207 protein-coding genes, 2 pseudogenes and 2 riboswitches (1 of these 211 only partly in view) are annotated in these 221,249 nt (G+C 72.4%); of the genes and pseudogenes, 109 read left to right on the top strand and 100 right to left on the bottom strand.

Going from position 1 to position 221,249, the window contains the following annotated elements; translation table 11 throughout:
• Positions 1-91: 91 nt before the first annotated feature.
• Positions 92-1,267, bottom strand: coding sequence for an acyltransferase (locus ABZ459_RS12980; RefSeq protein WP_357969646.1), 1,176 nt, complete (start codon positions 1,265-1,267; stop codon positions 92-94).
• A gap of 46 nt (positions 1,268-1,313) precedes the next feature.
• On the bottom strand, positions 1,314-2,135 hold the full coding sequence (locus ABZ459_RS12975; RefSeq protein ID WP_357969643.1) for a class I SAM-dependent methyltransferase: 822 nt from the start codon (positions 2,133-2,135) through the stop codon (positions 1,314-1,316).
• 47 nt (positions 2,136-2,182) lie between these two features.
• Here ABZ459_RS12975 and ABZ459_RS12970 point away from each other — a divergent pair, with 47 nt between their 5' ends.
• Positions 2,183-2,752, top strand: a complete 570-nt coding sequence (locus ABZ459_RS12970; protein ID WP_357969641.1) for a helix-turn-helix transcriptional regulator — start codon at positions 2,183-2,185, stop codon at positions 2,750-2,752.
• Between the two features lie 13 nt (positions 2,753-2,765).
• Here ABZ459_RS12970 and ABZ459_RS12965 read toward each other — a convergent pair whose 3' ends face one another.
• On the bottom strand, positions 2,766-3,038 hold the full coding sequence (locus tag ABZ459_RS12965; RefSeq protein WP_357969639.1) for a cellulose binding domain-containing protein: 273 nt from the start codon (positions 3,036-3,038) through the stop codon (positions 2,766-2,768).
• Here ABZ459_RS12965 and ABZ459_RS12960 point away from each other — a divergent pair.
• Genes ABZ459_RS12960 through ABZ459_RS12950 form a run of 3 tightly spaced genes read left to right on the top strand, consistent with a single transcriptional unit; the run spans position 2,976 to position 3,941 of the window.
• Entirely contained in the window at positions 2,976-3,155 is a 180-nt protein-coding gene (locus ABZ459_RS12960) for a hypothetical protein (RefSeq protein ID WP_357969670.1), read from the top strand. The genes ABZ459_RS12965 and ABZ459_RS12960 overlap by 63 nt on opposite strands.
• A gap of 47 nt (positions 3,156-3,202) precedes the next feature.
• Positions 3,203-3,634 (top strand): hypothetical protein, encoded by a 432-nt coding sequence (locus ABZ459_RS12955; protein ID WP_357969637.1) that lies wholly within the window; start codon positions 3,203-3,205, stop codon positions 3,632-3,634.
• Complete coding sequence (locus ABZ459_RS12950; protein ID WP_357969634.1) at positions 3,624-3,941, top strand: transcriptional regulator; 318 nt, start codon at positions 3,624-3,626, stop codon at positions 3,939-3,941. Before ABZ459_RS12955 ends, ABZ459_RS12950 begins: the two co-directional genes overlap by 11 nt.
• A 70-nt stretch (positions 3,942-4,011) precedes the next feature.
• Here ABZ459_RS12950 and ABZ459_RS12945 read toward each other — a convergent pair whose 3' ends face one another.
• A complete protein-coding gene (locus ABZ459_RS12945; protein ID WP_357969631.1) occupies positions 4,012-4,353 on the bottom strand; it encodes a hypothetical protein in 342 nt (113 codons plus the stop codon).
• A 188-nt stretch (positions 4,354-4,541) separates the two neighbouring features.
• On the opposite strand from ABZ459_RS12945, the gene ABZ459_RS12940 reads away from it, so the two are divergent.
• The 3 genes from ABZ459_RS12940 to ABZ459_RS12930 all read left to right on the top strand — a co-directional run bounded on the left by ABZ459_RS12940 (position 4,542) and on the right by ABZ459_RS12930 (position 6,616).
• Positions 4,542-4,970: an ATP-binding protein gene (locus ABZ459_RS12940; RefSeq protein ID WP_357969628.1), complete on the top strand. Its 429-nt coding sequence runs from the start codon at positions 4,542-4,544 to the stop codon at positions 4,968-4,970.
• 99 nt (positions 4,971-5,069) lie between these two features.
• Entirely contained in the window at positions 5,070-5,405 is a 336-nt protein-coding gene (locus ABZ459_RS12935; RefSeq protein WP_357969625.1) for a YciI family protein, read from the top strand.
• Positions 5,402-6,616, top strand: a complete 1,215-nt coding sequence (locus ABZ459_RS12930; RefSeq protein WP_357969622.1) for a sigma-70 family RNA polymerase sigma factor — start codon at positions 5,402-5,404, stop codon at positions 6,614-6,616. Before ABZ459_RS12935 ends, ABZ459_RS12930 begins: the two co-directional genes overlap by 4 nt.
• Before the next feature lie 40 nt (positions 6,617-6,656).
• On the opposite strand, the gene ABZ459_RS12925 is transcribed toward ABZ459_RS12930, so the two are convergent.
• On the bottom strand, positions 6,657-7,388 hold the full coding sequence (locus ABZ459_RS12925) for an ankyrin repeat domain-containing protein (protein ID WP_357969620.1): 732 nt from the start codon (positions 7,386-7,388) through the stop codon (positions 6,657-6,659).
• A 575-nt stretch (positions 7,389-7,963) separates the two neighbouring features.
• On the opposite strand from ABZ459_RS12925, the gene ABZ459_RS12920 reads away from it, so the two are divergent.
• On the top strand, positions 7,964-8,305 hold the full coding sequence (locus ABZ459_RS12920; RefSeq protein WP_357969617.1) for an Lsr2 family protein: 342 nt from the start codon (positions 7,964-7,966) through the stop codon (positions 8,303-8,305).
• A gap of 209 nt (positions 8,306-8,514) precedes the next feature.
• Here the strand turns inward: ABZ459_RS12920 and ABZ459_RS12915 are convergent, their stop codons facing one another.
• Positions 8,515-11,808: a S8 family serine peptidase gene (locus tag ABZ459_RS12915; RefSeq protein ID WP_357969614.1), complete on the bottom strand. Its 3,294-nt coding sequence runs from the start codon at positions 11,806-11,808 to the stop codon at positions 8,515-8,517.
• Positions 11,809-12,231: 423 nt separating this feature from the next.
• On the opposite strand from ABZ459_RS12915, the gene ABZ459_RS12910 reads away from it, so the two are divergent.
• On the top strand, positions 12,232-14,355 hold the full coding sequence (locus ABZ459_RS12910) for a SpoIIE family protein phosphatase (protein ID WP_357969611.1): 2,124 nt from the start codon (positions 12,232-12,234) through the stop codon (positions 14,353-14,355).
• Between the two features lie 7 nt (positions 14,356-14,362).
• On the opposite strand, the gene ABZ459_RS12905 is transcribed toward ABZ459_RS12910, so the two are convergent.
• Positions 14,363-14,512: a hypothetical protein gene (locus ABZ459_RS12905; RefSeq protein WP_357969608.1), complete on the bottom strand. Its 150-nt coding sequence runs from the start codon at positions 14,510-14,512 to the stop codon at positions 14,363-14,365.
• Between the two features lie 76 nt (positions 14,513-14,588).
• Here ABZ459_RS12905 and ABZ459_RS12900 point away from each other — a divergent pair, with 76 nt between their 5' ends.
• The 4 genes from ABZ459_RS12900 (at position 14,589) to ABZ459_RS12885 (ending at position 17,044) form a co-directional block, all read left to right on the top strand.
• Positions 14,589-15,458 (top strand): LysR family transcriptional regulator, encoded by an 870-nt coding sequence (locus ABZ459_RS12900; protein WP_357969605.1) that lies wholly within the window; start codon positions 14,589-14,591, stop codon positions 15,456-15,458.
• Positions 15,459-15,465: 7 nt separating this feature from the next.
• The gene (locus ABZ459_RS12895) at positions 15,466-15,591 is read left to right on the top strand and encodes a hypothetical protein (protein ID WP_357969603.1); all 126 of its coding nucleotides are present in this window, start codon (positions 15,466-15,468) and stop codon (positions 15,589-15,591) included.
• A 62-nt stretch (positions 15,592-15,653) separates the two neighbouring features.
• The gene (locus ABZ459_RS12890; RefSeq protein ID WP_357969600.1) at positions 15,654-16,403 is read left to right on the top strand and encodes a methyltransferase domain-containing protein; all 750 of its coding nucleotides are present in this window, start codon (positions 15,654-15,656) and stop codon (positions 16,401-16,403) included.
• Positions 16,404-16,543: 140 nt separating this feature from the next.
• Positions 16,544-17,044, top strand: a complete 501-nt coding sequence (locus ABZ459_RS12885; protein WP_357969597.1) for an anthrone oxygenase family protein — start codon at positions 16,544-16,546, stop codon at positions 17,042-17,044.
• Here ABZ459_RS12885 and ABZ459_RS12880 read toward each other — a convergent pair.
• Positions 17,022-17,573: an AAA family ATPase gene (locus ABZ459_RS12880; protein WP_357969595.1), complete on the bottom strand. Its 552-nt coding sequence runs from the start codon at positions 17,571-17,573 to the stop codon at positions 17,022-17,024. The genes ABZ459_RS12885 and ABZ459_RS12880 overlap by 23 nt on opposite strands.
• A 172-nt stretch (positions 17,574-17,745) precedes the next feature.
• Here ABZ459_RS12880 and ABZ459_RS12875 point away from each other — a divergent pair, with 172 nt between their 5' ends.
• The 7 genes from ABZ459_RS12875 to ABZ459_RS12845 all read left to right on the top strand — a co-directional run bounded on the left by ABZ459_RS12875 (position 17,746) and on the right by ABZ459_RS12845 (position 24,954).
• Entirely contained in the window at positions 17,746-18,543 is a 798-nt protein-coding gene (locus tag ABZ459_RS12875) for a hypothetical protein (protein ID WP_357969592.1), read from the top strand.
• The gene (locus tag ABZ459_RS12870) at positions 18,543-20,270 is read left to right on the top strand and encodes a peptidoglycan-binding protein (protein WP_357969589.1); all 1,728 of its coding nucleotides are present in this window, start codon (positions 18,543-18,545) and stop codon (positions 20,268-20,270) included. Before ABZ459_RS12875 ends, ABZ459_RS12870 begins: the two co-directional genes overlap by 1 nt.
• Positions 20,263-20,937 carry an ABC transporter ATP-binding protein gene (locus tag ABZ459_RS12865; RefSeq protein WP_357969586.1) on the top strand — a complete coding sequence of 225 codons (675 nt, stop codon included), beginning with the start codon at positions 20,263-20,265 and terminating at the stop codon, positions 20,935-20,937. The genes ABZ459_RS12870 and ABZ459_RS12865 overlap by 8 nt, the downstream gene beginning before the upstream one ends.
• A 2-nt stretch (positions 20,938-20,939) precedes the next feature.
• The gene (locus ABZ459_RS12860) at positions 20,940-22,115 is read left to right on the top strand and encodes an ABC transporter permease (RefSeq protein WP_357969584.1); all 1,176 of its coding nucleotides are present in this window, start codon (positions 20,940-20,942) and stop codon (positions 22,113-22,115) included.
• A 15-nt stretch (positions 22,116-22,130) separates the two neighbouring features.
• Positions 22,131-22,817 carry a two-component system response regulator CseB gene (gene cseB / locus ABZ459_RS12855; RefSeq protein ID WP_357969582.1) on the top strand — a complete coding sequence of 229 codons (687 nt, stop codon included), beginning with the start codon at positions 22,131-22,133 and terminating at the stop codon, positions 22,815-22,817.
• Entirely contained in the window at positions 22,814-24,010 is a 1,197-nt protein-coding gene (locus ABZ459_RS12850; protein ID WP_357969579.1) for a HAMP domain-containing sensor histidine kinase, read from the top strand. Before cseB ends, ABZ459_RS12850 begins: the two co-directional genes overlap by 4 nt.
• An 80-nt stretch (positions 24,011-24,090) precedes the next feature.
• Positions 24,091-24,954: a serine hydrolase gene (locus ABZ459_RS12845; RefSeq protein ID WP_357969576.1), complete on the top strand. Its 864-nt coding sequence runs from the start codon at positions 24,091-24,093 to the stop codon at positions 24,952-24,954.
• A 16-nt stretch (positions 24,955-24,970) separates the two neighbouring features.
• Here the strand turns inward: ABZ459_RS12845 and ABZ459_RS12840 are convergent, their stop codons facing one another.
• From ABZ459_RS12840 to ABZ459_RS12830, 3 genes are all read right to left on the bottom strand, one after another.
• Positions 24,971-25,246 carry a hypothetical protein gene (locus ABZ459_RS12840; protein ID WP_357969573.1) on the bottom strand — a complete coding sequence of 92 codons (276 nt, stop codon included), beginning with the start codon at positions 25,244-25,246 and terminating at the stop codon, positions 24,971-24,973.
• Positions 25,247-25,348: 102 nt separating this feature from the next.
• Complete coding sequence (locus tag ABZ459_RS12835) at positions 25,349-26,761, bottom strand: MFS transporter (protein WP_357969570.1); 1,413 nt, start codon at positions 26,759-26,761, stop codon at positions 25,349-25,351.
• A 32-nt stretch (positions 26,762-26,793) separates the two neighbouring features.
• Positions 26,794-27,183, bottom strand: a complete 390-nt coding sequence (locus tag ABZ459_RS12830; RefSeq protein ID WP_357969569.1) for a RidA family protein — start codon at positions 27,181-27,183, stop codon at positions 26,794-26,796.
• A gap of 67 nt (positions 27,184-27,250) precedes the next feature.
• Between ABZ459_RS12830 and ABZ459_RS12825 the strand changes: the two genes are divergently transcribed.
• Complete coding sequence (locus tag ABZ459_RS12825; protein WP_357969567.1) at positions 27,251-27,853, top strand: ABATE domain-containing protein; 603 nt, start codon at positions 27,251-27,253, stop codon at positions 27,851-27,853.
• A gap of 36 nt (positions 27,854-27,889) precedes the next feature.
• On the opposite strand, the gene ABZ459_RS12820 is transcribed toward ABZ459_RS12825, so the two are convergent.
• Positions 27,890-28,498: a helix-turn-helix domain-containing protein gene (locus ABZ459_RS12820; protein WP_357969566.1), complete on the bottom strand. Its 609-nt coding sequence runs from the start codon at positions 28,496-28,498 to the stop codon at positions 27,890-27,892.
• A gap of 74 nt (positions 28,499-28,572) precedes the next feature.
• Between ABZ459_RS12820 and ABZ459_RS12815 the strand changes: the two genes are divergently transcribed.
• The gene (locus ABZ459_RS12815; protein ID WP_357969563.1) at positions 28,573-29,760 is read left to right on the top strand and encodes a cytochrome P450; all 1,188 of its coding nucleotides are present in this window, start codon (positions 28,573-28,575) and stop codon (positions 29,758-29,760) included.
• Between the two features lie 73 nt (positions 29,761-29,833).
• Entirely contained in the window at positions 29,834-30,271 is a 438-nt protein-coding gene (locus ABZ459_RS12810) for a VOC family protein (protein WP_357969561.1), read from the top strand.
• Between the two features lie 17 nt (positions 30,272-30,288).
• Here ABZ459_RS12810 and ABZ459_RS12805 read toward each other — a convergent pair whose 3' ends face one another.
• The 5 genes from ABZ459_RS12805 to ABZ459_RS12785 form a co-directional block, all read right to left on the bottom strand.
• Positions 30,289-31,512: a beta-ketoacyl-[acyl-carrier-protein] synthase family protein gene (locus ABZ459_RS12805; protein WP_357969558.1), complete on the bottom strand. Its 1,224-nt coding sequence runs from the start codon at positions 31,510-31,512 to the stop codon at positions 30,289-30,291.
• Complete coding sequence (locus tag ABZ459_RS12800; protein WP_352351457.1) at positions 31,512-31,763, bottom strand: acyl carrier protein; 252 nt, start codon at positions 31,761-31,763, stop codon at positions 31,512-31,514. The genes ABZ459_RS12805 and ABZ459_RS12800 overlap by 1 nt, the downstream gene beginning before the upstream one ends.
• Before the next feature lie 90 nt (positions 31,764-31,853).
• A complete protein-coding gene (locus ABZ459_RS12795) occupies positions 31,854-32,711 on the bottom strand; it encodes a lysophospholipid acyltransferase family protein (protein WP_357969555.1) in 858 nt (285 codons plus the stop codon).
• On the bottom strand, positions 32,708-34,933 hold the full coding sequence (locus ABZ459_RS12790; protein WP_357969552.1) for an MMPL family transporter: 2,226 nt from the start codon (positions 34,931-34,933) through the stop codon (positions 32,708-32,710). The genes ABZ459_RS12795 and ABZ459_RS12790 overlap by 4 nt, the downstream gene beginning before the upstream one ends.
• Before the next feature lie 172 nt (positions 34,934-35,105).
• Positions 35,106-36,020 carry a lysophospholipid acyltransferase family protein gene (locus ABZ459_RS12785; RefSeq protein WP_357969549.1) on the bottom strand — a complete coding sequence of 305 codons (915 nt, stop codon included), beginning with the start codon at positions 36,018-36,020 and terminating at the stop codon, positions 35,106-35,108.
• A 399-nt stretch (positions 36,021-36,419) separates the two neighbouring features.
• Here ABZ459_RS12785 and ABZ459_RS12780 point away from each other — a divergent pair, with 399 nt between their 5' ends.
• The gene (locus ABZ459_RS12780) at positions 36,420-37,304 is read left to right on the top strand and encodes a phosphotransferase (RefSeq protein WP_357969547.1); all 885 of its coding nucleotides are present in this window, start codon (positions 36,420-36,422) and stop codon (positions 37,302-37,304) included.
• Between the two features lie 15 nt (positions 37,305-37,319).
• Here the strand turns inward: ABZ459_RS12780 and ABZ459_RS12775 are convergent, their stop codons facing one another.
• Complete coding sequence (locus tag ABZ459_RS12775) at positions 37,320-38,603, bottom strand: ArsB/NhaD family transporter (protein WP_357969544.1); 1,284 nt, start codon at positions 38,601-38,603, stop codon at positions 37,320-37,322.
• Between the two features lie 5 nt (positions 38,604-38,608).
• The gene (locus tag ABZ459_RS12770; RefSeq protein ID WP_352351467.1) at positions 38,609-39,067 is read right to left on the bottom strand and encodes a CBS domain-containing protein; all 459 of its coding nucleotides are present in this window, start codon (positions 39,065-39,067) and stop codon (positions 38,609-38,611) included.
• 446 nt (positions 39,068-39,513) lie between these two features.
• On the opposite strand from ABZ459_RS12770, the gene ABZ459_RS12765 reads away from it, so the two are divergent.
• From ABZ459_RS12765 to ABZ459_RS12755, 3 genes are all read left to right on the top strand, one after another.
• The gene (locus ABZ459_RS12765; protein WP_357969541.1) at positions 39,514-40,518 is read left to right on the top strand and encodes a histidine kinase; all 1,005 of its coding nucleotides are present in this window, start codon (positions 39,514-39,516) and stop codon (positions 40,516-40,518) included.
• On the top strand, positions 40,515-41,159 hold the full coding sequence (locus ABZ459_RS12760; protein WP_357969538.1) for a response regulator transcription factor: 645 nt from the start codon (positions 40,515-40,517) through the stop codon (positions 41,157-41,159). The genes ABZ459_RS12765 and ABZ459_RS12760 overlap by 4 nt, the downstream gene beginning before the upstream one ends.
• Positions 41,160-41,376: 217 nt before the next feature.
• Positions 41,377-42,288 (top strand): hypothetical protein, encoded by a 912-nt coding sequence (locus ABZ459_RS12755; protein ID WP_357969536.1) that lies wholly within the window; start codon positions 41,377-41,379, stop codon positions 42,286-42,288.
• 30 nt (positions 42,289-42,318) lie between these two features.
• Here the strand turns inward: ABZ459_RS12755 and ABZ459_RS12750 are convergent, their stop codons facing one another.
• The 7 genes from ABZ459_RS12750 to ABZ459_RS12720 form a co-directional block, all read right to left on the bottom strand.
• The gene (locus tag ABZ459_RS12750; protein ID WP_357969533.1) at positions 42,319-43,854 is read right to left on the bottom strand and encodes a family 20 glycosylhydrolase; all 1,536 of its coding nucleotides are present in this window, start codon (positions 43,852-43,854) and stop codon (positions 42,319-42,321) included.
• Positions 43,851-45,023: a GDSL-type esterase/lipase family protein gene (locus ABZ459_RS12745; RefSeq protein ID WP_357969531.1), complete on the bottom strand. Its 1,173-nt coding sequence runs from the start codon at positions 45,021-45,023 to the stop codon at positions 43,851-43,853. Before ABZ459_RS12745 ends, ABZ459_RS12750 begins: the two co-directional genes overlap by 4 nt.
• Positions 45,020-46,225 carry a family 1 glycosylhydrolase gene (locus ABZ459_RS12740; RefSeq protein WP_357969528.1) on the bottom strand — a complete coding sequence of 402 codons (1,206 nt, stop codon included), beginning with the start codon at positions 46,223-46,225 and terminating at the stop codon, positions 45,020-45,022. The genes ABZ459_RS12745 and ABZ459_RS12740 overlap by 4 nt, the downstream gene beginning before the upstream one ends.
• 32 nt (positions 46,226-46,257) lie before the next feature.
• Complete coding sequence (locus ABZ459_RS12735; RefSeq protein ID WP_357969526.1) at positions 46,258-47,088, bottom strand: carbohydrate ABC transporter permease; 831 nt, start codon at positions 47,086-47,088, stop codon at positions 46,258-46,260.
• Positions 47,085-48,047: a sugar ABC transporter permease gene (locus ABZ459_RS12730; protein WP_357969524.1), complete on the bottom strand. Its 963-nt coding sequence runs from the start codon at positions 48,045-48,047 to the stop codon at positions 47,085-47,087. Before ABZ459_RS12730 ends, ABZ459_RS12735 begins: the two co-directional genes overlap by 4 nt.
• Positions 48,048-48,050: 3 nt before the next feature.
• Entirely contained in the window at positions 48,051-49,313 is a 1,263-nt protein-coding gene (locus tag ABZ459_RS12725; protein WP_357969522.1) for an extracellular solute-binding protein, read from the bottom strand.
• A gap of 108 nt (positions 49,314-49,421) precedes the next feature.
• Entirely contained in the window at positions 49,422-50,489 is a 1,068-nt protein-coding gene (locus ABZ459_RS12720) for a LacI family DNA-binding transcriptional regulator (protein ID WP_357969521.1), read from the bottom strand.
• 292 nt (positions 50,490-50,781) lie between these two features.
• Between ABZ459_RS12720 and ABZ459_RS12715 the strand changes: the two genes are divergently transcribed.
• Positions 50,782-51,675: an SGNH/GDSL hydrolase family protein gene (locus ABZ459_RS12715; protein ID WP_357969518.1), complete on the top strand. Its 894-nt coding sequence runs from the start codon at positions 50,782-50,784 to the stop codon at positions 51,673-51,675.
• A 27-nt stretch (positions 51,676-51,702) separates the two neighbouring features.
• Here the strand turns inward: ABZ459_RS12715 and cydB are convergent, their stop codons facing one another.
• Positions 51,703-52,671: a cytochrome d ubiquinol oxidase subunit II gene (gene cydB, locus ABZ459_RS12710; protein WP_357969515.1), complete on the bottom strand. Its 969-nt coding sequence runs from the start codon at positions 52,669-52,671 to the stop codon at positions 51,703-51,705.
• 7 nt (positions 52,672-52,678) lie between these two features.
• On the bottom strand, positions 52,679-54,052 hold the full coding sequence (locus tag ABZ459_RS12705) for a cytochrome ubiquinol oxidase subunit I (protein ID WP_352326394.1): 1,374 nt from the start codon (positions 54,050-54,052) through the stop codon (positions 52,679-52,681).
• A gap of 110 nt (positions 54,053-54,162) precedes the next feature.
• On the opposite strand from ABZ459_RS12705, the gene ABZ459_RS12700 reads away from it, so the two are divergent.
• The gene (locus ABZ459_RS12700) at positions 54,163-54,855 is read left to right on the top strand and encodes a pyridoxamine 5'-phosphate oxidase family protein (protein WP_357969512.1); all 693 of its coding nucleotides are present in this window, start codon (positions 54,163-54,165) and stop codon (positions 54,853-54,855) included.
• Positions 54,856-54,871: 16 nt separating this feature from the next.
• On the opposite strand, the gene ABZ459_RS12695 is transcribed toward ABZ459_RS12700, so the two are convergent.
• Genes ABZ459_RS12695 through ABZ459_RS12670 form a run of 6 tightly spaced genes read right to left on the bottom strand, consistent with a single transcriptional unit; the run spans position 54,872 to position 62,482 of the window.
• Positions 54,872-55,663, bottom strand: a complete 792-nt coding sequence (locus ABZ459_RS12695) for a universal stress protein (protein ID WP_357969510.1) — start codon at positions 55,661-55,663, stop codon at positions 54,872-54,874.
• A 28-nt stretch (positions 55,664-55,691) separates the two neighbouring features.
• On the bottom strand, positions 55,692-55,916 hold the full coding sequence (locus tag ABZ459_RS12690) for a hypothetical protein (protein ID WP_357969507.1): 225 nt from the start codon (positions 55,914-55,916) through the stop codon (positions 55,692-55,694).
• A 32-nt stretch (positions 55,917-55,948) separates the two neighbouring features.
• Positions 55,949-56,635 carry a respiratory nitrate reductase subunit gamma gene (narI, locus tag ABZ459_RS12685; protein WP_357969505.1) on the bottom strand — a complete coding sequence of 229 codons (687 nt, stop codon included), beginning with the start codon at positions 56,633-56,635 and terminating at the stop codon, positions 55,949-55,951.
• The gene (gene narJ, locus ABZ459_RS12680) at positions 56,632-57,294 is read right to left on the bottom strand and encodes a nitrate reductase molybdenum cofactor assembly chaperone (RefSeq protein WP_357969502.1); all 663 of its coding nucleotides are present in this window, start codon (positions 57,292-57,294) and stop codon (positions 56,632-56,634) included. The genes narI and narJ overlap by 4 nt, the downstream gene beginning before the upstream one ends.
• The gene (narH, locus tag ABZ459_RS12675; RefSeq protein ID WP_357969499.1) at positions 57,291-58,841 is read right to left on the bottom strand and encodes a nitrate reductase subunit beta; all 1,551 of its coding nucleotides are present in this window, start codon (positions 58,839-58,841) and stop codon (positions 57,291-57,293) included. Before narH ends, narJ begins: the two co-directional genes overlap by 4 nt.
• On the bottom strand, positions 58,841-62,482 hold the full coding sequence (locus tag ABZ459_RS12670; protein ID WP_357969668.1) for a nitrate reductase subunit alpha: 3,642 nt from the start codon (positions 62,480-62,482) through the stop codon (positions 58,841-58,843). Before ABZ459_RS12670 ends, narH begins: the two co-directional genes overlap by 1 nt.
• A gap of 188 nt (positions 62,483-62,670) precedes the next feature.
• On the opposite strand from ABZ459_RS12670, the gene ABZ459_RS12665 reads away from it, so the two are divergent.
• Together ABZ459_RS12665 and ABZ459_RS12660 are read left to right on the top strand one after the other, a co-directional pair.
• Positions 62,671-63,312 (top strand): response regulator transcription factor, encoded by a 642-nt coding sequence (locus tag ABZ459_RS12665; RefSeq protein ID WP_357969496.1) that lies wholly within the window; start codon positions 62,671-62,673, stop codon positions 63,310-63,312.
• A 65-nt stretch (positions 63,313-63,377) separates the two neighbouring features.
• On the top strand, positions 63,378-63,785 hold the full coding sequence (locus ABZ459_RS12660; protein WP_357969495.1) for a pyridoxamine 5'-phosphate oxidase family protein: 408 nt from the start codon (positions 63,378-63,380) through the stop codon (positions 63,783-63,785).
• Positions 63,786-63,854: 69 nt separating this feature from the next.
• On the opposite strand, the gene ABZ459_RS12655 is transcribed toward ABZ459_RS12660, so the two are convergent.
• From ABZ459_RS12655 to ABZ459_RS12635, 5 genes are all read right to left on the bottom strand, one after another.
• A complete protein-coding gene (locus ABZ459_RS12655; RefSeq protein ID WP_357969492.1) occupies positions 63,855-65,078 on the bottom strand; it encodes an MFS transporter in 1,224 nt (407 codons plus the stop codon).
• A gap of 165 nt (positions 65,079-65,243) precedes the next feature.
• Positions 65,244-66,941 (bottom strand): GAF domain-containing protein, encoded by a 1,698-nt coding sequence (locus ABZ459_RS12650; RefSeq protein ID WP_357969489.1) that lies wholly within the window; start codon positions 66,939-66,941, stop codon positions 65,244-65,246.
• A gap of 64 nt (positions 66,942-67,005) precedes the next feature.
• Positions 67,006-67,662 carry a CBS domain-containing protein gene (locus ABZ459_RS12645; protein ID WP_357969487.1) on the bottom strand — a complete coding sequence of 219 codons (657 nt, stop codon included), beginning with the start codon at positions 67,660-67,662 and terminating at the stop codon, positions 67,006-67,008.
• Between the two features lie 109 nt (positions 67,663-67,771).
• Entirely contained in the window at positions 67,772-68,176 is a 405-nt protein-coding gene (locus ABZ459_RS12640; RefSeq protein WP_357969486.1) for a nuclear transport factor 2 family protein, read from the bottom strand.
• Between the two features lie 92 nt (positions 68,177-68,268).
• Positions 68,269-68,790: a carboxymuconolactone decarboxylase family protein gene (locus ABZ459_RS12635; protein WP_357969484.1), complete on the bottom strand. Its 522-nt coding sequence runs from the start codon at positions 68,788-68,790 to the stop codon at positions 68,269-68,271.
• Between the two features lie 88 nt (positions 68,791-68,878).
• Here ABZ459_RS12635 and ABZ459_RS12630 point away from each other — a divergent pair, with 88 nt between their 5' ends.
• From ABZ459_RS12630 to ABZ459_RS12615, 4 genes are all read left to right on the top strand, one after another.
• Entirely contained in the window at positions 68,879-69,496 is a 618-nt protein-coding gene (locus ABZ459_RS12630) for a DUF4142 domain-containing protein (RefSeq protein ID WP_357969481.1), read from the top strand.
• A gap of 73 nt (positions 69,497-69,569) precedes the next feature.
• Positions 69,570-70,025 carry a hypothetical protein gene (locus ABZ459_RS12625; protein WP_357969478.1) on the top strand — a complete coding sequence of 152 codons (456 nt, stop codon included), beginning with the start codon at positions 69,570-69,572 and terminating at the stop codon, positions 70,023-70,025.
• A 116-nt stretch (positions 70,026-70,141) separates the two neighbouring features.
• Complete coding sequence (locus tag ABZ459_RS12620; RefSeq protein WP_357969475.1) at positions 70,142-70,777, top strand: MFS transporter; 636 nt, start codon at positions 70,142-70,144, stop codon at positions 70,775-70,777.
• A 150-nt stretch (positions 70,778-70,927) separates the two neighbouring features.
• On the top strand, positions 70,928-71,587 hold the full coding sequence (locus ABZ459_RS12615) for a copper resistance protein CopC (RefSeq protein WP_357969472.1): 660 nt from the start codon (positions 70,928-70,930) through the stop codon (positions 71,585-71,587).
• Positions 71,588-71,603: 16 nt separating this feature from the next.
• Here the strand turns inward: ABZ459_RS12615 and ABZ459_RS12610 are convergent, their stop codons facing one another.
• The 3 genes from ABZ459_RS12610 to ABZ459_RS12600 all read right to left on the bottom strand — a co-directional run bounded on the left by ABZ459_RS12610 (position 71,604) and on the right by ABZ459_RS12600 (position 74,488).
• Positions 71,604-72,851, bottom strand: a complete 1,248-nt coding sequence (locus ABZ459_RS12610) for an MFS transporter (RefSeq protein ID WP_357969470.1) — start codon at positions 72,849-72,851, stop codon at positions 71,604-71,606.
• Positions 72,848-73,939: a PLP-dependent cysteine synthase family protein gene (locus ABZ459_RS12605; RefSeq protein WP_357969467.1), complete on the bottom strand. Its 1,092-nt coding sequence runs from the start codon at positions 73,937-73,939 to the stop codon at positions 72,848-72,850. The genes ABZ459_RS12610 and ABZ459_RS12605 overlap by 4 nt, the downstream gene beginning before the upstream one ends.
• Before the next feature lie 90 nt (positions 73,940-74,029).
• Positions 74,030-74,488 carry a hypothetical protein gene (locus ABZ459_RS12600; RefSeq protein ID WP_357969464.1) on the bottom strand — a complete coding sequence of 153 codons (459 nt, stop codon included), beginning with the start codon at positions 74,486-74,488 and terminating at the stop codon, positions 74,030-74,032.
• 250 nt (positions 74,489-74,738) lie between these two features.
• Here ABZ459_RS12600 and ABZ459_RS12595 point away from each other — a divergent pair, with 250 nt between their 5' ends.
• The 5 genes from ABZ459_RS12595 (at position 74,739) to atpE (ending at position 79,557) form a co-directional block, all read left to right on the top strand.
• Positions 74,739-76,013, top strand: coding sequence for an aminotransferase class V-fold PLP-dependent enzyme (locus ABZ459_RS12595; protein ID WP_357969462.1), 1,275 nt, complete (start codon positions 74,739-74,741; stop codon positions 76,011-76,013).
• Between the two features lie 43 nt (positions 76,014-76,056).
• The gene (locus ABZ459_RS12590) at positions 76,057-76,470 is read left to right on the top strand and encodes a metalloregulator ArsR/SmtB family transcription factor (RefSeq protein WP_357969460.1); all 414 of its coding nucleotides are present in this window, start codon (positions 76,057-76,059) and stop codon (positions 76,468-76,470) included.
• Positions 76,470-77,387 (top strand): cation diffusion facilitator family transporter, encoded by a 918-nt coding sequence (locus ABZ459_RS12585; protein WP_357969457.1) that lies wholly within the window; start codon positions 76,470-76,472, stop codon positions 77,385-77,387. The genes ABZ459_RS12590 and ABZ459_RS12585 overlap by 1 nt, the downstream gene beginning before the upstream one ends.
• Positions 77,388-77,545: 158 nt before the next feature.
• Positions 77,546-79,117 carry a M28 family metallopeptidase gene (locus ABZ459_RS12580; RefSeq protein ID WP_357969454.1) on the top strand — a complete coding sequence of 524 codons (1,572 nt, stop codon included), beginning with the start codon at positions 77,546-77,548 and terminating at the stop codon, positions 79,115-79,117.
• A gap of 206 nt (positions 79,118-79,323) precedes the next feature.
• Complete coding sequence (gene atpE, locus ABZ459_RS12575) at positions 79,324-79,557, top strand: ATP synthase F0 subunit C (protein ID WP_352329951.1); 234 nt, start codon at positions 79,324-79,326, stop codon at positions 79,555-79,557.
• A gap of 963 nt (positions 79,558-80,520) precedes the next feature.
• Here atpE and ABZ459_RS12570 read toward each other — a convergent pair.
• The gene (locus tag ABZ459_RS12570; protein ID WP_357969450.1) at positions 80,521-81,015 is read right to left on the bottom strand and encodes a hypothetical protein; all 495 of its coding nucleotides are present in this window, start codon (positions 81,013-81,015) and stop codon (positions 80,521-80,523) included.
• Between the two features lie 94 nt (positions 81,016-81,109).
• Positions 81,110-81,613 (bottom strand): hypothetical protein, encoded by a 504-nt coding sequence (locus tag ABZ459_RS12565; protein ID WP_357969448.1) that lies wholly within the window; start codon positions 81,611-81,613, stop codon positions 81,110-81,112.
• 523 nt (positions 81,614-82,136) lie between these two features.
• On the opposite strand from ABZ459_RS12565, the gene ABZ459_RS12560 reads away from it, so the two are divergent.
• Positions 82,137-82,433, top strand: coding sequence for a hypothetical protein (locus ABZ459_RS12560; RefSeq protein ID WP_357969445.1), 297 nt, complete (start codon positions 82,137-82,139; stop codon positions 82,431-82,433).
• Between the two features lie 98 nt (positions 82,434-82,531).
• Positions 82,532-82,747: a hypothetical protein gene (locus tag ABZ459_RS12555; protein ID WP_357969443.1), complete on the top strand. Its 216-nt coding sequence runs from the start codon at positions 82,532-82,534 to the stop codon at positions 82,745-82,747.
• Here ABZ459_RS12555 and ABZ459_RS12550 read toward each other — a convergent pair.
• Positions 82,741-83,271, bottom strand: a complete 531-nt coding sequence (locus ABZ459_RS12550) for a hypothetical protein (protein ID WP_357969441.1) — start codon at positions 83,269-83,271, stop codon at positions 82,741-82,743. The two genes, ABZ459_RS12555 and ABZ459_RS12550, sit on opposite strands and share 7 nt — an antisense overlap.
• A gap of 108 nt (positions 83,272-83,379) precedes the next feature.
• Here ABZ459_RS12550 and ABZ459_RS12545 point away from each other — a divergent pair, with 108 nt between their 5' ends.
• From ABZ459_RS12545 to ABZ459_RS12530, 4 genes are all read left to right on the top strand, one after another.
• Positions 83,380-83,895: a hypothetical protein gene (locus tag ABZ459_RS12545; protein WP_357969438.1), complete on the top strand. Its 516-nt coding sequence runs from the start codon at positions 83,380-83,382 to the stop codon at positions 83,893-83,895.
• A gap of 385 nt (positions 83,896-84,280) precedes the next feature.
• Complete coding sequence (locus tag ABZ459_RS12540) at positions 84,281-84,871, top strand: DinB family protein (RefSeq protein WP_357969436.1); 591 nt, start codon at positions 84,281-84,283, stop codon at positions 84,869-84,871.
• A gap of 599 nt (positions 84,872-85,470) precedes the next feature.
• Positions 85,471-86,985 carry a hypothetical protein gene (locus ABZ459_RS12535; protein WP_357969435.1) on the top strand — a complete coding sequence of 505 codons (1,515 nt, stop codon included), beginning with the start codon at positions 85,471-85,473 and terminating at the stop codon, positions 86,983-86,985.
• Between the two features lie 209 nt (positions 86,986-87,194).
• Complete coding sequence (locus tag ABZ459_RS12530; protein WP_357969433.1) at positions 87,195-87,710, top strand: hypothetical protein; 516 nt, start codon at positions 87,195-87,197, stop codon at positions 87,708-87,710.
• A 28-nt stretch (positions 87,711-87,738) separates the two neighbouring features.
• Here ABZ459_RS12530 and ABZ459_RS12525 read toward each other — a convergent pair.
• Positions 87,739-88,059: pseudogene (locus ABZ459_RS12525) on the bottom strand (IS5/IS1182 family transposase); the annotation flags it as partial.
• 280 nt (positions 88,060-88,339) lie between these two features.
• Here ABZ459_RS12525 and ABZ459_RS12520 point away from each other — a divergent pair.
• A complete protein-coding gene (locus ABZ459_RS12520) occupies positions 88,340-88,633 on the top strand; it encodes a hypothetical protein (RefSeq protein ID WP_357969431.1) in 294 nt (97 codons plus the stop codon).
• On the opposite strand, the gene ABZ459_RS12515 is transcribed toward ABZ459_RS12520, so the two are convergent.
• Positions 88,630-88,884, bottom strand: a complete 255-nt coding sequence (locus tag ABZ459_RS12515; RefSeq protein ID WP_357969429.1) for a hypothetical protein — start codon at positions 88,882-88,884, stop codon at positions 88,630-88,632. The genes ABZ459_RS12520 and ABZ459_RS12515 overlap by 4 nt on opposite strands.
• Before the next feature lie 142 nt (positions 88,885-89,026).
• Between ABZ459_RS12515 and ABZ459_RS12510 the strand changes: the two genes are divergently transcribed.
• The 10 genes from ABZ459_RS12510 to ABZ459_RS12465 are packed head-to-tail and all read left to right on the top strand — an operon-like array spanning position 89,027 to position 99,557.
• Positions 89,027-90,283, top strand: coding sequence for an ATP-grasp domain-containing protein (locus ABZ459_RS12510; RefSeq protein ID WP_357969426.1), 1,257 nt, complete (start codon positions 89,027-89,029; stop codon positions 90,281-90,283).
• Positions 90,280-91,065: a DUF364 domain-containing protein gene (locus ABZ459_RS12505; RefSeq protein ID WP_357969424.1), complete on the top strand. Its 786-nt coding sequence runs from the start codon at positions 90,280-90,282 to the stop codon at positions 91,063-91,065. Before ABZ459_RS12510 ends, ABZ459_RS12505 begins: the two co-directional genes overlap by 4 nt.
• The gene (locus ABZ459_RS12500; protein WP_357969422.1) at positions 91,062-92,105 is read left to right on the top strand and encodes a PLP-dependent cysteine synthase family protein; all 1,044 of its coding nucleotides are present in this window, start codon (positions 91,062-91,064) and stop codon (positions 92,103-92,105) included. The genes ABZ459_RS12505 and ABZ459_RS12500 overlap by 4 nt, the downstream gene beginning before the upstream one ends.
• Positions 92,102-93,085, top strand: coding sequence for a dipeptide epimerase (locus tag ABZ459_RS12495; protein ID WP_357969421.1), 984 nt, complete (start codon positions 92,102-92,104; stop codon positions 93,083-93,085). Before ABZ459_RS12500 ends, ABZ459_RS12495 begins: the two co-directional genes overlap by 4 nt.
• Positions 93,082-94,224: an MFS transporter gene (locus tag ABZ459_RS12490; RefSeq protein ID WP_357969419.1), complete on the top strand. Its 1,143-nt coding sequence runs from the start codon at positions 93,082-93,084 to the stop codon at positions 94,222-94,224. Before ABZ459_RS12495 ends, ABZ459_RS12490 begins: the two co-directional genes overlap by 4 nt.
• A complete protein-coding gene (locus ABZ459_RS12485) occupies positions 94,221-94,982 on the top strand; it encodes a class I SAM-dependent methyltransferase (RefSeq protein ID WP_357969417.1) in 762 nt (253 codons plus the stop codon). Before ABZ459_RS12490 ends, ABZ459_RS12485 begins: the two co-directional genes overlap by 4 nt.
• Positions 94,972-96,486: an ABC transporter substrate-binding protein gene (locus tag ABZ459_RS12480; RefSeq protein ID WP_357969414.1), complete on the top strand. Its 1,515-nt coding sequence runs from the start codon at positions 94,972-94,974 to the stop codon at positions 96,484-96,486. The genes ABZ459_RS12485 and ABZ459_RS12480 overlap by 11 nt, the downstream gene beginning before the upstream one ends.
• A complete protein-coding gene (locus ABZ459_RS12475) occupies positions 96,483-97,394 on the top strand; it encodes an ABC transporter permease (RefSeq protein ID WP_357969412.1) in 912 nt (303 codons plus the stop codon). The genes ABZ459_RS12480 and ABZ459_RS12475 overlap by 4 nt, the downstream gene beginning before the upstream one ends.
• The gene (locus tag ABZ459_RS12470) at positions 97,391-98,146 is read left to right on the top strand and encodes an ABC transporter permease subunit (protein ID WP_357969410.1); all 756 of its coding nucleotides are present in this window, start codon (positions 97,391-97,393) and stop codon (positions 98,144-98,146) included. Before ABZ459_RS12475 ends, ABZ459_RS12470 begins: the two co-directional genes overlap by 4 nt.
• Entirely contained in the window at positions 98,133-99,557 is a 1,425-nt protein-coding gene (locus tag ABZ459_RS12465) for an ATP-binding cassette domain-containing protein (protein WP_357969407.1), read from the top strand. The genes ABZ459_RS12470 and ABZ459_RS12465 overlap by 14 nt, the downstream gene beginning before the upstream one ends.
• Positions 99,558-100,049: 492 nt before the next feature.
• Here the strand turns inward: ABZ459_RS12465 and ABZ459_RS12460 are convergent, their stop codons facing one another.
• Both ABZ459_RS12460 and ABZ459_RS12455 read right to left on the bottom strand, forming a co-directional pair.
• Positions 100,050-100,469, bottom strand: coding sequence for an ACT domain-containing protein (locus ABZ459_RS12460; protein WP_357969404.1), 420 nt, complete (start codon positions 100,467-100,469; stop codon positions 100,050-100,052).
• Between the two features lie 1,048 nt (positions 100,470-101,517).
• On the bottom strand, positions 101,518-102,186 hold the full coding sequence (locus tag ABZ459_RS12455) for a CHAP domain-containing protein (RefSeq protein ID WP_357969401.1): 669 nt from the start codon (positions 102,184-102,186) through the stop codon (positions 101,518-101,520).
• 13 nt (positions 102,187-102,199) lie between these two features.
• A riboswitch (cyclic di-AMP (ydaO/yuaA leader) is annotated at positions 102,200-102,353 on the bottom strand.
• A gap of 715 nt (positions 102,354-103,068) precedes the next feature.
• Between ABZ459_RS12455 and ABZ459_RS12450 the strand changes: the two genes are divergently transcribed.
• Positions 103,069-103,506 carry a hypothetical protein gene (locus ABZ459_RS12450; protein WP_357969398.1) on the top strand — a complete coding sequence of 146 codons (438 nt, stop codon included), beginning with the start codon at positions 103,069-103,071 and terminating at the stop codon, positions 103,504-103,506.
• Between the two features lie 75 nt (positions 103,507-103,581).
• Here the strand turns inward: ABZ459_RS12450 and ABZ459_RS12445 are convergent, their stop codons facing one another.
• The gene (locus ABZ459_RS12445; protein ID WP_357969396.1) at positions 103,582-104,184 is read right to left on the bottom strand and encodes a TetR/AcrR family transcriptional regulator; all 603 of its coding nucleotides are present in this window, start codon (positions 104,182-104,184) and stop codon (positions 103,582-103,584) included.
• Between the two features lie 90 nt (positions 104,185-104,274).
• Here ABZ459_RS12445 and ABZ459_RS12440 point away from each other — a divergent pair, with 90 nt between their 5' ends.
• Both ABZ459_RS12440 and ABZ459_RS12435 read left to right on the top strand, forming a co-directional pair.
• The gene (locus ABZ459_RS12440; protein ID WP_357969393.1) at positions 104,275-105,687 is read left to right on the top strand and encodes an MFS transporter; all 1,413 of its coding nucleotides are present in this window, start codon (positions 104,275-104,277) and stop codon (positions 105,685-105,687) included.
• 100 nt (positions 105,688-105,787) lie between these two features.
• Positions 105,788-106,180 (top strand): GNAT family N-acetyltransferase, encoded by a 393-nt coding sequence (locus tag ABZ459_RS12435; protein WP_357969390.1) that lies wholly within the window; start codon positions 105,788-105,790, stop codon positions 106,178-106,180.
• A gap of 75 nt (positions 106,181-106,255) precedes the next feature.
• Here ABZ459_RS12435 and ABZ459_RS12430 read toward each other — a convergent pair whose 3' ends face one another.
• Positions 106,256-107,464 carry an acyl-CoA dehydrogenase family protein gene (locus ABZ459_RS12430; protein WP_357969388.1) on the bottom strand — a complete coding sequence of 403 codons (1,209 nt, stop codon included), beginning with the start codon at positions 107,462-107,464 and terminating at the stop codon, positions 106,256-106,258.
• Positions 107,465-107,604: 140 nt separating this feature from the next.
• Between ABZ459_RS12430 and ABZ459_RS12425 the strand changes: the two genes are divergently transcribed.
• The gene (locus ABZ459_RS12425) at positions 107,605-108,774 is read left to right on the top strand and encodes an MCE family protein (RefSeq protein ID WP_357969385.1); all 1,170 of its coding nucleotides are present in this window, start codon (positions 107,605-107,607) and stop codon (positions 108,772-108,774) included.
• Between the two features lie 184 nt (positions 108,775-108,958).
• On the opposite strand, the gene ABZ459_RS12420 is transcribed toward ABZ459_RS12425, so the two are convergent.
• Positions 108,959-110,161, bottom strand: coding sequence for an MFS transporter (locus ABZ459_RS12420; protein WP_357969383.1), 1,203 nt, complete (start codon positions 110,159-110,161; stop codon positions 108,959-108,961).
• 87 nt (positions 110,162-110,248) lie between these two features.
• Between ABZ459_RS12420 and ABZ459_RS12415 the strand changes: the two genes are divergently transcribed.
• Positions 110,249-110,821, top strand: a complete 573-nt coding sequence (locus tag ABZ459_RS12415) for a TetR family transcriptional regulator (RefSeq protein ID WP_357969380.1) — start codon at positions 110,249-110,251, stop codon at positions 110,819-110,821.
• A 128-nt stretch (positions 110,822-110,949) separates the two neighbouring features.
• Here the strand turns inward: ABZ459_RS12415 and ABZ459_RS12410 are convergent, their stop codons facing one another.
• Positions 110,950-111,900, bottom strand: a complete 951-nt coding sequence (locus ABZ459_RS12410; RefSeq protein ID WP_357969377.1) for a glucosyl-3-phosphoglycerate synthase — start codon at positions 111,898-111,900, stop codon at positions 110,950-110,952.
• Between the two features lie 34 nt (positions 111,901-111,934).
• Entirely contained in the window at positions 111,935-113,407 is a 1,473-nt protein-coding gene (locus ABZ459_RS12405) for a helix-turn-helix domain-containing protein (protein WP_352351541.1), read from the bottom strand.
• Between the two features lie 267 nt (positions 113,408-113,674).
• On the opposite strand from ABZ459_RS12405, the gene aceA reads away from it, so the two are divergent.
• Entirely contained in the window at positions 113,675-114,961 is a 1,287-nt protein-coding gene (gene aceA, locus ABZ459_RS12400) for an isocitrate lyase (RefSeq protein WP_357969373.1), read from the top strand.
• 131 nt (positions 114,962-115,092) lie between these two features.
• On the opposite strand, the gene ABZ459_RS12395 is transcribed toward aceA, so the two are convergent.
• The 4 genes from ABZ459_RS12395 to ABZ459_RS12380 form a co-directional block, all read right to left on the bottom strand.
• Entirely contained in the window at positions 115,093-115,446 is a 354-nt protein-coding gene (locus tag ABZ459_RS12395; protein ID WP_357969371.1) for a hypothetical protein, read from the bottom strand.
• Between the two features lie 73 nt (positions 115,447-115,519).
• Entirely contained in the window at positions 115,520-117,052 is a 1,533-nt protein-coding gene (locus tag ABZ459_RS12390; protein WP_357969368.1) for a protein kinase, read from the bottom strand.
• A 221-nt stretch (positions 117,053-117,273) separates the two neighbouring features.
• Positions 117,274-118,110 carry a siderophore-interacting protein gene (locus ABZ459_RS12385; protein WP_357969365.1) on the bottom strand — a complete coding sequence of 279 codons (837 nt, stop codon included), beginning with the start codon at positions 118,108-118,110 and terminating at the stop codon, positions 117,274-117,276.
• Positions 118,111-118,258: 148 nt separating this feature from the next.
• The gene (locus ABZ459_RS12380; RefSeq protein ID WP_357969362.1) at positions 118,259-119,236 is read right to left on the bottom strand and encodes an alpha/beta hydrolase; all 978 of its coding nucleotides are present in this window, start codon (positions 119,234-119,236) and stop codon (positions 118,259-118,261) included.
• Positions 119,237-119,600: 364 nt separating this feature from the next.
• On the opposite strand from ABZ459_RS12380, the gene ABZ459_RS12375 reads away from it, so the two are divergent.
• From ABZ459_RS12375 to ABZ459_RS12365, 3 genes are read left to right on the top strand one after another with little or no spacing between them, the layout of a single operon-like run.
• Positions 119,601-120,296, top strand: a complete 696-nt coding sequence (locus ABZ459_RS12375) for an ABC-2 family transporter protein (protein ID WP_357969359.1) — start codon at positions 119,601-119,603, stop codon at positions 120,294-120,296.
• Positions 120,289-121,077 (top strand): ABC-2 family transporter protein, encoded by a 789-nt coding sequence (locus tag ABZ459_RS12370; RefSeq protein WP_357969356.1) that lies wholly within the window; start codon positions 120,289-120,291, stop codon positions 121,075-121,077. Before ABZ459_RS12375 ends, ABZ459_RS12370 begins: the two co-directional genes overlap by 8 nt.
• A 2-nt stretch (positions 121,078-121,079) precedes the next feature.
• On the top strand, positions 121,080-121,823 hold the full coding sequence (locus ABZ459_RS12365; RefSeq protein WP_357969353.1) for an ATP-binding cassette domain-containing protein: 744 nt from the start codon (positions 121,080-121,082) through the stop codon (positions 121,821-121,823).
• On the opposite strand, the gene ABZ459_RS12360 is transcribed toward ABZ459_RS12365, so the two are convergent.
• Entirely contained in the window at positions 121,817-122,308 is a 492-nt protein-coding gene (locus ABZ459_RS12360; RefSeq protein ID WP_357969665.1) for a hypothetical protein, read from the bottom strand. The two genes, ABZ459_RS12365 and ABZ459_RS12360, sit on opposite strands and share 7 nt — an antisense overlap.
• Positions 122,309-122,440: 132 nt before the next feature.
• Here ABZ459_RS12360 and ABZ459_RS12355 point away from each other — a divergent pair, with 132 nt between their 5' ends.
• Together ABZ459_RS12355 and ABZ459_RS12350 are read left to right on the top strand one after the other, a co-directional pair.
• Positions 122,441-122,977 (top strand): MFS transporter, encoded by a 537-nt coding sequence (locus tag ABZ459_RS12355; RefSeq protein ID WP_357969350.1) that lies wholly within the window; start codon positions 122,441-122,443, stop codon positions 122,975-122,977.
• 49 nt (positions 122,978-123,026) lie between these two features.
• Entirely contained in the window at positions 123,027-123,758 is a 732-nt protein-coding gene (locus tag ABZ459_RS12350) for a YcnI family protein (RefSeq protein WP_357969348.1), read from the top strand.
• A gap of 58 nt (positions 123,759-123,816) precedes the next feature.
• Here ABZ459_RS12350 and ABZ459_RS12345 read toward each other — a convergent pair whose 3' ends face one another.
• The 3 genes from ABZ459_RS12345 to ABZ459_RS12335 all read right to left on the bottom strand — a co-directional run bounded on the left by ABZ459_RS12345 (position 123,817) and on the right by ABZ459_RS12335 (position 126,999).
• On the bottom strand, positions 123,817-124,779 hold the full coding sequence (locus ABZ459_RS12345; protein ID WP_357969347.1) for an ABC transporter permease: 963 nt from the start codon (positions 124,777-124,779) through the stop codon (positions 123,817-123,819).
• Positions 124,780-124,858: 79 nt separating this feature from the next.
• A complete protein-coding gene (locus ABZ459_RS12340; RefSeq protein ID WP_357969344.1) occupies positions 124,859-125,836 on the bottom strand; it encodes an ABC transporter ATP-binding protein in 978 nt (325 codons plus the stop codon).
• The gene (locus ABZ459_RS12335) at positions 125,833-126,999 is read right to left on the bottom strand and encodes a DUF2092 domain-containing protein (RefSeq protein ID WP_357969341.1); all 1,167 of its coding nucleotides are present in this window, start codon (positions 126,997-126,999) and stop codon (positions 125,833-125,835) included. The genes ABZ459_RS12340 and ABZ459_RS12335 overlap by 4 nt, the downstream gene beginning before the upstream one ends.
• 127 nt (positions 127,000-127,126) lie before the next feature.
• Between ABZ459_RS12335 and ABZ459_RS12330 the strand changes: the two genes are divergently transcribed.
• Together ABZ459_RS12330 and ABZ459_RS12325 are read left to right on the top strand one after the other, a co-directional pair.
• Entirely contained in the window at positions 127,127-127,801 is a 675-nt protein-coding gene (locus ABZ459_RS12330; protein WP_352328085.1) for a response regulator transcription factor, read from the top strand.
• Positions 127,794-129,140 carry an ATP-binding protein gene (locus ABZ459_RS12325; RefSeq protein WP_357969339.1) on the top strand — a complete coding sequence of 449 codons (1,347 nt, stop codon included), beginning with the start codon at positions 127,794-127,796 and terminating at the stop codon, positions 129,138-129,140. The genes ABZ459_RS12330 and ABZ459_RS12325 overlap by 8 nt, the downstream gene beginning before the upstream one ends.
• A gap of 153 nt (positions 129,141-129,293) precedes the next feature.
• Here ABZ459_RS12325 and ABZ459_RS12320 read toward each other — a convergent pair whose 3' ends face one another.
• Positions 129,294-130,163, bottom strand: a complete 870-nt coding sequence (locus ABZ459_RS12320) for a LysR family transcriptional regulator (protein ID WP_352328087.1) — start codon at positions 130,161-130,163, stop codon at positions 129,294-129,296.
• 501 nt (positions 130,164-130,664) lie between these two features.
• Complete coding sequence (locus ABZ459_RS12315) at positions 130,665-130,811, bottom strand: hypothetical protein (RefSeq protein ID WP_357969336.1); 147 nt, start codon at positions 130,809-130,811, stop codon at positions 130,665-130,667.
• Here ABZ459_RS12315 and ABZ459_RS12310 point away from each other — a divergent pair.
• Positions 130,810-131,868, top strand: coding sequence for a neutral zinc metallopeptidase (locus ABZ459_RS12310; protein ID WP_357969333.1), 1,059 nt, complete (start codon positions 130,810-130,812; stop codon positions 131,866-131,868). The genes ABZ459_RS12315 and ABZ459_RS12310 overlap by 2 nt on opposite strands.
• Before the next feature lie 134 nt (positions 131,869-132,002).
• Complete coding sequence (locus ABZ459_RS12305; RefSeq protein WP_357969330.1) at positions 132,003-133,568, top strand: LCP family protein; 1,566 nt, start codon at positions 132,003-132,005, stop codon at positions 133,566-133,568.
• 71 nt (positions 133,569-133,639) lie between these two features.
• Here the strand turns inward: ABZ459_RS12305 and ABZ459_RS12300 are convergent, their stop codons facing one another.
• The gene (locus tag ABZ459_RS12300) at positions 133,640-134,986 is read right to left on the bottom strand and encodes a hypothetical protein (protein WP_357969327.1); all 1,347 of its coding nucleotides are present in this window, start codon (positions 134,984-134,986) and stop codon (positions 133,640-133,642) included.
• A 203-nt stretch (positions 134,987-135,189) separates the two neighbouring features.
• Positions 135,190-137,226, bottom strand: coding sequence for a spermidine synthase (locus ABZ459_RS12295; protein WP_357969324.1), 2,037 nt, complete (start codon positions 137,224-137,226; stop codon positions 135,190-135,192).
• A gap of 185 nt (positions 137,227-137,411) precedes the next feature.
• Here ABZ459_RS12295 and ABZ459_RS12290 point away from each other — a divergent pair, with 185 nt between their 5' ends.
• A complete protein-coding gene (locus tag ABZ459_RS12290; protein ID WP_357969322.1) occupies positions 137,412-138,770 on the top strand; it encodes a S8 family serine peptidase in 1,359 nt (452 codons plus the stop codon).
• 46 nt (positions 138,771-138,816) lie between these two features.
• On the opposite strand, the gene ABZ459_RS12285 is transcribed toward ABZ459_RS12290, so the two are convergent.
• Together ABZ459_RS12285 and ABZ459_RS12280 are read right to left on the bottom strand one after the other, a co-directional pair.
• Positions 138,817-139,542 carry an ABC transporter permease gene (locus tag ABZ459_RS12285; RefSeq protein ID WP_357969319.1) on the bottom strand — a complete coding sequence of 242 codons (726 nt, stop codon included), beginning with the start codon at positions 139,540-139,542 and terminating at the stop codon, positions 138,817-138,819.
• The gene (locus tag ABZ459_RS12280; protein ID WP_357969316.1) at positions 139,542-140,279 is read right to left on the bottom strand and encodes an ATP-binding cassette domain-containing protein; all 738 of its coding nucleotides are present in this window, start codon (positions 140,277-140,279) and stop codon (positions 139,542-139,544) included. The genes ABZ459_RS12285 and ABZ459_RS12280 overlap by 1 nt, the downstream gene beginning before the upstream one ends.
• A gap of 66 nt (positions 140,280-140,345) precedes the next feature.
• Between ABZ459_RS12280 and ABZ459_RS12275 the strand changes: the two genes are divergently transcribed.
• Positions 140,346-141,050: a TetR family transcriptional regulator gene (locus ABZ459_RS12275; RefSeq protein WP_357969313.1), complete on the top strand. Its 705-nt coding sequence runs from the start codon at positions 140,346-140,348 to the stop codon at positions 141,048-141,050.
• Here the strand turns inward: ABZ459_RS12275 and ABZ459_RS12270 are convergent.
• Positions 140,979-141,287, bottom strand: coding sequence for a DUF4190 domain-containing protein (locus tag ABZ459_RS12270; RefSeq protein WP_357969310.1), 309 nt, complete (start codon positions 141,285-141,287; stop codon positions 140,979-140,981). The genes ABZ459_RS12275 and ABZ459_RS12270 overlap by 72 nt on opposite strands.
• A gap of 118 nt (positions 141,288-141,405) precedes the next feature.
• Between ABZ459_RS12270 and ABZ459_RS12265 the strand changes: the two genes are divergently transcribed.
• Positions 141,406-142,197: an ion transporter gene (locus ABZ459_RS12265; protein ID WP_357969307.1), complete on the top strand. Its 792-nt coding sequence runs from the start codon at positions 141,406-141,408 to the stop codon at positions 142,195-142,197.
• Positions 142,198-142,271: 74 nt separating this feature from the next.
• Here the strand turns inward: ABZ459_RS12265 and ABZ459_RS12260 are convergent.
• A pseudogene (locus tag ABZ459_RS12260) lies at positions 142,272-143,102 on the bottom strand (low temperature requirement protein A); the annotation flags it as partial.
• Positions 143,103-143,104: 2 nt separating this feature from the next.
• Positions 143,105-143,719 (bottom strand): 30S ribosomal protein S4, encoded by a 615-nt coding sequence (rpsD, locus tag ABZ459_RS12255; protein WP_357969663.1) that lies wholly within the window; start codon positions 143,717-143,719, stop codon positions 143,105-143,107.
• 67 nt (positions 143,720-143,786) lie between these two features.
• On the opposite strand from rpsD, the gene ABZ459_RS12250 reads away from it, so the two are divergent.
• The 4 genes from ABZ459_RS12250 (at position 143,787) to ABZ459_RS12235 (ending at position 146,878) form a co-directional block, all read left to right on the top strand.
• Entirely contained in the window at positions 143,787-144,488 is a 702-nt protein-coding gene (locus ABZ459_RS12250; protein WP_357969304.1) for a DUF2470 domain-containing protein, read from the top strand.
• A gap of 79 nt (positions 144,489-144,567) precedes the next feature.
• Positions 144,568-145,164: a hypothetical protein gene (locus tag ABZ459_RS12245; RefSeq protein ID WP_357969301.1), complete on the top strand. Its 597-nt coding sequence runs from the start codon at positions 144,568-144,570 to the stop codon at positions 145,162-145,164.
• A gap of 110 nt (positions 145,165-145,274) precedes the next feature.
• Positions 145,275-145,571 (top strand): hypothetical protein, encoded by a 297-nt coding sequence (locus tag ABZ459_RS12240; RefSeq protein WP_357969298.1) that lies wholly within the window; start codon positions 145,275-145,277, stop codon positions 145,569-145,571.
• Positions 145,568-146,878, top strand: a complete 1,311-nt coding sequence (locus tag ABZ459_RS12235) for a hypothetical protein (RefSeq protein ID WP_357969295.1) — start codon at positions 145,568-145,570, stop codon at positions 146,876-146,878. The genes ABZ459_RS12240 and ABZ459_RS12235 overlap by 4 nt, the downstream gene beginning before the upstream one ends.
• Positions 146,879-146,896: 18 nt before the next feature.
• Here ABZ459_RS12235 and ABZ459_RS12230 read toward each other — a convergent pair whose 3' ends face one another.
• Positions 146,897-147,529, bottom strand: coding sequence for a TetR/AcrR family transcriptional regulator C-terminal domain-containing protein (locus ABZ459_RS12230; protein ID WP_357969292.1), 633 nt, complete (start codon positions 147,527-147,529; stop codon positions 146,897-146,899).
• Positions 147,530-147,581: 52 nt separating this feature from the next.
• On the opposite strand from ABZ459_RS12230, the gene ABZ459_RS12225 reads away from it, so the two are divergent.
• Positions 147,582-149,156 carry an ATP-binding cassette domain-containing protein gene (locus tag ABZ459_RS12225; RefSeq protein WP_357969289.1) on the top strand — a complete coding sequence of 525 codons (1,575 nt, stop codon included), beginning with the start codon at positions 147,582-147,584 and terminating at the stop codon, positions 149,154-149,156.
• On the opposite strand, the gene ABZ459_RS12220 is transcribed toward ABZ459_RS12225, so the two are convergent.
• Positions 149,153-150,364 (bottom strand): ROK family transcriptional regulator, encoded by a 1,212-nt coding sequence (locus ABZ459_RS12220; protein ID WP_357969286.1) that lies wholly within the window; start codon positions 150,362-150,364, stop codon positions 149,153-149,155. The genes ABZ459_RS12225 and ABZ459_RS12220 overlap by 4 nt on opposite strands.
• Positions 150,365-150,504: 140 nt before the next feature.
• On the opposite strand from ABZ459_RS12220, the gene zwf reads away from it, so the two are divergent.
• The 7 genes from zwf to ABZ459_RS12185 all read left to right on the top strand — a co-directional run bounded on the left by zwf (position 150,505) and on the right by ABZ459_RS12185 (position 161,135).
• Positions 150,505-151,983, top strand: coding sequence for a glucose-6-phosphate dehydrogenase (gene zwf / locus ABZ459_RS12215; protein ID WP_357969284.1), 1,479 nt, complete (start codon positions 150,505-150,507; stop codon positions 151,981-151,983).
• A complete protein-coding gene (gene edd / locus ABZ459_RS12210) occupies positions 151,980-153,923 on the top strand; it encodes a phosphogluconate dehydratase (RefSeq protein ID WP_357969282.1) in 1,944 nt (647 codons plus the stop codon). Before zwf ends, edd begins: the two co-directional genes overlap by 4 nt.
• A 103-nt stretch (positions 153,924-154,026) precedes the next feature.
• Positions 154,027-154,992: a glucokinase gene (gene glk / locus ABZ459_RS12205; protein WP_357969279.1), complete on the top strand. Its 966-nt coding sequence runs from the start codon at positions 154,027-154,029 to the stop codon at positions 154,990-154,992.
• Between the two features lie 58 nt (positions 154,993-155,050).
• Positions 155,051-155,665, top strand: a complete 615-nt coding sequence (gene eda / locus ABZ459_RS12200; protein ID WP_352351613.1) for a bifunctional 4-hydroxy-2-oxoglutarate aldolase/2-dehydro-3-deoxy-phosphogluconate aldolase — start codon at positions 155,051-155,053, stop codon at positions 155,663-155,665.
• 770 nt (positions 155,666-156,435) lie between these two features.
• Positions 156,436-157,218, top strand: coding sequence for an IclR family transcriptional regulator (locus tag ABZ459_RS12195; protein WP_357969276.1), 783 nt, complete (start codon positions 156,436-156,438; stop codon positions 157,216-157,218).
• Positions 157,219-157,565: 347 nt separating this feature from the next.
• A complete protein-coding gene (locus tag ABZ459_RS12190) occupies positions 157,566-158,702 on the top strand; it encodes a cytochrome P450 (RefSeq protein ID WP_357969274.1) in 1,137 nt (378 codons plus the stop codon).
• 120 nt (positions 158,703-158,822) lie between these two features.
• Positions 158,823-161,135: a protein kinase gene (locus ABZ459_RS12185; protein WP_357969271.1), complete on the top strand. Its 2,313-nt coding sequence runs from the start codon at positions 158,823-158,825 to the stop codon at positions 161,133-161,135.
• Positions 161,136-161,551: 416 nt separating this feature from the next.
• Here ABZ459_RS12185 and ABZ459_RS12180 read toward each other — a convergent pair whose 3' ends face one another.
• The 6 genes from ABZ459_RS12180 to ABZ459_RS12155 form a co-directional block, all read right to left on the bottom strand.
• Positions 161,552-162,457 carry a D-isomer specific 2-hydroxyacid dehydrogenase family protein gene (locus ABZ459_RS12180; RefSeq protein WP_357969268.1) on the bottom strand — a complete coding sequence of 302 codons (906 nt, stop codon included), beginning with the start codon at positions 162,455-162,457 and terminating at the stop codon, positions 161,552-161,554.
• Positions 162,454-163,191, bottom strand: coding sequence for an FCD domain-containing protein (locus tag ABZ459_RS12175; protein WP_357969265.1), 738 nt, complete (start codon positions 163,189-163,191; stop codon positions 162,454-162,456). The genes ABZ459_RS12180 and ABZ459_RS12175 overlap by 4 nt, the downstream gene beginning before the upstream one ends.
• On the bottom strand, positions 163,188-163,808 hold the full coding sequence (locus ABZ459_RS12170) for a bifunctional 4-hydroxy-2-oxoglutarate aldolase/2-dehydro-3-deoxy-phosphogluconate aldolase (protein ID WP_357969262.1): 621 nt from the start codon (positions 163,806-163,808) through the stop codon (positions 163,188-163,190). The genes ABZ459_RS12175 and ABZ459_RS12170 overlap by 4 nt, the downstream gene beginning before the upstream one ends.
• 792 nt (positions 163,809-164,600) lie before the next feature.
• Complete coding sequence (locus ABZ459_RS12165) at positions 164,601-165,515, bottom strand: sugar kinase (RefSeq protein ID WP_357969259.1); 915 nt, start codon at positions 165,513-165,515, stop codon at positions 164,601-164,603.
• Positions 165,516-165,588: 73 nt separating this feature from the next.
• Complete coding sequence (locus tag ABZ459_RS12160) at positions 165,589-166,911, bottom strand: MFS transporter (protein WP_357969258.1); 1,323 nt, start codon at positions 166,909-166,911, stop codon at positions 165,589-165,591.
• 264 nt (positions 166,912-167,175) lie between these two features.
• A complete protein-coding gene (locus ABZ459_RS12155; RefSeq protein ID WP_357969255.1) occupies positions 167,176-167,781 on the bottom strand; it encodes a TetR/AcrR family transcriptional regulator in 606 nt (201 codons plus the stop codon).
• Positions 167,782-168,011: 230 nt separating this feature from the next.
• Here ABZ459_RS12155 and ABZ459_RS12150 point away from each other — a divergent pair, with 230 nt between their 5' ends.
• Positions 168,012-169,370: a sorbosone dehydrogenase family protein gene (locus ABZ459_RS12150; RefSeq protein WP_357969252.1), complete on the top strand. Its 1,359-nt coding sequence runs from the start codon at positions 168,012-168,014 to the stop codon at positions 169,368-169,370.
• Between the two features lie 42 nt (positions 169,371-169,412).
• Here the strand turns inward: ABZ459_RS12150 and ABZ459_RS12145 are convergent, their stop codons facing one another.
• The gene (locus ABZ459_RS12145; RefSeq protein WP_357969251.1) at positions 169,413-173,555 is read right to left on the bottom strand and encodes a tetratricopeptide repeat protein; all 4,143 of its coding nucleotides are present in this window, start codon (positions 173,553-173,555) and stop codon (positions 169,413-169,415) included.
• Between the two features lie 604 nt (positions 173,556-174,159).
• On the opposite strand from ABZ459_RS12145, the gene ABZ459_RS12140 reads away from it, so the two are divergent.
• The 5 genes from ABZ459_RS12140 (at position 174,160) to ABZ459_RS12120 (ending at position 178,664) form a co-directional block, all read left to right on the top strand.
• Positions 174,160-174,654 carry a MauE/DoxX family redox-associated membrane protein gene (locus ABZ459_RS12140; RefSeq protein ID WP_357969249.1) on the top strand — a complete coding sequence of 165 codons (495 nt, stop codon included), beginning with the start codon at positions 174,160-174,162 and terminating at the stop codon, positions 174,652-174,654.
• A complete protein-coding gene (locus ABZ459_RS12135) occupies positions 174,651-175,181 on the top strand; it encodes a hypothetical protein (protein ID WP_357969246.1) in 531 nt (176 codons plus the stop codon). The genes ABZ459_RS12140 and ABZ459_RS12135 overlap by 4 nt, the downstream gene beginning before the upstream one ends.
• A gap of 476 nt (positions 175,182-175,657) precedes the next feature.
• The gene (locus ABZ459_RS12130) at positions 175,658-177,730 is read left to right on the top strand and encodes an ATP-binding cassette domain-containing protein (protein ID WP_357969245.1); all 2,073 of its coding nucleotides are present in this window, start codon (positions 175,658-175,660) and stop codon (positions 177,728-177,730) included.
• Positions 177,727-178,458 (top strand): S26 family signal peptidase, encoded by a 732-nt coding sequence (locus tag ABZ459_RS12125; protein ID WP_357969242.1) that lies wholly within the window; start codon positions 177,727-177,729, stop codon positions 178,456-178,458. Before ABZ459_RS12130 ends, ABZ459_RS12125 begins: the two co-directional genes overlap by 4 nt.
• A 26-nt stretch (positions 178,459-178,484) precedes the next feature.
• Positions 178,485-178,664 carry a hypothetical protein gene (locus ABZ459_RS12120; protein WP_357969241.1) on the top strand — a complete coding sequence of 60 codons (180 nt, stop codon included), beginning with the start codon at positions 178,485-178,487 and terminating at the stop codon, positions 178,662-178,664.
• Positions 178,665-178,733: 69 nt separating this feature from the next.
• On the opposite strand, the gene ABZ459_RS12115 is transcribed toward ABZ459_RS12120, so the two are convergent.
• The 4 genes from ABZ459_RS12115 to ABZ459_RS12100 form a co-directional block, all read right to left on the bottom strand.
• Positions 178,734-179,252, bottom strand: coding sequence for a signal peptidase II (locus tag ABZ459_RS12115; protein ID WP_357969238.1), 519 nt, complete (start codon positions 179,250-179,252; stop codon positions 178,734-178,736).
• 122 nt (positions 179,253-179,374) lie between these two features.
• Positions 179,375-180,253, bottom strand: a complete 879-nt coding sequence (locus ABZ459_RS12110; protein ID WP_357969236.1) for a PfkB family carbohydrate kinase — start codon at positions 180,251-180,253, stop codon at positions 179,375-179,377.
• 34 nt (positions 180,254-180,287) lie between these two features.
• Positions 180,288-181,313, bottom strand: coding sequence for a LacI family DNA-binding transcriptional regulator (locus ABZ459_RS12105; RefSeq protein WP_352328468.1), 1,026 nt, complete (start codon positions 181,311-181,313; stop codon positions 180,288-180,290).
• Positions 181,310-182,779 (bottom strand): glycoside hydrolase family 13 protein, encoded by a 1,470-nt coding sequence (locus ABZ459_RS12100; protein ID WP_357969234.1) that lies wholly within the window; start codon positions 182,777-182,779, stop codon positions 181,310-181,312. The genes ABZ459_RS12105 and ABZ459_RS12100 overlap by 4 nt, the downstream gene beginning before the upstream one ends.
• Positions 182,780-183,009: 230 nt before the next feature.
• Here ABZ459_RS12100 and ABZ459_RS12095 point away from each other — a divergent pair, with 230 nt between their 5' ends.
• Positions 183,010-184,293 (top strand): ATP-binding cassette domain-containing protein, encoded by a 1,284-nt coding sequence (locus ABZ459_RS12095; RefSeq protein WP_357969231.1) that lies wholly within the window; start codon positions 183,010-183,012, stop codon positions 184,291-184,293.
• Positions 184,294-184,529: 236 nt separating this feature from the next.
• Positions 184,530-185,153, top strand: a complete 624-nt coding sequence (locus ABZ459_RS12090; RefSeq protein WP_357969229.1) for an NAD(P)H-dependent oxidoreductase — start codon at positions 184,530-184,532, stop codon at positions 185,151-185,153.
• On the opposite strand, the gene ABZ459_RS12085 is transcribed toward ABZ459_RS12090, so the two are convergent.
• The 3 genes from ABZ459_RS12085 to ABZ459_RS12075 all read right to left on the bottom strand — a co-directional run bounded on the left by ABZ459_RS12085 (position 185,150) and on the right by ABZ459_RS12075 (position 188,891).
• The gene (locus tag ABZ459_RS12085; RefSeq protein WP_357969226.1) at positions 185,150-186,331 is read right to left on the bottom strand and encodes a hypothetical protein; all 1,182 of its coding nucleotides are present in this window, start codon (positions 186,329-186,331) and stop codon (positions 185,150-185,152) included. The genes ABZ459_RS12090 and ABZ459_RS12085 overlap by 4 nt on opposite strands.
• A gap of 187 nt (positions 186,332-186,518) precedes the next feature.
• Positions 186,519-187,787 carry an acyltransferase gene (locus ABZ459_RS12080; RefSeq protein ID WP_357969224.1) on the bottom strand — a complete coding sequence of 423 codons (1,269 nt, stop codon included), beginning with the start codon at positions 187,785-187,787 and terminating at the stop codon, positions 186,519-186,521.
• A gap of 24 nt (positions 187,788-187,811) precedes the next feature.
• Positions 187,812-188,891 (bottom strand): cation diffusion facilitator family transporter, encoded by a 1,080-nt coding sequence (locus ABZ459_RS12075; RefSeq protein ID WP_357969221.1) that lies wholly within the window; start codon positions 188,889-188,891, stop codon positions 187,812-187,814.
• Between the two features lie 51 nt (positions 188,892-188,942).
• Between ABZ459_RS12075 and ABZ459_RS12070 the strand changes: the two genes are divergently transcribed.
• Positions 188,943-189,299, top strand: coding sequence for a metalloregulator ArsR/SmtB family transcription factor (locus tag ABZ459_RS12070; RefSeq protein WP_357969218.1), 357 nt, complete (start codon positions 188,943-188,945; stop codon positions 189,297-189,299).
• On the opposite strand, the gene ABZ459_RS12065 is transcribed toward ABZ459_RS12070, so the two are convergent.
• From ABZ459_RS12065 to ABZ459_RS12055, 3 genes are all read right to left on the bottom strand, one after another.
• Entirely contained in the window at positions 189,300-190,463 is a 1,164-nt protein-coding gene (locus ABZ459_RS12065; protein ID WP_357969215.1) for an acyl-CoA dehydrogenase family protein, read from the bottom strand.
• A 42-nt stretch (positions 190,464-190,505) separates the two neighbouring features.
• Positions 190,506-191,141, bottom strand: a complete 636-nt coding sequence (locus ABZ459_RS12060) for an ACT domain-containing protein (RefSeq protein WP_357969212.1) — start codon at positions 191,139-191,141, stop codon at positions 190,506-190,508.
• A gap of 208 nt (positions 191,142-191,349) precedes the next feature.
• Positions 191,350-194,466 carry a cytochrome P450 gene (locus ABZ459_RS12055; RefSeq protein WP_357969210.1) on the bottom strand — a complete coding sequence of 1,039 codons (3,117 nt, stop codon included), beginning with the start codon at positions 194,464-194,466 and terminating at the stop codon, positions 191,350-191,352.
• A 54-nt stretch (positions 194,467-194,520) separates the two neighbouring features.
• Between ABZ459_RS12055 and ABZ459_RS12050 the strand changes: the two genes are divergently transcribed.
• Positions 194,521-195,078, top strand: a complete 558-nt coding sequence (locus ABZ459_RS12050) for a WHG domain-containing protein (RefSeq protein ID WP_357969207.1) — start codon at positions 194,521-194,523, stop codon at positions 195,076-195,078.
• Between the two features lie 70 nt (positions 195,079-195,148).
• Positions 195,149-196,309: a thiolase family protein gene (locus ABZ459_RS12045; protein WP_357969205.1), complete on the top strand. Its 1,161-nt coding sequence runs from the start codon at positions 195,149-195,151 to the stop codon at positions 196,307-196,309.
• A gap of 3 nt (positions 196,310-196,312) precedes the next feature.
• Here ABZ459_RS12045 and ABZ459_RS12040 read toward each other — a convergent pair whose 3' ends face one another.
• From ABZ459_RS12040 to ABZ459_RS12015, 6 genes are read right to left on the bottom strand one after another with little or no spacing between them, the layout of a single operon-like run.
• Positions 196,313-196,609: a hypothetical protein gene (locus ABZ459_RS12040; protein WP_357969202.1), complete on the bottom strand. Its 297-nt coding sequence runs from the start codon at positions 196,607-196,609 to the stop codon at positions 196,313-196,315.
• Between the two features lie 18 nt (positions 196,610-196,627).
• Positions 196,628-197,878 carry a right-handed parallel beta-helix repeat-containing protein gene (locus ABZ459_RS12035; protein WP_357969200.1) on the bottom strand — a complete coding sequence of 417 codons (1,251 nt, stop codon included), beginning with the start codon at positions 197,876-197,878 and terminating at the stop codon, positions 196,628-196,630.
• 58 nt (positions 197,879-197,936) lie between these two features.
• On the bottom strand, positions 197,937-199,721 hold the full coding sequence (locus ABZ459_RS12030) for a glycoside hydrolase family 13 protein (RefSeq protein ID WP_357969197.1): 1,785 nt from the start codon (positions 199,719-199,721) through the stop codon (positions 197,937-197,939).
• 5 nt (positions 199,722-199,726) lie between these two features.
• On the bottom strand, positions 199,727-200,566 hold the full coding sequence (locus tag ABZ459_RS12025; RefSeq protein ID WP_357969195.1) for a sugar ABC transporter permease: 840 nt from the start codon (positions 200,564-200,566) through the stop codon (positions 199,727-199,729).
• A complete protein-coding gene (locus tag ABZ459_RS12020; RefSeq protein WP_357969193.1) occupies positions 200,563-202,131 on the bottom strand; it encodes an ABC transporter permease subunit in 1,569 nt (522 codons plus the stop codon). Before ABZ459_RS12020 ends, ABZ459_RS12025 begins: the two co-directional genes overlap by 4 nt.
• A gap of 1 nt (position 202,132) precedes the next feature.
• Complete coding sequence (locus tag ABZ459_RS12015; protein ID WP_357969191.1) at positions 202,133-203,410, bottom strand: maltose ABC transporter substrate-binding protein; 1,278 nt, start codon at positions 203,408-203,410, stop codon at positions 202,133-202,135.
• Positions 203,411-203,708: 298 nt separating this feature from the next.
• Between ABZ459_RS12015 and ABZ459_RS12010 the strand changes: the two genes are divergently transcribed.
• From ABZ459_RS12010 to ABZ459_RS12000, 3 genes are all read left to right on the top strand, one after another.
• Positions 203,709-205,202 carry a glycoside hydrolase family 13 protein gene (locus ABZ459_RS12010; protein ID WP_357969188.1) on the top strand — a complete coding sequence of 498 codons (1,494 nt, stop codon included), beginning with the start codon at positions 203,709-203,711 and terminating at the stop codon, positions 205,200-205,202.
• 63 nt (positions 205,203-205,265) lie between these two features.
• Positions 205,266-206,624 carry an ATP-binding protein gene (locus tag ABZ459_RS12005; protein WP_357969185.1) on the top strand — a complete coding sequence of 453 codons (1,359 nt, stop codon included), beginning with the start codon at positions 205,266-205,268 and terminating at the stop codon, positions 206,622-206,624.
• 47 nt (positions 206,625-206,671) lie between these two features.
• Positions 206,672-207,490 (top strand): SAM-dependent methyltransferase, encoded by an 819-nt coding sequence (locus tag ABZ459_RS12000; RefSeq protein ID WP_357969183.1) that lies wholly within the window; start codon positions 206,672-206,674, stop codon positions 207,488-207,490.
• On the opposite strand, the gene ABZ459_RS11995 is transcribed toward ABZ459_RS12000, so the two are convergent.
• Positions 207,487-208,815, bottom strand: a complete 1,329-nt coding sequence (locus ABZ459_RS11995; protein ID WP_357969180.1) for a cation:dicarboxylase symporter family transporter — start codon at positions 208,813-208,815, stop codon at positions 207,487-207,489. The genes ABZ459_RS12000 and ABZ459_RS11995 overlap by 4 nt on opposite strands.
• A gap of 104 nt (positions 208,816-208,919) precedes the next feature.
• On the opposite strand from ABZ459_RS11995, the gene ABZ459_RS11990 reads away from it, so the two are divergent.
• The 5 genes from ABZ459_RS11990 (at position 208,920) to ABZ459_RS11970 (ending at position 215,446) form a co-directional block, all read left to right on the top strand.
• Positions 208,920-210,413, top strand: a complete 1,494-nt coding sequence (locus ABZ459_RS11990) for an ATP-binding protein (protein WP_357969178.1) — start codon at positions 208,920-208,922, stop codon at positions 210,411-210,413.
• A complete protein-coding gene (locus ABZ459_RS11985) occupies positions 210,410-211,111 on the top strand; it encodes a response regulator (protein ID WP_357969175.1) in 702 nt (233 codons plus the stop codon). Before ABZ459_RS11990 ends, ABZ459_RS11985 begins: the two co-directional genes overlap by 4 nt.
• Before the next feature lie 73 nt (positions 211,112-211,184).
• Positions 211,185-213,221, top strand: a complete 2,037-nt coding sequence (locus tag ABZ459_RS11980) for an N-acetylneuraminate synthase family protein (protein WP_357969173.1) — start codon at positions 211,185-211,187, stop codon at positions 213,219-213,221.
• 3 nt (positions 213,222-213,224) lie between these two features.
• Positions 213,225-214,211 (top strand): glycosyltransferase family 2 protein, encoded by a 987-nt coding sequence (locus tag ABZ459_RS11975; RefSeq protein WP_357969171.1) that lies wholly within the window; start codon positions 213,225-213,227, stop codon positions 214,209-214,211.
• On the top strand, positions 214,211-215,446 hold the full coding sequence (locus tag ABZ459_RS11970) for a polysialyltransferase family glycosyltransferase (RefSeq protein ID WP_357969169.1): 1,236 nt from the start codon (positions 214,211-214,213) through the stop codon (positions 215,444-215,446). The genes ABZ459_RS11975 and ABZ459_RS11970 overlap by 1 nt, the downstream gene beginning before the upstream one ends.
• Here ABZ459_RS11970 and ABZ459_RS11965 read toward each other — a convergent pair.
• Both ABZ459_RS11965 and ABZ459_RS11960 read right to left on the bottom strand, forming a co-directional pair.
• The gene (locus ABZ459_RS11965; RefSeq protein ID WP_357969167.1) at positions 215,430-216,608 is read right to left on the bottom strand and encodes a DUF6716 putative glycosyltransferase; all 1,179 of its coding nucleotides are present in this window, start codon (positions 216,606-216,608) and stop codon (positions 215,430-215,432) included. The genes ABZ459_RS11970 and ABZ459_RS11965 overlap by 17 nt on opposite strands.
• On the bottom strand, positions 216,605-217,546 hold the full coding sequence (locus tag ABZ459_RS11960; protein WP_357969165.1) for a hypothetical protein: 942 nt from the start codon (positions 217,544-217,546) through the stop codon (positions 216,605-216,607). Before ABZ459_RS11960 ends, ABZ459_RS11965 begins: the two co-directional genes overlap by 4 nt.
• 100 nt (positions 217,547-217,646) lie before the next feature.
• On the opposite strand from ABZ459_RS11960, the gene ABZ459_RS11955 reads away from it, so the two are divergent.
• From ABZ459_RS11955 to ABZ459_RS11945, 3 genes are all read left to right on the top strand, one after another.
• Complete coding sequence (locus tag ABZ459_RS11955; RefSeq protein ID WP_357969162.1) at positions 217,647-218,468, top strand: aldo/keto reductase; 822 nt, start codon at positions 217,647-217,649, stop codon at positions 218,466-218,468.
• A gap of 19 nt (positions 218,469-218,487) precedes the next feature.
• Entirely contained in the window at positions 218,488-219,441 is a 954-nt protein-coding gene (locus ABZ459_RS11950) for a Gfo/Idh/MocA family oxidoreductase (RefSeq protein ID WP_357969159.1), read from the top strand.
• A 117-nt stretch (positions 219,442-219,558) separates the two neighbouring features.
• A riboswitch (cyclic di-AMP (ydaO/yuaA leader) is annotated at positions 219,559-219,696 on the top strand.
• A 12-nt stretch (positions 219,697-219,708) separates the two neighbouring features.
• A complete protein-coding gene (locus ABZ459_RS11945) occupies positions 219,709-220,404 on the top strand; it encodes a CHAP domain-containing protein (protein ID WP_357969157.1) in 696 nt (231 codons plus the stop codon).
• Between the two features lie 53 nt (positions 220,405-220,457).
• Here ABZ459_RS11945 and ABZ459_RS11940 read toward each other — a convergent pair whose 3' ends face one another.
• Positions 220,458-221,249: the 3' portion of a methyltransferase gene (locus ABZ459_RS11940; RefSeq protein ID WP_357969155.1), read on the bottom strand. It continues 27 nt past the right edge of the window; the window shows 792 of its 819 coding nt (coding positions 28-819); the start codon falls outside the window, past its right edge — the gene reads right to left on this strand; the stop codon is at positions 220,458-220,460.

Genomic DNA, 221,249 nt, shown 5'->3' with positions numbered 1-221,249 from the left:
GGCTGTTCGGGACGATGCCCCATCATGCTGCCCAGCCTGACCCTCGACCTACAAGATCGGAAGCCCGACCAGCAACATCTTCAGAAGTCTTCTAGGAGGCGGTCAGGCGGCGGCCGAGCCGCTGCATCGGGCGTTCGAGGAAACGGTAGGTCAGCCGGCTGCCCGGCAGCACGAGGGCGAGGAAGAGCACGCTGACGCCGATCTGCAGGGGCAGCGGCGACCAGCGCATCTCCCCCGCCACCTCCATCACCACGAGGAGCACCGGCAGGTGCACCAGGTAGAGGGAGTAGCTCATCAGCCCGAGCCAGGTGAGCACGGCGGGCACCCGGCGGGCCCGCCAGGCCAGACCGGCCGCGAACGTGAGCCCGGCCAGCGCGACGGTCGTCCCCCACACGTCCGGCTGCACCCACCACCACCCGGCGCTGAGCGCCCGGACGGGGGCGACCGTCACCAGCGAGGCGGCCAGGGCCACCGGCCACAGGGAGCCCTGGCCGCTCTCCCACCGGCGGATCGCCGTGCCGGTGAACATGACCGCGAGGATCGCCGCCCCGAACCACGGGACGCGGCTGCTCAGCAGCAGCAGGGCCAGGGCCATGACGCCGAGCGCGCACGCCGCCACGTTGCGCAGCCGCCCGGAGACGACGCAGGCCAGCCCGGCGGCGAACACCGCGAACGATACCCACGCCAGCCAGCCGCCGGTCAGCGGCGCCGCGCTCAGCGCGAGGCCCGCCACGACCGCGGTCACCCCGAACGCGACGGCGACCAGGCCGCGCCGGTCCCGGACGCCGGTCACGAACAGGGCGGTGACCATCAGGTAGAAGACCATCTCGTAGGAGAGCGTCCACATCGTGTTCATCACCCCGGCGACGCCGACGACGTCCAGCAGCATCGTGGCGTGCGCCGCGGCCGAGGAGACGTCCCTGGGCACCTCCGCGCGTACCGGGATCCACCAGGACAGGGCCAAGACCACGGCGATGACGGCGAGGTAGAGCGGGTAGAGCCGGAAGGCACGGCCGATCCAGAAGGCGCGCACGTCGCCGTGCCGTTCCAGTGACGACGGGATGATGTAGCCGCTGACCAGGAAGAACACCAGGACGCCGTACACGCCCAGATTGAAGAAGGTCGGGCGCAGCCAGGGCATGGCCCAGGTGGTCAGGTGCTCGCCCACGACGGCGAGCGCGCCGATGCCGCGCAGGGCGTCCAGCCAGGCGAGCCTGGACGCCTCCGGACGAACGACCTGGGGGGTGCCAATGGGTGCAGTCGTCACGCACCCCAACGTATCGGTCCCGCGGGCAGCATCCGGGCTCCGCGGGTCAGGGGCGGCGGGCCGCCCAGGCGGTCCTGGTGCCGCGCACGACGAGCTCGCGATGGCGGAGCGACTCCGGCGAGTCGCCGGAGAGCAGCCGGTCGAGGGCGGCGAGGTCGTCGGCGGCCAGCCGCCCGGCGAGCCGCGACCGGTAGCCGCTCAGCACGGCCCGCGCGTAGCGGACGGCGCCCGGCGGCGCCGGGTGCACCTCGATCGGGAAGTCGCGCCGCGCGGCCACCTCGAACCCGGCCGCCGCCAGGAACGGCCCCCAGTCCGGGTACGGGTCCGGGCCGCTGCCCGCCAGCGCCGCCCGGCAGCGCGCCTCCAGCGCCGCCCCGGTCGCGTCGGGGAGGAAGCGCGGCATGCCGTCCATCTCGACGACCGCCAGCAGCCCGCCGGGGCGCAGCGCGGCGTGCACCTCGCGGAGCACACGCGCCGGGTCCTCGACGTGGTGCAGCGACGCCGCCGCCCACACCAGGTCGGGCGTGCCGAGCGGCGGCAGGGCCGCGTCCAGGTCGGCCTGGAGCACCCGCACCCGCTCCCCCAGCCCCTGGCCGAGCGCCGCCGCGCGCAGCCGGTCGAGCATGACCGGCGACCGGTCGACCGCGACGATCTCGGCGGCGGCGAACCGCCGGGCCAGGGCCAGCGTGCCGGTTCCGGTGCCGGCGCCCAGGTCGGCGACCGTCCGCGGGGGCCGGGCGGCCTGCTCGCCGACCCAGGCGGTCAGCTCGTCCAGGAACGGCCCGAGCACTTCGGCGTCCAGGTCGAGCAGGTCGGCCACGGCTGAGACGTCGCCATGGTGATGTCCGTGGTGGGGATGTGCTTCCATGCCCTCACCGTAAGGGGCTCCTGCGCGTGCGGCATACACTCTTGCCTATGACGCAAGAAGTCGACCTGGACGCCGTGGTCCGCCGGCGCATCCGCGGCCTGCGGCTGGCCCGGGGCTGGTCGCTCGACGCCCTGGCCGCGCGGTGCCGGCTGAGCCCGTCCAACCTGAGCCGCATCGAGACCGGCCACCGCCGGATCGCCCTCGACCAGCTCGTCCCCATCGCGCGGGCCCTCGGCACGACGCTCGACCAGCTCGTCGAGTCCACCGAGGACGACGACGTGGTGATCCGGCCGCTCCCCTGCGACCACCCGGGGATGACCGTGTGGTTGTTGTCCCGGGAACGTTCGCTGCACGGCGTCACGGTGGCCAAGCTGCGCATCACCCCCGACCGGCCGCTCGAACCGCAGGCGCATCCCGGGCGCGAATGGTTCACCGTCCTGTCCGGGACGGCCCGCCTGCTGCTCGGCGAGCGGACCGTCCTGGTGCCGGCGGGCGACGCGGCCGAGTTCTCGACCATGACCCCGCACGCCGTCGGCGCCCACGACGGGCCCGTGGAGCTGCTCACCATCTTCGACCACGACGGCGAGCGCTCCCACCTGCACGCGGGCCAGGCGTAGGCGCGGCGGCCGTTCAGGCGCAGGCGTACCCGGACGGGAGCGCGGTGTCGCCGGCCGGGCGGGCCGCCTGGAAGCCCGGACTCGTGGTGGCGGCTCCGGGGGCGAGGGTGCCGTTGTGCGCGGCGTTCCTGAAGGTCACGGTGCGCCCGCTGACGGTGACGGCGCCGTTCCACGAGCCGGTGATCGTGTGGCCGGGCGGCAGCGTGAAGGTGACCGTCCAGCCGTGATCGTCGAGGTGCCGGTGTCGGTGACGGTCAGCGGCTGGATGACGTGCCCGGTGCCCCACTGGGTCTGGACGGTGGGCACGGCCGCGCAGGCTCCGGAGGGCGTTCGGCATCTGGAGCTGGAGATCGCACCTACCGGCGTCCGACAGTTTCAAGAGCCGGCCGCGTCACTTTTGTGAGGCAAAAGTAGATGCTACGGTGAAAGTACTTCTACCGAGGAGGTCCGATGCGCGATCACGTCGATGCCCACGCCGCCCGGCAGGCGTTGCTGGCGGTCGAGGCGGCGCGGGCCGCGGCCCGTTCGCGGCCGGCCGCTCCCGGCTGGTTCGCCCCGGCGCGCGGGTTGCTGTTCGCGGCCGGTTTCGGGCTGCTGACCGGGCCCTGGGCGCAGCAGGTCCCGGTGATGGCGGCGGGAATCGTGGCCCTGGTGGCCTTCCTGGCCGTGCACGCGGCGGTGATCAGCCGCGGCGGGGTCGTCACCCTGCCGGGCGGCCCACTCCCTCGCCGGCTGGCGAACCAGCTCGCCCCCGCCGCCGCCTACGGCCTGGGCTGGCTCGCCGCCGTCCCGTTCGGGCAGGGCGCGGGCGCGGCGTGCGCCGCCGTGCTGGGCGGGGCCGCGCTGTGGGCGGTCACGGCACGGGACGGACATGACCACTGACCCCCGGCTGGACGAGGTCATCCAGCACCCCACCAGGCTGACCGTCATGGCGTTCCTGTCGGGCGCGCTTGAGGCGGAGTTCGCCGCGGTCCGCGACTACGCCGAGATCTCCGACGCCAGCGTCAGCCGGATCGTCTCCGCCCTCCAGGAGGCCGGCTACGTGCACGTGCGCAAGGGTTACGTCGGCAAGCGCCCCCGCACGTGGCTCTCCCTGACCCAGGAGGGCCGCCGCGCGCTGGCCGGGCATCTCGACGCGCTCCGGGCGATCGCCGAGACGGCCCGCCGGAGCGCCGCCGGCCCTGCCTGACCCGGGCGTCCCCGGACCCTACGGGGCCCGGCTGTTCCGGGCGCCCGCAGGTCTTCACGGGGGCGCCGGGTCAGCCGCCGCCGGTCCCGGCCGGGCCCATGCGGCCGGTGGGCCACGGGGTCTCCGGATGGGCCTGGCGCCAGGTCAGCAACTGGCGGTCCAGCCGCTCCCGATCGGTGAGGCGCGGCCTGGCGGGGCGCACGCCCGTACGTTCGAGCAGGCCGGTCGCGGCCTCCGCCAGCCGCAGCCGGGCCGGCGCGAACCGGCGCCGCAGCAGGTCGGCGGTCACCGCCGCGGTCAGCACCGAGGCAGGCCACAACGCGGCCCTGCCCAGCCCGCCGCTTCCCGTGATCTGCCCGCTCCCCTTGCGATGGTCGATGCCCGTGCTCTGGTCGCCGTCGCCATGCCGCATTCGTCAGCCTCCGGGTTCGTCTCGGGACCGTGGGAGTGCCGGAAGTTTCTGCACTTATGGCGCTACCCGGTCCTGCGCCCCTCATGCCGCCGACTGGCGAACGGCGGCGGTACACGTTTGAGTGGCCGCCGATGGGAAAGCTGGAGACAGGCCCGCCACCCCATCCGACCCCGCCACGCGAGACGATCATGACCCTTCAGTTCGAGCTGCAGTGCCCCATCAGCACTGACCTTGCCCTCATCAGGGACCTGATCCGCGTCCACGGCCGCCACTGCGGGCTGCCCGGCGACCGGCTGGAGGACCTGGTGGTGGCGGTCAACGAGGCGGTCACCAACGTGCTCGACCACGGCGGCCGCACGGGCATGGTGACCTCCCGCGGCAGCGCCGACGGCGTGGTCGTCGAGATCCTCGACGTCGCCGGCCGGCTCACCCACGAGCACCTGGCTTCGGCCCGCCTCGACCCGACCGCCTCCCATGGGTACGGCCTGTGGGTCATCCAGCAGCTCTGCGACGAGGTCCTGCTGGAGCAGACCGGGCTCGGCTCGCTGCTGACCCTCGACCTGCGGACCCGCCGCCCGGCCGGCCGCCTGGACGCGCGCCACGTCGTGCCGGCCTGACTCTCCTTCTCTCTCCGCGAAAATCTTCGGGGACGCCGTCCGGTTCCGTCGGTCCCGTTCGTCACCATGGTGAGACGCCGTCCGACCGAGGAGCACGAGATGAAGTACATGATGTTCGTCTGCACCGACACCGAGCCCGACACCGACCAGGAGAACCTGCCCGACGTCGAGGCGTGGGTGGCCGAGAACGACGCCCGCGGGCGGCGGGTGCGCGGCGCGGTGCTGGCGCCGGACTCGGCCGCGACCACCGTGCGCGTGCGCCGCGGCGAGCTGGTCCTGTCCGACGGGCCGTTCGCCGAGACCAAGGAGGTGATCGTGGGCTTCGACCTGCTCGAATGCGCCGACCTCGACGAGGCCGTCGAAGTCGCCCGCACCCATCCGATGGCCAGGCACGGACGGCTGGAGCTGCGGCCGTTCGCCGATTTCGAGCAGTGAGAGCACACCTGGAGGAGGCGGCGGCGGAGGCGTACCCGCGGATCGTCGCCGCCCTCATCCGGGTCACCGGCGACTGGACCCTCGCCGAGGACTGCGCCCAGGAGGCGCTGGCGCTGGCCGTGCGGCGGTGGCCGGAGGAGGGCGTGCCGTCCAACCCGGGCGGCTGGCTCATGACGGTGGCGCGCAACCGCGCGATCGACGCGCTGCGCCGCGTCTCGATCGAGCGCCGCAAGCTGGCCGAGCTGGCGGCGCTCGCCCTGACCGTCCAGGACGGGCCCGGCGACGGGCGGGAGGAGGAGGTCGTGGACGACCGGCTGCGGCTCGTCTTCACGTGCTGCCATCCGGCGCTGGCGCTGGAGTCGCGGGTGGCGCTGACGCTGCGGACGATCTGCGGGGTGCCCACCGCCGACCTCGCCCGCGCCTTCCTGGTCACCGAGTCGGCGATGACCCGGCGGCTGACCAGGGCCAAGCGGAAGATCACCGAGGCGGGCATCCCGTACCGGGTGCCGCGGGGGGCGGCGCTGGCCGAGCGGCTGCCCGGGGTGCTGGCTGTCCTCTACCTGCTGTTCACGCAAGGGTACGACGCCGGCGGCGAGCCCGCGTTCGCCGAGGAGGCGATCCGGCTGGCGCGGCTGCTGCGGCGGCTCATGCCGGAGCAGGAGGAGGTGACGGCGCTGCTGGCGCTGTTCCTCCTGCAGCACTCCCGCCGGGACGCCCGCCGCGACGCCGCCGGCGACCTGGTTCCCCTCGACCGGCAGGACCGCTCCCGCTGGGACCGGGCCGCGATCGGCGAGGGGCTCGCCCTGCTGGCATCCGTCGAGGGCGGCGGCCCGTACGGGCTCCAGGCCCGTATCGCCGCCTGCCACGCCACGGCGTCCTCGCTGCCCGGCACCGACTGGTCGCGGATCGCCCGCTGCTACGACGAGCTGGCCCTGCTCCACCCCACGCCCGTGGTGGAGCTCAACCGGGCCGTCGCGCACGGGTACGCCCACGGGCCGCGGGCCGGGCTCGCGCTGCTGGAGCGCTCCCGCGCCGAGCTCGACGGCCATCCGCTGGCCATCGCCGCCGAGGCCGACCTCACCGCCCGCGACGGCGACCCGGGCCGCGCGGCGGCGCTGTTCCGGCGGGCCGCCGCCGTCGCCCACAGCGACCAGGAACGCCGCGCCCTCCTCACCCGCGCCACCGAGACCGCGCGCGACGCGGGCGCCTGAACCGGGGCCGGCCGGCGGGGCGCCTGGGCCTGAGCGGGGGTCAGCCGGCGGGGTGCCGGGGTCCCGGGCGGGCGCCGTGTGCCGTGAGCCAGGCCGCCAGGTCGTCGGCGCCGGCGCGGCGGGCGGCGTCCAGCGGGGTGAGCTCGTCGTAGCCCACCCAGCCGAGGTCGCCGCCGCGCTCCAGGAGGAACGCCGCGGCCTGCGACCGCCCGCCGTGGCAGGCCGCCCACAACCCCTGCGTCACCTCCGCCCGCGACGGCGTCCCGGCCTCGAACGCCGCCGCGACCCGGTCCATGAGCCCGAGGGCGGCGGCCTCCCACAACCGCGTGGACGCGCCGCGTTCGACGAGGCGGCGGGCGGCGTCCCACTGGGCGAACGCGCACGCGTCCGACAGCGCCGTGCCGCCGCCGATCACCGCGCCGGTGGCCTCGACATCGGCTCCGGCGTCCAGCAGGGCGTCGAGCACGGGGACGTCGTCGCAGCTCGCGGCCCACATCAGCGGCGTCTCGGCGTGCGGGCCGGCGAAGCGGGCGTCCACCTCGGCCCCGGCCGCCACCAGCTCCCGTACGACGGCGGGACCGCGCGGCACGTGGCCCGGCCAGTCGGTGAGGACGTGCAGGAGGGTCCGGGACGCCCCGCCCGCCTCGCCCAGCCGGACGCGGGCCAGCTCGGGATGCCCGGCCAGCAGACGCCGCACGCCGTCGAGGTCACCGAGCCGCACGGCCTCCGCCGCCGACACCGCCAGCGGGTCCGCCGCATCCAGGTAGCGCATGGGCCCATTGTCACGCGCCCCGGCCCGTCCCGTCGCCGATAAATCGGCCGGAAATAAACGGACACAAGGCGGCCGGGGCCCGTCCCATTCGCAGTTGCACTTCTGCGGCTTGCCCGGAGTTGACGCCATAGGGCCCCGGCCGGCGCACAGCTCGCGGAGCGCCGGAAAACCGTGCGCCGAAGCCGGGAAGCGACGGCGACACGCACGCCGGAGCGGCGCGGACACATTGAAGCACACCTTTGAATTCATCTTCGATAAGATGCGCGCCGCCGCGGCTGCCGCCTTCCCGCGCCTGCCCCGTCCGCGTGCGCGCGCGGGGCGACCCGGTGTCCACCGCGGCCACCCGCCCGCCCTGCGACCAGGAACATGACGTGGGCATTCGCAGGTGAGATACGCAAGGCCGCCGCCGTGACACCCCGGGCACGCGCGGTTCCGGCCGCGTTTGAAATGCCTTTGACAGGCGGTGTGCCCGGCGAGTTCTCCTCGTTCACCGGCGCCGGGCCGAGGTAAGTTGCCCGCACGCTACTGAAGGGCGCTACAGTACGCAACAACCGTATCGAGCATGGAGTGCCACCATGGCTAAGCAGATTCAAGAGATTCTCATCGACGATGTAGACGGTGGGGAGGCTCATGAGACCGTCGTCTTTGCACTCGATGGCAGCAGCTACGAGATTGACCTTCATGAGGAGAAGGCGGACGCGCTGCGGAAAGCACTGGCGCCCTTCATCGTGAAGGCCCGTCCTGTTCGCGTGGATCGCGGTGCGCGCGGGCGCCGGGCGGCCGTCACCGGCAGCCGCGCGTTGAGCCGGGAGAAGTCTTCGGAGATCCGGCAGTGGGCCAAGGCCAACGGCCTGCCCGTCAGCGAGCGCGGCCGGATCGCCGCCTCGGTGGTCGAGAAGTACGAGTCCGCCCACTAGGAGAACGTCAGGAGCGCGCGGGCCGGCGGAGCAGTCCGGCGAGCCTGAGCGCCGCCACGACGGCCACCGCGAGGTGCGCCGAGACCAGGGCGATCCGGAAGACCCGCCGCCCGGCCGTGAGCTCGGCGGCGCAACCTGCGCGACCTGCGCGACCTGTACGAACGGCGCGGTGGCCGCGGACGGGTGTGCCGCCCGCGGCCACCGGCGGGTCACTGGACGGTGATCTTGTCCACTTCGACGGTGATCCCCTTGACCTGCGGGGTCGAGGTGACGGTCGTGATCTTACCGACCCCCGCGCTCACCCCCTTGACCTTCATCGAGTACGTCAGGCTGCCGCCGGGCGCCCCCGGCGTGCTGGTGACGACCAGATCCTGGGTGGGCGGCCCGGAGATCTGGGCGCCGCCGGTGCCCTCGGCGTTCTCGGCGCCGACCGTCAGGCCGTAACCGGCGGGCGGCGAGCCGGGCAGGTTCCCCGGGTCGTAGGCGTAGCTGACGTCCTCCGTGCCGTTGAGGCCGATCCACTGCTGGAAGACCTTCAGGTCAGTGGTGCCGTAGAGGTTCAGCCGCCACTCCACCACCAGCCAGTCGTTGACCCCGTCGGTCAGGATCGTGGCCAGGACGCCCGGCGCTGCGGTGCCGTCCAGGTCGGTCCAGTACGGGGCGAGCACGCCGTTGGGCCGCGCCGGATTGGGCAGCGTCTGCGGCGTCGGCGAGACGTCGTCGCCGGTGGCCCCGCCCGCGACGCTGTAGCCGTCGGAGGTGACGCCGAGCCGGGTGTAGCTGCGTCCGGCGAACTGGAAGGCGGGCACGGTGAAGTTGAGCGCCTGCTCGTCGCCGATCGGGGTGGGCGTGACGCCGAAGGCGTCCAGCGGGATGTAGCCGGCCGGTCCGGCGCCGGGCGCGATCGCCGGCCGGGCGGGCTGGGTGGCGGCCAGCGTCGCCTTGGTGGTGGCGACCTGGGTGCCGACCTTGGTCGCGCCCGTGACGCTGTTGAGGCGCAGGCGGGCGTCCAGGGTGCTGAGCGCGGTCACCTCGGCGTCCTCGTACGTGGTGTTGCGTACGGTGACCGTGCAGGTGGACTCGCCGGTGTTCCTGGCGATGGTGTCCGGGGCGCAGGTCTGCTCGACCGGCACCGCGCCCTGCTTGCGGTAGAACGCCACCGGCAGGTGCAGCGCGCGCGAGCCGCCGACCTGCTTGAGGTTGACCTGGCCGAAGTACTGGCCGTCGGGCAGTTCCGGCGCGGTGACGACGATGCTCAGCTTGGCGCTCTTGCCGGGCGCGACGGTGAACAGCGGCGGCAGCACGGCGACGGTGGCTCCGCTCACGGTGGTGCCGGAGGCGGTGAAGGTGAGCGATGAGCCGGTGGTGTTGGTGACGGTGCGCTTGGCGGTGATCACGCCGGGCATGGTGGGCGCGTTCACCGAGGGCAGGTTGAGGTCGATCCGGTTGAGCGGGTCGGTGGCCGAGGCGACGAAGCCGGCGGCGTCCTGGTCCAGGGTCAGTCCGGGGTCACCGGCCTTGGTCAGGTCGATGCGCCCGCCGCCCATGTCGAACGGGTCGGCCTGGGTGGTCCTGTCCTGCTTGGTGACCGCCGTCTTGGCCGTGGTCTCCAGGGCCGACTTGACCTGGCCGGGCGTCCAGGTGGGGTGCAGGGCGAACACCAGCGCCGCCGAGCCGGTCACGTGCGGCGCGGACATCGAGGTGCCGGAGATGACCTGGTAGAGGTTGCCGGGCGGGCCTTCCAGCGGCGACTCGGGGGTCGGCGTCATGCCCGCCATGATGTGCTGGCCGGGCGCGGTGACGTCCGGCTTGAGGAAGTCGCCGCCGGGGCCGCGCGAGGAGAAGTGCGCCATCGCGTCGCCCTGCCAGGTGGACTTGGCGCCCTGTGTGAAGGAGGCGGTGGCGCCGGGGTGGGCGGCGAGGAAGGCCAGCAGGGTGTCGGCCTCGGGCTTGTCCACCTGCACGGACGGCAGCCAGTGGGCGTCGGTGAAGACGTCGAACGGGAAGGTGTTGTAGAGGATCATCCCGGCCGCGCCGCCCTGTCTGACGTTAAAGCTCTTCAGCACGCGGTTGGGGGTGCGCTCACAGGCGACGATCTTCCCGGTGAACATCCCGGCGGGGGCCGGGACGTCGCACGCCGGGCGCGAGTACGGCGGCGCCGAGGCCAGGACGACGGGCAGCGGCGAGGCCAGGCCCGCGGTGATGGACGCGCCCTTGATCGTCGCCGTGGCGCCGCCGCCGGACAGCGTGACCGTGGACTGGAACGTCCTGGACTGCGAGGACGCGGCCACGGTGGTCACCCAGGGGCCGCGGTGGTCGGTGGTGCCGGCGCCGGGCCCGGAGTTGCCGGCCGAGGCCGAGACCAGCACGCCGGCCGCGTAGGCGTCGAGGAAGGCCAGCTCGACCGGGTCGCTGTAGGGGTCGCTGCCGCCGGAGACCGAGAAGTTGATCACACGCACGCCGTCCAGGACGGCCCGTGCCACGGCCTGCGCCGAGTCGGAGGGGAAGCAGCCCTGCGCGCCGCACACCTTGTAGACCGACACCTCGGCGGCCGGGGCGATGCCGTGGATCGGGCCGCGGCTGATGCCCAGCGGGTTCGCGTCGGCGACCGGGCCGCCCGCGGAGGTGCTGGCGGTGTGGGTGCCGTGCCCGTTGGAGTCGCGGGCGCTGTCGCCGTAGACCTCGCCGCCGTAGACGGCGTTGTAGGTCTCCATGAACGGCTGCCCGCCGATGAGCTTGTTGTTGCAGGTGAACGGGTCACTGGCGGGGGTCAGCGGGTTGTCGCCGAAGTTGCACACGCGCGGCGTGCCGTCCTTGGTGGGCCCGGGGGCGGGCAGGCCGGGGGCGGCGGCGAAGGACGGGTGCTCGGGCCAGGCGCCGGTGTCGAGCACGCCGACGATCACGCCCTTGCCCGCGGAGGAGCTGCCGCCGAGCTTGCCGTAGATGGTGTCGGCGCCGATGAACTCGGGGCTGGAGTCGGTCAGCAGCTGCTGGGGCTTGTCCTCCTGGACGGCGACCGCGCCGGGCAGCCGCAGCACGTCGGCCACCTTGTTGCCGGGGACGCGCAGGGCGATGCCGCCATAGACGGTCCTGACACGCTGGCCGACGACGGCTCCGGGGACCTTCTTGGCCAGCTCGCCCAGGAAGGCGTTCTCGACGTCCTGGATGTGGGTGCCGTACTTCCTGGCCTCGGCGCTCCTGGTGTCGAGGGCCTTGCCGGTGACGGCGGGGCTGGTGGCCGGCAGCCCGGCCAGCCCGCCCTGGTAGGCGGCCAGTGAGTCGTAGTCCAGCTTGACCATGACGTTGACCGGCGCGGGCGAGGTGGCCTTCAGCAGCGCCGCGTCGCTCTTGGCGAGCTTGCCGGTGGGGGACTTGGCGCCTTCGACCACCTCGGCGCCGGTGAGCGGCACCGACCGCCATTTGTCGGGCGGGGCCGGCGTGGCCCGCGCCGCGGCCGGGCTCATGGTCAGCACGACACCGAGCCCGACGGCTAACGATGTCAACCGGCGTAAACGGGATGAGAACGAACGGGACAACACAAAGACCTCCTGGCCGAGGAGCTGCACGAACCCGCCGGACCGGCCGAGGACGTCATGTCACCCCCACGCGCGCATGCCGGAGAGATCGATGACCCTCCCCGGTGGGTGACGAGCTGGACCGCCTCCCCTCCCCGTCGGCGGGGTGGGTTGGCGTCCGAACCGGAGTGTAGACAGCGATCAACTGGCCGAGAACCCCGCCGGTTTGTCACGTTCCGGCCAATTGGCCCCACCAGACGGACCGCCACCGGAAAGCTCATATTCGTCCCACCTCTTCACCAGAATCCGGCAACGGTGAGCTTCACCCCCAATACGGATATCTACAGTTGTCCTATGGGCGATCAACGGGACGCGGCGCCGACGTCAGCGCAGGACGGAACGAGGTAGTCCGTGGGCGGCCACGCCGACGAGGGGACCCGGCCGTACACCTCGGCGCTGGACGAGCAGCTCGCCCAAGCCGCCCGGGACACCGGCGCGCACATCGGCGCGGTGTACCTCCTGACGGGCTCCCCGCAGGTCCTGATGATGGAGGCGGAGATCGGGCTGCCCGCGCAGCTCGTCAAGCCGTGGACCATCGTCAGGCTGGACGGCGGGGCGCCCGTGGCCGCCGCCGTCCGCCAGGGGCAGCTGGTCTGGGTGCCGACCGCGCACGAGCTGGCCCGCCGCTTCCCGGGCACGGCCCTGGCCTTCCCGTACGCCTTCGCCTCGGCCTCCGCGCCCCTGCACAGCGACTCCCGCATGTGGGGCTCGTGGATCCTGCTCTGGCCGGACGGGCGGCCGTCCGAGCTGAGCGGGCCGGAGCAGGACGTCATCGCCGCCACGAGCGAGCGCCTGGCGGCCGTCCTGGAGCAGGCCGCCGACAGCGGATGTCCGCTGCGTCCCGGCGGCGAGCCGCGGGTGCTGACCCCGGTGCCGCCGCCGATGCCCGACCCGTACGAGGCCGTGGCCGCGGCCGGCTTCCTGGACCGGCTGCGGGACGGCTCCGTCGCGCTCGACCTGGACGGCGTGGTCACCTTCGCCAGCCCGGCCGCCGCCGGCCTGCTCGGCACCACCGTCTCGGAGTTGCTGGGCACGCCGCTGTGGGAGACGGCGACGTGGCTGAAGGACCCGGCGTTCCAGGACCGCTGTCGGGCGGCGGTGGTCGGCCAGCAGGTCGCCTCCTGCTCGGCCCGCCGGCCGGACGGCCACGAGCTGGAGTTCGTCCTGCACCCGGACCCGACGGGCCTGAGCCTGCGCATCACCCCCTCGGCGGCCGACCTGTCCGCGCAGCGGCCCGCGCGCGCCTTCACGCCGGACAACTCCGGGCTGCCGCGGGCCGACGTCTTCTACAACTTCCTGCACATGGCCTCGGCGATGACCCGGGCGCTGAACGTCCGGGAGGTCGTCGATCTCATCGCCGACCACGTCATGCCGGTGTTCAAGGCCCAGGCCATGGCGATCATGAGGGCCGAGAGCGGCCGGATGCGGATCGTCGGCTCCCACGGCTACGTCGCCGAGGTGCTGGAGCGGTTCGACGGCCAGACGCTGGCCGCGCCCAGCCCCGCCGAGCAGGTCGTCCGCACGGGCGAGCCCGCCTTCTTCGCCGACCGGGACGAGCTGCGCCGGGCCTTCCCCGAGACCGCCCAGGACGACGGGATGGCCGCCTGGGCCTTCCTGCCGCTGACCGTCTCCGACGACACCTTCGGCGTCTGCCAGCTGGCCTTCGACCATCCGCGGCCGTTCACCGCCGAGCAGTGCGCGACGCTGACCACGCTGGCCGGGCTGATGGGCCAGGCCCTGGACCGGGCGCTGCTCTACGACACCAAGGACCGGCTGGCCCACAGCCTGCAGACCTCGCTGCTGCCCGGCAGCCTGCCCGACATGCCGGGCCTGGAGGTGGCCGCCCGGTACGTGCCCGCGACCCGCGGCGTCGGCATCGGCGGCGACTTCTACGACCTGATCCGGCTCAACGAGACCACCGCCGCCGCCGTCATCGGGGACGTCCAGGGGCACAACATGACGGCCGCGGCGCTCATGGGCCAGGTGCGCACCGCCATCCACGCCCACGCCGCCGTCGGGGCCAGCCCGGGCGACGTGCTCCAGCACACCAACCGGCTGCTCATGGACCTGGACACCGACCTGTTCACGAGCTGCCTGCTCATCTACTTCGACCTGCGCCTGCGCACGCTGCGGGCGGCCAACGCCGGTCATCCCCTGCCGCTGCTGCGCCCGCCCAACATGCCGGCCGAGATCATCGACATCCCGGCGGGCCTGCTGCTCGGCATCGACGCCGACGCCGAGTACGCCACGGTGGAGGTGCCGTTCCCGCCGGGCGCCGTCCTGGCCCTCTACACCGACGGGCTGGTCGAGGCGCCGGGCGTGGACCTGGACGAGGCCATCGGAACGCTGGCGGCGTACCTGACCAGCGCCCCGCGCGAGCAGCTCCAGCAAATCGCCGGGACGCTGCTCGACCACGCCCCGCACACCGACGACATCGCGCTGCTGCTCCTGCGGCACCGCGAGAACTCGGGCTGAGACCCGCTCAGTGCGAGACGAACGTGTGGTGGTCGGCCAGCGCCAGCGCCCGGACGAAGTCGAGGACCTTCAGCAGCCCCCGCCCGGCGAGCCGGACCGGGGCGGGACGGCGGGAGCAGTAGGCGGCCGACCACAGGGCGGGGACGTGTTGTTCCATGCGGACCAGCATGTCCTGGCGTGTACTGATCGATCCAACACATCGTCTCGCTGGCAGTCATCGCTATCGTAGATGGATGGAACTGCGTCAGCTCCGCCACTTCGTCGCCGTCACCACCCACGGCAGCTTCACCGCCGCCGCCCGGGCCGAGCTGATCGTGCAGTCGGCGCTCAGCACGTCCATCCGCAAGCTCGAACGCGAGCTCGGCGCCGACCTGTTCGAGCGCACCGGGCGGCGGCCGGTCCTCACCCCGGCCGGGCACGCCTTCCTCCCGGCCGCGCGGGCGCTGCTGGCCGACGCCGCGGCGGCCACCGACGCCGTGTCCGCGGTGTCCGGGCTGGCCACCGGCCGGGTGGCGATCGGCACCATCCAGACGCTCACCAGCGTCGACCTGCCGGCCGAGCTGGCCGCCTTCCACCGCCTGCGGCCCGGCATCCAGATCTCGGTCCGCGACGCCCCGGTGGCGGGGCTGCTCGACGCGCTGCTGGCCCGCGAGCTCGACCTGGCCTACCTGGCGCTCGACGGCGCCGAGCTGCCGGCGGGGCTGGCCGTGTTCGACTCCTGGGAGGAGGAGCTGGTGCTGATGACCTCGTCCGAGCACCGGCTGGCCGGGGCGGAGCGGGCCCTGCTGTCGGAGCTGACGGAGGAGCCGTTCGTCGACTTCAAGGCCGGCACCGGGCTGGAGACCGCGGTGCGCCGGCTGGCCGCCGGGTGCGGGCTGCACCGGCAGATCACCTGCGAGGTCACCCAGATCCGGCTGCTGGTCGACCTGGTGCGCGCCGGGATCGAGGTGGCGATCGTCCCCCGGCGGGTGGCCGAGCGGGAGGGGCTGCCGACCGTCCGCATCCGCCAGCCCGATCCGGCCAGGACGGTCGTGCTGGCCGGCCGCGCGCCGGTCCCCGCCAACCCGGCCGCCGGCGCCCTGCTCGCGCACCTCACCCGGTGACCCCGGATTGGACCGCGACGGCAGCGCCGCGGCCTCGCGGGCCCTGGCCCGGGAGGCGGCCGACGTGCTCGGCGTGATCCTGGAGCCGGGCGCGGCGGCGGCGCGGGCCGGCGCGGCCGTCATCGCCGCCTGATCCGGACCCGGCGGCACATAACCGGTTGAACGGGCGGGGGCTTCGTGGTGGGATGGCCCGCTGTGTCAGCGATCCAGGACCTCGTGCGCCCCGACGTCTATCCGCGTTCCTCCAAATACGACCCGGAATGGGTGCTCGGGCTGGACATGGGCCCCCATCCGCTGTGGCTGCTGGAGGACCTGGCCCGCGACCTCGACCTGCGGCCCGGCATGCGGGTGCTCGACCTGGGCTCGGGCCTGGGCGCGACCTCGGTCTTCCTGGCCCGCGAGTTCGGGGTGGAGGTGGTGGCCGCCGACCTGTGGGTCGCGCCCGAGAAGGCCGCGGCCGTCTTCGCCGAGGCGGGCGTCGCGGACCGGGTCCGGGCCGTACGGGCCGAGGCGCACGCGCTGCCGTTCGAGCAGGAGTCCTTCGACGCGATCGTCAGCGTGGACGCCTTCGAGTACTTCGGCACGGCCGACTCCTACCTGCCCTACCTGGTCCGCTTCCTGCGGCCCGGCGGGCAGCTCGGCGTCGCCACGCCCGGCATGACCCGCGAGGTCCGCGACCTCGGGCACATCCCTGCCCACGTCAAGGCGCTGGTCGGCTGGGAGGCCATCGCCTGGCACACCGCCGACTGGTGGCGCTTCCAGTGGGAGATCACCGAGCTGGTCACGGTGACGTCCGCGCGCCTGCAGGACGGCGGATGGCACGACTGGCTGCTGTGGGCCCGCGCCCGGCAGGAGACGGCGACGATCGCCATGCTCGAGGCCGACCAGGGGGAGTACCTGTCCTTCGCGCTGGTCACCGCCCGCCGGAACCCGCCCGCGTCCTGACCTGCCGGCGCCGGGCGGCCCCGTGGAGCCCGGCGTATGGGCGGGAGAGTCTCGGCCATGGCCGCGCTCCCCCGCTGTCGCGTTGACTTGTCCTCGCGCGTCCGGGACGTCCGGCGCGAAACCAGGAGGGAAACACACTGATGTCGGTTCTGCGCACCGTCGTGCTCATCGTGGCGACCATGGCGACCGGGCTCGCGGCGGGCGTCTTCGGGCTCTACTCGCACACCATCATGCGTGGACTCGGCGCGACCGACGACCGCACGTTCGTCGGGGCGTTCCAGGCCATCGACCGGGCGATCCTCAATCCCTGGTTCATGCTCAGCTTCATCGGCGCGCTGGCCTTCACGGGCCTGGCGGCCGCGCTGCACCTCGGCCAGAACGTGCGCGCGGTGCTGCCCTGGATCATCGTCGCGCTGGTGCTCTACCTGGTCGCCTTCGTGCTCACGGTGGCCGTGAACGTGCCGCTCAACGACGCCATCAAGGCGGCCGGCGACCCGGACCGGATCGCCGACCTGGCCGCGGTGCGCCGCGCGTTCGACGAGGCCAAGTGGGCCGGCTACAACCTCGTCCGCACGATCACCACCACCGGCGCGTTCGCCTCGCTGTGCTGGGCGCTGGTCAAGAGCGGCCGGGTGGGCTGACGGCCCGCTCGATCAGCGCGACACGGTCGGCCAGCGGCGCGGCGGGCACCTCGACGAGTTCGAACCCGAGGTCGCGGTAGGTCCGCTCGTGCAGGCGCTCGAACTCGAGCGAGTCCTCGTAGCTGATCCGCCTGGCGGAGGTGGCGCGGACGAATCCCTGGTTGCGGACGAAGAACACCTTCCCGTCGTACGTCCCCCCGCCCACCACCCGCTCGACCTCGCGGGCGAGCAGGCGCGAGGTGGGAAACCCGAGGAAGCGGCTCAGCGCCAGCGTGCAGACCGGCGAACGGTCGAAGAAGACGGTGGCCTCGCCGCCCGCGGGCGATGCCTCCTGGCGCCGCCGCTGGAGAGCGACCACCTCGTCGACGAAGGCGGGCTCGCGCCAGGGCTCCGCGCGGCCGAGCGCCTCGCCGAGGGCGATGACGTCCGTCGCCGCCTCCTCGACGACGGTGTGCCCGTGGATCTCCAGCAGCCGCAGGACGGCCGTCTTCCCGGCGCCGGGGGTGCCGGTGAGAACGTGATTCGGCACGGCTCTTCTCCCTTTCTCGTGGGGGTTGATGACTGGCTACGGGCGCTGATACACGGCTGATACACGGCCGAGCGCCCGGTGATACCCGGCCAAGGCCGGGCGGACGGAAAAGGGCTCAAGAGTGGCCAGGCGTCGCGGAGGGCGGCGCGTCCCCACGGTGAAGGAGCCCTTGATGCGTGTGCTGGTGTGCGGTCTGCTCGGTCTGGCGGTGCTGACCGGCTGCGGAGGGGCTCCGGCGGGACAGGCCGCCCCGGCGTCCGGCGGGGGCGACGCCGGGGCGGGCAAGCTCCGGGAGCGGGAGACCGTCATCGCCACCTGCATGAAGCAGAAGGGCTTCGCCTACACGCCTTCGGTCAGCCGGCCGGGGACGCCCGACGCCGACCCGGCCGACTACGCGGCGATGAAGGCCGAGCGGAGCAGGAACGGCTTCGGCGTCTTCTCCGCGATCGTCTACCCCAAGCCTACCGAGACCCGGGCCCCGGATCCCAACCAGGCCACGCTCGCCGGGCTCTCCGGCGCCCGGCGGGACGCCTGGCTCAAGACCATGAACGAGTGCCGGGTCAGCGCCCTGCGCCAGGTCAACGGCCTGAAGGTCACCTCGCTCACCGACTACCAGGACCAGATGAGCACCGAGATCGAGAACATCGACAAGGCGCTCGACGGCGATCCGAAGCTGGTGGAGCTGGCCGGGCCGTTCGCGGAGTGCCTGAAGTCCGAGGGCGAGCGGGTGACCTCCGCCCGGCCGCTGGCGCTGGGCGCGCGGGGGCAGACGCTGTGGGGCGAGCAGGCCGACCGGCTCGGCAAGGCGGGCAAGGTCACGGCCGCCGCGGCCCGGCCGTACCTGGCCAAGGAGATCAGGTCGGCGCTGGTCGACCTGGAGTGCGGCAAGGACTTCTACGCGGCCTCCGTCCCCCTGCAACGGCGGCTCACCAACGAGGCCCGGGTGAAGTACGGGTTCCAAGAGCAGTGATGCGCACCCCTCGCGGCAAGTTGCTGCTCGTGCTGGCCGTGGTCCTGGCGGTCGCCGGGACCGGCTGGGGGGTGGGCACCCGGCTGCGCTCCCCGGCCGACGAGGCGGCGGCGCGCAGGCCGCCCGTGCCGTCGCTGGTCACCGTCGAGGTGGAGCGGCGCAGGCTGGTCGCCACCGTCGTCGTCAGCGGCACGCTGGAGTACGGCTCCCCCCGTCCGGTGTCGCTGGCCGGGGTGGTGGGCGGCGGCGAGACCGTCCAGCGGGCCACCCGTGCTCCCCGGCGGGGGAAGCTCGTGGAGGGCGCGGTGCTGATGGAGGTGAACGGGCGCCCGGTGTTCGTCTTCGCGGGCAGGGTGCCGATGCACCGCGGCATCGTCCCCGGCGCCGAGGGGGACGACGTCCGGCAGGTGCAGAAGGCGCTGCGCCGGCTCGGGCACCGTGTGCCGGTGACCGGCGTGTTCGACGGCGCGACCGTCGCCGCGGTGTCGCGCTTCTACGCCCGGCGCGGCTACGAGGCCCAGCAGCCCACCCTGGAGCTGCGGCAGCGGCGCGACGAGCTGGCGCGGTCCGTACGGACCGCGCGGGAAGTGCTGGCGACCGAGAGCAGGGCCCTCGACCAGGGCATGGACGTGCTCCCGCTGAAGCTCAGGGTGACCGGCGCACGCCGCGACCTGAAGGCGGCCGAACAGGCGCTGAAGAGCGCGCGGGCCCAGGACCGCACCACCGAGGACGCGGCCGCGGCCGAGGCCGCCGAGAGCGCCGTGCGGGCGGCCGGGGAGCGGCTGCTGGCGGCCGAGCAGGAGCTCGCCCAGGCCAGGGCGACGCCGACCGTCGCGCCGACCGTCACGCCGACCGTCATGCCGTCCACGGCACCCGGCGCCGCCCCCACGGCGACGCCGCGCGCCGACACCCGCCTGCTCGAACTCCGGGTCGCCAACGCCCGCGCCGACCTGGCCGCCGCCCGGTCGGCGCTGGACCGCGCGCGGGAGGAGGCCGGGGCCGCGCGGGCGAAACGGCTGGCCGAGCGGGAGAAGGCCGTACGGGTGGCGCGGGAGGCCGTGGCCGTCGCCGAGCAGGCGCTCAGGCAGGCCAGGCAGCTCTCCCCCGCCAGGCTGAAGGTGGCCAACGCGCGCAGCGACCTGGCCGCGGCGCGGGCGTTGCTGGCCGAGTTCTCCCGCACCTACGGCACCACCGTGCCGCCCGGCGAGATCGTCTTCCTGCCCCGGCTGCCCGTCCGGCTGCACAAGCCGGCCGTCAAGGCGGGCGAGCCGGTGGACAAGGCGGTCGCCACGGTCACCGGCTCCGGCTTCGTGGTGTCCGGCTCGGTGGACGCGGCCGAGGCCGAACGGGTCAAGGCGGGGCTGGCGGCGAGCATCGAGACCGACTCCGGCACGACCGTCCCCGGCACGGTGACCGCCGTCGCGGGGCGCGACGCGAAGGGCGCCGTCCCGGTGACGGTCACGCCCGCCGCCGTGAAGGGGCTGCGCGAGCTCGCCGGCGCGCCCGTCACGGTCCGCGTGACCATCGGCGCCACCGGAGGGGAGGCGCTCGTGGTCCCGGTCGCGGCGGTCGTCACGGCGGCGGACGGCAGGGCCAGGGTGCGGGTGGAGACCGCGCCCGGCCGGACCGAGGAGGTGCAGGTGCGCACCGGCCTGTCCGCCGACGGCGCCGTGGAGGTGACCGGCGACCTCGAACCGGGCGAGCGGGTGGTGGTCAACAGTGGCTGAGCCGGTCATCCACCTCCGCGAGCTGACCAAGGAGTTCCCCGGCGACCCGCCCGTCCGCGCGCTGTCGTCGGTCGACCTGCGGGTCGAGCGGGCGGACTACGTGGCGGTCGTCGGCCCGTCGGGGTCGGGGAAGTCCACCCTGCTCAACACCCTGGGCCTGCTCGACCGGCCGACCCGCGGCAGCTACCGGCTCGACGGCATCGAGACCACCACGCTGCGGGAAGGGGCGCGCACCGCCGTCCGCGGCGGCCGGATCGGCTTCGTCTTCCAGTCCTTCCACCTGCTGCCGCACCGGAGCGTCCTGGAGAACGTCATGCTGGCCGAGGTCTACGGCACGGTCCCGCGCGCGGGACGGCGGGACCGCGCCATGCGGGCCCTCGACCGGGTGCGCCTGTCGCACCGGGTGGACTTCCTGCCCGGCAGGCTGTCCGGCGGCGAGCGGCAGCGCGCCGCCATCGCCCGCGCCCTGCTGGGCGAGCCGTCGCTGCTGCTGTGCGACGAGCCCACCGGCAACCTCGACAGCAGGAACACCGGCGCAGTGCTCGACCTGTTCGACGAGCTGCGCGCCCAAGGGATGACCGTCGTCGTCATCACCCACGAGACCGAGGTGAGCGACCGGGCCGGACGCCGGGTCCGCATCACCGACGGCGTCCTCACGGAGGAGTAGACGTGCACCCGCGCGACCTGCTGACCGAGGCCGTGGCGGGCCTGCTGGCCCGCCCGGTGCGCTCGGCCCTGACCACGCTGGGCACCGTGCTCGGCATCACCACGCTCGTGGTGACCCTGGGCGTCGCCGCGACGGCCGGCAACCAGATCGTCGGCCGCTTCGACGAGCTGACCGCCACCTCCGTCACGGTCGAGGTCCCGGCCCACCCGTTCCCGCTGGTCGGATGGGCCGACGTGAGCCGGGTGACCCGGCTGCGCGGGGTGGTCTCGGCCGCCGCGCTCGCCGAGTCCGACCGCAGCGCCAACCTCGTCGTCCGCTCCAACGACGTCGTGGACCCGGCCCGCGTCACCGACCAGACGCTGACCGTGGTCTCCAGCAGCCCCGGCCTGCCCGCGGCGGTCAAGGGCAGGATGATCCAGGGCCGCTACTTCGACGCCGGGCACGTCGCCCGGGGCGACCGGGTCGTCGTGCTGGGCCAGCAGGCGGCCCGGCTGCTCGGCATCACCGGGCTGGAGCGGGCTCCGGCCGTCTTCATCGGCACCCGGGCGTACACCGTGATCGGGGTGCTCGGGGATCTCCGGCGGGAGAAGAGCCTGGCGAGCGCGGTCATCCTGCCGCCGACGGCCGGCCGGCCCTACGGCCTGGGCACCGTGACCCGCGTCCTGGTCGACACCGCGCTCGGGGCCGCCGAGCTGATCGCCCGGCAGGCGCCGTCCGCGCTCAGCCCCGGCAACGAGGCCCTGCTCCAGGTCATCTCGCCGCCCAGCCCCACCAGGGCCCGCGACGCGGTGGAGGGCGACGTCAACGCCCTGTTCCTGATCCTCGGGCTGGTCTCCCTGGTCGTCGGCGCGGTCGGCATCGCCAACGTCACGCTGGTGACCGTCATGGAACGCGTCGCCGAGATCGGGCTGCGCCGGGCGCTGGGCGCGGCGCGCCGCCACATCGCGGCGCAGTTCCTGCTGGAGTCCACGCTGACGGGGTTGATCGGCGGCGTGCTGGGCGCGTCCGCGGGGATCTTGGTGATCGTCGGGGTCTGCGCCGTCAAGCAGTGGACGCCCGTCCTCGACGTCTCGCTGGCCGTCCTGGCGCCGGCGGCCGGGGCCGTCGTCGGGCTGCTGGCGGGCCTGTATCCGGCCCTGCGCGCCGCCCGGATGGAACCAGTCAATGCACTTCGCTAGGTATGGTGCGATTTCATGACATCCCTGCTGCTCGTCGAGGACGACACCGTGATCCGCACGTCGCTGGGCATGGCCCTGGAACGGTACGGCTATCGGGTGACCACGGCCGCCGACGGGCTCGACGGGCTGGAGGCCGCCCGTACGGGCGAGCACGACCTGCTGCTGCTGGACGTGATGCTGCCCGGCCTCGACGGCATCAGCGTGTGCCGCAGCATCAGGGAGACCAGCCAGGTGCCGATCCTGATGATGTCGGCCCGCGGCGACGGGCTGGACATCGTGGCGGGGCTGGAGGGCGGCGCCGACGACTACGTGGTCAAGCCGGTGGACCTGCCGGTGCTGGTGGCCAGGATCCGGTCGCTGCTGCGCCGGGCCACCTTCGCCCGTACGCCGGCCGCCGGGCCAGAGGCGGGGCCGGCCGTGCTGGAGTTCGGGGACCTGAGCGTGGACACCGGCGCGCTGGAGGTGCGGCGGGCCGGCCGGCGCGTCGAGCTGTCGCCGACCGAGCTGCGGCTGCTGCTGGAGTTCGCCGCCCATCCCGGCATCGTCCTGGAACGGGCGACGCTGCTGCGCAACGTGTGGGACTACGGATGGGACGGCGACAGCCGCGTGGTCGACCTGTGCGTGCAGCGGCTGCGCAGGAAGATCGGCGCCGAGCGCGTCGAGACCGTGCGCGGGTTCGGCTACAAGCTGGCCGTCACGTGAACCCGGCCTCCTTGCGCTGGAAGATCGCCGCTCTCGTCACGCTCGCCGCGACCGTCGTCGCCGCCGTGGTGGGGCTGCTGGTGCACCGGGCGACCTGGCAGCGGGCGCTCGACATCGGCCAGGCGCGGGCCGAGGCGGCCCTGGAGGAGTCGCTGGCCTCCGGGACCGCCGAGGACGTGGTGCCCGTGGACGAGCTCCCCGCCGCCCTGGCCGACCGGCTGCGGCCCGGCGGGCGGGTGGTCTGGTACGGGCTCGACCACCGGGACGAGCCGTGGATGTGGGCGGTCCAGCCGTACGGCGGCGGCGACGAGGCGGTGAGCGTGCAGATCGCGATGGGCTCCGAGCTGCTCGGCCTGCAGGCGCTCGACCGGAACATGGCCAAGGCCGGGCTGCTCGCCCTGGCCGGCGTGGTGCCGCTGTCGGTGCTGGCGGCCGAGCTGCCCAACCGGCGGCTGCGGCGGGTCGCGCGCACCGCCCGCAGCATCGCCGGAGGCGACCTGGCGGCTCGGACGAACGCCCGCGGCCGGGACGAGATCGCCCGCATCTCCGCCGCCGTGGACTCGATGGCGGCGAGCCTGCAGCACCGGCTGCTGGCCGAGCAGCGGTTCACCGCCGACGTCGCGCACGACCTGCGCACCCCGCTCATGGGCCTGGTCGCCGTGGTCGAGCTGCTGGACGAGGGCGAGGTCACCGACCTGGTGCGCGACCGGGTGCGGGTGCTGCGGACGCTGGTGGAGGACCTGCTGGAGGTGTCCCGGCTGGACGCCGGGGCCGAGGTCGCCGAGCGGGTGCGCGTGCCGCTGGCCGGGCTGGCCGCGGAGTCGGCGTCCCGGGTGGGGGTCGAGGCGCGGGTGCTGGCCGACGGGGACCCGGTGGCCGAGACCGATCCGCGGCGTCTGGACCGGATCCTGGCCAACCTCGTGCTCAACGCCCACCGGCACGGCGCGGCGCCGGTGGAGATCGCGGTCGGCGACCACGTGATCGAGGTGCGCGACCGGGGGCCGGGGTTCCCGCCGGAGCTGCTGGCCGACGGGCCGCGCCGGTTCCGCACGGGCGCCGCCGAGCGGGGCCGCGGGCACGGCCTGGGGCTGACGATCGCGCTGGGCCAGGCCCGGGTCATCGGCGCCGAGCTGACCCTGGCCAACGCCCCGGACGGCGGCGCGGTCGCCGTCCTCCGCCTCCCGGCGGGTTGATGCCGGGCTGATACACGGCTGAGCGCGGGTGGATGCACGGCCACGGCCGTACGGACATGCCGGTCGCACAACCTGGCGGTATGCGACGTTCCTTGATGTTTCTGCTGCTGGCGGGCGTTCTGTCGGGCTGTGCCGGCGCGCCCTCGGTCACCGGGGACGCGTCCCTGCCGTGGCCGCCGGAGGGGCAGGCGGCGGTCGAGGTGGCGGACGTGGGCAGCCTGGGCGTCAGCGGCGACCTGCGGCCGGTGCCGATCGCCAGCGTGACGAAGGTGATGACCGCCTACGTGATCCTGCGCCGCCACCCGCTCCGGCCCGGCGACGACGGCCCGCCGATCACCGTGGACCGCACGGCGGCCGAGGAGTCCTTGTCGCGGCTGGAGTCCACCGTGCCGCTCGTACAGGGCCGGACGGTCCGGCTGCGGCGGCTGCTGGAGCTGATGATGGTGCCCTCGGGCAACAACGTGGCCCGGCTCCTGGCCCGCTGGGACGCCGGCTCCCAGGAGCGTTTCGTGGCCCGGATGAACGCCGCCGCACGACGCCTCGGCATGACGCACAGCACGTACACGGGGGCCAGCGGCAACGAGGACAGCACCGTCAGCACCGCCGCCGACCAGCTCAGGCTGGCCAGGGCGGCGATGGGCGACCCGGTGCTGCGGGCGGTGGTGGCGCAGACCGACACCTCCGTCCCAGGGGACTCCAGGCGGCTGCACAACACCAACACGCTGCTGAACAGGCACGGCGTCATCGGCATCAAGACCGGCTCGGGCACGGCCGCGGGCGGCAACCTGATGTGGGCCTCCCGCGTACGGGGGCATCTGGTGCTCGGCGTCATCCTCGGCCAGGCCGCGCACACCGACCCGGCCGCCGCCAAGGCGGCGGCGCTGGAGGCGGGCGGCCGGATGAGCGCGGCGGTCGAGCGGTGGCTGCTCGACCGGTCGCGATGACGTGACCAGGCGGGGATCAGCAGTTCAGCCCGCTGACGATGCCCAGCTGGGGTGTCGGGTTGACGACCGCGCAGCCGTAGGTGCCCGACGGGATGGTGATCGCCCCGGCTCCCGAACCCTCCCCGGTGCAGCCGGAGCCCAGGATGTGGTAGCCGACGACGCTGCCCAGGTAGGTGCGGGAGCCGCCGGTGCAGACCCACGAGCCCATCGCGTACGCGGACGAAGCGGGCAGGGACGCCCCGGCAAGGGCGAAGACCGAGATGACGGCGAGCCGTCTCACCAGCGTGATCATGAGGTTCCCTTTCCTCCGACGGGACGGGGGCACCTCTTCCCTGCCCCGCGACCCGTCACGCGCCACCCGGGGACGATGTCCACTTTCGGACGCGATCCCCCGTCAGCGACGTTCGTTCGAGGCCCTGGGCAGAGCGAGCACGGCGACCGCCCCGGCGGTCACGACGCCGGCGCAGGCCCAGAACGCCAGGGCGTACCCGGAGGTCGGCGCGCCGGTGCGGGCCGCGGCCAGGGTGGTCAGCGCGGCCAGCCCGAGTGAGCCGCCGACCTGGCGGGAGGAGTTGAGGATGCCGGAGACCAGCCCCGCCTCGCCGGGGCCGACGCCGGCCGTGGCGGTCATCGCGATCGGGGCGGAGGTGAGCCCCATTCCGCCGGTGATGAGCACGCCCGGCAGCACGATCCCGGTGAGCAGGCCGCTCTCCGGGGTGATGGTGGCCTGCCAGGCGAAACCCGCCGCCGAGACCAGCGCGCCCGTGGCCAGCAGCGGACGCAGCCCGACCCGGCCGGCCAGCCACGGCGTGGCCTTGGAGGCGACGACGATGGCCAGGGTGTGCGGCAGGAACGCCAGGCCCGCCTGGAGCGCGCTGTAGCGCAGCACCTGCTGCATGTAGAGCGACAGGAAGTACCAGAGCGCGAAGCCCGCGGCCCCCAGCAGGAACTGCACGAGGAGCGCGCCGGACACCGAGCGGGCCAGGAAGATCCGCAGCGGCATCAGCGGCGCCCGCGCGAATCGGGCCTGCACCAGGACGAACGCGGCCAGCGCCAGCACGCCCACGCCCATCGGGACCAGCGCGCGCGCCGAACCCCAGCCGTACGCGGGGGTCTGCAGCATGCCCAGCTCCAGCGCCGACAGCCCCACCGTCACCGTGATCGCGCCGGTCAGGTCGAGCCCGCGGGCGCCGGTGTCGCGGCTCTCGGCGAGCAGGCGCAGCGCGGCGATCACGGCGACCGCCCCGATCGGCGCGTTGATCAGCAGGATCCACCGCCAGGACAGGTAGTCGGTGAGCAGCCCGCCGGCGAGCGATCCGGCCGCCCCGCCGGCCGCCCCGACCGCGCCCCAGGTGGCGATGGCCCTGGCCCGCGCCGGCCCGGCGGGGATCGTGGTGGTGAGGATCGTCAGCGTGGCGGGGGCGACCACGGCCGCGCCGAGCCCCTGGCACGCCCGCGCGGCGATCAGCAGCTCCGGCGTGGTGGCGAGCCCGCCGGCCAGGCCGGCGATCGCGAACACGGCCAGGCCCGCGACGAAGGTGCGCCTGCGGCCGTAGAGATCGGCCGCCCGGCCGCCCAGCAGCAGGAACCCGGCGAAGGTGAGGAGGTAGCCGTTGACCACCCATTGCAGCCCCTCGGCGCCCAGGCGGAGGTCGGATTCCATGGCGGGCAGCGCGACGTTCACGATCGACACGTCGAGGACCATCATGAACTGCGCCAGGCAGACCAGGGCGACGATCGGCCAGAGGGGGGCGGGCGGCCGGGCGGTGCTCCGCCCGGCCGGTGGTGCGTCCGCGGTGTTCGTCATGATCCGAGATCTCGTCGACGGTCCCCGCGGGGTCACACGACCGCGACGGCGTCGACCTCGACGAGGCATCCCGGGTTCAGGCCGGCCACGACGTGCACCGTGATCGCGGGCGGCGGGTCGGTCCGGTTCCACACCTCCTGGAAGGCGGCCACTCCCTCGTCGAACGTGTGGCCGTCCAGCACGGCGATGCGCCAGTGCACGATGTTCGCCAGGCTCGCCCCCTCGCTCTCCAGGATCGTCCTCAGGTTGCGGAACACCTGCCTGGCCTGGTCCCCCACCGTGGGGCCGACGACCTTGCCGTCGGGGCCGACGCCGTTCTGGCCGCCGATGTAGATGGTCCTGGCCGGCTGCTCGACCACGACGGCCTGGCTGAAGGCCGGGCTGCGGTGAAGTCCCTCGGGGTTGATGTGCCATACGCCCATGTTCTCTCTCCTCGCGTTCTGAAACCGGTTAAAGGGGTTTCGTTGCGACACCAGTTATAGTGGTGTCATGCGAGTGAACGCAACCGGACGAGTGCTGCACGACCCCAAGGGCGGATCGTTCCGGTTCGACGCCGGCGCCCTCTGCCTCGACTTCGCCCACACCGGCGGCGAGGGTCAGTACGCGATCTTCGAGACCCTCCACGAGCCCGCCGACCTGGCCGAATGGCTCGCCCAGCCACCACTGACGGCGGTCATGACGGTCCCCGTGACCGCCGGCGAGCTGACCGCCGCCAAGGCCCTGCGCCAGGCGATCTGGGACGCGGCCCACGCCCAGGCGGCGCGCCGCCTCCTGCCCGCCGGAGCGATCACGACCATCAACCGGGCCGCGACCGCCGCACCCCTGGTCCCCGAACTCGCCGCCGACGGCGTCACCGCCGGATGGGCGCCACCGGTGCGGGCCACCCAGGTGCTGTCGAACCTGGCGCGGGAGATGATCGAACTGCTGTCCGGGCCGCTCGCCGAACGTATCCGCGAGTGCGCGAGCGACAACTGCCCGCTGGTCTTCGTCGACACCTCCCGTCCCGGCGCCCGCCGCTGGTGCGCGATGGAACGCTGCGGCAACCGCTCCAAACTCCGCGCCCTGCGCGCCCGCCAGTCCCTGGAGCCGTGACGAGCGGCATGTGCACGCCGGGCGGTCCCGCGCGGACTAGGGCCGGTCGAGGATCGCCAGGCCGTTGACCGCGACCTCGATCCCGCGCCGCCCGGCGGCCAGGACGTCGCCCTCGGAGCCGCCCTGCTCCTGGGCGACCATCCCGGCCACGGCCAGCGCGCCCATGAAGCTCCCGACCGCCGCCCCCGCCGACACCGGGTCGAGCCCCGGGTAGACCTCGCACAGCGCCCTGGCCAGCCGGGGCTGCGTCTCCATCATGAGCGTCAGGCCGCGGGCGCGCAGCGCGGGCTCGGCGGCCATCAGGCGCGCCCGCAGCGGCGACAGCGCGAAGCCGAGCTCGTCGTCCTCGGCCAGGCTGCGCACCATGGCCTCGAACATCCGGCTCAGCAGCTCACCCAGCGGCTCCCCCGGCCGCCGCCCGGCGATCGCCTCCAGCATCACCCGCTCGCGATCGCCGGCCTGCAGGAAGAGCACGTCCTCCTTGCTCGCGAAGTACGCGAAGAAGGTGCGGGGCGCGATGTCGGCCGCCGCGGCGATGTCGGCGACGGTGGTCCGCTCGTACCCCCGCTCGGCGAACAGCCGGACGGCGGCCTCCAGCAGCGCACGGCGGGTGCGGGCCTTCTTGCGTTCGCGATGACCTTCCACGGCGCCACCCTACTGCATGCCCTGCTTTTATGCACAGGTTGCAAATTCGCAGCCTCTGCGGTTTTCTGGGTGGCATGGACATCCTTCAGAGCCTGCCGCTCGACCGCGAGGACCCGTTCGAGCCGCCCGCCGAGCTCGCCCGGCTGCACGGGCCGCTGCACCGCATGATCTACGCCGACGGCCGTCCCGGCTGGCTGGTCACCGGCCACGCCGAGGCCCGCGCGGTGCTCGACGACCCGCGCTTCAGCAACACCTCCCAGGGCGCCGCGCCGCCGATCAAGGAGCTGGCGCCGCCCGAGGGCCTGGCCGACCTGGTGGTCCCGCCGGGCTTCTTCATCGCCATGGACGACCCCGAGCACGCCCGCTACCGGCGGCTGCTCACGGGTCGCTTCAGCATGCGCAGGATGCGGCTCCTGGAGCCCAGGATCCAGGAGATCGTCGACGGCCGGCTCGACGAGATGGCCCGTGCCGGAGCGTCCGCCGACCTGGTCGGCGCGTTCGCGCTGCCGATCCCGTCGCTGGTGATCTGCGAGCTGCTCGGCGTGCCGTACGACGAGCGCGGGCGCTTCCAGGACACCACCGCGCGCGCGGTGAACCTGGACAACTCCGCCGAAGAGCGCGGCGCGGCGGGCGCCGAGCTGATGGGCTACCTGTCCGAGCTGGTCGCCCGCAAGCGGGCCGAGCCCACCCAGGACCTGCTCGGCGAGCTGGTCTCCGGCGGCGAGCTGAACTACGAGGAGCTGACCGGGGTGGCCACCCTGCTGCTGACCGCCGGCCACGAGACGACCGCGAACATGCTGGCCCTGGGCGCGTTCCTGCTGCTGAGCCGCCCGGAGCAGGCGGAGCTGGTGCGCAATGACCCGGGCGTCGCGGCGACCGCCGTCGAGGAGCTGATGCGCTACCTCAGCATCGTGCACATCGGCCCGATCCGGGTCGCGCGGGCCGACGTGCCGCTCGCCGGGCGGACGATCAGGGCCGGGGAGACCGTGACGCTCTCCCTGCCGGCCGTCAACCGCGACCCGGCCCGCTTCCCCGACCCCCACCGCTTCGACGTCACCCGCGAGGCCGGGCCGCAGCTCGGCTTCGGCCACGGCATCCACCAGTGCCTGGGCCAGCAGCTCGCCCGCCTGGAGATGCGGCTGGCCTTCCCGGCGCTGCTGCGCCGCTTCCCCGGGCTGCGGCTGGCCGTGCCCGCCGAGGAGGTGCCGCTGCGCCCGCGCGCCACGATCTACGGCCTGGCGTCCCTGCCGGTCACCTGGTGAGGCCGCCGCGTTTGACGTGCCGTCCCGCCGTGCAGAGAGCATGACGGACGAAGGACGATCACGGGAGGCGCGCATGGCCGCTACGGACGGCGGGATCAGGCTGTGTCAGGTGGTGCTCGACTGCACCGACGCCAGGGCGCTGGCGGAGTTCTACCGGTCCCTGCTGGACCTGGTCTACCGGCCCGGCGACGAGCCGCCGCGGGCGGGCGCCGACGACGAGCGCGGCCGCGACTGGCTCGTGCTGAGAACCAGGGACGGCGCGCCGCAGCTCGCCTTCCAGCAGGTCGAGACGCTCCCCGAGGCGACCTGGCCGGAGCCCGGGGTGCCCCAGCAGCTCCACCTCGACCTGACCGTGTCCTCGCTCGAGAGCCTGCTGGAGCAGCACGAACGCGTTCTCCGCCTGGGCGGCCGGCTGCTGCTGGACCGGATCGACGACGACGAGGAACCCCTGCGGGTCTACGCCGACCCGGCCGGGCACCCGTTCTGCGTGTTCGTCTCCCAGCGGGGCTGACCGTCCGGCGGCGGCGGTCAGCGCGCCGGCGAGAAGACCAGCGTGGCGTTGTGGCCGCCGAAGCCGAACGAGTTCGACATCACCGGCCCCCTCGCGATCGGGCGCGGCACGGGCGCCGCGTCGATGTCGCAGCGCGGGTCGAGCCGGTCCAGGTTGGCGGTCGGCGGGGCGGTGCACTCGGCCATCGCCAGCACGCACGCCACGGCCTCGATCGCCCCGGACGCGCCGAGTGCGTGCCCGGTCACCCCCTTGGTCGAGCTCACCGGCACGGCGGCGGGCCCGAAGACGCGGCCGATCGCCTGCGCCTCGGCCAGGTCGTTCAGCTCCGTCCCGGTGCCGTGGGCGTTGACGTGCACGATGTCCTCGGGCGCCAGGCCCGCGTCGGCGAGCGCGGCGTCCATGCACCGCCGGGCGCCCTCGCCGCCGGGCGCCGGGGCCGTCAGGTCGTGGGCGTCGCTGGTGCGGCCGTAGCCGGACACCTCGGCGTGGACGCGCGCCCCGCGGCGCACGGCGTCGTCGAGGCGTTCCAGGACGAGGAACGCGGCCCCCTCGGCCAGCACGAACCCGTCGCGGTCGGCCTCGAAGGGGCGGCAGGCGGCCTCGGGGTCGTCGTTGCGGGCCGACAGGGCGCGGCACCGGCTGAAGCCGTGCAGCATGCCGGGGGTGACGTTGGCGTCACCGGCCCCGGCCACGACCAGGTCGGCCGAGCCGTCGCGGATCAGCCGGACGCCCTCGCCGATGGCGTGCGCGCCGGAGGCGCAGGCGGTGACCACGGACATGCTCGGCCCGCGGATCTCGTACCGCATGCCGATGGCGGCGGCGCCGGCGTTGGGCATGATCTTCGGGATGAAGATCGGCGACAGCCGCAGCGCGGCGGGACCGGCCGTGTCGAGCAGCGCCGACTCGTACGTCTCGGTGCCGCAGAACGAGCTGCCCGCCACCACGGCCCGCCGCTCGGGCGGCACCCGCGGATGACCGGCGTCGGCCAGCGCGTCGCCCGCCGCGCACACCGCCAGCAGCGACGCCCGGTCCAGCCGCCGGGCCTGCCGGTCGGTCAGGTACGCCGAGACGTCCAGTTCCGGCACCTGGCAGGCGAAGCGCACCGCGAGCGCGGAGGTGTCGAAGGACGTGATGGCCCGTGCCGTCGAGCGCCCGGCGAGCAGCGCGTTCCACAGCTCCTTGGGACCGGAGCCGGCGGGCGTGCGCAGGCCGAGCCCGGTCACCGCGACCCGGGGTCGCATCAGCCGCCCACCGCCGTCAGGTGGCGGCGGATGACGGCGGCCATGTCGGCGACGGTCCGCACCCGCTGGAGCCGGTCGTCGGCGAAGGTGCCCCATTCGTCCTCGACCACGGCGTGCAGCTCGGCGAAGTCCAGGCTGTCGGCGTCCAGTTCCTCGCGCAGGTCGGTGTGCGGGCCGATCTGGGCCGGGCTGACGCCCAGCACCCGCGCGCAGTGGCCGCGGAGCACGTCTGTTATCTGGTCGTCGGTCATGGTGCCGTCCGTTCTCTCGGCGGATGGGGGGCGTGTCCGAGTGTGCTCCAGGAGTGCGGGCGGGTCCGGGTATGACACATCAAATGTCCATCAAGCCGGGCCCAGAGCATCCCTGACCCGCGACTCGGTCAGCGCGGCCAGCGCCGCCCGGTCCGCGCGCGGCCGTCCGGTGAGCTCGGGGCGTATCGGGGGCAGGAACGTCACCTCGGCCACCAGGTTCCGGGTCGCGACCACGCGCAGCAGCGAGACCGGCAGGGAGTCCGCGCCGATCCAGGCGGCGCGGGTGGAGGGCGCGCCGGCTTCGCGGTAGCGCAGCGCCACCGGCCGGACGGTCGCGCCCGCCTCGACGGCGGCCTGGAACAGAGCCGGGTGGAAGGCTCCCATGGCCGACCCGCACCAGGTGGTGCCCTCGGGGTAGGCCAGCACCGCGTCCCCGTCGCGCAGCGCGCCGGCGACCGACGTGATCGCCTCGGGCAGCCCGGCCGGCCGGTCCTTGTCGATGAACAGCGTGCGGTGGGCCGCGGCCAGCGACCGGACCAGCGGCCATCGCCCGATGTCGCGCTTGGCGAGCTGGCGGGCCGGGGTGAGGGCCGCCATGATCAGCGGGTCGGCCCACGAGATGTGGTTGCTCACCAGCAGGATGCCGTGGCCGTCCAGGGCGGGGACGCCGCCGGGGATCCGTACCTTGATGCCGAGCGCGCGCACGATCCGTCCCATGGCCCTGCGGGTCAGGCGTGCGCGCAGGGCCCCGGCGCGGCGGGCGGGCATCGCCGACAGCGTCAGGGCCGCCCCCAGGGCCAGCGCGCAGCCCAGGAGGCGGGCGGCCCGGCGGACCGGCCCGGCGACGGCGACCGGCGGCCGGAGACAGGTGTCCGGCGTGCACGGCGACAGGCCCGGCCCGGACGGCGGCCGCTCGTGGCGGTGGTCCTGATCGCGGGTGGTCGTCATGGTGTGCTCGCCGGCGGTGCCGCGGGCTCGGTCCCGTCCGGCCCGCCCGCGGCCGCGCCGACGGGGACGCGCGGCGGGTCGCCGGGAGAGCCGCCGCCGCTGCCCCGCCCGCCGCGCAGGAGCCGGGGCGCCCACCAGTTGACGGGCCCGGCCAGGCGCATCACGGCGGGCACGAGGAGCGTGCGGATCAGCGTGCAGTCGACCAGGACGGCCACCGCGATGCCCACCCCGATCATCTTGAGCACGGCCAGACCGGAGGTCGCCACGGCGGCCATGACGACGGCGAAGATGACGGCGGCCGAGGTGAACAGCCGCCCGGTGTGCTGCAGCCCGGTGGCGACCGCGGTGGCGGTGTCGCCGCGGCTGCGGTACTCCTCGGTGATCCGGGACAGCAGGAAGATCTCGTAGTCCATGGAGAGGCCGAAGGCGACGCAGAAGATCAGCGTGGGCATGAGGGCGTCGATGCTGCCGGTGGCGGTGAAGTCGCCGACCAGCCAACGCAGGTGGCCGTCCTGGAAGACGTGGACCAGGGCGCCGAAGGTGGCGGTGAGGCTGAGCACGTTCATCAGCAGGGCCTTGACGGCCAGCACGACGCTGCGGGTCAGCAGCGTCACCATGGCCAGGGTGGCCAGCGCGATCAGCGCCAGGGCCGTGGGCAGCGTGCCGGCGATGCTCTGCCTGATGTCGTCGAGCTCGGCGCCGGGCCCGGCGAACAGCGCCTGGCCCGGGGCCGGGATCGCGCGCAGGCGCCGGACGAGCTCGCTGTTGGCCACCGAGTACGGCTCGTGCGCGGTGGTGACGAGCAGCCAGGTGCCCGCCTCGCCGGTGAACCGGCTGCCCGGCCCGGGGACGGCGGCGGCCCCGGCGTAGGAGCCGCCGGCCGTGTCCACCCGGAGCACGCCGTCGGTGGCGGCCAGGCGCCTGGCGTAGCCGCCCAGCAGGTCGGCGGAGCTCTGCCCGCTGATCCGCAGGTCCGGCAGCACGATCATGGTGCCGCCGACGACCCGCTGCCCGCCGAACTCCGCGCGCAGCGCCTGTGCCGCCCGGGCGGCGGGCGCGTCGGGGGGCAGGATGCGGTCGTCCAGGGTGCCGAAGCGGGCGCCCAGGAACGGCGCGCCCATGGCCAGCAGCAGCGCGGTGGTGGGCACGGCCACCGCCAGCGGGCGGCGCATGACGGCGACCGCCAGGCGGTACCAGGGCCCGGCCTCCACCAGCGGCGCGGACCGGCGCGCGGCGTTCCACGGGCCGGGCACGGGAAGCCGGTTGACCCGGTCGCCGAGCAGGGTGAGCAGGGCCGGGAGCACCACGAGGCTGGCCGCGGCCGCCGTGAGGCTGATCGTCATCCCGCCCACGGCCAGCGAGCGCAGGATGGTGAACGGGAACAGCAGCAGCGCAGACATGGACAGCGCCACGGTGGCCGCCGAGCAGGCCATGGCCCGGCCGGTGGTGCGCATCGTGACGGCGACGGCCTGGGCGGCGTCCTGGCCCAGGGCGAGCTGCTCGCGGAAGCGGGTCACGATGAACAGGCTGAAGTCGACGGCGAGGGCGAAGCCGAGCGCGCTGGAGATGCTCAGCGCGAACACCGAGATCTCCATGACCTCGGTGAGCAGGCGCAGCACGGCCATGGTGGCGATCACCGCCAGCGCGCCGATCAGCACCGGCAGCAGGGCGGCGACCAGGCTGCCGAACACCACGCACAGGATGGCCAGGGTCAGCGGCGCGGCGATCAGCTCGGCGGTGCGCAGGTCGGCCTCGCTGCGGTCCTGCGCCTCGACGCGTACCTGGGCCTCGCCCGTGGCGGTCAGCGACAGGGGGCCGTAGCGGTCGTGCAGGGAGTCCATGATCCGGCGGGCGGCGGCGTTGCGGGCGGCGTTGTCGCCGCGCAGGTGGGCCAGGACGACCGCCGCGCGCCCGTCGCCGCTGCGCAGCCTGGGCTCGTGGCCGCGCCAGTACGAGGTGACCCGCCACACGCCCGGGTCGGCCGAGACGCGTTCGGTGAGCCGTGTCCCGGCGGCGTCGATCGCGGGGTCGTCGACCGGGCGTGCCGCGCGGGCGATCACGACCAGGTCGGCGTTGCCCGTGTGGAAGGCGTCCTGAAGGATGTCGTCCGCCCGCAGGGACTGCGATCCGAGCGGCACGATGTCGCCCAGCACGAGCCGGTCGTGCACGTCCAGGCCGGCCATGAGCGAGACGGCGAACGTGACGGCCGCGCCCCAGAGCACGACCCGTCGCGGCCACCTCCGTCCACGGCCGGACGGCGGCGAGTTGCCCCACATCGGTGAATCCTTACGTCGAGTAACGGTCGGTCGAGGCCACCGCGCACGCGCTCCTCCGCGGCGCGGGCCTGTGTGGTCAGTCCTGTGTGGTCAGTCCTGTGTGGTCAGTCCTGTGTGGTCAGTCGAGGCCGGCGCGTACGCGCTCCTCGGCGGCGCGGGCCAGGGCGGCCCGTCCGCGCGGGCCGCGGCCGGGCGCGGGCGGCGGCAGGAGCGGGGTGAGCCGCACCTCGGCCCGCAGCCGCCGCGTCCCGGCCACCCGCACGACGGACCCGGTCACCGAGTCCTCGCCCACCCAGCTCCCCCGGCTCGACGGGCTCGACCCCTCGTAGTAGCGCAGGACGGCCGGGCACACCGCCGCCCCGGCGTCGATGGCCGCCTGGAAGACCGCGGGCCGGAACGTGCCGACCTCGCGCCCGCAGGACGTGGTGCCCTCGGGGAAGACGGCGACCGTCTCCCCGGCCAGCAGGGCGGCGCGGATCAGGCCCACCGCGGCGGGCAGCGTGGACAGGCGTTCCCGGTCGATGAACAGCGCCCCGCAGGCCGCGCCGAGCGTCCCGATGAGCGGCCACCGGCGCACCTCCCGCTTGGCCAGCAGGCGGCAGGGCAGCGCGGCCAGCATGACCAGCGGGTCGAGCAGCGAGACGTGGTTGGCCACCACGAGCACCCCGGCCGCCTCCTCACCCGCGAGGCCCGCCGGACCGGCGACCTCGACCCGGACGCCGAGCGCGCGCAGCAGCAGCCGGGCCGCCGTCTGCACGGTCCTGGCCCGCCAGAGCCTCGGCGCGGCTCCCATGACGAGGAAGGCGGGCAGCGCGGCCAGCAGCACCAGCAGGGCGCCGCACAGCCGGGCGGCGCGGCGCGCCCGGCCGGCGGCGACGGCCTCCTCCGGCAGGCACGCGCGCACCGAGCAGGGCGCCCGCGCCAGCCACGGGTTGATCTCCACGCGCCGGCCGGAGCCGGCGACGTGCCGCCACGTCGCACGCGCCCGCCCCGACCCGGCGGGCGCCCCTGCGGGCAGCACGACGGACGACACAGCTGGCGGCACCACGGGCGGCGTGACAGACGGCGCTGCGGGTGGAGTCGGATGGGACACGCGGGACTCCCAGACGGTGATCGGCGAGCTTGCCCGAGCGGCGCTAACGGCAGCGCGAGACGGCGGCGGACGGCAGGTCGCGCCGGGACGGGCGGGTATCGGGCGGATGTGAGCTTTGTGCGATTTCTTGCGACTGCACGATCATGAGCGTCCCGAATTCGGAGCGGGCTCGGCACCGGCGGCCCTGACGGCGGGGTGACAAGCGGATGATGATCCTGTTAGTGCAGGTTAAGCGCCATCCGGCGGAGAGCGCCGAATTTGCGCCACGTGTCGCCCGACCTTGGCAGAACACTCCACAAGCCGTCCCAGCTCATGACCTGAGCCCCATAACCTGACAAGGTGATCTACGCAAAGACGCCACTCACCCCCGAGATCCGTGCCGCCGCCTCCCGGGCCTGGGGCGCCGAAGGAGAGGGTGAGCGGCTGTACGGCGGGGAGGAGTCGGCCGCCTACCGCCTCGGCGACCACGTCGTCCGGGTGGGCCCGGCCGCGCGCGGAGTGGCCGAGTCGGAGTGGTGCCACGCCGTCGCCCGGCACGCCGCCGCCACGCTCCCCGAGGCCGTCGCCCCGCTGGCCACCACGGGCGGCGCGACGGTCGTCGTCGTGGACGGGCGGCCGATCTCCTGCTGGCCCTACGTCGAGGGCTCCTGGCCCGACTCCGACGTCCCGGCGCAGCGGGAGGCGGGCGCGCGGCTGCTGGCCAGGCTCCACCGCGCGCTGGCCGGTCTGCGTCCCGGCCCGCGTCCCGTGCCCGCCTTCCAGGAGTCCGGCCTGTACGGCGACCCGCCCCCGGACGCCGCCGACCTGCACGACCCGGTCCTCGACCGCTGGCTGGCGGCCTTCCACGCCGGGCATCCCGTACGCCACCCGCTGCACGGCGACTACTACACCGGCAACACCCTGGCCAGGGACGGCCGCATCGTCGCCGTCCTGGACTGGGACGAGACCTTCGTCGGCGCCCCCGAGCTGGAACTGGCCGCCGCCGCGCTGGAGTGGGGCGACGACCTGGCCGGGCCCAGCAAGGAGTTCGTGGCCGCCTACCTCGAGGAGGGCGGCACGGCGGCCCCCCTCGACGACGAGTCGCTCGCCCAGCTCGTACGGCACAAGCTGCGCAGGGAGCACGCCTACTTCCGCAAGGCCGCCGCGGCGGGCGTGCCGCACGACGAGGAGGACCTCGACTACCACCGGGCCCGGGTCGAGCTGTTCCACCGGCTGCGCCCCTGACCCGGGCGGTCCGGGTCAGAAGTAGCGCAGCCAGACGTACACCCAGGCCAGGGCCGTGCTGCCCAGGGTGACGACGATGCCGTACCGGGTGAACTGCCAGAAGGAGATCGGGTTCCCGGTGCGGGCGGCGATCCCGAGGGCCACGACGTTGGCGCTGGCGGCGACCGCGGTGCCGTTGCCGCCGAAGTCGGCGCCGAAGGCGAAGGCCCACCACAGCGCCTGCCCGGTGGACGCGTCCGGTGCGGTGGCGGCCAGTTCCTCCACCACCGGCGCCATCGTCGCCACGTACGGGATGTTGTCGAAGAACGCCCCCAGCACGCTGGAGCCGAACAGCAGCGAGGTGGCCGCGGCGAAGTAGTTGTCGCCGAACAGGTCGATGGTGGCGCGGCCGATGGTCTCCATCATGCCGGTGTGCACCAGGCCCGCGACCATGACGAACAGCCCGGCGAAGAACACCAGCGTGGGCCATTCGACCTCGCGCAGCACGTCCCCGAGCTCGACCCGGCAGACCAGCAGCATGACCCCCGCGCCGACCAGGGCGATGATCGAGGGCGCCAGGTGCAGGACGGAGTGCAGCGCGAACGCCGTCACCACGCCGGCCAGCACCGTCATCGACCGCGCCAGCAGCGCGGGGTCGGTGATGGCCCGCCGCTCCTGCAACGCCATCACCTTGGCGACGTGCTCGGCGTTGTAGTGGAACGACCGGCGGAACAGGGGGTAGGTGAGCAGCACGAACACCCCGAAGATCACCACGACCGCGGGCGCCATGTGGACGAGGAAGTCGTTGAACGTCAGCCCCGCCCGGCTGCCGATGATGATGTTCGGCGGGTCGCCGATCAGCGTCGCCGCCCCGCCGATGTTGGAGGCCAGCACCTCGGCGATCAGGTACGGCTGCGCCGGGATGCGCAGCCGCCCGCACACCATCACCGTCACCGGCGCGACCAGCATGATCGTCGTGACGTTGTCCAGGAACGGCGAGGCCACGGCGGTGATGGCCATCAGCATCGCCATCAGCCGGTACGGCCGCCCCCGCGAGCGTTTGGCCGCCCAGATCGCCAGGTAGTCGAACAGCCCGGTCTGCTTGATCACCCCCACGATGATCATCATGCCGAGCAGCAGGAAGATGACGTTCCAGTCGATGCCCGCGTGCCCTGAGGAGAACACCTCCTCCCCCGGTGTCAGCCCCAGCACGGTCATCAGGCCGGCCGCCACCAGGACGACCTTGACCTTGTCGGCCTTCTCGGTGGCGATGAAGAAGAACGCCACCACGAAGATGGATAGGGCCAGGATCGCGCTCATGCGGATCAGTCCGGAAGGCTCGTGATGGCCAGGCTGGTCAGCAGGCGTTCCAGGGTGATCGCCCCCGTGAGGGTGGCGTCCGGGCCGAGGACGGCGACCAGCGGGCTGCGCGTGCGGGCCATCAGCGCCGCCACCTCCAGCAGGGTCGCGTCCGGCGGCACGGTGACGGGCCGCGCGGGCGGCCTGGGCAGGCAGTCGCCGACCGTCAGGTGGGCCAGCTCCTGCCAGAACAGCTCGGCGTCGCTCTCGTCGAGGGTGCGGGCCAGGGCCTGGTCCTCCTGGTACGTGCCGGGGATGGCCAGCCGCAGCACCTGCGTGCCCGGCAGCACGGTCGCCGGCCTGCCCCGCTCGTCCACCACGATGAGTCCGGGAAGCCGGTTGACCACCATCAGGCGGACGGCCCGTCCTACGGAGTCGCGGGCCGTCACGGTCGGCAGGGCGACGGCGATGTCCTGTGCTCGCATGGCACCGTCCACGGTGGTCGGAGTGGTCGGGAGACGACGGTTCGCGCCGGTTCGGGGCACGGTCGTATGGCGGATCTTGATGGGGAGCCTCCAGCGGGGGCATGGGCGAAGGTCACAAAGGCGGCGGGGGCGGCTCAGGCGCCCGGCCCCGGCCACGGGACGGCGGCCGGCCCCCGGCGCGGCCCGCGCGTCGAATGGCCCCGGGGGACGGACCGCGACCCGCGGGCGGGCAGGAGGAGAAGCGGTCCTGCCGCCGCGGCTCGGAGAAGGTCCGTGCCACGCATCGCCCACCTCCTTACGGTCCGTCCCTGTTTTCCGGGGAGACCATGCCATCACCGCGCGAGGGGCCGCGCCCATCGGGTCCGGCCCCCATATCGGGTGGGGGCGGGACCGTATCCGGGCCGGGTCAGTGGACAGGGCGGGCGGCGAACGCCCAGGCTGGAGGCATGAAAGACGCCGTCGCCACCGCGCCGGAGCCGCCTGGCCGCACCCCGGCCCAGGCGTTGTTCCGCCGCCTGTTCGTCATCAACGCGCTGGTCTTCGCCGCGGGCACGTTCGTGCTGGCGCTGTCCCCCGCGACGGTCTCCTCACCGGTGCTGCTGACCGAGGTCCCGGTGCTGCTCATCGGCCTGGCGCTGATCCTGGCGGCGAACGCGTTCCTGGTGCGGGCCAGCCTGGCGCCGCTGACCTCCCTGACCGCCCTCATGCGGCGGGTGGACCTGCTGCACACCCACGACCGGCTGCCCGCCGGCAACCGGGACCTGCGCGGCGTCACCGACACCTTCAACCAGATGCTCGACCGCCTGGAGGAGGAGCGTAGCGTGGCCAGCGCGCAGGCCCTGGCCGCCCAGGAGGCCGAACGCGGCCGCATCGCCCGCGAGCTGCACGACGAGATCGGCCAGAGCCTCACCGTCGCGCTCCTGGCGCTCAAGCGGGTGCGCGACCGGGCGCCCGCGGAGCTGGCCGGCGAGCTCGGCCACGCCCAGGAGGCGATCAGGACGAGCCTGGACGAGGTGCGCCAGGTCGCCCACCGGCTGCGCCCCGGCGTCCTGGAGGACCTGGGGCTGACCAGCGCCCTCACCGCGCTGGCCACCGACCTGTCGCAGACCGGCACGGTCGAGGTCACGCGTAGACTGGCTCCTGGGCTGCCGCCGCTCACCTCCGAGGTCGAGCTGGTGCTCTACCGCATCGCCCAGGAGAGCCTGACCAACGTCGCCCGCCACGCCCAGGCCACCAGTGCGACGCTCACGCTGACACCCGACGACGGAGACCTGGTCCTGCGCGTCACCGACGACGGCCGGGGCGGCATCGGCGAGCCGGGCGCCGGCATCCGCGGCATGCACGAGCGCGCCCTGCTCATCGGGGCCCGCCTGAGCGTGCACTCGCCGCCCGGCGGCGGCACCGAGATCGTCCTCACCGTCCCCGGCGCGGCCAAGGAGAACGCCCGATGACCCGCATCCTGCTCGCCGACGACCACGCGCTCGTCCGCCAGGGCGTCCGCCTGATCCTCGACGCCGAGCCCGACCTGACCGTGGTCGCCGAGGCCGCCGACGGGGCCGAGGCGGTCGAGGCCGTCCGCACCCACGACATCGACCTGGTCGTCCTGGACATCGCCATGCCGCGCATGACCGGCCTGCAGGCCGCGCGGGAGATCTCCCGCCGCCGGCCCGGCATCCGCCTGCTGATGTTGTCGATGTACGACAACGAGCAGTACTTCTTCGCCGCGCTGAAGGCCGGGGCCTGCGGCTACGTGCTGAAGTCGGTGGCCGACCGCGACCTCATCGAGGCGTGCCGGGCGGCGATGCGCGGCGAGCCGTTCCTCTACCCCGGGGCGGTCACCGCGCTGATCCGCGACTACCTCCACCGCCACCGGCACGGCGAGCCGCTGCCCGACAGCCTGCTGACCGCCCGCGAGGAGGAGATCGTCAAGCTCATCGCCGAGGGCCACTCCACCAAGGCCATCGCCGACACCCTGGTCATCAGCCCCAAGACCGTCGACCGCCACCGCAGCAACATCCTGGCCAAGCTCGGCCTCAACGACCGGCTCGACCTGACCCGCTACGCCATCCGCGCCGGCCTGATCGAACCCTGACCTCGGCGGACGGCCGCGTCCCGGGGCCTGGCGGCCCCGGCGGCCCGGCCGGATGGAGCCCGCGGGCGCAGTTCCATGAGACGATCGAGATCATGATGGGTCCGTTGGGCGCGAGCAGCGACGTCCTCCACGCCTCCCTTTCGTCCTGTTGTGCCCCGGCACGAGCCGCCGCCGACCCAGCCGCCGATCCCGTCGCCGTGCCGGTCGTGTGCTGAGCATGGCCGAGGGCACCGTCGCGTCCTGGGGCGCGCGCACCGGTCAGGAGGCCCGCGGCCTCGTCTCCCGCATCGAGGGGCTGCGTCCGCGGCGCGGCCCCGGCGACGGGGGCGAGGTCCCCGCGGCCGACGTCGACGTCGTCGAGGGGCTGGGTCCGGCGGCGGCCGGCGTGGCGGCGGCCTGGCTGCTGGAGCGGCCGTCCCCGGCCCTGCGGCGGACGCGGCTGCGGGTGCTGGCCTCCTACCTGCGGTGGCTGCGCGGGCAGGATCCCGGCGGCGACGTGCTGGGGGCCGGGTCGCAGGTCGACGCCTACTGCCTGGCCGCCCTCACGGCCGGCCTGGCGCCGTCCGGCCGGCCGCTGGCCCGCGCGACGGTGATCCGCAGGCGGGCCGTGCTGGCCTCGTTCTACGCCTTCGCCGGTCGGCACGGGCCGGCTCTCCCGGCGCCGGCCGCTCACCCGCCCACCCCGGCCGAGCGGCGGCTGCTGCGCGGCGGGGTCGCCCTGCTGGCCGAGGAAGGGCGCTTAGCCGAGGCCGTGGCGGTCGGGCTGCTGGAGTCCACCGGCGCGTCCGTCGACGCGCTGGCCCGGCTGACCCCGTGCGACGTGCATCTGGTGGGCGCCGGCGACCCCGTGCTGATCACCCTGCACGACGGGCGGGGCGACATCGTCGCCTTCCCGCTCGCCCCCTACCTGCGCCGCCCGCTGCGCCGCCTGTGCGGCGACCGGCCCGCCGACCATCCGCTGCTGACCGGCGAGGCGGGCCGGCGGGTCGACCTGGCCTGGACGCGGGCCGCGCTCACCGACGCCGCGCTCGCCGCCGGCCTGCCCCGGTCGCGGGCCGAGGGCCTGCACCCGCACCTGCTGCGCGCCCTGACGGTGACCGAGCTCGGCGGGTCGCCCGTGCGAGCCTGACCGCGACGGGCTCCCGGTCCGCGGCAGGAGTCACCGCTCCGCCGCGGGCCGGTACGCCGCTCCCCATCCCGTCGCCTCCCACGTCGCGGCGTGCGGTCGCAGGCGTGCCCGGTGGTCCTCCCAGGTCGCCGGCTCACGCGTCCAGGACCGTTCGGCCGCGGCCGGGAGACGGGGGAGCAGCAGGAACGCCAGATCGTCGAAGGACGTGATCGTCTCCGACCAGATCGCGGCCTCCACTCCCGCGACGCGCACGTCGAGCCCCGACACCAACGACCGCGGGGTCCAGTCGAACATCTGCCGGAGGGTCTTGGCCGGATAGTCACGGAACCCGAGCCGGGCCCGTCGTGCCTCCCCTTCGGCGTCCGCGGCGGGCTCGGCGTACGGGCGGTCGAGGTACAGCACGTCGCTGGAGGACAGCAGCACCGGCAGCCCGGCCGCCGCCGCGGCGGGCCCGTCGGACGGCGCGAGGGCGAACAACGCCACCATCTGGTCGACGAACGTGTGCGCGGACTCCGGCAGCTCCGCCTTCTTGGCGTCGGCGTCGATGCTCGTCTCCGCGCCGATCCACAGCTGCACGAGGTCGCCGTCGCCCAGCGCCCCGGCGCGTACCGTCTCCTGCCAGGCCACGACCCGGCTGCCGGCCTCGTGCGCCGCGCGGACGGCCGCGCCGACCGCGCGCGTGTACGCAGCGAAGGGCATCCCGAACGGCTCATCACCCCCGACGTGGACGAACCGGGCACCGGACGCCTGCGCGAACTCGGTGACGGTCTCCGCGATGAAGGACTCGGCCCCGGGCATGGCCGGATCCACGTAGCCCAGGCGGGCCGCGGTCCCGTCGCCGGCGAGCCCCGGGTAGGCGCGGATCGCGGCGTGGGCGTGGCCGGGGAGGTCGATCTCGGGCACGATCGTCACTCCGCGCGCTCCGGCGTACGCCGTCAGCTCCGCCAGCTCGCGCCGCGTGATCAGCTCGCCGGGCGAGGTCGCGTCCAGCGCGGGACGGGCCGCGGACTGCAGCCGCCAGCCGCCGGAGTCCGTGAGATGCAGGTGCAGCACGTTCAGCTTGTATCGCGTCAGCAGGTCGATGACGCGGCGGATCTCGTCCGGGCGGAACGGATGCCGGACGACGTCGAGCATCAGGCCCCGCCACGCCAGGGCGGGCCCGTCGGCGATGCGCCCCACCGGCAGCCGGCCCGCCGCGCACTCCGCCAGCTGCACCAGCGTCGCGGCGCCCCGCAGGACCGCGTGCGGGCTCGGCCCGGTGACCGTGATCTCCCCTGGGGCGATCGTCACGGTGTGCCGCTCGTCCGGGGGGAGCTGTTCCGGCGCGATGCCGTCGGCGGGCGGCACGTCGGCGGGAGCCTCGCCGATCAGCAGGACGACGCGCGACGGGAGCGGGTCGCCCGCCGAGGGGACGGCGGCGAGGCGGGCGAACTCGCCTTCGAGCCACGCGCGGACGTCGCGCAGACGATCGTCCGCCCGGATCTCGACGCGACCGGGGTGCAGGACGGTCGTCGTCGCGTGGTCGAGCGCGACCGTGTGCGGCCACGGCACCAGCGCGGCCCTCATCGCCGGCCTCCGAGCAGCCCCGCCAGGGCCGGCAGGCCGGCCACCGTGTCCTGGAAGCGCCGCGCGATGAGGCCCAGCCCCTCCTCCGTGGGGTGGAGCCCGTCGCCCAGCAGGCGCGCGTCCTGCTCGCCCAGCAAGGTACGGCCGTCCACCAGGTGCAGGTGGGGGTCGTCGGCGACGCGCCCGGCGTGGACGCGCTCGATGATCCGGCGGGTGGCGGCCAGCGTGAGGGCGCCGTCGTCGGCCTCCAGGGCCCGTTCCGCCCCGGCGGCCGTGCCGCCGCGATCGACGGTCGGCCCGGGCGTGTGCTCGTGCGCCGGGCAGGCGATCGCGGTGATGAGGACCACCGGCGTGTCCGGATGGCCCTCGCGGATCAGGTCGAGGAAGCCGTGCACCGCGGGCAGCATCGTCCTGGCCCGCATCGAGTCCGCGTTCACGAGGTTGATCCCCATCTTGAGGGTGATCAGGTCCGCGGGGGTGTCCCTGATCATGCGGGCGACGAACGGGTCGAGCTGCGCGTTCCCGCCGAACGACAGGTTGCGCAGGCGCCAGCCGGTGCCCAGGGCGACCCGCGCCGGCCAGGTGCGGTCGGGGGTGGCGGCCTGCAGCCCATGGCTGATGGAGCTGCCGTGATGCGTCCAGCGCGGGAAGCCGCCGGCGGACGGCGGCGAGATCGGGGCGTCGGCCTCCAGGCCGATGACCTCGACCGCGCAGTCGTGCGGCAGCATGATCTCGACCTGCTTCTCCCCGCCGCCGGGGACGAGGGCCACCGTCACGGCGGACGGATCGCGGTGTTCCCGGCCGGCGACGTGCCGGCCGGCGCCGATGACGACGACGTCCCCTTCGGGGATCGCGACGTGTTCCGCCACCGCGCCGTCGACGACGACGGCGAGGCTGTGCGGCCTGGCGGCCTCGGTGCCGGCCGGCCGCAGCGAGCGGGTGTGCAGGCGGAGCCGCAGCAGGGTCGCGCTCGTGGCGAAGCGGAGCGAGACGCCGGTGGGCGCCTGTTCCATGAGGTCGAACCAGGGGTCGTCATGTTGGGCGCGCGCCCACGGCGGCAGCCGGCGCGGGCGCAGGCCGCCATGGGCTCCCGGGTCGAGGGCGGCCGCGCCGTCGACGAAGCGGGCCAGGTCCGCGGCGTCCAGGAGCACGTCCAGGCTCTCCGTCACGACGCGGCCTCTTCCCCCAGAACGGCCGCCGGGCTCTGGGCGAGCCGCCCGAACCAGCGGGCGCTGGGTTTGACCGTGCGCCGGAACGTGGTCCGGTCGACCGCGACGAGGCCGAACGTGGGCGTCCACGATCCCCACTCGTAGTTGTCCAGCAGCGACCAGTGCAGGTATCCGCGCACGTCGACGCCGTCGGCCATGGCGCGGGCCAGGCCCGTCACGGCCTCCGTCGTGTACGCGACGCGTTCGTCGTCGTCGCCGGTCGCGATGCCGTTCTCGGTCACGAGCAGCGGTGTCGATCCGCCGAGCCGGGCGGCGGTGTGCCGGACCGCGTCCTCAAGGGCGAGGGGGTAGTACTCCCAGCCCATCATCGTGCGTCTGTCGGCCGGGCCGGGCGCGATGACGCCGTCCTCGCCCGCGCGCAGGCGGCTGTAGGCCTGCACGCCGATGAAGTCGTCGCCCTTCGCCAGGTCGATGTACTGGTCGTCGAGCAGGTACGACAGCTCGGCGGTGCGGTCGGGGCCGGCGCCGTGGTCCTGCACGTTCTGGTTGGCCACCGTCCATCCCGATCGCAGTCCGGGCACGGAGGCGAGCAGGTCGCGGGCCGCCTCGTGGGCGCGGGCCAGCGCGGCGGTCACGCCGGGATCCGGCGGGACGAAGGAGGGCACGGGTTCGCCGGCGCCGTGCCTGCGGCGCGCGGCCATCAGGGCGACCATGTTGGGCTCGTTGATCGTGCAGACCCAGCGCACGCCGTCGAGGATCGGCAGCACCGCGCGGACGTAGTCGGCGAAATGCGCGACCGCCTCCCCGGAGGTCCATCCGCCACCGGCGCCCAGCCACGCGGGGCTGGTGAAGTGGTGGAGCGTGACGACGGGGGTCAGCCCGCGCCGCCCGCACCCTTCGATGATCCGGCGGTAGTGGTCCAGCATGGCCGGTGACGGGTGACCCGGGGCGGGGACCACGCGGGCCCATTCGACGCTGAACCGGTAGGCGTTGAGACCGAGGTCGCGCGCGATGTCCAGGTCTTCGGGCCACCGGTGGAAGCTGTCGCAGGCGTCCCCCGAGCGCTCGGGCAGGCCCCAGCTCCCGTCGTGCTCGGCCTGCCAGAAGTCGCTGCCGACGTTGTTCCCCTCCACCTGGTGGGCCGCCGTCGACGCGCCCCACAGGAAACCGTCGGGGAAGGCCAGCGGCTGCGAAGTCGCCATGTTCGATCCTGTCTTGGGTGTCGGAGGTGTGGTCATTTGAGGCCCATGGTGGCGATGCCCTGCACGAAGTAGCGCTGCAGGGACACGAAGAGCGCGAGGATCGGCGTGATGATCAGCACGGCGCCGGCGAGCAGCGTGCCGTAGTCGGTCGCGTACTGGCCGGTGGAATAGAGCGAGAGCGCCACCGGCAGCGTGTACATCGACTCGGTCTGGCTCGCCACGAGCGGCCACAGGAAGTTGTTCCACGAGCCCAGGAAGGTGAGGATGCCGAGGGTGGCCAGCGCGGGGCCGCACAGCGGCAGCACGACCCGGGTGAAGATCCTCGTCTCGGAGGCGCCGTCGATGCGCGCGGCCTCCAGCAGCGAGTCGGGGATGTCCAGCATGAACTGGCGCATCAGGAAGACGCCCACGGGCTGCGTGAGGAACGGCAGCACCAGGGCCCCGTACGTGTCGAGGATGCCCATCTTCGCGACGATCACGAAGAGCGGGACGAAGGTCACCACGCCGGGCACCATGATGGTCACCAGCACGACGCCGAGCAGGACGCGCTTCCCGGCGAAGTCCATCTTGGCCAGCGCGTAGCCGACCATCGAGCAGAACAGCAGGTTGCCGAGCACGGTGAGCACGGCGACGACGAGGCTGTTGCCGAAGAAGGTGCCGAAGTGCAGCTCGGTGAGCCAGCGGGCGAAGTTCCCGCCGGTGGGCGCGTGCGGCCACCACGTCGGAGGGTCGGCGAAGATCTCGTCCTGCGTCTTGAACGCGCCCAGCACCATCCAGGCGAACGGCGCGAGCCACAGCACCACGCCGGCGGTCAGCACCACGTAGGTGAGCGAGCGCGCCGTCAGGCGTCCCGGCCGGCTCATGTGGCCCTCCTGAGCAGGCGGAACTGCAGGACGCCGACCGCCGCGATGACGACGAACATGATGTAGCTCGCCGCGGACGCCTTGGCGAAGTCGCCGAACCCGAAGGCGTTGAACGTGTAGTAGGTCATGGAGAGCGTGGAGCCGAGCGGCCCGCCCTGCGTCATCACGAAAGCCTCCTCGAAGAACTGCAGGTAGCCGACCGAGATGAGCACGCAGCCCAGCAGGATCGTGGGGCGCAGCAGCGGCAGCGTGATGCTGCGCAGGCGGCGCCACGGCCCGGCGCCGTCCATCGCCGCAGCCTCCGCGACGTCGGCCGGGACGGCCTGCAGCCCGGCCAGGAAGATCACCATGAGGGTCCCGGTGTTGCGCCAGACGGCCATCAGGATCAACGACGGCAGCGCCCAGGTGGTGCTGTTCAGCCAGTCCGGCCCGTCGACGCCGACCAGGGCGAGGACCATGTTGAGCAGCCCGTCGCGGGCCAGGATGTGGCGCCAGATGACCGAGACCGCGACGACGCTCGTGACCACCGGCGCGTAGAAGGCGACGCGGTAGATCGGCCTGAGCCGGCGGATCCCGGAGTTGAGCGCCAGCGCCAGCCCCAGCCCGAGCGCCACCGTGGCGGGGATGCCGATGAGGACGAACAGCGCCGTCACCCCGGCGGCGTTCTGGAACTCCGGATCGGTGAGGACGTCCGCGTACTGCTGGAGACCCACGAAGTTCACGTTGAAGGGCGACTGGATGTCCCGCGCGGTCAGGTCCGTGAAGGAGAAGCCGATCGAACCGGCGATCGGCAGGACCATGAACACCGCGAAGACGACGACGAACGGCGCGGCGAACAGCCAGGCGACCGCCGTCTGGCGGCGCCGGCGTTCGGAGTTGGCCCCCGCCGCCCGGCGGGCGCGCACGTCACGGGGGGCGCGCGCCCGTCCGGGGGCGGTCGGCGACATGGGGTTCGACACCGCTCAGGACACCCCGATGCCGTCGGCCTGCTGCTGGAGCCTGCGCAGCGTGTCCGCCACCGGCCGGCCGCCCTTGATGATCTGTTCGATCGCGGAGTCGCCCGCCGCGCCGACCTTGTCGAAGCCGACCAGCTGCGGCGGCGCCTTGGCCGTCTTGAGCTGCTCGGCGAACGCCGCCAGCGTCGGGTCGGCGACCAGCGCCGGATCCTGCCACGCGCTCCGGGTCGCCGGCAGGTCGCCGCTGACCTTGTACCAGGCCGCCTGGGTCTGGGGCTCGCTGAGCCACTGGACGAGCTTCCAGGCGGAATCAGGGTTCTTGGCGGCCTTGAAGACCACGAGGTTCGCGCCTCCGACGAACGAGGTCGAGCTCTTCCCCGCCGGAAGCGGCGCGGTCGCGTACTTGCCGGCGAACGCGTCCCCGCCGGCCTGGGAGATGGCGCCGCGCAGGAAGGGGCCGGCGACGAGCATCGGCGTCGTGCCCGTCAGGAAGTCCTTCACCGCGGCGGCGGGCGCCGTGTCGGCGTTCGGATCGGCGATGCGCTGCTTGAAGTACGACGCCAGGTACTCGTACGCCGAGGCGAACTCCGGGGTGTCGAGCGTCCACGCGGACTTGTCGGCGTTCATGAGCTCCGCGCCGTTGGACCACGGCATCCAGAGCGAGGACAGGAACGATCCGGTCGTGCCCGCGGGCAGCCGGATGCCCCACTTCGCACCGGCCTTGCGCTGCAGGTCGGCCGCCATCCGCCGCAGCTCGTCCCACGTGGCCGGGGGCTTGTCCCAGCCGGCCTTGCGGGCGAGGTCCGTCCGGTAGTAGAGCGCGCGGACGTCGACGTACCACGGCACCTCCAGGAGCCGGCCGCCGATCGTGCCGGTCGAGACGGCTCCCGGGTACATGCCCGCGGTGTCGATGGCGGCGGGCACGGGTGCGAAGGCGTCCTTGAACACCGGCAGGCCGGGCATCATGGCCAGGTCTGGAACGTTCCCGGCGGCGATGGCGGTCTGGAACTTCTGGTAGGCCGAGTCCCAGGGGATGGCGGTCACGTTCACCTTGACCCCGGGGTTGGCGGCCTCGAACTTCTTCACGAACTCGGGCAGGAGGTCGCCCTCGTTGCCCATCGCCCACATCGTGATCGCGCCGGCGGCCTTGGCCGCGACGCTGGAGGACGGTTGGGCCCGCCCGGCGCCCTCGTCGGCCCGGCCGCACGCGGTGAGCGCCGTCGCGGCTGCGATCGCGGCCAGGGCCGCCACTGTTGATCTGTGTCGCACGGCCAGTTCCTTCCTGTCGGCCTGTGTTGCCTCCCCCGAACGGCTGAGAATTTATGCGCTTAACTCGCCATAAATCCAGCCCCATTGCGCAATCGAGATAAAACTTCCTCAGGGGCAGCCGCAGCTGCGGCCGAGCATCATGCGGGTCGGCAGCACGTACGACCTGGGGTGGGACACCCCCGCCGCGGTGTCGGTCAGGATGCGCACCGCGAGCCGTCCCATCGAGGCGAACGGCTGGCGGACCGTGGTCAGCGTCGGGGTCGAGAGCCGGCCGGCGACGATCCCGTCGAAACCGGTGATCGCGACGTCCTCCGGCACCCGGATGCCGTGCCGGGCCAGGAGGTCCAGCACGGTGAGCGCGAGCTGGTCGGTGGCGCAGACCAGGGCGTCCGGCACGTCGCCGGACGCGATGGCGGCGCGCAACGAGCGCAGGCTGTCCTGGGCCAGCGCGGTGGTGTCGAACGGCTCCTGCGGGACCGGCAGGCCGTGCGCGGCCAGCGCGGCCTGGAACCCGGCGAAACGGGCGGCGATGTCGGGCGCGGCCGGCTCGCCGAGGAACGCGGGAGACCGGCGGCCGTGCCGCTCGACCAGGTGATCGACGAGCTCGCGCACGGCGCTCTCGTTGGCCACGGTGATGTGGTGCAGCGGGTCGTGCATGGGCGGGCTGCTGAAGATCACCACGGGGACGCCGCGCCCCACGTGCTCCAGCAGATCGCGCGCCGCGCCGCCCGGGAAGATCGCCAGGCCGTCGACGCTGCCGGCCAGGTCGAAGCTGCCCAGCGAGTCGCGGCTGGCCCCCGACCCGAGCATCACCGGGCGGCCCAGCCGCTGCGCCTCCAGCTCGAACCCGCGCTGGATCTCGTCGACGTAGAGCGGGAACCGCCGCACGTCGCCGAGGCCGTCGAGCTCCCGGGCCACCATGGCGTCGAGATCCTGGACGCCGAGGTCGGCGGGCAGGAACATGTCGAAGGCGTACAGGCCGAGCGCCTGGGAGCGGCCCTTCGCGAGCCCGCGCGCGCTGCCGCTCGGCACGTAGCCGAGGGCCCGCGCGGCCTGCAGGACCAGCTCGCGCGTCGCCGGGCGAACCTTCTCCGGCTGCCGGAAGGTGTGCGAGACCGTCGCGATGGAGACGCCTGCCCGCTCAGCGACGTCGTAGACGGTCGCCCTCTGCGCCACCGGACCATCACCCGCCCTTCCCGGCGTCGCCTGCGAACGGATCGTATCCGCTCGGGTCACCACCCTACGCGCCGCGCCCGGCCGATGATCACCACGCTCGTACGCCGTTCCGGAGGCGACCGCGACCGGGATCTTGACGGGACGCCCGCGCCCCGGCAAAACTAACCACCTGGTAGGAAATGGCCGTGCGCCGCGGGTTCGCCCTGCGTGCGCGGCGTTCGCCTCCGCCGACGCGCCGGCCCGCCGCCGGGCGCCGGCCCCTGCCCTCACCCCCCGTCCAGAGAAGGTGGCCATGCTCGGGTCCAGCCGGCAGTTCAGGAAGAAGTCCCTCGCGCTCTCCGCGGCGGCCGTCACGACAGTCGTCACGGCGGTCCTCGCGACGCCGACCGCGCACGCCTCCGCCCGCGGCACCGCCGTCGGCCACTATGTGGCCCTCGGCGACTCCTACACCGCGGGCCCCGGAATCCCCACCCAGACGGACGCGAACTGCGGCCGTTCCGACCGCAACTACCCGACTCTGACCGCCGCCGCGCGGACCGTCGCCACCTTCACGGACGTCAGCTGCGCCGGCGCGACCACGGCGCACATGACCGGCTCACAGGGCGCCGCCCCGCCCCAGCTGGACGCGCTCCGCCCGGAGACGGACCTGGTCACCCTGGGGATCGGCGGCAACGACATCAACGTCAGCGGCATCATCGGCCGCTGCGTCATCCTCGGCAAGCTCAACCCCGGCGGCTCGCCGTGCAAGGCCAGCTACACCCTGGCCGGCATCGACCAGCTCGCCGGGCGCATCGCCGCCACGGGCGACAAGATCGACGCCGCGCTCCAGGAGATCAGGCGGCGCTCCCCCGGCGCGGACGTCCTCGTCGTCGGCTACCCGGTCATCATGCCGGACGACGGGAGCAACTGCTATTCGACCGTCCCCATCGCCAAGGGCGACGCCCCCTGGCTGCGGGACGTGGAGAAGCGCCTCAACACCATGCTCGCCGCCCGCGCCGCGGCGGGCGGCGCCCGATTCGTCGACACCTACACCGGCTCGGTGGGCCACGACCTGTGCAAGCCCCTCGACGTGCGGTGGATGGAGCCGATGGAGGGCGTGGACTCGGCGGGACTCCACCCCAACGCCGCGGGCCACCAGGCCATGTCCACCGCCGTGCTGACCGCCGTGGACGCCGCCCGGCGGTGACGGCGCCGCCGCCGATCCGGCTGTCCGTCAGGTTCGGACGGCGCCGGTGAGGCGGCGGCGGAACACCCAGTACGTCCATGCCTGGTAGGCCAGGACCAGGGGCGTGAAGACGGCCGCGACCCAGGTCATCACCGTCAGCGTGTACGGGCTGGAGGCCGCGTTGGTGACGGTCAGGCTGTTGGCCGGGTCCAGGGCGGGCATGACGTTCGGCCACAGGCCGCTGAAGATCGCGGCCACCAGGGCGACCACGGCGACCGCGCTGGCGGTGAAGGCCCACCCGTCACGGCCGCGCACGGTCGCGGCCACCGCGCCGGCCAGGCCGAGCGCGACCAGCGCCACGGCGGCCCACCGCGGGGCCCCGCCGCCGTCCGAGAGCAGCAGGAACGCCATCACGACCAGGAACGCCGCCGGGGAGATGCTCTTGGCCATCCGGCCGGCGGCCAGGCGCAGGTCGCCGGTGGTGCGCAGAGCCAGGAAGACCGCGCCGTGCAGGGTGAACAGCAGCAGCGTGGCCAGCCCGCCGAGCAGCGCGAACGGGTTGAGCAGGGTCAGCAGCGTGCCGGTGTACTCGTGCTCGGCGTTCAGCGGCACACCGCGCACGATGTTGGCGAACGCCACCCCCCACAGGAAGGCCGGCACGAGCGAGCCCCAGAACAGCGCCCGGTCCCAGCCCCGCGTGCTGTCGCTCTTGCTGCGGTACTCCAGGGCCACGCCGCGGGCGATGAGCGCCAGCAGGATGAGGAACAGCGGCAGGTAGAAGCCGCTGAACAGGGTGGCGTACCACTCGGGGAAGGCGGCGAAGGTCGCGCCGCCGGCCACCAGCAGCCACACCTCGTTGCCGTCCCACACCGGGCCGATCGTCCTCAGGACGGCTCGCCGGTCGGCCTCCTCGCGGCTCAGGACGGGCATCAGGATGCCGACGCCGAAGTCGAAGCCCTCCAGCAGGAAGTAGCCGGTCCACAGCACGGCGATCAGTACGAACCAGACGTTTTCCATGATTTCCTCAGTAGCTCAGCGCGGGGACGGCGGTCTCGGGCTCGTCCTGCTCGTTCGGCCCGATCCGGATGAACTTGACCAGCAGCCGGATCTCGATGATCGCGAGCACGGCGTAGGCCAGGGTGAAGCCGACCAGCGTGATGGCCACCGAGGGGACGTCCGCCGTCGGCGAGACGGCGTAGGCGGTGCGCATCAGCCCGAAGACGGTCCACGGCTGGCGGCCCATCTCGGTGAAGATCCAGCCCATGCTGTTGGCCAGGAACGGCAGGCCGATCCCGGCGATGGCCAGCCGGTAGGCCCAGCGGCCCGCGGGCAGCCGGCCGCGTCTGGTCAGCCAGAGCCCGGCCAGGGCGAGCAGCGCCGACAGCATGCCGAACCCGATCATCAGCCGGAAGGACCAGTAGGCCAGGCCGACGATCGGCCGGTAGTCGCCGGGGCCGTACAGGGCCTGGTAGCGGGCCTGGATGTCGTTGATGCCCTCGACCTCGCCGTCCAGGGTGTTGGTGGACAGCAGGCTCAGGCCGTACGGGATCTGCAGGTTGACGTGGTTGCGGCCGTTCTCGACGTCGCCGATGGCGAACAGGGAGAAGCCGGCGGAGGTCTCGTCCTCCCACAGGGCCTCGGCGGCGGCCATCTTCATCGGCTGCTGCTCGGTCATGATCTGGGCCTGCCAGTGGCCGGAGAACGACACCCCGACCGCCGAGACCAGGCTGACGGCCAGCGCCAGCCGGGCCGAGGTGCGGAAGAGGGAGACGTCCCGCTTGCGCAGCAGGAACCAGGCGCTGACGCCCAGCACGAACGCGGCCGCGGTCAGGAACGCACCGAACAGGACGTGCGGGAAGGTGACCAGCGTGGTCGAGTTGGTCAGGACGGCCCAGATGTCGGTCAGCTCGGCGCGGCCGTTGTTGATCCGGTAGCCGACGGGGTGCTGCATCCAGGAGTTGGCCGCCAGGATGAAGTAGGCCGAGATGTTGGTGCCGATGGCGGCCAGCCAGATCGTGGCCAGGTGCAGCCGGGGCGACAGCCGGTCCCAGCCGAAGATCCACAGGCCGAGGAAGGTGGACTCCAGGAAGAAGGCCATCAGCCCTTCCATGGCCAGGGGCGCGCCGAACACGTCGCCGACGAAGCGGGAGTAGTCACTCCAGTTCATCCCGAACTGGAACTCCTGCACGATGCCCGTGACCACGCCCATGGCGAAGTTGATCAGGAACAGCCGGCCCCAGAACCGGGTCAGCCGCAGGTACTCCGGCTTCTTCGTCCGGTGCCACGCCGTCTGCAGGCCGGCCACGATGATCGACAGGCCGATCGTGAGCGGCACGAAGAGGAAGTGGTAGACGGTCGTGATGCCGAACTGCCACCGGGAAAGATCCAGGACATCCATGCAGGCCAGGCTCCTCCTCCCGGCCGCCGCGCCGTAGGGCCGTGCGTCCCCGGGGGGAGGGACGTTGGTCCCACGAAGGGGCGAAAGACCCTGTCCGGGGTACGGGCCGCGTGGGTAGCTTCGTCACGCGCGACGTCCACGAGCAGGAGGAGACAGTGACAGGGACCGGCGACTTCGGCCACCGCATCCAGTACCACCGGCAGCGGCTGGGGCTCACCGTCGAGCAGGTGGCGGAACGGGCGGACATGTCCGCCGGCTACCTCCGGTACATGGAGGAGCACGTGGACATCCCGGACAGGGGGACCCTGAACCGCCTGGCCGACGCGCTCGGCACCACCGGCCAGGATCTGCTGGGCGGCGGGCGCGACCGTCCGCCGGGCGTCGGGCCCGCGATGGCCGAGCCCGTCCTGGAGGTCCTCGAACGCGAGGAGTGCCTGCGCCTGATCGCGTCCGGCGGCATCGGCCGGATCGCGTTCAACGGCTCGCACGGGCCGACGGTGCTGCCCGTCAACTTCCGCGTGCACGACGGCGCCATCGTCTTCCGCACCGCCGCGGGCGGCCCGCTCGACCAGGACCTGCGGACCGGACTGGAGGGCGTCGAGGTCATGGTGGGCTTCGAGGTGGACCGGATCGACGAGGCCCGGCGGCAGGGGTGGAGCGTGCTCGTGCAGGGGCCCGCCCACCACGTGACCCCGGACGAGCGGGCCGAGCCGGATGTCACCCCGTGGGCGGGCGGCGACCGGCGGCTGCACATCCGGATCGTCCCCCACCACGTCACCGGCCGGCGCATCCACTCCATGTGAGAAGTGGGGCCAGGAGCTAGAAGCGGGGCCGGACGACCGCCACCGTGCAGGCCGCGTGGTTCAGCACCCCGTGGCCGACCGAGCCCAGCACGGCCGAGGCGAACCCGCCGAGCCCGCGCGAGCCCACCACCACCAGGTCGGCCGTCCCGGCGGCGCGGACCAGGGCGGAGACCGGGTGCTCGCACGGCTGTTCCTCGGTGATGACCAGGTCGGGGTTGGCCCGCCGCCACGGGACGACGTGCCCGTGCGCCTGACGGTCGGCGTCCTGCATGACCTCGATGAGGCTGCCGTAGGCGGCGGCGTACGGCGAGGAGACCGGGATCTGCCAGGCCGAGACCACGTGCAGCCGGGCCCGGCGCGCCCTGGCCTGCTCGACGGCGTACTCCATGGCCGCCCGCGCGTGCTCGGAGCCGTCGAAGCCGACCACCACCCGGTCGTGCCGCCCCTGCGGCGGCGTCCGGACGACGACGACCGGGCCGGCGGCGTGCCCGGCCACGGCGACGCTCACCGACCCGGCCGACATGCCGGTGAACCCGCCGAGCCCGCGCGCGCCCAGCACCAGGCTGTCGGCCGCCGGCGACTCCGCGACCAATGTGTCCACGACGTTCCCGGTGAGCGCCTCCGTCGTCACCCCGGCCTGTCCGGCCAGGGCGGCGGCGGCCTCCAGTACGCGGGCGGAACCGTCCGCCCGGCGCACGTGCACGATCCGCAGGTCCAGCCCGCGCCGCGCGGCGTCGGCCGCCGCCCATTCCACCGCCGCGGTCGCGGGCGCGGATCCGTCCACCGCCACCACGATCTGACCGCCCATCACGTCTCTCCTTCCCGGGCTCGCGCCCTCAGGTCCGCGGCCGGTCCGCCGGCGTCCCGGCGAGGGCCGGCGCGCACGACGCCGGGCCGTCCGCGCAGGGGACGTCGCCGACCGGCCTGATCAGCTGTCCGCGCCGGTCCATCCGGATCTCGACGCGTGCCGTGCTCTCCTGGGCGGCCGTGACCGGGCCGGCCGCCACCAGCGCCGCGCCGGCGGCGGCCAGCAGCGCCACCGCCACCCTGGCGACGCTCATCCGCGTGCCCCTCCCCCTTCGGCGGGCGCCGGTCAGCGCGACCGGACGGGCACGCGCCGCCGGTAGACGACGTAGGGCCGCCACAGGTACGCCACCGGCGCCGACCACACGTGCACCAGCCGGGTGAACGGCCAGATCGCCGCCAGCAGCCAGGCCGACATCGCGTGCAGCTGGAACAGCAGCGGCACGTCGGCCATCAGCCGCGGGTCGGGACGGAAGGTCAGCACGCCCCGGAACCAGACGGCGATCGTGGCCCGGTAGTCGTAGCCGCCGCCGAGCAGGTTGCTGCCCACGGTCGCGGCCATGCCCAGCACGATCACCACGGCCAGCACGGTGAACAGCACCTTGTCGGCGCGGGTGGTGGTGCGCCGCACCCGCGGGCTGGTCAGGCGCCGGGCCAGCAGCAGCGCCAGGCCCGCGACGACCATGACCCCGGCCACGGTCCCGGCGCTCACCGACACCAGGTGGTAGAGGTGCTCGTCCACGCCGACGGCCTCGGTCCAGCTCTTGGGGACGAGCAGACCGAGCACGTGACCGCCGATGGCCGCGAACGCGCCCAGGTGGAACAGCGGCGAGCCGAGCCGCAGCAGCCTGCTCTCCAGCACCTGCGTGGTACGGGTGGTCCAGCCGAACTGGTCCACCCGCCAGCGCCAGACGTGCCCGGCGACGAAGATCGTCAAAGCGACATAGGGGACGATCGCCCAGAGCACGACGCTCACGGCCGTACCTCACTCTCGTTCAGCGGCGGCCCGTACGGGGCCAGGCCGACCTCCTCGGCGGGCGGGCCGGCCAGGGCGAGGTCGGCCACCGCGGCCCGCTCGGCCTCCGACATGCCGGGCAGCACCGCGCACAGGGCGTCCAGCACGAGCGCGTACGGCGAGCCGGTCTCGTGCAGGGCGGTGCGGATGAGCTCCAGCCCCTTGCGGTGCTGGCGCAGCGGCGCCTCCCCCACGTCCGGCCCGGCCAGCGCGGCGAACTCGCACACCACCGGCAGGAAGTCGGGCAGCTCGCCCTCGGGCGGGGTGAGCCCGGCCACCCGGTAGCGCTGCTTGAGCGTCAGCAGGGCCATGCCCCGGCGGCGGGTGTCGCCGTGCAGGTAGTAGGTGAGGTAGAGGCTGGACTTGCGGCGCAGGTCGAAGGTCTCGACGTAGTGGCGGGCCAGCGGCATGGGCTGCCGGTCGCCGAACCACCACAGGAACTGCTCCAGCGCCTGGCGCGGATGCCCGTCGGGCAGCGCGGCGACGGCCTTGCGCAGCTCGGGGCGGGCGGCCAGCAGCCCGGCGTCCGGGTACTGCAGCAGCAGCGAGACCAGCCGGAGCAGCGCGGCGCGGTCCTGCGGCCGTTCGACGACGGTGTCGGGGGCGGGCAGCAGTCTCATGACGCCGGCCCCTTGCCGGTGAACAGCTTCAGGCCCAGGCGTCCGTCGCTGCGGCGGCCGGTCACGCCGGTCGGGTGGAACTCGCTCATGCCGGGGCCGCCGTCGCCGTCCAGGCTGCACCCGGCGGCCTGGGCCGACAACGCGGCGGCGTCCTCGCGGTGGGCGGCGGGCACGACGTAGCGCTCCTCGTACTTGGCGACGGCCAGCAGGCGGTACATCTCCTCCATGTCCCGCGCCGTCATCCCGGCCGACTCCAGCAGGTCCTCGGCCACGGTGCCGTCGACGGTGCGGGCCCGCATGTAGCCGCGCATCGCCGACAGCTTCATCAGCACCCCGGCCACCACCTCGGTGTCCCCGGCGCTGAACAGCCCGGCCAGGTACTCCAGCGGGATGCGCAGGTCGGTGATGGCGTGGAAGACGTTGTCGGGGTCGTCGGCGTCCGCGCCGGCGCCGGTCACCGCGTCGAGCACCGGCGACAGCGGCGGGATGTACCAGACCATCGGCAGCGTGCGGTACTCCGGGTGCAGCGGCAGCGCCACCCGGTAGCGCATGGCCAGCCGGTAGATCGGCGAGCGCCGCGCGGCCTCGATCCAGTCCTCGCTGATCCCGGACGCGCGGGCGGCGGCGGCCACCTGCGGGTCGTCGGGGTCGAGGAACACCTTGCGCTGGGCCTCCAGCAGGTCGCGCGGGTCGGGCACGCGGGCGGCGGCCAGCACGGCGTCGGCGTCGTACAGGACGAGGCCGATGTAGCGCAGCCGGCCCACGCAGGTCTCGGCGCACACGGTCGGCTGTCCCGCCTCGATGCGGGGGAAGCAGAACGTGCACTTCTCGGCCTTGCCGGTCTTGTGGTTGACGTACACCTTCTTGTACGGGCACGACGAGACGCACATGCGCCAGCCGCGGCAGCGGTCCTGGTCCACCAGGACGATGCCGTCCTCCTCCCGCTTGTACATCGCGCCGGAGGGGCAGGCGGCCACGCACGCCGGGTTGAGGCAGTGCTCGCAGATGCGCGGCAGGTGGAACATGAAGGTCTGGTCGAACTCCATGCGCACCTTCTCGGCCATGGCCGCCAGGTTGGGGTCGCCGTGGGCGTGCTCGGGGGCGCCGCCGAGGTCGTCCTCCCAGTTCGCGCCCCACGTGATGTTCATGTCCTTGCCGGTGATGGCCGACTTGGGACGGATGACCGGCACGTGCGGCCCGGCGGGGGCGTTGAGCAGGGTGTCGTAGTCGTAGGTGGCCGGCTCGTAGTAGTCGTCCAGGTCCGGCAGGTCGGGGTTGGAGAACAGGCTGAGCAGCCGCTTGACCCGGCCGCCCGCGCGCAGCTTGAGCCGGCCGCGCCCGTCGAGCTGCCAGCCGCCGTGCCAGCGTTCCTGGTCCTCGTACCGCTTGGGGTAGCCGACGCCGGGCTTGGTCTCGACGTTGTTGAACCAGACGTACTCGACGCCGTCCCGGTTGGTCCAGGTCTGCTTGCAGGTGACGGAACAGGTGTGGCAGCCGATGCACTTGTCCAGGTTCATCACCATGGCGACCTGTGCCATGACGCGCATCAGTAGGTCACCTCCTGGCCGCGGCGGCGGATCACCGTGATCTCGTCACGCTGGTTGCCGGTCGGCCCGTAGTAGTTGAAGGCGTAGGTGAACTGCGCGTACCCGCCGATGAGGTGGCTGGGCTTGAGCAGCAGCCGGGTGAGGGAGTTGTGCACGCCGCCGCGCCGGCCCGACCGCTCGGTGAGCGGGACGTTCACGTTGCGGTCCTTGGCGTGGTACATGTACACGGTCCCGGCCGGCATCCGGTGGGAGACGACCGCCCTGGCCACGACCACGCCGTTGCGGTTGTACGCCTCGATCCAGTCGTTGTCGGCGGCCCCGATCGAGGCGGCGTCCTCGACGCTCATCCAGATCGTCGGCCCGCCCCGCGACAGGGCCAGCATGTACGCGTTGTCCTGGTACTCGGAGTGGATCGACCACTTCGAGTGCGGCGTCAGGTACCGCACGGTGACCTCGGCGCCCTGCCCATCAGCCAGCCCGTCGCGCTGGTCGCCGTGGTGGCGGCGCAGGTCGAGCGGCGGCCGGTAGGCGGGAAGCTGCTCGCCCAGCTCGATGATCCAGTCGTGGTCGAGGAAGAACTGCTGCCGGCCGGTCAGGGTGTGCCAGGGTTTGTCGCGTTCGACGTTGATGACGAAGGCGGAGTAGCGGCGCCCGCCGGTCTCCGAGCCGGACCACTCGGGCGAGGTGATCACCGGCTGCGGCCTCGACCGCGTGTCGGCGAACGTGATGCGCTTGCCCTCGTGCTCGGCGGCCAGGTCGGCGAGCCTGGTCCCGGTGCGCTTCTCCATGGTCTCGAAGCCCTGGGTGGCCAGGCGGCCGTTGGTGGTGCCGGACAGCGTGAGGATGGCCTCGCACATCCGGTCGGCGGTGCCGAGGGAGATGTGGCCCTCGGGGGTCAGGCCGTTCTGCTCGCGCAGGTAGTCCAGCTCGGGGCCCACCTGGTAGGTGATGCCCTTGGTGGTCAGGCCGAGGTCGGCGAACAGCGGCCCGATCCCGCGGACGCGCTCGGCGACGGCGCCGTAGTCGCGCTCGACCGTGATGATCTTGGGCATCGTCCGGCCCGGGACGGGCTCGCACTCGCCGTGCTTCCAGTCGCGCACCCGGCCGCCCGGCTGGGCCAGCTCGTCCGGGGTGTCGTGGGTGAGCGGCACGGCCAGCACGTCGGTGCGCCTGCCCAGGTGGCGGGCGGCCAGCTCGGAGAAGGCGTCGGCCAGCCCGAGGAAGGCGTCGTGGTCGGACCTGGTCTGCCAGGGCGGGGCGATGGCCGGGTTGAAGGCGTGCACGAACGGGTGCATGTCGGTGCTGGACAGGTCGTGCTTCTCGTACCAGGTGGCGGCGGGCAGGACCACGTCGGAGAACAGCGCCGTGGACGTCATCCGGAAGTCGATCGTCGTCAGCAGGTCGAGCTTGCCCTCGGCGGCGTTCTCCCGCCAGGTCACCTCGGCCGGGCGCAGCCCCTCGGGCGTCTCCTCGTTGCGCGCCTCGGCGTCGGCGCCGAGCAGGTGGCGCAGGAAGTACTCGTTGCCCTTGCCGGACGAGCCGAGCAGGTTGGCCCGCCACACGGTCAGCACCCGCGGGAAGTTGGCCGGGTCGCCCGGGTCCTCGGCGGCGAAGCGCAGCCGGCCCGCCTTCAGCTCGTCCACCACGTGCTCGGCCACCGGGACGCCGCGCGCGGCGGCCTCGTCGGCGAGCTTGAGCGGGTTGCGGTCGAACGTCGGGTGCGAGGGCAGCCAGCCCATCCGGGCCGCCTGGGCGTTGCAGTCGGCGAACGAGCGGCCCGCGAACCTGCCCTCGCCCAGCGGGCTGGCCAGCTCGCCGGCCCCGAAGCTCTCGTAGCGCCACTGGTCGGTGGCCAGGTACCAGAACGCGGTGCCGGCCATGTGCCGGGTCGGGCGCTGCCAGTCGAAGCCGAAGGCCAGGTGCTGGAAGCCGGTGACCGGGCGGACCTTCTCCTGGCCCACGTAGTGCGCCCAGCCGCCGCCGTTGACGCCCTGGCAGCCGGTCAGCAGCACCAGCGTCAGGAAGGAGCGGTAGATCTGGTCGGAGTGGAACCAGTGGTTGGTGCCGGCGCCCATCGCGATCATCGACCGGCCCTCGGTGCGCTCGGCGTTGCGGGCGAACTCGCGGGCGATCCTGGCGATCGTGGCGGCCGGGACCGAGGTGATCTCCTCCGCCCAGGCCGGGGTGTAGGGCTGCGTGGCGTCCTCGTAGCTCGCCGGCCACTCGCCGGGCAGGTCGCGGGCCACGCCGTACTGGGCCATGAGCAGGTCGAACACGGTCGTGACGAGCTTGCCGGCCATCTCGGTGACCGGGACGCCGCGGCGCATGACCGAGCCGCCCTCGGTGGGGCCCTCGTCGAAGCGCGGCAGGTCCACCTCGACCGCGCGCCCGGACCGGCCGAGCAGGGTCAGCGCGGGGACGGCGCCGTCCAGGTCGAGGTTCCAGCGGCCCTCGCCCTCCTGGCCCCAGCGGTGGCCGAGCGAGCCGTTCGGCACCCGCGCCGCGCCGGTCGTCTCGTCCAGGAAGACGGTCTTGAACTCGGCGTTCTCGCTCTCCTGGCCCAGGTCGGCGGCGGTCAGGAAGCGGCGCGGCACGTACGCGTCGCCGCGCGGCTCCAGCGTCACCAGGAACGGCAGGTCGGTGTACTTGCGCACGTAGTCGGTGAAGTACGGAACCTGGCGGTCGCGGAAGAACTCGGTCAGCGTCACGTGGCCCATCGCCATGGCCAGGGCGCCGTCGGTGCCCGGGTGCGGCGCGAGCCAGTCGTCGGCGAACTTGACGTTGTCGGCGTAGTCCGGGCTGACCGCGACGACCTTGGTGCCCTGGTAGCGGGCCTCGGTCATGAAGTGGGCGTCCGGCGTGCGGGTGACCGGGATGTTGGAGCCCCACATGATCAGGTAGCGGGAGTTCCACCAGTCGGCCGCCTCGGGCACGTCGGTCTGGTCGCCCCACACCTGCGGCGAGGCGATCGGCAGGTCGGCGTACCAGTCGTAGAACGACAGCAGCGTGCCGCCGATCATCGACAGGAAGCGGGTGCCGGCCGCGAACGAGGCCATCGACATCGCCGGGATCGGCGAGAAGCCCACCACCCGGTCGGGGCCGTAGTCCTTGATGGTGTGCACGTGGGCGGCGGCCATGAGCTCGAGGACCTCCTCCCAGCTCGACCGGACGAACCCGCCCTTGCCGCGGGCCCGCTTGTAGGCCCGCGCGCGCTCCGGGTCGCCGGTCAGCTCCGCCCACGCCAGCACGGGGTCGCCCAGCCTGGCCTTGGCCTCGCGCCACATCTCCAGCAGCACGCCGCGCACGTACGGGTAGCGCACCCGCGAGGGCGAGTAGGTGTACCAGGAGAAGGAGGCGCCACGGGGACAGCCGCGCGGCTCGTACTCGGGCGACTCCGGGCCGACCGACGGGTAGTCGGTGGCCTGGTGCTCCCACGTGATCAGGCCGTCCTTGACGAACACCTGCCAGGAGCACGAGCCCGTGCAGTTCACGCCGTGCGTCGAGCGCACCACCTTGTCGTGCGCCCACCGGTCCCGGTAGAAGCGGTCCCAGGCGCCGGGATCGATCTGGTGCAGGGTGCGGCCGTCGGCCGACACCTCCGCCCTGGTGAAGAACTTCCTCGCCGCCAGCAACGGCCCCATGCCCGGGATCGCGTCTATGTCGCTCACAACTTTTCCCCTGCCACAACGGTCATGGCTCCAGGCTGGTGGGCAGGCATGCGCTCCCGGCAGGGACCAAAGTCCCTTCGTACCGGCCGATGGGCCCACGACCGGCGGGCGAGGACCTTGGTCCCTACTTCCGGGTGACGGGAGGCGGTAGCGTCGGAGTCATGATTCGTGTGTTCCTTCTCGACGATCACGAGGTCGTGCGGCGTGGCGTGGCCGCTCTGCTGGGCTCCGAGGACGACATCGAGGTGATCGGCGAGGCCGGGACCGCCGAGTCGGCGATCGCCCGCATCCCGGCTCTGAAGCCCGACGTCGCGGTGCTCGACGTGCGCCTGCCCGACGGCAACGGCGTCGACGTGTGCCGCGAGGTGCGCTCGAAGCTGCCGGGGCTGGCCTGCCTCATGCTGACCTCGTTCGCCGACGACGACGCCCTGTTCGACGCGGTGATGGCCGGCGCCTCGGGCTACGTGCTCAAGCAGATCCACGGCTCCGACCTGGTCGGCGCGGTGCGCACGGTGGCCTCCGGGCAGTCGCTGCTCGACCCGCAGACCACCGCCGCCATGTTGCAGCGCCTGCGCGACCAGGCCGCCCGGCAGGACCCGCTGGCGGCGCTGTCGGAGCAGGAGCGGCACATCCTCGACCTGATCGGCGAGGGGCTGACCAACCGGCAGATCGGCGAGCGCATGTTCCTGGCCGAGAAGACGGTCAAGAACTACGTGTCCAACCTGCTGGCCAAGCTCAACATGCAGCGCCGGACGCAGGCCGCCGCGCTGTCGGCGCGGTTGCGGGCCGACCGGCGCGACTGAGCGTCCCCCGCATTGGGACTTTCGCCTCTGACGCCGGGAACGTACCTGGTGGGAGGCTGAGAAGCATGCAACTCGATTCGTCCGGGCTCCAGGTGCTCTCCCGTGAGGAGTGCCTGCGCCTGCTGTCGTCCACGCCGATCGGGCGGATCGTCTTCACCGATCGCGCCCTGCCGGCCGTGCAGCCGGTCAACTTCTGCCTCGACGGCGAGCGCGTCGTCATCCGCACCTCGATCGGGTCGAAGCTGGCCGCGGCCACCCGGCACGCCGTGGTGGCGTTCGAGGCCGACGAGTTCGATCCCGCGATGCGCACCGGCTGGTCGGTGACGGCGGTCGGGCACGCGCGGGCGGTGACCGATCCGGCCGAGATGGCCCGGCTGGCCGCGCTGCCCCTGTCCCCGTGGGCTCCGGGCAGCCGTGACCACTACATCGTGGTCGACGCCGAGCAGGTGTCCGGCCGCCGGATCGGTGAGTGACGTACCGTTAAGACGCTTTTGTGCGGGGCCCGGCCGATGGCCGGGCCCCGCTCCTTTCGCGGGATGCGGTCAGCGTGAGCCGACCGGACCGGCCACGCGGCGGGCGGTCAGCGCGCGGACCGCGGTCACCGTCAGGGCCAGGGTGAGCACGGCGGTGGCCGCCAGCAGGGCCAGGCCGAGGCCGTACGAGCCGAGCCGGCCGTACAGGAAGCCCATCACCAGCGGCGGGACGAACCCGCCGAGCCCGCCGGCGGCGCCGACCAGGCCGGTGACCGTGCCGACCTTGTCGGCCGGGGCGACCTGCGCGACGAGCGCGAAGGTGGCGCCGCTGCCGGCGCCGAGCGCGGCGGCCATGGTCAGGAACGCGATCGTGCCGACCGGCATGAGGCCGGGGGTGAGCGCCTGCACGCCCGCCGTGACGGCGGTGACGACGAACACGCCGGTCAGCACGGGCACCGGGCCGACGCGGTCCGACAGCCAGCCGCCGATCGGCCGCGCCAGCACGGCCAGGACGACGAACCCGGCCATCCGGTTGGCGGCGTCGGCCTGCTCCAGCCCGTAGCCGGTCTGCAGGTAGGCGGGCAGGTAGACCGAGAAGGCGACGTAACCGCCGAAGGCGACCGCGTACAGCACGCACGCCTGCCAGGTGATCGGCAGCCTGAGCGCGGCGGCCATGCGCGCCCCGAGCGGCTGGGCGACGACGGTGCGGCCGGGCGCGTCGCGCAGCACCAGCCACGCCACGACCGCGTACGCGGCCAGCACGACGGCGGTGATGAGGAACGGCACGGCGGCACCGCCGGCGCGGACCAGGGGGACGGTGGTCAGCGCGCTGATCGCGGTGCCGCCCATCCCGGCGCCGAAGATGCCGACGGCCAGGCCGCGCCGGTTCGGCGGGAACCAGGCGTTGACGAACGGCACCCCGACGGCGAACACGGTGCCGCCGACACCGAGGAAGAACCCGCCGATCAGCAGCGAGACCATCGACGTCTGCCCGAACAGGCCGACGAACAGGACGGGGACGATGGTGGCCGCCGAGACCAGCGGGAACATCACCCGCCCGCCGAACCTGTCGGTGAGCGCGCCGACCGGGATGCGGCCCAGCGACCCCACGATCACCGGTACGGCCACCAGCAGCGCCTGCTGCCCGGCCGACAGCCCGAGCAGTTCCTTGAAACGCGGCCCGAGCGGACTGAGCAGGGCCCAGGCCCAGAAGTTCACCGCGAAGCCCAGGGTCGCCAGGGTGAGCATCAACGCTGGGCTGCGGCCGGGGGTGGTGGCCGGTGCGTTCGTCATGTCTTCCTCACGTGGTTCATGCGGAGGTGGGGCGGCCTGGATGGCCGCGATCACCTGGCTGTGCCGTCCCATCACAGCTCAGCGGGCATGACGTGGGGTATGGACGAAGGTCCCGACCTCCCGGGACTTAGGACGCGCGAGGGGCTGCGCGCGCTGGAACGGCCGTCACAGCGGGACGTGCCAGCGCAGCCGGGTGCCGCCCCCCTCCGGCGTCTCCAGCTCGGCGGCCCCGCCGAGGTCGGCGGCCCGTTCCTCGATGTTGCGCAGGCCGCTGCGCCGCCCGCCGTCGCCCAGGCCGACGCCGTTGTCGCCGACGACGAGGGTGAGCCGGCCGCCGGCGACCTCGATGGAGACCTCGGCGCGGGTGGCGTGGGAGTGGCGGACCACGTTGGACAGCGCCTCGCGCAGGACGGCGAGCAGGTGCCCGGCCACCGGGTCGGGCACCAGGGTGTCGATCTGGCCCTCCATACGCAGGCCGGGCATGAACCCCAGGTGCGCGCCCGCTCCCTCCACCAGGTCGACGATCTTCGTACGCAGGCTCGGCGCGGCGTCCTCGCGCGGGGCCTGGAGGGCGAAGATGGACGAGCGGATCTGGCGGATGGTCTCGTCCAGCTCGTCGATGGCGTGTTGCAGCCGTTTGCCCGCCTCCGGGCGCTCGACCAGCCGGACGGTGCTCATGAGCGTCATGGCCGTGGCGAACAGCCGCTGGATGACGACGTCGTGCAGGTCCTTGGCGATGCGGTCGCGGTCCTCCAGCAGGCCGAGCCGTTCGGCGTCGCGGCGGGCCTCGGCCAGCTCCAGCGCGATCGCCGCCTGCCCCGCGAACGACTCCAGCATCTGCTGGTCGGCCCCGCTGAACGGCAGCCGCCCGCCGCGCTTGGCCAGCATGAGCACGCCCCGCACGCGGGGCGCGGCGCCCAGCGGGACCATCAGGCCCGGCCCGTAGCCCAGCCGCCGCAGCGGCGAGTCGGGGTAGGGGGCGCCCGGCAGGTCCCGCTCGGACCTGGGCTCGGCGTGCGTGAACGCCTCCCCCTCCAGGGTGGCCGAGACGTCGAACGCCATCCCCAGCAGCTCGTCGGCCCCGTCGCCCTCGGCCACGTCGACGGTCAGCGTGCCGCCCGACGGGTCGGGCAGCAGCACCTGGACCAGGTCGGCGTCGCACATCTGGCGGGCCCGCGCCGCCATGGTGGTGAGCACCTCGCGGGAGCCGGCGCCGGACAGCAGGCTGGTGGTGATCTCCGAGGACGCCTGCAGCCAGGTCTCGCGCCGGCGCGACTCCTCGTACAGGCGGGCGTTCTCCACGGCGACGCCGGCGGCGGTGGCCAGCGCGACGACGATGGCCTCGTCCTCCTCGTCGAAGTCGCCGCCGCCGCGTTTCTCGGTCAGGTAGAGGTTGCCGAACACCTCGTCGCGCACGCGTACCGGCACGCCGAGGAAGGTGCCCATCGGCGGGTGGCCGGGCGGGAAGCCGTAGGACTCGGGGTGGTCGGAGATACGGCCCAGCCGCAGCGGACGGGCGTCCTTGATCAGCAGGCCGAGCAGGCCCAGCCCGTGCGGCCAGTGCTCGATCCGGGCGATCTCCTCCTCGCTCAACCCGACCGGGATGAACTGGACGAGCGTCTGCTCCTCGCCGACCACGCCCAGCGCGCCATAACTCGCGTCCACCAGCTTGGTCGCGGTCTCCACGATCCGCCGCAGCACGGTCTCCAGGTCGAGGTCGCTGCCCACCGAGACGACGGCCTCCAGCAGCGCGTGCACCCGGTCGCGGGTGGCGAGGACGGCGTTGAGCCTCGTCTGCAGCTCGGCCAGCAGCTCGTCGAGCCGCATCTGGGGCATCAGGCTGCGCTGCTCACTTTCCGACATACCGTTCAGTGTCCCAGCAGGTCGCCTCGCCGCGGGAATCAGCCCGCCGGGTCGCGGCCGCCCGTCACAGCAGCGGCGGGACGGTGAACAGGTCGTCCCGGTCGCGGTCGAGCTCGGTCACGACGTCGACGACGCCCTCCACCGCCCGCACCGCCTCCGCCAGCGCGGCGGCCCGTACCCCGCCCGCCACCCTGCCGGTGATCGTGACCACCCCGGCGTCGACCGCGACCGCGAACGTGCCGTCCGGCGGGAGCACGGCCCTGACGTCCGCCTCCAGCTCGGCGGCCGGGCGGGTGAAGACGCGCAGCACGTCGCGCTGGTGCAGGGTGCCGACGACGCGGCCGGTGACCGGGTCGATCACCGGGAGCTGCCTGATCCGCCGGGTGTGCATGATCCTGGCCGCCTCGCGCACCGGCATGCCCGGCGTGACCGTGACCGCCGGCGACGTCATCAGCTCCGCGGCGGTGACGGCGGCGGCCTTGCGCTGCTCCTGCCGCCGCGCCCGCGAGTCGAGGACGGAGACGGCGTGCCAGGCCGGGCCGGTCTCCTTGAGCAGCAGGTCGTCCTCCGACACCACGCCCACCGGCCGCCGGTCGGCGTCGATCACGGTGACCGCGCCCACCGCGTACCGCTTCATCGCCGCCACGATGTCGGCGAACGACGCGTGCTCCAGCACCGCGATCGCCACGCGTCCCATGACGTCCTTGACCTCGATCGACATGATCGCCACCTCGCTTTCCGCCTCCACGGTCCCTCGCGCGGGGGCGGTGGCGGCAGCGGCGAACGTCCCGCGGGCGAAGGGCTAAGGTCCTGGGCCGCGGGAGCGGGTGTCAGTGCAGCGGGCCGGCGAAGACCACGATCTCGTCGATGTCGCCGGCGGCGGTCAGGTGGACCATGTCGGTGCCCGACAGGACGGTGGCACCGTCGGGCCCCTCGAAGCGCCAGCCGAACCGGGCCCACTCGTGCGGCGCGTCGACGGACGTCGTACGGACCATGCGGCAGCCGCCGGCCCGGTAGCCCTGCACCACCTCGGTGACGAAGTCGGCCACCGCGCCCCGGCCGGACCCGCGACCGAGCGGCCCCCAGAACACCACGTCGGCGGCGAGGGCACGGCTGAGCAGCGCGGAACGGTGGTCGGGGTCGTCGGCGTTGGCGGCGGCGATGAAGGCGTCGATCGCGTCGGCGTGGGCCCGGTGGTGCCGCTGCGGGGATTCCGCCGGTTCGTGCACGGTCATGTCGTCCTCCATCCGTCGCCGGGGCGTGCGGGAACCGGGTCCGGTCGCACGCCGATCGCCATGAGCCAGTACATCACGAGCGCGCCCCTGACCTACTCCGCTTCCGGCTGGTTCCCCACGAGCAGGTTGAACGCGCCGGTCAGCAGGTTGAGCGAGACCAGCCCGACGACCTCGGCGATCACCCGGTCGCTCCAGCCGAGGGAACGCAGCTCCGCCACCTCCTCGTCGGTGATGGACGACGGCTCGACCAGCACCCGCACCGCCACCGCGATCAGGGCGGCCTCACGCGCGTCGGCCGAGGTGCCCTGGCGGGCCAGCGCGACGTCGGCCTCGCTCAGCCCGGCGGCCAGCGCCCCCTCGGTGTGCGCGGCCAGGCACGTGCCGCAGCCGATCCACTCCTGCACGGCCAGGGAGATCTTCTCGCTGAGCGCGCGCGGGATCTTCACCCGCTTCATCGCCCGGGAGAAGTCCAGGTATCCCTGGAGCAGGGCGGGCGAGTGGGCCATCGTGGACACCATGTCACCCACCCCGCCGTGCCTGGCGACGATGTCGTCCAGGATCTGACGGGACTTCTCAGGGGCCTTCTCAGGAACGAGCGGTGCAAGACGTCTCATACGTCGCACTCTATACCCATGGGGGGTATCAAGGAAACCGGTCCCGGTTTCGTTGAACCGGATCCGGCGGGCCCGCGTACCTTCGAGCATGCACAGGCTCTTGCGCGGTGAGATGTTCATGCTCGGCGGCTTCGTCGCGGCGGCGGCGGCGACGATCCTGCTGATCCTGCCCCCGTCGATCGACCCCGCGGACGCGCAACGGACCCGCACGCCCTCGGGCCCGCTCTCGGCCGCCGACATCGACCTGCTGATCAAGGTGCGGCAGGCCGGCCTGTGGGAGATGCCCGCGGGCGAGTACGCCGCCACCCGCGCCCAGTCGCAGCGCGTCAAGCAGGTCGGCAAGCAGATCATGGGCGAGCACCAGAAACTGGACCAGATCACCCGCGACACGGCGGCCAAGCTCGGCGTCGCCCTTCCCGACGAGCCCAACCCCGACCAGCAGCGCTGGCTGGCCCAGCTCGCGGCCGAGAGCGGCCCGGCCTTCGACCAGGACTACGCGAACCTGCTGCGCGCCGCGCACGGCAAGGTCTTCGGCACCCTGGCGCTCGTCCGGGCCGGGACCAGGAACGCCGAGATCCGCAAGTTCGCCCAGGAAGGCATCAACTTCGTCATGCGCCACATGACGTATCTCGAATCGACCGGCCTGGTGAACCACAACCAACTCCCCGAACCCCCGCTCCCGTCCCCCGCCCCGCCCACCTCCTGACCTGCCGGCCCCTGGAAGCACGTCCTTCCACGGGGGACCGGCCCCATCGACACCCCGGCGGAACACCGACCTCATGCCCGAACCCCTCGAAGCACCCGCCCGCGCGTCGCGGCGGGCCATCGCCGCCCTGGGCATCGCCCTGCTGGCGGGGTGCGCGACCGTCCCCGTCCCCCAGGGGCAGCCGGCGCACCACCACGGCGCCGCTCCCCCCGCCCCCGCCGTCGCCGTCGCGCCGAAGGTGCCCGCCGGCGACATGAAACAGCTCACCGCCCTGCTCGGCTGCCCCGCCGGCAAGCTGCAGACCGACGCCGCCGAGCTGCGGCAGGCGGCCTGCGACACCCCCCAGGGCCGCCTGACGATCGTGACGTTCAGCACGGACGACGGCAAACGAGAGTGGCTCGACATCGCCCAGGCGTACGGCGGCGCGTACCTGGTCGGCGACCGCTGGGTCGTCGTCGCCACCGCCGACCGGCTGGAACGGTTACGCGGCCGCCTGGGAGGCGAGCTCGAGACCCCGCGACACCATTGACCCCTCCCCGCCGGGCCGCCTCCCCGCCGTGCCCGCCCGTCGCGCCCCTCCGTCGCGCCCGTCCGGTGCGCAAGGACGCGGATGACGACCCGGCCGGGCTCTGGCACGATGGCCGGATGCAGGTCGCCCGTCCCGTGGTCCGCGCGCTTCGCGCCGCGGTGTTCACGGCCGTGTGCGTCCTGGCCTCGGCGGCCCTGCACACGCTGGTCGGCGGCACGGCGATCGCGCCCGGCCCGCTGGCCCTGGCCGTCGCGGCGACCTTCGCGGCCGCCTACGCCGCCGGTTCCCGTCCCCGCGGATGGGCGCCCCTGCTGGCCATGTGCGTGGCCGCCCAGTACGGCCTGCACGAGCTCTTCGACGCCTCCGAGTCCGCCCGGTACGGGCTGAGCCACCTGCTCGACGCCTCCTCGCCGTCCTTCGCCGGGCCGCCCGCCGGGCCGGTCGCCCATGGGCACGGCTCCTCGGGGATGGTGGTGATCCACCTGGCGGTGGCCGTCTCGTCGAGCTGGTGGCTGGCCCGGGGGGACGCGGCCCTGGCGGCGTTGCTGCGGTTGAGCACGGTCCGGCTGGCCCGGCTGTGGACCGTCCTGTGCGCCTGGTCGTCCGTCCTGGCTCCGCCGCCCGCCGGGCCCGCCCGCGCGTGCCCGCTGTGGCCTCCCGTGGCGGGTCACCGGGCGCTGCTGCTGGCTCCGGTGCTCTCCCGGCGCGGGCCGCCCCGCCCGGCTGCGCACGCCCGGCCGTCCGGCCGCTGACGTTCCCCGTCATGCGGCGGGTCCGGCGTGCCTCCCGTCAGGCAGACGACCCAGCCGGCGCCGCCGCGGTACGCCCCTCGCGTCCCTCCGCGCGCCGGACCGCATGTCCATCCGGCGGTCGAGCCGGATCCAGGAACCTCGGAGTTCGCAGTGACCCATTCCCTTCGTTCCGCGCGCCGCCCGTTCCGGGCGGCCGTTCGGGCCGGTGTCGCCGTCGGCGGCGCCGTCCTGCTGCTGCTGGCCGCCGCGCCCGCCGCGCTGGCCCATGACCGGCTGAAGAGCAGCTCACCCGCCGACGGCGCCAAGCTCGCGCAGGTGGAGAGCATCGAGCTGGAGTTCACCTCCCGCATGACCATGCCGACCCTCGTGCTCGACGGCCCGGCGGGCGAGAACCTGCCGCTGGGCAAGCCGCGCGCCCAGGGCGTCACGGTGAAGGCCGAGCCGGCCGCGCCGCTGGAGCCCGGCCGGTACCGGCTGGCCTGGCGGGTGGTCTCCTCCGACGGCCATCCGATCGCCGGCGAGCTGCGCTTCACCGTCACCGCCCCGGCCACGCCGACCGCGAGCGAGTCCGAAGCCACCCCGGCCGAGACCCCCGCCGAGACCGCGTCCGCGTCCACGTCCTCGACCCCGGCCGGAGCCGCCCCGGCGGCCTCCTCGTCACCGGTCGCCCAGGCCGAGGCAGAAGCGGGCTCGGGCGGCGTGCCCGGCTGGTTGTGGGTGGCCGCGGCGGCGCTGGTGGCGGGCGGAGCCGCGACCGTCGTGGCCGGCCGCCGCAGGCGCGCCACCGGGGACGCCGGCCCCAGGCCCTGACCGGGTCGCCGGCGCTCTAGGTCGCCATGGCCGCGGGCAGGCGCGGCCGGAGGGCCCGGCGGTGCTCCAGGCGGGCCACCGCCAGGGCCGAGGCCAGCCCCGCCAAGGTCAGTGACAACCAGGGCAGGCCCGCCCAGCCCGCGTCGGCGGCGACGTCCAGCAGCGCGCCCGACAGCAGGTTCCCGGCGAGGATCCCCGCGCCGGAGGCCAGGTTGTACAGGCCGTAGTAGGTGCCGACCAGCTCCTCACCCGCCATGTCGGCGATGGTGGCCATCTCGAACGGGAAGGCCACCAGCGTCCCGGCGCCGAGCAGCAGCGCGCACACCAGCGCGGCCGTCAGCGTCGCCGCCCGCGGCAGGTGGAGCTGCGCGACGGCGACCATGGGCAGGAAGGCCGCCCCCATGAGGGTCAGCCCGCGGGTGATCGCCTGGCCGCGGCTCCACCGTTCGCCGCACCAGGCGGTCAGGCGTACCTGCCCGGCGATGCCGAGCAGCGCCGACACCGCGTACAGGGCGGTCACCGCCCACTGGCCGCCGCCGGCCCGCTGCACCTCCAGCGGCAGGGCGAGGTACATCTGGTACGACAGCGCGTACGAAGCGATCATCGACGCCGCGAACGAGACGAACGCCCGGTCGCCGAACGCCCGCCGCCACGCCCGCAGCACCGGCTGCCGCGCCCGCCCCGGCTCCCGGGGCCGCGAGGGCAGGTAGAACCCCTGCAGCACGGTCAGGACGGCGAAGATCCCCGCCGCCCCCAGGCACACCACGGTGAACCCGCCCGCCAGCAGCAGCACCCCGAGCAGCGGCCCGAGCAGGATGCCGCCCTGGTAGAACACGTTGAACACGGCGAAGGCGGCCACCTTGCGCGGCCCGGCCGCGGCGGCCAGGTACGCGCGGGCGGCCGGGTTGAACAGCGCCCCCGCCAGCCCCGTGACCACCGCGGCCGCCACCAGCAGCGGCAGCGACGTGGTGAGCCCGAACAGCGCGAACCCCACGGTACGCAGGGCGCACCCCGTCATGATCATCGGTTTGTGCCCGAACCGGTCGGCCAGCGTGCCACCGATCAGGAACATGCCCTGCTGGCTGGCGTTGCGCAGGCCGAGGATGAGCCCGATCGTCCAGGCCGCGAGCCCCGCGCCGGCCGACAGGTGCTGGGCGAGGTAGGGCATCAGCATGTAGAAGCCGATGTTGATGCCCGCCTGGTTGATCTGCAGCAGCCGGATCGGCCGGTCGAAGGAGCGGAACTGCGCCAGCGTGGCCTTCATCGCCTGCCCGCCAGCGGGTCGCGGACGGCGGCGCACCGGGTCCAGCGGCGTACCTCACGCTCGGCGGGGTCGTGCAGCTCGTCGGGCTCGTCGGCCGGGGTGACGCCGAGCAGGCCGTGGGCGCGGCAGTAGCCGTCGTCGAAGACGGTGTTCCAGTAGCGCCAGGGCCCGTCGGGGAAGACGGCGACGACGCAGCCGCCCGGCCCGGCCCGTCCGGCCAGCCAGCGGGCCACCAGGCTGACGGCTCCGGTGCTCCAGCCGCCGGAGACGTAGTGCTGGGCCGCCAGGGTGCGGCAGGCCCACACCGCCTCGGCGGCGCTCACCCAGTGGACCTCGTCGAAGGCGTCGTAGGCGACGTTGGCGGGGTGGATGCTGGAGCCCAGGCCGCGCATCAGGCGGTGGCGGTCGGGCTGCCCGAAGATGGTCGAGCCGACGGTGTCGACGCCGACCAGCCGCAGCCGGGGCAGGTGGCGGCGCAGCTCGCGGGTGATGCCCGCGCTGTGCCCGCCGGTGCCGACCGAGCAGACCAGCGTGTCGATGTGCGGGAGCTGGGACAGCAGCTCGCGGGCCAGCCCGGCGTAGGCGGCCACGTTGTCGGGGTTGCCGTACTGGTCGGGGCAGTAGGAGCCGGGCACCTCGGCCAGCAGCTCCTCGACCCGGTCGCGGCGGGCCCGCTGCCAGCCGCCGGTGGGATGCGGCTCCGGCACGATCTCCAGCCGTACGCCGTAGGAGACCAGCAGCCGCTGCATGAGCGGTTCCATGCCGGGGTCGGCGACCAGGACGACCGGATGGCCGAAGGTGATCCCGGCCAGGGCCAGCCCGAGGCCGAGGGTGCCGCTGGTGGATTCGACGATCGTCGCGCCGGGGGCCAGCTCGCCCCGGGCGCGGGCCTGCCGGACCATGTGCAGGGCGGGCCGGTCCTTGATGCCGCCCGGGTTGAAGCCCTCCAGCTTGGCCCAAAAGCCGCCGCCGTCCGCGACGAACGGCGCGGCGACGAACGCCAGCGGTGTGTTTCCGACGGTGACGCAGATACCCGAGTTTCCGATGGCGGGCAGAATGTCAGGGCGCGGCAAAGTATCGTATGACATTGGTGGTAATCCCCGAGATAAACGGCGCAAGCGCGGCACTGAAGACGCCGCGGGCGCGGTGAAAAAGGACGGCGACGAAAGACGCGCGTCCTATATGCGCATCACGCGGGAATTTTCCTGACCTGACGCGGCCTGCCGCGAGGCGGCCCGCGGCGCCGGTCGTACGGGCCCGGCCACGACGGCCGCGGGCCCGGCGGCGAGCACGGGGACGGCGGTCACGGCCGGCGCGGAGGCGGCGGTGGCCGCGCACTCCTGCTCGGTGCCGTGCAGGTGGCCCGGCGGCAGCTCGCCGTGCAGGCACCCGGCGTCGCGCACCGGCATCCGCCCGGACAACCATCTGACGTGCCGGTGCACGTCGGGGTGGGCGCCCTGGACAGACGGGGCGGGGCCGCCCTGCGCCCGCTCGGACAGCTCGACGGCCGCGCACGCGCCGCCGTGCGCGAACACGACGCTGATCAGCAGGGCGAGGGCCAGCATCGCGTGCGGCCACCACCGGCCGGCCCCCGAGGCGGGCGGGCGGGATGCGCGGGCTGACCTGGTCGTGAGCATCACCGCAGATCATGCCCGCCACGCGGCGCGGCGCGCCGGGAAAAGGCCAAGACCGAGGTAAAGAAATTCCCGGCGCACGGGAATCGCCGCCGCGAATCACTGCGAGCACCCTCGATTTCGTTTGTCGTCGATTTCCCGCCGGATGACGGGAACGACGGCGAGCCGTTCCCGTCGCGCGGCGACATCTCCGCGACACTGGCATTCGCCGGCGCGGCCCCGATTCCGCGCCGCCCGACCTTGGGGGTGTCTCATGGCCCTGTCCAGACGTGCGGTCATCGCCGGGGTCGGCGCGCTGGCCGCACTCCCGCAAGGGCTCCCGCCGGCCGCCGCCGACGCCTCGGGCACGGCCCGGGACGAACGCTTCTGGGCGGGCGTGGCCGGGCAGTTCCGGGTCAGCGACGACTTCGTCAACCTGGAGAACGGCTACTACGGGATCATGCCCGAGCCGGTCCGGCGCGCCTACCACCGCAACGTCGACGTCCTCAACGCCCGCAACTCCCACCTGCTGCGCACGGCGTACAAGGCCAGGGCCGACGAGGTGCGCGACCGGATCGCCGCGCTGCTGGGCGTCACCCGCGAGGAGATCGCGCTCACCCGGGGCGGCACCGAGGCGCTGCAGAACCTCATCTCCGGCTACCGGCGGCTGCGGCCGGGCGACGCCGTGCTCTACTCCGACCTGGACTACCCCTCCGCCCAGCACACCATGAACTGGCTGGCCGGGCGGCGCGAGGCCACGGTCGCCCGGTTCGTCCTGCCCGAGCCCGCCACCCGGCAGGCGTCGCTGGACGCCTACGAGCGGGCGCTGCGGACCACCCCCAGGGCCCGGCTGCTCCTGCTGTCGCACCTGAACAACCGCACCGGCCTGGTGCTGCCGGTCCGGGAGATCGTCGCGATGGCCCGCGAGCGCGGCGTGGACGTCGTCGTGGACGCCGCCCACTCCTGGGGGCAGCTCGACTTCACCCTGCCCGCCCTCGGGGCCGACTTCGCCGCGTTCTCGCTGCACAAGTGGATCGGCGCGCCCCTTGGCACCGGGTTCCTCTACATCCGCCGGGACCGGCTGGCCGACATCGAGCCCGTCTTCGGCGACGAGAGCTTCCCGGCCGGCGACATCCGCTCGCGGGTCCACTCGGGCACCATGGACGTCGCGGCGCCCCTCACGGTCCCCGACGCGCTCGACTTCCACCTGCGGCTCGGCGCGGCCGTCAAGCAGGCCCGGCTGCGGCACCTGCGCGACCGCTGGGTGAGCCAGGTGCGCGACCTGCCGGGCCTGCAGATCCTCACCCCGGACGAGCCCGGCATGTACGGCGCGATCACCGCCTTCCGCATCGCCGGCCGCACCTCCACGGCCGACAACGAGGCCGTCGCCGCCACCCTGCTGAACACCTATGGCCTCTACACGGTCGCCCGCACGGGCATGGCCGGGGGCGACGCCGTCCGGGTCACCCCGGCGCTGTTCACCTCGGCGGCGCAGGTGGACCGGCTGGCGGCGGCGCTGCAGCGGCTGACCCCGCGGCTGCGGGCCTGAGGCGGGTTGACAGATCACCGACATGTCCCGCTAAGTTAGATATGTGAACAGTTCTTCAGATGAGCACGTGTTGGCCGTGGACGGCTGCGCGGTCAAGGTGGTCGACGCCGACCGCGTCGCGGCCGTGCACGAGCGCATGCCCGCCGCCGAGGACCTGGCCGACACCGCCGACGTCTTCGGCCTGCTGTCCGACCCCAACCGGCTGAAGCTGCTGGTCGCCCTGCTGGACGGCGAGCTGTGCGTGTGCGACCTGGCCGCGGTGACCGGACAGAGCGAGTCCGCGGTCTCCCACGCGCTGCGCCTGCTGCGCGCCCACCGCATCGTGGCCGCCCGCCGCTCGGGCCGGATGGCCTATTACCGGCTGGAGGATCCGCACGTCCGGATGCTGCTGGACCTGGCGCTGGCCCACACCGAGCACACCGAGGCCATCCACCCCGAACGCGAAGGGACGTCGTGATGGGCACCGGACACGGACACGGGCACGGGCAGGCCCAGGGGCACGCCGGGGCCCGCCACCGCTGGCGGCTGGCGGTCTCCTTCGCCCTGATCGGCGCGTTCTTCCTGGTCGAGCTGGGCTACGGCCTCCTCTCCGGGTCGCTGGCGCTGCTGTCGGACGCCGGGCACATGGCCGCCGACGTCGTCACCCTCGGCGCGGCGCTGGTCGCCACCAGGATCGCCGGCCGTCCCGACACCACCGGCCGGCGCAGTTACGGCTCCTACCGGGCCGAGGTGTTCGCCTCCCTGCTGGCCGTCGTGCTGATGCTCGGCGTGGCCCTGTACGTCGTGATCGAGGCCGTCGGCCGCATCGGCGGGAGCGCCGAGGTCTCCTCCGGTCCGATGCTCGTCGTCGGCGCCATCGGCCTCGTGGTGAATCTCGTGGCCCTGCTCCTGCTGCGCTCGGGCGCGAGCGAGAGCCTCAACGTCAAGGGCGCCTATCTGGAGGTGGTGGCCGACACCGCCGGCTCGGTCGGCGTCATCGTGGCCGGCTGGCTGGTGGCCACCACCGGGCAGGCGTTCTGGGACACCGTCGTCGCGCTGGCCATCGGCGTGTTCGTGGCCGTCCGCGCCGTGTCGCTGGGGCGGCAGGTCTTCGCCGTCCTGGGGCAGCACGTGCCCGAGGGCATCGACGCCGCCGCCGTGGCGGCCGACCTGGCGGCCATCGACGGCGTGCACAACGTGCACGACCTGCACCTGTGGACGCTCACCTCCGGCATGAACGTGGCCACCGCGCACCTGGTCACCGTCGAGCCGGGCGACAACCACGCCGTCCTGGACCGGGCCCGCGACGTGCTGCGGCAGCGCCACCACATCGCGCACGCCACGTTGCAGGTGGAGCCGGTCGACCATCAGGGCTGCGACGAACTGGGCTGGTAGCGGGCGGCGCGCCGAGCCGTCCGCATGGTCCCACCAATGCACTTGTCCAACATTGGACGACTCAAATTCTTCCCACGGGTGGATTTGTCGGCTTATGTATTCTCCTGGGCCGCTGAATCGGGAAAGACACCTGTTTCATCTCAGTTCGAGGAGCTCGTATGCGCATCACCCTGCGCAGAGGCACCTTCCGCGTCCTTGCGACGGCCGCGGCACTGTCCCTGCCTCTGGCTCTCCTTCCGACCGCGGCGCAGGCGGACCCCGCGCCTGCCCCGGCCGAGAAGAAACTGATCGACTCGGTCACCGCCCCCGCGGTGAAGAAGCATCTGCAGGCACTGCAGAACATCGCCGACGCCAACAACGGCAACCGCGCCGCCGGCACCAGCGGCCATCTGGCCTCGCGTGACTACGTCGCCGCCAAGCTCAAGAAGGCCGGCTACAACGTCACCCTCCAGCCGTTCGACATCGCCTACTTCGAGGAGAAGTCCACGGCGCTGATGGAGCGCGTCTCCCCCAGCCCGCGCGTCTTCACCCCGACCCCGCCGGACGGCTCCTCCGTCGGCGAGTTCGCCACCATGACCTACTCCGGGTCCGGCGAGGTCACCGCGTCGCTGCAGAACGTCGATCTCGTCCTGCCGCCCGGCCCGACGCCGAGCACGTCCAACTCCGGGTGCGAGGCCGCCGACTTCGCCGGGTTCACGCCGGGCAACATCGCGCTGCTGCAGCGCGGCACCTGCGACTTCGTGGTCAAGGCGAACAACGCCAAGGCCGCCGGGGCCGTGGCGGTGATCGTCTTCAACGAGGGCCAGCCGGGCCGTACCGCGACCCTGCGCGGGAACCTCGGCACGCCCGTCACCATCCCCGTGCTGGGCACCAGCTTCGACGTCGGCCAGGAACTGGCCACGACCGGCGGCGTGATCCACATCAAGACCGACACCGTCAGCGAGATGCGCACCACCTACAACGTCATCGCCGACTCCAAGTGGGGCGACCCGAACAAGGTGGTCATGTCCGGCGCCCACCTCGACTCCGTCCCGGCCGGGCCCGGCATCAACGACGACGGCTCCGGCACCGCCGCCACGCTCGCCGTCGCCGAGGCCCTGGGCAAGATCCCGACCCGCAACCGGCTGCGCTTCGCCTGGTGGAGCGCCGAGGAGCTGGGCCTGCTCGGCTCGATCCACTACGTGGAGACGCTGCCCGCGGCCGAGCTGTCCAAGGTCAAGCTCTTCCTCGACTACGACATGCTCGGGTCCACCAACTACGCCTTCAAGATCTACGACGGCGACGACTCCGACGGCGTCGGCGCCCCCGCGGGCCCGCCCGGTTCCGACGAGATCGAGAAGCTCTACGAGAAGTACTTCGACCTGCTGCACCAGGGACACAACGGCACCGACTTCGACGGCCGCTCCGACTACGGCCCGTTCATCGAGGCCGGCATCCCCTCCGGCGGCGTGTTCACCGGCGCCGAGGGCATCAAGACGCCCGAGGAGGCCGCGATCTTCGGCGGCACCGCCGGACAGCCCTACGACCCCTGCTACCACCAGGCCTGCGACACCATCGCCAACATCAACGACAAGGCACTCGCGCTGAACACCGGCGCGGTCGCCACGGCGGCCGTCGTCTACGCCTACAGCCGCGACCTGCCCGGCCCCGACGCCGCCCGGCCGGCCGCCAAGGCCAGGACCGCCACGAGCACCCTCAAGGCGACCGTCGAAGGCAGGGAGACCCGCTGACCCCGGCCCTTCCGTGCGCCCGCGACGGGCGCACGGAAGGAACCGCTCACGCGTTCTACATGTAGATCGATTTGTCCAGTACGTCGATCAACGAGCATTTTGCGGATTAATTGGAGAAACGCCATATTTTCTTTCTCGCGTCCACGGGTTGAAATGCAAGCAGACCAGCGAATCACTGCTTCACCGGACGCCAGAAAGGCGGCGCAATGCACGTACTCGCTCAAGTCTCCGGCAACATCACCGCCATCGGTTACGGCCTGGCCGCGATCGGCCCCGGCGTGGGCGTCGGCATCATCTTCGGCCAGGGCGTGCAGGCCATCGCCCGCCAGCCCGAGGCGTATCCGCTGATCCGCCAGAACATCCTGCTCGGTTTCGTCCTCACCGAGGCCCTGGCCCTGATCGGGCTGGTCGCGCCGTTCATCTTCCAGTTCCTGAAGTAATCGCCGCGTTCGCGAAGCGAATGGCGAATCCGAGCTGAAGATGGGTGGCGATGACCGTCCCGGAGTCACGCCACCCCCACGACATTCCCCAGCGGCCGTTCCTCAGCGACCGTTCCTCAGCGACCGTTCCTCAGCGAACGGGCAGGCCGGTTACCGCCCGGCGTGCTCGCGCCTATGTGGAGACCTCACCGGCGCGAAATGCTCCTTGCTCAAGACTCACTTACCGCTGGGTGAGCCGGACCCGATCCCGAAGCCGCGGCAGCTGTTCAAAGCGGCAGTTTCGCACTGGCAACCCGTGGCGTCACCTTGCCGGGAGTCTTTGTCGATTCCCGTGGATCGTAGTGAGCCTTCTTATGCCTCTCACTCCTGGCCGCCCTCTTCGGCCGACAGCTGACGGAGTCGTTTGATCTCGGAGATCAGGTGAGGAATGTCGCGGCGGGAGACAGGAGCGCGGAATTTGGCGCGCGCACGGGGCCGTCCAACCGGCGCGCCCTTGATTCCCGAGGACACCGGCCGCGGCCGGGCAACGGCGGCACAAGGACCCCTTATGGTCAGGCTGCCGTCCGGCCTGATCCAGCACGCGCCAGGATGAACATACGTAGGTCGCCACGGCCGGCCCGGAATGCTGACGGTGGACACTCACGGGCATGGCGTGAGTGTGCGCCCCCGGCGGGCTGAGTACTGGCATCCGGCCGTCCAGAGAGCCGACCCGAGCGGCCTTGGCGGGGTTCGGCCTGCTGATTCACCGAGCGGCGCCGTCCCGCTGGACAATACAGACGACAGGTCTGACCAGCCGCGCCATCGTGATCGGTCACGTTCGACGGGCGCGGCGGCGGCCACCGCAGCACGAGGACCGGCTCCGCGAGCTGTTCCGGGATCCCGGTTCGTCCCTGCCGTGACGGAACCGCCGGCGGGAGCACGCATACGGCGCGCCCCCGGACGCGGGGCGGATCAGTGGCCACCTCAGCCGTAGGATTGCGCCCAGTACTCGACGGTCTGCCGACCCGAGACGGTGAAGGACGCGCCGTACTTCTTGTGCCCGGCGTTGGTGACGCGCAGGTAGCGGGGAGTGCCGTCGCAGGGCCACTTGGCGCTCTTCATGATCCTCCAGGCTCCCCAGCGGTTCCGGTACTCGAATGCGGTGTTCATGGTCCGGCCCTTGCCCCAGCAGCGCGCCTTGACCTGCATCACCCGGTGTCCGTACTTGCGATCCCAGGTCACACTCCAGTTGCTGACCCGCTTCGACTGGTGCTTGAGGGTGACCCACTTGGCGCGTGCGGCGGTCGTCTGACCGAAGACCGCCTCGGCCGCCGTGGCCCTCTGGACCGCGCTCGGCGCGGCGGCGGCCGGAGCCTGCTGCGTGATGGCGACCGCTCGGACGGGGGCCGAGGCCAAGGACAGGGCCGCCGCCGAGGCGACGCCCAGCAGCACGGCCCGGGTCGCGATGTTGATACGCATTGAGATGTTCTCCCTTGCTGATCGGATCGGCGACGGCCCGTAGTGACCGTCGCAGGTGGGGATCATGACCCCACGGGAACGGCGGTGCTGACGGTCAGCCGTAGGACTGCGCCCAGTACTCGATGGTCTGCGTGTACGAGGGGATGAAGATCGCGCCGTACTTCTTGTGCCCCGCATTGGAGACGCGCAGGTAACGGGGAGTTCCGTCGCAGGGCCACTTGGCCCTCTTCATGACCTTCCAGTCCAGGTACTGGTTCCGGTACATGAACTTGACGATCATGGTTTGGCCCTTGCCCCAGCAGCGGGCCTTGACCTGCATCACCCGGTGCCCGTGCTTGCGGTTCCACGAGGGGCCCCAGTAGCCGTGCCGGCCCGACTCGTGTTTGAGCGTGACCCACCTGGCGCGCTTGTCGGCCGCCTGGCCGAAGACCGCCTCGGCCGCGGCGCCCCCTTGGGGGGTGGCAGGCGCGGTGGCGGTCCGAACCGCGGTCTGCGGCGCTGTGGCGGGGGCCGCCTGGGCAGGGGCCGAGGCCAAAGACAGCGCCGCCGCCGAGGCGACGCCCAGCAGCCCTGCCCGGATCGCGAGGTTGATGCGCATTGAGATGTCCTCCCTTGCTGATCGGATCGGCGACGGCCCGTAGTGACGGTCGCCCGGATCATGCGGCGGAGCCGGGTGTTCTCCAGCAGTCGCGCGGGTTGAACGGGCTCGACTCGCCGGCGCGGAGCGCCACCAGGGCGTGATCGAGGTTTCCGCTGACTCTCGCGTGATCTTGCGGCCGAATTGCCACTTCTGCCACTCGCGGGTCTTCGGCCTTCATGCCGTCTCCTCCGCTCGTGAATCCGCTCGTGTCGAGCGGGTTACAGGAGTGAAGCTAGGCCGAGCCATGTTGAGGATTTGTTCAGGCTCCGTGAAGTGGTCAGTGCTCTACGGCATGCGCTGTCAGTGACGGCGGAGGCCTCACCAGTGTCGAGCTCGACGCCGGTGGCCCAGGTTGATCCAGCGTCCCTGGGCCCGGACCGAGGCCGGACAGACCGGCGCGGCGTGAGCGGGCATGACCAGCGACCCCAGAGGGAAGAATGTCGTGACGGCGAGTGCCGCACCGATCTTATGAATACCCTTCATGCCGAGGCCCCGTGCTGTCTTCACGTTCCGCGACACGCCCCGGCTGTTTCCCGGAGGACAGCCCGGCCGCCCGATCAGCGCCACCCACCTCGGGAAACGTCTCAAAGGCCTCGGCATCCAGCCTGGCCAAGCCCGCTCCACCGCCCTGTTCCAACTCGCCACCGAACTGCCCGCTGCCCTGCTCGCCCGCATGCTCGGCATCCACATCGACGTCGCCGTCGCCTGGCGACGAGCCTCCTCCGGCGGCTGGATGACCTACGCCGCCGACGTCAGCCGCCGCACGACCCCTTCATGACCGCGTCACACCATCCCTGCGAAGGAAGTGCTTATGATCGAAATCGACGGGCCGCTCTACCACGTCAGAGCCACGGCTCGCGGCACTACGCGACCTTCATGACCCTCGATGCGATCCAGCAGGTCATGGACCGCTACCGCGACACCGGTGAATGCAGCAGCGGCGCCTACTTTTGGACCACAGACCTGATCATCATGCGTCGGCCGGGGATCCCGGCGATGGTCGATGCCGTTGCCGATCTGATCGCCACGGGAGAACTCACCGCCGCCTGCGGGGCTCTTGATGCCGAACACGACCTGGATGGCGATCAGTAACCCTCTGCCGGCACATCGAAGTTCCAGGTGGCCGGGAGGTCCCCATCGCAGACGGTGCACACGAAGGAGCCATCCTTGACCACGTTGCGCTCTCCGCACTCAGGGCAGCGGCGGAAGACGAACTCGTCGGTGAACCGGCCAGGATGAGCCACCCCAAGCCGATCAAGCACCTCCTCGACCGCAGTCCAGGAACCTGCCTCCGGACAGTAACCCGTCGATTGGTTGCTGACCTCAGCAACCTCCCAACCATCAGACCCTTGCGCGAAGGCGATCTCACCCGCGCTCAGCACCACCCCGCCGCCTGCGCACGCCACATGTTCGCTACGCCGCGGCGCCAGCCGAAGGTTCCCCTGCACACCAACGACGAACGTGAACGGGTTCGCCAATTCATCCTGGCCGACGACCCCCAACCAGGCAATGAGGTCCTCCATCGTCCTGATCACTTGGCCGGCAGGGGCGTGCCGCATCGCCGCCCGCACCTCGGCTGGACCGACATAGCGATAAGCCCGCGCCTCGTCTGCCACCACGCGAAGGTAACCCACCCAGCAGCAGCACCGCACCAGGACTGATCACAGTCCATACAGCGCTCTGGCGACCCACTCGGACAGCCCTGATATCCGACGGTGCCGTGAGTGTCGTTGAAACGCAAGCGCGAGGCCGTCCGAACCATGGCCACGCACGCGGTTGACCGGTCAGGAAGATCGGCGCCCTTCGGCTCGGACCTGGCCTACGAGCGCGGCTCCGTCGCGGTCCCCTACGGCAACTGCGTGGAGCCGAGCAACGTCAAGGCCGGCGGGAAGTCCTGCCCGATCCGCTTTCAGTGCGCCGGCTGCGGCTTCTATCGCCCCGCCCCTTCCTTCCTGCCCGCCATCGAGCAGCACATCAACGAGCTGCGGGCCGACCGGGAGATCGCTGAAGCTATGGATACCGCCGAGTACGTGATCAGCAATCTGACCGAGCAGATCGGCGCCTGTCGGGAGGTGACGGCAACAATGCGGGACCGGCTCGCGCAGTTGCCTTCTGATCGTCGGGCCGAAGTGGACGAGGCCTGCGCGGTCCTACGCAAAGTCCGGGCGGGGTCTCGCCCGCTGCTGCCCCTGACTGTCCTCACCCCTACCACTCAGACCGGGCAGGAGAACCCTACGTGACCACCCGCAGCCCGGGCGACGTGCTTCGTGAGGCGCGTCGTCGTGACAGCCTGGACAAACGCCAGCGTCGTCGATGTCTGGAAGCCGGCCCGGCGAGTCGGCGGCAGGCTGACCAGAACCGCCGTCGCGCCCTGTCAGCCGCCCCATAGCACCACAACCCAACACCCGGTTAGAAGCCCCATCATGACCACGCTCGAACGCCCCTTGCCAGAGCCCTCGCAGAGATCGTCATCAGGCCGGACCTCAGCGACGATGACGCCATCACACCCGAGGCCGCCATGGAGGTGCTCCAGCCGGTGATCCCCCTCCTGCAGCACCTCTCCGCGCAGGACCGGCAAGCCCTCGCCTACCTGATCGTCGGTGCAGCCTGACAGAATCGCGACCCATGATCGACGATTTCGCGAAAGACAACCTGCACCACAGACTGTGGCGGGACCGCAAGGCGCTGCTCTGGAAACTCGACGGCTTGTCCGAATACGACGTCCGCCGACCTTTGACAGCGACCGGGACCAACCTCCTCGGCCTGGTCAAACACATGGCCACCGTCGAGGCCAGGTACTTCGGCGAGGTCTTCGACCGCCCTTCCCCGGAACCGCTGCCCCGGTGGCAGGACTCCGACGGCAGCGATCTGTGGGCGACCAAAGACGAGACCCGCGATCAGATCATCGGGTTCTACCGGCGCACGTGGGAACACTCGGACGCGACGATCAACGAGCTTCCCCTCGACGCCCCCGGCCACGTGCCGTGGTGGCCGGAGTCAACGCCGGCCTTGCACATGAACCTGTTCGCCATCATGGTCCATGTCCTCTGCGAGTCCACCCGGCATGCCGGGCACGCCGACATCCTGCGCGAGAGCCTCGACGGCCAGACCGGGATGCGCCCCGAACACGAGCAGCAGATCGACGAGGAAGCCCGTGCAGCCTACTGCGCGAAGATCGAGCAAGCCGCCAGGGCGGCCGCACCAATCGAGGCTTGACCACAATCGCGCCACCGTGACCGGGCCCCTTGGGACCACGATTCACCCCCTCCCCCACCAGCAAGATCACTTGAACGCCCACGTGTCGGAGTACTGCGACGAACCGCCGAGCTAACTCCTCGAGGCGCTCTCCGCACGCTCGCTTCTTCTTCGCTTAAGAACCCCAGACAAAGGCTGAGGCGCGGATCTTGTACGAGACGTTGCACGTGGTCGGGGTCGAGGGGCTGGTCCGCAAGCTCACCTGCTCCACCTACGACTGCGGCGTCCGAGGCTGGATCAAGGTCAAACGCAGGACCAGCTCAGATGCCGTCGTCGGCGGCTACGTCGGCTCGCCGCAGCGGCCGAGCGGGCTGCTTCTCGGCCGGTACGACGCCGCCAGCGGACGGCTCCGCGTCGTCGCCGCACAACCCAGCCGGCCAAGCAGGGCCGCAGCCGAGCTCGCGCCGTTGCTCACGCCGGCCGGCGCCGGGCCACTTGGCCGCAGACACTGCCGCCCGGCTGGGCGTCCAGCCCGTACGGCCAGCGTGACCCCATCGCCTACACCCAGGTCCAGGCGGACACGCGTATACGGCGCCGTGACGGCTCACTACTGTTCCGGCATGCTTTCCGATCTTGAGTTCTACGTCTTCGAGGCCCTGATCGTCGTCACCCTCGTGGGCCTTCCTCTGATGACCACGGCAGCGGCCATTCCTACCGCGTTGCTTTCCGCCCCGCCCAACCGTCACGAGTTGATGAGTCGAAGAGCCGTCGTCCTGGGATTGCTGGCGTCGTTCGTGGGCGTCTGCTTGATGGGGCTCGGCGCGTGGCTGGCGGGTGAGGATTCACGCTACGGCGCCATCGAATTCTTCGAGTTCCTGCTGATCACGCTCATCGGCGCGGGTCTGCTCGCCGCCGGTCTCGGCCCGCTGCCTTCGCGGCTGCTGGAGATCCTCGGTCCGTTCGCGGAACGCCTGCCGACGCCCCTTCGCCTGGCGGCCCGCGATCTGGCCCACCGTCGAGCCCGCGCGGTGCTCGCGATCACGCTGGCGATGACGGTGACGGCCTTCGGCCTCGCACTGACGGTCATCGCGGTCGGCCAAACGGCGCAGAGCAGGGCCGAATACCTTCCCTCAGGCAGGCCCGGCAGCTTATTGGTCCAGTCAAGCCCTGCATACCTAGGGCGTTTCTCGGCCGCGGACGCGGCCACCGCACGAGCGGCGATGGAGCGGGAACTGCCCGGCGTGCCGATCGTCCAGCGCGAGGCCGTTCCAGACCCGTCCTGGTTCCTCCGCGCCACGGCGGAGCACGTCGAGACGCCAGAGGAGGCCGTCTACTGGGATCAGGCCATCGGCGACGAGAAGCTGCTGCGGTACCTCACGGGCGATCAGTCGACACCTTACGACGAGGGCACAGCTGTGGTGATCACGTCGGCCGACGTGAAGGTCGACTCCGTGGTCCTCGCCTACGAGATCGACAAGAACGACGAGACCACGGTGAGCAAGACCGTCCGAGCGATCGTCGCAAGGACCTCCGACCCCCACATGGAGACGATCTTCGTCCCCTCGGGAATCGTCCGGGATCTCGGCTATCAGCTCCAGCCGGACGAGCTGATCATCGACCCCACCCTCCATCGAGTCACTGCCCAGGAGGAGCAGCGCCTCGACGATCGGCTGGACGACGCGGTCGCTCGGATCTACGTCGAACGGGGCTTCGAGGCTTCGATCGGGTGGCTGCCCGTCGCCGTGGCGGCGCTCCTCGCCGCCCTCGTGTGTGCGCTGACGTCCGGCTTCGGCAAGGCCGCGAACTCGCGCCAGGCCCGGGTCATGAGACGGGCCGGCAGGGGATCGGCCGCGGCCTTTCGGTGGTTCTGCGCCTCCCGCGCCGGTATGAGCGCCCTGTGCGGAACAGTCCTCGGCGCCATCGTCGGGTGTCCCGCCGGGATGTTGCTGCTGTGGCCTCTGACAATGCGGACCACGTGGGAGGAGCCACTACGGGTGCCGTTCGAGACCCCGTGGCCGGCCATCATGGCCATCGTGGGCGGCCTTCCCCTTCTCGCCGCAGCTCTCGGCGCGCTCTTCGCTCGCGAGCGGCCGCACGTCTCCACACCCCGAGGGCTGACCGCGGTAGAGCGCTGAGCCTGCCTCTCGCCTGACGTCAGAAGTACGAGTTTCGATACAGCTTGGCTAGGTGCTGTTTCCTAGGTCTACTGACTGATCGTCACGATCGGCCATGGGTCGAGGTGACTTACAGACCGCGCGAATGGGGCTTGGGGCGGAGGGCACAAGTGGCTACGTCCCTCGGCTGTCGATCATCATCGTGACCAGGCTTGACCTATGCTGAGCCGATGACCGACAACGGCGCCCCCACGAGAAGCTCGGGCGCTGAAGAGCCTGGCGTTGACGCGAAACTGCCCGCGACCGTGCGTATCGCCGGGGTTGTGTTGAGAAGGATGGAGAGCCCTCCATCGCTGGCCTGCTGGACCGGTTACTTCCCGGAGCCGACAGGCGCGGTCGAGACCGGGATGAGTCTGGTGATCGAGCCAGCCGCCCCGCCAGAAGAGGCCACCCTCCATTTCGCTCACGACGTCGTGAGCCACTTCGATGTCTTCGTCGACCAAGCTTTGGAGTACTGCCGCACCCGACTCCGGGAATCGCACTTCGAACTCACAACTGAGGAACTGAGCTGGCTCGACCTTCCGGAGTTGCCACTGGCAGGTCCCGAAGCAACCGTGTGGGCCGACCAAACCTGGGCAATCCGTTTCACGGAGAGCAGGCTCCGGCTGGCGGACCCCTACGGAATCCTCGTGACGTTCAACGGAAGGCAGCCTGTCGACGTCGAGGGCCTCGACGACGAGCAATGAACCGCTCGACGCGCCATCGGGCGTGTGTTCACGGGTGGCGGTTGGGTCGGTTGTCCCAGCGGTGGGTTGTCCAGGCCCGGCGGATCAGGCTGCGTACGGTGATGACGGTGTCGGCGAGATCGAAGAACGCGTTGATGACCGTTGCGTGGTGTTCGTGGCAGCGGGCGAGGCGCTGGAAGGCGTTCTGCCAGGCGTGGGTACGCTCCACATGCCACCTGTCGCTTGCCTGGACCGGTGCCTTCTCGCCCTTGTGCGCGATAGGGCCGTCCAGGCCACGTTCGGCAAGCAGGGCGCGGGTCTTGTCGGAGTCGTAGCCGGCGTCCAGGTGCACGGTGATGTCGTCGGGCAGGGGCCGGAGGTCGTCCAGCAGGTCCAGGGTCGCGGCGAGCAGCGGGGCAGCTTGTCGAAGACGGCCCGGTCACCGATACGCCTGCAATGACAGCCCAACGGATGGCCCGGGTGGAACTCCGGCCGCATTGGCAACAGGGCCGCGAACTACTCCCACAGCGGTTCGGTCAGCCAGGACGGCAGAACAGGCACAAGTCTCCCCAACCGCCCCTATCCGCGCAGCCACTTAACCCACGCGGAGTGGGAGCGGCCTGAGCCGCTGCTGCCGAACGATTCGGCCCGTGGAACACGGCCACCAGCGCCATCGACGCTGGTCAGCCGATGACACCTGGCAGCGATTGCTGACCGCGCTCCAGGCCGAGCAGGACGCCCAGGGCATGGTGGACTGGGACATCTCCGTGGACTGCACCGCCCGGCCGGGAAAAGGGGACGCCGCCCGGACAAACCGCGGCGATCCGGCACTGGCCGCCCGGCTCACCAACGCGGTGGCCGTGGCGGTGGCGGTGGCGATGGGAGCCAGCGGTGCCGCCAGGGCGCGCAGACGGCGGACGTCCCTGAGACATCCCCACGGCTAAGCAGCCAGCCACATCAGTCGCCATTTCCACCACAGGCCCAGCCCGATGCCGACCAAGGCGACGTTGCCCATGGCCACCAGGACGAGCCGCGCCACGCCCTGCTCCGCGACGGCTTCCCCGAAGCGGCGGCATGCGGGATGAACCGCACCTTCCACTGGACACCTGTCGCCGGTTCGATGCTCGTGCTTCGAGAACAGTCCCGCCTCGGCCTGCTTCGCGGCAGCCGTTGCGCTCGGCCGAGTCCAGGTCACCGTCGTCTCCGCCCTCCATCACGACAGGCCGCCCGAGCGCAACCGTCAACTCCCGGCCTGGGGTCAAGGCCCCCATGTCCGGATTGCCATGCCATGACAGAAATGGTAATCATTTTCACGACATCACGCCAGAGGAGATGGCATGGCACACCTGTTAATGATCGAAAGCTGGGTCGGGGCGATGAGCACGCTGCTGCCGCGTGCCATCCGCGACGCGGGGCACCACTTCACCTTTCTCACCCGCGACCTGCACCACTACCTGCGGGCCTCGCCCGACGCCCGGTCGCATCCGCTGCTGGCCGCCGACCATGTGCTGACCGCGGAGACCAACGACCTCGCTGAGCTGCTTCCCCAGGTGGAGCGGCTGCACGAGGCGCTCGGCTTCGACGGCGTGTTGTCCTCGTGCGACTACTACCTGCCTGCGGTGGCCGAGGTCGCGGCTCGCCTGGGGCTGCCGGGCCCCTCGCCGGAGTCGGTGCGCCGAGCCTGCCGCAAGGACCTCGCCCGCGCCGCGCTCCGGGACGCCGGGCTCCCCGGACCCCGGTTCGCCGGCGCCACCTCCTGGGAGGAGGCCGTGGAGGCGGCGAACGGCCTGGGTTACCCCCTGGTCGTCAAGCCGGTCGATCTGTGCGCCGGGATGTACGTACGGAAGGTCCACGACCGGGCCGGGCTGCGGACGGCCTTCCTCGACCTCGAGGGGTTCCCCGTCAACGCCCGTGGCCAGCGGCGGGTGCCGGTCGTCCTGCTCGAGGAGTTGCTCACCGGGCCGGAGGTGAGCGTCGAGACGGTCAGCTTCGGCGGCGACGTCCACGTGGTGGGTGTGACCGGCAAGAGCCTGGTCGGCGAGCCGTGGTTCGTCGAGAGCGGCCACGTGTTCCCCGCCGCCCTCGACGCCGGCCTGGCCGGGCAGGCGGAGCAGACCGCGGTGGCCGCGGTCGAGGCGCTGGGCCTGGAGCTGGGGGTGGCACACACCGAGCTGCGCCTCACCCCGGCCGGCCCGGCGCTGATCGAGGTCAATCCGCGCCCGGCGGGCAACCAGATCACCGAGCTGGTCCGCCGAGTCACCGGCGTCGACCTGCCGATGGTCCACGCCAGGCTCGCCGCGGGCGAGCGGCCCGACCTCACTCCCACCGAGACCGGGGTGCGCAGCGCCGCCATCGCCTTTCTGCTACCCGAGCACGCCGGGCGGATCGCCGCCGTGCACGGGACCGGCGAGCTCGCCGCGGCCCCCGACGTCGTCGACTGGTCGCTCCGTCCGGCCGGGCACCAGGCGGGCGAGCCCACGAGCAACAACGGCTACCTCGGCCACGTCATGGTGACCGACCTGGCGGACGGCGGCGACGCAGGAACGAGGGCGCAGGCGCTGGTCGCGGGGCTGAAGGTCGAGTACGAACGATGAACCTGACGACGCTGACCAAGCGGGCGCTCGCCGGCGAGCTGGGCCCCGAGCCCGCGAAGGAGCGGATCAGCACCGCCTTCACCACCCGGCAGGGCGTACGGCACGAATCGCGTGGCAACGCCTACCGCAACCACGTGATCAGCCTGCGGGTCGGCCGGGCCGTGGGCTCCTGCGCCGTCGAACCGGACGAGGTCACCGACGTGGCCGTGGAGGAGTGCGTCGGCGCCTCCGTCGCCGACCTGCTCGCCCATCAGGCGCCGGCGATCCGCGTGGCCGCGCTCGACGCCTACCTGATGTCCGCGCGTCCCCACTGGGGCGAGCGGGTCACCGTGCCTGCCGGAACGTCCCTCGGCAAGTCCCTGGCCCGGGCCGCGGCCGTGACCGACCTCGTGCCCGCTCACGCCCGGCGAGTCCTCGTGGTCGGCGTGGTCAACTCGTTGCTGCACCGCCTGCGCGAGCGAGGCGTGCCGTACGTGCCGTGCGACCTGAAGGGCGGCTCCACCGAGTGGGGCGAGCCCGTGATCACCGACCTCACAGAGGCCCTGGACGACTGCGACTGCGTGCTCGCCTCGGGGATGACCTTGGGCAACGGAAGCTTTTCCACCCTTTTCAACCATGCCCGCACCCGGGACAAGCCGCTGGTGATGTACGCCCAGACGGGCAGCTCGATCCTGCCTTACTTCCTCGGCGCGGGTGTCACGGCGGTGTCGGCCGAGCCGTACCCGTTCTTCTGGCTCGACGGCGGCGAGACCGTCGTCTTCCGTTACAGGGAGCGGCCATGAAGGACCTTTCGGCCCTGGCCGGCGGCACGCCGCTGGCCCGGATCACCACCCCGCTCCCCCACCCGCACGGCGGCTTCTGGGCGAAGCTGGAGGGATTCGGCGTCGGCGGGATGAAAGCCCGCGCCGCCGTGTCCATGCTCACCGCCGCCCGCGCGCGCGGCGACCTGGCCCCCGGCGCCCCCGTCGTGGAGTCCACCAGCGGGACGCTCGGCATCGGCCTGGCCTTCGCGGGGCAGTGCCTCAGGCATCCGGTCGTCCTGGTGGTGGACGACGAACTCGAACCGGCGATGCGCGCGCTCCTGCGCGCCTACGGGGTGCGCCTGGAGGTCGTGGACCGCCCCCACCCGCAGGGCGGCTGGCAGCGGGCACGGCTGGAACGGGTGCGCGAGGTGCTGGAGCGACTGCCGGGCGCGTACTGGCCCGATCAGTACAACAATCCCGACAACCCGGACGGCTACGCCTCGCTGGCCCGGGAGCTGGCCGAGCGGCTGCCGCACGCCGACGTGCTGGTGTGCAGCGTGGGCACTGGCGGGCACAGCGCCGGAGCCTTCCGCGGCCTGCGCCGTTACTGGCCCGGCCTGCGCCTGGTCGGGGTGGACACGGTGGGCTCCACGGTGTTCGGGCAGCCCGCGCGGGCCCGGCTCATGCGCGGCCTGGGCAGCAGCATCCATCCGCGCAACGTGGCGTACGAGCTGTTCGACGAGGTGCACTGGCTGGGCCCGGTCGAGGCCGTGGACGCCTGCCGCAGGCTGGCCCGCGGCTCGTTCGTGACCGGCGGGTGGAGCACCGGCGCGGTCGCCCGGGTCGCCGCCTGGACGGCGCGCAGGGAGCCCGGCGCCACCGTGGTCACGATCTTCCCGGACGGGCCCGACCGGTACCTGGGGTCCATCTTCGACGACGACTACTGCCGGGAGCGCGGCCTGCTGGGCCGGCCCCATGACCAGCCCGTGGAGATAGCGCATCCGCGGGCGGTCGAGGTGTCCGGCTGGGCCCGCTGCCGCACGGTCGCCGATCCTCTGCTCGCGGTGGTGCCCGCGTGAGGCTCACCTGGAGTGTGACGCGGCTGGCGTTGCGCGAGCCGCTGCGGATCTCCCGGTCGGTGATGACCGGCAGGGACGCCGTCGTGATCACCGTCGAGCACGAGGGGCTGCGCGGCCACGGGGAGGCGGTGACCAGCCTCTACCACCGGCTCGACGTCGAACGCATCACGGGCACGCTCGGGCGGCTGCGCCCGGCCCTGGCGGAGCAGACCGGCCCGGAGGAGGCGCTGGAGACCGTGCCGGACCTCCTCGCCGGCGCTCCCGGCGTGCTCGCCGCCGTGGATGCGGCCCTGCACGACCTGCTGGGCAGACGACGCGGCCTGCCGGTCCACGCGCTCTTCGGCACCCGCTGGGCCGACACCATGACCGCGTTCACCGTGGGCATCGGCCAGGACCCCGCTCCCGGCCTGCCCATGCTCAAGATCAAGCTGGGCGGCGGTGACGACGTCGCGCGGGTCCGCGCGATCCGCCGCGCCGAACCGGGCGCACGGCTGCTCCTGGATCCCAACGGCGCCTGGACGCCCGAGGCGGCGGTACGGACCCTCGACGCGGTCGCCCCCCTGAGGATCGAGGCCGTCGAACAGCCGGTCGCCCCCGGCGCCCTGGACGACCTGGCCTGGGTGGCCGAACGCTCGCCGATCCCGGTCATCGCCGACGAGGACGCGCGGACCCTGGAGGACGTCGAGAGCCTGCCGGACGCCGTCCACGGCGTGAACGTCAAGCTCGCCGAATGCGGCGGCCTTTCGGCGGCCCGGCGGATCGCCGTGTACGCCGCCGGGCACGGCCTGGAGCTCATGCTCGGCTGCCAGGTGGCCAGCAGCCTGGGCGTCGCGCCCGCCGTGCACCTGGCGCCGTCCGCCCGCTGGGCCGATCTGGACGGGCACCTGCTGCTCGCCGACGACCCGTGGACCGGGATCGGCGGGCACGACGGCGTGCTGCGGCTTCACGGGGAACCCGGGCTGGGGGTGCGGCCGGCATGAGAGAGCTCTCCTGGGCCGTGCGACTGCTGCTGGTCAACCAGTTCGGCGTCAACACCGGCTTCTATCTGCTGGTTCCTTACCTGGCCGGCCATCTCACCAAGGATCTGGGCCTGTCGGCCGCGGTCACCGGCGTCGTCCTCGGGGTGCGCAACCTCAGCCAGCAGGGCCTGTTCCTGGTCGGCGGCTCGGCCTCCGACCGGCTGGGCGCACGTCGTGTGATCATCGCGGGGTGCGCGCTGCGCGCCGTCGGATTCGGGCTCTTCGCGTTCGGCGTCACGCTGCCTCTGCTGCTGGCGGCGGCCGTGCTCAGCGGGCTGGCGGGCGCGCTGTTCAACCCGGCCGTCCGCGGATACATCGCGGTGGCCGCCCCCGACAAGGCCAGGGCGTTCGCGCTGTTCAACGTGTTCGCGCAGGCCGGAGCGCTGTGCGGACCGGTGCTCGGCGGCGTGCTGCTGCTGGTGGACTTCCGCGTCGCCGCGATCACCGCCGCCGCGATCTTCGCGGTGCTGACCGTCGCGCAGGCGTGCGTCCTGCCCGCGCGGGAGGTGACACCGAGCGGTTCCTCCGTGCTCGGCGACTGGCGGCGCTGCCTGGCCGACCGCCGTTTCCTCGCCTTCACGCTCTCCCTCAGCGGCATGTACGCCCTGCAGAACCAGCTCTACCTGGTCCTCCCGCTCGCCGCCGAGCAGGCGACGGGCACGGCGGGCTCGGTGGCGCTGCTGTTCCTGACCTCCACCGTGGTGACCCTGCTGCTCCAGGTGCGGATCACCAAGTGGCTGGAGGCGGCGACGAGCCGGGACCGCGCGATGGCGTGGGGCCTGGCCGTGATGGGCGCGGGCTTCCTCGTCCCCGCGCTGCTCCCGGGCATCGTCCCGGTGCTCGTCGCGGTGCTGGCGCTGGCCTTCGGCGTGATGATGGCCCACCCGTTCGTGTACGAGCGCATCGGCGACTTCGGCGGCGAGTCGCTGGCCGGCACCTACTTCGGCGTCTTCTACCTGGTCTCGGGGGTCGCCGCCGCCGCCAGCACCGCGCTGATCGGCTGGGCGGGCACGGCCGGGTTCGTCGTGTGCGCCGCGATCGGCCTGGCCTGCGCGGCCGCCGTCCGGGTCATCGGACGCCGCGCGGCGGTGCCCGCGTGAACTTCCTGACCGACCACCCCACCCTGTACGAGACCCAGTTCCCCGATCCGGACCACAGGGCGGCCCGCTTCGTGGACGACCAGATACGCCGCTTCGGCGGCGGGCCGGGACTCCTGGACGTCGGCTGCGGCACCGGCCGTGACGCCGGCCACCTGGCCAGTCTCGGCTACGACGTCACCGGCATCGACGTGTCGCAGCCGATGCTGGACCACGCGCGCGACCGGCACCCCGTGGTGCGGTTCGTCCGCGCCGACATGCGGGATTTCGTGCTCGGTCGCCGGTTCGACGCGGTGACGTGCCTGGACAGCGCCCTGTTGTACTGCCACACCAACGCCGACCTGGCCGCGTTCATGGACCGCTGCCGCGAGCACCTGCGCCCCGGCGGCCTGCTGATCGCCGAGATGCGCAACGGCGCGCACTTCCTCACCCACCCGGTACCGGAGCCGTTCACCCGCACCGTCACCCACGGCGGCGTCACCTACACCTCCCGCACCGAGTTGTGGCTCGACCACGCCGCTCAACTGCTGCGCCGCCGCCGCGTCTGGTCCTGGCCGGGCGGCGGGCCGCTGGAGCAGCGGTCGGCGTGGCGGCTGCTCTTCCCGCGGGAGCTCGCCTACTTCCTGGCCGTTGCCGGCTTCGAGCTTCTGGACCTGTTCGACCAGCCAGGGCCGCGGGCGGAGCCGCACGACGGCCCGCCCCTGTCCGCCGACCGACTCCACGTCGTCGCCCGATCCACGAAGGACCCCCATGATGCGTGACCACCTCAGCCGGCGCGGCTTCCTCGGCCTGACCGCCGGAGCCGCCCTGCTCGCCGGATGCGGCACTGACAGCGCCTCCTCCTCCAGCGGGGGGAGGCTGCGTGCCGTGTTCGCCGGCGGCGGCGCCACCGAGCTGCTCGACCCGCACCTGGCCAACCTGTTCAACGAGGCCGCCCGCGCCAAAGCCATGTACGACAAACTCGCCGACCTCGGCTCGGACGTCTCCCCCCAGCCCCGCCTGGCCGAGAGCTGGGAGCCGAACGCCGACCTCACCCTCTGGCGCGTCACCCTGCGGCAGGCGACCTTCCACGACGGCCGCCCGGTACGCGCCCAGGACGTCCTGGCCAGCTACGCCAGGATCACCGACCCGGACAAGACGTTCCGCGCCAAGTCCAGCCTCGCCCTCATCGACCTGCGAAACAGCCGGGCCGTCGGCGAGCGCGCGGTCGAGTTCAGGCTCAGGCGGCCGTTCGCCGAGTTTCCGAACGTGCTGGCCGCCTTCGGCGCGTACATCATCCCCGAGGGGACCACGGACTTCAGCAGGCCGGTGGGGTCCGGGCCGTTCTCCTTCGTGTCCTGGAAACCGGGCAGCTCTGTGCTGCTCAAGCGTTACCCCGATTACTGGGAGGGCGCGCCGTCCATCGAGGAGCTGGAGTTCCTCATCGCCAACGAGGAGTCCGCGCGGGTCAACGCGCTGCTCGGCGGCCAGGTCGAGTACGCCCACGACCTCACCCCGGCCTCCGCCCGCCGGCACACGGGACGCGTCACGATCATCCGCGCGCCGGGCAGCTCGATGAACGCCTTCGCGATGAAGGTGGACCGCGCGCCGTTCGACGACCCGGACCTGCGGGAGGCGTTGTTCCTGCTCACCGACCGGCAGCAGATCGTCGACACCGTCATGCCCGGCGCCGGGCAGATCGGCAACGACCTGTTCGGCAAGGGCTACCTGCATTACGCCGAGAGCATCCCCCAGCGCGCGTTCGACCTCGACCGGGCCAAGGCCCTGATCAAGAAGGCCGGCGCGGACGGGCTCCCGATCGAGCTGACCACCTCCACGGCCGCGGCCGGCTTCGTCGAGGCGGCCACGGTCTTCGCCGACCACCTGCGCGCCGCCGGGCTCAAGGCCACCATCGCCAACGGCGACAAGGACACGTACTGGTCGGACATCCTCACCAAGGGCTCCATCGTCAGCTTCCGCTCCGGCGCGATGCCGATCGAGACCCACATCGCGCAGCGACTGCTGTCCACCTCGACCACAAACGCCACCAGATGGGCCAGACCGGAGTTCGACGCCCTCTACGACAAGGCCGTCTCCGCGCCGTCCGCCGCCGACCGGGAGGCCGCCTACCTGCGCATGCAGCAGATGTTGCACGCCCAAGGAGGGCTGCTGGTGTGGGGGTTCGCCGACTGGGTCGTCGCCACCTCGCCCAACGTGACAGGCGTACGTCCCGCGCCCGCCAACACCCTGGACTGGGCCAGGTTCGACAAGGTGAGACTGGCTTGAACCTGACCCGTTACGCCGCCCGCCGTCTGGCCGTGGGCGTCCTGCAGGTCACCGGCGTCGCCTGCCTGGTGTTCCTGATGGTGGAGTCCCTGCCTGGCGACGCCGCGGTGGTGCTGGCGGGCGACCAGCCCGATCCGGCCAGGATCGCGGCCATCCGCGCCGCCCTCGGCCTGGACCGCCCTCTCGCCGAACGTTTCGCCTCCTGGGCCACCGCCCTGGCACGCGGCGACTTCGGCGCCTCGCTCGTCTCCGGCCGCCCGGTCGCCGAGATCCTCCTGGACGCGCTGACCCCCACCGCCGTGCTGGCCGGAATCACCGTGCTGCTCCTGGTGCCCCTCTCGGTCGTGCTCGGGGTCGCCGCCGCCCGGCGCGAGGGCAGCCGGCTCGACCGGGCGCTGACCACGGTGAGCGCCGCGCTCTACGCGGTGCCGGAGTTCGCGCTGGCCATCGTGCTGGTGGCGGCCTTCGGCGTGGCGCTGGCGTGGCTGCCGCCGACCGGGCTCGGCGGGCTCACCGCCGCCGCCCTGGTGCTTCCGGTGGCGGTGCTGCTGGTCCGGCCCGTCTGCTCCACCGGGCGGCTGGTCCGCTCCGCGATGATCGACGTCCTGGCATCGCCGTACGTGCGGCACGCCCGCCGCCTGGGGCTCAACGGGCTCGCGCACGCGCTGCCCAACGCCCTCGCGCCCGCCGCGCAGCACCTGGCCCGCACCGTCGACTGGCTGCTCGGCGGCGTCATCGTGGTCGAGGCCGTCTTCGTGATCCCCGGACTCGGCAGCACCCTCGCCGACGCGATCGGCCGTCGGGACCTTCCCGTCCTGCAGGGGCTCGCGCTCCTGTTCGCCGTCACGACCATCCTGGTGAACCTGCTCGCCGACGTCGTGTCCTTCCGACTGGCGCCACGCGTATGAGGTACCTGTTGCTCGCCGTGCCGCTGGTCGTGGCCTTCGCGGGGCCGCTGATCCCGTACGAGCTGGTGCGTGCCGCCTCCTTCGCCGACGTGGGCCTGCTCGGCACCGACTTCGCCGGGCGCGACGTCTGGCACCAGGTGCTGGTGGGCGGCCGGACCCTGGTCGTGACCGCCCTGCTGGCCACCGCCGGCGCGTACCTGCTGGGAACGCTGTGGGGCCTGGCCGCGGCGAGCGCGCCCAGGATGCTCGACGAGACGATGATGCGGCCGCTCGACGTGCTGATGGCGGTGCCATCCCTGCTGCTGCTCCTGGTGGTGGCCGCCCTGGCCGCCGATGGCGCGCTCGTCTGGATCGTCATGCTGGTCCATCTGCCCGACATCGCCCGCCTGGTACGCGCCTGCGCCCTGGAGGCCGGCAGCCGTCCGGCCGTGGAGGCCATGCGGCTGCAGGGCGAGGGCTGGTGGCGGATCACCGTCGGCTTCGTCGCCCGGTCCATGGCCCGGGTGCTCGCCACCGACGCGGGCACCCGGCTGACCGGCTCGCTCTATCTCATCGCCGCCGCGAGCTTCCTCGGCGTCGGGGTGCCGCCGGACGCGGCCGACTGGGCGGTGATGGTCGACCGCAACCGGGGCGGGCTCTTCCTCAACCCGTGGGCCGTGCTCGCCCCCGCCCTGATGATCGTCATGCTCGCCGTCGGGCTGAATCTCACTGTGGACCGCGTACTGAAGAGGGCCGAACATGCTCCACGTTGACGATCTGACGGTCACCGTGTCCGGACGGACCCTGGTGGACGGGGTCAGCTTCACCCTTCCGGCCGCGAGGACACTGGCCCTGGTCGGCGCGTCCGGCAGCGGCAAGACCACCACCGCGCTCGCCCTGCTCGGCGAACACCCGCCCGGTGCCCGCGTCACCGGCCGCATCACCGTGGCGGGACACCCCGTCACCGCCGTCCAGCCTCCGCCGCCCGGAACCGTCGGATTCATCCCGCAACACCCCGCGACCGTGCTCAACCCGGTGCTGCGCATCGGCACCGTGCTCCGCCAGATCGCGGCCCGCCACGGCACCGCCGTGCCCGAGGCCCTGCGCAAGGCGCGCCTCCCGTACGACCGGGCCTTCCTGCGACGCTTCCCGCACCAGTTGTCCGGCGGGCAGCAACAGCGGCTCGTCCTGGCACATGCCCTGCTGGCAGACCCTTCCGTGATCGTCGCCGACGAACCCACCACCGGCCAGGACGCCGTCACCCGGGCCGAGGTCGCCGCCGAACTGTCCGGGCTCGGCGTCGCCCTCGTCCTGCTCAGCCACGACCTCGAACTGGTACGGGAACTGGCCGACCAGGTCGTCGTGCTCAAGGACGGCCGCGTCGTCGAGTCCGGCCCCACCGTCCTGGACCTCCCGCGTACCGAGTACGCCAAGGCCCTGGTCACCGCGCGCCCCCGCGAGCCCGAGCCCCGCGCGGAACCGGTCGCCCTCCTGGAGATCGAAGATCTCGGCGCCGGGATCCTGCGCGGGGTGACCCTCGACGTCACCCGAGGCGAGCGCCTGGCCGTCGTCGGCCGCTCAGGCAGCGGAAAGACGACACTCGGCCGCTGCATCGCCGGCCTGCGCCCCTGGTCCTCCGGGGCCGTCCGCCTGGCCGGACGCCCCCTGCCCCGACGGCGGGACCGCACCGACCTGGCCCGCGTCCAGTACGTCTTCCAGAACGCCCTGACCTCGTTCGACCCCCACCGGACCATCGTGGACCAGGTCGCCAGAACCGCCGTACGCCTGCGCGCCCGGCCCGTACCCGCCGCCCGAGAAGAGGCCGCCGAGACCCTCGCCACGCTCGGACTGGACCACGACACCGCCCGGCGACGCCCCCACGCACTGTCCGGCGGCCAACTCCAGCGCGCCGCCCTGGCCCGCGCCCTGCTCGCCCGCCCCGACATACTGATCTGCGACGAGATCACCTCCGGCCTCGACCCCGTCACCCAGGCCGAGGTGCTCGACCTGCTCACCGCCCTCGACGTGACCCTGATCGTCATCAGCCACGACCTTCCCTTGGCCGCGCGGATCGCCGACCGCGTCGCGGTCATCCACGACGGCCGCCTGATCGCACACGGCTCCGCCGCCCAGACGCTGCGCCGCCCCGCCGGCCGAGTGCTCCTCCCCACCTCGGACCAGTGAGACACTCCCCGACGCGGCGTCCTCGGGATGCGCCCGAATCCGCACGGAGAACGCCTCTGACGGCGGTCAAGCCATTCCCGGGGACCGGACAGAATCAGGGCTTCTAGTGGGGCGGGACTACCTGGCGGTCAGGGCCACGCTCGGGAGGAGGACACCTACTCGGCCCTGAACTCCCAAAGCTATGGCGAGTCGCCACAACCCCGCGTTCGGCCCCTCAGAGCGCTGCTCTACTGATCGTCGACGTGCGGGACCGATGGCGGCTCGCCGCAGCCATGGGAGTCCCAGGCCCACTCGGCCGTCGCCGGGCGGGGCGTCGTAGGGGGCCGGGATCGGGTGCATCTTGGCGATGCAGTCGAGGTCCTTCGAGGACTTCCAGGTCGTGGTCGCTGGCGAGCCCCTCACTTTTCGGTGGGTCGCCGCCCGCCGACTGCAGCCGCCGGACCCTTCGGCGCCCTCCCGCACCGGCGGGCGGCCCGGCAACTGGCCGCGGAATCACCGCCCCGCTCTGGTGCCGTGACCGGAATGTGCACCGGCTTCGCCGTCCTGGCTGTCCACCTGGTGCCCTGCTTCCTCAAGGACGGTGATGGCCTGCTGTTTCCTCAACTCGGGAACCAGGACCAGGTCGGCATGGAAAGTCGAGGCTACGAAGACCGGGATCGCCGCCTCCGCCAGCGGCTTGACGATCGCGGACAACATTCCGGGAATGTCCAAGCCATGTGCTGTGGCGCCTCCGTAGAAGGCGATCCACTGTTCCGCCATGTCCCCATCTCTGGCCTCACGGACCACGGTCAGCCCTTCCGGAGCGCGGACGAGCACGAGCCAATCGTCCTCGGGCGGCCCTTCATGCGGCAGGTGCTCGACGGCGAATGCGGAAGACATGATGCGCAGATGCTGGGCGGTGGATGCGTTCATGAACATGTGTCTACCAGGCGCCCATCTCGTCGCACGCCCCGCCCGCCGCGACCGAGAAAGCGCAGCGCCAGGTACCGCACACCGGCATCACCACACCACGCAGTTTTGACTAACGTCTATCCTGACGAGCGTCTAACCAGCATGAGATCGTTAGCGGGCGGCTTCATCGGCGACCTGGCAGAGGCCTTCGCGCCGCTTGCCGCCGGAGGCTGCTGCGGAGCCCCCGCCACCTCCGTCTCTCCGGCCAGTGACACGACGGCGGCTTCGGACACCAGGCAGGCGATGCCAGCGACGTCACCAGCACAGCCCACGCCGTGGCCGCCGCCGCCATGCTGGACCAGCCGATCTCGCCAACGCTCATCGGCGCACGCCGCCGGGCCGGCAGCGACACGATCTGGATCCGGGAGAGCCTTGAACCAGCTCGTGTACTCCTCGGCCTTCGCACGCGGCAGGGTCATTCGATTGATCAGGAAAGCGGAAGCCTGGAGCTTCCCTTCTCACAGGAGCCTCGATGCCCTGCCACCTGTGGCATCGCCGCTCGTGACCTGCGTACGCGGCTCTGGAGGCGAGTCTCGACGTGTGGAAGCGCGCCGACCTCCACGCGATGCGGGCGAAGAGCGTCGACCTGACGTCGCTGTTCGTCGAGCTGGCCCAAGAGCACTGCGGCGACCTTCTGGACCTGGCCACTCCCCACATCCAGCCCTGGGCGGCAGCCCGGACTCCTACCGCCATCCGGCTGGTTCGGCCATTGTCGACGCGCTGGCGGACAACGGAGTCATGCCGACGCCTGGCCGCCGACATCCTGCGGTCCGGCTTCGCCAGCTTGTACGTGAGTTCGTGGACGTGCGGCGAGCCGCCGAAGCGCTCTCCGCCGTACTGCGCTGCTTCGAAGTATGAACCGGGCCGACACGGAAGTATGAACCGGGCCGACACGAGAGCGCCGGTCTCACAGCGTTGCTCCCGCGATACGCGAAAGTGGCGCAGGACCTCGCCTGCGCCACTTCCGTTGCCCTCACCATCGCAGCGGAGAGGACTCTTCGGCCTGCTGTCAGGCCTTGTACTGCGGGTAGCCGTACCCGACGACCTGGGACTTGGGTCGGATGCGCTGCTCAACCTTGCCGTTACCGGTGTTGCCCTCGATCGCGGTGATCGTGCCGTCGCCGTTGTCCTGCTTGACCAGGCCCACGTGGTCGATGCTCTCGACGGACTTGTCGTCCCAGGAGTAGAAGACGACGGCGCCCGGCTTGGCCTCGCTCCCCCAGCGCTTGTTGGCCTCGAACCACTTGGCATAGGTCACGGTGTAGGCGTCCCAGCCGACGGTGGACCGGGCACCGGCCTTCTCACCCACCCAAGAGACGAACATCGCGCACCAGGGAGCGTTGGCGTAGGACTGCAGGCTCCCGCCGTCGCGGGCCACGGTCTCCTTCGCCCGCGGCGAGGACATGTACCAGCTGTGGAACGGAGTGCCGCCGCCCGCGGCGTTCTCGGTCACGCCGACCTGCGACTCGGCGATCTTCAGCACCGACTGCGCGCTCACCTGCCCGGCGGTCTTCTGCTCGACGCTGTGCGAGGCGACGGTGTCGGAACGCGCGCCGGACGCCTGATCGGCGAAGACTGGGGCTCCGGCCAGAACCGCACCGGCAGCGACGCTCACTCCGAGGGCGAGACGGGAAAGAGTGGCGGGCGTCAGAACACGGGTGAAGGCGTTGATGGTCATGAAGGGGTATTGCTCCTTGCTTCCATTCCGCCTACCGGGTTAGCTGACGGGTTCGGGCGTGGAAGTGCCCTACGGATGCCCTCGCGGGAGGTGCACCGATTCACCCCAACAGAATGTGGGTCCCCGGTTCCGCGTGCTTCTCTGAGCGGATTCGGCGGCCACGCCGTTCTACGTGTTCACGCAGATCAGACGCGGTCTCGGCAATGGTCGGGACGTACTGTGGCGCGGATGCTCACCGGGCCTACGTCGTAACTGACATTGAAGGTATGTGAATGGCATAGAGCAGTACAAGTCAACTTGGGAGAAACGCTTCGAAAACGCCCACCAGACAGGCGTTTTACCCACCAATTCTTTACCTTGGCACGCCGTCTGACCGCGCCCGAGGTCAGGCGCCGGAGAGAAACGGACAAGAGACGAGCGCCCCAAGGGGCGTTACGGCCGGCGAGACGAGATGGACTCCCGGCACGCCCACGGCGACGAGTCAGACAGGCTCCCCGATAACTCGAACATCTATGTTCAAGTTATCGGAAGGAGAGGGGCACGTGGTACCGCGAGAAGCACTGAGAGAGGGACGAGCGTCGGCAACGGTCGGTTCGCTCGGGGATCCGCAGGGGGTACGTCTGCACCTGCATCGGACGAACCTCCCCGACGGCGTGGCACACCGGGCACAGCAGGCAGCTTCCGACCAGAAGGGGCAGCGCTTCGCCGATGCGGCCTTCCCTCTCCTGGCAGAGAGTCAGGACCGCCACCTGTCGGTCCGTCTCATCCAACGGCACAGAGCACGGTCGGCCAGAACGGTCACACCGGCCACCTCCGGCGACGGACTCACCGTTTCTCACGATGGGTCAGCGTCGCTCCCCGGCCTCTTCCCGGAGCCCCGTCATGCGTAGCGCCATGCCCCTGGGGGACGACACCATCGTCGTACTGCTGCTGGCAGGACTGATCTTCATGGCGGCCCTGGTGCTGGGCGTATGGAAATGCCTGCAGATGATCCGCTCGGAGCACCACAGGGCTCACCCCTATGTGGACATCGCGCATCGTGCCGCCTTGCTGTATTCGTTCGCGACCCTGCTGATCGCCGTCTTCGTCGAGCTGAGCGGCTGGCCGGCGGCAGTTGATCTCGTCGCGGCGGGAGTCGTCGTGGTGTTCTTCGTCGCGGCGATCGTGAGCTACGCCCTTCACGGCTGGCGCCGGGACACCAACAATCAGTTCCGCCATCCCGTCCGCGGCACAACGGCGTTCATGACGGCGCTCATCGTGGGCGAAATCGGCGGCTTCACTGTTCTGCTCGCCGGCTTCGTGCAAGCACAACTGCTCTGAACCTCGTCCACGAGGTCAGACGCCCGGACGCGGGCAAGCAACTGCGCTACCGCCAACTGCAGTGAGTCCGCCGCCTCACCCCGAAGCCGGGCTCCCACCCCAGGCGGCCAGCGCCGATTGGATGGACTTCGTGACCGTGTCTGCGGCATCGTCACGGGCCAGGCGTCCTTGGCGCACCTCGTTCGCCGCGCCGTGCAGGATGTAGTGGGTGAGGCTGACCAACCAGGTGGCGGGCAGGTCGGTACGGAAGACGCCTTGATCCTGGCCACGGTGGATGAGTTCAGCCATGCGCTGGGCGGGTTCAGCGTGCAGGTCCCGGATCCGCCCCGCGGGAAGGACTCCTTCGGCCGCGGCCAGCAGGGCCGCTGATTCGGCCACCAATTCCCAGCTGGACGCCAGCAGGCGGCCCATGGCTTCGCGCGCGTCGCCTGCCAGGTCGACGGAGGCCAGGAGCTCGTCACCGTCTCGCAGCGCCTCGACAAGTGCCGCCTCGATGAGGTCGGCCCGGGTCCGGAAATGTCCGTACAGGGTCATCCGCCCGACGCCGGCAGCCCGGGCGATGTCATCGGTGGTCGCATGCGGGTCCGAACGCATCAGTTCGCGGGCCGCGGACACGATGCGGGCGATGCTGCGCTCGGCGTCGACACGGCGCCTGGAGCGGGCAGGAGGTGCAGCCATGCCCCCAGCCTATCTCGTATGTCCATATACGGCTTATAGTGACCAGCAGAACTCGTATATGGACATACGAGATATCCGCTGGAGGATTTGATGACCCAACCCGCAGTGCAGCAGGCAGTGCTCCACGAGCCGCTCCCAGCCCGGTGGCGCATCCTCGGCTTCCTCGGCGTGGCCCAGCTCATGCTGATCCTCGACGTCACCGTCGTCGCCATAGCGCTGCCTCACATGGAGACGGACCTCGCCCTCAGTCGCGAGGCCCTGACCTGGACGGTCAGCGCCTACACGCTCACCTTCGGCGGCCTCATGCTGCTCGGCGGCCGCATCACGGACCTGCTGGGCGCCAAGCGGATCGTGATCACCGGCCTGTTGCTGTTCACCGTCGCATCGCTGGTCGCAGGGTTGTCCGGGTCGGCGGGCATGCTGCTCGCCGGTCGTGTGGCCCAGGGCGTCGGGGCCGCGCTGCTGTCGCCCGCGGCGCTGTCGCTGGTGGTCGCCCTGTTCGACGGAGAGGAGCGGAACAAGGCCCTGGGCGTCTGGTCCGCGCTCGGCGGCGGCGGTGCCGCGCTCGGCGTTCTCCTCGGCGGCCTGCTCACCGCCGGTCCCGGATGGTCGTGGGTGTTCCACGTCAACGTGCCCATCGGCCTGGTGATCGCTGTGGTCCTCGCCGCACTCCTCCCGGCGCGTACGCCTTCGCCCGCTTCCCGGCCCCGGCTCGACCTACTTGGTGCGATCTTAGTGACGTCCGCCAGCGCGTCGTTGATCTACGCCCTCATCGCCGCCGGCGAGCGGGGGTGGCTCAGCTCCCTCACCGGGTGGCTCGTGCTCGCGGCTGCCGTGGGCTACGTGCTGTTCGTGCTGTGGCAGAGGCGGGCGCGCTCGCCCCTGATGGACGTGCGACTGCTCGCCCGGCGCCCCGTGGCGGTCGGGGCCTTCCTCATCCTGATGGCCACGGCACTGATGATCGCGGTGTTCTTCCTTGGAACCTTCTACTTCCAGCACGCTCTGGGCTACGGCGCGCTGCAGGCCGGGCTGCTGTTCCTGCCGGTCGTGCTGGCGACGATGCTCGGCGCCAACCTGACCGGACGCCTGCTCGGCCGGTGGGGCGGGCGCGCCCTGGCCGTCGCGGGCCTGGCGGTCGCGGCGATCGGCATGGCCGTACCGGCCTTCTCGACGAACGTCGTCAGCGTCGTGGCGGGCGTGGCCGTCGCGGCGGCGGGCACCGGCGCGATGTTCGTCATCGCCTCGGCGACCGCGCTCGGTCAAGTGGCGCCCCACGAGGCCGGGATCGCCTCCGGCATCGTGAGCACCTTCCACGAGTTCGGCGCATCCATCGGAGCCGCCGTCATCTCAAGCGTCGCGGCCGCGAGCCTGGCCGGGACCACGTTGAACGGCTTCACCAGCGGATTCACCGTGGCCGCGATCGCCTCAGCGGTCGGCGCGGTCGTCGCAGCGTCGGTAACGCCCGGCCGCCCGTCACCTACGGTGCAAGCCGGCTCCCAGTGAGCGGGAACCGCCTGGCTGCCGGCGCTACGGCGGCTCCGCAACACGCCTGCGACGCCGGCAACTCCCCCACCCACGACGCACGCCCGAAGACGCCGCCGTCGTGCACGACCTCATCCGCGGTCTGGCCGAACACCAAGGCCAGGCCTCGGCCATCACCGTAGGCGTCGAGGATCTGGAGCGGATGCTCGCCCGCCCGGAGATCACCTACCTGATCGCCGAGCGCAGCGGCCGGGCCATCGGCTACGTCTCCTGGCTGGAGCGCATCAGCTTCTGGTCCGGCCAGGACCACCTCGCCCTGGACGACCTGTACGTGACCGGCGCCGAACGCGGCAACGGCGTGGGCGAACGGCTGATGCAAGCCGCGGCCGAAGCCGCCGACGGCAAGGTGATCCGCTGGGAGGTGACCGAAGCCAACGTCGCTGCGCAACGCTTCTACACCCGCGTCGGCGCGACCCTCACCTCCAAGAAGATCTGTCGCTGGCAACCGAAGTGACCCCTACTTCACCGCACATCGCGCTGGCCTGCAGCCCGATACCTTCGACGCCCACGAAGGCCGAAACAGACATCCTCAGCGGACCTGCAGGCCGGTGACGGCGCGGCCGATGATGAGGCGCTGGATCTCCGACGTCCCCTCGAAAATGGTGTAGATCTTGGCGTCGCGGTGGAAGCGTTCCACCGGGTGTTCCCGGGTGTAGCCGGCGCCGCCGAGGATCTGGATCGCCTGCTCGGTCACCCACACCGCCGTCTCGCCCGCCACCAGCTTCGACATCGACCCCTCGGCCTGCTCGAACGGCCTGCCGTTGCGGGCCATCCAGGCCGCCCGCCAGGTCAGCAGGCGGGCCACGTCGACGCGGGTCGCCATGTCGGCGAGCAGGAACGCGATCGCCTGGTTGTCGCCGATCCTGCGGCCGAACTGCTCGCGCTCGCGGGCGTAGTCCCTGGCGTACTCGAAGCCCGCGCGGGCGATGCCGACGGCCATCGCCGCGACCGACGGGCGGGTGGTCTCGAACGTGCGCATCGCGGCCTGCTCGCCGGCGCGTTCGCCGTTGCGGACCCTGGCCAGGCGGGCGTCCAGCTTCTCCTTGCCGCCCAGCAGGCACGAGCCCGGCACGCGCACGTCCTCCAGGATCACCTCTGCGGTGTGCGAGGCGCGGATGCCGTGCTTGCGGAACTTCTGCCCCATCGACAGGCCGGGCGTGCCGGGCGGGACGACGAAGCTGGCCTGCCCGCGGGTGCCCAGGGACGGGTCCACCGAGGCGACGACCACGTGCACGTCGGCGATGCCGCCGTTCGTGGCCCAGGTCTTGACGCCGTTCAGCACCCAGTCGCCGTTGTCGTGGACGGCACGGGTGCGGATGGCGCCGATGTCGGAGCCGGCGTCGGGCTCGGAGGCGCAGAAGGCGCCCAGCTTGACGTCGTTCTCCGTGCCGAACATCTGGGGCAGCCACTCCCCCAGCTGTTCCGGGGTGCCGTTCGCGGACAGCGCGGCGGCGGCCAGGCCGGTGCCGACGATGGACAGGCCGATGCCGGCGTCCCCCCAGAAGATCTCCTCGAACGCCACCGGCAGGGCCAGGCCGCTCTGCTCGAACCATTGGGTGGCGAAGAAGTCCAGCGAGTACAGGCCGATCTTGGCGGCCTCCTGGATCACGGGCCAGGGGGTTTCCTCGCGTTCGTCCCATTCTGCGCCCGCGGGGCGGATCACGTCGCGGGCGAACGCGTGGACCCAGTCACGTACCTCGGTCACGTCGTCACTGAGCTCCGGACAGAACCCGGTCATCGTGTCCACTCCCTGGCCGTTCCATTGTTACCGTCGGTAACACCCTACCGGCGAGTAGGGCTTGGCCGGAAGGTGCGACGGTCCGGCGACTCACGGTAATGTTCTGGTCACCGTTCGCCCATGTCGATCGAGGAAGGCCGATGGACCGCCGGCTCGCCGCACTTCTCGCCGTCCTCGCGCTGGCGGCGGCGTATCTGCTGCTCAGGCCGGTCGCGGGCGTCCGCGCCGTCGCCTACTTCGACGCCGCCGTGGGGCTGTACCCGGGTTCCGACGTGCGCGTACTCGGGGTGCGGGTCGGGCGGGTCACCGCGGTCAGCCCGGCGGGCGCCCAGGTCCGGGTGGAGCTGGCGCTCGACGCCGGGCGCAAGGTCCCGGCCGGCGCGCAGGCGGTCATCGTGGCGCGGTCGCTGATCGCCGACCGGTTCGTGCAGCTCACACCGCCGTACCGGGGCGGGCCCGTGCTCCAGGACGGCGGCACGCTGGGCCGGACGCGCTCGCCGGTGGAGATCGACGAGGCGTTACGCGGCTACGACCAGCTCGCCGCGGCCCTCGCCCCACCGGTTTCGCCCCCACGGCCCGGTTCCTCTCGGCCAGGGTCGGGTGGGGTGGCGGCGGACGAGCGTGGGGCGCTGGCGCGGTTGTTGCGGGTCTCGGCGGGGACGTTCGGCGGGCAGGGCGAGACGGTGGGGGCCACCGTGCGAGGTCTGTCCGACGCGGCTTCCGTGCTGGCCGGCGACGGCGACGACCTGGCGCAGACCGTCCGCGACCTGGCCACGATCACCGGGGCGATGGCCCGCGACGACGCGCGGATCCGGGCGTTCATGAAGGACCTGGCGGGCGTGTCGGCGCAGCTCGACGGCGAGCGCGAGGAACTGCGCGCGGTGCTGGGCCAGCTGTCCTCCACGCTCACGCAGGTCGCCGACTTCGTCGAGGACAACAGGGGTGAGATCGCCACAAACACCCGCGATCTCGCCCACCTCACCGCCCTGCTGGTACGTCAGCGCGCGTCCATCGGCACGTTCCTCGACACCGCGCCGCTCGCCCTGAACAACGCGAACAACGCCTACGACCCCGTGAGCGCGACGTTCCGGGCCCGGTTCAACCTCAACGGCCAGACCGACGACGTCGCGATGTGGTTGTGCTCGCTGGCCCACTCCATGGACGGCGGGTGCGAGTCGCTGCTCGGCGCGCTCAACCCGCTGGCACGGGCGCTCAATGACACGGTGGCCATCGACACGTCATGGCTGCTGCCCGATGTGCATGTCGACCGCCCCGACCTGTCGCTCGGCGGCCTCGTCACAACCCGCTGACCACCTCGCGCAAACCGGCCCCCACCAGACGCCGAACGGCGATGCCGGTCCAGCGTCCGATGGGGGCCTGGCGGAGGCAGGTCGAGGTCGGGTGGCGGATCGAGGGGCCGCGCCGGTCGGCCTCTGGTGAGGGCCGGTAGGTGGGGGGCGGGTCAGTGGCCCGGCGAGGGCCCGGAGGTGGGGGTCAGTGGGTGGTGAGGGTCCGGCGGCGGGTGGAGGTGAGGACGGCCAGGGCTGCCACGCCCATGCCGATCGCCAGGCCGTACACCAGCGGGGTGAACCCGCCGAAGGCGGCCGCGAGCTGCGGGCCGACGCTGCCGCCGACGGCGAGGGCGAAGGAGAACAGGGCGAGTGCCGTGCCACGGGCCGGTCCGGCCTGGGCGGAGATGGCCTCGTTCATGCTGGGCAGGCCGCCGGTGATGGCGGCGACGTAGACGGCCAGCAGGAGCACCAGGCCGAGGGCGCCGGCCCCGCTGAACGCGACGGCCGCCAGGGCGAGCGCGCCCACGGCCAGGAACGCGGCGGCCCTGGCCGTGGTGGGGATCCGGGCCAGCCACGGCATGAGCACCGGCATCAGCAGGATCGAGGGCAGCCCGGAGGCACGCAGCGTGAGCAGGTCGGCGGAGGACGTACCGCCATAGATCTGCAACCCGGTGTAGACGGCGACGAACCCCGCCATCAGCATGACCGTGGCCAGGTAGCGCAGCGCGAGCACCCGGTCGAACAGCAGGCCGGGCACCGCGCGGTAGGCCGACAGCAGCGACCCCGCCGCCTCGCGCGGCAGGTCGGGCAGCATGACGGCGCGCAGGCCGAGCCCGGCGAGGGCGAAACCGGCGGCCGACAGCAGGAACAGCCCCCGCCAGCCGATCATCTCGACCAGCACCTGCGCGGCGACCTGCAACAACACAGCCGAGGCCAGGAAGGCACCCGTCACCGCGGCGATGGCGATCACTCGGCGCCGCGGCTCAAGCCGTTCGGCCAGGTAGGCCATGCCGGCGGGCGGGAACATCGCCACGGCCACCCCCTGCAGGGCACGCAACACGAGGGCCACCTCGACGTTCGGGCTCAACGCCACCAACGCGCTGGTCAACGCGGCAAGCGGCAGACCGGCCATCAGGAGGCGGCGGCGGCCGTACCGGTCAGAAAGGGGGCCGAACACCAGGAACCCGACGCCGTAACCGGCGCCGAACGCGGTGACCAGCCAGGTCAGGCCGCCGGGCGAGGTGTGCCAGCCGGTCGCCATGTCGTGCAGCAGGGGGATGACGATGTACAACTGGCCGCTGCACAGGACCGCGGTGAGGGTGAACGCCAACAGGGTGCGGCCGAAGCGGGCGTAATCGGTACGGACTGCCGGAGCGGCCTCCGTACGAGGAAGCGTGAGTGCCATGGCAGAGGACGGTAGCCAACCAACCAGTTGGACGTCAACTAGTTAGTTGGTTTTCAACCAACTAGTTGTTGGTGGCAGAATGGTGGCATGTCACCCAAGGTCTCGACCGCCGCCACCCGGGCCGCCCTGCTGGAGGCCGCCCGCGAGGAGTTCGCCGCGTACGGCGTGGCGGGCGCGCGCGTGGATCGCATCGCGGAGCGCGCCGGCGTCAACAAAGAGCGCATCTACGGGCATTTCGGCAACAAGGAGAAGTTGTTCGACGCCGTCATCAACGAGGCGCTCGACGACCTGACGTCGCAGATCGCCCTGCCCGGCGCCGATCCCGTCGACTACGTGGCCCGGCTGACCGACTACTACCGGCGCCATCCCGACCTGGTCCGGCTGCTCATGTGGGAGGCGCTCAACTACCGCGGCCAGGAGCTGCTGCCCGGCCAGGAGGCCAGGGTCGAGCGGTGCGCGCGCAAGGCGGCCTCGCTGGCCGAAGGGCGCGGCGAGGAGCCGTCGAAGGCGACGTCGCGCATGCTGTTCATGCTGACGGGGCTCGCCCTGTTCCCGTCGATGATGCCGCAGCTCGGGCGGATCATACTGGGCGACGCCGCCGAGGACCACGACGCCATCCGCGACCAGATCGGCGCCTTCGTGACAGCAGCCCTCAAGTAGGACCTCATGGCCCGCCAACTCCAGGGCCGGCCACGGGGGTCGCCACGGCAAGCCAGTCACCCCGGGCCCGCCACAAGGACGGCGAAACCATCCAACGAGGGCCGAGCGCGGCAGGCCAGGCGGGACCGTTACGGAGGCGGGTCGAAGGTGGTGGGGTGGGTCAGGGTGAGCATCGGGGGGCGTTCGCCGATGGCGATCTGGCGGGTCAGCACGTCGTGGCCGCCCTCGCACCGCCGGAACTGGGCCAGTTCCACCCCCGGCACATGACGGGCCTCGATCTTCCCCTGGCGCCGCAGCCGCGACCACGCGGCCAGCATGATCTGGGCCGCCATCCCCCCGAGCGCCTCCGTGGACTGCGGGGCGTGCTCGCGCGACCCCAGGTCCACCTGGGCCAGGCCGTCGAGCCCGGCCAGGTCCAGCAGGTCGATGAGCAGGCCGAGCTCCACCCCGTACCCGGTCAGGAACGGCACGCGTTCCAGGGCCGAGCGGCGGCCGGCGTACTCTCCGGCGAGGGGTTGCACGAACCCGGCCAGTTCGGGCCAGTGCAGGTTGATCAGCGGGCGGGCGACGAGCTCGGTGACGCGGCCGCCGCCGTTGGGTGCGCCGTTCAGCGGACGGTCGTAGCAGCCCTTGGTGTAGGCGACGGTGGGATCGGTGAGCAGCGGGCCGAGCACCCCGGCGACCAGCGAGGCGCGGAAGTGCCTGATGTCGGCGTCGGCGAAGGCCACCACGTCGCCGGAGGTGACCGCCAGCGACTTCCACAGCGCCTCGCCCTTGCCGTCCAGCGGTGCGAGCTCGGGCAGGATGTCACGCTGGGCGTGCACGGCGGCCCCGGCCCGCGCCGCCACCCGCGCGGTGTCGTCGGCCGAGCACGAGTCGATGACGACGATCTCGTCCACGAGGCCGTCCAGCTCGCGCCGGATCACCTGGACGATCTCGCCCACGGTCTCCCGCTCGTCGCGGGCCGGCAGGACCACGCTCACCGTGGTGCCCCCCTTGGCCGCCACGAGGTCGCGCAGCGGCCAGTCCGCGGCGCACGACGTTCGGCGATGCCACCATTTCCGCACATCAGGCAGCATGTGCGACACCTCCCCCGTTCCCCCGCTTGTCAGCTTATGCGAGGGTCGCGTGACGCTCCAGGAAGGTATAGACGTCCGCCTCGTCCACACCCGGGAACGACCCGGGCGGCAGGGCGGCCAGGATGTGCGAGTTGGCCCGCGCGGACGGCCAGGCGTAGCCCTCCCAGCGTTCGGCCAGCTCAGCGGGCGGACGGCGGCAGCAGTCGCCGTTGGGGCAGCTGGACTTGGTGCGATTGGTGGTCTCCCGGCCCCGGAACCACCGCGACTCCCGGTACGGCACCCCCAGCGTGATCGCGAAGTCCCGTTCCCGCGAGGGATCGACGTGCGCGACGCAGAAATAGGTGCCGGTGGGCGAGTCGGAATACTGGTAGAACACCGAGAACCGGTCGGGCGAGGCGAACACCTGCCGCCCCGACCACTGCAGGCACATCCGTTGCCCCTCGATGGCCCCCTGTTCGTCGGCGGGGAAGACGATGCCGTCGTTCTCGTACGCCTTGTAGATGGTGCCACCGGCGTCGTTGCGCACGAAGTGGCAGACGAGGCCCAGGTGGTGGGTGGCCAGGTTGGTGAAGCGGTGGGCGGCCATCTCGTAGGAGACGGCGAACACGTCCCGCAGGTCCTCCACCGACAGCGCCCGCGCCGCCTTGGCCTCCTGGAGGTAGGGGGCGGCGGCCCGTTCCGGCACGAGCACGGCGGCGGCGAAGTAGTTGGCCTCGGTGCGCTGGCGCAGGAAGTCGGCGAAGTCGCGCGGTTTGCCGTGGCCGAGCGCGAGGTGCCCGAGCGTCTGGAGCAGGATCGTGCGCGGGGTGTGCATGCCGAGCTGCTCGTGTTTGACGTAGATGCGCCGGTTGCGTAGGTCGGTGATGGAACGCACCGACCGCGGCAGGTCCTGGGCGGTGTGGACGGTGTAGCCGAAGTGCGTGACCAGGCCCTGGATCGTGCTCTGGGACAGGGCGCCGGTGCGGTAGCCGACGGCGTCGAGGGCCTCGGCCGCGGCCTTCTCGATGTCGGGGAAGTAGTTGCCCACCTCGCGCTGCCTGCGCCGCAGCTCGGCGTTGGCGGCCCTGGCCTCCTCGGGGGTGGCGGTGCCGCGGGCCTGCCGGGCGCGCAGCTCGCCGTACAGGCCGAGCAGGTGTTCCAGGACGTCGTTGGGCACGCGCGCGGAGACCTTGAGCCGGGGCAGGCCGAGACCGGCGTAGATGGGGTCGCGCTGCGCCTCCTCCAGCGCGATCTCCAGCTGGGCGCGCCGGTTGGGCGGCTGGCGGCGCAGCAGCTCCTCGACGGGGACGCCCAGCGCGGTCGCCAGGGACTTGAGCAGCGAGAGCTTGGGCTCGCGCTTGCCGTTCTCGAGCAGCGACAGCTGGCTGGGCGCCCTGCTGACGCGCGAGCCCAGATCCGACAGGGTGAGGCCGCGCTGTTTGCGCAGGTGGCGCAGACGCTGGCCGAACGCGATCAGATCGAGCTCCTGCGTCAAAGACAGCGGTTCTTCGCCTAGCAGGGACGCCATACAGGCATCTTAGACAGAAATTCGGCCCATTTTCTAGCCTTTGGGCACTCAGGGCGCGTCGCAGCGCGACGCGAGAGCCGCGTGCGGTTCGGGATGAGGATTGGTCTAGGCCAACAGGAAAACTTGCGATTTCTTCTCATCTGAATACCCACAAGTAATGCACGCATTGGAAATTTTGACGGTTCTTCTCAGCCCTGAAGCCTATTGACCCGCGGCCTCCGGGCAGATCATCGACGTGAGCCCCAGGGGACGACAAAGGAGCGAACGATGAACGATCGCCTCAAGGGAGCTGCGGAGCAGCTGCAGGACAAGTGGCAGAACGACCCTCGCTGGGCGGGCGTCGAGCGCACGTACAGCGCGCAGGACGTGATCCGGTTGCGGGGCAGCGTCCAGGAGGAGCACACGCTGGCCCGGCTCGGCGCCGAGCGTCTCTGGGACCTGCTGCACACCGAGGACTACGTCAACGCCCTCGGCGCGCTGACCGGCAACCAGGCCGTCCAGCAGGTGAAGGCCGGGCTGAAGGCGATCTACCTGTCCGGCTGGCAGGTGGCCGCGGACGCCAACCTCGGCGGCCAGACGTACCCGGACCAGAGCCTCTACCCGGCCAACTCCGTGCCCGCCGTCGTGCGCCGCATCAACAACGCGCTGCTGCGCGCCGACCAGATCACCTGGTCGGAGGGCGTGCCGGACGCGCCGCACTGGCTGGCGCCGATCGTGGCCGACGCCGAGGCCGGGTTCGGCGGCGTGCTGAACGCGTTCGAGCTGATGAAGGGCATGATCGCGGCCGGCGCCGCGGGCGTGCACTGGGAGGACCAGCTCGCCTCCGAGAAGAAGTGCGGCCACCTGGGCGGCAAGGTGCTGATCCCGACCGGCCAGCACATCAAGACGCTCAACGCCGCGCGGCTGGCCGCCGACGTGTGCGGCGTCCCCTCACTGATCGTCGCGCGGACCGACGCACAGGCCGCGACGCTCCTGACCAGTGACGTGGACCCGCGCGACCAGGCCTTCACCACCGGCGAGCGCACCGCCGAGGGCTTCTACCGGGTGCGCAACGGCGTGGACTCCTGCATCGCCCGCGGCCTGGCCTACGCCCCCTACTCCGACCTGCTGTGGATGGAGACCGGCACGCCGGACCTGGACGTGGCCCGCGAGTTCGCCGAGGCGATCAAGGCCCGCTACCCGGACCAGATGCTCGCCTACAACTGCTCGCCGTCGTTCAACTGGAAGCAGCACCTGGACGACTCCACGATCGCCAAGTTCCAGCGCGAGCTGGGGCACATGGGATACAAGTTCCAGTTCATCACGCTGGCCGGGTTCCACTCGCTGAACTACTCGATGTTCGACCTCGCCCAGGGGTACGCCGCCGACGGCATGACGGCCTACGTCGAGCTCCAGGATGCCGAGTTCGCCGCCGAGGCGCGCGGGTACACCGCGACCAGGCACCAGCGCGAGGTCGGCACCGGCTACTTCGACCTGGTCAGCACGGCCGTCGCGCCCGACTCCTCGACGACCGCGCTCAAGGGCTCCACCGAGGAGGAGCAGTTCCACCACTGATCTCCTGATCTCGCCGGCCACCTCCAGGGCATGGGATGGTTCCCCCGGCGAAGGGCCGCGCCGGCTCCCCCAGCCCGGCGCGGCCCCTTTTCATGCCCCTCTTTCACGCCCCTTCGAGGCCCGCCGTGCGCTCAGCCGCCCTCCCGGGCCCACGACGGCAGGTCCTGCCGCTCGGTGATGTCGCGGACGAGCTGGGCGTGCGCGTCCTCGGCCTGCTGCCTGGTGGACCAGTGCAGGCTGAGCACTTCCTGGCCGCCCGTCCCCGGATCGGCGCCGGGCGGCGACAGGCGCACGGTCGACTCGAACAGCAGCGGCACCGTCCCGCCGTCGGCCTGGTCGAGCACCAAATGCAGGGTGCGGATGCGGAACGTTCCCGCGGCGGTGCCGACGCGGTCGTCGCCGATCGTGCGCCGAGCGCGGTCGGCCAGCAGCTCCTGCGCCCGCGCCGGGCTGATGGGGTTGCCCTCTATGTCGTAGTAGCTCATGTACGGCCTCGCTCTCGGGTGCGGGAGGGTGACCACGCTTCACCCGCTCACCTCGATCATGAGGCATGCGCGGTCAGGACGCTCCGGTGGCCGTCGGGGTGGCCGGGCCCGAGACGGTGGGGCCGGGCGACTCGCCGGGGCCGTCCTGGGGGATCGTGCTGAACGAGCCCGACGGCCGCGGGCAGTCGCGGCGGCCCGCGCCTCCGCGGTGGCGGCCCGCCGGACCGGCGCACGGACCGGGCTCCGCGCCGCCCGGATCGCCCGGTCCGGACGTCCCGGACGGGCGCGCGGGGCGGGACGGGCCGGACCGGCGGAAGTCGTCGTGCCGCCGGTCGGGTTCGGGCGTGAGGATCGCGAAGTGCCCGCCCGGCGTGCGGGAACGCGTGACGGAGAGCACCGGCGTGGCCGCGCTCTCCCGGGGCGCCACGTGGACGGGCGACCGGATGCCGGCGGGGGTCGCCGTGGGCCGCTCGGTCGCGCGGGCGCCGTCCTGCGGCTGCACGACCGCGGGCTCGGGCAGCAGCGAGCCGCCGCCGAGGCTCAGGGCGTCCCCGCCCGAGGCCGCGATCACGGTGACCGCCGCGATCGAGACCGTGGCCAGCGCGGCGAAGCCGGCGTGCGACAGGTGCGCCCCGGCCTTCGCCCTGCTCCTGCGCCTGCTCCTGCGCTCGGAGCTGCCCGGTTCCGCCGCCGGCGTGACCGGGCGGGCCGCCCCGCCGCCCGCCGGGCAGGGCACCTCGGCCCAGCTCCCGTCCAGCACGTCGCGGACCGCCCGGCGCAGGTCCCACGGAGCGCCCACGCCTCCGGACGCCAGCAGCGCCCGCAACAGGTCGGCCGATCCGGGACGGGAACCCGGGTCCTTGGCCAGCGCCGCCTCCACGGCCGGGCGCAGCAGGGCGGGCACGCCGTCGAGGCGCGGCGGGTCGAACAGGATGCGCCGGGTCAGCACGTCCGCCTCGCCGCCGCCGAACGGGTGGTGGCCGCTCGCCGCGTAGGCCACCAGGCAGCCCCAGGCGAACACGTCCGAGGCGGGCAGGGCGGGGCCGCCGGTCAGCCGTTCGGGCGCCACCCAGCCGGGGCTGCCCATGACCTGGCCGGCCTGGGTGTGGGCGGCGAGGGTGTCCACGTCGCGGGCGATGCCGAAGTCGATGACCCGCGGCCCCCCGGGCGACAGCAGCACGTTGCCGGGCTTGAGGTCGCGGTGCACCAGACCGGCCTCGTGCACGGCGACGAGCGCGGCCGCCACCCCGAGGGCCACACCGTAGGCGAGGTCGGGCGTGAGCGCTCCCCCGGCCTTGACCACCTGGGACAGCGCGGGCCCCGGGATGTACTCGGTGACCAGGTACGGACGGTCGTCCTCGGCGCCGTCCTCGATGACGGCGGCGGTGCAGAAGGGCACCAATCTCCGCGAGAAAGCCACTTCCTCGGCGAAACGCGCCCGCAACGTGGCATCGTGGAGATGCACCGGGTGCGGCGTCTTGAGCGCGACCAGGCCCCCTTGCGGGTGTTCGGCCAGGTACACCACGCCCATCCCGCCCGACCCCAGGCGGCCGAGGAGAAGGTACCGGCCGATGACGACCGGGTCGCCCACCGTAAGCGGTCGCACGCCAGGAGGCATGTCGCTCGCACCACGCGCCATCCGGGTCTCGCCTCTCCTGTGGGGGACACGGCAAGGCACACTGTGGCGGCATCCGGGGGCCCTTTCCGCATGTCTTGCGCAAGGGGTATCGCAGGTAAGGCGTTCGTGCCCGGAGGGTTAGTAAGTGCTGGGATGGAACGTTCTGAAGTGGCTTTTGGTGGTTGGCGGGCTTCCGTCCGGAGAAGGGGTCAGGAGGCCAGGGCGCGCGCCTCGTCGGCCTCGACCTCGCGGTTCCAGTCGTTCTTGACCGCCCGCCAGGCCTCGTCGTCCACGCCGATGCGCCAGTAGCCGGATATGGACAGCCGCTCCATCGGCACGCCCCGCTCCAGTCGCAGGTGGCGGCGGAGCTCCTTGACGAAGCCGGCCTCGCCGTGGACGAACGCGTGCACGTCCCCCTCGGGGAACTCCAGCGCGCGCACCGCCTCCACCAGCGCCTGGCCGACGGGCCGCGCGCCCCGGTACAGCCAGGTGATCCGCGCGTCGGCGGCCGTGCCGAGCTTCAGCTCGTCACCGGGGCCGTCCACCTCCAGCAGGACGTGGGCGAGGGCGCCGTCGGGCAGCGCCTCCAGGGAGGCGGCGATGGCCGGCAGCGCGCTCTCGTCGCCCACCAGCAGATGCCAGCCGGCCTCGGGATCGGGCGCGTAGCCGCCGCCGGGGCCCAGCATCAGCACGACGTCGCCGGGCTCGGCCGCGGCGGCCCACGGCCCGGCCAGGCCCTTGTGGCCGTGGTGGACGAAGTCGAGGGTCAGCTCAAGGGCGTCGGGATCCCAGGCGCGCACGGTGTAGGTGCGCAGGCGCGGCCAGAGCTCGCGCGGCATGGTCTCGCGCACGTGCTTGACGCTGAAGGGCTCGGGGTAGTCCACGCCCTCGTGCGGGAAGACGAGCTTCACGTAATGGTCGGTGAGGCCGCGGCAGGCGAAGTCACGCAGGCCGTCGCCGCCGACCACGATGCGGATCATGTGCGGGGAGAGCCGCTCGGTCCGCAGGACGACGCCCCGATGGTGATCCGTGGGCTTGTCAGCCATCACTTCAGCCCCCATGTGTTAGTTAGGTATACCTAACCTTACAGCGGGATTGACGGCCATGGCCACCGCAACGCCTCGACGCCTTCCCCGGCGCGCAACCCCAAACTGCGACATGTCAGCACAAGCTACCCCGACACAGTAGGCCCAGTCAGGCCGCCGCCGAATCCCCTCCCCGCGCCGCACGGGCCGCGACGGCCTCCAGGAACGCCGACATGTGCCGGAAGACCAGCCGCGCCTCCGGCAGGACGTCGGCCAGGATCGGGAACGCGTGCGGCATGCGCCGCCACTCCTCGTACCGCACCGGCACCCCGGCCTCCCGGGCCCGCTCGGCCACCCGGCGGGCCTCGTCCCGCAGCACCTCCGTGGAGCCGGTGACGATCATCAGCGGCGGCAGGCCGGTGAAGTCGCCGTGCACCGGCGAGACGAGCGGGTCCCACGGGTCGAGCCCGCAGGTCCAGTGGCGGGCCAGCCATCGCACCCGGCCCGCCGGCAACATGGGGTCGTGCCAGCGGTTGGCGCGGCGCGGGATGTCGGTCAGATCCGTCCACGGCGACAGGCAGATCGCGGCGGCGGGCGTCGGCAGGCCGCGGTCGCGCAGCGCCAGCAGGGTCGCCAGCGTCAGATGGCCGCCCGCCGAGTCCCCGGCGATGACGATGTCCTCGGGGGCGTGCCCGTTGCGCATCAGGCACTCGTAGGCGTCCAGCGCGTCGGCCAGGGAGTCGGCCAGCGGGTGCACCGGCCCCTGCCGGTAGTCCAGCGCGAGGACCGGCCGCCGGGCCACGGCCGACAACCGCCAGGTGATGGGCCGGTGGGTACGCGGCGAGCAGGAGAAGTAGCCGCCGCCGTGGAAGTAGAGCAGCGCCTTGCGCTCGTCCACCCTCTGGCCGGCGCGGACCCATTCGCCGCCGCAGTCCGGCCCCTCGGCGGGCGCGACGACGGCGTGCTCGGGCAGGCGCAGCGGCATCAGCCGGGCCAGCTCGCCCAGGCGGGCCGCGCCCATCAGGGCCAGCGGATGACGCATCAGCACCGTGGAGGCGGGCTTCAGGGTGCCCCACATGACCGAGGTCAGGGCCCTGGCCTGCCAGCTCAAGGGGTAGTCGGGTGCCACGTCCTTGTTGATGCGCATGACGGTCCTCCACCCCTTTTCTTCCCGGAACGTCACGGCTCTACCGGCCAGTAAGGATCTCGTCCCTGACACGAATATTCCGCCCTTGTACGACCCTGGGGATATGCCAGGACATTCGGGGACTCCGCTCCACCTGGGCGGCCCCGCGGTTCGGATATCGCGTTGCGGACCGCTGACCCACCGGCGGATAATTCCAGGCTTCCGCCAAGGCGGACCCGTGCGCGACCCCGACACGGTCCGTGACCGCGTCCTCACTCCCGGGAGGTGAGCCATCATTCCCCTCTACGCCCGCCTCGTCCGGTACGGCTTCCGCAAGCACGCCGTCTACATCTGGGCCGCGCTCGCCGGCGCGTTCACCAACAGCGTGTTCGGCGTCCTGCGCGCCTACGTCCTCATCGCCCTGTGGCAGGCCCGCCCCGGCCTGGCCGGCTACGACGTCACCGACGCCGTCACCTACTGCTTCGTCACCCAGGCCCTCATCGGCCCGATGATGCTGTTCGGCGGCGGCCTGGCCATCCCCGAGCGCATCCGCACCGGCGACATCGCGCTCGACCTCGTCCGCCCCGCCTCGCTCCAGCTCTGGTCGCTGGCCGAAGACCTGGGCCGGGCCGCGTACCTGCTCCTGGTGCGCAGCCTCCCGCCGCTGCTGCTGGGCGCGGCCCTGTTCGGCATCACCACCCCCGCCTCCCCGGCCCGATGGGCGGCGGCCCTGACCGGCTGCCTCGTCGGCGTGCTCATCAGCTTCGGCTGGCGCTACCTCGTCGCGCTGTCGGTCTGCTGGCTCGCCGACGACCGCGGCGTGGCCGTCGTGTCCCTGGTCCTGACGACGTTCTTCAGCGGCATGATGCTCCCCCTCCACCTGTTCCCCGGCCCGCTGGGCGAGGTGGTCAGGGCCCTGCCGTGGGCCTCCATGGTCCAGGCGCCCGCCGACCTCTACCTCGGCAGGGCCCCCGTGGGGCGGACGCTCGCCCTCCAGGCGTTCTGGGCGGCGACGCTGTTCGCGCTCGGCCTGCTGGCCACGCGCGCCGTCCGCCACAAGGTGGTGATCCAGGGTGGTTAGGACGTACTTCCTGCTGGCCTGGACCTGGACCCGCGCCGCGGCCGCCTACCGCCTCTCCTTCGCCCTGATGATCGTGTTCGGCCTGGTCACGGGGGCGATCGACGTCGCGGCCATCCTCGTCGTCTTCGCCAACACCACCACCCTGGCCGGCTTCACCCGCGAGGAGGTGCTGTTCCTGTACGGCGCCTCCGCCGTCTCCTTCACCGTCTGCGACACCTTCGTCAGCAACCTCGACCGCATCAGCCAGCACATCAAGGCCGGCACGCTCGACACGATCCTCATCCGCCCGGCCGCCGCCTGGATCCAGATCGCCGCCGACCGCTTCGCGCCCACCAGGATCGGCCGCGTCGTCCAGGCCGCGGCCGTGCTCGCCTACGCCGTCGCCGCCCTCGGCCTCGACTGGCGGCGGGCCTGGATGATCCCCGTCATGATCGTCACCGGCATCGTCATCTTCACCGCGCTCTGGACGCTCGCCGGCGCGCTGCAGTTCGCGCTGACCGACGCCCCGGAGGTGGTCAACACCTTCACCTACGGCACCCACCAGCTCAGCCAGTACCCCCTCAGCGTCTACGCCCGCGACCTGGTCCGCGGCGTCACGTACGTACTGCCCCTGGCCTTCGTCAACTGGCAGCCCGGCCTCTACGTCCTGGGCCGGGACGACCCGTTCGGCACGCCCGGGTTCATGCGGTTCCTCGGACCGGCCGCCGCGCTGGTCCTCGCCCTGGCCGCCGCGTCAGCCTGGCGGCAGGGCATCAGGCACTACCGATCGACGGGGAGTTAGCGATGATCGAGCTGCGACGGGCGGGACGCTCGTTCAAGGTCAGACGCACGGTCGTGCACGCCGTGCGCGACCTGTCGTTCACCGTGCCGGCCGGCGAGTTCGTCGGCTATCTCGGGCCCAACGGCGCGGGCAAGTCCACCACGATCAAGATGTTGTGCGGCATCCTCACCCCCACCACCGGCTCGGTGCGGGTGGCCGGGCTCGACCCCTCCCGCCGGCGCACCACGCTCGCCCGGCGGATCGGCGTGGTGTTCGGCCAGCGGACGACCCTGTGGTGGGACCTGCCGCTCAAGGACAGCTTCGAACTGGTCCGACACCTTTACAAAGTAGATCGTGCGACCTTCCGGGTCCGGCTGGCCGAGCTGACCGAGACCCTCGACCTCGGCTCCTTCCTGCGCACCCCGGTGCGTCAGCTCAGCCTGGGGCAGCGCATGCGCGGCGACCTGGCCGCGGCGCTGCTGCACGCCCCCGACGTGCTGGTGCTGGACGAGCCGACCATCGGCCTCGACGTGGTCAGCAAGGCGAGCATCCGCGGCTTCCTGAAGCGGCAGAACGCCGAGCGCGGCACGACCGTGCTGCTGACCACGCACGACCTCGGCGACATCGAGCGCCTGTGCCGCCGGATCATGCTGATCGACCACGGCCGGCTGGCCTTCGACGGGACGCTCGCCGAGCTCATGGCCACGGCGCCGGAGCAGGCCACCATCGAGGACGTGGTGACCCGGCTCTACACCGGCACTCAGTAGTAGCCGCCCTCCTGGGTGGTCTCGTAGTCGTCCTCGTCGAGGTCGTCGTGCGGGCGCGACCAGCGGGAGGGCATCAGCACGGGGATGAACAGGACCACGCCGAGCAGGGCCAGCACGCCCGTGGTGAGCAGAACCTTGTCGCCCGCGCCGGCGTCCAGGACGATCTGGTGGACCGACGGCTGGTCGGGGATGAGGGACAGCGCCCTGCCGGTGTCCAGGGCGTAGACGACCGTCCAGGCCAGCAGCACCATCGAGGGCACGAACGTGGCCAGCGGCGAGATCCGGCCGGCCACGACGAGGCCGACGACGAGCCCGACCGCGGCCATGGCGCCGAGGGCGATCCACATCTTCTGGTTGTCGGGCGGCGGCGGGGTGATCGCCGCACTGGCGAGGGCCTGCTGCACGGCCCATCCGCCACCCCCGAGGACGGCCGCCGTGACCACGACGCCGATGAGCAATCCTGCTAAGTGCCGCAACGTTCTCACCTCAAATGTCAACGCGAATGTCAACGCGCTCGGCACGACCCTAGCGACAAATGCCATTTCCGGACCAGGCATCAACCCGCTCGGAAGTTAGGGGTCTCATGCGACGGAGCCTCGTGAGACCATGTGGCACACATGCGTGCGCGACTTCCCCTCCGGCTCGCGCGGACGGCCGCCTTCGCCGCCGTCTGCGTGACCCTCGCTGCCCTCGCCCACGTGGCGGGCGGCGGTGGGCGTCCGGGGCCGTGGGCGGCGGCGCTTGGCCTGGCGGCGGTCTCCGGCCTGGGGCTGGCGCTGTCCGGCAGGGAGCGCTCGGCGTCGCTGATCAACATCGTGCTGGGTGTGACGCAGTTCGGCCTGCACGAGCTGTTCGCGGGCGGCAGCCCGTCCTCCTACGTCTTCGAGCACGGCCACGGCCAGGGGCTGGCCGTCAACGCGGGCATGCTGCTCGCGCACCTCACGGCGACCCTGATGACCGGCTGGTGGCTGTCGCGCGGCGAGATCGTGCTGTGGTCGCTGCTGCGCCGGCTCGGGTTGCGGCTCGTGCCGCCGCTGCTCGCGGTCGTGCCCGCGGTGCGGCCGGGCGTTCCGGTCGTGCACACCAGGGTGGTCCCCCCGCAGCCGGGGTTCCGGCACCGGGTGGCCAGGCGTGGTCCTCCACTTCCCGCCTGACCTGCTGACACCCGTAGACCCCTGTCATTTTCCGAAGTGGAGTTCCGCCATGTCCTTCGTCCGTCGTGCGGCGACCGTGCTCGCCGCCGCCACCGCCCTCACCGCCGGTCTGGCGCTGCCCGCGCTGGCCCACGTCTCCATCAACCCGGGCACCGCCGAGCAGGGCGGGTTCACCAAGGTCGCCTTCCGGGTGCCCAACGAGCGTGACAACGCCTCGACGACCAAGGTCCAGGTCAGCTTCCCCACCGACCATCCGCTGGCGTTCGTGTCGGTCAAGCCCGTGCCGGGCTGGGACGTCAAGGTCACCGAGGGCAAGCTGCCCAAGCCGGTCAAGACCGAGTACGGCGACCTGGAGGAGGCCGTCACCACGGTCGTGTGGTCCGGCGGCAAGATCAACCCGGGTGAGTTCCAGGAGTTCGAGGTGTCCATGGGCCAGTTGCCCAAGGACGTCGACTCGCTGACGTTCCCGACGAAGCAGACGTACTCCGGCGGCGAGGTGGTCGACTGGGCCGACGCGCCCAAGTCCGACGGCACCGAGGCCGAGCACCCCGCCCCCACGCTGAAGCTCGTCCCGGCCTCCGGCGGCGACGAGCACTCCGCCGCGAGCGCGCCGGCCTCGGCCGCCCCGGCCGCCGCCACGGGCCCGTCGGTGGCGCCGGTGGCGGCCTCCTCGGCCTCCTCCTCCGACGGCACGGCCCGCCTGCTGGGCGGCGCCGGGCTGGTCGTCGGCGTCATCGGCGTCGTCGTCGGCGCCCTGGGCCTGCGCCGCCGGACGGCCTGACCCCGCGACGCGGCGTCCCCGGCCGGGCACCTCGCCCGGCCGGGGACGCGCCTCCCGGTCAGGACGTGATGTCCTTGCCGGAGAAGCGCGCCCACGCGATCGAGCAGAACAGCACGATGTAGGCGCCGAAGGCCAGCAGCCCGTCCCGCAGCGCCGACAGGTCCATCGGGCTGCGCAGCACCGCGTCGAAGCTGGTGAACCTGGTCGGCAGCAGGTACGGCGTCACCGCGCTCAGCTCGGGGAAGGCCCGCAGCACCTGGCAGACGACCACCAGCACGAGCGTGGCGGCCACCGCCCCGATGGACACCTCGGTGAACGTCGACAGCGCCAGCGCGACGGCCGCCAGCGCCGCCATGCCGGCCCCGACGTAGCCGACGGCGATGAGGATGCGCAGCAGCCCCTCGCCCATGGAGATCGTCGTGCCCGACAGCAGCGTCACCGGCCCGGCCGGGAACAGGATCAGCCCGGTGACCAGCGCCGACAGCGCCACCACCGCCGTGACGGCGTAGGCGAAGACGACCGCGTTGAGGTATTTGACGGCCAGCAGGCGGGTGCGTCCCGCGGGCGCGGCCAGCAGGTAGCGCAGGGTGCCGCCGCCCGCCTCCCCGGCCACCGAGTCGCCCGCGACCACGCTGACGGCGACCGGCATCAGCAGCAGCACGAGGAACGAGAACGCGACGAACGTGAGCATGAGGCTGTTGCCCGCCACGCTCTGGATGAACCCGCCCATCCCGTCGCGGTCGTCGCCGCCGAACGCGCGCAGGGCGAGGCCGAGGACGGCCGGCACGGAGGCGAGCACGGCCAGCATCACCAGGTTGCGCGGCCGGCGGAAGGTCAGGCCCAGCTCCGAGCCGAGCAGCCGCCAGAACGCCCACCGCGCCCGCCGCGGGCCGTCGGCGGCGTCCGTCCCGGCGCCCTGGGCCGGGCCCGCCGCGGCCCCGGCGTCCCTGGCCGGGTCCGGGTCCGGTGTGCGCCGCTCCACGGTGCGCAGCGTCTCGGTCACGGGCACCAGGCCGGGCATGCGGCCACCGGACCGGCCGTCCCGCGTCTCGGTTGCGGGTGTCCCGGTTGCGTGTGTCCCAGCGTCCGGCGCCGAGGTGTCAGCCGTCGACATCGAAGCCCTCCCCCGTCAGTCCGACGAAAACGTCCTCCAGGCTCGGCCGCAGCACGGCCAGCCCCCGTACGGCGACCCCCTCGCCGACCAGCGCGGCGTTGATCCGCTCCGGCGCGTCGCCGCCCAGCTCGGCCGTCACGTCGGCGTCGCCGCGCCGCACGTCGGCCAGCCCCAGCCCGCCGAGCACCCGCGCGGCGTCGGCCACGTCGGGCGTCTCGACCCGGACGCGCGTGGCCAGGCCGCCGTTCAGCGAGGCGATCGTGCCCTGGGCGGCCAGCTTGCCGGTCCGCATGATCGCCGCGTGCGTGCACATCTGCTCGACCTCGGCCAGCAGGTGCGAGGAGACGAAGACGGTGGTGCCGCCGGCGGCGATGTCCTTGACCAGCGCGCGCACCTCGCGGGTGCCCTGCGGGTCGAGGCCGTTGGTCGGCTCGTCCAGGACGAGCAGCTCGCGCGGGCCGAGCAGCGCGGCGGCGATGGCCAGGCGCTGGCGCATGCCGAGCGAATAGTTGCGGTAGCGCTTGCCGGCCGCGGCCGACAGGCCCACCCGGTCGAGCGCGGCGGCGACGCGCGCCCGCGCGGTGCGGCGCACGGCGGTGGGGTCGGCGGCGTCGAAACGCATCAGGTTGGCCTCGCCCGACAGGTACGGGTAGAACGCCGGCCCCTCCACCACCGCCCCCACCCGGGGCAGCGCCCGCGGCAGCGGCAGCCCGAGCAGGGAGTGCTCCCCCTCGGTGGGCGCGATGAGGCCCAGCAGCATGCGGATGGTCGTGGTCTTGCCCGAGCCGTTGGGCCCGAGGAAGCCGAAGACCGAGCCGCGCGGCACCGCCAGGTCGAGCGCGTCCACGGCCACCTGGCCGCCGCGGAAGCGCTTGGTCAGGCCACGCGTGACGATGGCGTGCTCCCCGGAGGGCGGGGCCGCCCCGAAGGGCGCCCCCGCTTCCTGCGTGACGGCGGTGGTCACCTGACGCCCGCCGCCTGGGTGATCTCCTCCGGGGTGACCGCGCCGACCAGCAGGCGGCCGTCGTCGGTCAGCAGGACGGTGACGAGCTTGGTCTTGATCAGCCGGCCCGAGCCCCACGTGCCGCTCACCGGCGTGGCCGACTTCAGCACGGTGTCGGCCAGCGCCCCCACGTCGGCCTTCGAGCCGTCGCCGGGCGTCGAGCCGCCGTCGCCCGCCGCCGGCCGGTCGGCCGCCTTCAGGTCCTCCGGCTTGAACGGCAGGACGGCCACGGTCGTCCACCCGTCGCCGACGACCTTGAGCTCGCCCGCGACCCTCTCGGCCTGCTCGGCGTGCTGCTCGGCGCGCTTGGCGTCGCCCAGCTCGCTGAGGTCCTTCTCCTCCACCTTGGCGCCCGCGGGCGGGGTGAAGGTGAAGTTCTCCGGGGCCGGGGGCGTGAACGTGACCTGGGTGAAGCCGACCTGGAAGGCCGGTTCGGCCGAGCCCTTGGCGTAGACCTGGACCTGGAGCGGGACGTAGGTCTCGCCGTCGAGCGCGAGCCGCACCTCCTGCACCAGCGAGCCCTCGTCCTTGGGGGCGAGGACGAGCTGGTAGACCGGACGGCCGGCCACCTCCGCGGTGTTGATCACGCGGACCGCGGTGTGCTCGTCGGCCTTGGCCAGCAGCTTCTCGGCCACCTGCGGCGGCGTCAGCTGGGTCGGCGGCGTGCTGGGCAGCTTGTGCTCCTGGCCCGTGCCGGGCTTGATGGTCAACCGGGTCGCGGTGTTGGTGGCGCTCTGCCAGTACCAGCCCTGCTCGCCGTTGACGATCAGGTTGGTCTCGTTCAACTGGGTCGGCATGGCCACCCGGAACCGGTCGGCGCCGCCGTACCAGACCTTGATCTCGTGGGACCCGGACAGCAGGCTCAGCGGCGACTCGCCACCGGTCTGGGGCAGCGACGGCAGGCCGAGCGAGGCCGTCTGCTGCACCGTGCCGGACATGGGCGGCAGGCCGCCCCCCTTGCTCGTCGCCGCCACGGCGTCGGCCAGCAGCTGCTGGGCCGAACGCTCGGGCAGGACGGGCTCGCCGCTGACCGCCGCGATGACCGGTCCGGCTCCGATCGCGCCACCGATCAGCGCCGCCGCGGCGATCGGGACTCCCCACCTCACGAACGTGCCTCTGCGCATCTCACTCCTTAACGGTATGTCGATGACCAGAGCCTGCGGCATGCATCCTGTGGCCGGCCTGAGACTGTCTGAGACGCCTCTCAGCCTTCTCAGCGGCGTCTCAGCTCAGGGACGGGAGAATCAGCACATGAGAGTACTGGTCGTCGAGGACGAGCGGCGGATGGCCGCGGCCCTCCAGCGCGGGCTGCAGGCCGAGGGGTTCGCCGTGGACCTCGCCCACGACGGCGAGGAGGGCCTGCACGCGGCCCGGCAGGGCGACTACGACGTCGTGGTGCTGGACATCATGCTGCCGAGGCTGTCGGGCTACAACGTGTGCAAGCAGTTGCGCGCGGAGGAGAACTGGGTGCCGATCCTCATGCTGTCGGCCAAGGACGGCGAGTACGACATGGCCGACGGCCTCGACCTCGGCGCCGACGACTACCTGACCAAGCCCTTCTCGTACGTGGTGCTGGTGGCCAGGCTCCGGGCCCTGCTGCGGCGCGACTCGGGGCGGCGGCCGTCGGTGCTGGCGGCCGGCGACCTGACCCTCGATCCGGCCCGCCGGAAGGTGCAGCGGGGCGAGACGCCGGTGGAGCTGACGCCGCGGGAGTTCGCGCTGCTGGAGTTCCTGATGCGCCGCCGGGACGAGGTGGTGTCGAAGTCGGAGATCCTGGAACACGTGTGGGACACCTTCGACACCGACCCCAACGTGGTCGAGGTCTACGTCGGCTACCTGCGGCGCAAGGTCGACGCCCCCTTCGGCAGGAACGCTCTGCAGACCGTGCGCGGCGCGGGCTACCGGCTGGCGGGCGACGGTGGCTGACACCCCGATGGCCTGGTGGCGGCGTCAGGGGCTGCGGTTCAGGCTGACGGCCGCGGCGGCCGCCGTGCTGGCGCTGGCGCTGGCGCTGTCGGCCTCGGTGCTGCTGTCGGTGCTCGACCGGGCGCTGATCGACACGGTCGACACCTCGACCCGGCAGCAGGCCCAGACCGTCCGCGTGGCGGCCGACGCCGGGACGCTGACCAGCCCGATCACCACGCATGACGGCACGATCGTCCAGGTGCTCGACCGCAGCGGGCGGATCACGCACGTCACGTACGGCACCGACCGGCTGGTGCCGCTGCTGGACGCGGCGGCCAGGGCCAGGGTGCTGCGCGAGGGGCGGGCGACGTTCCTGGACGGGCGGCCGTACGCGATCCCGGGGCCGCTGCGGGTGGTGGTGCTCAGCGCCGACCACGGGCAGACGGTGCTGGCGGCCAGGCCGATCGGCGAGATCCAGACGAGCCTGGGCGTGGCCGGACGGATCCTGCTGGTCGGCACGCCCGCGCTGGTCGTGCTGCTGGCGGTGGCGAGCTGGCTGATGATCGGCAGGACGCTGCGCCCGATCTCGTCGCTGCGCCGGGTCGCGGCCGAGATCACGCACACGGCGCGGTCCAGGCGGCTGCCGGTGCCGCAGTCGCGTGACGAGGTGTACGCCCTGGCCACCACGCTCAACGGCATGCTGGCCCGGTTGGAGGAGGCCGAGCAGCGCCAGCGCGCGCTGGTCTCCGACGCCGCCCACGAGCTGCGCAGCCCGCTGGCCAGCATCCGGCTCCAGCTGGAGGTGGCGCTCGGCCATCCGGAGGGCCAGGACTGGCGGGAGACCGCCGAGGGCGTGCTGGAGGACGCCCTGCGGCTGTCCAGGCTGGCCGAGGACCTGCTCGCGCTGGCCCGCCTGGACGAGCGCGGCGGCGTGCCGGCCCGCGACGAGCCGGTCAACCTCGACGAGGTGGTGCGCCAGGTCGCCGAGCGGTACGGCGAGGCCCGGCTGACCGCGTGCGACCCCGTGGTGGTGCGCGGGGACGCCCTCGACCTGAGCCGGGTGCTGACGAACCTGATGGACAACGCTGTCCGGCACACCTCCTCGAAGGTCGAGGTGGCGCTGACCGCCGACGGCGTGCTGACGGTGACCGATGACGGGCCCGGCATCCCCGAGCAGGACCGGGAGCGGGTGTTCAACCGGTTCACCCGGCTGGACTCCGGGCGCAGCAGGGACGAGGGCGGTGCGGGGCTGGGGCTGGCGATCGTCCGGGAGACCGTGCGTGCCCACGGGGGGACGGTGGTCCTGCAGGACGCGGCGCCGGGCCTGCGTGCCGTGGTCCACCTTCCGGTGTCCCGCTAGGCGGGCGTCGGCCGGAGCGATCGGCGGGAGCTCGGCGGGGATACCGGCCCGCGCGACGCGTTCGGGGCGCCGGCGGGCTGCGGTCAGTGGCGGGGGCGGTGCGGGGGACGGTGCGGGGGACGGGGACTGCGGGGGATCATGGAACGTTCCTGGTCAGGCGGCTGTGCCCTTCTCCGCGGTGGACAGGAAGTCCTGGGCGATGAGGGGCAGGCGGCGGCGTGCGTGCACCACGGCGATGACGCGCCGCACGGCCGGTTCGAGTGAGCGCACCACCAGGCCCGCCCTGGCGGCCTGGTCGGCCATGCCGCGGTACCACAGCAGCGAGGCCTGGCCGGCGCGGACCGCGTTCAGCCAGCCGTTGCGCTCGTCGGTCTCCAGGACGACCACGGGGGTGACGGCGTACTTGCCGAACATGGCGTCGAGCTCCCTGCGCCGCGAGCTGCCGCGGGCGGGCAGCGCCAGGCGCATCCCGTGGAGCTTGCCCATGGGGACCGGGTTGGGCAGGTCGAGCCCGGGCGGGGAGATCAGCACGATCTCCTGGCGTTCGAGCGGGTGGGTGATGAGGTCGGTGGGCACGGGCAGATCGGTGAGCCCGAGGTCGGCCCGCTGATCCCGGATGGCGCTGACGACGCCGTCGCGGCCGTCGCAGCGCACGATGTGCACGCGTACCCCTGGGTGCTCGGCCGCGTAGGCAGGGAGCAGCCGCCCCGCGAGTCCGGGTTCGAGACTCGGGGTGGAGGCGATGCGCAGTTCGGCCTCCGTCACGCCGGCGTGGTTGGCCAGGCCCTCGATCTCGTGCACGGCGTCGAGCGCCTCCCTCGCCAGCTTGACCACGCGGCGGCCCTGGGCGGTGACCACCACACCGCGGCCGGAGCGGGCGAAGAGCGTCATGCCGAGCTCTCGCTCAAGATCGCGGATCGCGCGGGACAGCGCAGGCTGCGCGATGTAGAGCGACCTGGCCGCGTCGGTCATGGTGCGGTGCTCCGCAGTCGCGACCACATAGCGGAGCTGCTGGAGATTCATGCCAACGAAGCTAGGACACCGCCCTGCTCCGGGACCGGTAGATAGCGGAGATCACCTCGATTGATTTCGGAGCGTGACCGAGTACCGCTACATCCGTGACGGGTGATAAATCAGTATGCTTTTGCCCCAAATTTGGCAAAGATCCTTTGGGGTCTGCCGCAAAGCCGTGCATTGCAGACAAGCGGCTTAACGGGGAGACACGGTGACAGCAAACGGGCAATATCCACCTCCGCCACAAGGGCCCGGGCAGCCCCTGCGGCCCCCTTCGCGACCATGGCCGCCGCCGGGCTACGGGCAGCCGCAGCCGCAGGGCGGTCACCCCTACCCGCAGGCGCCCCCGCCCCCGAACCCGCCGCAGGGCCCGCCGCCCGGTTCTCAGCCCTATCCGCCGCAGCCGCCCCCGCCGCGGGGCTATCCGCCGCAGCCGCCGGCCCCGCAGGGCTACCCGCCGCAGGGCCACCCCCAGGGCCCCCCACAGGGCCCGCCACAGCCCCCGCAGGGCTACCCGCCGCAGGGCCATCCGCCGCGCGGCCCGCAGTATCCGCCGCCGCAGTACGGGCAGCAGTACCAGGCGCCCCCACCGCCGCCGCCCATGCCGACCATGCCCACGAGGCAGTGGCCGCAGCAGCCGAGGAAGAAGTCCGGCATGGGGGTCGCCGGCGTCCTCGGGGCCGTGTTCGGGTCGCTGGCCGCGCTGTTCGTGCTGATCGTCATCGGGGCGGCGATGCTGAAGTCGTCCTCGCACACGGAGACGACCACGCCGGTCGCGCTCCCGTCGTACGAGCCGTCGCGGACCGACGAGCCCTTCCCCAGCCACGAGCCGACGCACGACACCTCGTCGCAGGAGCCGACCCAGGAACAGACGCAGCAGCCGACCCAGGAACCGACCCAGGAGCCGACGCAACAGCCGTCGCAGCGGCCCACCGAGCGGCCGACCCAGGAGACGGTCACGCCGCCCAAGCAGGTCACGCTCAACACCAGCCTGAAGAACAACACCCTCTACCGGGCAGGCAGCCTGCCCCGGGTGAACTGCCGGGCCGGGAACACGAACATCTTCAGCCACAGCCAGCTCAAGGCGCTGATCCTGAAGACCGGCCGGTGCATGGACAAGGCGTGGGGGCCGATCCTGCAGCGGCAGGGCATCGCGTTCAGCCCGCCGAACTACGCCGTGGCGTCCGGGCGCGGACGGGGCGCGTGCGGCGACTATCCGTCGGCCGGGAGCATGGTGCCGTACTACTGCCCCCGCAACAACACGATCTACGCCTCCACCTCGGCGATGTCCAGGGGCAACGGCAACGCCCGCGGCTACGGCCAGATCATCTCCTGGCACGGCGGCATCATCAGCATGATGGCCCACGAGTACGGCCACCACGTCCAGAACATCACCGGCGTGATGGACTCCTGGTGGCAGGGCACCATCAACTCCTCCAGCCAGAGCGGCAAGCTGGCGCTGAGCAGGAAGCTGGAGCTGCAGGCCACCTGTCTCGGCGGCATGTGGATGCGCTCGGTCGCCTCGTCCTACCCGGTGCCGTCCTCGCTGCGCTCGCGGCTGTTCTGGTTCTACGCGCAGGTGGGCGACTACCCCGGCTATCCGCGCGACCACGGCACGCCCGCCAACAACAACCGCTGGTTCCGGCAGGGGTGGGAGCGGGACAAGACGTACCAGTGCAACACGTGGCTGGCGCCGTCCTCGACGACCTCCTGAGCGACACGTGGCGTTCATCTCATGTTGAAGAGTTGTCTCTGATGTCCAGGTATGGGGGCTAGAATCCTGGCAATCTTGTGCCCGACATGGGGCGAACATCATTTTTTGCCTGGTAGGCGTGCGAAGGAGCCGGTGTGAGCAAGCGCGATGGGGGAGACACCGTGCCCGGAGGCGCCAAACGGCGGACTCCACGCCCGCGCAAGGGCTCCTCCCCCGCGCCGCGCTTCGCCAAACCCCTGACGACTGCCTCCGTCATCGGCTGGACGGCTCTGTCCGCCCTGGTGCCCGGCGCCGCGCATCTGCGGGCCGGGCGCCGTCGTACCGGGCTGATCATGGTCGGCGCGTACGCGGTGGTGCTGCTCGCGGCCCTGGCCTTCGGCCTGACCCGGGATCTGAGCAACCTGACGGGCCTGGCCGAGGACGGCGCCATGGTCACGGTGATCGTCATCGCGGCCGCGTGCGCGCTGGCCTGGTTCGCCGTGATCGCCGTCTCGTACGTGGCGCTGGGCCCCAACAGGCTGAACCAGCAGGGCCAGGTGGTGACCGGGATCGTCGTGGGCGTGCTGTGCGTGGCCGTCATGTCGCCGTTCGCGCTGACGGCCAACTACGTGCTGGCCGGGCGGAACGCCGTCAACGCGATCTTCCCGTCGCACCCGGACCCGGAGAACCCCGTCCAGATCAAGAACCCCGAGGACCCCTGGGACGGCAAGACCCGGGTGAACTTCCTGCTGGTCGGCGGTGACGCCGCGGGCAACCGGGTGGGCGTGCGCACCGACAGCATGACGGTGGCCAGCGTGGACACCAGGACCGGCAACACCGTGCTGTTCAGCCTGCCGCGCAACCTGCAGCACGTGCGTTTCCCGCCGTCCTCGCCGCTGCACAAGCACTTCCCCAACGGCTACATGGCCGATCTGCCCAACGGCGGCCTGCTCAACGAGGTCTGGCAGTACGCCAACGACAACCCGCAGCTCATGGGCGGCAAGAACCGCGGCCCGCGGGCCCTCATGGACGCCATCGGCTACACCCTGAACCTCAGGATCGACTACTACGCCCTGATCAACATGTACGGCTTCGCCGCCCTGGTGGACGCCATCGGCGGCCTGAAGATCCGGGTCGAGGAGGACGTCAAGTGGGGCGGCCACTTCGGCACCGCGGGCACGATCAAGGCGGGCTACCGCAAGCTGTCGGGCGAGCAGGCCCTGTGGTACGGCCGCTCCCGCGTCAACAGCGACGACTTCTCCCGCATGGGACGCCAGCGCTGCGTCATCGGCGCCTTCGCCCAGCAGGCCACGCCCGGCGTGATCCTGACGAACTTCACCAAGATCGCCGGGGCGGCCAAGCGGCTGGCCCAGACGAACATCCCGCGTCCGCTCGTCGCGCCGCTGGCGGACCTGGCGCTCAAGGTCAAGGACGCCAAGATCACCAGCCTGCAGTTCGTCCCGCCGGACTTCTACTCGGGCAGGCCCGACTGGATCAAGATCCGGGCGGCCGCGAAGAAGGCGATCGCCGACTCCGACCGCTCCGCCCGCCAGGCCCAGACCGCCAACGTGACCGCCTCCCCCGGCTCCCCGACGGCCACCCCGTCGCGGACCCGTACGCAGGCCCAGACGGGCACGCAGGCGGGCACGCCGACCGAGACCCCGACCCGCAACAGCCAGCGGGGCGGCGCGAAGTCCCTGACGGAGCTGTGCGGCCTGTGATCGTCACCCCCGCCGGAGCCCGGCTCCGGCGGGGGCTCTGACGGCGAGAGGCCGGGCCCGCTCGTTTCAGGTCACTTCGACAGGTGCCCGAGGATCCAGTCGGCGAGCGTGCCGGTGACCGTGCCGTGTTCGGAGTTGTCGGAGTCGCACTGGTAGTCGTCCAGCTCGCTCTGCTCCGGCGACAGGGCGGTGATGTCGGTGTAGAGGTCCACGGTCCAGTCCACGGGGTCGTACTGGAGCGCGACGGCGCTCACGGTGGGGACGAAACAGGCCGACCGGAACCGGCCGGCGATCGGCGCGCCGAACGCGTCGGCGACCATGCCGTAGGAGGCCAGCGTGCCGCCGGGCGCCCCGTCGAAGGGCGCGACGTCGCTGGTGTAGCTGGTGCTGGCCCACAGCGGGACGGCTCGCATGCCACCCACCCGCTGACGGGCGCCCCGGTCCGGCTGGGTGCGCACGGTGGCGCCGGCCAGCCCGTCCAGCGCGGTCCACTCGAAGGCCAGGGCGTCGGGCGGCACGTTCCGGCCGGTGCCGTCGGCGGCGCCGTTGGAGACGCCGAGCTTGCGCGGCCTGAGCGGGAACCAGCCGGCGGCGCGCAGGTCCTCGATGAACGCCAGACGCAGCGGGCTGGCCGTGGCGACCGGCCCGGAGTAGCGCCCGTCCTGGACCCAGCCCCACAGGAGCTGCTGCGCGGCCGGGCTCCTGATCAGGTCGGCCGGGCCGGGCGTGCCGGGGGCGGCCGGCGCGAGGGCCTCGGCGAAGTAGGCGAGCTGTTGCAGGATCAGCGGGATCCAGGCGCCGTTGTGCGGCGAGTCGTAGGACAGGTAGGTCATCGTCTGGTGGTCCTCGCGGCGGCGTTCCATCTCCGCCAGCGCGTAGCGGGTGACCAGGCCGCCCGCACCGAGGCCGCCGACGATCAGCGGCGTGGTGCCGAGCCGCTCGCGGATCGCGCGGCCCACGCACGTCGCCGCGACCCCGGCGTTGGCCTGGATGTGGGTGTGGCGGGCGGCGAAGCCGAGCAGCACGACGTCGATGCCCTGGGCGAGGAGCCGGCTGAGCAGCCGGTCGCCGTGCGGCGGGTACGGCGCGTCGAGCCGCCCCCACAGCCCGGCCAGGTCGCTGGGCCCGTGGCCGAACCCGTCGGCGAAGATCATGGGGCGGACGAGCGCGTCGTGGCCCGGGGCGAGATGGACGGCGGCCGTCCCCGTGGCGAGCCGGCCCTGGTAGGGCCAGGCGGAGGCGAGCTCCCACCGCGCGTCGGGCTCGCGGTGTTCCCCGGAGCCGCCGGGGTCCTGTGTGAAGAACACCCCCGTGGGGAGCGCTCCGGCGACCTGTTCCGCGCGTCCGGCGGGCGCGGGCTCGCACTCCTGTGCCGGAACGCGCTCGACGTCGATCCTGGCCGCCCCTGGTGTCGCCATGACTGTCACCTTTTCTCGTGGGTTACCGGATGTGACCCCCGATTCGCGTGCCCGCCTTTCTGAATATCGTTCGATCTTTTTCCGGATTCGATGACGTCTCCAGCTCACCTCGCCCACGGCGACAAATCAACCCGCGCCGCCGACAATTCACCCTGACCACCGGTCAAGGCATTACAGAAGACCGCGCAGGCCATTTCCATTTGTCACACGAGCGCGGTCTTTCGCGGCATCAGCGCCAGGGCGCCCAGGTAGAGCAGGGCGGCCACGATGAGCAGGCCCTTGTAGCCGATCACCAGCGCCAGGTACTCCAGGCAGCCGCCGACCATCGCGCCGAGCAGGTTCGCGCCGAAGGACGTGGTCGCGTCGGCGGTGTCGGAGAACCGTTTGGCGAAGACCACGTTCGCGGCGAAGATCGGCAGGAACGCCACCGTCACGGCCGCCACGGCGCGCAACGGCACCGGCAGCGACAACAACCACGCGTTCGGCACCAGCCAGGCCAGCAGCAGGCCGGCCAGCAGCACGGCGTACATGACGGGCAGCGGCGGGGTGCGGAAGCGGCGGGTCACCTCGACGGCGGCGAGCACGGCGACCAGCACCCCGGCGAAGACGATCGCGTTGACCACCCAGGTGGTGCCGAACAGCAGCGCGAAGCCCGTCACGCTCTTGGTCTCCAGCAGCAGGAACGCCACCCCGAGCAGGAACAGGTCGGAGTAGGGCTTCATGCGCCCGTAGGGGCCCGCCACGACGCGGACGGCCAGCAGGCTGACGATGAGGATCAGGCCGAGGGTGATGATGTAGATCGGCGGGATCGTCCGGTCCTTCAGGTAGAGGAAGGGGCGGTCGTCGTCGGCGGGGGCCGGGGTGCCGGCGGCGGCGCCGGGCCACTGGCTCGCGCAGCGCTGGTCGGCGGCGGTCAGGCCGGCGGTGATGACGGCCTGCTGGCCGGCGGTGCTGACCACGTCGACGCACGGCCTGTGGCCGAAGGCGGTCTGCATGGTCGAGGCCAGGCGGTCGACCAGCCAGCTCTCGCGGTAGTAGTTGTACATCGAGAACGTGCCGCCCGGCCGCAGGTGGGCACGGGCGGCCTGCATGGCCTCCTCGGTGAACAGGTAGCTCTCCAGGCGCAGCGAGCTGGCCCCGGACACGAGGGTGAGCGAGTCGGGCAGGGCGAACAGGATCAGGTCGTAGCGGTCGCCGCTGCGCTCCAGGAAGGCGCGGCCGTCGGTGATGTGGGTGGTGACGCGCGGGTCGTCGTAGGGCTTGTCGGGGTGCACGCTGCCGCCCAGCTCGCGCAGCTTGGGGTCGATCTCGACGGCGTCGACGTGCTGGGCGCCCTTGGACAGCGCGATGGCCACGTCGGTGCCGCTGCCCGCGCCGACGATCAGCACGTCCTTGGGCGGCCTGGTGGTGCGCTCGTAGGGCAGCCCGTACTGGCGTTCCCACTGCAGGCGGGCGTAGGCGGGCACGGCCTGCTGGTGCGGGATGCCGTTGACGGAGATGTCGGTGACCGGCACGCCGAGCATCTGCATCGCCTTGTAGGTGACCTTGTAGTACGGCGACCACAGCGCCCCGGCCGTCAGCGTCTCCGACAGCAGCAGGCCGGCGACCAGGAGCGAGGGCAGGACCACCAGGCCCAGGTAGAGCGAGCGGGGCCGGGGCACCAGGAGCAGGCCGTAGCACAGGGCCGCGACGACCCCCCAGAACACCGGCGGCGCCGACAGGAACGACAGCGCCGTGAACGCGGCGATGCCGCTGAGGCTGCCGATCAGGTCGTAGCGGTAGGCCTCCAGGCGCGGCAGCTCGGGGAAGCAGCGCCCGACCAGTTCGGCGGGCCCCATGAGCACCGCCGCCGCGGCGACGAAGATCACCGGCAGGATCAGCCAGGCGGGCGGCCCGACGGTGCCCAGGCTCGTCCAGTACAGGACGCCCTCGGTGTTGCGGTCGACCGTCACCGGGAAGGCCAGCACGAGGGCCACCAGGACGAGCAGGACGACCGGCGAGTAATAGGGCTGGCGGCGCGAGCGCCCCACGCGCAGGAATCCGAGCCCGATTCCAAGAAAAGAACCGAGCAGGACAAAATTGGTGAAATAGCTCAGATGAACGATGTTCGAGCCGGTCCACCGGATGAGCGCCAGTTCGAGGAAGAGCATGAAGGCACTGGCGAGGATGAGCCTCGGCCGGACCGGCAGCCAGTGTTGTCTTTCCCCGTCGGAAACCGGCGTCTGCGCCTGGAGCGTCATGATGCATCACCGTAGTGAACAGACCGAAAACAAGGAAGCCTGACGCCCCGGAAACAATTATGGTCCGCTTCGCCAGTTATGCGATGTTTTCGCAGGTCACAACCGCCGTAAGGGGCTGGACGCGCCTTGACGGATGCAGGAATGTTGGGTCGTTCCTTTGCCCCCATTACGTTCGGTGGTGACTCATGCGGGTCCTGATCCAGCTCCGTCCCTCCCCCGATCTGGTCGCGGCGGTCGCCGACCCCGGCCAGACCGCCACCACGGCCGACGTCGCCGACGGCCTGCCCGGCGTCGAACTCGACACGGGCTTCACACCGGTCGCCGTGCCGAGGCCGGTCCCCGCGGCCGGCGGCGATCCCCTCTCCCTCCACCAGCCCCTCGACTTCTCGCTGGCCGCCGAGGACGCCTCCGTGCTCGTCCGCGGCACGATCTCCGACGACGAGCTGACCTCGCGGGTCACGCTGCTGCCCACGCTGCGCCCCGACGTCGTCGGGGTGTTCGCCGACCCGGTGATCGAGTCCAGCCTGACCTGCGGCGGCGATCCGCCGGTGGGCGACTGGCACGACGTCGAGCGCCTGCTGAACGTGGCCGGGCTGCACGCCGAAGGGCTCGACGGCGCCGGGGTGGCGCTGGCCGTCCTGGACACCGGCATCAACGCCGCGCACGTGGCCCGCCAGCTCGGCCGCGGCGTCACGCTGGACGCCGAGCGGAGCTGGAGCCCCTCCGGCGTCACCGGCCGGGCCGGCCAGTTCGAGGTCGACCACGGCACGATGTGCGCCTTCGACGCGCTCATCGCGGCGCCGCAGGCGTCCCTGATCGACGTCCCGCTGCTGCGGTCGGCCCGGCCGGGCGGCTCGGCGCTCGACGGCCTGCTGTCGGACGCGGTGGCCGCCTTCACGCACCTGCGCACGGTGCTGGAGGCCCAGCCCGTGGCGTCCAGGTCGCTGGTGGTGAGCAACTCGTGGGGGTCGTTCTCCCCCGAGTGGGACTTCCCCGTGGGGCATCCCGGCAACTACTCCGACAACGCCGCCCACCCGTTCAACCTGGTCGTGGCCAGTCTCGACCGGGCGGGCGCGGACGTGCTGTTCGCGGCGGGCAACTGCGGCAGGCAGTGCCCCGACGGCCGGTGCGCCTTCCCCAACCGGCCCATCGGAGGCGCCAACTCCCATCCCAAGGCGTTGTCGATCGGCGGGGTCGACGTCAACGGCGAGCGGGTGGGCTACTCCTCGCAGGGGCCGGGGCGGCTGACCGCGCGCAAGCCCGACGTGTGCGCGTACACGCACTTCTCGGGGTCGCGGGCGTTCGGCGACGGCGAGCCGGACACGGGCACCTCGGCGGCGACGCCGGTGGCCGCCGGGCTGGTGGCCGCGGTGCGCACCCGGTGGCCGGCCGCCAAGCTGTCGCCGGCGCAGCTGCGGGCACTGCTGCGGCGCACCGCCGAGGACCGCAGCGAGGTGGGCTTCGACTACGACTACGGCTACGGGACGGTCGATCCGGCGGGCATCCTGGCCGCGCTGCACCGGCGGACCAGAGCCGCGGCCTGAGCGCGGCCCTGGGCACGGGCGGGCGGGCCGTCCCGGAGCGGCCCGCTCACGCGGTCTCCCGGTTGAACACGCGGGCCCCCACGGTCAGGCCGACCGCGGCCAGCACGACCGTGACGGCCACGCCGAGCCCGACCGTGCCGGTGGCGTAGTGGCCGGCGAACAGGTCGCGCAGCGCCTCCAGGACGTACCTGAAGGGGCTGAGGTGCGACAGCGCGTCCAGCCAGCCGGGCGCCATCGACATCGGCAGGAAGGCGCCCGACAGCAGCACCAGCGGGATGACCGCCGTCGACATCACCGGCGCGAAGAGCTGCTCGCCGATGGTCAGCGCGACGGCGTACGACAGGGCGGCCAGGCTCGCCCCCAGCACCACGACCAGCACGAACCCGGCCGCGAGCCCGGCGAAGGGCACCCGCATCCCGAAGGCGAACCCGACGGCCAGCACCATCGCCGTCTGGACGGCCATCGTCACGACGTTGTCGAGCACCCGGCCGAGCAGCAGGGCCAGGCGGCTGGCCGGGGTGACGCGCAGCCGTTCCAGCACGCCGAAGCGCCTGTCGAAGACCACCCCGAACCCGGCCAGCCCCATGCTCATCAGGCCGAGCTGGACGATCAGCCCCGGCACCAGCACCTCCCAGGTGCCGAACGTGGCGAAGATCGGCCCGAACAGCACCAGGAACAGCAGCGGCTGGACGGCGCCGAAGACGATGCCGAGCTTCTGTCGCAGGGTGGCGCGCAGGGAGTGGCGGAACAGCACCCAGGTGTCGCGCAGCATCAGACCCCCGCCTCCTCGCGCAGCGACCGGCCGGTGATGTCGAGGAACGCCTCGTCGAGCGTGCGGCCCGCCTTGAGCTCGGCCGGGGTGCCCGCGGCGGCGATCCGGCCGTCGTCGATGATCAGCAGCCGGTCGCAGAGCGCGTCGGCCTCGTCCAGGTAGTGGGTGGTCAGGAAGATCGTCACGCCGTGCTCCTCGCGCAGGGAGCGGACGTGCTCCCACAGGTTGGCGCGGCTCTGGGGGTCCAGGCCGGTGGTCGGCTCGTCCAGGAAGAGCAGACGGGGGTCGTGCAGCAGGGCGAAGGCGATGTCGAAGCGGCGCCGCTGGCCGCCCGACAACGCGCCGCCCACACGCTCCTCCAGGCCGGCCAGGCCGAGCCGGGCCAGCACCTCGCGGTACCTGGACCTGGACTCGGCCCTGGTCAGGCCGTACAGCATGCCCTGGAGCTCCAGTTGCTCGGCGAGCGGGGCCATGACGTTGACGCCGCCGCCCTGCGAGACGTAGCCGATGCGGCGGCGCACCTCGCGCGGGTCGCCCAGCAGGTCGCGGCCCGCCACGGTGGCGGTGCCCGAGGTGGGGCGGAGCAGGGTCGTCAGCATGCGCATGGTCGTGGTCTTGCCGGCGCCGTTGGGCCCGAGGAAGCCGACGATCTGGCCGGCCTCCACCGAGATGTCGACGCCTTTGACGGCCTCCACGCCGCCGTCGAAGGTCTTGGTCAGACCTGTGGTTCTCAACATGTGATCGCCTCCAAAATTAGGGTAGCCACAATTTTGGAGTCACTGCAAGTTCGGTATCATGGCGACATGGAAGAGGGGCTGCGGGAGCGCAAGAAGCGGGAGACCAGGCAGCGCATCGCGGACGTGGCGATGGGCCTGTTCATGACGCGCGGGTTCGACCCCGTGACGGTGGCCGAGATCGCCCGCACCGCGGACGTGTCCGTCAACACGGTGTTCAACTACTTCCCGACCAAGGAAGACCTGTTCGCCGACCGGCAGGAGCTGGTGACCGACCTGCCGCAGCAGGTGGTGCGCGGGCGGCGGCCCGGGGAGAGCGTGGCACGGGCCTTCCGGCGCGACTTCCTGGAGGCCCTCGACTCACGCCACTGGCGCTACGGCCTCAACGAGGGCGGCGACGTGTTCGCCCGCATCGTCAACGGCAGCCCGTCACTGGTGGCCAAGCTGCGCGAGCTGCACGTCGCGCGGGAGCGGGCACTGGCCCGCGCCCTGGCCGACGAGCTCGACGCCGACCCCGACGACCTGACCCCGCAGATGGTGGCGACGCACATCCTCGGCACGACCAGGATCCTCACCACGCACGCGGTGACCCGGATGCTGGCCGGCGAGAGCTGGGAGACGATCGCGCCCGACCTGCGGGCCCAGGCCACGGCGGCCTTCGACCTGCTGGAGTCGGGCATCGGAGACTACTGCGTGCGGGCCTCAGCCGGAGAAGACGGCCGACAGGACGCCGGCCCCGAGCCCGAGGACCATGAACACGCCCCCGAGGATTAGCAGGATGCTGGCGATCATGCCGCAGATGCGGCCGGCCTGCACCGCGCCGCGGTTGTCGTAGGCGTAGCCGCTGGCGTCGATCTCCTTGAGCGCCTTGTTGCCCATCGACCAGGCGAAGGGGCCGAGGATGCCGCAGACCACCAGGCTGAGGATGCCGAGCACGAGGATCGTGGTGCCGTTGGGGTGACTCTGGGGCGGCGGCCCGTAATAGGACGGACCGTAGTTCGGATACGACATGCCCCTTGCGCCCCCTTGCCCCGGTGACTGTCAGGTGCGATTTATACCACAGGCGCCTCCTTGATCATGTTGCTGCATCATGGAACGGCACATGACCGATCTTTAGGAGCTTGCCCCCGTGCGTGAACGCGTCCGTGCCCTCCTCGCCGACCGGCGTTTCCAGCGCTTCATCGTCGGCGTCATCCTGGTCAACGCGGCCACCCTCGGCCTGGAGACCGTTCCCGCCGTCGTCGGGGAGTTCGGCCACCTGCTGGTCGCGATCGACCACGTCGCCCTCTACATCTTCGTGGCCGAGCTGCTGGCCAAGATCTACGTCGAGCGTTCGGCGTTCGTGCGCGACCCGTGGAACCTGTTCGACACCCTGATCGTGGGCATCGCCCTGGTCCCGGCGACCGGCGGGCTGTCGGTGCTGCGCTCGCTGCGCATCCTGCGGGCCCTGCGGCTGCTGTCGGTGGTGCCGAGCCTGCGCCGTGTGGTCTCGGCGCTGCTGCGCGCCCTGCCCGGGATGAGCTCGATCGTGCTGCTGCTCTCCCTGGTCCTGTACGTCGCCGCCGTCATGGCCACCAAGCTGTACGGCGGCGACTCCCCCGAGCGCTTCGGCAGCCTGCCGACCTCGCTGTTCACCCTCTACCAGACGATGACCGGGGACGACTGGGGCAACATCGCCCGCGAGGTGATGGGCGCCCACCCCACGGCCTGGATCTTCTTCACCATCTTCATCCTGGTCTGCACGTTCGTCGTGCTGAACCTGTTCATGGCGGTCGTGGTCAGCGCCATGGACGAGGAGTCGGCCGAGGAGCGCGCCGCGCTGGAGCAGGACAACAACCTGCACACCCAGCGCATCCTGGAGGAGCTGAGCGCCCTGCGCCGCGAGGTCGCCGAGCTACGCCGGCAGGACGTCGCCGGCTGAGCGCACCTGGTCAGAATGCTCGGAGCCGGTCCGGCCGGGCCGGTAGACCAGCCGCCACAGGGCCACCGCCACCCGGCGCGCAGGGCCACGCCGAGCACGGCCGAGGCGGCGCAGTACAGCGCCAGCCCGCCGCCCAGCACCCACCCGGTGCCGTGGTGCAGGGACTGCGCCGGCTCGGCGGCGACGACGCCGAGCCCGGCCGCCGTGGCCGTCAGCCCGGCGGTCATGGCGAAGTGCGCGGGCAGCGCGACGTACGGCGGCAGGCCGCGCTCGGCGGCCCCCGGCACGGTGGTCAGGCCGTACTGGAAGGTCAGCCACCACAGGGCGACGATCAGCCCGAACCCGGCCGCGGCGGCGACGGCGAGTTCCGGCCCCCACGAGTGGCCCGAGGCCGAGACGACGACCTGCATGACCGCCTCGCCCAGCACGATGATCACGAACAGGCCGTAGCGCGTCGAGCCGTCGGCCCAGATGGAGGCGACCCAGGGGAACAGCCCGGCGCCGAGCTGGGCCGCCGGCCAGGCCGTCATGATCGTGCCGGCGTGCTGGATCGACCGGGAGGCGCTGATCCGGCAGACGATGTACGCCGCGATGAACCACCCGTCGTGCGTGCCGGCCGCCCTGTCGATCTCGTGGGCCACGTCGGGCGCGGCGGCGGCCATCACCGCGATGCCGAACATGCCGACCAGCATGCTGCGCACCCGGGTCCGGCCGGCCCGGACGTTGGAGTAGAGCGTCAAGGACGTCCAGACGCTCCACACCGCGTAGCAGAGCACCACGAACAGGACGACGTTCGTCCAGGTCGGATGCAGCAGCCGGTGGGCGAGCTGGGCGACCGCCACGACGACGACCAGGTCGAAGAACAGCTCCAGCCAGCTCGCGTGGCGCTCTCCCGCTTCAGTCACGGCTAACGAGAATAGAACTCCACCACGAGCTGCTCCTCCACGGGGACCGCGATCTGCTCGCGCTCGGGCCGTTGCAGCAGGGTGACGCGCAGATCGGCGTGGTCGACCGACAGGTAGGCCGCGGTGCGCTCGTCGGCGTACACGCCCTCGGCGGCGGCCACGAAGGGCTGCATCCGGCGTGAGCGCTCCCGCACGGTGATGACCTGGCCGGGTTCGACCAGGTAGCTGGGGATGTCCACCTTGCGGCCGTCCACGGCGATGTGGCCGTGGTTGACGTACTGGCGGGCGGCGTAGATCGACGGGGCCAGGCCGGCTCGCAGGACCAGGGAGGCCAGGCGGGTCTCCAGGATGGTGACCAGCTCGGCGCCCGAGGCGCCCGGCTTGCGCACCGCCAGGTCCCAGTAGCGGCGCAGCTGCCGCTCGGACACGTCGTAGTACCAGCGCAGCTTCTGCTTCTCCATCAGCCGCAGCCCGTAGTCGCCGGTGGTGCGGCGGTTGGTCTTGCGGCCGTGCTCGCCCGGCGGGTAGGGGCGCTGCTCGAAGTAGCGGACGGCTTTCCTGGTCAGCGGGACGCCCGCGCGACGCGACAGTCGCACCTTCGGGCCGGTGTAGCGCACGTTCACCTCAATGTGGTTAGGTAATCCTTACTTAGGTAAGGCTAACCTATCAGTGGATGTGATCTCAATGTTGCCCCTCGCCGAGCGGATCCGTACTCTCGCCTCGACCTCGACGCTGGCCAAGCTCACGGTGGACGGCGCCTGCTCCCCCGCCCGGGGCGGCGTGGACGAGAGCGGCCGCCCGGTTCTGCTGGTCCGGCCCGGCGAACCCCTGCACGGCCTGCGCGAGGACGCCGTGGTCGCGGTGAACCTGACGGCCATGCGGCAGCTCGGCGCGGTGACACATCCGCGGGCGATGATCGAGGTGCACGGGTGGGCGGAGGCCGTGCCGGAGTCGCAGGCCCGCTCCGCGGCGGTGGCGGTGGCCGCGCACAGCGCCGACGAGGGCCTGTTCGAGGCCCTGGAGCGGTACGGCCGCCCCGACGCCCCGCGCCTGCTGCGCCTGGACGTGGCCCAGGTCGTCTACCTGACCGGGCAGGAGTCCGGTCTGCTGGACGCCGACGACTACCTCGGCGCGGCCCCCGACCCGCTGACCGAGACGGCCGAACGGGTGATCGCGCACGTCAACGACTCACACCGGCCGCAGCTCACCGCGGGCGTGGCCAGGCAGCTCGGCGAGGAGCCCGGCGAGGTGTGGTTGTGGGAGCTCGACCGGTACGGCGCCACCGTGCGCGTGGACGAGTCGCTGGTGCGCTTCCCGTGGCCGGTCCCCGCCCGGTCCGGGTTGTGCCTGGAGACGGCGCTGCGCGGGCTGCTGTGCGCCTGTTGATCACGATTGGCACTGAATTTTCCCGCCGGACGTTCGCCACGGGACGACGCATGCCCGCACGTCACTACCATCGGGGTACGTGAGCGGAACCCATCGATCAGCGACGCGAGCCGCATCCTCCTCACCCGAGGGGGGCGCGCGGCGCGGGCGGGCGCTGATGGCCGCCGGAGTGCTGCTGGGCACGCTCATGCTGGCCACCGCGGGGGCGCTCATGGGTGACGCGTTCAACTCGCCGGACCTCGACCCGGTGCACTGGCCGCACGACGCGAGCCGGACCTCCGGGAAGCCGGGGCCCGTCGCCGCCGACTCCTCCCGTCCCGCCGCGGTGCGGTCGGAACGCGCCGCCGTCGCCTCCGGTCCTGTCGCCACCACGCCCGCCAAGACCGCCACGGGGCCCACGGTGGCCGGCGCCGCGCCCACCGCGGGCCGTTCCGGCACCACCGGTTCGACGCCGCCGGCCGTCCATCCGGAGGGCGGGCGGGGGACGCGCCGCCCGCACTCGGCCACCCCGCGCCCCGACGCCACCCCGACGCCGGCGCCCTCGCACGGCTCCCGGCCCGGCCCCGAGCCGACGCCGTCCCGGAGCACGGACCCGGCGGCGAGCACCCCGCCGTCCCACCCGCACGGCACCCCGCCGGGCCACCGGCCGTCCAGGACCCACGGCCCCCGGCGCTGACCCGGCGGAAAACCTCGGGCATGCGCCGGTAGACGGGCGTTCACCCGGTTGTTGATCATCCGTCGCCGGCGGCCCGTAGGGTGGGCTCCCCATCGGGGGGACGGAGGGCGATGACGCGGGAGTTCTGGGCGGACGACACGTCGCTGGCCAACGCGGCGCACGCCATGGACGAGTCCGCGGACCTGTTCGGGCGGCACGTGGACACGCTGCTGGGCCGCCTGGCGGGCGGCGGACGCTCTCCGTGGGGCATCGGCGTGGTCGGCATGGCCGTGGACGAGGTCAACCTCCTGGTCGGCGAGGCGTGCGCGCGGCTGCACGAGAGCATGGCCAGCGCCGGGGCGGGCCTGCGGGACATGGCCGCCGTACGCCGCGCCGCCGAGCGGGCGACGGTGATCGACGCTTCATGACGGTGATGCTGCCGCCCCAACTGGAGATCGCCTTCCAGGCGCTCGGCGTGCCCTGGCCCACGCAGGACGAGGACGGGCTGCGCGCCGGCGCGGCGGCCTACCGTGAATGCGCGGCGGCGCTCGCCGTCCAGGTGACGCCGCTGGTGCGCGAGTCGCTCGGCCGGGCCGCCGGCGGCAACGCGGGCCTGCACATGGAGGCGGTGGCCGCGTTCTGGGACGAGCTGGACCGGGAAGACGACCGCTCCGGCCACCTGTCCAGGCTGGCCACGACCCTGCACGTCCTGGCCGACGGGCACGAGGCCGCGGCGCGGCTGGTGGAGGCGCTGAAGGCGGTGCTCGTCGCGCTCGCCGCCGGGGTGGTCGCCGTCCTGATCTGGGCGGTGGCGGCGGCCGCGGTGAGCGGTGGGGCGGCGGCCCTCCAGGCCAGGTCCGCGCTCCTGTCGCTGCGGGCCGCGGCCACGCGTTTCTGCCGGACCTTCGTCCGCGAGCTGGAGCGCTTCTTCGCCCGCGACCTGGCCACCGGGGTGCGGACGCTCCTGCACCCCGTGCTCCACGCCCGCAAGGCGCGGACCGTGACGAGGGAGCGGGCGGCCGGCCGGCCGGTCGGCGCCGCCGAACGCGACCTGCTGGCCCGGCTGAGCCGGGTACGGGAGAAGGACGTCGTCCCGTACCCGCACGCCGGTGACGACGGCGTCTACCTGATCACCTTCGACGACGGCGGCCACGTGATCTACAAGCTGGCCCCCGCCCGCAGCCCCCGGGAGACGGTGCCCAGGTCGGGCATGCCGCGCCGCGAGGCCGAGTCGTACCGGTTCAGCGAGCGCCTGGGCTGGGACCTCGTGCCGCCCACGACGACCTGGGACGGCCCGTACGGGCACGGCTCGGTGCAGCTGTGGGTGGAGAACGCGCGCGGCGGCCGCATGCGCGGCGTGCCGGAGATCCAGCGCGAGCGCGCGGCCGTCTTCGACTACGTCATCGGCAGCCTGGACCGGCACTCGGAGAACTACCTGACCGACGAGGCCGGCGGCCTGCGGCTGATCGACAACGCGCTGTCCCATCCGCGCTCGCACACCCGGGCCATGCGCTCGCCGTTCCTCGTGGCCTACCGGGACGAGCCGCTCAGCCCCGGGGTCGTCGCCGACCTGCGGGCGCTGGACCTGGAGGAGGAGACCCGGCTGCTGCGCGAGTCCGGGTTCGGGCACCGGGAGATCAGGGGCAGGCTCCGGCGGCTGCAGGAGCTGCGGGAGCACGGCATGATCACCTCGTCGGCGTGGCGCGGTCACATCCAGTCCGGCGACAGCTGGTGACGGCGGCCTCCGGCCGGTTCACCCCTCGCCGGCGTCGGGCGTCATGCCGCGCAGCAGGTAGCCGAGGCCGGTGTTGAAGGTGGCGTCCCAGTCGTGGCCGAGGCCGTGCTCGGCCAGCGCCGGGTAGCTGGCGGCCCGCTCGCGCAGGAACGCGTCGGTGTCGAGCCGGTCGCGGCGCTGCCAGGTGACCTGCATGATGACCGAGCCCATGACGTAGTTGGACAGGCTGTAGGCGGCCTGCGGGCCGTCCAGGCCGGCCCCGGACAGGGTGCGGTAGAGGAACTCGGTGCGTTCCAGGGCGTTGGGGCCCATGAGCGGGCGGTCGAGGATGGTGGCCGACCAGGGGTGGCGCAGCAGGGCGGCGCGCCAGCCGGCCATCAGGTCGCGCGCGGCGGCCCGCCAGCCGGCGTGCCCGCCGGGGAGCGGCACCTCGCCGAAGACGGCGTCGAGCGCCAGGTCCAGGACGTCCTCCTTGGTCCGGACGTGCCAGTAAAGGGTGGTCGAGCCCGTGTCGAGGCGCTCGGCCAGGCGGCGCATGGTCAGCCCGGCCACGCCCTCCTCGTCGAGCAGCGCGACGGCCTCGGCGACGATCCGGTCGAGCGTCAGCCTCGGCTTGGCGTCCTTGCGGGGGCGCACCCATACGTTGTCCACCCGATGGATAATACGTTGTACGCGAACCGGATCGATGGTCTAGTAATAGAACATGGGTCATATCGAGGTGAGCGGCGTGACGTACCTCCTGCCGGACGGGCGTCCGCTGCTGCTGGAGGCGTCGTTCAAGGTGGGCGACGGCGCCAAGGCGGCGCTGGTCGGCCCCAACGGCGCGGGCAAGACGACGCTGCTCCGGCTGATCGCGGGCGACCTGCGGCCCGACGACGGGCGCATCACCACCGGCGGCGGCGTCGGGGTGATGCGGCAGTTCCTCGGCACCGGCAGCGTGCGCGACCTGCTGCTGGGCGTCGCGCCCGCGCGGGTGCGGGCGGCCGCGGCCGAGCTGGCCCGCGCAGAGTCGGCGATCGGGCGGTGCGACGACGAGCCCCGGCAGCTCGCCTACGCCCAGGCCGTCGCCGACTACGCCGACGCGGGCGGCTACGAGCTGGAGGTGGTGTGGGACGTGTGCGCGACCGAGGCGCTCGGGCTGCCCTACGAACAGGTCGCCGGCCGAGGGCTGGCCACGCTGTCCGGCGGCGAGCAGAAGCGGCTGATGCTGGAGGCGCTGCTGCGCGGTCCTGACGAGATCCTGCTGCTCGACGAGCCGGACAACTACCTCGACGTGCCGGCCAAGCAGTGGCTGGAGCGGGCGGTCAGAAGCTCGGCCAAGACCGTGCTGCTGGTCTCGCACGACCGGCGGCTGCTGGCCGAGGCGGCCGACCGCGTCGTCACCGTCGAGGGGCGCGAGGTGTGGGTGCACGGCGGCGGCTTCGCCGGTTACGCCGAGGCGCGCAGGCGGCGCGGCGAGCGTCTGGAGGAGCGGCGGCGGCGCTGGGAGGACGAGCGGGCCCGGCTGCGCCGGCTGGTGCACGTGCTGCGGCAGCGGTCGGCCAACAACGACGCGCTCGCGGGGGCCTACCGGTCGGCGGTGTCCCGGCTGGAGCGCTTCGAGAAGGTGGGGCCGCCGAGCCGGCCGCCGAAGGAGCAGAACGTACGGATGCGGCTGCGCGGCGGGCGTACCGGGAAGCGGGCCGTGACGTGCGAGGATCTGGAGCTGACCGGGCTGGTGCGGCCCTTCTCGGCCGAGGTGGCCTACGGCGAGCGGGTCGGGGTGCTGGGCCTGAACGGCACCGGCAAGAGCCACTTCCTGCGCCTGCTGGCCGGCGAGCCCGTCGCGCACACCGGCGTGGCCCGGCTGGGCGCCCGCGTCGTCCCCGGCCACTTCGCGCAGACCCATCTGCGGCCCGACCTGCACGGGCGGCCCGTCGCCGAGCTGGTGACCGAGACGTTCGCGCTGACCAGGAACGACGCCATGGCCGCGCTGGCCCGCTACGAGCTGGCGCCGGCCGGCGGGCAGCGGTTCGAGACGTTGTCGGGCGGCCAGCAGGCGCGGCTGCAGATCCTGCTGCTGGAGCTGTCGGGGGCGACGCTGCTGCTGCTCGACGAGCCGACCGACAATCTCGACCTGGCCAGCGCGCAGGCGTTGCAGGAGGGGTTGGGCGGCTTCGCGGGAACGGTGCTGGCGGTCACCCACGACCGCTGGTTCGCCGACGACCTGGACCGTCACCTGATCTTCGGCGCGGACGGCGTGGTGCGGGAGAGCCCCGAACCCCGCTGGGACCTCTAGCCGGCGCCGGCCAGGCCGCGCTCGCGGCGCAGCGTCGAGACCGTCATCGTCTCGTCGACCGCCTCGGGCGAGAGCACGGCGTCGAGCACCATCACCGCGCAGCCGCTGATGCCCGCGCCCGCGCCGAGCCGGCTCGGCTCGATGCGCAGCCGCCGGGTGGCCAGGGCGGTGGAGCGGCGGTAGACGACCTCGCGGATGCTCGACACCAGCGGGCCGAACGCCTCGGCCATGTCGCCGCCGAGCACCACGACCGAGGGGTTGAGGATGTTGACCGCCCCGGCCAGCACCTCGCCGATGCGGCGGCCGGCCGTGCGCACGATGGCCATCGTCTCGGCGTCACCGGCGCGCACCAGCGCGGTCACGTCGGCGATGGTCCTGACGTCCTTGCCCGCCTCGCGCAGGTCGCGCAGCAGCGCGGTGCCGCTGGCGACGGAGTCGACGCAGTCGGTGTTGCCGCAGCGGCACAACACGCCGCCGCCGTCGAGCACGGGGATGTGGCCGATCTCGCCGGCCGCGCCGAGCGCGCCGCGCAGGATCTCGCCGCCGGCGATCACGCCCGCGCCGATGCGGGTGGAGACCTTCACGAACATCAGGTCGCCGAGGTCGGGGTAGGCGCCGCGGTGCTCGCCGATGGCCAGCACGTTGACGTCGTTGTCGACGAGCACCGGCACGGGGAAACGCTCGCGGATGATCGGCGGGATGACCACGCCGGTCCACGAGGCCATCACCCGGGCGCTCTCGGTGCGGCCCTGGGCGAACTCGACGGTGGCGGGCACGCCCATGCCGACGCCCCTGACACAGGAGCGGGGGCGGTCGCCGAGCAGCTCGTCCCAGGTGTCCATGAGCAGCGGGAGCACGACGTCGGGGCCCTGCTCGACGTCGATGAAGAAGTCACGGCCGGCCAGCTCGCGGCCGGCCAGGTCGCAGACCGCGACCCGGGTGCGGCTCGCGCCCAGCGCGGCGACCAGGACGACGCCGCCTCCGGCGTTGAACTCCAGCCGGACCGGCGGCCGCCCGCCGGTCGAGGGGGCGTCGGTGCGCTCGACGACCAGGCCGCGGTCGAGCAGCTCGCCCACGCGCAGCTGCACCGCCGGGCGCGACAGACCGGTCACCCGGCCGAGGTCGGCGCGCGTGACGGCCTCACCCGTGCGGATGAGGCGGAGCACCTCGCCACTCGTGGCGAGGGTCGCGGCGGTACGTCGAGGCATCGGCCAAGTGAATCACATGGGCTTCGGTAATGAAAAGTGAAGACTTTTTCATCTCAGATGCCAAAACCCTGCTTGTGCACGACCCAAACTCTCGTTAGTGTCCGTTCTGTCCTTGCTTGGTAGATCAACGGAGCTTCGCCTTGCCCCCCCTCTCGACCGCCAGCCCCGCCCATACCGCCGATCTCGTCGTCTTCGGCGGCACCGGCGACCTGTCCATGCGCAAGCTGATCCCGGCGCTCTACCACAGCGACAGGGACGGCCGGCTGTCCCCCGAGACCCGCGTCATCGCCATGTCCCGGGGCGGGCTGACCGACGCCGACTTCCGCGGCAAGGTGGACGCCGAGGTACGCGACCAGGTCCCCGTGGACGACCCCGCCGTCTGGCAGCGCTTCCTGGGCCGCCTGCACCACGTCTCGGTGGACGTCGGCGGCGAGGACAAGTCGGGCTGGGGCGCGCTGACCAGGCTGCTGGCCGGTCACGAGCAGCGCGACCGGGTGTTCTACCTGGCCAGCCCGCCGATGACGTTCGGCCCCTTCTGCCGCGAGCTGGAGGAGGCCGGCCTGGTCACCCCGCTGTCGCGGGTGGTGCTGGAGAAGCCGCTCGGCCGCGACCTGCCCAGCGCCCAGCGGATCAACGACGAGGTCGGCGCCATCTTCGACGAGCGCCAGATCTTCCGCATCGACCACTACCTGGGCAAGGAGACGGTGCAGAACCTGCTGGTGCTGCGCTTCGCCAACGCGTTCCTGGAGCCGATCTGGAACTCGTTGTGGATCGACCACGTCCAGATCACCGCCGCCGAGACCGTCGGCACGCCGGGACGGCGCGGCTACTACGACCACGCGGGCGCGCTGCGCGACATGGTGCAGAACCACCTGCTCCAGCTCCTCACGCTGACCGCGATGGAGCCGCCGTCGCGCAACGACCGCGAGTCCATCCGGGACGAGAAGGTCAAGGTGCTGCAGTCGCTGCGGCCGATCGTGGGGACCGAGGTGGACCGGTTCACCGTGCGCGGCCAGTACACCGAGGCCGGCGGCATGCCGTCCTACCTGGACGAGCCGGCCTCCACGCCGACGACCGAGGCCTCGCGGCGGGTGGAGACGTTCACCGCGATCCGGGCCGAGATCAAGAACTGGCGCTGGGCGGGGGTGCCGTTCTACCTGCGGACCGGCAAGCGCATGCCGTACCGGCGGTCGGAGATCGTGGTGCAGTTCAAGGACGTGCCGCACTCCATCTTCCCGGGCGGCACGCCGAACCGCCTGGTGTTGCGGCTGCAGCCCGAGGAGGGCATCGAGCTGCACATCATGGCCAAGGAGCCGGGCGCGGGCGAGGTGACGCTGAAGCCGGTGCCGCTGTCGCTCAGCTTCGGCAAGACGTTCACCGCGCGGGTGCCGGAGGCGTACGAGCGGCTGCTGACCGACGTGCTGGCGGGCAACCCGACGCTGTTCATGCGGCGTGACGAGGTGGAGGCGGCCTGGCGCTGGATCGATCCGATCCTGGCAGCCTGGGAGTCCTCCGCCGACCTGCCCGAGCCCTACCCCGCAGGAACCACCGGCCCCGCCGGGGCCCACGAACTGCTCGGCCGCAGCGGTCGCGCCTGGCACGAGGAGGAAGACCTGTGAATTCCGTCATCCAGGAGATCACCGATCGCATCGCCGAGCGCAGCGCGGCCAGCCGTACCGCCTACCTGGCGCGGATCCGGCGCGACGGCGAGGCGGCGCGGGCCAAGGGCCCGGCGCGCGCCCACCTGGGCTGCGCGAACCTGGCGCACGGGTTCGCCGCCGCTTCCGATGAGGACAAGCCCTCGTTGCGAGGCACGGCCAAGCCCGGCGTGGCGATCGTGACCAGCTACAACGACATGCTCTCGGCCCATCAGCCGTACGAGACCTACCCGCCCGAGCTGAAGGCGGCGGTGCGCAGGGCGGGCGGCGTGGCGCAGGTCGCCGGCGGCGTGCCCGCGATGTGCGACGGCATCACGCAGGGCCGCGCCGGCATGGAGCTGTCCCTCTACAGCCGCGACGTGATCGCCATGGCGGCCGCCATCGCGCTGTCGCACGACATGTTCGACTCGTCGCTGCTGCTGGGCGTCTGCGACAAGATCGTGCCGGGCCTGTTCATCGGGGCGCTGCACTTCGGGCACCTGCCGGCGATCTTCGTGCCGGCCGGGCCGATGACCTCCGGCCTGCCGAACAAGGTCAAGGCGCGCACCCGCCAGCTCTTCGCCGAGGGCAAGGTCGGACGGGTGGAGCTGCTGGACGCCGAGGCCAAGTCCTACCACTCCCCCGGCACCTGCACCTTCTACGGCACCGCCAACTCCAACCAGGCGCTGATGGAGGTCATGGGCCTGCACCTGCCCGGCTCGACGTTCGTCAACCCGCACACCGAGCTGCGCCACGCCCTCACCGAGGCGGCCGGCCGCCGCGCGGTGGAGATCACCGCGCACGGCACGGAGTACACGCCGATCGGCGAGCTGGTGGACGAGAAGTCGATCGTGAACGCCTGCGTGGCGCTGCTGGCCACCGGCGGCTCCACCAACCACACGCTGCACCTGGTCGCCATGGCCGCCGCCGCGGGCCTCGTGCTGACCTGGGACGACCTGGCCTGCCTGTCGCGCGTCGTGCCCTCGCTGACCAAGATCTACCCCAACGGCCAGGCGGACGTGAACCACTTCCGCGACGCCGGCGGCATGCAGGTGCTCATCGGCGACCTGCTGGACGAGGGCCTGCTCCACGGCGACGTGCTGACCGTCGCCGGCCCCGGCCTCGACCGCTACCGCGAGGCGCCCTCGCTGGTGGACGGCGAGCTGGTCTGGGAGCCGGTCACGGGCGGCAGCAAGGACCGTGACGTGCTGCGCCCGGTCGCCGAGCCGTTCTCGGCCGACGGCGGGATCCACATGGTCGAGGGCAACCTCGGCCGGGCCGTCAGCAAGGTGTCGGCGGTCAAGCCCGAGCACCTGGTGATCGAGGCCCCGGCCAAGGTGTTCGACGACCAGCTCGACATGCTGCGCGCCTTCGAGGCCGGTGAGCTGGACGGGCAGGACTTCGTGGCCGTCATCCGCTACCAGGGCCCCAGCGCCAACGGCATGCCCGAGCTGCACAAGCTCACGCCGCCGATGGCCGTGCTGCTCGACCGCGGGCAGCGGGTGGCGATCGTCACCGACGGCCGCATGTCGGGCGCGTCGGGCAAGGTGCCCGCGGCCATCCACCTGTCGCCCGAGGCCGCCGACGGCGGCCCGATCGCGATCGTCCGCGACGGCGACGTGATCAGGCTCGACTCGGCCGCCGGGACGCTGGAGCTGCTGGTGCCCGCCGAGGAGCTGGCCCGGCGCACGCCCGAGGGCCGGCCGCTGAGCGACGCGGAGTGGGTCGGCACGGGACGCGAGCTGTTCGCCACGTTCCGCCGCATGGCCGGGCACGCCGAGCAGGGCGCCGGGATCTTCGGGGTGAGCGGCGCCGAGTCGCCGCACCACGGCCCCGGGCTGGGCTTCCCCGCCGAGGCGGGCGCCTCCCACCTGGAGAGCGGCGCGCCCGTGGGCACGCGGGCCGCCGGGCTGGGCCGGTGAGCGTCCGTGGCATGCGTGGTGTCCTTGGCGTCCTTGGCGTCCTTGGCGTCCTTCCGGTGACGGCGGGCGATCTTGGTCTCGCCGTGGGCATCGGAGGTGTGCGATGAGTGCCTTTGACCTTCCCTGGCTGGTCGCCGACATCGGGGGGACCAACGCCCGGTTCGGGCTGGTCACCTCGCCGCAGGCCCGGCCCACGAACGTCGCGGTGCTGGCCGGCTCCGCCTATCCCACCCTGCCCGACGCCGTCGACGCCTATCTCGCCGAGCACGCGGGCGGGGCGCGGCCGGGCGCGGCGTGCCTGGCGCTGGCCGGGCCGATCGACGGCGACCGCTATCGGCTGACGAACTCGGCGTGGGCCGGGTCCGTACGCGACCTGGGCATCCCGTACGCGGTGCTGCTCAACGACTTCGAGGCGCTGGCCGTGTCGCTGCCCCACCTGGAGGGCCCCGACCTGGTGTCCCTGGGCGGGCCCGAGCCGTCCCACGGCGTCAAGGCCGTGCTGGGTCCCGGGACCGGGCTCGGCGTCGGCGGGCTCGTGCCCACGGACCGGGGCTGGACGCCCGTCCCGGGCGAGGGCGGCCACGTCACGGTGCCGGTGATCGACCGGCGCGAGCTGGAGATCGTACGGGTGCTGCAGGCCGAGGGGCTGCCGCACGTCGTGGCCGAGCACCTGCTGTCCGGCCCCGGCCTGGTACGCCTGCACCGGGCACTGGCCAAGGTCAACGGCGTGACCGCGCCCGACCTGAACGCCTCCGACATCGTGGCCCGGCTCGACGACTCGCTCTGCGCCGAGACCGTCGAGGTGTTCTGCGAGATGCTGGGCAGCTTCGCCGGGAACGTGGCGCTCACCCTGGGCGCCCGGGGTGGGGTCTACCTGGGCGGCGGGGTGCTGCCCCGTATCGTGGAACGGGTGCGGACCAGCGGCTTCCGTGCCCGGTTCGTCGGCAACCCCGACATGCCCGGATACCTGGAGGCGATCGCCACCACGCTGATCGTCGCGCCCCAGCCGGCGCTCACCGGCGCGGCCGCCTGGCTGCGCGGGCGGGCCACCACCGAACTCGTGGGCTGAGGCCCACCCTGATCACCACTAGACGGCCGTGACCCCGGCCGATGAGGAGAAGACTCTGATGAGCTTGCTCGACCTCGCCCCCGTGATCCCCGTCGTGGTGATCGACGACGTGGCGACCGCCGTGCCGATGGCCGAGGCTCTCGTGGCGGGCGGGCTGCCCGTCATCGAGGTGACGCTGCGCACGCCGGCCGCGCTCGGAGCGATCGAGCGGATCGCCGCCGAGGTGCCGGGGGCCACGGTCGGCGCGGGCACGATCCGCACCACCGCCGACATCTCGGCGGCCGTGGCGGCCGGTTCCCGCTTCCTGGTCTCGCCGGGCACGACGTTGTCGCTGGTGGAGGCGCTGGAGTCCAGCGGTGTGCCGTACCTGCCGGGCGCGGCCACCGTCTCGGAGGTGATGGCGCTGGCCGAGCGCGGCATCAAGGAGCTGAAGTTCTTCCCGGCCGAGGCGGCGGGCGGCGTCGCGTACCTGAAGTCGCTGGCCGGGCCGCTGCCGGACGTACGTTTCTGCCCGACCGGCGGGATCCGGGCCGAGAGCGCCGCCGACTACCTGCGGCTGCCGAACGTGGGCTGCGTGGGGGGAAGCTGGCTCACCCCCGCCGACGCGCTGGCCGCGGGCGACTGGGCCCGCGTGGAGAAGCTCGCCGCCGCCGCGGCGGCCCTGCCCCGCTAGGCTCCAGGGCCGCCGACGCGGCCCTGTGCTTTCCTGCGTTCGTGTCCTCGTGCCGCGCCTTCCCGGGGGCGGGCGCGCGGACGCGGCAGTTCTCGTGGACGGCGGTCCCGGGCGGTGCCCACCGCCCGGACGCTCGCGACCGGCGGTCGGTCCCGCCGGTGAACCGGCAGTCCTGGTACGCGCCGTCCCCGCGCGCACGTGTGCTCGTCACGGACGACGGCGTCGGCGCGGCGTCGGCGCGGCGTCAGCGCGGCGTCAGCCGGCCAGGAACGCCTCCTGACCGCGCTGGACGCCCGCGCTGAACGCCGCGTTAGACGACCGCGTTCGACGGCTGCGTTGGACGGCCGGGCTGTCCCGGCGACGACGGCCAGTGAACCCGGCGTCCGCACAGGCTTCATGGACGGCCCGCCGGCCGCTCGCACCGTCCACCAGTCGGCGGTGTGCGCAGAGGCTCCAGCCGCTCCGGCGACGCTGCGTGGCCGGAGCGAACACGCGCATGGGCGCCGCCGCCGACGCGCGACCGCCGAGCGGCCGCCGATCGGTCGGCGATCCGTCGGCGAGCAGTCGGCGATCGGCCAGCGAGCGCATATGCCGCAAATCTGGACCTATATCCCAGAACCCCCGCTGAAGTGGCCCTTTCCGGGCCCCCGGAGATCATCAGCCTGCGCCGAACCCGGTATTCGGACGCGCGACGGCGGGGTAGGGCAAGGAATGCCAAGCCGTAGCCCCGGGAAGCCCCATCCGCTCCTCGGAGAGCGAAAGGGAGCACCATGCCGCTGGAAACGGCCCGTCAGGAACACCTCACGCGTCCGGTGACGCCGATCGGAAGCCTGGAGCGGGGCATCGACATCCTCCTCGCGCTGAGCGCCGCGCCCCGGCCGGTCAGCCTGGCCCAGCTCAGCCGGAGCACGGGCCTGCCCAAGTCGACGGCCCACCGGATCCTGGGCGTGTTGTGCGCGCGCGAGCTGGCCCGGCGGGTGCGCACCGGCTATCTGCCCGGCCGGCAGCTGGAGACGATGGCCGGCATCGCCCGCAACCGGATCCCCGGGTCGCGGCGGGTGGTGCTGCCGTACCTGCTCTGCCTGCAGGAGACCACCCGCCAGACGGTCAACCTGGCCGTGCCCGCCGGCCTGGAGGCTCGCTACGTCGAGCGCCTGTACGGCCACGACCGCGTCCGGTCCCGCTCCGACGGTACCGACCTCGCGCCGCTGCACTGCACGGCGACCGGCAAGGCGCTGCTGGCCTTCGACACCGGGCTGCGCGAAGAGGTGCTCGGGCAGGGCGGCTTCGAACGGCTGACCAGCCGCACGATCACCGGCGTGGCCACGCTGGAGCGCGAACTGGCCCAGGTCCGCCGGTACGGCGTGGCCTATGCCCAGGAGGAGTACACCGAGGGCGTGTCGTGCGTGGCCGCGCCGGTGTTCGGACCGGGCGGCGGCGTGTGCATGTCGGTGGGGGTAGCGGCGCCGGGCCCGTCCGCACCGCTGGCCCGGCTGGGCCTCACCGTACGCGGCGCGGCCCAAGCGATCTCGGCCGCGCTGGTGGTGGCCTGAGGTGTTCCGGCTCCTGGAACGCTCCACAGGGCACGGCCCGAAAACGTTCCGCCCAGCGAGACCCCCGCTTGCGCGCCCGGCGGACGGGCGATCGCATGACCCCATGAACTTCCTTCCCGTTCCGGCCACCGAGGAGGCGCCCGCGGCCTACCAAGGTCAGGCCCGGACGCCCCCCGGCACGCGAGCGCCGGCGGGAGACAGGGAGGCACGGACAACCCCAGGCACGCGGGCGCCGGCCGAGCACGCCGAGGCCCGGACGACCCCGGGCACGCGAGCGCCGACCGGGAATGGGCGGGCACGGACGATCCCGGGCACGCGGGCGCCGGCCGGGAACGCGGAGGCCACGCGTGCCTAGAGGCCTGCACAGGGCCACCGTGCTGGAGAGCCTGCGCCTGGCCGGCGCCCTCCTGCCGCCGGGCACGCCGCACGCGACGGCCGGCCTCGACCTGCTGCGCTCCCGTGCTCTGCTGACCGGCCTGCACGTGCGGTACGGCGGCCGTCCCGTGCTCGTCCGCGGCCCGCGCCGCACGGCGCTGGTGGTGCTGTCCCAGCGGGACGCCGAACGCGTGTTGTCGGAGCCCGCCTTCGCCCCCACCGTGCGCGAACGGGCCGCCGGCCTGCCCTACGACGTGCTGCGGCCGGCGTTCGCGGAGGTGGCCCGGCAGGAGGCGACGGCGCTGACGGACGGCGTGATCGACTACGCCCGGCTGGAGTCGTGCTGGCAGCGGGTGGCACGGCGATGCGTCTACGGCGCGGGCGCGGCCGGCGACGAGGAGCTGAGCGCCCTGCTCGCCCAGGTCAGACGGGCGGGCAGGGGGCGGGCCAGACGCCGTCAGGAGATCCTGTCCGGCCGCTACGACGCCCGCATCCTCGACCACCTGCGCCGCGCCGAGCCCGGCACCCTCGCCGGCCTGCTCGCCGAGACCAGCGGCCCGGAGGCGCGCGGCCTGCGGCAGGCGGCGTTCTGGCTGCTCGGCTTCAGCGTGACCGCCGCCAGCCTCATGCGCACCCTCGCGCTGCTGGCCACCTACCCCGTCCAGCGCAAGTGCGCCCGCGCCGACCCCGACTACCTGCGCGCCTGCCTGCGCGAGGGCCTGCGTCTGTGGCCGCCGGTCCCGGCCCTGTCCCGCCTCACCACCGAGGAGACCGACTGGTACGGCGTCCCGGTGCCGACCGGCACCCACGTGATCCTCCCGTTCGCCACCCACCAGCGCAGCCCCCGCCTGCACTACGCCGACTCCTTCGCCCCCGAGATCTGGCTCGACGGCACCGCCGCCGGCGAATGGTGGGCCCTGCCGCGCTGCGACGGCGTGCACCTGATGCTCGGCGTCGGCACGGCCTTCCTGGGCGGGATCCTGGCCTCGGCCCGCCCCAAGGCATCCGGCCGGCCGCTGTCTCCGCACCGCCTGCTGCCCCAGACGCTGAACGCCGCCCGCCTGCGGGTGACGATGCGCCCGCTGAAGCGGCGTCCAGGCCAGAGCTGACCGGGCTTCGTCGCCACCGGGCCGCGGCTTCTCCGTTAGAGTCTGGGGTGGAAAAAGGCGTACCGGCGGAAGAAACGGTTCGGTTTGCGACGGGATGACGACGGCGAGAGGACGGCGACCGTGGGGCGCTCGGCAGGCACTCCGCTGAAGCCTGAGGATCCGCCGGCGATCGGCCCCTACGAGCTGTTGAGCCGTCTCGGCTCGGGCGGCATGGGCACCGTCTACCTCGCCAGGGGCGCCGACGGGGTCAAGGTGGCACTCAAGGCCATCAGGCGTGACTTCACGGCCGACCCGGTCTACCGGGCGCGTTTCCACGAAGAGGTGTCCAACGCGCGCAAGGTGGCCTCGTTCTGCACCGCGCGGGTGCTCGACCACGGCGAGGACCGCGGAGTGCTCTACCTGGTCACCGAGTACATCGACGGCATCTCGCTGGAAGACCAGCTGATCGAGCACGGCGCGCTGCCGCCGTCGGTGCTGCACTCGGCGGCCGTGGGCGTGGCGGCGGCACTGACCGCCATCCACGCCGCGGGGCTCGTCCACCGCGACCTCAAGCCGGCCAACGTCATGCTGACGCTGGCCGGGCCGCGGGTGATCGACTTCGGCCTGGCGCGCTCCACGCACGTCGACTCCCGGCACACGAACGCCGGCATGGTGATGGGCACGCCCGGATGGATCGCTCCCGAGCAGGTCTTCGAGGGGCGCACCAGCCCGGCCGGCGACGTGTTCGCCTGGGGCTCGCTGATCGCGTACGCGGGGCTCGGCGGGCATCCGTTCGGCGAGGGGGACGCGTACGTGATGGCCGCGCGGGCCCGTACCGCGCCGCCGGACCTGCGCGGCCTGCCCGCCCCCCTGGACCGGCTGGTCGCCGCGGCCATCCACCCCGACCCCGCGCGCCGGCCCGCGGCCAAGCAGCTCCTGCTGGAACTGGTGGGCGCGGCCGACGAGCCCGCGGCCCAACTGGCAGCCACCGAACACCTGACGAACGCATGGGACGCCTCGGAGTTCCGCCCCCTCGGCCACACTCCCCCACCCGCCGAACGCACCGGCCCCCCACACCTGCCCCCACCCGCCGAACGCACGGGCCCCCCGCCCCTACCTTCACCAGCGGAACACACGGGCTCGCCACACCTGCTTCCCCCTGCGGAGCGCACGGGGCCCCGCCCTCCGATGCCCTCCCCGTCGGGCTCTCGCCCCCCGATGCCACCTTCCAGCGACCGGACGGGGTCCCGCTCCCCCATGCCCCCCGCGGCTGAACGCACGGGATCCCCCGTTCCGATGCCACCCCCGGCTGAACGCACGGAATCCCACCCTCCGGCGCCCCCCGCAGCCGAACGCACGGGGGCGGGCGCCGCGATGCCGCCTTCCGCCGAGCGCACGGGCCCGCGTCCGCCGCACATGCCCTCCCCAGCCGAACGCACCGGCCCCCGCCCGCCCATGCTCACCCCGGCAGACCACCCCGGGCCAAACACACCGCAGACCCCGCCCGCGGCCGACCCCGCGGCGCCACACGCCGCCCAGATGCCACCCGCAACCGAGCACACCGGCATGCGTCCGCCGCACATGCCCTCCCCAGCCGAACGCACCGGCCCCCGCCCGCCCATGCCTGCCGCCGCGGAGCACATGGACCAGCGGCCACACATGCCCTCCGGCCCGGAGCACATGGGGCACCGGCCCCCGATGCCTTCGGGCATGGAGCACCCCGGGCAGCAGTCCCCCATGCCGTCGCCCGCCGAGCGCACCGGACCGCGTCCGCCGCAGATGCCCTCCCCGGCCGAGCGCACGGGCCCCCGGCCGCCCATGCCCGCCCCCACGGAGCACCCGGGGCCTCGCGCGCCCCAGATGCCGCCCCCCGTGGACCGGACCGGGAACATCCCGCTCCCCCATCACCAGGCCACCGGCCAGGGACCGCTACCGCCGCACACCACGGGCCAGGGACCGCTGCCCGGGTACGCGCCTCCGCGCCGCAAGCGCGGCGTGTTCACCGGCTGCATGACCGCGCTGGTGATCGTGATCGTCCTGTTCGTGGTGGTCCTGGCCACCCTGGCCTGGATCTTCCGCTCCCCCGCCATAGGCGAGGAAGGCCCGGTACAGGACGGAAAGCTGAAGTTCGCGGTAACCGGCACAAAGTGCCCCCAACCCGCGAAGTCCGCCTCCCGTCGCACCTGCCAGGTCACGGTGAAGGTGAACAACGTCGGCCCCGACGCCCGAGTCCTCTACCCCGGCCAGCAGAAGCTGATCGACGAGGACGAGACCCTGCACGGCGGCAGCAAGCTCCTGGACAAGAGCGGCACCGAGATCACCCCGGTCCGTATCGCCCCCGGCCAGTCCTTCACCGGCACGCTGGTGTTCGACCTGCCGAAAAGCGCCGAGCCGGCGGGCCTCGAGGTACACGATTCAGGCCTGAGCGCCGGAGCCCGAGTAGCCCTGAGCTGACCAACAACGCAAACCCGAGCACCAAAACCCAAACAACCCCGGGCCAACCCAGGCGGCCCAGACCTAAGCACCGAAGCCCAAATAGCCCTGGGCAAACCCAGCGGCTCAAACCTGGGCGCCGGAGCCCAAGCAACCCTGGGCCAACCCAGCGGCTCAAACCTAAGCGCCGAAGCCCGAGCAACCCTGGGCTAAGCAAGAACCAATCCTCAGACCCCAGCAAACCGGCCCCCTCTGCACCGCCACGCATCACCACCCCGCACCGACCACCCGCCCCACGCCAAGCCCTCTCCACCGGGCCTTGGTCCATCGACGACGTAATGGCGGCGTCAGTCGAAGGGCAGGACTCCGGACAAGACGGCACGACGCGCGACAAGGGCACTGCCCCCGTTTCCGATGATGCCCAGAGCCCTGCCCCCTCAGAACCCCTGCTCCGGCGACACCACCCCTTCCATCGGGGCGCCGTCGGCGAAGTGGCGCACGTTCGCGGCCACGCGGTCGGCCAGGCCACGCCAGTAGGACGACGGCGGATTCGCCGTATGCGGCGTGATCAGTACGTTCTCCATGTGCCACAACGGGTGCCCGGACGGCAGCGGCTCCGGATCGGTGACGTCCAGCGCGGCACCACCGATCCGCCCCTCTTGTAGCGCCGTCACCAGGTCGTCGGTCACGACTAGCGCGCCCCGGGCGATGTTGACCAGCCAGGCGTCCGTACGCATGAGCTCAAGCTCGGGAACACCGATCATGCCCTTGGTGCTCGGCGTGGTCGCAGCGGCGAGGACGACGTACGCGGCCTCCGGCAACGCCTCCCGATAACGGGCACGGGGCAGGATTCGGTGCGCACCGGGCGCCCGGCCGCTGTCAGTGACCGCGATCACCGGACAGCCGAACGGCTCCAGCATCCTGATGAGCGCACGCCCGATGCCCCCGCAGCCGATGATCGCAACCGTCGAGCCGGCGAACTCCCTCGACTCGTTCCTCCCCCACTCGGTGGCTCTGGCCAGCCGGGGCAGATTGCGGGCCGCGCCCAGCATGAGTGCGAGCGCGTGTTCGGCGACGGGCACGCCGTAGGAGCCGGTGGCGGCGGTGAAGACGGGCTCCTCAGTGATCACTCCGGCCTCGGCGTACCGCTCGACGCCCGCCGCGGGCAGCTGCACCCACCGGATGCCGTCATGGATCATGGACCGCAGTTCCTCGGGGCCGCCGCGCCCGCAGTAGACGATCGCCTCGGCGTCCTCCAGCGGCACGACGCTGCCGCCCGACCGCCGTACGGCGTCGACCAACACGGACACCGGCTCAGGGCCGACGTGGACGGCGACGCTCATCGGGGAACCTCCGTGACGTGCTCTCGGGTGTCTGCCAGGATCTGCTCGACCTCGGCGCGGGCCCGTTCGACAATGTCTGCGGCGGCCTGCGCCGCCTCGGTCGCCCGCCCGGCGGCAACCGCTTCGGCGATCTCGTGGTGGAGTCCGATGGCGGCCGTCTCCAGGCGTTCGGGCAGGAGCAGCAGCTCGCGCCTGGCTTCGAGCAGCACCTCGGTCACCTCGGCGAGCTGGGCGAACATGCCGTTGCCCGACGCGGTCAGCAGCACCCGGTGGAAAGCGGCGTCTGCCCTGACGTAGGCCTGGCTGTCACCCTCGCGAGCGGCGGCGTCCATGGCACGGGCGTGGGTGGCGAGCTCGTCCTGCATGCGGGGGTCGGGCCTGGACGCGGCCAGCGCGGCGGCGGCAGGCTCGACCGCGGCGCGCAGCTCGGCCAGCTCACGCAGCTGCGCCTCACGCCCCGGCGAGGCCAGCCGCCAGCGGATCACCTGGGGATCATAAAGGTTCCAGGCGCTCATCGGCCGTACGGTGACCCCGACACGAGGACGGCTGGTGACCACGCGCTTCGACTCCAGTACGCGGACGGCCTCGCGCGCGACGGTCCGGGAAACCCCGTACCGCTCCTGGACGTCCTCCAGGCGCAGCACCTGCCCCGCACGGATCTCCCCGCCCGCCAGCGACCTGCCGACCGCGTCGAGCACCTGCCCGTGCAGGCCCCGTAGCGTCTCCACGCTCATCGGGCCCTCGCCAGCCCGGCCAGCAGCGCCGCGACGCGTTCCCCCGCGGCACCAGGGCCGCCCGAAGTCAGCGCCGAGCCCATGCCGCAGGCCACGGCGCCGGCCGCGATCCACTCCGGCGCATCGTCCACGGTCACGCCGCCGGTGGGGATCGCGGGCGCCTGAGGAAGGGCAGCCCGCACGTCCCGCAGCCAGGACGGCGAAACACCCGACGCCGGAAAGATCTTGACCGCGTCCGCCCCCTCTTCCAGGGCACGAACGATCTCGGTCGGGGTCGCCACGCCCGGGAAGACCGGCACGCCGTAGCGGTGCCCGGCGCGGATCACCTCAGGCTGCAGGCTGGGCGAGACCAGGAAGCGCGCGCCGGCCTCCACGGCGGCCCTGGCGGCGGCCGGGTCGAGGACGGTCCCCGCTCCGACCAGCGCGTCGGGCCGCTGCTCGGTGAGCCTTGCCACGGCGCTGAGGGCACGGGGCGTGGTGAGCGCGACCTCGACGGCACGCAATCCGGCATCCAGCACGGCCTCGGCCGACGTCAGCGCCGCCTCGGGCGTGGCCGCTCTGACGATGCCGAACACGCGTTGCTCCGTGACAGCCTGGACGATCTCCCAGCGGTACATGACTTCCTTCCTTCGGTTTCCTCGCCGGCGAACGGCTACGGCGAGCCGCCCTCAGTGGTGACGCAAGATCCCCGCCGGCCCCGGCCAACGCCCCGCCCGCATCCCCACGAACCGTCTTCGCCCCGAGCTCGTCAGCTCATGCACGGACTCACCTCTCGCATGCTCGCCTCAGCCCTGAACTCGTCACCTCACGGACGGACCGTCTCGCGCATGCCCGCCTCAGCCTTGAACTCATCGCCCCACAGACGAACCGTTTCTCGCATGCCCACCTTCAGGCGAACCGCCTCCGCCGCACTTGCCGGTCTGCCGTCGGAATGTCTTTCAATCGCGTCAACCTGGAACAGGTCCCTTCGCCCGAGGCTCGCGTCCCTCGGTGGCCGCTTTCCGCATGCACGCTCTTCGAACCAACAGCCCTCCACCTGCTCCCTGCCTCCGGCATACCGTCTTCGGCATACCGTCTTCGGATCCCCCGTTCATCAAGGCGCCGACATGGCGGCCTTCCCCCTATCCGGACAAACCCTCCAGCAGACTCGCGATTCACGTTCGCTCGTCCGCGACGGGCTCTTACGGCGCGAGAGGCCAGTTGGCGCCGGCCCTCGTCGCCGCGCCCATCATCAGCAGGCCGGCATCAGCGTCACGAACCTCCGGCGGCGACGGATTCGAGCTTCGTACCGGACCGTCTTCGACAGGCTCGCGCTTGGTAGCAAACGACTTCGATGAATCAGTGATCAACAGCGGCTGCGCTTCGGCGATTGCACTCTTGGCGGGGAAGAATCTCAGCTGGTTCGCGGACTATCGATGGACCGTTTCGGCGTGCCCGGTGAAGGCGGCCAAGGCGCGGTCCAGGCCCGGCCGGTCCGGAAGGCCGTCGGTGTCGGCGGCGCACTGGACGACGAGTGCCGCGACCGCCGCCGCCTCACGCAGGCACACCTCGTACGACTCGCCGCGCAACATCCCCGACAGGAACCCGGCGGCGAAGCCGTCCCCCGCTCCCACGGGATCGGCCACCGGCACCGTGAACGCCTCCTGCCGCAGGCCCGCGCACGTGGCGGACTTGTCCCGGTGCTTGACCACGGTGAGGCCGGGCAGCGCCGCCGGGTCGACGTGGAGCAGGTCAAGTTCGTCCTCGCCGGCCAGCACAACGTCCGCCCTGGTCAGGAGCGGCGCCACCCGCTCGCGCCACGCCGCGGGCTCGCCCAGCTTGTATCGGATGTTCGGGTCGATGGAGACGAGCGCTCCGGCCTGCCCGGCCAGTTCCAGCAGCCGCAGGGTCGCCAGGTGCGCGGAATCCGACAACATCGGAGTGATGCCCGTGACGTGGACGATCTTCGCACCGCTCACCGTCTCCGGCGTCAGCTCTTCCGGCCTCAGCCTGGACGCGGCGGCTCCGGAACGGTAGTACTGCACGTCGATGGCCCGGAAGGGATGACTGTCGCGGACCAGCAGACCGGTCGGCGCACCAGGGTCGATGATCGCGTGCCGGGTGTCGACGCCCTCGGCTCGGAGCATGGACAGGACCGCCCGACCCGCCGGGTCCGCGCCGACCCGCCCGAGCCAGCGCACGTCATGGCCCAGCCTGGCAAGCCCCGCGGCCACGTTCGACTCCGCGCCCGCGATGGAGCGACGGAAGACCGTGGCACGCTCCAACGGGATGCCGGGCTCGGCCAGCATCAGGAGCATGGCCTCACCGCACACTACGACGCTCATGACTCGCCCATCTCCCGTCGTTCTGGATCCGTCAACGGTGCTATCACGTCATGAATGACAAGAGAAGGACCGATCAGGTCGTCTTGTAGGCGGAAGGCTGGGAGATGTCGATCCTGGATCGGTCGGGCAGAGCCAGCACGGCGGCGAACCCGACCACCGCACCGACGATCATGAAGATGGCTATCGCCTGCCAGCCGTAGTCGTGCAGCAACCATGTCGCGATCAGCGGCGCCGGGCCGCCGGCGATGATCGAGGCGAGCTGATAGCCGAGACCCGCACCGCCGTACCTGAGGCTGGTCGGAAAGCTCTCGGCGATGAGCGAGGCCTGCGGGCCGTACTCCATGGCGTGCTGGATCTGCGTGATCATGATCGTGAGGAAGACCACCAGCACGACGCCGGTGTTGAGCAGCACGAAGTACGGGAACGCCACCACCGCCAGCAACGCTGCGCCGGTCGCGTAGACGAGCCGGCGGCCGACACGGTCGCTCAGGTGCCCGAAGAACGGGATCGCGACCAGCTCCACCGCCGCCGCGCACGTCACCGCTGACAACGCGACCGTTCGGGACAGGCCGAGCTGCTGGGTCACGTACGTGATGGCGAACGTCGTGTAGAGGTAGAACGGCATCTGCTCCGACACCCGCAGCAACGCGCTGAGCACCACCTCCTTCGGATGCCTGCGCAGCACCTCGACAACCGGGAGCCTGGCCACCTGCCCCCGCTCCAGCACCCGCGCGAACATCGGGGTCTCCAGCACCTTCAGCCGCACCCACAGCCCGACCGCCACCAGCACCAAGCTGGCCAGGAACGGGACCCGCCAACCCCAGTCCTTGAAGGTGTCGCCCGTCGTGGCGGCCAGCAGCGACATCGCGCCGGTGCCGAGGATCAGCCCGATGGGCACGCCCGCCTGCGGCCAGCTCGCCATGAGCCCACGCCTGCGCTGGTCGCCCCACTCCATCGACAGCAGCACCGACCCGCTCCACTCGCCGCCCACCGCGATGCCCTGCAGGACGCGCAGGACCACCAGGATGATCGGCGCGGCGATGCCGATGCTGTCGGTGCCCGGCAGCACGCCGATGAGGGCACTGGCCACGCCCATCGTCAGCAGGGTGACGATGAGGGTCGCCTTCCTGCCGATGCGGTCGCCCCAATGCCCGAAGATCGCCGCCCCCACGGGCCGGGCCGCGAAGCCCACGGCGTTGGTCGCGAAGGCCGCGAGCGTGCCCGCGTACGGCGTTGACTTCGGGAAGAAGACCTCGGCGAAGACCACCGCGGCGGCCGTGTTGTAGAGAAAGAAGTCGTACCACTCGATGGCGGTGCCGACCACGCTGGCCGTCGCGGCCTTGCGCACCTGGGCTCTGTGTCCGGCGGTCGTTAATCCGTTGCTGCTCTCGGTCACGCTGCACCTCGAAGGCGTTCCTGGGCCGCGTCCGCGCCAACGGCTGCCTTACCCCTCGCCCGCGACTCGAACCGCCTTCGACCTCCTCCCCCAGCGGGAAACCTCCGGTCATGGCCACGCCTCCCCCCATCGGGACGCCCCCTTCCCCTCCCTGGCTCCACGCGGCTGGCTGCGGAGCCGAGCAGAACTCTAACACTCGTTAACTTGCCCTGCTACCGGGTTCACTGGGCGGCCACATCGCGCGAGGGCATGCCCCAAGGGCAGTCAAGCTGGGGATTCGCCTTCATGGCTCGGGTCGGGCAACCCGGCGAGGACGGCGTCGAGCGCGAATTTGAAGTGTTCGACCTGATCGGCCCGCAGCCGGGCGGCCTCGACCGCGTGATAGTGCGGATACCTGTCGGCCGGCAGCTCGGTCCAGTCCCTTGCGGCGGCCTCGTGCAGGACGAGATGCCCGACGCACACGCGCAGCACCGCCCCCTTCACGTGATCCGCCTGGTCAGGAGGGAAGCCCGCATCCAAGAGGATCCCGAAGATGGCCTCGTGGAGGCTCATCACGGGCGCGCGTCGGGCGTACGTGGTGATGGACCAGACGGAGGCTCTGGGATGTTCCAGCGACTGCCTGACCATCGAAGCCATGAGCCCGCGCAGCTGATCCTTCCATCCCCCTTCACGGGGAGCCTGAGAGACGATCTTGCTGCACACCTCGTCCACGATGGCCTCCAGCAGCGACTCGCGTCCGTCGAAGTAGTGATAGATCGCCGTCGCCGTCACATCGAGACGTTTGGCCAGCTTACGCATGCTGATCCCGTGGGCGCCGTCCGCCTCGAGGACCTCCAGGCCGGCTTCCAGGATCTTGTGACGGGTGAGCATCAGAATTGACCTCGCGCTTAACACATGTTAGAAATCTAACGGCCGTTAACTCCGGACAGCTTATCCGAGGGGAGAGGATCCTTGGCTGCCGTTCTTACGTGCCGTCCAGTCATCCATCAACGATCAGCCGCCCACGGGGAGACACACCTGTGTCCACGACCTCCGAAGTGACAGCGCCGGTGACGGCCTCGCGCCGCCCAAGACGCCGGACCCTGCTCCGAGCCCTGCTTGTGCTGCTCCTGCTCATGGTCCTCGCGGTGGCCGGCGCGGCCTACGCGGTGAACCGGGGCGGAGTCCCACAGACAGCCGCCCACCTGGGCTCCGAGCCCGAGCTCGGGGAGCGCGAGACGTTCCCCATCCCGAAGGTCAACGCCCCCGACGTGGTCGGCTGGCCCTCCGGCAGAGCGCCGAAGGCACCGGCCGGGTTCACGGTCACCCGGTTCGCGGGCGAGCTGGAGCATCCCCGCTGGCTCTACGAGTTGCCCAACGGCGACGTGCTCGTGGCCGAGTCGGCCACCCTGCCCAAAGACCCGGAGTCCCCGATCATGGGGCTGTTCTCCTGGCTGCGCCGCAACGACGGCTCGACCACCGAACGCAGCGCCAACCGGATCACGCTGCTGCGCGACACCGACGGCGACGGCGTGGCCGACTTCCGCAGCGTGTTCCTGGAGAACCTCAACCAGCCGTTCGGGATGGCGCTGCTCGCCGCGTCCGCGCCGTACACGCTCGGCCCGGCGGCTCCGAACGGTACCCAGGCGGCCTTCTACGTCGCGGGCACGGACGGCGTCTGGCGCTTTCCGTACAAGCTGGGTGAAACCCGTGTCACCGCCCCCGGGAAGAAGATCCTCGACCTGCCGGCCGGCGGCTACAACAACCACTGGACCCGTAACCTTGTCGCGGCCCCTGACGGTACCAAGCTCTACGTCACGGTCGGCTCGTCCAGTAACGCGGGCGAACATGGCCTGGAGGCCGAGCGACGGCGCGCCGCCATCCTGGAGATCAACCCTGACGGCAGCGGCGAGCGCATTTTCGCCTCCGGCCTCAGAAACCCCAATGGCCTGGCTCTCGAACCGCAGTCCAGAACACTCTGGACAGTTGTCAACGAACGCGACCTCCTGGGCGACGACGCCGCACCTGATTACCTCACACGCGTACGCCCAGGTGACTTCTACGGCTGGCCGTGGAGCTATTGGGGGAAGCACGTGGACGAGCGGGTCCAGCCACCGCGTCCCGAGATGGTGGCTCGTGCTCTCCGCCCCGACTACGCCCTCGGCGCTCACACGGCTCCCCTCGGTCTGGCCTTCTCCGAGAGCCCCACGTTCCCCGAGGCCTACCGCGGCGGCGCCTTCATCACCGAACACGGCTCCTGGAACCGCGGCGATCCGGTCGGCTACAAGGTCGTGTACGTCCCCTTCAAGAACGGCATGCCCAGCGCCAAGCCCCAGGACTTCCTGACCGGCTTCAAGCCGGCCCCGGACGAGAGCACCACGTACGGCCGACCGGTCGGCGTGATCACGGGCAAGAACGGCCGCCTACTGGTCGCGGACGACGCAGGAAACACGATCTGGCACATCACGCCCCGACCATGACTCCGGGTCAGGCCAGATCGGAAGGCAGAAGGGGCGGTGGGTTCAGGTCGAAGGGAGGAGAGCGCGTTGCCAGCACTTCGCTGTGAGGCCGAGTTCCGTGAAGAGCTCCGCCGCTCTGCGCGCGTCGCCGGCGTCTTCGCTGATGCTGGCCCGCAGGGACAACGCCAGGCCCTCGTGCAGGCGATACCCGGCGGCGCGGGCCAGCGCCAGGGCCAGCCCGGCGTGGCGGAGCGCCGGTTCGCGCGCGCCGCGAAGGCTCTCTCCGGCGGCGAGGCCGAGCAACGCCTTCGTCTCCGGGTAGCGATTGCCCGCCGTCCTGGCCAGCTCCAGCGCCCGCAGGTGGTGGTCGAGCGCGGCGTCCACGTCGCCGAGCGCGAGGTGGACGAGGCCGAGGGTGTGCAAGGTGTCCGCGACGAGCCTGCGGTGTCCGGTCTGGTGGGAGGCGTCGAGTGCCGTGACGGCCAGCTTGAGCGCTTGGTCGAGGTTGCCGTCGTCACGTTCGACCGCGGCCAGGTTGCGCAGTGTGTCGGCCTCGTTGCCACGGTTGCCCACCTCCCGGTGCAGGTCCAGCGCGGACAGGAGGGTGTCACGGGCCTCGGGCAGCCGGTCCAGGCCGTGCAGGACCTCGCCCATGATGGCCAGACCGTTCGCCTCGCTGGCCCGGTGCTCCAACTCGCGGCACAGCGCCAGCGAGCGGTGCAGGCTGGTCTCGGCGTCGTGGAGGCGTCCCATCTCCAGGTAGAGGCAGCCGAGGTTGCCCAGGTTGACGGCCTGGGCGGGGGTGTGGGCGATGGCCTCGTTCAGCATGAGGGCGCGTTCGAGGTGGGCGACGGCCTCGCGCAGCATGCCCAGGTCGGCGTACGTGGCGCCGGCGTTGCACAGGGCCGCGGTGAGCGCCTCGTGCCAGCTGGTCTCCTCCGCCAGGCGCATGGCCTCCGCGTAGTGGTCGAGCGCCTGCTGCTGGCGCCCCTGGAAGCCGTTCAGCCCGGCCAGGCTGAGCAGCAGCGCGACCTGCGCCCGCAGCTCGCCCGCCGCTCTGGCTGCCGCCAGGCCGGTGTTGCCCATCGTGCGCCACTCCGCCACCTGGTGGCGCATGAAGAAGTAGCCGCGCAGGGTGTCGGCGATGAGCCAGGCCGCCTCGTACGGGCCGTGCTCGGCGGTGTGGGTCACCGTGGCGAGCAGGTTGGGCAGTTCGGCGTCGAGCCAGCCGGACGCGGCGGCGTGGTCAGGGAAGCGCTCGGCGGCGGGCGCGACGGGCAACCGCAGGAACTGCGGGTAGAGCGTGCGTGCCGCGGCGTCCGCCTGGTCGAGGTAGTGGCGGTGCAGGCGGAGCAACTCGGCGTGCTCGTCGCGCGCATACTCGGCGGCGCACAGTCTCAGCAGGTCGTGCTGGGCGAACCGGCCTGGTACGTACTCCTCCAACAGGCTCGCCGCGCGCAGGACGGCCGCCAGCGCCTCGGCCTCCTCCTCGGTGGTCGCCAGGAGCGCGGCCATGGCGGGGACGGTGATGTCAGGGCCGGGGATCAGGCCGAGAAGCCGGAACAGGCGTTGCGCGGCAGGCGGGAGTGCGGCGTAGGAGAAGTGGAACGCGGTCCGCACAGCCGATTCGACGTCGCCGGGGATCTGGAGCGCGTCCAGCCGGTTGCCCGCGCGCAAGCGCTGCACGTACCGGGCTATGGGACCGGCGAGCGGGTGCGCATCAGGCGGAGCGAGGGGTCGAGCAGTGGGTTCGGCATTGCGCTCAGCGGTGGGTCGGGCATCGGGCTCGGCGTTCGGCCCGGTGTAGGGATCGGCGTTGGGCTGGGCGTGAAGCTCGGCGTGGGGTCCGACCCTGGGCTGAGCGTGTGGCTGAGTGCTGGGGCCGACGTTGGACTGAGCGTGTGGCTGGGCGCCGGGTCCGGCGTTGGGCTGGCTATGGGGTCGGTGGGTGGGCCGTGCGGTCTGCCTGAGGGCGGTGTGGGTGGCGAGCGTGCTGAGGAGGTTGGCGGCGGCGATGCGCAGGGCGAGCGGGAGGTGGGCACACAGGGACGCCAGCTCGGACACCGCTTGAGGCTCGGCCCTGACCTGGGGGCGTCCGAGCAGACGGCCCAGCAGGTCGCGGCACTCCCCCTCGGTGAGCGCCGGCAGCGGGAGCACCCGGGCGCCGTCGAGCGCGACCAGGCCGGCCAGGGTGTCCCTGCTCGTGATGAGCGTGGCCGGGCCCGCTCCGCCGGGCAGCAGCGGGCGCACCTGACGGGAGTCCGAGGCGTTGTCCAGCACGACCAGCACCCGTTTGCCCGCCAGCATCGTGCGGTAGAGGGCGGCGGCCTCGTCAGGGTCTCCGGGGACCTGCTCGGGCGGCACGCCGAGCGCGTGCAGGAAGCGGGCGAGCGCGTCGAGGGGGCCGAGCGGATGCGCGGCGGCGTATCCACGCAGGTTGACGTAGAGCTGGCCGTCGGGGAACCGGTCGCGGGCGCGGTGCGCCCAGTGCACGGCCAGCGCCGTCTTGCCGACGCCCGCCGTACCGGTGAGGACGGCGACCATGGACGTCTCGTCCCGCCCTTCGAGGAGCCTGTCCAGGCGGCGCAGCGCGGTGGCACGGCCGGTGAAGGCCGCCACGGCGGCGGGCAGTTGTGCGGGTACGGTCACCACTCGTTCCGGCGACCGTCCTGCCGGCACCTCGGGCGGGCGGGTGAGGATGCGCTCGCGCGCTCTGCGAAGGTCGTCCCCCGGCTCCACGTCCAGTTCCTCGGCCAGCCTGGCCCGTATCTCCCCGTACAGGCGAAGGGCCGCGGCTTGCTCGCCCTGCTCGGCCAGCGCGGTCATCAGCCTGGCGGCAAGCCCCTCGTGCAGTGGCTCGTCGTGCACCACCCGCCACAGGGCGGCCACCACCTCCGGCCCAGCGCTGGGGGCGGCATCGGCATAGGCCAGTGCCGCGGCGACCCGCTTCCTGGCGGCGGCGACAGCGACGGGGTGTTCACGCAGACGACTGGGAGAACCGGCCAGCACGGGGCCGCGCCAGCATGCGAGCGCCGCGGCGAGCACGGCGTCCCACGGCGGGATCCGCCGGTCGGCTCCGATGGGAGCGCCGTCGCCACGACGGCGAGCGGTCAGCGCCTCGGGGGTGGTGCTGTTCGGGGAGTCTGGGAGGCGGGCGGTCAACGCTTCCAAGGTCGCCAGGTCCAAGGACGCGCCTGGAAGCGCACCGGCGCGAGCGATCAAGGCCTGCAATGTCGCCGAATCCGAAGGTGTACCCGGCAATGCACCGACACGAGCCGCCAATGCCTGTAAAGCCGCCAGATCCGATGAGGCATTGGTGAGCGCGTCGAAGCGTGCGGTGAGCGCGTCCGTGGTGGCAGGGTCCGGCGACGAGGTGGGGTGAGGGGGCAGGCTTAGCGGCCCCTGGGTGGCAAGGTCTGGAGCGGTGTCGGGCAGCACATCTGGCCCGGCGGTCAACGCCTCCCACGTTGCGGGATCCGGGGAGGCGGCGGGAAATCCAGCGGTGCGGGGCTGCAATGGCTCCCCGGCGGTGAGGGCCGAGGAGGTCGCGGGGAGGGCATCGGGATGGAGGGTTAGCGCCTCCAAGGCGGCGAAGTTCAGAGCGGCACCGCGGTGGGCGGTCAGCGCCTGCAAGGTGGCGACGTCCAGAGCGGCGCCGGGGCGGGTGGTCAGTGCTTCGAAGGTGGTCAGGTCGAGGGAGGAGGTGGGGAGCGCGAGGAGGTAGCCGGCGGGCGTCCGCTGGATCGCCTCCTTGCCCAGCGCCGCGCGCAGCCGGGTCGCGTACACGTGGATGAGGTTGTCGTACGTGCGCGGCGGCCGGTCCTCCCACAGGATGTCCACGATCTCGTCGACCGTGACCGGCCGCCCGGCGTGCAGCGCCAGAAGGCCGAGCAGGGCCCGGGGCATGGCCGCGCCCACGTCCAGTTCGATGCCGCCGCGGCGGACGGAGAGCGGGCCGAGCACGCCGATCCACGGTGGCCGCGGCGCAGCGCGTTCGAAGGCGGCCAGCAGGTCGGCCCGGTCGGGATCCGTCAGAGGCAGGACGGCGACCAGGCGTTCCAGGGAGGCGCGTTGTGGGCGGCTGACGTGTCCGCGTTCGATGTCGCGCAGGGTGCGCACGGCGATCCCGGCGCGGGCGGCCAGTTCGCGCTGGCTCAATCCCGCCGCCACCCGCCTGCGCCGGAGTGCCTCACCGCCCGAGCTCATATGGATCCCGCCGCGATTCCTGCCGTAGTGCCCACCGCGGTACCTGTTGCGACTCCTGCTCTGGCTCTCAGCGTGGCTCCTGCCGTAGTACCCACTGCGGAACCTGTTGCGACTCCTGCTCTGGCTCTCAGCGTGGCTCCTGCCATGGTCCCCGCTTCGGATTCCATCTTGGTTCTCGACGGGGCTCCTGCCGTGGTCCCCACCTGGGTTCTCACCGTGGTAACTACCTGGGTTCTCATCGTGGTCCCCCCTTGGTCCATGCCGTGATTCCCGCCGTGGTTCCTACCGTTGATTCCCATTGCGGTCTCCGCCTTGGTCCCCACTTCAGTCCCCACTGCGGTCCCCGCGTTGGTCCCCACCCCAGTCCCCACTGCGGTCTCATGTAGGTCACCAGTCCGGTCCCCGCCGTGATTCCCACTGCGGTCCCCTCCGTGGTTGCCGCCCTGGTTCCTGTCGTGGTGCCCGCCGTGCTCTCACCGCCATACCTGCCGCGATTTCTGCCGGTTGCCTGCCGCAGGCGCCCCGAGTGCCTGGTGGACATATTGGCAAATAGTTAAGAAGCTTGCCAGTAAATCCGAGGTGCCGGTTTTCTACGGTTCGGCGCATGGACGTTCTCGCCGTCGGATGTGGCGTCGCCCTGGTCGTGGTGTTCGGCGCCGCGGTCGTGGGCAAGGCGCGCGACCTGCCTGCCTTCGCGCGGTCACTGGAGGGGAGCCGGCTCGTCGGCCGGCGGTGGCGGGCGTGGGTCGCGGGTGGGGTGGTGGTGGTCGAGTCGGCGGTCGTCGTCCTGCTGGTGGCTCCGGGGACGACCTGGTACGGGTTCGCCCTGGCGACGGCGGTGAGCGCGATCCTCACGGGGGCCGTCGCGCTCACGGTGGCCCGGCGTACGCCTGCACCCTGCCTCTGCTTCGGAGGCCCGCCGCGCGACCTTGAGCCGGTGCACCTCGTCAGGAATGCGCTGCTCACCGGCGTGAGCGTCCTCGGGCTTGCCACCGGCGCGCCGCCGGAGATGGAGCAGAGCGTCGTCGCGGGGCTCGCCGGAGCCGTCGCAGCACTGTTGCTCATCAAGATCGACGATCTCAGGAGCGTGTTCCGATGACGTACTTGATCATCTTCGTCACCGTGCTGAGTGTGCTGAACCTTCTGCTGCTGTTGGCGCTCGTCGTCCGACTACGCGGCGGCGGCGACGCCCACGGCGCTGGGCCCGCGCCGGGACGGATCCCCCTGCCGGTGCTCCCGCCCGGGGCAGTGCCCTCGTCGTTCGCGGCCACGACGCAGGAGGGCGAGGTCGTGGACGCCGCCGGCGTGCGCCTGGTCGGTTTCTTCAGCCCCGCGTGTTCGCTGTGCGGCGAGCGCCTGCCTGACCTCCTGGACTACGTACGCCGGGGCCGGTTCCGCAGGGACGAGGTGCTCGCGGTGCTCATCGGCGCGCCCGGCGAGGTCGAGGAGCTGGCCGCCAGGCTCCGGCCAGCGGCCAGGGTGGTGGTCGAGGAGGAGGCGGAGGGACCGGTGTGGCGCGCGTTCGGGTTGCGCGGTCTGCCTGCCTTCTACCTTCTGGACGACCGTGGCGTGATCACCGGTTCGGGTACCGAGCCCGCCGCCCTGCCCACCGCGGAGCCGGTGTGAGCCCGAGCGACGGCAGCCTTGGGCGGCCGGAGACGCGGCCGGAGGCACAGTCAGAGGCAAGACCCGAGCCTGCGGCGGAGACACAGCCGGGGCCCGGGGCGGCGCCGGAGCTCGGGCCGAGGTCAGGGGCCGGGGCAACGCCAGGAGGCGGGGCGAGGCCGAGGCCCGGGTCGAGATCACGGTCAGACGCGAGGTTGGTGGCAGGGCGGAGGTCAGAAGGCGGGGCAACGCCCGGTACCGGGGCGGCGCCGGAGCTCGGGGCGAAGTCAAGGTCAAGCGCGAGGTCGGGGTCAGGGGCGGAGGCAGGGGCGAGGTCGGGGTCAGGGGCCGGGACGAGGGCGGAGGCAGGGGCGAGGTCGGGGTCAGGGGCCGGGACGAGGGCGGAGGCAGGGGCGAGGTCGGGGTCTGGGTCAGGGGCGGGGGCGGAGGCGAGGCCGGGGTGGGGGACGGGGTTGGGGGTGCTTGGGGAGGCGGTGGTGGTGGCTTGGGAGGCGGGTCGGTGGTACGTCCTGCTGCAGGCTGTGCTGACCGCGGCGACGGGCATTGCGCCGGTGCTCACCGCATGGTGCACCAAGCTCGTCCTGGACGAGGTGGCTGGGCGGGCGACGACGATGGCGGGGTTGGCTCCGTACGTCGCCGCGCTGCTGGTGCTGGCCGCGGTCGCCGGGACGGGGCCGTACGTGACGGGTTTCGCTGAGGCCGAGTTCGAGCGGCGGGTCGGGCTGCTCGTCCGCGACCGGCTCTACACGGCCGTGAACGCGCTGCCCGGTCTCGCCCGGCTGGAGGATCCCGCGTTCCAGGACCGGCTGCACCTGGCCGAGCGGGCCGGCAGTTCGGGCCCCGGCCGGGTGGTGACCAGCGCGCTCGGGCTGGCGCAGGCCGGGATCATGACGGCGGGGTTCCTGGTCACGCTGGTCGGGGTGAGCCCGGCTGTCGCGGTCCTCGTCGCCGTCGCGGCGCTGCCGTTGCTCCGCGTGCACCTGCGGCTGGGACGGGAGCAGGCCAAGGTCATGCGGAGCACGGGGCACGGGCAGCGCCGGGAGATGTTCTTCGCCCGGCTGCTGAGCATGCCGCATGCGGCCAAGGAGATCCGCCTGTTCGGGCTCGGGGACTTCTTCCGCGAACGGATGCTGACCGAGCTGAGGGCGGTCGACGCCGAGCGGCGGCGGATGGCGGTCCGGCAGCTTCGGGGGCAGAGCGGGCAGGCGCTGCTGGCCGCTGCCATCTGGGGGGCGGGGCTGGTGTGGATCGTGGCGGAGGCGGTCGCCGGGCGGGCGTCGGTGGGCGATCTGTCGGTGTTCGTCGCGGCGGTGGCGGGCACGCAGGGTGGGCTGGCGGCCGGCGTGCGCAACCTCGCCGCCGCGCACGAGGCGCTGCTGCTCTTCGGTCACTACCGGGCGGTGCTGAACACCGTCCCCGACCTGACGCCCCCGACCGGGGCACCGCGCGGCCTGACGCGGCAGCGGCAGCGGCCGACGTCTCGAGAGCGAGAGCGAGAGGGCGAGGGCGAGGGCGAGCCGGAGCAGGGCATCACAGTGCGGGAGCGGAAGCAGGGCGTCAGGGTGGGGCTGCGGGAGCGGGGCGTCACGGTGCCGAAGCCTGAGCCGAAGCCGGGGCCAAAGCGGGGGCCGGAGCGGAGCGACACGGCGCCGGAGCGCGACATTACGGGGCGGGAGCGGGGCGAGACGGTGCCGGAGCCTGAGCCGAAGCGGGGGCCGGAGCGGAGCGACACGGGGCGGGAGCGGGGTGACGTGGTGCCGGAGTTTGAGCTGGAGCGGGGCGTTGTGGTGCGAGGGGTGTGGTTTCGGTACGGGGCCGATCAGCCGTGGGTGTTGCGCGGTGTCGATCTCGACATCCCCGCCGGACGGTCGCTGGCGCTGGTCGGGCTCAACGGGGCGGGCAAGTCCACGCTGGTCAAGCTGCTGTGCCGGTTCTACGACCCCGAGCGCGGCGCGATCTTCTGGGACGGCGTCGACCTGCGTGAGCTCGACCCGGCCGCGCTGCGCGAACGCCTCGGCGCGGTGTTCCAGGACTTCGCCGCCTACGACCTCAGCGCGGCCGAGAACATCGCGGTCGGTGACCTGCGGGCCGGGCGGGGGCGGGTCGAGGCGGCGGCCGTGCGCGCGGGCGCCGACGCGATGGTGCGGGCGCTGCCACGCGGCTACGACACGCTGCTCACCAGGATGTTCTCCGACGACGAGCAGTCCGGTGTCACCCTGTCGGGCGGGCAGTGGCAGCGGATCGCGCTGGCCAGGGGGCTGCTGCGAGACCGTCCCGAGCTGATGATCCTGGACGAGCCGAACGCCGGTCTCGACCCCGCCGCCGAGCACGAGGTGCACACCGTCCTGCGCGAGCACCGCGCGGGACGGACGACGCTGCTGATCTCCCACCGGCTGAGCACGGTACGCGACGCCGACACGATCGCCGTGCTGGCCGACGGGCAGGTCGTCGAGCGCGGCACTCACGAGGAGCTGCTGCGGGCGGGCGGCCGGTACGCCGAGCTGTTCGCGACCCAGGCCCGCGGCTACGCGCCGGCAGGCGTCCGGTGATCGCCGCGCTGACCACCCAGGCCGCTGCTCCGGTGGCGACGGTCCTCAACGCCCTGCCCACGGTGGCGATCCTCAACGCCGTGGCCATGGCGACGATCCTCAACGCCCTGCCCATGGCGACGATCCTCAACGCCCTGCCCATGGCGACGATCCTCAACGCCCTGCCCATGGCGACGATCCTCCACGCCATGCCCATGGCGGCGATCCTCAACGCCGAGCCGATGGCGACGGCCGTTCACGCCATGGCGGCTGTGCCCGGGGGCGCCGTGATCGGAGTCGTCAACGCCGTCGTGGCCATCGTCGGGGGCGTCGTCGTGGCCGGGGGTGTGCTGGTGCTCTTGTTGCGGGTGCGCTTTCTCGCGGTGACCGTGCGCGGGCGGAGCATGGAGCCCACGCTGTGGCACGGCGACCGGGTGCTGGTGCGCCGGTCCTCCCTGGACGGGGTGCGTCCGGGGCGGCTTGTGGTGGTGGCTGCGGAGCCGGGCGCGTCCTGGCTGGTGAAGCGGGCGGTGGCGGTGCCGGGGGATCCGGTGCCGCGGGCCGAGGTGCCCGCGCTGGCGACCCGGCCGGAGCACGTCGTCCCGCCCGGACAGCTGGTCGTGCTCGGTGACAACCGGCCGATCAGCCTCGATTCCCGCAGGTTCGGCTACGTGCCCGCCCGGCAGCTGCTGGGCGTGGTCGTGGGCCACCTGCCGAAGACTCCGCGCCGGCGTCCCGCCGGGCGGTGAGGAAAGGTGAGGAAAGGACAACTGTCATGGTCAAGCTCGCGGAGCGGGTGCTCGCCCGTGTCCTCCCCCGGACGACCGCCGACGCCGGTTGCACGTACCAGACCTGGTGCGACCACTGCGGCGGCAGCTACTACAAGCGGATCTTCTTCTGGTCCGACTGCACGGTGACCTACACCGCCTGCAACAACCCCTGCCCCTGGAACTGACCCGCACCGGAGACCGGGCGGCGGCCCACCGCCGCCCGGCCTCAGGCAGGTCCGATCAAGCAGGGCCGATCAAGCACGGTCCTCTGCCGAAGACGCCGAGGACGCCGAGGACGCCGAGGGCAGGCGTTCCTCGCCGGGAGCGTCCCCCAGCTGAATCCCGCGGACGCTGAGCAGGAACAGCAGCGCGCACCCGCCGGTCAGGGCGATGTCGGCGACGTTGCCGACGAACAGCCCGCCGTAGTCGATGAAGTCCACCACATGCCCCTGGGCGAACGCCGGCGGGCGGAAGAGGCGGTCGAGCAGGTGGGAGGTGGCCCCGCCGAGCAGCGCGCCCAGCACCACACCCCAGGCCGGCGACCGCAGCCGCCGGGACGTGTACAGGATGCCGGCGACCGCCCCGGCGGCGGCCAGGGTGAACACCCAGGTCACGCCCTCTCCCAGGGAGAACGCGGCGCCGGGGTTGAGCAGCAGCCGCAACGAGAGCAGCCGCGGGATCACCGTGATCTCCGCGCCGCCGGACAACGCCGACATCGCCCAGAACTTGGACGCCTGATCGACCAGGAGCACCACCACGGCCAGCACGATCATCCATGCGCGAGGCCGCCCTCCTCGGCTGGTCTCCTGGGGGCCGCGTTCGTCCGACACTCTTGCCTCACAATCCATGGCTTCTCGGCTCGAATCTACCGAATCTTCGGCGCGGCCACGCTCGCTCAGAGCTGGGACGCCCTGCTGAGCAGCAGATTCTCGGTGATCGGGGATTCGTGGGTGCCCTCGACCGTGCACGCGTGCGCGCCGGCGACCGCGCCCAGTCGGACGCACTCGAGGATCGGGCGGCCGTTCAGGAGGCCGTACAGGAAGCCGGAGACGAAGGCGTCGCCCGCGCCGTTGCTGTCGGCCACCGGGCCGGGCAGGGGCGCGGCGGGAAAGGCGCGTACGGTGGCCGAGTCGCGGGTCAGGACGAGGCAGCCGTCCGCGCCCCGCGTGCAGACGACCGTGTGGGCGCGCCCCCTGGCCAGGATGTCGCGCATCGTGGCCGCCGGGTCGGCCAGGGCGGTGGCCGACAGGAACACCAGGTCGGAGCCGTAGGCGAAGTCCTTCTGGTAGTCGGCGACGCCGTCCCAGTCGTGCAGGTCGGTGGAGATGGGGACGCCGTCGAGGTCGGGATAGACGTGCCGGCAGAAGTCCATGATCGAGACGTGCGCGTGCCTGGGTCGCGGACCGGCGTACAGCTCGCGGGGCAGCCGCTCCCCCGGCGTGACCTTGGGATCGTGCAGGGAGGTGCGCCGCCCGTCGGGGCCGACGAGCAGCACGCTGCGCCGGGTGCCCGCCTGCGCCACTCCCCACCTGCAGTCGATGTCGCGCAGGGCGTGCCGGATCAGCGCGCCCTGCGGGTCGTCGCCGACGAGGTCGGCGAACGCGACGCCGAGCCCCAGCGCGTGGCAGCCGAGGGCGACCCCGGCCCCGGTGTTCCCGACGCGGTCGACGACGGGCGGCACGTGGTAGGTGTCCTGGTAGGGCAGAGGCAGCGCGGGCACGTAGACAGTGGTGTCCACCCCGGCCCCGCCGAGGACCAGCACGTCAGGCGTCATCGGTCGGCCGACCTTTCACAGAGAGCGTCCGGGATCAGCGGTTGACCAGCGGCCCGGAACCGGTGGAGCCGCGCACGACCAGCTCCGGCTGGAAGATCAGCTCGACGTGCTTGGCCGGCGCGCCGCTGACCTCCTCCAGCAGCGTCTGCACGGCGGCCGAGGCCATCGCCCCGATCGGCTTGCGCACGGTGGTGAGCGGCGGGTCGGTGAACGCGATCAGCGGCGAGTCGTCGAACCCGACCACCGACACGTCGCCCGGCACCGCCAGCCCCTTCTGCCGGCAGGCGCGGATCGCCCCGAGCGCCATCAGGTCGCTCGCGCACACGATCCCGGTGCAGCCGCGGGCCAGGAGCTGCGCGGCGGCGGCCTGTCCGCCCTCGACCGAGAACAACGAGTGGGAGATCAGGTCGTCGACGTCGGTGGCGCCGAGCAGATGGGCCATCGCCTGCTTGTAGCCCTCGATCTTCCTGATCACCGGGACGAACCGGCGCGGCCCGAGCGCGAGCCCGACGCGTTCGTGGCCGAGGTCGACCAGGTGCTGGACGGCCAGCCGCGCCGCGAGGCGGTCGTCGGGCGAGATGAAGGGCGCGTCGATGTGCTCGCTGTAGCCGTCGACCAGCACGATCGGCAGGCCGCGGTCGATCAGGCGGGTGTAGCGGTCCATCCGGGCGGTGGTGTCGGCGTGCAGGCCGGAGACGAAGACGATGCCGCTGACACCGCGGTCGACCAGCAGCTCGGTGAACTCGTCCTCAGGGGCGCCGCCGGGCAGCTGGGTGCACAGCACGGGCGTGTAGCCGTGCTGGGTCAGCGCCTTCTCGATGGCCTGCGCGAACGCCGGGAAGATCGGGTTGTCCAGCTCGGGCGTCACGAGCCCGATGAGCCCGTTGCTGCGCTGCCTGAGCCGGGGCGGCCGCTCGTAGCCCATGAGGTCGAGGGCCGTCATCACCGCCTGCCGGGTGCCTGCCGAGACGCCGGGCTTGCCGTTGAGCACCCGGCTGACCGTGGCCTCACTCACCCCGGCCTGGGCGGCGATGTCGGCTAGGCGAGCGTGACCGTTCATGGAACACACTTTACTTTCCACCAGGCGGCCGAATCGGCTGCTCCGGGGACATCGGAGGCGAGCAGCAGCTCTCCCCCGACGCCGAAGTCGACGGGGGCGCCGGTCAGGTTGACGGTGCACAGCACGTCGCCGCGGGAGAAGACCAGCGTGCCCTCGGGCGAGTCGTGCCAGACCAGGTCGCCGTCCAGGGAGCGGCGCAGGCGCAGCGCGGCGCGGTAGAGCTCCAGGGTGGAGCCCGTGACGCCGTCCTGGGCCTGGACGCTGAGCCGCGACCAGTCGGCCGGGATCGGCAGCCACGGGTCGCGCCAGCCGAGCTCGCGGGTCCACGGCAGCGGCACGCGGCAGCCGTCCCGCCCGCTGTCGGGGTCGCGCAGCCGCTGCGGGTCCTGGCACATCTCCGCCGGCAGGTCGAGCACCTCGGGAAGGCCCAGCTCGTCGCCCTGGTAGACGTAGGCCGAGCCGGGCAGCGCGAGGGTCAGCAGCGCGGCGGCGCGGGCTCTGGCCAGGCTGCCGTAGCGGGTGACGTGCCGCTTGACGTCGTGGTTCGACAACACCCAGGTGGTGGGCGCGCCCACGGAGCCGGCCGTGGCGAGCGAGGAGTCGATCACCGCGCGCAGCTCGGCGGCGTCCCACGGGGTGAACAGGTAGTGGAAGTTGAAGGCCTGGTGGAGCTCGTTGGACCGGACGTACATGGCCAGGCGTTCGGCGGTGGGCGCCCACGCCTCGGCCACGCCGATGCGCTCGCCGGGGTAGGAGTCGAGCACCCGCCGCCAGGCCCGGTGGATCTCGTGCACGCCGTCGTTGTCGAAGTACGGCACCGGCTCGCGGCCGATCATCCTGGTCTGGTTCGCGTGGCCGATGTCGGGCAGGCCGGCCGGTTTGACCATGCCGTGCGCCACGTCCACGCGGAAGCCGTCCACGCCCAGGTCGAGCCAGAAGCGCAGGATCGACTCGAACTCGCCGCGCACCTCCTCGTCGTCCCAGTTGAGGTCGGGCTGGGCGGGGTCGAACAGGTGCAGGTACCACTGGCCGTCCTCGACCTGGGTCCAGGCCGGGCCGCCGAAGATCGACTCCCAGTCGTTGGGCCGGTCGCGGAAGATGTAACGATCGCGTCGCTCGCCGCGCAGCGCGGCCTGGAACCAGGCGTGCGCCGACGAGGTGTGGTTCGGCACGACGTCCACGATGACGCGCAGGCCGTGGCCGTGGGCCTCGTCGATGAGCGCCTTGGCGTCGGCCAGGGAGCCGAACAGCGGGTCGACGTCCCGGTAGTCGGCCACGTCGTAGCCGAAGTCGGCCATCGGCGAGGTGTAGAAGGGGGTCAGCCAGATGGCGTCCACCCCCAGCTCGACCAGGTACGGCAGGCGATCGCGCGCGCCGATCAAGTCACCGACGCCGTCGCCGTTGCCGTCGGCGAAACTGCGCACGTAGACCTGGTAGATCACGGCGTCACGCCACCACATGCTCATGGATCTCCCCCCGGGTTTCCGCACCATGAAAGCCCTTGCCGCAAGTTTACGCAAGCCCTTCCATGCACCTCGTATCCGGATTTATGGGTATACGGCCGCCTAAAATCCCTGGCCGAAACCCCTGCGGATGAGATTCTTTATGTCAAGGGTGGACATCCAGCGTTAAGGCGCGATGTACTACCTCTTCAATCAGCCTCGTCACAGGTGACACGCGCGCAAGGTGTGGGCCCATGAGCTCGGTCGTTCTCGACAAAGTGACCAAGGTGTATCCGGGCGACTACCTGGCAGTCGACCGGCTGAGCCTGCAGGCCGAGGATGGCGAGTTCCTCGTCCTCCTCGGTCCTTCCGGTTGCGGCAAGTCCACGCTGTTGCGGATGATCGCCGGCCTGGAGGAGATCACGGAAGGCGATCTCTGGCTGGACGGCCAGCTCGCCAACCACCTGCCGCCGCGCGACCGCGACGTGGCCATGGTGTTCCAGAACGGCGCGCTCTACCCCCACCGGACGGTGCGCGGGAACATCGCCTTCCCCCTGGAGATCGCCAAGTCGGACCCAGCGATGGTGCGCGACCGCGTCACCGAGCTGTCGAAGGCGCTGCACATCGACGAGACGCTCGACCGCCGCCCCGGCACCCTGTCGGGCGGCCAGCGGCAGCGCGTGGCGATGGGCCGGGCGATCGTCCGGCAGCCGAAGTTGTTCCTCATGGACGAGCCGCTGTCGAACCTCGACGCGGGCATGCGCACCGAACTTCGGATGGAGATCTCCGCGCTGGTCAGGTCGCTCGGGGTCACCACGATCTACGTCACGCACGACCAGGTCGAGGCGCTCACGCTGGCCGACCGGATCGCGATCCTGAATCGCGGTGTCCTGCAGGACGTCGGCACTCCGGCCCAGATTTACAACGATCCAGCGACGGCGTTCGTGGCGGCCTTCCTCAACTCTCAGCAGTTGAACCTGTTGGCGGCCGGTGTCAGAACGCCGCAGAACCAGTATGTCATGCTCGACTTCGGCCCGCACCGGCTCACGATGCCCTGGAGCGATCCCAGGGCGTACGCGATCTCTCAGCACACGGGCGGCCAGGTGCTGGTCGGCATGCGTCCCGACGGGCTGGCGCCGGTGCCGGAGTCGTACGACGGGCCGTCCTTCTACGGGCGGGTGCGAGCGCTGGAGTACCACGGGCACGAGTGGCTGGCGTACCTGGAGTGCGGCATGCCGGCCGTGCCGGTGCCCGAGCCGCCGGACCCGCGCGCCCGGCTCAACGGCGAGCGCAACGGCGGGGGCGGGCTGACCGGGATGGTGCGGCGGCTCTTCTCGCAGCGCCCGCAGGAGCACGAGGAGCAGGAGCAGGTCGGCCAGAACGTGGGCAGCGGCTTCCACCGCCGCTCCGACCTGATCGTCCGGCTGGGGAACCGGCCGATGTGGCGGGCGGGGGACGCGGCGAAGGTCGCGGTGGACCTGTCCCGCCTCATGATCTTCACCCTGGACGGCGCCCGCATCGACCCGCCGCGCCGCTGACCCCTGGCGCACGCCACCGGGCCCGCCCGCGCGCCTCGAGAGCACAGCGGGATCGCCACCGCCGTCACCGGCGCCGAACGCACCGACCGAACGCCCCGCCGGACTCGCGCCGCACCCCCCGTGCAGTGCGGGCCCGGCCTTCGCCATGCCCTGGCACAGCCGAGCCTTGACCAACCGGACCCCGGTCCGTATTGTTGGCGACACTAAACGGACCACAGTCCAGAAAGGCGTCCGCCATGTCCAGGTTGCTGCACATCTCCGCCTCACCCCGCGGCACGGAATCGATCTCCGCCGCCATCGCCGAGACGTTCGTCCAGGAGTACCTCGCCACCCACCCCGCCCACACCGTGGACCGGTTCGACCTCTGGGACGGCACCCTGCCCGAGTTCGGCCCCGCCGCCGCCCGCGCCAAGATGACGGTCTTCGGCGGCGGCACCCCCGCGGGCGAGGAGGCCGAGGCGTGGGCCGCGGCGGTCAGGACGTTCGAGCGGTTCGACGCCTACGACCGCTACCTGTTCAGCGTGCCGATGTGGAACGCGGGCGTGCCGTACAAGCTCAAGCAGTTCATCGACGTGGTCAGCCAGCCCGCGATGATCTTCGACGTCCACCCGGAGACGGGGTACCGCGCGCTGCTGACCGGCAAGCGGGCGGCCGTCGTGTACACCAGCGCGGTGTGGGGGCCGCAGCTCGGCCCGGAGTTCGGCACCGACTTCCAGTCGACGTTCTTCGGCGACTGGCTGCGCTGGACAGGCATCGCCGACGTGCAGGAGATCCGCCACCACCCCACGCTCACCGGCTCCTACGACGCCGAGCGCAAGCAGGCCGACGAGCAGGCCCGCCGCGTCGCCAGAACCTTCTAGACCGTCGCCGGGCTCCAGCGCGGGCCGGCCGGGGTGTCCTCCACGGTCACGCCGCCGCGCGCCATCGCCGCCCGTAACGCGTCCGCGACCTCGTACCGCCCGGCCCCCCGCAGTTGCGCGCGCAGGTCGAGCAGGGGTTCGACCAGGGGGCGCAGGCCGGCGGTCGCGGCGGACTCGCCCAGCCGGGCGATCAGCAGCCGCATCAGCTCCCGGGCCTGCTCGACCCCGCCGGAGTCCTCCTCGGTGTCGGCCGCCCACGTGACGATCTCCGCCTCCAGGTCGAGCACGAGCCGCGCCGCCGCCACCAGGTCCGGCTTGCCGACCGCGTCCTTGAACAGCTGCTCGCAGGAGCGGATCGTCTCCTCCAGCGTGACGGCGGGTCCCCCGGCGGAGGAGGCGGCGGGCAGCGGCGGCGCGAACGTCCCGGAGGTGGCGCCCGCCGCCAGGTCGCGGACGGCGGCCAGGCTCGTCCGGGTCCCGGCCGGCAGCACGGTCACCGCCCCCGGACGCCGCACGGTCAGGCCGCCGCGCCCGGCCACCTCCACCGCCTCCGACTCCAGGTCGATGATCAGCGCCGTGTGCTCGTCCAGCCCCAGGACGGCGGTCTGCGACGGCAGCTCCCGCTCCATCCGCGACAGCCGCCGCTCGCCCAGGTAGCAGTAGCGGGTGTCGTGGGTGCCGCCCTCGGCGTTGTCGAAGTGCGGGATCAGCACGGCCCGCAGGCCCAGCGGCTCCAGCAGGCCGATCCCCTCGCGCCAGTGGGGCTCGGCGCCCACCTTGTAGATCTCGTAGACGGGCACGGTGGCCAGGCCCGCGGTGCAGGCGGCGGCCGAGGCGAGCACGGTCACCCCTTGTCGGGAGCGCACCCGGGCACGCAGATCGCCGGCCACGCCGGAGGCGGCCCACCGGTCGAGCGCGTACGTGGGGCTGCCCGGCCCGGAGAACACCCAGTCCGCGCCCGTGACCCCGGTGGCCACCTCGACCTCCAGGCCCACGCTGCGGGCGAAGTAGCGGCGGGCGCGGGCGGAGATGTCGGCGGCGTTCTCCTGGAAGGCGTAGGGCGTGTCGAGCAGCACGGCACGGGCCCCCGCGCGCAGGCCGCGGGCCACCGCCCGGTGGACCTCGACCATGGTCGGGCTCGTCTCCCCCGACCCCATGAGCACCAGCGAACCCGGCATGACCTCGGCCCCTCTCCCACCCGCCGGCGACCGCGGGGGCCCCGGCACGCGCCCTGACCAGCCCCGGGCCCGGCGAGAGCCCCGAGGAGGCCGCACGACGGCCCGGCGGGGTCCGCGCCGATGACCCGCACACCATCCTGCCCGCCACGAGCCGGCGGCACGAGCCCGGCGACCGGATCGTGCCGGCCTACGCGGTGTGCCCCGAGCCGTCGCCCTGGCCGCCCGCGGCCGAGGCGCCCGTGACGGGGACCGCGCGCGGCGCGGCGCCGGCGCGTGCGGCGGCGGCCCGCCGGGCGACGCGCCGGCCCAGCGCCTGCATGGGGCGTTCGACGTAGCGGTAGGAGAGCGCGCTGACGGCCAGGATCAGCGCCAGGGCCAGCCCGGCCATCGCGAGCTGGTACGGCAGCGGCGCCCGCCGCAGGTCGCCGGTGACCTCCACGAAGTACTTCAGCAGCGGATGGTGCACCAGGTAGAGCGAGTAGCTGATCAGCCCGAGCCAGGTGAGCACGGCGGGCAGCCGCCGCCCGCGCAGCGCCATCGCGCCCGCGAAGGTGGCCGCCGCCAGCGCGATCGTGGTCAGCCACACGTCGGCCTCGACCCACCACCAGCCGCTCTCGATCGCCCACACCGGAGCCACGGCGACCAGCGCCGCCGTCACCGCGACCGGCCACAGGCCGCCGCGCCCGCGCTCCCAGCGGTGGATCGCCGTGCCGGCGAACATGACCGCGACCACGGCCGCGCCCAGCCACGGCACCCGGCTGCTCAGCAGCAGCAGCGCCAGCGCCATCAGCCCGAGCACGCACGCCGCGGTCCTGCGGAACCAGCCGCCGACCACACAGGCGAGCCCGGCGGCGAACACCACGCACGACACGTACGCCGGCCACCCGCCCCGCAGCACCGCCCCCGACACCACCAGCCCCACCGCGACGGACGCCCCCGCGAACGCCACGGACACCAGCCCGCTGCGCTCGTGCGCCCTGATCAGGAACAGCGCCGTGACCAGCAGGTAGAACACCATCTCGTACGACAGCGTCCACATCGTGTCGGCCACGCCGCCCACGCTCACGACGTCGAGCAGCATGGTCGCGTGGGCCGCCACCGCGCTCCCGTCGCGCGGCACGCCCTCGCGCACCGGCACCCACCAGGACGCGGCCAGCACCAGCGCGATCACGGCCAGGTAGAGCGGGTAGAGGCGGAAGGCCCGGCTGGTCCAGAAGGCCCGCACGTCGCCGTGGCGTTCCAGCGAGGTCGGGATGATGTACCCGCTGACCAGAAAGAACACCAGGATGCCGTAGACGCCGAGGCTGAACCAGTAGGGCCGCAGCGCGGGCAGGAACCACGGCAGCAGGTGCTCGGCGACCACCGCGAGCGCGCCGATGCCGCGCAGGGCGTCGAGCCAGGCGAGCCTGGACGGCGCGCCGGGCGTGGTCGGGTGGGGGGTTGCGGCGGTCGGCACCCGCCCCAACTTACCCGCAGCGGGCTAGGTGATGCGGTGGGTCGCCAGGGACGCGTGGTGGTCGGCTCCGTCGGGGCCGCAGGGGTCGGTGTGGACGGTGGCGGCGCGCAGGCGCGGCAGGTCGTGGATCAGGCGGTGCTCGGCCTCGACCGCCACGGTGTGGGCGTCCACGACCGACATGGCGTGGTCGACCAGGATCTCGACCTCGGCGTACAAAGCGTGGCCGAGCCAGCGCAGGCGCACCGAGCCGACCCGCTCGACGCCGGGGACGCCGGCCAGGATGCGTTCGGCCTCGTCCAGCAGGGCGGGGTCGACGGCGTCCATGAGGCGGTGGTAGATCTCGCGGGCGGCGTCGCGCAGGACGAAGCAGATGGCGACCGTGATCAGCAGGCCCACGACCGGGTCGGCGATCGGGAACCCGAGCGCCGCGCCGCCCGCGCCGAGGAGCACGGCCAGGGAGGTGAAGCCGTCGGTCCTGGCGTGCAGGCCGTCGGCCACGAGCGCGGCCGAGCCGATCTGGCGGCCCACGGTGATGCGGTAGCGCGCCACCCACTCGTTGCCGACGAACCCGGCCAGCGCGGCGGCGGCGACCCAGCCGAGCGCCCGGACGTCCTGGGGCTCGACCAGTCGCCGGACGGCCTCGTACCCGGCGAGCGCGGCCGAGGCGGCGATGAGCACGACGATGACGATGCCCGCGAGGTCCTCGGCCCTGCCGTAGCCGTAGGTGAAGCGGCGGGTGGCGGCGCGGCGGCCGAGCGAGAACGCGATGGCCAGCGGCACGGCGGTCAGCGCGTCGGCCAGGTTGTGCAGGGTGTCGCCGAGCAGCGCGACCGACCCCGACGCCACGACGATCACGGCCTGGATCACGGCGGTGAGCATGAGGACCGCGAAGGAGACGGCCAGCACGCGCATGCCCCGGCTGCTGGACTCCAGGGCGCTGTCGGTCCTGGCGGCGCTGTCGTGGCTGTGCGGCGTTAACACGTGCGCCGCCCTGGCGGCCAGCGCCCTGAACCCCCGCCGCTCCCCCGGCCCGTGACCGTGGCCGTGCCAGTGACCGTGGCCGTGCCCGTGCCCGTGACCGTGGTGGGTATCGGAGTCAGACATGAGCACCCCTTCGCTTGCGCATCTCGTCCGCTCCGACCAGGATATGTAGTCATGTACGCACGCGACAACGTCTCAGGTGCGGACCATTCGCAGGAGCAACCCACTCCCGCCCAGGTCAACGCCGCCGTGGACGCCTTCCGCATGCTCAGCGACGCCACCCGGCTCCGGCTGATGTGGGAACTGTCCGCCGGCGAGCTGGACGTGAACTCCCTGGCCGAGGCGGTCGGCGCGGCACGCCCGTCGGTGTCGCAGCACCTGGCCAAGCTCCGGCTGGCCGGTCTGGTGGACACCCGCAGGGACGGCCGCCGGGTGCTCTACCGGGCCCGCGACGGGCACGTGCGGGCGCTCATCGCCGAGGCGCTGTCCCATGCCGACCACGAGGTCTCGGGGCTGCCCCGGCACGACTAGCTACCAGCCCACCCGGCCCTTGCCGGAGACGAGGGCCCGGGCGATCACCAGCCGCTGCACGTCGTTGGTGCCCTCGCCGATCGCCATCAGCGGCGCGTCCCGGTAGAGCCGTTCGACCACGAACTCCTGGGAGTAGCCGTAGCCGCCGTGGATGCGCATCGCCTCCAGCGAGGCCTTCAGCGCCACCTCGGAGGCGAAGTACTTGGCCATGCCCGCCTCCATGTCCACCCGCTTGCCCCCGTCGGCCTGGGCGGCGGCCCAGTACGTGAGCAGCCGGGCGGCCTGGATCTCGGTGGCCAGGTCGGCGAGCTTGAGCTGGATGGCCTGGAAGTCGGCGATGGGCTGCCCGAACGCGGTGCGCTCGCGCGCGTACTCCAGGGCGGCGTCGTAGGCCGCCTGCGCGACGCCGACCGCGCGGGCGGCGATGTTGACCCGGCCGATCTCCAGCCCGCCCAGTACCTGCTGCATGCCGTGTCCCTCGACGCCCCCGAGCAGCGCCGAGACCGGCACGCGCACCTCGTCGAGCACGACCTCGCAGGTCTCGGTGCCCTTGTAGCCGAGCTTGGGCAGGTCGCGGCTGACGCCGAAGCCGGGCGAGGCCGGATCGACGAGCAGCACGGACATGCCCTTGTGGGCCGGCTCGGTGACCGAGGTCTTGACCAGGACGGGCAGCGGGTCGGCGTGCCGGGCGTTGGTGATCCACGTCTTGGTGCCGGTCACCACGTAGTGGTCGCCGTCGCGGACCGCGCGCGTCTGGATGCCCTGCAGGTCGGTGCCGGCGCCCGGCTCGGTGAGCGCGATGGCGGTACGCCGGACGCCGGCCGCCAGGTCGGCGAGGTGGAGACGTTTCTGCTCGTCGGTGCCGTGTTTGGCGATCATCCAGCAGGCCAGCGAGTGGGAGCCGATCGTGCCGGCCACGCCCATCCAGCCGCGCGCGATCTCCTCGAAGACCAGCGCGAAGGAGACCATGTCGGCGCCGAGACCGCCGTACTCCTCGGGGACGGTCAGCCCGAACAGCCCCATCTGCTTCATCTTCTCGACGATCTCGGTGGGGTAGCGGCCCGAGTGCTCCCACTCGGTGGCCACGGGCAGGATCTCCTTCTCCACGAAGGCACGCAGGGTCTCGCGGAAGGCCTTCTGCTCGTCGGTCAGCTCGAAATCCATGGCCTCAGGTCCTCTGCGCGGGAGGGACGGTCGAGGCTCACGTTATTCGTCTGATGTTTGGGCGGTCAATCGTCCGGGCGCGCGGGCGGCCAGCTTGGCGACGACGTCCACGATGCGGACCGCGCGTTCCAGCTCGGCCCGGTGGAAGACCGGCCCGCCGGCACGGGCGACGACGACGTGCATGCCCTGCGGGACGAGGGGCAGCAACATCAGCCGCAGGTCCGCCGAGTCCAGGGTGATCGCGCGCGGTGGCGGGTCGGGCAGGTTCAGCACCTCCGGGGCGGCCATCGAGGCATGCCGCACGGCTCCGTCCTCGACCGCGACCGACCACTCGGCGCCGCACAGGGCGGGCAGGGCGTCCACCAGCGTGGCCAGCCCGCGGGCGGGTTCCGTCGCCACGTGCATGAGCAGGTCGTAGTCGGGGGCGGAGCCGGGCACGTCGCGGGTGGGCCAGACGCCCTCGACGCGTACGCCCGGCGTCGCCGACAGCCGCTCGCAGACCTCCGTCGCGCTGATCGGCCCCGGCCAGGACACGATGAAGTCGTCCACGGCCCGGCCGGTCTCCCGTTCCAGCACGGTGACCTGCAGGATGTCGGCGCCGAGCGCCCCCAGCGCCTTCGCGACCTGGCCAAGGCCGCCCGGCCGGTCCGGCAGGGACACCCTCAGTCGCAGCAGCATTGGCCGCCCCCTTTCCCAGAGGCTCTCACCGTGCCGTGGACAGGTTTCGTGCATGTTCCACGGATATGTCGCGCATGCTGCGCTTATATCCCAGGATCCGGCGCTAAGTCCGGATTGTCGAACTTGGATGGCGGTTTGAGCAGGTGTTTTCCCAAAAACGACCAAGGATCGTTCAAGGATCAGGCAGACCGATCCCCGCACGTGGGGATCAGGCGAACACGTCCTGCTGGTAGCGGCCGTCCGCCTCCAGGGCGGCCAGCCAGGCCGCGCCGTCCCCGCCGGTGTGCCGCCGGTGGACGTCCAGCAGCGCCTGGCGCACCGCCGGGGCCATGCGCAGGCCGTCGCCGCAGACGTACACGTACGCGCCCTGCTCCAGCAGCTCCCACACCTCCTCGGCGTGATCGGCCACGGCGTCCTGGACGTACCGGTACGGATGCCCGGCCACGGCCGAGAACGCGGTGTGCAGGTTCACCTCCTCGCGGGCGGCCCAGACGGTCACCTCGTCCCGGTACAGCCAGTCGTGGTCGGGGTGGCGGCAGCCGGTGAAGACCTCGGCCCGGCCGCCCGCCCCGCTCAGCGCCCGCTCCTCCAGGAAGCCGCGCAGCGGCGCGAACCCCGTGCCGGGGCCGACCAGGATCACCGGTGTGGCCGGATCGGCGGGCAGCCGGAACGGCGGCGCGGGCACGCGTACGTACCCGTAGAACACCTCACCGGGCCGCAGCCCGGCCAGGTACGCCGAGCACATGCCCTGGTAGGTGCCGCTGCCGGACCAGGCGGGCCCCTCGACCAGCCCGACGGTGAGCCGCACCAGGCCCGGGTCGGCCAGCGGCGAGGAGGAGACCGAGTAGTAGCGCGGCCGGATCGGCCCGGCCATCTCCAGGAACACCGGCAGCGGCAGCTCCACGGCCGGGAAGCGCTCCAGCAGGGCCAGCGGCGAGACCCGCTTGGCCAGGATCTCGTCGGCGTAGTTCGCGGTCAGCTCGGCGAGCTGGCCGCGCGTCCAGGGGCAGCCGGTGTGCGCGGCCAGGGCCTCCAGGTCGGCCCTGGTGGCCACCTCCTGCAGCTCGGCGAACTCGGTCAGCAGCAGGCCGGCCGTCACCGGCGTGTCCACGGGCAGGTGGGTGGCGCCGGCGGCGCGCAGCCGCACCACCTGCTCGCGCGGCACGCGCAGGCAGCGCAGGGCCCACTCGACCAGCTCGGGGTCGTTCTTGGCGAAGACGGCGACGTGGTCGCCCGCGGTGTAGGTGACGCCCTCGGGCAGGCGGGCCACGATCGAGCGCACGCCGGGCCTCGGGGCCTCGGCCGAGAAGTCCCACAGCCCGGCGGGGTCGCCGGTCAGCTCCTCGTTGGACACGACGGTCATCGGCACGGCCCGGTCGGAGACGACGGCCGGCCTGATCTCGCTCTCGCCGAGCACCTCCATCTCGTAGCGCGGCCCGGCCGCGCCCGCCGGGGCGCTGTACTCCTCGGCCAGCGCCGCCCACAGCCGGGCCGTCCACGCCGAGACGTCGCCGTCGAAGTCGCCGTCGGCGTCGGCCTCGCCGCGCTCGACGAGCGGCACGGCCCCGGCGGCGGTCAGCTTCTCGCCGGCCCGGCGCGGGAAGGCCTGGTACGTCGGCCACTGGGAGTTGCCGCAGCCGAGCACCGCCAGGCGCACGCCCGACAGGTCGGGCAGCTCCTCCAGGGCGTCGAAGCGCTGGGCGTTGTCGGGCGCCTTGCCGTTGTAGGAGGAGGCGACCACGACGAGCAGGCCCTGCGACGGCGGCGCCAGGTCGTCCAGGCTGGTCAGGGTGGTGGCGAAGCCGGACCGGCCGGCCCGCTCGGCCAGCCGCTCGGCGATGTCGGCGGCGGTGCCCAGGTTGGAGCCGTAGGCGACGGTGAGCGGCACGCCGGTGACCGCGAGGTCGTGCCGCTCACCCTCCCCTGCGGCCCGGACGTCGGCGGCGGGCGCGGTGCGCTCGTGGGCGCGGCGCTCGCGCACCCGCAGGGTGAACCCGTCGGGCTTGATGGTCAGCGTCTGCTTGATCTTCATCCGGTAGGCGCCGGGGTCGGAGACGGCGAAGCGGCGCAGGATCATGGCCAGGGCGAGCCGGGCCTCGGTCAGCGCGAACTGGCGGCCGATGCAGGCCCGCTCGCCGTTGCCGAACGGCTTGTACGCCGCCGGGTGGTGGGCCTTCTTGTTCTCCGGCAGCCAGCGGTCGATGTCGAACTCCTCCGGCCGCTCCCACGCCTTGGGATGGCGGTGCAGCGACGGCAGCAGCACGGCGATGCTCTGGTCGGCCTCGATCTCGTACCCGCCGATGGTGGTGGCCTCGACGGCGCTGACGGCGAAGGCGGGGATCGGCGACCAGACCCGCAGCGTCTCCTCCAGGATCCGGGGGATGACGTCGAGCTTCATGATCGTCTCGTAGCTGGGCGGCTCGTCGCCGGGCAGCAGGCGGTCGACCTCGTCGTAGGCCCTGGCCAGGGTGTGCGGGTCGCGCAGCAGGTTGTACAGGGCGAAGGAGAGCAGGCCGCTGGTGGTCTCGTGCCCGGCGATGAGGAAGGTGAGCACCTGGTTGCGGATGTTCTCGTCGGACAGGCGGCCGCCGGTCTTCGGGTCGGCGGCCGCCAGCATGAGGCCGAGCAGGTCCTTGGCGTCGCCGGCGCCCTCGGCGCGGCGCTGCTTGATCACGTCGTCCACCAGGGCGCGCATGGTCTCGATGTCGCGGCGGTAGGCGTCCTCGTGGCCGCGCTTCAGCTTGGTGACGAACGGGAGCTGCTGGTTGCGCAGCATCGCCTCGGTCAGCGCGCCGCCCATGGCCTGCAGGAACGGGTGCAGCTCGGGAGAGGCGAAGGAGTCGAACCGGAAGCCGAAGCCGGTCAGCGAGATCGTGTCCAGCGTGAGCCGGGTCATGTCGTCGGCCACGGGCAGGTCCTGCCCCTGGCGGCCGGCCCACGAGGCGACGAGCTGCTCGGCGACCTCCAGCATCTGCGGGTAGTACGCCTTCATCGAGCGCTGGCTGAAGGCGGGCAGCAGGATGCGGTGGGCCTGCCCCCACACCGGCTCGTGCGGCTCGGCGGTGAACAGGCCGTCGCCGCCGAAGTCGCGCACGATCGACAGCGGCGGCTTGATGCGCTTGACGAACCTGCTCTCGTCGCACACCTCCGCGACCAGGTCGGGGTCGTGGACGAGCACGATCGTGCGGCCGGCGACCTCCAGCCGGAAGATGCCCTCCTCGTACCGCTCGGCGACCTTGACGAAGTGCTCCACCGGCGAGTGGGCCGGGATCTGCAGCGTGTTGCCCAGGATCGGCAGGCCCTGCGGGGCGGGGATACGCCTCATGAGTGCTCCCTTCGGGTAGCCATACACCGTATGGCTGACGCTACCATACGCTGTATGGCAGTGAGCGCACGCAGGGGAGCCCCCCTGAGCCTTGACGAGATCTGTTCCACGGCGCTTCGCCTGATCGACGAGGCCGGCGTCGAGGGGTTGTCGATGCGGAAACTGGCCGCCGAGCTGGACGTCAACCCCATGTCGGTCTACCACCACGTCGCGAGCAAGGAGGCGCTGCTGGCCCGCATCTGCGAGACGGTCAGCTCCCGGCTGCCGCTGCCGCCCGACGACGGCACCCCGTGGCAGGACCAGCTCCGGGCCCTGGCCCTGGCCTACCACCGGCACGCCCGGCAACATCCGGCCATGTGGACCTACCTGCACAACCACCCCGAGTTCAGCGAGGACCGGCGGCTGCCGCTGTGGCAGGCGCTCTACCGCATCCTGCGCGCCTCCGGCGTGCCCGAGGAGGAGCTGCGACGGACGAGCGAGGTGCTGCACGCGTTCGTCTCGGGGTTCGTCTTCGCCGAGACGCGGGGACACCTGAGCGGCGAGCCGGAGGAGGTCGAGCGCAGCTTCGACGTCGCCCTGCACATGATCGTCAACGGCCTGGCCGCCCGGTGACGCCTGCGTTGGAAAGTCCAACCCGCTCGCGTTAGAGTGAGTTGGAAATTCCAACGGACAGGAGGCCGCGATGCGCGACGCCGTCATCGTGCAAGCCGTACGCACCCCGATCGGCAAGGGCAAACCCGGCGGCGGGCTGCACGGGACGCACCCCGTCGACCTGCTCGCCCACGCCCTGCGCGCCCTGATCGAGCGCAGCGGCGTGGACCCGTCGCTGGTCGACGACGTGATCGGCGGCTGCGTCGACCAGGTGGGCGAGCAGGCCATGAACACCACCCGCTACGCCTGGCTGGCCGCCGGCCTCCCCGACTCGGTGCCCGCGGTCACGGTCGACCGGCAGTGCGGCTCGTCCCAGCAGGCCGTGCACTTCGCCGCGCAGGGCGTCATGTCCGGCGCGTACGACCTGGTCGTGGCCTGCGGCGTGGAGTCGATGAGCCGGGTGCCCATGTGGTCGAACGTGCCGCCGGGCGCCGACCCGTTCGGGCCCTCGGTGGCCGCGCGTTTCCCCGAGGGGCTGGTCCCGCAGGGCATCAGCGCCGAGCTCATCGCCGCCAAGTGGTCGCTGAGCCGCGAGCAGATGGACGTCTTCGCCGCCGCCTCCCACGCCAAGGCCGCCGCCGCCGACTTCGGCGCCGAGCTAGCCCCGGTCGCCGGCCTGGACCGCGACGAGTCGATCAGGCCCGCCACCACGCCCGAGATCCTGGCCGGGCTGCGGCCCGCCTACGCCGACCCCGGCTACGCCGAGCGTTTCCCGCAGATCAGCTGGTCGGTCACCGCGGGCAACGCCAGCCCGATCAACGACGGCGCGGCGGCCGTCCTGATCACCAGCTCCGAGACCGCCGCGCGGCTCGGCCTGCGCCCGCTGGCCCGGCTGCACAGCTTCGCCGTCACCGGCTCCGACCCGCTGCTCATGCTCACCGGCGTGATCCCGGCCACGGAGAAGGTGCTGCGCCGCGCCGGGCTCGCACTGTCCGACATCGACTTGTTCGAGGTCAACGAAGCCTTCGCGAGCGTCGTGCTGTCCTGGCTGCAGGAGACGGGGGCCGACCCGGCGAAGGTCAACGTCAACGGCGGCGCCATCGCCCTCGGCCATCCGCTCGGCGCCAGCGGCGCCCGCATCACCACCACGCTCGTGCACGCCATGCGCTCGCGCGGCGCCCGCTACGCCCTGCAGACCATGTGCGAGGCGGGCGGCCTGGCCAACGCGCTCGTTCTGGAAAGCGCGAGCTAGGGCTCAGGCGGCGGCCCAGACGGCCTCGAAGGCCGCCTGGGTGATCTCGGTCAGCTCCCAGATCTCCAGCGGCTGGTCGGTGAGGAAGCCGCGATCGTCCTGGAGCCGGCCCCACCAGTAGCGGTGGGCGACGCGGTCGGTGTCGACCTCGATCTGCCTGATCGCCCAGTGTTCGCCGTCGCCCTCGACGCTCTCGAACAGCCAGACGCGCCCGCCGGGGCCGGCGGTGTGCCAGAAGCGGTGGGGCACGTCGGCCTCGGCGAGCTGCTTGACCAGCGGCAGGCGAAGATCCGGGACCATGCCCCGTAGGCTACACCGCTACCGCTGGTAGGCCCCGGCGTCCGGCGCCCCGGACAGCGGCCGGCCCAGCATGTCCTTGCCGAAGGTGGCGCCGCCGTACCAGGTGGGCGACAGCGGCAGGCCGCGGCCCAGCGCCGGGGAGCCCGGACGCAGGCGCAGGTCGGTGCGGGAGACGAACAGCGGGTCGGCCCTGACCGACTTCGGCCCCAGCTTGAAGGTGAGCTTGCGGCCGTAGTAGACGCTGCCGCCGTCGTCGACACCCTTGCCGTCGGCCCAGCCCGCCTCGCCGCCGACCGCGATCACGTTGTTGCGCAGCCTGAGGATGGAGGGGCCGCAGCCGTCGTGGCAGGACCAGCCGATGGTGTCCTTGGCCGGCAGGTAGACCGAGTTCTGGACGGCGATCGTGCCCTTGACCGGGCCGACGACGTGGCCGGGGCCGCGGGTGATGAGGAAGGAGCCGCGGCTGCGGCCGGAGGTGACGACGTTGAAGGCGAAGATGTTGCCGGTGGCCGTCTTGCCCTTCTGGGCGCCCAGCTCGGTGAAGGTCTCGTTGTCGCGCGCGTGGTTGTGGGTGATGCGGTTGCGGTCGCCGTTGAAGATCTCGACGGCGGCGCCGTCGGTGCCGTAGTCGTGGCTCTTGGCGTAGCTGCCGGTGATGGTGTTGCGGGTCACCAGGTTGTCGTCGCCGTTGAGCAGCACGCCGAAGGCGCCGGAGTCGTTGTCGCCGCCCTCGTCGTCGACGCTCATGCGGTTGTTGGCGGTGAGCGTGCTGTCGCGGACGGTGTTGTGCGAGCCGGACGGCGTGACCCACACGCCCGCGACGTTGCCGTCGGCCGCGACGCCGCTCAGCTCGGTGTGGTGGCCGCCGAGCTGGAACCCGGCGAACCGGCAGCCGGTGGCGCGCAGACCGCTGATCTGCCAGTAGGCGCCCTTGACGACCACGCAGTCGCGCTCGTCGCCGCTGATGCGAGGCAGGGCGCCGGAGCCGTGGGAGCGGACGACGATGGGCCGGGCGGCGGTGCCGTTGGCGGTGAGCCTGAGCGGGCCGGTGAAGCTGCCGCCCCGCTTGAGGCTGACGATGTCACCCGGCTTGAGGTCGGCGGAGTTGACCTTCTCCAGCGACCTCCACGGCTTGTCGGGGCTGGTGCCGGCGGCGGAGTCGTCGCCGGCCCTGGAGTCGACGTAGTAGGTGGTGGCCGCCCTGGCTTCCGCGGCGGTCGGTACGACGGTGAGAAGCGATGCTGCGACGGCTACGGAGAGCAACCTCATGCGGGCACACCACTATCCAGTTGGAGACGGTACGGGGCCAGGCCATACCGTAGCGTGATCAGCGTGTGATGCGCCACACACACACCGAAGGACCGTCCCCCGGGATCACGTCGCCGTCCTCGGCGTTGTGGACGCCCTGGGCCTGCGCCCCGATGGGCAGCGCGGCGCCGGGCGCCCGGCGGACGGCCACCAGCAGCGACTCCTCGAACGTCTCGCGCGCGAAGACCAGGCAGTCGGCGTCGGAGTGCAGCCAGCGCAACCCTCCGTGACGCAGCGCGGGCTCGGCGCGGCGCAGCCCGAGCAGCTCGCGGTAGGCCGACAGGGTCGCCAGGTCCTGGTCGTGCGGCCGGTTCCAGGGCATGGGGGTGCGCGAGTGCTCCCCGTTGATCCCGGTCAGGCCGAACTCGCTGCCGGCGAAGACCATGGGCGTGCCGGGCAGCGTGGCCTGCAGGCCGAGGGCCGGCAGGTGGCGTTCGCGCGAGCCGGTCACCGTGCGGATGCGCGGCGAGTCGTGGGAGTCCAGGAGCTGCCAGGAGTGCGTGAGCGAGCGCCAGGACATGTGCGAGGCGAAGGACCTGAACGTGGCCAGGGTGTCGGTGCCGTCGCGCTCGGGCACGCCGCCCGGCACGCCGAGGAAGTGCGGCAGGTCCAGCTCGGGGCCGCGCAGCCAGGCCCAGACCGGACGGGTGAAGCCGCCGTAGTTCATGGTGCCGTGCCAGCCGTCGCGGTCGAGGTCGAGCGAGGCGTCGTGGTTGTGCTCGGCGATGAAGGCGGCCTCGGGGCCGAGCTGCCGGCGCAGCATGGCGGCGACCTCGTGGGTGCGGTCCTCGGCGCCGAGCCTGCCGGTCATGTTGGCGACGTCCACGCGCCAGCCGTCCAGCGGGCCGAGCCACTTCTTCAGCACCGCGCGCATGCTGGAGCGCACCAGCTCGCTGCCCCAGTTGAGCTTGGGCAGCGACTTGACGCCCCACCACGACTCGTAGTCGCCGGTGTCGGGGTCGAAGTAGAACATCTCCCGTTCGAGGGCGTTCACGTCGGAGACGGCGGCGGTGAACCATTCGTGGGCGTCGCCGCAGTGGTTGGTGGTGATGTCGCCGAGCAGGCGCATGCCGCGGGCGTGCAGCGCGCCGGACAGCCGGTGCAGGGCCTCGTCGCCGCCGAGCAGCGGGTCGACGTGCTCGAAGCTCGCGGCGTCGTAGCGGTGGTTGGAGCGGGCCGGGAAGACCGGCGTCAGGTAGACGGTGTCGGCGCCGAGCCCCTGGATGTGGTCCAGGCGCCGGGTGATGCCGTCGAGGTCGCCGCCGTAGAACTGCTGGGCGGTGCCGGGGCCGCTGGGGATCACCGGGTCGCGGTCCCAGTCGCGCGGCAGCGCCCAGTCGGGCAGGTCCGGCATCGGGCCGGAGCGGTCGAACCGGTCGGGGAAGATCTGGTAGACGATCGCGTCCGACATCCACGAGGGCGGCGCCTGGTGGCAGACCAGGCGGAAGTCGCTCGCGTCGGTCACGTCGTGGCCGACCGGGCCGGCCGCGGTCAGCCACAGCTGGCCGCGGCGGGTGTGCAGCAGGAAGCGGTACGGGGTGACCGGGTTGACGGCGGTGACCTCCGCCTGCCACCACACGTCGTCCGCGCCGTAGCCGGCGACCGGCGTGCCGGTCCTGGACCCGTCGACGCGGGCCTCGGCGTAGCGGGGCTCGCCGTCGCAGACGGTACGCACGTGCACCCCGGTGATCCCGGCTGCGCGCGGGGCGCGCAGCCAGAGGGTCACCCGCGAGCCGAGTGCCGGTTCCCGGCTGGAGACGTAGAGAGCTGAGCCGTCGTGGTGCGGCTCGCCGACATGGCGCAATGGACCTATCCCTTGACAGCCCCGGCCGTCAGGCCGGAGACGATGTACTTCTGCAGCCATAGGAACACGCTCACCGTGGGTACGGCGGTGAGCAACGTCGCGGCGGCGAACATGCCGAAGTTGGCGTTGCGGTGGTCGCCGGCGATCATGCCGTACATGCCGACGGCCAGGGTCTTGCTCTCGGGGTCGCGCAGGAACACGTTGGCCATGAGGAACTCGCTCATGATGCCGATGAAGGCCAGCAGCGCGGTGACCGCGAGGATCGGCGTGACCAGCGGCATGATGATCCGCCAGAAGATCTGCGCGTGGGTGGCGCCGTCCACGGTGGCGGCCTCGTCGAGCTCCTTGGGGACGGTGTCGAGGAAGCCCTTCATCAGCCAGGTGTTCACGCCGAGCGCGCCGCCCAGGTAGAGCAGCAGCAGGCCCCAGACGGTGTTGAAGCCGAACGCCGGGTACAGCTCGGTCACCCTGGTGAAGATCATGAAGATCGTCACGATGGCCAGGAACTGCGGGAACATCTGGATGAGCAGCAACGCCAGCAGCCCGACCCGGCGGCCGGCGAAGCGCATGCGGCTGAAGGCGTAGGCGGCCAGCATCGACAGCAGCAGGCTCGCGAACGACGAGACCAGCGCGATGAACACCGAGTTGAAGAACCACCGGCCGAACGGATAGTCGTCGGAGGCGAGCAGGTTGACGAAGTTGTTCAGGCTCGCCCCCGACGGCACCAGGTCGGTGGAGGCCAGCGTGCCCATCGGGTTGATCGCGGCCGAGACCACGAACAGGATCGGGAACAGCGCGAACACGCACACCGCCAGCACGAACACGTGCCTGAGCGCGATCCTCATGCGTAGACCTCCTCCTGCTTGCGGGTACGGCGGAAGGCCACGGCCGAGATGACCGCCACGATCGCGAAGATGAACACCGAGATCGCCGCGGCGAACCCGAACTGCGCCCCGCCCGCGCCGAACGCCAGCCGGAAGGTGTAGGTGATCAGCAGGTCGGTGGCGCCCACCTGCGGGCTCTCGGCCGGGAACGGCCCGCCGTCGGTGGTGAGCGCGATGGCGTTGAAGTTGTTGAAGTTGAACGCGAACGACGAGATCAGCAGCGGCGTCAGCGCGACCAGCAGCAGCGGCAGCGTCACCCGGCGGAACGCCTTCCACGGCGTGGCGCCGTCGATGGAGGCCGCCTCGGTCAGCTCGCGCGGGATCGCCTGGAGCGCGCCGGTGGTGACCAGGAACATGTACGGGAAGCCGAGCCACAGGTTGACCAGGATGACCGCGAAGCGGGCGGTGACCGGCTCGCCGAGCCAGTCGACGCTCAGCCCGAAGAACTGGTTGATCAGGCCGAAGTCGCGGTTGAACATGTCCCGCCAGACCAGCAGCATGGCGAAGGCCGGCATCGCGTACGGCAGGATCAGCGCGATCCGGTAGATCTTCGTGCCGCGCATGCGCGGGTGGTGCAGCGCCAGCGCCACGGCCATGCCCAGCCCGAACGTGCCGGCCACCGAGGCCAGCGCGAACACCAGGTTCCAGCCCAGCACGCCGACGAAGTAGCCGGAGATGGTGGGGTTGGTCAGGACACGGGCGAAGTTGTCCAGGCCGACGTTCGCCTGCCAGCCCTGCGCCAGGTGCTCGCCCTGGGCGTTGACGAAGTAGCCCTGGGCCTCGTCGGCCGTCCAGGTGCCGCCGTTGCCCTTGACGCAGTCGCAGGCGGCGTCGTAGACCAGCGCGGCCTTGCCCTCCACGGCCCGGCTGAGGCCGTTGGCCTTGATCGCGCCGCCCTGCGTCGGCACGGACAGCGCCGAGATCTCCTGGCCGCGGGCGGCCGCCTCGGGCGCCTTCAGCACGGTCACGCCGGGGGCCGACAGCACCTTGCCGGTGAGGCCGACCTGGGCGCCCGCCAGCGGGGTCAGCCCTTCGGCGGTGCCCAGACGCACCTGCTTGGTCTTGGGGTCGACCAGCAGGAACACCAGCTCGTCGCCGCGCAGGGCGGCGGTCAGGCCGTACTCGGGCGAGCCGGGGGCCTGGCGCACCGAGCCGGTCTCGATGGCGGTGACCGCGTCGGCCTTGTCGCCGCGGTGCCCGTCGCCGAAGTTCGTGAACGCCGTGGTCACCGTGTAGAGCACGGGCAGCACCTGGAAGGCGATCAGGAAGAGGGTGCCGGGGACGAGGTACTTGGCCGGGATGAAGCGGCGGGTCAGGTACAGGTAGGCGATGGCCGCGGCGGCCGACGCCAGCAGCGCGAGCGAGATCCACGACTCCGCGGCGACCAGCGGCGGCACGGCGTAGAGCAGGATCGCCGCGGCCACGGCCAGCACCGCGATCCTGCTCACCACGAACGCCGTGGTGAGCTCCCGGCGAGGCCGCGGGGACACGGTGGTCCCCACGGCCTCGTGCACGTCCTGGGTCATGTCAGTTCTTGAGCGCGCCGTCGATGGCCTTCTGCGCGGCCGCGGCGGCCTTGGCCGCGTCGCCGCCCTTGACCACGGCCGTCTCCGCGATGCCGAACGGCTCCCAGATCGCGGCCATCTCGGGGATGGCGGGCATCGGCATGCCGCTCTTGCCGGCGTCCATGAACTTGGCGGCGTCGGGGTCGGCGGCCTGGACCTCCTGGAGGGCGGCGGTCAGCGCCGGGGGCCGCGGGTCGGCCTCGTACAGGGCCTTGGCGACGTCCTTGTTGGTGACGTAGTTGGCGACGAACTCCTGGGCCAGGGCCTTGCTCTTGCCCTTGGCGGCCACGAAGAACGACTGGACGCCGACGAACGGCGTGGCCGGCTTGCCGTCCTTGAACGCCGGGACGGGCGTGATGTCGTAGGAGATGCCGCCCTTCTTGACCTCGCTCATGGCCCACGGGCCGGAGATCAGGTAGGCGCACTTGCCGGCGGCGAAGTTGACGATGTAGTTCTCGTTGGTGACCGACGTCTTGAGCGCGCCGTCACCCTTCTCGCCGAGCTCCTTCAGCTTGCCGAACGCCTTGACCGAGCCCTCGGAGCCGAGCAGCACCTGCTTGGGGTCGGGGTCGCCGGCGGCGGTCCGGCCGAACAGCGCGCCGCCCGCGGAGGCGAACAGCGGGTAGGCGTGGAAGGCGTCGCCCTTGACGCCGACGGGCAGGCAGAGCACCTCCTTGACCTTGCCGGCCTTCTTCAGCTCCTTGCCCTTGTCGATCATCTCGTCGATCGTGGCGGGGGCGTCGGGGGCGAGCTTGGTGTTGCGGATCAGGGCGATGTTCTCCACCGCGTACGGGGCGCCGTACACCTGGCCGTTGAAGGTGACCGCCTTCATGGCGATCTCCGAGAAGGCCGCCTTCTGCTCGTCGGTCAGCGTGACGGGGTCGATGGCGCCGTTCTGGACGAGGTTGCCGATCCAGTCGTGCGCGCCGATCATGATGTCCGGGCCGCTGCCCTGCTGGGAGGCGGTCAGGAAGGTCATCTGGTTGTCCTTGCTGATCTCCTTCACCTCGACGGTCACGCCGTTCTCGGTGCCGAACCGGTCGGCGAAGGGCTTGAGCGGCTTGACCCGGCTCGGGTCGGCCCAGATGACCAGCGTGCCACCCGCCGCCGGGGCCGGAGCCGAGGCCGAGGCCGAGCCGCTGGGCTGCGCCGACGGGGCGGTCGAGCCGGAGTCACCACAAGCCGTAGCGGCGAACGCGAGGGTGGAGAGGGCGGCCACTCCCAGGACCCGTACACGCATGAGACCTCCCGAGGTCATGGAGGAGCGGCGACGCCTGCGTGCGCCGCCGCCGAAGATCGTTATCCGCCGCTGTTCACGGCTTACGTTTCCGGGACGTTAGCGGCTCTTTGCAAGAATTGGAAGAACTTGCGAAAGAGCGTTACCGGAACCACATCCGACCCAGGACGCGCTGACCTCGCCGCACCCGCGATAACGGCCGTACGGGGAATCTGCAACTTTCCGAAACTTGCACTTGACCTGTCGCAAGGACGCGCGACATCCTGCACCAGACATCACGGACATCGGGGGAAGGAAAGCCATGCTCGGCAACGACGACTGGTGGCGGGACGCCGTCGTGTACCAGGTCTACCCCCGGAGCTTCGCCGACGCCGACGGCGACGGCACCGGCGACCTGAAGGGCGTGCGGGAACGCCTGGGCCACCTCGCCGGGCTGGGCGTGGACGCGATCTGGCTGAGCCCCTTCTACACCTCGCCCATGGCCGACGGCGGCTACGACGTGGCCGACTACCGGGACGTGGACCCGATGTTCGGCACGCTGGCCGACTTCGACGCCCTGGTCGCCGAGGCCCACGAGCGCGGCATCCGGGTGATCGTGGACCTGGTCCCCAACCACTCCTCGGACCGGCACCCCTGGTTCCAGGCCGGCCTGCGCGACCGTTACATCTTCCGCGACCGGCCCAACGACTGGGAGTCGATCTTCGGCGGCCCGGCCTGGACCCAGGTCGAGGACGGCCAGTGGTACCTGCACCTGTTCGCGCCGGAACAGCCCGACCTCAACTGGGACAACCCTGAAGTGCGCGCCGAGTTCCGCGACGTCCTGCGCTTCTGGCTGGACCGGGGCGTGGACGGCTTCCGCGTGGACGTGGCCCACGGCATGGTCAAGGCCGAGGGGCTGCCCGACGTGGGCCCGAAGGAGGGCCGCCAGGCCGAGATGCTGGGCGACGAGCAGGTGCCCTACTTCGACCAGGACGGCGTGCACGACATCTACCGGGAGTGGCGGCCGATCCTCGACTCCTACCCCGGCGGCCGGATGGCCGTCGCCGAGGCGTGGGTGTCCTCGCCCGAGCGGCTGGCCCGCTACGTCGGGCCGGACGAGCTGCACCAGGCGTTCAACTTCGAGTTCATGATGGCCGACTTCCACGCCAAGTCGTTCCGTACGGTGATCGAGAAGTCGCTGGCGGAGGCCGAGCTGGTCGGCGCGCCCACCACCTGGGTGCTGTCCAACCACGACAAGCCCCGCCACGTCACCCGGCACGGCGGCCTGGCCCGCGCCCGCGCGGCGACGCTGCTCATGCTGGCCCTGCCCGGCTCTGCCTACCTCTACAACGGCGAGGAGCTGGGCCTGCCCGAGGTCCTCGACCTGCCCGACGAGCTGCGCCAGGACCCGGCCTTCCGGCGCACCGGCGAGAGCCGCGACGGCTGCCGGGTGCCGATCCCGTGGACGAGCGAGCCGGGCTGCGGCTGGCGCGACCCGTGGCTGCCGATCCCGCCGTCGTGGACGCTGCTGTCGGCCGAGGCCCAGGAGCACGACCCCGACTCCACGCTGAACCTCTACCGGGCCGCGCTCCGGCTGCGCAAGCAGCACCCGGCGCTCGGCGGCGGCACGCTGCGGTGGCTGGAGGCTCCCGAGGACGTGCTGGCCGTCCAGCGCGACCCGGGCCTGGTCGTGATGCTGAACACCGGCGAGGACCCGGTCGCCCCGGTCGTGCCCGGCACGGTGCTGCTGGCCAGCGGCCCGCTGGCGGCCGACGGCTCGGTCCCGCCGGACACCACCGTGTGGATCCAGCGTTGAGGTTGGGGGAACCTTTCCCTTGACGCGGCATTTGGCGGCAATGACGGTTAGTAGTCTCGGGGAGTGCCACCCCTGTGGGCCCGCTCCCTGCGCGGACGCGTCACCCTCATCGCGACGGCCGTAGCCGCCCTCGTGCTGATCCCCGTGGGCATCGCCGGGTGCATCGTCTCGCGCTCCCTGGTGACGGCCGGCGTCTACCGGGACACCCGGGACACCGCCGAGCGGGTGGCCTCGGAGATGCGCGCGGGCGGGCTGCCGCCGCAGGGCACCACGATCCCGGTGCCCAACCCGTCCATCGACCTGATCCAGATCGTCGGCACCGACGGCCGCGTCCTGGCCAGCAGCGACGCGGCCAGGAACCTGCCGCCGCTCAGCGACGTGCGGCCCACGGCCGAGAGCCGGGTGGTCAACACCACCAACTGCCTGCCGACCGAGTGCGTGCACCTGTCGGCGGTCAAGGCCGGCATGTCGGAGGACTCCCCCATCGTCTACGCCGGCCGCAGCACCCCGGAGGTGCTGGCCTCGCAGACGCTGGAGGTGATCGTGTTCTCCCAGGTGGCGGTGCTGATCGCGCTCACCGCCTGGGCGACCTGGCTGGTCACCGGCCGCGCGCTGCGCCCGGTGGCGACCATGCGCGCCGAGCTGGACGCGGTCAGCGCCGGCGACCTGAGCCACCGGGTCACCCAGCCGGGCGGCGAGGACGAGGTCGCCATGCTGGCCAAGGCCGTCAACAACACGCTGGCCCGGTTGGAACGTTCCGCGTTGCAGCAGCGCCAGTTCGCCTCCGACGCCTCCCACGAGCTGCGCACCCCGATCGCCGGGCTGCGCGCCCAGCTGGAGAGCGCCCAGCTCTACCCGGAGGACACCGACGTCGAGGCGCTGGTGGACAGCGCCCTGCGGGACACCGACCGGCTGGAGGCGATCATCACCGACCTGCTGCTGCTGGCCAGGATCGGCTCCCGGGTGGACGTCGCCAGGGAGCCGGTGGACCTGGCCGGGCTCGTCCGGCAGGAGCTGGCCGTGCGCAGCGACAAGCTGCCCACCCGGCTGGAGCTGACCGACGGCGTGGTCGTCGAGGGCGTGCGCCTGCAACTGGCCCGGGTGCTGACGAACCTGCTGGACAACGCCCAGCGGCACGCCGAGACCATGGTGCGGGTCGTGGTCACCAGGGAGGCGGGCCCGGCCAGGGGCGGCACGGCCGTGCTGGCGGTGGAGAACGACGGCCAGGAGATCCGCGAGGCCGACCGCGAGCGCATCTTCGAGCGGTTCACCCGCCTCGACGCCGCCCGCAGCCGCGACTCCGGCGGCACCGGGCTCGGCCTGGCCATCGCCAGGGACGTGGCGATGGCCCACCGGGGCAGCGTCCGCGTGGAGGACCGTCCGGGCGGGGCGCGGTTCGTCCTGCGGCTTCCCGCCATCTGATGTCGAAAGCGTAGATTTCCGGCAGCCAGTTAGTGGATCATGCCCTCATGACGCAAGAAGTCCCCCAGGGCGTGGATCCTCACATCCCCAACACCGCGCGCATGTACGACTACTTCCTGGGCGGAAAGAACAATTTCCCGGCCGACCGCGAGCTGGCCGAGCTGGTGCTGAGCGCGATGCCGGAGGTCAGGGACGGCACGCGGGAGAACCGGCTGCTGATCGGCCGGGTGGTGCGGTACCTGTGCGAGCAGGGTGTCACCCAGTTCCTCGACCTGGGCTCCGGCCTGCCGGCCGCCGAGAACGTGCACGAGGTGGCGCTGCGGTACGCGCCGCAGGCCCGCGTGGTCTACGTGGACAGCGACCCGGTGGTGGCCGCCCACGGGCGGGCCCTGCTGGCCGGCCCCGAGCAGGTGGCCATGCTGCACGGCGACGTCCGGCGCCCGCGGGAGGTGCTGGACAGCCCCGAGGTGCGCGGACTGCTGGACTTCGACAGGCCCGTCGCGGTGCTCATGATGTTCCTGCTGCACCTGATCCCCGACACCGACCGCCCGCAGGGCTTCGTGGCCGCCTACCGCGACGCGCTCGCGCCCGGCAGCTACCTGGCCCTGTCGCACGTCGGCACCGACCACGCGCCCGAGCGTGTGGCCCGCGTCAGCCAGTTCTACCGGCGGGCCAACGCGCCGTTCTGCCCGCGGCCGGGCAAGGAGATCGCCGCCTTCTTCGGCGACTTCGAGCTGATCCCGCCCGGTCTGGCCACGGGCAAGGGGCCGGAGCTCGGTTTCCCGTTCACCGACCCCGAGAGCCCGCCCTTCTACGACGAGGACTTCGCCCGCATGGGGTACGCGGGCATCGGCCGCAAACCCTAGACGCGCACGGTCCGCCGCTCCGGCTCCGGCTCGGGGCGGTCGTCCTCCTCGTCGATCAGCGTGGACTCGTCGAACGGCGCCCGCCCGGCCAGCACCTCGGCGGCCCGCTCCCGGTCGAAGTCGCCGGTCCAGGTGCCGACCACGACGGTGGCCACGGCGTTGCCCGCGAAGTTGGTCAGCGCCCTGGCCTCGGACATGAACCGGTCGATGCCGACGATGAGGCCGACGCCGTCCACCAGTTCGGGGCGGTGCGACTGCAGGCCGCCGGCGAGCGTGGCCAGGCCCGCCCCGGTCACGCCCGCGGCGCCCTTGGAGGCGATCATCATGAACAGCAGCAGCGAGACCTGCTCGCCGACCTGCAGCGGCGCGCCGGTGGCCGAGGCGATGAACAGCGTGGCCATGGTGAGGTAGATGGCGGTGCCGTCGAGGTTGAAGGAGTAGCCGGTCGGCACGGTGATGCCGGCCACCGTCCGGCTCACGCCGAGGTGCTCCATCTTCGCGATCAGCCGCGGCAGCGCCGTCTCCGACGACGACGTGGACAGGATCAGCAGGAACTCCCGGCCGAGGTAGCGCAGCAGCGACCACAGGTTGACCCGGGCGACCAGCCACAGCAGCGCGCCCAGCACCACGCCCACGAACAGCAGGCAGGTGACGTAGAAGGCGATCATGATGATGGCCAGGCTCTTGAGCGCCTCGATCCCGGTGGCGCCGACCACGGCCGCGATGGCCCCGAACGCGCCGACCGGCGCGGCCCACATGACCATGGCCAGGATGCGGAACACCAGCCGCTGGACGTGCTCGACGCCGCGCAGGATCGGCGCGCCGCGCTCGCCCATGGCCTGCAGCGCGAACCCGGCCAGCAGCGCCACCAGCAGCGTCTGCAGGACCGAGCCCTCGGTGAAGGCCGACACCAGCGTGACGGGGATGATGCCGAGCAGGAAGTCGACCCCGCCGGTGGCCTCGCCCTTGGCCGCCTCGGCCTCGGCGGCCTGCCGGGCGGCGTCGGTCAGGTGCAGCCCGGAGCCGGGGTCGATGACGTTGCCGACCAGCAGGCCGATGACCAGGGCCACGGTCGACATCACCATGAAGTAGCCGAGCGCGAGGCCGCCGACCTTGCCGACCTTGGCGGCCTGGCGTACCGAGCCGATGCCGAGCACGATCGTGCAGAAGATGATGGGGCTGATCAGCATCTTGATCAGCGCCACGAACCCGGTGCCGAGGGGTTTGAGCTCCTTGCCCGCCTCCGGCCAGACGAACCCGACCAGGATGCCGAGCAGGACCGCCACGATGACGGCCAGGTACAGGTAACGAGAGCGATCACGCATGAGGGGTCTCCACCGCTTTGGAAAAAGGGGCCGGTCGTGCGACTATGCGGCTCGCTGTGACCCACGTCACGATTGAGTAAGTTTCGTTCACGCAAGGGGGGCTCATGCGCCGCTGGAGCCTGGCGGGCCAGATGCTGGTCCTGCAGCTGCTCGTGGTCGCGGTCGCCGTGACGGGCTGCGCGGTGCTCGCGCTGGTGCAGGCCCACCGCCTGCTCACCGAGGAGGCGGGCGCCACGGCCAGGGCCGTGGCGGTCAGCGTGGCCGCCGCGCCGGGCGTGGCCGCAGCCCTCGACGGCCCCGAGCCGACCCTGACCCTGCAGCCGTACGCCGAACGGGTGCGCAAGGAGACGGGCGTCGACTTCGTCACCATCATGAAGCCGGACGGCACGCGCTACACCCATCCGAACCCGGCCGAGATCGGCCGGCGCTTCCTCGGCCACACCGGGCGGGCCCTGGCCGGCCAGACCTTCGTCGAGACCTACACCGGCACGCTCGGCCCCTCCAAGCGGGCCGTGACGCCCGTGTGGTCCGGCGGCCGGGTCCGGGCCCTGGTCAGCGCGGGCATCACGATCGACCGGATCAGCGCCCGGCTGCGCGACCAGGTGGCCTGGAGCGGCCTGGTCGCCGCCCTCGCGCTCGGGCTCGGCGCGGCCGGGACGTGGCTGGTCACCGTACGGCTGCGCCGCCAGACCCACGGGCTCGGCCCGGTGGAGCTGGGCCGCATCCACGATCACCACGACGCCGTCCTGCACGCCGTGCGGGAGGGCCTGCTGCTGGTCGGCGGCGACGGCACGCTGACGCTCTGCAACGACGCCGCCAGGCAGCTCCTGGACCTGCCGTCGGACGCCGAGGGCCGGCACATGGCCGAGCTGGGCCTGTCGGCGCTGCTGGAGGGCCATGAGGAACGCGTGCACCTGGCCGGCGACCGGGTGCTGGCGGTCAACGGCGCGGCCAGCAGGCTCGGCACGGTGGTGACCGTACGCGACCACACCGAGCTGCAGGCGCTGGCCGGGCAGCTCGACGCCGAACGCGGCTTCGCCGACTCGCTGCGCTCGGCCGCGCACGAGGCCGCCAACCGGCTGCACACCGTGATCACGCTGGTCGAGCTGGGACGCACCGAGCAGGCCGTCGCGCTGGGCACGGCCGAGCTGCGCGCGGCGCAGGAGCTGACCGACCGGGTGGTGGGCGCGGTGCGCGAGCCGGTGCTGGCCGCGCTGCTGCTCGGCAAGAGCGCCGAGGCGGCAGAACGCGGCGGCGAGCTGGTGCTCACGCCCGACAGCGACCTCGACGACCTGGGCCTGGACCCGCGCGACCTGGTGACGATCGTCGGCAACCTGGTCGACAACGCCCTCGACGCGGCCACCAGGGTCGAGGTGCAGCTGTGCACGGACCGGGACGGGGTGGTGATCAGGGTGGCCGACGACGGGCCGGGGCTGACCGCGCCGGAGGCGTTCGCGAAGGGCTGGACCACCAAGGGCGACGGTCACGGGCTCGGCCTGGCGCTGGTCGGGCAGGCGGTGCGGCGGCTGGGCGGCACGATCGAGGTGGCCGGGTCGGCGTTCACGGTGCGGCTGCCGGTCCCGGAGCGGGTGCGATGAGCAGGCCGGACCCCGGCCCCGGAGCGGGCGCGCCGGTCTCCGTGCTGATCGTGGAGGACGAGGAGATCACCGCCGAGGCCAACCGGGTCTACGTCGAGCGGGTGGCCGGCTTCGAGGTGGCCGGGGTGGCGCGTTCGGGCGGCGAGGCGCTGCGGTTCCTGCGCGGCCGGCCGGTCGACCTCATCCTGCTCGACCTGTACCTGCCCGACATGCACGGCCTGGAGGTGTGCCGCGCGGTGCGGGCCGGCGGGCTGCTGTGCGACGTCATCGCCGTCACCTCGGCGCGCGACCTGGCGACCGTGCGCTCGGCGGTGTCGCTGGGCGTCTCCCAGTACCTTCTCAAGCCGTTCACCTACGCGACCCTGGCCGAGAAGCTGGCGCGTTACGCCCGGTTCAGGCAGGACACCGGCGTGATCGTCGCCCAGGGCGACGTCGACCGGGTGCTCGGCACCCTGCGCGGCAGCTCCGAGCTGCCCAAAGGGCTGGCCCGCGACACCTTGGACACCGTGTCGGCGCGACTGCGCGAACGGCCCGGCGGCAGCTCGGCGCAGAGCGTGGCGCAGGCCGTCGGGGTGTCGCGGGTGACCGCCCGCCGCTACCTGGAACACCTGGTCGAGCTGGGGATGGCGGTACGGGTGCCGCAGTACGGCGGGGTGGGCCGGCCAGAGTTGCTCTACCGGATCCCCATGGAAAGTTAATGGCGGTGACGCTGCCCGTTCAATCCGGGCCTCTAGCTTCTGGGTGCGATCCGATGCACTGAGGAGAAGACACTTGCGAGTCCTGGCCGTTGTTCCCGCCCGCGGAGGTTCGGCGGGCGTACCCCTGAAGAACCTCGCCCTGGTCGGGGGCGTCCCGCTGGTCACCCGAGCGGTACGGGCATGCCTGCGGGCCGAGCTCGTCGACCAGGTCGTGGTCAGCACCGACCACCCGCAGATCGCCGAGACCGCCCGCGCGGCGGGGGCGACCGTGGTGACGCGGCCCGAGGAGCTGAGCGGCGCGACCGCCTCCAGCGAGTCGGCCGTGCTGCACGCCCTGGACGCGCTCGGCGCGGACCCGGACGTGGTCGTCCTGGTGCAGTGCACCAGCGCGTTCATCGACCCCGATGACCTGTCGGCGGCCGTGCGCAAGGTCCTGGACGGCGAGGCCGACTCGGTCGTGTCCGGGCTGCCGACGCACGAGTTCCTGTGGACGGCCGCGGGCGCGGGCGTCAACCACGACCCCGCCGTCCGGCAGCGCAGGCAGGACCGCGAGCCGCAGTTCCGCGAGAACGGCGCCTTCTACGTCATGCGCACCGCCGGCCTGCGCGAGCACGGCCACCGCTTCTTCGGCGAGGTCGCCGTGCAGCCGGTGCCGCCGCAGCACGCCATCGAGGTCGACGACCCCGAGGACCTGGAGCTGGTGCGGGCCCTCGCGCCGTTCATCGACAAGCCCGAGCCGATCGACGTGGACGCGGTCATCACCGACTTCGACGGCGTGCACACCGACGACCGCGCCTACATCGACTCCGACGGCCGGGAGATGGTCCTGGTCAGCCGCTCGGACGGGATGGGCGTCTCGCTGCTGCGCCGCTCCGGGGTCAAGGTGCTGGTGATGTCCACCGAGCAGAACCCGGTCGTCGCCGCCCGCGCCCGCAAGCTGGGCGTGCCCGTGCTGCAGGGCCTGGCCGAGAAGCGCATCGTGCTGCGCGACTGGCTGGCCATCGAGGGCCTGGACCCGGCGCGCGTGGCCTACGTCGGCAACGACGTCAACGACCTGGGCCCGATGGCCGAGGTCGGCTGGCCGATCGCCACCCCCGACGCGCACCCGCGCGTGCGCGCCGCCGCCCGCGTGGTGCTGACCAGGCCCGGCGGCTCCGGCGCGGTGCGCGAGCTGTGCGACCTGGTGGTGGCCGCCCGGCCCGAGCCGCCCGTCGCCGAGGCCAAGGCCCGGCCGCGGCTCGGCCCGGTCGCGATCGGCGACGTGCTGGTCGGCGACGGCGAGCCCGTGTACGTGATCGGCGAGATCGGCATCAACCACAACGGCGACCTGGACCTCGCCCGCCGGCTCATCGACGTGGCGGCCGAGGCGGGCTGCCAGGCGGTCAAGTTCCAGAAGCGCACCCCCGCGATCTGCGTGCCCGAGGAGCAGAAGGGCCAGATCAGGCAGACGCCGTGGGGCGAGATGACGTACCTGGAGTACAAGGAGCGCACCGAGTTCGGCCACGACGAGTACCGGCAGATCGCGAAGTACTGCGACGAGCGCGGCCTGCACTGGTTCGCCTCGCCGTGGGACGTGCCGTCCGTGGAGTTCCTCGAGGACATGGACGTGCTGACGCACAAGATCGCCTCGGCCAGCGTCGCCGACCACCAGCTGCTGCGCGCCCTGGCGGCCACCGGCAAGCCGCTCATCCTGTCCACCGGCATGTCCACGCTGTCGGAGATCGACCAGGCGGTCGAGATCCTCGGCACCGACCGGCTGATCATGATGCACGCCACCTCCACGTACCCGCTGCCGCCGGAGGAGGCCAACCTGCGCACGATCACCACGCTCAAGGAGCGCTACGGCGTGCCGGTCGGCTACTCCGGGCACGAGCGCGGCCTGCAGATCTCGCTGGCCGCGGTCACCCTGGGCGCGGTCTGCGTCGAGCGGCACATCACGCTCGACCGCACCATGTGGGGCTCCGACCACGCCGCCTCGCTGGAGCCGTCCGGGCTGGAGCACCTCGTCCGCGACATCCGCATCATCGAGCAGGCCATGGGCGACGGCGTCAAGCGCGTCTTCCCCGGCGAGGAGGCGCCCAAGGCCCGGCTGCGCCGGGTGACCGTCTGAGTCATGACGCCGACCACTCTCTCCGTCGTCGTGCCGGTGCGGGACGGTGAGCGCTTCATCGCCGACGCGCTCACCTCCCTCGCCCGCAACGCCCGGCACGACTTCGAGTTCATCGTCGTGGACGACGGCTCCGTGGACGCCACCCCGGACATCATCGCCGACTTCGCCCGCGACCTGCCCGGCCTGGCCGTGCTGCGCAACCCCGCCCCCGTGGGCCTGGCCGACGCCCGCAACACCGGGCTGTCGGCCGCCTCGGGGCGGTTCGTCACGTTCATGGACGGCGACGACTGGCTGGCGCCCGGCTACCTGGCCGGGCTGGTGGCGGCCATCGACGGGCTCGGCTGCGACTTCGTGCGCGTCGACCACGTTCAGGTGGAGGGGCGCAAGCGGGTGGTGCACCGGGCCCCGCTGTCGCGCCGCGGCGTGGTGCTCGACCCCCGCTCGGCGATCCTGCCGGCGGGGGTGCGGACCATGGTGGACTACCCGTACGCGTGGGCCGGGGTCTACCGGCGTTCGCTGCGGGACCTGCTGCACTTCCCCGGCTCGCTGCACACCGCCGAGGACCGGCCGTGGATCTGGCGGCTGCACCGGGAGGCGGCCACGTTCGCGGTGGTGCCGATGGCCGGGGTGTTCTACCGGCGGCTGGTGTCCGGGTCGCTGACGCAGGTCGGCGACGAGCGGCAGCTGCACTTCTTCGACGCCTTCGAGCTGGTCTTCAAGGACCTGGAGCCGGAGTTCCTGCCCAAGGCGGTGCGCAACTTCTGCGCGCTGCTGGCCCACCACCTGGAGCTCGCGGGCCGGTTCACGCCCGCGTTGCGCGCCCGGTTCGAGGAGCGGGGCGCGCAGATGGTCCGCGGCCTGCCGCCCGCCCTGGTGGCCGACGCCGTGTCGCGGATGGCCGTCGAGCGGGAGGCCGTGCTGCGCGCCCTGGTGCCCGACATTCCACCCAGCCCCCACGTCCGGATCCGCCGGGATCGGGAGGACTCCTGATGAAGGTCTTCTACGCCTCGACGCTGTTCGGCGCGATGTCCCTGGCCGCGGCCGTCGACGACGGCCGCTTCGGCGCGGGCCGGCGCGTGCTGATCGTGTCGAACAACGCGGCGATCCCCGAGGTGTCGGTGCCGCTCGACGGCACGCCCGGCTTCGCCGCCCTGCGCTCGCGCTTCGACGAGGTGCACTCCTGGAACGAGCTGATCGCCCCGCTGCACCCCTCCGACTGGCGGGCGCGGGTCATCGAGGTGCCGATGTTCGAGCGGCTGATCCGCTCCCACCTGGCGCTGGACGACGTCGAGGAGCTGGTGCTGGAGTCGATCGCGGTGCCGCCCGCGCGCACGATCGCCGGCCTGGTGCGCGACTGCCCGATCACCGTCTACTCCGACGGCCTGATGAGTTACGGGCCGACCCGCGACCCGCTGCCCGCGGAGATCTTCCGCCGCATCGAGCGGCTGCTCCACCTGGACCTGGTGCCCGGCCTGACCCCGCTGCTGCTCAGCGAGTACGGCGTGCCGCCCGTCGTGCTGCCCGAGGAGCGCTTCCGCGCGGTCGTGGACGAGGTGGCCGCCACCGCGCCGGACCTGCCCGGCGGCCAGGCGGTGATCCTCGGCCAGTACCTGTCGGCGCTGGAGATCGTCACGCCGGAGGAGGAGGCCGGGCTGCACGCCTCGATGCTGCGCGCGCTGTCCGCCCGCGGCTGCACCGACGTGCTGTTCAAGCCCCACCCGGCCGCCGGACGCCGGCACGCGCAACTGCTGCGCGCGGCGGCCGGGCCGCTGGGGGTGCGGCTGACGGTGGCCGGGGAGAGCGTGCCGGCCGAGGTGTGCTTCGCGGCGCTGCGGCCCGAGCTGGTCGTCGGCTGTTTCTCCACCGGCCTGGTGACCGCCCGGCGCTACTTCGGCCTGCCGGTCGCCTCCTTCGGCACCGGCCTGGTGCTCGACCGGCTCACGCCGTACGAGAACAGCAACAGGGTGCCGGCCACGATCGTGGACGCGCTGCTGCCCCGGCTGGGCGCCGACGGCGTGATCGACGAGCCGCCGCGCACGGACCTGCCCGCGCTGGTGCGCGCGGTCGGCTACTGCATGCAGGCCGACGCCTATCCCGAGCTGCGCCCGTCGGGCGGCACGTTCGACGGGCGCTACTTCAAGCGCAAGCGCCTGGAGACGCTGGGGCTGGCCGAGCCGCCCTCGGCGCTGTCCAGGCTGCGCAGGAAGATCAGGTCAGCGATCTGAGATAGCGGCGCACCCGCCGCTTGGCCCGGTAGCCCGCCCGCAACATCGTGGGCGGCACCTCCACCCGCAACCTGGCCCGGCGGCGGGCCGCGGCGTGCTCGGGGCCGTCCAGCAGCGAGCGGGCGGGCGGACGTGTCCCGTCCGCGGCCAGGCCGGCCAGCCGGGCCGCCCAGTCGTCGCGGCCGGCCGGGTGGAAGTAGTTGGCCTCGCACCACCGCGGCTCGGCCGTGCGGAAGTCGCCCAGGGCCAGGTCGTCGAGCGTGCCGAGCAGGCCGCTGCCCTCGAACACCAGGTTGATCATCTCGGCGCTGACGCCGAAGTCGCTCAGCACCAGCGACGGCACGCCCATGGCGACGGCCTCCAGCGCGGCCGTCGAGCTGACCGTGACGAACCCGGCCGCCCGCGACAGCTGCTCGTGCATCGACCCGGCCGCGAACGTCAGCCTGCCCGGCTCGCCCATCTCGCGCCACAGCCGCTGGTAGTGGTGGCGTTCGTTGTGGGTCTGGCGTTCGTGCTCCAGGGCGCGCAGCTTGACCACGACCTCCAGGCCGGGCCGGCGTCCGGCCAGCTCGGCCAGCGCCGTGAGCACCCGCTCGCGCTCCTCCCGCGCCCGCGGCACCTTGGCCTGGGTGGCGAACACGACCCGGTCGCCGCCGCCGGACACCGCGCCGGGCCGCAGGAACGGCAGCCGGGCCAGCCCGACCGCCCCTCCCCCGCCGAGCCGGCCGGCGATCGCGGCGAACTCGGCCACCTCGCGCTCGCTGTGCACCACGAACAGGTCGCAGCCGCTGCGGAACAACCACGCCTTCTCCGTGGCCGGCACCGAGATGCCGGGCAGCCCGCTGACGAACACCGGTCGTGCCCGACCCGCAGGCCGCAGCCCGGCCAGCACGTCGGCCACCAGGACGTCCACGACCGGGCCCGTGCAGCCCACCAGGATCGCGTCGGGCCGGGTGCGCTCGGCCAGGCGGCGCAACGACCGCGCCGACAACACCGGGGGCGCCACGCGCCCGCCCACCGCCGCCGCGATCTGCTCCGGGGAGGGCGCGATCGGGGTGCGCACCACCACCAGCTCGCTCTCGCAGCCCGCGGGCAGGTCGTCGAGCAGGCAGGCCGCCCACTTCAGATACGAGTCGGAGTCGGCTACCGCCAGCACCCTCACCTGGAAGCTCCTGTCAAATGCGATCGCAGGCCGGGGGCCGCCCTGCTCGTCCACCAGTCGTCGGGAACGTCCACCGGCTCGACCTCGACGCCGCGCGGGCCGAGCAGCACCCGCAGCGAGGTGATCGCGGTCGAGGGCAGGCTGAGCACCCGCTGCCCGGCGTCGAGGCCGCGCAGCGTCAGCTCGGCCGGCACGCCCGCGTCGTGCACGGTGATGCCGGGACGTTCGCTGATCAGCGCCAGGTCGACGGGGTCCTCGCGGCGGTGCGGGTAGTAGGCCAGCGGCTCGCGCCCGGCCAGGTCGGTCAGCCAGCGCAGGTAGTGGTCGCGGTGGACCAGGCCGTTGCGGACCAGGGAGGTGCCGAGGACGACCGTGCGCTCGGCGGGCCCCTGGGCGCTCGGCGGCTGGGCGCGCAACCAGGCGAAGTCGTGGCGGACGAGGTCGACCCCCACCCCCCGGACGGCGGCGGCCAGCTCGTCGGGCACGGGCAGGGCGGTGAAGACCGAGACCCGGCTCATCCGCAGCCGCACCGCGGCGGCCAGGCCGAGCAGGGCGCGCGCCCGCGAAGGGGTCGCCCGCGCCCGCAGCAGCGGCCGGAACGGCCCGGCGGCCAGCAGTTCGAGCAGCCTGAGCGTGGCCAGGCCGTCGTCCACGACGACGATGTGGCCGGGATCGGAGGTCAGCCAGCGCATCTGGACCTTGCCGGAGAACGCGTCGCCCACGGCCTGGACGCGGCGCGGCATGCGCTCGCGCGGCTCGTCCAGCACCAGGCCGGCGGGCAGGTCGAGGCGGCGCAGCTCCTTGCGGGTGGCGCGCAGCGGACGCAGGCCGGCGCGCGGCACGACCACGGTGTCCGGGCCGAGCAGCCCGGCGTGGTGGGCCTCGACGGCGCACAGCATCTGGAGCGGAGACTCCACCCAGGCCGACGCCTGTCTCACCACTCTGTTTCCCCCAGCCGGTGGATGGCCTTGCACGACCCGCCTCAAGGTAGCCCGGCCTGCTTAAGCCGCAAGAAACGACACGTGAACAATGGAGGGTATGAACTCGCTGATGCTCAACACCGACGGTGTGCAGATACCACAACTCGGCTTCGGCGTCTGGCAGGTCTCTGCCGACGACGCCGAGCACGCGGTGGGGACCGCGCTGCGCGCCGGATACCGGCATGTCGACACCGCCGCCGCCTACGAGAACGAGGAGGGCGTCGGCCGGGCCGTGCGCGCCGCCGGGGTGCCGCGGGAGAAGGTGTTCGTCACCACCAAGCTGTGGAACGCCGACCACGGGCGCGCCGAGCAGGCCTTCGACGAGAGCCTGGCCCGCCTGGGCCTCGACTACGTAGATCTTTTCCTGATCCACTGGCCGGCCCCGGAGCAGGACAGGTACGTGCAGGCCTGGCGGGCGCTGGAGAAGATCTACCGGGACGGCCGGGCCAAGGCCATCGGGGTCTCCAACTTCACCGTCGCCACCCTGACCCGGCTGATGGACGAGACCGACATCACGCCGTCGATCAACCAGATCGAGCTCCACCCGTACTTCCAGCAGCGCGAGATGCGGGCCTTCCACGAGGCCAACGGCATCCTGACCGAGGCGTGGAGCCCGCTCGGGCAGGGCAAGGGGCTGCTGGCCGACCCGGCGCTGCGCGTGCTGTCGGAGAAGTACGGCAAGACGCCCGCGCAGATCGTGCTCCGCTGGCACCTGCAGCTCGGCAACGTGGTGATCCCCAAGTCGGTCACGCCGTCGCGGATCGAGGAGAACATCGACGTGTTCGACTTCATCCTCGACACCGAGGACATGGCGGCCATCGGGGCGATGAACGCGGGGCGGCGGATCGGGCCCGACCCCGACTCGTTCAACCTGACCTGAGCGCTCTACGATCTCGGTCGTGCGAGATTTCACCTGGGGAATAGCGGCGACCGGCGGCATCGCGCGTACCGTGGGGGCGGCCATCGTGGCCGAGCCCGGCATGCGGGTGGCCGCCGTCGGCTCACGGAGCCCGCTCAGGGCGCGGGCGCTGGCCGACGAGCTGGGCGCGGAGTCGGCCTACGGCTCCTACGAGGCGCTGTGCGCCGATCCGGCCGTCGACGCGATCTACGTCGCCACGCCGCACGCCCAGCACCTGGAGGTGGCCGAGGCCGCCATCGCGGCGGGCAAGTCGGTGCTGTGCGAGAAGCCGCTGGCTGCCGACGTGGCCGACGCCGAGCGCATGGTGGCGCTGGCCCGCGCGGCCGGGGTCTTCCTCATGGAGGCCATGTGGATGCGCTTCAACCCGCTCATCCAGCAGGTGGCGGCCGATCCGCGCTTCGGTGAGATCCGGTCGGTGCGGGCCTCGTTCGGCTTCGCGCTGCCCTACGACCCCGCCCACCGGTTGTGGGCACCGGAGCTGGGCGGCGGGGCCCTGCTCGACCTGGGGATCTACCCGTTCGGGCTGGCCCAGCTGCTGCTCGGCATGCCCGCGGAGCTGCGCATGGCCGGCTCGCTGGCGCCCAGCGGCGTCGACGCCGAGGCCGGCGGGCTGCTGCTGTACCCGGACGGGCGGCGGGCCCTGGTGGACGTGTCGCTGCTGGCACATCACGCCAACGACGCGAGCGTGGTGGGCACGTCGATGCGGGCCGACATCCTGGCGCCGTTCTGGGCGCCGCGGCGGGTGCTGCTGTCCGGGCCGTCGATGGAGACGGAGGAGCTGGTGCTCGACCCGGCCGACAACGGTTACGCGGGTGAGCTGCGCGAGGTGCGCGCGGCCACGATCGAGGGCCGGACGGAGAGCGCGGTCATGCCGCTTGACGAATCCCTTGCCATGATGGGGCTTCTGGCCGAGGCGAGGGCCCAACTCTCCTAGCTGGACCTTTAGGCATTTGCCTTGCTCTTGCCCGATGTATTACCTTGTGGGGCATCTCGCGGCAGACGTCCGGTTTGTCCGGCTTTGTCCAACCATCGCAAGACATTTCACAGGATCGTCCTGTGACCGCTGAATCCGCCTCCGGGCGGAACCGGGGACCCACGTCCTTTGGGGTGAATCGGCACTTCGGTGCCGTAGGGCAGCTTCCACGTCCGAACCCGTCAGCTAACCCGGTAAGCGGCATGGAAGCAAGGAGTAATGCCCTCGATGGCCAAGCACCGTCCCATCCGTGCCCCGAAGATCAACTACGCCCACGCCGCGCTCGGCGCGGCCATCCTCGCCTCCGCCATCGGCGGCCACGCCACCGCCGCCGCCGCCGACAGCACCGGCCCCGCCGCCGCGACCGGCCACTCGGCCGTCGCGCCGCAGGCCGCCGCCCAGACCCGCAAGGCGGAGGAGACCCAGGTCAACGTCACCGCCGAGCAGGTCCTGGCCATGGCCAAGTCCCAGGTCGGCACCTCCGAGAACGCCTACGGCGGCGGCACCAAGTTCCAGAAGTGGTACGCCGACTCCAAGCGCGCCGCCGAGACCATCGCCCGCGACGGCGGCACCCGCGCGATGTACCTGAACGCGCCCTGGTGCTCGATCTTCGTCTCCTGGGTCGGCGAGCAGACCGGCGCCCGCCCGCAGGTCGGCTGGGACGCCTGGACCGTGGCCCACGCCAAGTGGTTCGCCGCCAACGACCGCTGGGGCGCCGAGGCCAAGCCCGGCGCGGTGGTCTTCTTCTCCTGGGGCGGCAGCAAGAGCCTGGACTCCATCCAGCACGTCGGCTTCGTCGTCAAGGACAACCACGACGGCACGATCTCCACGATCGAGGGCAACACCGGCAACGGCAAGGTCGAGGAGCGCGTCCGTCCGAAGTCGCAGGTCGTCGGCTACGGATACCCCCAGTACGCGAGCTGACCTCCCCCGCTCCGAGCGCGCGTCCCGCACGAGGGACGCGCGCTCGCCGCGTCTCAGGGCCGGACCGCCACCAGCGAGTAGAGGATCGGCAGGTGCGAGTCCCCGAACGGGAACCGGTACCGGCCGTCCGCGCCCTCGGCCAGCAGGCCGCGCGGGTCGATGTCGGTCTCGACGTGCTCGCCCAGCTCGGCCACCGTGAGCCCGGCCCGCGCCGCCGCCGTGACGATCTCGCCCACCGAGTACGGGTACTCGACCGCCTCGTGGGCCTCGGTCACCACTCCGGCGTCGGCGTACGTGCCGGTCACCGTCTCCCGGTGGGCCTGGCCGCCGCCGTAGGGCCAGTCGGCCACCAGCGGGTCGAGCGAGGCCACCGTCTGGTAGGCCGGATGCAGGTCGACCAGCACCAGCCGCCCGCCGGGCCGCAGCGCCATGGCCGCGCCGCGCATCCAGGCGCCCAGGTCGCCGATCCAGCACAACACGCCGTACGTGGCCACCGCCACGTCGAAGCCGCCGGCCAGCGACTCCGGCAGCCGCTGCGTGTCGGCCTCCACGAACGTGGCCGCCAGCCCGGCCCTGGCCGCCAGGTCTCGGGCGCGCGCGACCGCCACCGGGGAGAAGTCAACGCCGGTCACCCGCGCTCCGAGGCGTGCCCAGCTCAGCGTGTCCAGGCCGAAGTGGCACTGCAGGTGGAGCAGGTCCCGGCCGGCGACGTCGCCGGCCAGGCGGCGTTCGAGCGCGTAGAGGGTCTGCCGGCCGGCGAGGAAGGCGTCGACGTCGTAGAACCGGTCGGCCGAGGTGGAGCCGTGGACGCGGGCGCGCTCGTCCCAGAGGGCCCGGTTGGGGAC

Source organism: Nonomuraea sp. NPDC005692, from assembly GCF_040631115.1.
Lineage (GTDB): Bacteria > Actinomycetota > Actinomycetes > Streptosporangiales > Streptosporangiaceae > Nonomuraea.
This window is presented reverse-complemented; position numbering and strand designations above follow the sequence as displayed.

Bases quoted from the DNA above. Each gene is read 5' to 3' on its own strand.
- ABZ459_RS12975 (WP_357969643.1), bottom strand. From the start codon at position 2,135: ATGGAAGCACATCCCCACCACGGACATCACCATGGCGACGTCTCAGCC.
- ABZ459_RS12970 (WP_357969641.1), top strand. From the start codon at position 2,183: ATGACGCAAGAAGTCGACCTGGACGCCGTGGTCCGCCGGCGCATCCGC.
- ABZ459_RS12955 (WP_357969637.1), top strand. From the start codon at position 3,203: ATGCGCGATCACGTCGATGCCCACGCCGCCCGGCAGGCGTTGCTGGCG.
- ABZ459_RS12950 (WP_357969634.1), top strand. From the start codon at position 3,624: ATGACCACTGACCCCCGGCTGGACGAGGTCATCCAGCACCCCACCAGG.
- ABZ459_RS12945 (WP_357969631.1), bottom strand. From the start codon at position 4,353: ATGCGGCATGGCGACGGCGACCAGAGCACGGGCATCGACCATCGCAAG.
- ABZ459_RS12940 (WP_357969628.1), top strand. From the start codon at position 4,542: ATGACCCTTCAGTTCGAGCTGCAGTGCCCCATCAGCACTGACCTTGCC.
- ABZ459_RS12935 (WP_357969625.1), top strand. From the start codon at position 5,070: ATGAAGTACATGATGTTCGTCTGCACCGACACCGAGCCCGACACCGAC.
- ABZ459_RS12925 (WP_357969620.1), bottom strand. From the start codon at position 7,388: ATGCGCTACCTGGATGCGGCGGACCCGCTGGCGGTGTCGGCGGCGGAG.
- ABZ459_RS12920 (WP_357969617.1), top strand. From the start codon at position 7,964: ATGGCTAAGCAGATTCAAGAGATTCTCATCGACGATGTAGACGGTGGG.
- ABZ459_RS12905 (WP_357969608.1), bottom strand. From the start codon at position 14,512: ATGGAACAACACGTCCCCGCCCTGTGGTCGGCCGCCTACTGCTCCCGC.
- ABZ459_RS12900 (WP_357969605.1), top strand. From the start codon at position 14,589: ATGGAACTGCGTCAGCTCCGCCACTTCGTCGCCGTCACCACCCACGGC.
- ABZ459_RS12885 (WP_357969597.1), top strand. From the start codon at position 16,544: ATGTCGGTTCTGCGCACCGTCGTGCTCATCGTGGCGACCATGGCGACC.
- ABZ459_RS12875 (WP_357969592.1), top strand. From the start codon at position 17,746: ATGCGTGTGCTGGTGTGCGGTCTGCTCGGTCTGGCGGTGCTGACCGGC.
- ABZ459_RS12870 (WP_357969589.1), top strand. From the start codon at position 18,543: ATGCGCACCCCTCGCGGCAAGTTGCTGCTCGTGCTGGCCGTGGTCCTG.
- cseB (WP_357969582.1), top strand. From the start codon at position 22,131: ATGACATCCCTGCTGCTCGTCGAGGACGACACCGTGATCCGCACGTCG.
- ABZ459_RS12845 (WP_357969576.1), top strand. From the start codon at position 24,091: ATGCGACGTTCCTTGATGTTTCTGCTGCTGGCGGGCGTTCTGTCGGGC.
- ABZ459_RS12840 (WP_357969573.1), bottom strand. From the start codon at position 25,246: ATGATCACGCTGGTGAGACGGCTCGCCGTCATCTCGGTCTTCGCCCTT.
- ABZ459_RS12835 (WP_357969570.1), bottom strand. From the start codon at position 26,761: ATGACGAACACCGCGGACGCACCACCGGCCGGGCGGAGCACCGCCCGG.
- ABZ459_RS12830 (WP_357969569.1), bottom strand. From the start codon at position 27,183: ATGGGCGTATGGCACATCAACCCCGAGGGACTTCACCGCAGCCCGGCC.
- ABZ459_RS12825 (WP_357969567.1), top strand. From the start codon at position 27,251: ATGCGAGTGAACGCAACCGGACGAGTGCTGCACGACCCCAAGGGCGGA.
- ABZ459_RS12815 (WP_357969563.1), top strand. From the start codon at position 28,573: ATGGACATCCTTCAGAGCCTGCCGCTCGACCGCGAGGACCCGTTCGAG.
- ABZ459_RS12810 (WP_357969561.1), top strand. From the start codon at position 29,834: ATGGCCGCTACGGACGGCGGGATCAGGCTGTGTCAGGTGGTGCTCGAC.
- ABZ459_RS12805 (WP_357969558.1), bottom strand. From the start codon at position 31,512: ATGCGACCCCGGGTCGCGGTGACCGGGCTCGGCCTGCGCACGCCCGCC.
- ABZ459_RS12800 (WP_352351457.1), bottom strand. From the start codon at position 31,763: ATGACCGACGACCAGATAACAGACGTGCTCCGCGGCCACTGCGCGCGG.
- ABZ459_RS12795 (WP_357969555.1), bottom strand. From the start codon at position 32,711: ATGACGACCACCCGCGATCAGGACCACCGCCACGAGCGGCCGCCGTCC.
- ABZ459_RS12775 (WP_357969544.1), bottom strand. From the start codon at position 38,603: ATGAGCGCGATCCTGGCCCTATCCATCTTCGTGGTGGCGTTCTTCTTC.
- ABZ459_RS12770 (WP_352351467.1), bottom strand. From the start codon at position 39,067: ATGCGAGCACAGGACATCGCCGTCGCCCTGCCGACCGTGACGGCCCGC.
- ABZ459_RS12765 (WP_357969541.1), top strand. From the start codon at position 39,514: ATGAAAGACGCCGTCGCCACCGCGCCGGAGCCGCCTGGCCGCACCCCG.
- ABZ459_RS12760 (WP_357969538.1), top strand. From the start codon at position 40,515: ATGACCCGCATCCTGCTCGCCGACGACCACGCGCTCGTCCGCCAGGGC.
- ABZ459_RS12755 (WP_357969536.1), top strand. From the start codon at position 41,377: ATGGCCGAGGGCACCGTCGCGTCCTGGGGCGCGCGCACCGGTCAGGAG.
- ABZ459_RS12750 (WP_357969533.1), bottom strand. From the start codon at position 43,854: ATGAGGGCCGCGCTGGTGCCGTGGCCGCACACGGTCGCGCTCGACCAC.
- ABZ459_RS12740 (WP_357969528.1), bottom strand. From the start codon at position 46,225: ATGGCGACTTCGCAGCCGCTGGCCTTCCCCGACGGTTTCCTGTGGGGC.
- ABZ459_RS12735 (WP_357969526.1), bottom strand. From the start codon at position 47,088: ATGAGCCGGCCGGGACGCCTGACGGCGCGCTCGCTCACCTACGTGGTG.
- ABZ459_RS12715 (WP_357969518.1), top strand. From the start codon at position 50,782: ATGCTCGGGTCCAGCCGGCAGTTCAGGAAGAAGTCCCTCGCGCTCTCC.
- cydB (WP_357969515.1), bottom strand. From the start codon at position 52,671: ATGGAAAACGTCTGGTTCGTACTGATCGCCGTGCTGTGGACCGGCTAC.
- ABZ459_RS12705 (WP_352326394.1), bottom strand. From the start codon at position 54,052: ATGGATGTCCTGGATCTTTCCCGGTGGCAGTTCGGCATCACGACCGTC.
- ABZ459_RS12695 (WP_357969510.1), bottom strand. From the start codon at position 55,663: ATGGGCGGTCAGATCGTGGTGGCGGTGGACGGATCCGCGCCCGCGACC.
- ABZ459_RS12690 (WP_357969507.1), bottom strand. From the start codon at position 55,916: ATGAGCGTCGCCAGGGTGGCGGTGGCGCTGCTGGCCGCCGCCGGCGCG.
- narJ (WP_357969502.1), bottom strand. From the start codon at position 57,294: ATGAGACTGCTGCCCGCCCCCGACACCGTCGTCGAACGGCCGCAGGAC.
- narH (WP_357969499.1), bottom strand. From the start codon at position 58,841: ATGCGCGTCATGGCACAGGTCGCCATGGTGATGAACCTGGACAAGTGC.
- ABZ459_RS12670 (WP_357969668.1), bottom strand. From the start codon at position 62,482: ATGGGGCCGTTGCTGGCGGCGAGGAAGTTCTTCACCAGGGCGGAGGTG.
- ABZ459_RS12665 (WP_357969496.1), top strand. From the start codon at position 62,671: ATGATTCGTGTGTTCCTTCTCGACGATCACGAGGTCGTGCGGCGTGGC.
- ABZ459_RS12660 (WP_357969495.1), top strand. From the start codon at position 63,378: ATGCAACTCGATTCGTCCGGGCTCCAGGTGCTCTCCCGTGAGGAGTGC.
- ABZ459_RS12655 (WP_357969492.1), bottom strand. From the start codon at position 65,078: ATGACGAACGCACCGGCCACCACCCCCGGCCGCAGCCCAGCGTTGATG.
- ABZ459_RS12650 (WP_357969489.1), bottom strand. From the start codon at position 66,941: ATGTCGGAAAGTGAGCAGCGCAGCCTGATGCCCCAGATGCGGCTCGAC.
- ABZ459_RS12645 (WP_357969487.1), bottom strand. From the start codon at position 67,662: ATGTCGATCGAGGTCAAGGACGTCATGGGACGCGTGGCGATCGCGGTG.
- ABZ459_RS12640 (WP_357969486.1), bottom strand. From the start codon at position 68,176: ATGACCGTGCACGAACCGGCGGAATCCCCGCAGCGGCACCACCGGGCC.
- ABZ459_RS12635 (WP_357969484.1), bottom strand. From the start codon at position 68,790: ATGAGACGTCTTGCACCGCTCGTTCCTGAGAAGGCCCCTGAGAAGTCC.
- ABZ459_RS12630 (WP_357969481.1), top strand. From the start codon at position 68,879: ATGCACAGGCTCTTGCGCGGTGAGATGTTCATGCTCGGCGGCTTCGTC.
- ABZ459_RS12625 (WP_357969478.1), top strand. From the start codon at position 69,570: ATGCCCGAACCCCTCGAAGCACCCGCCCGCGCGTCGCGGCGGGCCATC.
- ABZ459_RS12620 (WP_357969475.1), top strand. From the start codon at position 70,142: ATGCAGGTCGCCCGTCCCGTGGTCCGCGCGCTTCGCGCCGCGGTGTTC.
- ABZ459_RS12610 (WP_357969470.1), bottom strand. From the start codon at position 72,851: ATGAAGGCCACGCTGGCGCAGTTCCGCTCCTTCGACCGGCCGATCCGG.
- ABZ459_RS12605 (WP_357969467.1), bottom strand. From the start codon at position 73,939: ATGTCATACGATACTTTGCCGCGCCCTGACATTCTGCCCGCCATCGGA.
- ABZ459_RS12600 (WP_357969464.1), bottom strand. From the start codon at position 74,488: ATGCTCACGACCAGGTCAGCCCGCGCATCCCGCCCGCCCGCCTCGGGG.
- ABZ459_RS12595 (WP_357969462.1), top strand. From the start codon at position 74,739: ATGGCCCTGTCCAGACGTGCGGTCATCGCCGGGGTCGGCGCGCTGGCC.
- ABZ459_RS12585 (WP_357969457.1), top strand. From the start codon at position 76,470: ATGGGCACCGGACACGGACACGGGCACGGGCAGGCCCAGGGGCACGCC.
- ABZ459_RS12580 (WP_357969454.1), top strand. From the start codon at position 77,546: ATGCGCATCACCCTGCGCAGAGGCACCTTCCGCGTCCTTGCGACGGCC.
- atpE (WP_352329951.1), top strand. From the start codon at position 79,324: ATGCACGTACTCGCTCAAGTCTCCGGCAACATCACCGCCATCGGTTAC.
- ABZ459_RS12570 (WP_357969450.1), bottom strand. From the start codon at position 81,015: ATGCGTATCAACATCGCGACCCGGGCCGTGCTGCTGGGCGTCGCCTCG.
- ABZ459_RS12565 (WP_357969448.1), bottom strand. From the start codon at position 81,613: ATGCGCATCAACCTCGCGATCCGGGCAGGGCTGCTGGGCGTCGCCTCG.
- ABZ459_RS12560 (WP_357969445.1), top strand. From the start codon at position 82,137: ATGCCGAGGCCCCGTGCTGTCTTCACGTTCCGCGACACGCCCCGGCTG.
- ABZ459_RS12555 (WP_357969443.1), top strand. From the start codon at position 82,532: ATGACCCTCGATGCGATCCAGCAGGTCATGGACCGCTACCGCGACACC.
- ABZ459_RS12540 (WP_357969436.1), top strand. From the start codon at position 84,281: ATGATCGACGATTTCGCGAAAGACAACCTGCACCACAGACTGTGGCGG.
- ABZ459_RS12535 (WP_357969435.1), top strand. From the start codon at position 85,471: ATGCTTTCCGATCTTGAGTTCTACGTCTTCGAGGCCCTGATCGTCGTC.
- ABZ459_RS12530 (WP_357969433.1), top strand. From the start codon at position 87,195: ATGACCGACAACGGCGCCCCCACGAGAAGCTCGGGCGCTGAAGAGCCT.
- ABZ459_RS12510 (WP_357969426.1), top strand. From the start codon at position 89,027: ATGGCACACCTGTTAATGATCGAAAGCTGGGTCGGGGCGATGAGCACG.
- ABZ459_RS12505 (WP_357969424.1), top strand. From the start codon at position 90,280: ATGAACCTGACGACGCTGACCAAGCGGGCGCTCGCCGGCGAGCTGGGC.
- ABZ459_RS12500 (WP_357969422.1), top strand. From the start codon at position 91,062: ATGAAGGACCTTTCGGCCCTGGCCGGCGGCACGCCGCTGGCCCGGATC.
- ABZ459_RS12490 (WP_357969419.1), top strand. From the start codon at position 93,082: ATGAGAGAGCTCTCCTGGGCCGTGCGACTGCTGCTGGTCAACCAGTTC.
- ABZ459_RS12480 (WP_357969414.1), top strand. From the start codon at position 94,972: ATGATGCGTGACCACCTCAGCCGGCGCGGCTTCCTCGGCCTGACCGCC.
- ABZ459_RS12470 (WP_357969410.1), top strand. From the start codon at position 97,391: ATGAGGTACCTGTTGCTCGCCGTGCCGCTGGTCGTGGCCTTCGCGGGG.
- ABZ459_RS12465 (WP_357969407.1), top strand. From the start codon at position 98,133: ATGCTCCACGTTGACGATCTGACGGTCACCGTGTCCGGACGGACCCTG.
- ABZ459_RS12460 (WP_357969404.1), bottom strand. From the start codon at position 100,469: ATGAACGCATCCACCGCCCAGCATCTGCGCATCATGTCTTCCGCATTC.
- ABZ459_RS12455 (WP_357969401.1), bottom strand. From the start codon at position 102,186: ATGACCATCAACGCCTTCACCCGTGTTCTGACGCCCGCCACTCTTTCC.
- ABZ459_RS12450 (WP_357969398.1), top strand. From the start codon at position 103,069: ATGCGTAGCGCCATGCCCCTGGGGGACGACACCATCGTCGTACTGCTG.
- ABZ459_RS12445 (WP_357969396.1), bottom strand. From the start codon at position 104,184: ATGGCTGCACCTCCTGCCCGCTCCAGGCGCCGTGTCGACGCCGAGCGC.
- ABZ459_RS12440 (WP_357969393.1), top strand. From the start codon at position 104,275: ATGACCCAACCCGCAGTGCAGCAGGCAGTGCTCCACGAGCCGCTCCCA.
- ABZ459_RS12430 (WP_357969388.1), bottom strand. From the start codon at position 107,464: ATGACCGGGTTCTGTCCGGAGCTCAGTGACGACGTGACCGAGGTACGT.
- ABZ459_RS12425 (WP_357969385.1), top strand. From the start codon at position 107,605: ATGGACCGCCGGCTCGCCGCACTTCTCGCCGTCCTCGCGCTGGCGGCG.
- ABZ459_RS12420 (WP_357969383.1), bottom strand. From the start codon at position 110,161: ATGGCACTCACGCTTCCTCGTACGGAGGCCGCTCCGGCAGTCCGTACC.
- ABZ459_RS12415 (WP_357969380.1), top strand. From the start codon at position 110,249: ATGTCACCCAAGGTCTCGACCGCCGCCACCCGGGCCGCCCTGCTGGAG.
- ABZ459_RS12410 (WP_357969377.1), bottom strand. From the start codon at position 111,900: ATGCTGCCTGATGTGCGGAAATGGTGGCATCGCCGAACGTCGTGCGCC.
- ABZ459_RS12405 (WP_352351541.1), bottom strand. From the start codon at position 113,407: ATGGCGTCCCTGCTAGGCGAAGAACCGCTGTCTTTGACGCAGGAGCTC.
- aceA (WP_357969373.1), top strand. From the start codon at position 113,675: ATGAACGATCGCCTCAAGGGAGCTGCGGAGCAGCTGCAGGACAAGTGG.
- ABZ459_RS12395 (WP_357969371.1), bottom strand. From the start codon at position 115,446: ATGAGCTACTACGACATAGAGGGCAACCCCATCAGCCCGGCGCGGGCG.
- ABZ459_RS12385 (WP_357969365.1), bottom strand. From the start codon at position 118,110: ATGGCTGACAAGCCCACGGATCACCATCGGGGCGTCGTCCTGCGGACC.
- ABZ459_RS12380 (WP_357969362.1), bottom strand. From the start codon at position 119,236: ATGCGCATCAACAAGGACGTGGCACCCGACTACCCCTTGAGCTGGCAG.
- ABZ459_RS12365 (WP_357969353.1), top strand. From the start codon at position 121,080: ATGATCGAGCTGCGACGGGCGGGACGCTCGTTCAAGGTCAGACGCACG.
- ABZ459_RS12355 (WP_357969350.1), top strand. From the start codon at position 122,441: ATGCGTGCGCGACTTCCCCTCCGGCTCGCGCGGACGGCCGCCTTCGCC.
- ABZ459_RS12350 (WP_357969348.1), top strand. From the start codon at position 123,027: ATGTCCTTCGTCCGTCGTGCGGCGACCGTGCTCGCCGCCGCCACCGCC.
- ABZ459_RS12345 (WP_357969347.1), bottom strand. From the start codon at position 124,779: ATGCCCGGCCTGGTGCCCGTGACCGAGACGCTGCGCACCGTGGAGCGG.
- ABZ459_RS12335 (WP_357969341.1), bottom strand. From the start codon at position 126,999: ATGCGCAGAGGCACGTTCGTGAGGTGGGGAGTCCCGATCGCCGCGGCG.
- ABZ459_RS12330 (WP_352328085.1), top strand. From the start codon at position 127,127: ATGAGAGTACTGGTCGTCGAGGACGAGCGGCGGATGGCCGCGGCCCTC.
- ABZ459_RS12320 (WP_352328087.1), bottom strand. From the start codon at position 130,163: ATGAATCTCCAGCAGCTCCGCTATGTGGTCGCGACTGCGGAGCACCGC.
- ABZ459_RS12310 (WP_357969333.1), top strand. From the start codon at position 130,810: ATGGGGGTCGCCGGCGTCCTCGGGGCCGTGTTCGGGTCGCTGGCCGCG.
- ABZ459_RS12315 (WP_357969336.1), bottom strand. From the start codon at position 130,811: ATGCCGGACTTCTTCCTCGGCTGCTGCGGCCACTGCCTCGTGGGCATG.
- ABZ459_RS12300 (WP_357969327.1), bottom strand. From the start codon at position 134,986: ATGGCGACACCAGGGGCGGCCAGGATCGACGTCGAGCGCGTTCCGGCA.
- ABZ459_RS12295 (WP_357969324.1), bottom strand. From the start codon at position 137,226: ATGACGCTCCAGGCGCAGACGCCGGTTTCCGACGGGGAAAGACAACAC.
- ABZ459_RS12290 (WP_357969322.1), top strand. From the start codon at position 137,412: ATGCGGGTCCTGATCCAGCTCCGTCCCTCCCCCGATCTGGTCGCGGCG.
- ABZ459_RS12285 (WP_357969319.1), bottom strand. From the start codon at position 139,542: ATGCTGCGCGACACCTGGGTGCTGTTCCGCCACTCCCTGCGCGCCACC.
- ABZ459_RS12280 (WP_357969316.1), bottom strand. From the start codon at position 140,279: ATGTTGAGAACCACAGGTCTGACCAAGACCTTCGACGGCGGCGTGGAG.
- ABZ459_RS12275 (WP_357969313.1), top strand. From the start codon at position 140,346: ATGGAAGAGGGGCTGCGGGAGCGCAAGAAGCGGGAGACCAGGCAGCGC.
- ABZ459_RS12270 (WP_357969310.1), bottom strand. From the start codon at position 141,287: ATGTCGTATCCGAACTACGGTCCGTCCTATTACGGGCCGCCGCCCCAG.
- ABZ459_RS12250 (WP_357969304.1), top strand. From the start codon at position 143,787: ATGTTGCCCCTCGCCGAGCGGATCCGTACTCTCGCCTCGACCTCGACG.
- ABZ459_RS12240 (WP_357969298.1), top strand. From the start codon at position 145,275: ATGACGCGGGAGTTCTGGGCGGACGACACGTCGCTGGCCAACGCGGCG.
- ABZ459_RS12235 (WP_357969295.1), top strand. From the start codon at position 145,568: ATGACGGTGATGCTGCCGCCCCAACTGGAGATCGCCTTCCAGGCGCTC.
- ABZ459_RS12225 (WP_357969289.1), top strand. From the start codon at position 147,582: ATGGGTCATATCGAGGTGAGCGGCGTGACGTACCTCCTGCCGGACGGG.
- ABZ459_RS12220 (WP_357969286.1), bottom strand. From the start codon at position 150,364: ATGCCTCGACGTACCGCCGCGACCCTCGCCACGAGTGGCGAGGTGCTC.
- glk (WP_357969279.1), top strand. From the start codon at position 154,027: ATGAGTGCCTTTGACCTTCCCTGGCTGGTCGCCGACATCGGGGGGACC.
- eda (WP_352351613.1), top strand. From the start codon at position 155,051: ATGAGCTTGCTCGACCTCGCCCCCGTGATCCCCGTCGTGGTGATCGAC.
- ABZ459_RS12195 (WP_357969276.1), top strand. From the start codon at position 156,436: ATGCCGCTGGAAACGGCCCGTCAGGAACACCTCACGCGTCCGGTGACG.
- ABZ459_RS12180 (WP_357969268.1), bottom strand. From the start codon at position 162,457: ATGAGCGTCGCCGTCCACGTCGGCCCTGAGCCGGTGTCCGTGTTGGTC.
- ABZ459_RS12175 (WP_357969265.1), bottom strand. From the start codon at position 163,191: ATGAGCGTGGAGACGCTACGGGGCCTGCACGGGCAGGTGCTCGACGCG.
- ABZ459_RS12170 (WP_357969262.1), bottom strand. From the start codon at position 163,808: ATGTACCGCTGGGAGATCGTCCAGGCTGTCACGGAGCAACGCGTGTTC.
- ABZ459_RS12165 (WP_357969259.1), bottom strand. From the start codon at position 165,515: ATGAGCGTCGTAGTGTGCGGTGAGGCCATGCTCCTGATGCTGGCCGAG.
- ABZ459_RS12155 (WP_357969255.1), bottom strand. From the start codon at position 167,781: ATGCTCACCCGTCACAAGATCCTGGAAGCCGGCCTGGAGGTCCTCGAG.
- ABZ459_RS12145 (WP_357969251.1), bottom strand. From the start codon at position 173,555: ATGAGCTCGGGCGGTGAGGCACTCCGGCGCAGGCGGGTGGCGGCGGGA.
- ABZ459_RS12140 (WP_357969249.1), top strand. From the start codon at position 174,160: ATGGACGTTCTCGCCGTCGGATGTGGCGTCGCCCTGGTCGTGGTGTTC.
- ABZ459_RS12135 (WP_357969246.1), top strand. From the start codon at position 174,651: ATGACGTACTTGATCATCTTCGTCACCGTGCTGAGTGTGCTGAACCTT.
- ABZ459_RS12120 (WP_357969241.1), top strand. From the start codon at position 178,485: ATGGTCAAGCTCGCGGAGCGGGTGCTCGCCCGTGTCCTCCCCCGGACG.
- ABZ459_RS12115 (WP_357969238.1), bottom strand. From the start codon at position 179,252: ATGATCGTGCTGGCCGTGGTGGTGCTCCTGGTCGATCAGGCGTCCAAG.
- ABZ459_RS12110 (WP_357969236.1), bottom strand. From the start codon at position 180,253: ATGACGCCTGACGTGCTGGTCCTCGGCGGGGCCGGGGTGGACACCACT.
- ABZ459_RS12105 (WP_352328468.1), bottom strand. From the start codon at position 181,313: ATGAACGGTCACGCTCGCCTAGCCGACATCGCCGCCCAGGCCGGGGTG.
- ABZ459_RS12100 (WP_357969234.1), bottom strand. From the start codon at position 182,779: ATGAGCATGTGGTGGCGTGACGCCGTGATCTACCAGGTCTACGTGCGC.
- ABZ459_RS12095 (WP_357969231.1), top strand. From the start codon at position 183,010: ATGAGCTCGGTCGTTCTCGACAAAGTGACCAAGGTGTATCCGGGCGAC.
- ABZ459_RS12090 (WP_357969229.1), top strand. From the start codon at position 184,530: ATGTCCAGGTTGCTGCACATCTCCGCCTCACCCCGCGGCACGGAATCG.
- ABZ459_RS12085 (WP_357969226.1), bottom strand. From the start codon at position 186,331: ATGCCGGGTTCGCTGGTGCTCATGGGGTCGGGGGAGACGAGCCCGACC.
- ABZ459_RS12075 (WP_357969221.1), bottom strand. From the start codon at position 188,891: ATGTCTGACTCCGATACCCACCACGGTCACGGGCACGGGCACGGCCAC.
- ABZ459_RS12070 (WP_357969218.1), top strand. From the start codon at position 188,943: ATGTACGCACGCGACAACGTCTCAGGTGCGGACCATTCGCAGGAGCAA.
- ABZ459_RS12065 (WP_357969215.1), bottom strand. From the start codon at position 190,463: ATGGATTTCGAGCTGACCGACGAGCAGAAGGCCTTCCGCGAGACCCTG.
- ABZ459_RS12060 (WP_357969212.1), bottom strand. From the start codon at position 191,141: ATGCTGCTGCGACTGAGGGTGTCCCTGCCGGACCGGCCGGGCGGCCTT.
- ABZ459_RS12055 (WP_357969210.1), bottom strand. From the start codon at position 194,466: ATGAGGCGTATCCCCGCCCCGCAGGGCCTGCCGATCCTGGGCAACACG.
- ABZ459_RS12050 (WP_357969207.1), top strand. From the start codon at position 194,521: ATGGCAGTGAGCGCACGCAGGGGAGCCCCCCTGAGCCTTGACGAGATC.
- ABZ459_RS12045 (WP_357969205.1), top strand. From the start codon at position 195,149: ATGCGCGACGCCGTCATCGTGCAAGCCGTACGCACCCCGATCGGCAAG.
- ABZ459_RS12040 (WP_357969202.1), bottom strand. From the start codon at position 196,609: ATGGTCCCGGATCTTCGCCTGCCGCTGGTCAAGCAGCTCGCCGAGGCC.
- ABZ459_RS12035 (WP_357969200.1), bottom strand. From the start codon at position 197,878: ATGAGGTTGCTCTCCGTAGCCGTCGCAGCATCGCTTCTCACCGTCGTA.
- ABZ459_RS12025 (WP_357969195.1), bottom strand. From the start codon at position 200,566: ATGAGGATCGCGCTCAGGCACGTGTTCGTGCTGGCGGTGTGCGTGTTC.
- ABZ459_RS12020 (WP_357969193.1), bottom strand. From the start codon at position 202,131: ATGACCCAGGACGTGCACGAGGCCGTGGGGACCACCGTGTCCCCGCGG.
- ABZ459_RS12015 (WP_357969191.1), bottom strand. From the start codon at position 203,410: ATGCGTGTACGGGTCCTGGGAGTGGCCGCCCTCTCCACCCTCGCGTTC.
- ABZ459_RS12010 (WP_357969188.1), top strand. From the start codon at position 203,709: ATGCTCGGCAACGACGACTGGTGGCGGGACGCCGTCGTGTACCAGGTC.
- ABZ459_RS12000 (WP_357969183.1), top strand. From the start codon at position 206,672: ATGACGCAAGAAGTCCCCCAGGGCGTGGATCCTCACATCCCCAACACC.
- ABZ459_RS11995 (WP_357969180.1), bottom strand. From the start codon at position 208,815: ATGCGTGATCGCTCTCGTTACCTGTACCTGGCCGTCATCGTGGCGGTC.
- ABZ459_RS11990 (WP_357969178.1), top strand. From the start codon at position 208,920: ATGCGCCGCTGGAGCCTGGCGGGCCAGATGCTGGTCCTGCAGCTGCTC.
- ABZ459_RS11985 (WP_357969175.1), top strand. From the start codon at position 210,410: ATGAGCAGGCCGGACCCCGGCCCCGGAGCGGGCGCGCCGGTCTCCGTG.
- ABZ459_RS11975 (WP_357969171.1), top strand. From the start codon at position 213,225: ATGACGCCGACCACTCTCTCCGTCGTCGTGCCGGTGCGGGACGGTGAG.
- ABZ459_RS11970 (WP_357969169.1), top strand. From the start codon at position 214,211: ATGAAGGTCTTCTACGCCTCGACGCTGTTCGGCGCGATGTCCCTGGCC.
- ABZ459_RS11955 (WP_357969162.1), top strand. From the start codon at position 217,647: ATGAACTCGCTGATGCTCAACACCGACGGTGTGCAGATACCACAACTC.
- ABZ459_RS11945 (WP_357969157.1), top strand. From the start codon at position 219,709: ATGGCCAAGCACCGTCCCATCCGTGCCCCGAAGATCAACTACGCCCAC.